This is a genomic window from Acuticoccus sp. I52.16.1 (genome assembly GCF_022865125.1).
GTDB lineage: Bacteria > Pseudomonadota > Alphaproteobacteria > Rhizobiales > Amorphaceae > Acuticoccus.
This window is the reverse complement of sequence record NZ_CP094828.1, coordinates 2674090-2902584: the sequence shown is the minus strand read 5'-3', so window position 1 is coordinate 2902584 and position 228495 is coordinate 2674090. Positions and strand designations below refer to the sequence as shown.

Genomic DNA, 228495 nt, shown 5'->3' with positions numbered 1-228495 from the left:
GGGCTTGGTCTCGGGGATGCCGAATTCGTCCCAGTAGGCCACGGTGTGCTCGCCCTTGTACCATTGCGGAACCCAATAGTGACCGAGCCGCAGGACGCGGTCCATGGCGCGCGCGGCGGCCACCATCTCCTCGCGCGTGGCGGCGGTCAGCATGGCGTCCAGCATCGCGTCGATCACCGGGTCGGCGATCCCGGCGAGATTGTACGAGCCGTCGCGGGCGGCCGATTCGGAGGAGAAGAACTGGCGGATGGCGTCGTCCGGCGTCGGCGAGAGGGCGAACCGCGTTGTGACGAGGTCGAAATCGAAGTTGACGATGCGCAGCTGGTATTGCGTGGCGTCGACCGGCACCGCCCGCGCCTCGACGCCGATGGCCCGAAGCGCGTTGGCGAACGGCAGGAAGATGCGCTCCGACGTCGGCTCGGAGGGGTAGAGGTAGTCCAGCGTCAGCCGCTCGCCGTCGGCGTCGACGAGCCCGCCGTCCTGCCGCGTCCAGCCGGCCTCGTCGAGGAGTTGCGCGGCGCGGCGCAGGTTTGCGCGGTTGCCGCCCTGATCCTCGGACACCGGCGGCAGCCAGGCCGGGCCGAACACCGCAGGGTCGAGCGCGTCCCGGAAGGGCTCCAGCAGGGCGACCTCGGCGGAGGTGGGCTCGCCCTCGGCCATCATGTCGGAATTGACGAAGAAGGACGGGGTGCGGGTGTAGGCGCCGTGGAAGAGGTCGCGGTTCGTCCGTTCGAAGTCGAACGCCCAGCCGAGCGCCTCGCGGGTTCGCTTGTCGGCGAACTTGCCGCGGCGGGTGTTGATGAACCAGCCCTGGGCGCCGGCGGGGCGGGCGTCGGGGAAGACGCGGCGCACCACCTCGCCCCGCTGGATCGCCGGGAAGGTGTACTCGGTCGCCCAGACCTTGGAGGTGAACTCTTCGCGGAAGTTCTCCTTGCCGGTCTTGAACGCCTCGAAGGCCAGCGTGCGCTCGCGGTAGAAGTCGACCCGGACGGAGCCGAAGTTGTTGTGGCCGGCACCGGTGGCGAGCCGGTCGCCCCAGTAATCCGGCCGGCGCTGGAACGTGACGTAGCGGCCGGCCGCATAGTCGCCCACCGTGTAGGCACCGGAGGTGACCGGAACGTCGAGCTTGGCGGCGGTGAAGTCGTTCGCCTCGTACCAGGCCTTGGAGAGGACCGGGTAGGTCGCCACCAGCGGCGGCAGGCGATTGGACGCATCGTCGGCGAAGCTGACGACGGCGGTGAGGTCGTCCGCGGCCTCGATGGCGGCGATGCGCTTCAGCGGCTCGGCGTAGCCGGGGTGCCCCTGGTCGCGGATCGCGGTCAGCGAGTAGACGACGTCCGCGGCGGTGATCGGCGAACCGTCCGAGAAGGTGAGGCCGTCGCGCAGGAAGAAGGCGTAGCGCCGGCCCTCGACCTCGACCGCCTCGGCGATGTGGCCGTAGACGGCGTCCGGCTCGTCGAGCCCGCGGACCATCAGCGCCGAATGGGCGAGTTGCATCAGCGGCGGCGAGTCGCCGCGCAGGATGTACATGTTGAAGGTGTTGAAGGTCTGCGGGTTCTGGTTCCCGGCGAAGGACGACGGCACCAGGCGCAGCTCCCCGCCGCGCGGCGCGTCGGGGTTCACATAGTCGAAGTGGGCGAAGTCCGGCCCGTGCCTGGGCTCGCCGAAGACGGCCAGGGCATGGCGCGGCGTGCCCGCCTGGGCGGCGGCGGCGGCGCCGGTGAGGAGCGGCGCGGCGGTAAACGCCGTGGCGGCGCCGGCCAGCTCCAGCACCCGGCGACGGGTCAGGCGAAGGGGGCCGGATGCGCCGCCGGCCGGGCCCGCGCGCCCGCGGCTCACTGGCGGCGCTCCACGTCCGCCGCCTTCGCCGCGTCCCACCACCACACCGTCGGGAACAGGGCGCCGTAGGGCGGGATATTGTCCGGACGGCCGAAGAGGTTCCACCGCGCGGTGCGCTGGTTCGGCGAGTAGAACAGCGGCACGACGTAATCGTGCGCCAGGAGCACGCGGTCGAGCGCGTGGGTGGCGGCGACCAGCTCGTCGCGGTCCTTGGCGAGGATCACCTTCTGGATCAGCGCGTCGATGCCCGGATCCTTGATGCCCGCGTAGTTCTGGGACTGCGGCTGGTCGGCGGCCTCGGAGCTCCAGAAGAAGGCCTGCTCATTGCCGGGTGAGCTGGACTGGCCCCACGCCAGCGTCGTCATCTCGAAATCGCGGGTGCGCACCTTCTCGACGTACTGCGTCGAATCGATGACGCGGAAGTTCATCTCGATGCCGATCAGCTTGAGGCTGTTGGCGTAGGGGAGCACGTACCGCTCGGACGCCGGGGAATTGTCCACGAAGTCGATCGTGAAGGGCGCGCCGGTCTCGGCGTCGACCATGACGCGGTCGCGGATCTCGTAGCCCGCCTCGCGGAAGAGGCGCACCGCCTCGCGGGCATTTTCGCGCACCGCCTCGGGCGAGCCGTTGACGGGGTTGGTATAGGGCTCGGTGAAGACCTTCTCCGGGACGAGGTCCCGCACCTCCTCGAGGATTTCCAGCTCCTGCCCCTCCGGCAGGCCGGTGGAGGCGAGGTCGGTCCCCATGAAATAGGACGAGATGCGGTCGTACTGGTCGTAGAAGACGGTGCGCTTCTGCGTCTCGAAGTCGTACATCAGGTTGAGGGCGCGACGGACGCGCTCGTCCTGGAACTTCGGCAGGCGCAGGTTCATGACGAACGCCTGCATCATCCCGGTGGAGCGGATCGGAAACTCTTCCTTGATGATGTCGCCGCGGGCCAGCGCGTCGCTTTCGTAGGCCGTGGCCCAGTTCTTGGCGCTGTTTTCGGCGCGCCAGTCGAACCGGCCGCCCTTGAAGGCCTCCACGACGATGGTCTGATCGCGGTAGACGTCGTAGCGCATGGTGTCGAAGTTGTTGGTGCCGACCTGGGTCGGGTGGTCCTTGGCCCAGTAGTCGTCCGTGCGCTCGTACTCGATGAAGCGGCCCGGCTCGAAACGGGCGATCTTGTAGGGGCCGGACCCGAGCGGCGGCTCCAGCGTGCCCTCACCGATGGAGCGCTGCGAACCGTCCGGCGCGGTCCCGGTCCACCACGCCTTCGGCAGCGGCTCGAGCTGCCCGACGATGTGCGGCAGCTCGCGATTGCCGGGCCGCGCGAAGGTGAACCGCACCACCCCGTCGCCCACCACTTCGGCGCTGACGACGTCCTTGTAGTAGAAGGCGCGGTTGGGGTCGGCCTCCTTCTCGGCCGTCAACGTCCAGGCGACGTCCTCGGCGGTGATCGGCGTGCCGTCGTGCCATTTGGCGTCGGGGTCGATGTGGTACTCCACCCAGGCGAAGTCGTCCGGATAGCGCATCTTGTCGGCGATCAGGCCGTAGGCGGCGGAAATGTCCTGCTCGTCCATCGAGGGCGTCATCAGCGGATCGTAGATCAGCGACAGGCCCGGCGCCGCGTTGCCGCGCTGCAGGATGGGATTGAAGGAGTCGTAGCCGGACGTGTCGGCCAGGCGCACGCGCCCGCCTTTGGGAGCGTCCGGATCGACATAGTCGAAGTGGGGGAAGCCCTGCGGGTAGCGGGGGTCGCCGGTGAGGGCGCTGGCGTGGCGCCACTGCGGCTCGGCCGCGCTCGCAGCGCCCGGCTCGTCCGCGGGCGGGGTGCCGCCGTCCGTCGTCGATTGAGCCAGCGCGTTCGGGGCCACGGCAAGCGAGATCAAGAGCGCCCAAAGCGTGGCACGCATGTGACACCTCCACATCTGTCTGGCCGGGGACATTATCTGCGGTGCGCCGCCGCGCAACCCGCGACGGCCCTGTCTGAACGAGATGTAATCGCAAAGCGTGTGTCGCGGCGTCGCGGCCGCGGCGGCCCTGGCCATCCGTCAGGCCCATATGGCGGCGGTATAAATCGCGATCGTCACGCCGAGGCCGAGGGCGAAGAGGCCGGAGCGCACGAGCGACAGGTTGGCGAAATACGCAACCGTAAAGAGAACCCGCAGGGCCACGAAGGCCAGCGCCAGCGCGTCGACGCGCGCCTGGTCGGCCCCCGTCAGCCCCGCGACGATCACGGCGACGGCAAAGAGCGGGAAAGCCTCGAACCCGTTGCGGTGGGCGGCGAAGGCGCGGCGACGCAGGCCCGTCTGCCGCGCATGGCGCGCGCTCGGATCGCGATTGTCGAGCTTGCGGTCGAATTTGGCGGGGTAGACGGTGAGGAGTGGGAGAAGGCCCGCCGCCAGCACGCACCACAGCGCGATCGAGAATTCGAGCGCCACACCATCCCTCCGCAGCCGATCTGCCGCAGGGTGAGCGCGCGGCGGCCCCGCTGGCAAGGCCGCCCGCCGATCGGACCGCTGGGGCATGGCAGCGCAGGCGCACGCCGGACCTCGCCGGATCGCGGGGCCGGTGGCCGGCTGTCCGGCCCGGTCTCGCAAACGTGAGGCCGGCGGCTTTGCGCTCCCTCTCCAAGCGGCGTAAGTCGACGTTCAACCTGGAGAAGCTCGCGTCCATGCTGGGTCCCCGTCTCGCCGCCGCAGCGGCCCTCCTGTGCTGTGCAGCGGCGCTCGCCCCTCCCGCCCAGGCGGAGGAGGTCGCGCGCATCGACGCGGAGCACCTTTCGGCGCGCGTCCTCCTGCGCAACGCGGTGACCGCGCCGGGCGACAAGGTGGACGTCGCCATCCGCCACACGCTGGACGACGGGTGGCACACCTACTGGATCAATCCGGGCGATTCGGGCGGGCCCCCGGTGTTCGAATGGGACGTCGGCAAGGGCGGCGCGACGGGGCCGCTGCGGTTCCCGGCGCCGAGCCTCCTGCCCTACCCGCCGCTGATGAACCACGGCTACTCGGACCAGTTCACCCTCCTCACCGACCTCACCGTCCCGGCGGACTGGCCGGCGGGCGTGCCCTGGCTGGTGTCGGTTCGGGCCGACTGGCTGGTGTGCGAGAAGATCTGCATCCCGGCGAGCGGGACGGCGCGGATCGAGGTCCCGACCGGCGCGGCGAGCGAACCCGATTCGACGGTCGCCTTCGCGTTCGTCCAGGCCGAGTGGGCGCTGCCGCAGGCGAGCGACGTCGCCGCCACCTACACCCGCGACGGCGACACGATCACGCTCGACGTGCCCGGCGCGCAGGCCGAGGGGGCGCACTTCTTCGCCTTCGACGGGCGTGCGCTCGACCATGTCGCCCCGCAGCCTGCGGCCGCGAGCGAGGACGGCGCACGACTGACGCTGACGTCCACCGGAGAGCCGCTCGACGGCACGCTCGCCGGTGTCCTCACCACCCGATCCGGCGCCGTCGAGATCACGGCGACCGGCACGCCCGACCCGGTGCCTCCCGCAGCGACCGCCACGCCGCCCGTGGCGAGCCCCGGCTCCGGCACGCCCGCCGCCGCCGCCGCCGCCGCCGCGCCGTCCGGCGAGGCCGTCGCTCGCCCGCAGGCCCTCGCCGCCGCGCCGCCGGCCGCGGCGCCGTTCGCGGGGCCGGCACCGGTGGTTCTCGCCGGCGGCGACGGGCCGGGCCTGGGCTTCTGGCAGGCGCTCGGCCTCGCCTTCCTGGGCGGGATGATCCTCAACCTGATGCCGTGCGTCTTCCCGGTGCTGGCGGTGAAGGTGCTCGGCCTCGTCGCCCATGCCGACGCACCCTTGCGGCGTCGCGCCGGGGTCGGCGCGGCCTACATGGCCGGCGTCCTCGTCAGCCTCGCGGTCGTCGCGGCGGTGATGCTGGCACTGCGGGCGGGGGGCGAGGCGGTCGGCTGGGGCTTCCAGTTGCAGAGCCCGGCCTTCGTCGCGGCGATGACGCTGGTCCTGTTCGCCTTCGGCCTCAACCTTTCGGGCGTGTTCGAGATCGGCGCCACGCTCACCCGGCTCGGCGGACGCGGCGGCAGCGGTCCGGCCTCGGCCTTCTCCACCGGGCTCCTCGCGGCGGTGGTGGCCACGCCCTGCACCGCCCCCTTCATGGCCCCGGCGATGGGGGCGGCGCTGGTCGCCTCGCCGCTCTTCGCGCTCGGCGTCTTCGCGGCGCTCGGTGTCGGGCTGGCGCTCCCCTTCGTGGTGCTGGCGGCGATCCCCGGAGCCGCCCGCCTCCTGCCGCGGCCCGGCATGTGGATGGTGCGCTTCAAGCAGGCGCTCGCCTTCCCGCTCTACCTCACGGCGGCCTGGCTCTTCTGGGTGCTGGCGCAGCTGGTCAGCGTCGAGTCGCTGCTGCCGGCGATGGCCGCGCTCGTCTTCGTGGCCATGGCGGCGTGGCTGTTCGGCCTCTCGCAGCGCGGCTCGGGCGCCTCGCACCGCGTCGCCTCGGGCCTCGCCGTCGCCAGCCTGGCGGCCGCGATCGTCGCGGTATGGCCCGCGCTGCAGCCCGCGACCGCCGCGACCGCCGGGACCGCCACGGCGAGCGAGCGCCCGCTGGGCCTGACCGCCGGGCACCGAGGCGCCGAGGAGCCGTACTCACCCGCCCGCCTCGCCAGCCTGCGCGCGGCGGGCAAGCCCGTCTTCGTCAACGTCACCGCGGCGTGGTGCATCACCTGCAAGGTCAACGAGCGGGTCGTCCTCTCGGGCGAGGATTTCCTCGACGAACTGACCCGCAACGACGTAACCTACCTCAAGGCGGACTGGACGCGGCGCGACCCCGAGGTGACCGAGTTCATCGAGGAGTTCGGCCGCGCCGGCGTTCCGCTCTACGTCCACTTTCCCGCCGACGGCGCACCCCTCGTGCTGCCCCAGATCCTGACCGTCGCCACGCTGCGCTCCGCCTTCGAGAGCTGACCGATGCGCCTCTTCGCCCTCCCCGCCGTCCTCGCGGCGACGCTCGCCCTCGCGGGCCCCGCCACCGCCCAGACGCGCGGCCCCGACGTCGCCGACTGGCCCGCCGTCCTGGCCGCGGCCGAGGGACAGACGGTCGACTGGTACGCCTGGGGCGGCGAAACCCACATCAACGATTATATCGCCTGGGTCGGCGACGAGGTGGCCGCGCGCTACGGGGTCACGCTGAACCAGGTGAAGCTCGCCGACACGGCCGAGGCGGTCGCCCGCGTGCTGGCCGAGAAGACCGCCGGCGAGAACGAGGACGGCGCCGTCGACCTCGTATGGATCAACGGCGAGAACTTCGTCGCCATGCAGGAGAACGGCCTGCTGCGACCGGACCCATGGGCCGAGGCCCTTCCCAATCGCCCCCTCGTCGATATGGACCTCTACGGCGCGGCGATCGACAGGGACTTCGGCGTCTCGGTGAAGGGGCAGGAGAGCCCATGGGGCCGCGCCCAGCTCGTCACCGTCTTCGATGCCGCGCGAACGCCCGAGCCGCCGCGTTCGCTGGACGAGCTGATCGCGTTCGCCGAGGCGAACCCCGGCCGCTTCACCTACCCGCAGCCGCCCAACTTCACCGGAACCACCTTCCTCAAGCAGCTCCTCCTCGACCTCGTGCCCGACCGCGAGATCCTCTACGCCCCCGCCGGCGACGGTGCGGAGACGCTGGTGCGGGACACGCTGATCCCGGTGTTGCAGCGGCTTCATCCGAACCTGTGGCGCAAGGGCGCGGCGTTCCCGGCGGGCGTCGCCGAGGTGCGCCGGCTCTATGCGGACGGCGAGCTGCTGCTGGCGCTGACCGGCAACCCGTCCGACGCGGTGGCCGGCGTGAACGACGGATTGCTGCCCCCCGAGAGCCGGGTCGCGGCGTTCGCGGGCGGGTCGATCGGCAACGTCCACTTCGTGGCGATCCCGTTCAACGCGGCGGATCAGGCGGGCGCGCTGGTGGTGGCGAACTTCCTGCTGTCGCCGGAGGCGCAGGCCCGCAAGGCCGACCCCGACGTGTGGGGCGACCCCACGGTGCTCGCCGTCGCGCGCCTCCCCGAGGCCGATCGCGCCCTGTTCGACGAGGAGGTCGGCGTCGACGCTCCCACGCTCGCCGAGCCGCACGTCAGCTGGACGGCGGTGATCGAGCGCGTCTGGGACGAGGCTTTCCTGCGATGAGCGAGAAGAAGCCGGCCCCGAAGACGGGCACCGCCAAGACCCCGGCGCGCCGCGGCACGAAGCCCGCCGCGACAGCGCGGCGTACGGCCAAGGCCGAGGCCGTCGTGGCCGCCGAAGCGGGCCACCCGCCCGGCGGCCTCCCCGGCGAGGCGCCCGCCGAGCCGGCGAAGGCCACACCCGCGAAGGCCACACCCGCGAAGGCCACACCCGCGAAGGCCACACCCGCGAAGGCCACACCCGCGAAGGCCACACCCGCGAAGGCCACGCCCGCGAAGGCCACGCCCGCGAAGGCCACGCCCGCGAAGGCCCCCGCCAAGCCGAAGACGCTGAAGAACAGCCGTTACACCAAGGCCGAGGCGGACGCCCTGTTCCAGCGCCTGGCCGACGCCCTGCCCGAGCCCCGGACCGAGCTGGAATATACCAACCCCTACACCCTCCTGGTCGCCGTCGCACTGTCGGCCCAGGCGACCGACGTCGGCGTGAACAAGGCGACGCGCGCGCTCTTTCCCGTGGCCGACACGCCGCGGAAGATGGTCGCCCTCGGCGAGGAGCGGCTGCGCGAGTTCATCAAGACCATCGGCCTCTTCAACACCAAGGCCAAGAACGTGATCGCCCTGTCGCAGGCGCTGATCGACACGCACGGCGGCGAGGTGCCGAAGGACCGCGCGGCGCTGCAGGCGCTTCCCGGCGTCGGCCGCAAGACCGCGAACGTGGTCCTCAACGTCGCCTTCGGCGAGCCGACGATCGCGGTCGACACGCACATCTTCCGCATCGGCAACCGCCTCGGCCTGGCGCCGGGGAAGACGCCGGACGACGTGGAGAAGGCGCTGGAGAAGATCGTCCCCGAGCGCTTCCTGCGCGGGGCGCATCACTGGCTGATCCTGCACGGCCGGCATGTCTGCAAGGCGCGCCGTCCGCTGTGCGAAGCCTGCGTGATCTACGAGCTGTGCAAGGCGCCCGACCGCCGCGCTCTGCCCCACGCCTGACGAGGGGCGGCGGCGGGGGGCCCGCGCTACAGGATCCGCGCGATCCGCAGCACCACCAGAACGCCCGCGCCGATGAGCATCAACACCAACGTGAAGGCCCAGAACCCGACGCTCGATTCCGAGCCGGGGATGCCGCCGAGGTTGGCGCCCATCAGCCCCGTGAGGAACCCCAGCGGCAGGAACACCGAGGAGATCACCGAGACCACGTAGAGGTTGCGGTTGAGCCGCTCGGCCTGCGCGCTGCCGAGCTCGTCGCGCAGGGTCTGCAACCGCTCGCGCTGCGCCTCGAGCTGCTCGGCGACGCGCATGAGCTGGTCGTGCTGCTCCAGCAGCGCGGCGCGGTCCTCCGCCGCCAGAATCTCCGGCGCGATGTGGACGATGGCGCCGACAGCGTCGCGCTGGGGCTGGATGTAGCGGCGCAGCTCCGTCAGCTCGAGCCGCTGGTCGGCGACGTCCTTGCGGATCTCGTCGCGGGGGTCGGCGATGGTGCGCGACTCCAGCGCGTCGACCCGGTCCTCCAGGTCGCCCGCATGGCTCTCGATCCGGTCGGTCACGTCGCGCACCAGCGCGGCGAGCAGTGCCGAGGGGGTCTGCGGGCCGCTGCCGGCACGCACGTTCTCGGCGATCCGGCGGATGGCGCTCAGCCGCGAGGTGGCCAGCGAGACCACGCGGTGCTCGTCGAGCCACAGCCGGATGGGCACCATGTCCTCCGGGTCCTCGCCCTCGTTGATGTTGATCCCGTGCAGGATCACCAGGAGGCCGGAGCCGGTCCACAGGGCGCGGGGCCGCGTCTCGGGCTCGAGCAACGCCTCGCGCACCGGAGGGGCGAGGTAGGCGAGATGCTCGGCCACCCACTGGGCGGTGTCGGGATGGTCGGCGGAGAGATGCAGCCACAGCGGGGCCGCACGGCCCACCAGCGTGGCGACATCGTCCTCGGAGGGAATGTCGGTGCCGCGGTCGTCGCCCGAGAGGTGGAGGGCGAATCGGATGTGGCTGTCCATGTCGGTCCTTCGCTGTCGGCCTGTACGCGCCGGGCTTGCGCCTGACTTTCGCCGCGCGCTCCCGGGGGCCATGCCGGAGGATTGTAACGATATTCCGCGGTTGCCCCTCAAGGCCCGAAGGTTCATGGTGCAGTGCGGCGGCCACTGGGGGTCGTCCGACAAGCCGTTGAGCCGGAACGCATGACCCCACCCGTGCCGGAACGTCCGGCGCTGTTCCTCGACTTCGACGGGACCCTCGTCGAGATCGCCGATCGTCCCGACGGTGTCGTGGTCGCGCCGAGCCTGCATACGCTGATCGAGCGCATCGTGGCGCGCACGTCCGGCGCCATCGCCGTCGTCTCCGGCCGCAAGATCGAAGATATCGACGGCTTCCTCGGTATCCCGATCGCCGCCGCCGGCATGCACGGGCTGGAGCATCGCGCCGCACCGGGTGACGAGATCCACTATCAGCCCGCCCCGCCCGAGATGGACACGCTGCGCGAGCGGATCGCCCGCTTCCCCTTCCTGGGCGACGGCGTCTCGATGGAGGACAAGGGCGCCGGCCTCGCGGTGCACTACCGCGCCAACCCGGCGCATGAGCAGACCGTGATCGACGCGATGGAGCAAGCCACCGCCGACCTCGCAACGCTCCATCTCATCTGCGGCAAGATGGTGGTGGAGGCCAAGCGGCGCGGGTTCGACAAGGGCGCCGCCGTCCAATCATTCATGCAGCGGCCGCCCTTCCATGGCCGCACACCGATTTTCATTGGGGACGACGTGACGGACGAAGACGGAATTCGCGCCGCCAACTCGGTCGGCGGCTTCGGCATCAAGGTGGGCGAGGGCGCGACCGACGCACCCTACCGCCTCGCGAACGTGGCCGCCGTGCACGACTGGCTCGCCCAGTTGGCGGGGGTGCCCGCGTGAGCACACTCGCGCTGGGGATGATCGGCAACTGCTCGGTGCAGGCGCTGGTCGACGACGAGGCCAACATCGTCTGGTGGTGCCTGCCGCGGCCGGACGGCGACCCGGTCTTCCACTCGCTGCTGGGAACCAACGGCAAGCCAGGCGACGGGCAATACTCGATCCAGATCGAGGACTTCAGCCACTCCAAGCAGTGGTACATCGAAAACACCGCGATCCTTCGCACCCAGCTCATCGCGACCGACGGATCGACCGTCGAGATCGACGACTTCTGCCCCCGCTTCGCCTCGCGCGGGCGCACCTTCCGGCCGGCGCAGATCGTGCGGCGCATGCGCCCCGTCACCGGCCGGCCGCGGGTCAAGATCGTGCTGCGCCCGCGCTTCCACTGGGGCAAGGAGCGGCCGCAGATCACCTCCGGCTCCAACCACGTGCGGTTCGTCGGCGAGGGCATCGCGATGCGCCTCACCACCGACGCGCCGATCACCTACATCCGCGACGAGTCGTTCTTCGTCCTGGAGCGCGAGCTGAACCTCTTCCTCGGCCCCGACGAGTCGCTGACCGCGAGCTCCGCCTCCATCGGCCGCGAGTTCCAGGAGCAGACCGCCGCCTACTGGAAGACCTGGACGCTGCGCCTGGCGCTGCCGCTGGAGTACCAGGAGGCGGTGATCCGCGCCGCCATCACCCTCAAGCTCTGCACCTTCGAGGAAACCGGCGCGATCGTCGCCGCCGCCACCACCTCGATCCCCGAGCACGCCGGCTCGGAGCGCAACTGGGACTACCGCTACTGCTGGCTGCGGGACGCCTTCTTCGTCGTGCGCGCGCTCAACGCCCTCAGCGACATGCAGACGCTGGAGAACTATCTCGCCTGGATCCGCGACGTCATCGCGCTGACCAAGGGCGACCACATCCAGCCCGTCTTCGGCATCGGCCTGGAACAGGCGCTGGTGGAGGAGTTCGCCGAACTGCCCGGCTACCGCGGCATGGGCCCGGTGCGCGTCGGCAACCAAGCCTACGAGCACTATCAGCACGACGTCTACGGCAACATCGTGCTGGCCGCCGCCCAAGCCTTCTTCGACAAGCGTCTGATGCGCCAGGGCACGATGGAGGACTTCCGGCACCTGGAGGTCATCGGCGATCGCGCCTTCATGCTGCACAACGAGCCCGACGCCGGCATCTGGGAGCTGCGGACCCGCGCGCGCGTCCATACCTCGTCCTCGCTGATGTGCTGGGCCGCGCTCGACCGGCTCGCCAAGATCGCCAACCAGCTCGGCGTGAACCCGAAGCACTGGCGCAGCCGCGCCGACGAGGTGCACAAGAAGATCTGCGACGAGGCGTGGAACGAGAAGGCCGGCGCCTTCGTCGAGAGCTTCGGCGGCGAGGACCTCGACGCCTCGCTCCTCCTCATGGCCGAGGTCAATTTCATCGACCCGCTGGACCCGCGCTTCGTCTCCACCGTCGACCGGATCGGCGAGAAGCTGCGGCGCGGCGACCACCTCTACCGCTACCACGCCGCCGACGATTTCGGCCGGCCGGAGACCGCCTTCAACGTCTGTACCTTCTGGTACATCGACGCGCTGGGGCGGATGGATCGCCGCGAGGAGGCGCGCGAGATCTACGAGAACATGCTCTCGTGCCGCAACCACCTCGGCCTCCTGTCGGAGGACGTCGACCCGTCCACCAACGAGCTGTGGGGCAACTTCCCGCAGACCTACTCGATGGTCGGCATCATCAACGGCGCGGTGCGCCTCTCGCGCCGGTGGGACAAGGTCGTCTGACGTTGCTCGTGGTCTTCTCGGGCCTTCCGGGAACCGGCAAGACCACGATCGCCCGGCGGGTTTCGGCGACCCTCGGCGCAGTCTACCTGCGGATCGACACCATCGAGGATGCCCTCGCCCGCTCCACCCTCGCCATCGAGCAGGCGGAGGATGCGGGGTACCTGGCCGCCCATGACCTCGCCGCCGACAATCTCGCCCTCGGCCGCACGGTCGTCGCCGACAGCGTCAACGCCATCGCCCTGACCCGCGCCGCATGGCACCGGTTGGCCCGCGAGGCGGGGTGCCCGGCGCTCGATGTCGAGCTTTTATGCAGCGACCCGGCGATGCACCGCGCGCGCGTCGAGGCTCGCCACACGGACGGCACGCGGCGCCGCCAGCCGACCTGGGAGGCCGTCCTCACGCGGTATTACGAACCCTGGTCCGACGGCCCGCTCACCCTCGATACCGCGACGCTTTCGGCCGATGCGGCGGCGGCCCGGATCGTCGCGGCCGTCGCCGACGCATCCCAGGCTGCACGAGCATAGACCCCCTTTGGAATCAAGTGGTCGGCCGTCTCGGCGCGGAAATTTCGCTGCGGAAATTGCCTCCGGGCGCGCACCCGTTGTGCAGATTGCGTCATCCGGTGGCTTCCCTCTGGAGGGCGAATGATGGTTTATTCGCACCTTCACGAGAGCGACCGAAAGGCCGACCCCATGACCCGCATCGTCGTCGTGTCCAACCGTGTTGGACCGCTCTCTGACACGGGCCGGGCGGGCGGGCTCGCCGTGGCCCTGGTCGATGTGCTGCGCGAACGCGGCGGCCTCTGGTTCGGCTGGTCGGGGCAGATCTCCGAGGAAGGCACCTACGGCCCCCTCCGCCTCCACGAGGAGGACACGGTGTCGACCGCCACGATCGACGTCACCCAGGCCGACTACGACGAGTTCTACGCCGGGTTCGCCAACCGCGCCCTCTGGCCGACGATGCACTACCGGCTCGACCTGACCGACTTCGACAAGCGCCTCGAGCAGGGCTACCGCCGCGTCAACGAGCGCTTCGCCCAGCGCCTCGTCCCGCTGCTGCGGCCGGACGACATCGTCTGGGTGCACGACTATCATTTCTTCTTCCTCGGCGAGGAGCTGCGCAAGGCCGGGATGACGAACCCGATCGGCTTCTTCCTGCACATCCCCTTCCCCGTGCCGGAGGTGCTGACCGCGCTCCCCAACCACCGCCGCCTGGCCGAAGCGATGACCGCCTACGATCTCGTCGGTTTCCAGACCGCGAGCCATCTGCACGCCTTCGAGCGCTACCTGCTGCAGGAGGCGGACGGCACCCGCAACGAGGACCGGTCGATCTCCGTCTTCGGACGCACCGTCGCCGCCGACGCCTACCCCATCGGCATCGACGCGGCGGCCTTCTCCCACTTCCACCAGAGCACCGAGGGCGCGGATCACTTCGCCCTGATGCGCAAGGAGCTGGAGGCGCAGAAGCAGATCGTCGGCGTGGACCGGATCGACTACTCCAAGGGCCTGCCGGAGCGGTTCGAGGCGTTCGAGCGGCTCCTCGAGATGTACCCCGAGCACAAGGGCGAGGTGACGATGCTGCAGATCGCGCCGCCCTCCCGCTCGGAGGTGCGCGCCTATCTGGAGATCCAGCGCGAGCTGGAGGGCCTGTCGGGCCGGATCAACGGCCGCTTCTCCGACCTCGACTGGACGCCGATCCACCTCATCTCCCGCTCCTTCCCGCGCCGCTCGCTGGCCGGCATCTACCGGGCTTCCGCGGTCGGCCTCGTCACGCCGCTGAGGGACGGGATGAACCTCGTCGCCAAGGAGTACGTCGCGGCGCAGGACCCGGCGGACCCCGGCGTCCTCGTGCTGTCGCGCTTCGCCGGCGCCGCGGAGGAGATGCGCGAGGCGATCATCGTCAACCCCTACTCGATCGACGAGCTGGCCGAGGGGCTGCGTCAGGCGATCCAGATGCCGCAGGACGAGCGGATCGACCGATGGAAGGCGCTGAACGCCAAGGTGACGACCAACACCGCTTCCGCCTGGTCGCGCCGCTTTCTGGACGACCTCATCTCCATCAACAGCGTCACCGCGCTGGAAGACGAGACGTCGCGGGCCTGACGCGGGCCGCGTGCCGCCGCGGGACAACGTGCCGAGGCATTGCAGACGTTCGCGCGACGGGCGTTCCCTCGCGCACGGCCGGCCCTATCCTCTAGCCGGCAACGTGAACGCGACCTCCCGATGACCCAATCCATCCTCGTCCCCGATGACACCTGCTGGACGGTCGAAGAGGCCGCGCGGTTCGCGGTGATCGTCGACGCCGCCGACTATTACCGCTTCGCCAAGGAGGCGATGCTCAAGGCACGCCATCGCGTCTTCCTGATCGGCTGGGACTTCGACGCGCGGATCGAGCTGGAACCGGAGGCGCAGACCGTCGGCGGTCCCAACCGTGTCGGCCGGTTCATGGAGTGGCTGGCCCAGGAGCGGCCCGAACTCGACGTGCGGGTGCTGAAGTGGGACATCGGCATCCTGCGCTCGCTGGGCCGCGGCGAGACGCCGGCCTTCCTCCTGCATTGGCTGATGCCCAAGGGCATCGACTTCCGCCTCGACAGCGCCCACCCGACCACCTCCGCACACCACATGAAGATCCTCGTGGTGGACGACGCGCTCGCCTTCTGCGGCGGAATCGACATGACGATGGGCCGCTGGGACACGCGCGAGCACCACGAGGGGCGCCCCGGCCGGCACACCCCCCGCGGCAAGCCGCTGCCGCCCTGGCACGACGTCACCACCTGCGTCACCGGGGCGGCGGCACGGGGGCTGGCCGTGCTGGCCGCGCACCGCTGGTTCTGGGCGACCGGCGAGGAGCTGGAGCCGGTGCCGCCGACCGAGCCGCATTGGCCCACCGGCCTCGTCGCGGACTTCGAGGACATCCCGATCGGCATCGCCCGGACGCTCCCGCGCTACGAAGAGCGTGCCCACGTCAACGAGATCCTGGGCGCGACCTACGCGATCATCCGCGCGGCCGAGCGGTTCCTCTACATCGAGAGCCAGTACCTCGCCTCGCGGCGCATCTGCGAGGTGTTGATGGAGCGGCTGGAGGAGCCGGACGGGCCGGAGATCGTCGTCATCAACCCGGAGACGGCCGACGGCTGGCTGGAGGCCAAGGCGATGGACACCGCGCGGGTGCGCATGATCCGCCTCCTGATGGAGGCCGACGTCCACGACCGCTTCCGCATCTACTACCCCGTGAACGCCGCCGGGACGCCCATCTATGTGCACGCCAAGATCATGTTCGCGGACGATCGGGCGCTGAAGGTGGGCTCGGCCAACATCAACAACCGCTCGATGGGCTACGATTCGGAGTGCGACATCGTGGTGGACGCGGTGGCGCACCCGGAGCGGCGGGCGGCGGTGGCGCGCGTGCGCGACGGTCTCCTGGCGGAGCACCTCGGCCGCAGCGCGGCGGAGGTGCGCGAAGCGCTGGAGCGGACGAACGGGTCGCTGATCGAACTGATCGACACGTTGAACTCGACCGACCGCAAGCACCTGGTGCCGCTGCGGCCGCGCGAACTCTCGCTGGGGGAGGAGTTGTTCGCCGAGTCGGACGCCGCCGACCCGATCCGGCCTGTCGGCCTGCGGCGGATCCTGCGAAGCCTGACGCAGCGCGCGCCGGTGCGGCAGATCCGGCAGATGCGCCGCCGCCGTATCGAGGCCCGAAACGCCCGGCGCCAGCACCTCGGCTAGTCCGGCGCGGCGGATCGTCCGGCGCCTCGAGCGGCCCTGCCGGGCGAAGGCCGGCCGGTTCCGGAGTAGCGCCAATAGCTGGGGTGGCGGGCGTCTTGGCGCCCCCGGCGCACTCTTGGGCGAAATCGCCCGTTGGGAGGCATCGGCCGCCGATCGGGGGGACGGGGCGCGGGCCCCGCCGGTGACGTCAGTCGGCGGCGCGCGCCGGGTTGACGATTTCGACGCTGGCGGGCTCGGCGTCGGTCACGGTCACGTCGTCGGCGCTCGCCGGGGCGGTCTGGGCCTCGGCGGTCTGCGTGGCGGCCGGGGCCTCAGGCTGAGCTGCCGCGGTGTCGGTCGTCGCCGGTGCCTCGGTACGCTCCTCGCTCGCGGGCTCCTGCGTCTCCGCAGGGGCGGGCTCTTCGGTCGCGGCAGGCTCCTCGGTCGCGGCGGGCGCCTCGGTCGCCGCGGGCTCCTCGGCCGCGGCAGGCGCCTCGGTCGCCGCGGGCTCCTCGGTCGCGGCGGGCTCCTCGGCTGCGGCAGGCGCCTCGGTCGCGGCGGGCGCCTCGGTCGCGGCAGGCGCCTCGGTCGCGGCGGGCTCCTCGGCTGCGGCGGGCTCCTCGGCTGCGGCAGGCTCCTCGGTCGCGGCGGGCTCCTCGGCTGCGGCGGGCTCCTCAGCTGCGGCAGGCTCCTCGGTCGTGGCGGGCTCGGCGTTTTCGGCCGGGGCTTCGTCCGTGGCCGGATCGCCCGAGGCGGCGGGGGCTTCCTGGGCGGTGGCTTCGCCGGCCTGGGCGGAGGGGGCATCGGCCCCACCAGCCTCGGCGGCGGCCTCGCCCTCGGCGGCAGCGTCACCCTCGGCGGCGGGCTCGCCCTCGGCGGAGGCGTCCTCGACGGCGGGCTCCGGGAAGGCCGGGGCGTCGGGCGACTGCGACTTCAGGAAGGCCAGCACGTTGGCGCGATCCTCCGGCTTGCGCAGGCCCGCGAAGCTCATGATCGTGCCCGGAACCTCTTTCTTCGGGTTCTCCAGAAAGTGGTTCAGCTTCTCGTAGGTCCACGGCTCGCCGGCGCCATATTCCTTCAGCGCGCCGGAATAGCTGAAGCCTTCGTGCGCGGCGATCTCGCGGCCCACCACGCCGTGCAGATTCGGGCCGATGCCGTTGGCGCCGCCGTCGTCGAACGTGTGGCAGGACTGGCACTGGCGGGCCGTGCGCGTGCCGGCGTCGACATCGGCGCTCGCCAGGAGGACCGGCAGCGGCACGACGGCCTCTTCCTCGGCCCCGCCCTCGGATTCCTCGATGGCGATCTCGTAGCCGGCCTTTTCGGGGGCTTCCTCGTCGAAGACGATTTCAGACAGCACGCTGAGGCCCATGATGAACACCAGCGCGGCGAGCAGCGCGCCAACGAATTTGTTGATTTCGAAAGAGTTCATTCGTGTTCCAGACCTTTGCTCGTTCGCCGTCTGCTCATCTTGCCGTGACCTCCCTCGCCCGGACCCCGCCGGCGCCGGCCGGGCCGCGCGCCATTGTAGAATCGGTCGAAGTCGAGCCAGCTATAGAGCGACGCGCACGCCGTATCAAATCGGATCGGCTCCCGTATAGGTTGCCACCCCTCGCGCGTCCTGAATGCCGCAAGATGGCACGATCCGTCCATCGAAAAGCGCGCACTGGCCCACCTCGTGGCGCAGTTCACAGCGATCCGGCACGCCGAAACGGCACCTAGAGATTGTAATTTGCCTCATCGATAGTAACCGTTCCGCAACAATTCGACGCCGTTGATCGATTGAACCTTCGTCGGATTCCCACGATGGTGCCCCCGAGCATCACCGACCCCACGCCCAGAAGGACCGAATTTCCGTGACCCTCCCCCGCTCGTCGGCCGCCGATGGACGGCCGGCCGTGCGCCTCGCGTCCCCCGATAGACCGAACCCGCGCCCCACCGCCGCCGCCGCGCGGTGCCCTCGGATCGCCCCGGCCGCCGCCCGATGACCGCCACCGACATCGTCGTCTACCAGGGCGAACCCGGTGCCAACTCGCACATCGCCGCGCGCGAGATGTTCCCCGACATGGACGCCCAGGCACAGCCGACGTTCGAGGACTGCTTCGCCGCCGTTGAAGGCGGGGCCGCGCGCTACGCGATGATCCCGATCGAGAACTCGAGCGCCGGCCGCGTCGCCGACATCCACTCGCTGCTGCCCACGTCCACCGTGCACTTCGTGGGCGAATATTTCCTGCCGATCCGCCACCAGCTGATGGTCCTGCCCGGCGCGCCGCTGGAGAAGGTGACGCGCGTCTACAGCCACGTGCAGGCGCTGGGCCAGTGCCGCCGCACGCTGCGCTCGCTGGGGCTGACGCCGGTGGTCGCGGCCGACACCGCCGGTTCGGCACGCCAGATCGCGGCGACCGGCGACCCGACGGCGGCCGCCATCGCCTCGCGCCTCGCGGCCGAGATCTACGGGCTCGACATCATCAGGAGCGACGTCGAGGACGAGGCGCACAATACGACCCGCTTCGTGGTCATGGCCGCGGAGCCGGAGCCGGCGCCGCGCGACACCCCGGTGATGACCTCGTTCCTGTTCCGCGTGCGCAACGTGCCGGCGGCGCTCTACAAGGCGCTCGGCGGATTTGCCACCAACGGCGTCAACATGGTGAAGCTGGAGAGCTACCAGACCGGCGGGCAATTCTTCGTGTCGATGTTCTATGCCGACGTCGAAGGCCACCCGGAGGACGAGTCGGTGGCGCTGGCGCTGGAGGAACTGCGCTTCTTCTCCGCGCACGTGCGCATCCTCGGCACCTATCCCGCGGCCGCCTTCCGCGAGACGATCCGCGAGCCGGCCGAGAACCGCCCGTTGCGGCCGGGCACCGGCCCGGCCGAATAGACGCGCCGCGCGCCCGGATCAGACGGGCGCGCCGTGCTCGGCGTAGGTCTTGATGAGGTGGTGGGCGATCGAGAACGGGCCCGGCACCGCGAAGGGCGGGTTCTTGCCCGCGATCATCGCCGGAAGATCCGCCCGGTCGAACCAGCGCACGTCCTCCAGCTCCAGGTCGCGCGGATCGATCTCGGTGGAGATCGCCTCGGCGAAGCAGCCGATCATCAGGTTGGTCGGAAACGGCCAGGGCTGGCTGGCGTAGTACATCACGCGCCCGGTGCGCACGCCCGACTCCTCGAAGATCTCGCGCCGGACCGCCGCCTCGATCGTCTCGCCCGGCTCCATGAAGCCGGCGAGACTCGAATAGAAGGGCATCCCCGCGCGACGTCCGAGCAGGCAGCGCTCGCCGTCGATCGCCACCATGATGACCACCGGGTCGGTGCGCGGGAAGTGCATCGCGCCGCAGTTGGGACAGTCGCGCTTGTAGCCGGCCTGGCCGAGTGTCGTCTCGTGTCCGCAGCGGCCGCAGAAGCGGTGCGTGCGGTGCCAGCGCAGCAGTGCCGAGGCCTGCGCCGCGGGGCCGAGGAGATCGATCGGCAGGTCGCCCTCGATGGCGACGTTGCGCAGCGTCTTGGTCTCGAGCAGCTCGGACTCCGCGATCGCACAGCCGAAGATCGGGCCGGCGTCGCCGGCGCCGAGGAAGGTCGCCGCGTCCCAGTCGGCACCGAGTGCCTCCGCCTCGGCGCGGGTGTAGAGGCCGCCGCCGGGGCGCAGCACCAGAAGATCGCCGGCGAAGACGACCGCGCGGGCGTCCGGATCGCGGCGCAGCGAGGTGAGGAGCGCAGTGTCGTCGCGCCGCTCGCTCATGCGGTCCAGCGCGTTGCGGCCGTAGGCCAGTTGTCCGGAGGCGTCGACGGGTGGGTAGCGTAGAGTCATGGGATCTCGTTATTCGATTTTCTCGGCCATGGCGACCGGCACCCCTCGGGGACCGGACGGCTGGGCTCTTGGCGGCGACGGTGCGCCACAGGGGCTGCGGGAGGCTGGGAGTGGGACGCGGAAGGAACGGCCCGCCGGTCAGGACGGCGAGGGCGAAGCGGCGCGCGGGACGCTGGCGCGCGGTCCGGTCAGCGTGTCGCGTTCCTGATCGGCGGCGCGGTCGCGTTCGCTGACCGAGGGTGCGGCGGGCGGCGTCGGCAGCCGCGCCGCACCGCCTGGTGCGCCCCCCGTCTCGCCGGCTCGGGGCAATCCGGCGGGCTCGCCGGCAGGTGCGACCGCCGGCAACGCACGGGTGAGCGCGGTGAGGTCGATGGACGGGCCGGGGGTTGTCGCCGCGCCCTCCGGCAGGCGCCAGGCGAAGGCGTCCAGCGCGCCGGTGACGGGCGAGACGGCGTCCCACTCGTCGAAGGCGACGCCGTCGGCCACCCAGGCGGGGTCACGCGGGGCGCGCACCGCGCGGGCCAGCCACTCGCGCACCGCGCCCTCGCTGCCGTCGCTGGCGGCCGCCTCGATCTCCGCCATCGCGACGCAGACGCGCTGCGTCGGGCGCTCGGTAAGGAACGGGGCGAGCGCGGCGCGGGCGGCCTCGAACTCGCGCGCGGCCCGAGCGGCGGCGGCCACACCCAGCGCGCTCTCGATGTGCTCGGGGCGCAGTGCCGCCAGGGCTTCCGCCCGCTTCAGCCGTGCCGCCGCCCCTTGCGCGTCGCCGATGGCCAGCGCCGCGGCGAACAGCTCCGGATGCGGGGCGAGGCGGTAGGTGGTCTGCACGATGGTCTGGGCGCGGCGGGTCGCCTGGGCCGCCATCACGCGGGCGGCGAGCACCGCGGCGGGGACGAGGTCCTTGGCGAGGCCGTGCGCCTCGACCGCCTTGCGGCGGGCGTCCTGCGGCGTTTGCGCGGCCTTGGCCAATGCCGTCAGCAGCACCGCCTTGCGCCGCTTCCAGGTCGGGCGGTCGACCAGCTTGTGGCGCAGCGCCTCGTCGTTGAGGCGCAGGGCCTCCTCGAACTGGCGCTCGGCGGTGGCGGCACGGAAGGCGGCGGTCGCGGCCCAGGGGATCTGCGGGGCGGCAGCGTTGGCGGCCCGGGCGTGGGCGCGCTCGGCGGCGGTGTCGCCCGCGCGGGTCGCCTCCATGGCGAGGCCGCGCAGGCCGACGATATGCGTCTCCGGCGCCTCGGTCATAGCCGTGAAGCGAGCCTCGGCGGCGGCCCGGTCGCCGCGCATCTGCGCAGCCTGCGCGGCGAGCAGCGTCGTCAGCGGCGCACCCGGGGCGACACGCTCGGCCTCGTCCGCGGCGCGGGAGGCGGCGCCGGGATCGCCGGCGGCCACCGCGAGGAAGCCGTCCCCCAATGCGGCGAGAGCCCGTTCGCGGCGCTTGTCGGCGGCCCGGCGGCTCAACCGCCGCGGCAGCGACACCAGCCCCCGGCCGATCTCGATCAGCACATAGAGCGCGACGAAGCCACCGCCGAGGATCCCCAGCGCCTCGCCCGCCGAGAGAAAGAGCGACGTCCCCATCCACTCGACCTCGACGCGGCCCGGCCGGTCGGCCACCCAGGCCGCCCCCGCCGCGGCGAGCCCGAGGGCGAGGATGAGCGCCAGCAGCCGGATCATCGGCGCTCCCCGCTGCCGGTCGTCAGCGCGGCGAGCATCGCCGCCTCGGTCGGCGCGGCGGCGACCGTCACAGCCCGTCCGGCGACGACGGCGGCGACCTTGTCCGACATCGCGATCAGGCGGGCCGTGGACCAGGGCGGCGCCGTCGCCTCGGCGACGAAGACATGCGCGGTGCGGGGCGAGAAGAGAAGCACGACGTCGACCCGCTCGACGGCGGGGAGGGTGCGCGGCGCCATCGAGTAGACGATGCGGCGGCTCGCCGGCCGGCCGGCCGCGACGAGCCGCTCGACCAGATCGCCGGTGTGCTGCTCCCCGGCCATGTGGACCACCAGCCCCGGCGCATCCGCGAGGCGGGCGACGAGATCGTCCACGGTCCCGGCCGCGTCGGCCACCGTCTCGAAGCCGGCGCGGCGCGCCTCCCGCGCGGTGGCGGTGCCGACGGCGTAGACCGGGATGCGGTGGAAGGCCGCGAACGGCGCCAGCATGAGCGCGGCAGTGCGGCTCGTCAGGGCCAGGGCACCGATCCCGTCGGCCGCGCCGGGCGGGTCGGCCGCGACCGCCTCCAGCAGCGGCGCCGGCACGGGGCTGAAGCCGCGCTCGGCGAGGCGGGCGACGGTCCCGGAGGCCTGCGGTTCCGGCCGGGTGACGGCGACGACCAGGCCCGGTGCGGAACCCGGGGTCATGGCCGCCCTCCCCTCACGCGAGGAGCTCGAAGAAGCCTTCGCCGACGCGCGCCCGCAGGCGGCGGCCGGCGTCGTAGCCCATCTCGGCCGCCTCGGTGACGAGGCCGCGGCCGGTGATCTCCTCCACCCGCGTCCCGTCCGGCGCGGCGACGAGGCCGATCAGTTCGATATCCTCGCCGCTGATCGTCGCGAGGCCGGCGATGGGCGTGCGGCACGACCCGTCGAGCGCCGCGAGGAAACCGCGCTCGGCCTGAACCGTGCGCTCGGTCGCGCGGTCGTCGATCGCCCGGCAGGCTTCGATCATGCGGTCGTCGTCGCGGCGGATCTCCACCGCGATGGCGCCTTGCGCGCAGGCCGGGACGAAGACCGTGGGGTCGAGGATTTCGGTCGCGATCTGGGGGATGCCGAGGCGGTTGAGGCCGGCGAGCGCCAGCAGCGTGCCGTCGCACTCCCCGGCTTCGAGCTTCTTGAGCCGTGTCTGCACGTTACCGCGCAGGACGGCGCATTTGAGATCCGGCCGGGCGCGGCGGACCAGGGCCTGCCGGCGCAGTGATGCCGTCCCCACCGTGGCGCCCGGCGGCAGCTCGGCGAGCGTCATTCCGCCGCGGCCGATGAAGACGTCGCGCACGTCCTCGCGCGGCAGGAAGGCGCCGAGGGTGAGCTCGGCGGGCAGGATCGTCTCGAGGTCCTTGGCGGAGTGGACGGCACAGTCGATCCGGCGCTCCGTCAGCGCGGCCTCGATCTCCTTGGTGAAGAGCCCTTTGCCGCCGATCTCGGACAGCGGGCGGTCGAGCACCTTGTCGCCGGTGGTCTTGATGACGACGATCTCGCTCACGGCGCCGCGACTTGCTAGTTGAGCAGCGACCATTTCGGCTTGCGCGACCGCGAGGAGGCTGCCGCGAGTGCCGATGCGGATGGGCGATGAGGATGTGAGCGTGGACATTGAGGCTGAGAATAGGGGACCAGCCGGGGCTCCGAAACCCCACGTCATCGGCATCGAGACGAGTTGTGACGAATGTGCCGTGGCCGTGGTGCGCGGCGCCCCGGGCGAGGCGGAGATCCTCGCCAACGTGGTGCTGAGCCAGATCGATCTGCATCAGGCCTACGGCGGCGTCGTACCGGAGATCGCCGCCCGCGCCCACGGTGAGACGATCGACCGCGTGACCCGAGAGGCGCTGGGCGCGGCGGGGCTGGGGCTCGACGCGATCACCCACGTCGCCGCCACGGCGGGGCCGGGCCTCCTGGGCGGGCTGCTGGTGGGCGCGACCTTCGGCCGGGCGCTCGCAGCGGCGCGCGGGTTACCGTTCATCCCGGTCAACCACCTCGAAGCGCACGTCCTGTCGCCGCGACTGTCGGACAAGGTGGCCTTTCCCTACTGCGTGGCGCTGGTGTCGGGCGGGCACGCGCAGTTCGTCGCTGCGCTCGGGCCGGGGGTCTACCGGCGCCTGGGCGGCACGATCGACGACGCGGCGGGCGAAGCCTTCGACAAGACGGCCAAGCTCCTCGGCCTCGGCTATCCCGGTGGGCCGGCGGTGGAGGCGGCGGCGCAGAGCGGCGATCCGAAACGCTTCGCCTTCCCCGCCCCGCTCGCCAAGCGGGAGGGCTGCGACCTCTCGTTCGCGGGGCTGAAAACGGCGGTCCGCCTCGCCGCCGAAGCCACCGCCCCCCTCACCGAGCAGGACATCGCCGACATCTGCGCCTCCTTCCAGGACGCGGTGGCGCGGCACCTGACCGCCAAGGCATCCCGCGCGCTCGAAGCCTTCGCCGCCCTCGGCGAGGTGCCGCAGGCGCTGGTGGCGGTCGGCGGCGTGGCGGCCAACGCGGTGCTGCGCGAGGCGCTGGCCACCGTGGCCGCGCGGCACGGCCTCCCCTTCGCCGCGCCGCCGCTGGCGCTGTGCGGCGACAACGGCGCGATGATCGCCTACACCGCGATCGAGCGCGAAGCGGCCGGGATCGCCGCAACCGCGCCGCGGGTCCGCTCCCGCTGGCCGCTGGACGCGACGGCGGCGCCGATGATCGGCGCCGGCAAGCGCGGCGCCAAGGCCTGACCCGGTGCACCGCCCGCCGCGCCCCCGTGCGGGCGTCAGGCAAGGCGCCGGGCGAGCGGCGCCCCAGCCGCGTCCCCGGCCGCGTCGCTAGCGGGTGCGGCGGCGGATGAGGCCTTCCTGTGCCGTCGAGGCGACGAGCGTGCCGTCCGGCTTGAAGAAGAAGCCCCGCGTGAACCCGCGCGCACCCGAGGTCGAGGGGGCGTCGGTGGCGTAGAGCAGCCACTCGTCGGCGCGGAAGGGGCGGTGGAACCACATCGCGTGGTCGAGGCTCGCGGAGATGACCTCCTTGGAGAACACCGAGAGGCCGTGCGCGAAGAGGGACGTGTCGAGCAGCGTCATGTCCGACATGTAGGCCAGCGCCGCCTGATGGATCAGGACGTCGTCGGGCAGGTGGTCGGTGGCGCGCATCCACAAGTGCTGACGGGGCGGCAGCTTGTCGTGCGTGAAGTAGTGGGCGAGTTCGGTGGGGCGCAGCTCCAGCGGGCGCGGCCGGTCGAAGTAGCGCTTGATCTCCTCGGGCGCGCGCTCGTTGATGAGCCGGCGCAGCTCGTCCTCGGCGGGAAGCTCGTCGGGCCCCGGCACCTCCGGCATCTCGAAGGCGAACTCGTAGCCCTCCTCCTCGACCTGGTAGGAGGCCATGAGGGTGAAGATCGCCTCGCCGTGCTGGATCGCGGTGACGAGGCGGGTCGAGAACGAGCGGCCGTCGCGCAGGCGCTGCACCTGGTAGATGATCGGCACACCAGGGTCGCCGGGGCGCATGAAATAACCGTGCAGCGAATGGCAGTAGCGCCCGTCCACCGTGCGGTTGGCGGCCGCCAGCGACTGGCCGATGACCTGCCCGCCGAAGACGCGCTGCCAGCCCGCCTGGGGGCTGCGACCGCGGAACAGGTTGTGTTCCAGCGGTTCCAGGTCGAGGAGGGTCAGGAGTTCTTCGATCGCGGCGCGCATCGTGGTCAGTCGGGCTCGGTTGCAGGATCCGCCGGAGGCTGTCACGAGGATCGCGGCAGTGCAACGCATTGCACCGATGCGCGATGATGCGCGATCGCCGGCCACGCGGGCCGCCCGTCGGTCGGCGGGCTACAAGATGCGCCCCGCGCGGGGTATGGAATGTGCGCCCGAGCGGGGCGGAGGCGGGAGGCGACGATGGGTCGGACGATTGCGATCGCGGGTGGTGGCATCGTGGGGCGGACGCTGGCGGTGGCGCTCGCCAGCCAGTCCCACCTCGCCGTGCGCCTGATCGCCGGGCCGCGCCCGCCGCGCGACGAACGGGCCAGCGCCCTCGCCGCCTCGGCGCGCCGGATGATGGCGCGGGTCGGCGTCTGGCCCGCCGTCGCCGCCGAGGCCGAGCCGATGCGCGGCATGGTCATCACCGACAGTGCCGACGGCGACCTCGTCCGCCCCGAGGTGCTGACCTTCGAGGGCGAGACCGACGGGCACCCCTTCGGCCACATGGTGCCGAACGAGACGCTGTTCGCCGCTCTCGTCGCCCGCTGCGCCGCCCTCGGCATCGAGGAGACCCCCGCCGTCGCCACCTTCTACGACGAGGACGAGCGCGGCGTGACGCTCGAACTCTCGGACGGGTCGACCGTGGCGGCCGATATCCTCGTCGCCGCCGACGGGCGCAACTCGAAGATGCGGCAGATCGCCGGGATCGAGGTCGTGCAGAAGGACTACCGCCAGTGCGGCATCGCCGGCACGGTATCCCACGAGCTGGACCACGGCGGGATCGCGACGCAGCATTTCCTCCCCGCCGGCCCCTTCGCCATGCTGCCGCTGACCGGGCGCCGCTCGTCGATCGTGTGGACCGAGCGGGCGGAGTTCGCGGCCGACCTCGCCCGCATGGACCCGATGCTGGCCGGGCTCGAGATCGAGCGCGTCTTCGGCCTCTCGCTGGGGCGCATCACGGTGGACGGCCCGCTGGTCGCCCACCCGCTCGGCGCGATGATGGCGCGCGAGCTCGTCGCCGGCCGCGTGGTGCTGGCGGGTGACGCGGCGCACGTGATCCACCCGCTCGCCGGGCAGGGGCTCAACCTCGGCCTGCGCGACGTCGCGGTGCTGGCCGAGACGCTGATCGAATCGGCGCGCATCGGCGAGGACCCGGTGGCCGGCCTGCCGCGCTACGCCAAGCGCCGTCGTGCCGACACGGTGCAGATGGCCCTGGTCACCGATGGGTTGAACACCATCTTCTCCCGCAAGTCGGACCTGCTGCGCGCGGCGCGGTCCGTGGCGCTCGGGCTGGTGGAGGAACGCGGCAAGCTGAAGTCCCTCTTCATGCGCGAGGCGGCGGGCGTGGAGGGCGAGCTGCCGCGCCTGATGCGCGGCGAGGCCATCTGACCCGTCATTCCCCTCGCCCGACCCGAGACACTTCAGACCGAGACCGAGACCACCCATGCCGACCTTCGTCATCTTCATCACCGTCGTTCTGGCCGCCGCGGTCGCCATCGTCCTCCTCGCGGGGCTCTGGAACATGGTGCGCGGCGGGTCGCCGAATCGCTCTCAGGCATTGATGCGGATGCGCGTTCTCCTACAGTTCATCGCGATCGTGATCGCGATGACGGCCCTTTATTTCACGTCCGGGTAATTCCTGATGGTAACGCTGAACAAGATCTACACGCGCACCGGCGATGACGGGTCCACCGGCCTGGGCTCCGGCGAGCGGCGCTCGAAGTTCGACCTGCGCGTCTCCGCCTACGGGACCGTGGACGAAACCAACGCCGTGATCGGTTGTGCCCGCGCCGCCTGCACGGACCGGCTCCTGGGCGACATGCTGATGCGCGTTCAGAACGACCTGTTCGACCTCGGTGCCGACCTCGCGACACCCAGCGGCACCGACCTGCCCTACGATCCCTTGCGCATCGACGCCTCGCAGGTGACGCGGCTGGAGCGGGAGATCGACCTGCTCAACGCCCGCCTCGATCCCTTGAAATCGTTCGTGTTGCCGGGCGGGACGATGCTGTCGGCGCAGCTGCATCTGGCACGCACCGTCTGCCGCCGCGCCGAGCGGCTGATCGTCGAGCTGGCGCAGACCGAAACGGTTGGCGAACCGGCCCTGCGCTATATCAATAGGCTATCGGACCTATTGTTCGTCGCCGCACGCGTTGCCAACGAGGACGGGAAGGCCGATGTCCTCTGGGTTCCGGGACAGAGCCGGAGCGGTTAACCAGCTGTTTGACTTCGGGCCATGCCGGGACTAGCGTCCCGGCCCTGCCCCAAATTTTGAGAAAGGCGAGCGGAGGCGATGAAGGTTCTTGTCCCCGTCAAGCGGGTCGTCGACTACAACGTCAAGATCCGAGTGAAGCCCGACGGCTCCGGGGTCGATCTGGCGAATGTGAAAATGAGCATGAACCCGTTCGACGAGATCGCCGTCGAAGAGGCGCTTCGGCTCAAGGAAGCGGGGACCGCGACCGAGGTCGTGGCCGTGTCGATCGGTCCGGCCAAAGCGCAGGAGACGCTGCGCACGGCGCTCGCGATGGGCGCCGACCGTGCCATCCTGGTCCAGACCGACGAGACCGTCGAGCCGCTGGACGTCGCCAAGATCCTCAAGGGCATCGTCGGCGAAGAGGCGCCGGGGCTGGTCATTCTCGGCAAGCAGGCGATCGACGACGACTGCAACCAGACGGGCCAGATGCTGGCCGCGCTCCTGGGCTGGGCTCAGGGCACCTTCGCCTCCAAGGTCGAGGTCGCGGGCGAGAGCATCAAGGTCACGCGCGAGATCGACGGCGGCCTGCAGACGATCGACCTGAAGGCCCCCGCCATCGTCACGACGGACCTGCGCCTCAACGAGCCGCGCTACGCGTCGCTGCCGAACATCATGAAGGCGAAAAAGAAGCCGCTCGACACCAAGGCGCCGACCGATTTCGGCGTCGAGGTGAAGCCGCGCCTCGTCGTGGAGAAGACCGAACCGCCGGCACAGCGCCAGGCGGGCGTGAAGGTCTCCTCGGTCGAGGAGCTCGTCGACAAGCTGAAGAACGAGGCCGGGGTCATCTGACCCCCGCGGGAGAAGACGAATGACGACGCTACTGATCGCCGAGCAGACCGGCGGCAAGCTCGATGATTCCGCCAAGAAGGCGCTCGCCGCCGCCGCCCAGCTCGGCGCCCCGGTGCATGTCCTGATCGCCGGCGACGGGGCCGACGGCGCCGCCCGGCAGGCCGCGGCGCTGGACGGCGTCGCGACCGTGCTCACCGTGACGGGCGAGCCCTATGCGCACGGCCTCGCCGAGCCGCTCGCCGACCTCGTCGTGTCGCTCGCGGGCGACTACGACGCGATCGCGACCGCCTCGACCACGTTCGGCAAGAACGTCATGCCGCGTGTCGCCGCGCTGCTCGACGTGATGCAGATCTCGGACGTGATGGAGGTCGTCTCCGCGGACACCTTCAAGCGGCCGATCTACGCCGGCAACGCGATCCAGACCGTGAAATCGACCGACCCGAAGAAGGTCATGACCATCCGCACCGCCTCCTTCCAGGCGGCCGGCGAGGGCGGCTCGGCCGAGGTGAAGGCGATCGACGGCGCGGCCGACCCCGGCCTCTCGACCTTCGTCGGTGAGGAAGTCGCCGCGTCCGACCGGCCCGAGCTCGCCTCGGCCAAGCGGATCGTCTCCGGCGGCCGCGCGCTCGGCTCGGAGGAGAAGTTCAAGGAAGTCATGGAGCCGCTCGCCGATGCGCTGGGCGCGGCCATCGGCGCCTCGCGCGCCGCGGTCGACGCCGGCTACGCGCCGAACGACTGGCAGGTCGGTCAGACCGGCAAGGTCGTCGCGCCGGAGCTTTATGTCGCCTGCGGAATTTCAGGTGCCATTCAGCATTTGGCCGGTATGAAAGACTCGAAGGTCATCGTGGCGATCAACAAGGACGAGGAGGCTCCCATTTTCCAAGTTGCGGACTATGGCCTCGTGGGTGATCTGTTCACCGTGATTCCCGAGCTGAAAGCCGAGCTCGAGAAGAAGGCCTCTTGACCACGAGCCGTCGCGATAGACCCATGTCCGGCGCGCGGCGACTTGACGTGCCGGGCAAGTCCGGTTTCATCGACGATAAATACCGGCGGTCAGCGGCGGCTTTCATGAGCGACATTACCAGCATCGGCGTCATCGGCGCCGGGCAGATGGGCAACGGCATCGCGCACGTCGCGGCGCTCGCGGGGTTCGACGTCTACCTCCACGACGTCGCGCGCGAGCGCATCCAGTCGGGTCTGGCGACGATCACCGGCAACATGGCCCGGCAAGTCTCCTCCGGCCGGATCGAGGATGTCGAGCGCAAGGCCGCCGTGCAGCGCATCCACGGGTCCGAGAACATGGACGAGCTGGCGGACGTCGACCTCGTGATCGAGGCGGTGACCGAGAACGAGCAGCTCAAGCGCAAGATCTACGCGCAGGTCTGTCCGCTCCTGAAGCCCGAGGCGGTGCTCGCCACCAACACCTCGTCGATCTCCATCACCCGTCTCGCCGCGGCGACCGACCGGCCGGAGCGCTTCATCGGCATCCATTTCATGAACCCCGTCCCGGTGATGGAGTTCGTGGAGCTGGTGCGCGGCATCGCCACCGCGGACGAAACCTTCAAGCTCGCCGCCGGATTCGTGGAGCGGCTGGGCAAGGTGTCGGCGACGGCGGAGGACTTCCCCGCCTTCATCGTCAACCGCATCCTGCTGCCGATGATCAACGAGGCGATCTACACCCTCTACGAGGGCGTCGGCTCGGTCGAGGCGATCGACGTGGCGATGCGGCTGGGCGCTAACCACAAGATGGGCCCCCTGCAGCTGGCCGACTTCATCGGCCTCGACACCTGCCTGTCCATCATGCAGGTGCTGTACGACGGGCTCGCCGATTCCAAGTACCGCCCGTGCCCGCTTCTGGTGAAATACGTCGAAGCGGGGTGGGTGGGGCGCAAAGCCGGCCGCGGCTTCTACGACTATCGGGGCGAGACCCCGGTCCCGACGCGGTGAGCGTGGCGATGGTGTCCCCCCGAGGAGACGCCACGCCGCCCCGCCCCCTACCACGCCCCCTGCCACACCCTCCGCGCTCGCGCGCGCCCGTCTTCCGCCTCCGCCGCCGCGCGGCAGTGTGGCTGACGAGCATCGCCCTCTTCATCATCGCCGCGTCGGCCGATGCCGCGCGGGCCGCCGACGACTGCTTCGGCCCCGGCGAGCCGGCCACCGTGGCCGCCGCCGCAGGCCCGTTGACGCTGCGCCTCGCCGATGGCCGCCTCCTGCGCCTGGCCGATCTTTCGCCCGCCGATCCCGGCGCCGCGCCCGCCTTGGCCGCACTGACGGGCGCGGACGTGCTCCTGCGCCCGCTCCGGGGCGAGGTCGTCGCCGACCGCCACGGGCGCCTCCTCGGTGACGTTGTTCCGAAAGCCACAACCGAGAGCCTGCGTGCGCAACTGCTGGCGCGCGGCCTTGCGCTCGTCGATCCGGCTGTTATGTCGGAAGGGTGCCTTGAGACGTCGTTCATGGCCGAGCGGCGCGCGGAACGAGCTGCGAAGGGAGTGTGGTCGCAACGCCATCCCGTTCTGTCAGCCGGTGCGCCGGATCGTTTCGCGCGTATCGGCCAGACCGTCCTCGTCGAGGGGACGGTGCTGAGCGTGGGGCGGTCGAGCCGGACGATTTTTCTGAATTTCGGCGCGGATTGGCGGACCGACTTCACCGCCATGATCGTGCAAGGGACCTTAGTGAAGTGGGTGGAAGAACCCGGCACGCTGACAGGCGCGCGGGTTCGAGTAAGGGGTGTTCTGGAAGCGTGGAACGGCGGCTTGGTCAAGGTCGAGCATCCCGCGCAGATCGAGCGCTTGGACGCCTCGCGAGGGCGTCCGTAGGGCTCGTCCTCGCTCTGAGCCTTGCGTCCTGCGGCGGGTCGATCGGCGAACAGCCCCTCATTGCCGGCACCAAGTCGCAGCCGTCGGTCACATCCACCGCCCCGCCGCCGCGCGACCCCGCGAGCGCCAGCCGCGCCCGCAGCCCCGAGCACGTCAAGCTGATCGGGGCCTACGGCGGCATCTACGTCAACGAGGGGTTGGAGCGGCTGGTGGGCGAGATCGTCGACCGGCTGATGGCCGCCGGCGACCCCGCGCCGCGCCAGGTCCAGGTCACCATCCTCAATTCCCCCGCGATCAATGCCTTCGCGCTGCCGACGGGTGATGTCTACGTCACGCGCGGACTGATCGCGCTGGCGACCGACGAGAGCGAACTGGCGGCCGTCATCTCGCACGAAATCGCCCACGTCACCGCCGACCATGCCCGAGCCCGCGCCCGCCAGGCCGAGGCCGCCGCCCTCGCGCGCCGCGTCAGCGAGGTGGTGATCGACCCCGACATCGCGCAGGATACCCGCAAGACCGCCGATCTCAGCCTCGCGACCTTCAGCCAGCAGCAGGAGCTGGAGGCGGACCGGCTGGGCGTGGAGCGCCTCGCCAAGGCCGGGTTCGACCCGTTCGCCGCCGCGCGCTTCCTGCAGGCGATGGCGTCCTTCGCCGCCCTCCCCTCGCTCAGCACCGCCACGGAGACCAAGCCCGGCTTCCTCTCCTCGCATCCCTCGACGCCGGCGCGCGTGTCCAACGCCAAGCGCGTGGCGCGCCAGTTCGGGGCGCCGGGGCTTGGCCAGCGCGCCCGCTCGCGTTACCTGCGCGCCCTCAACGGCATGCTCTATGGCGACGACCCCAGCGAGGGGTACGTGCGCGGGCGCGAGTTCGCGCACATCGAGCTGGGCATCGCCTTCACGGTGCCGGAGGGGTACGTCCTCAAGAACACCTCGCAGGCGGTTCTGGCGACGGACGGCGAGCACACAGCGATCCGGTTCGACGCGGTGGGGCTGCCGGACGGCACCGAGCTGGCCCCCTACCTGCGGTCGGGCTGGGTGAAGGGCCTCGTCGAAGATTCGGTCCGGATGGAGCGGGTCGACGGGCTGGAGGCGGCGACCGCCTCGGCGCTGGTGGAGGGCTGGTCGTTCCGCATCGGCGTGATCCGCGACCGCAACCGCGTGTTCCGCTTCATCTTCGCCTCGTCGCGGCCGGCGTCCGCCTACGAGAGCGCGTTCCGGCGGACGCTGATGTCGTTCCGCCTGCTCTCACCGTCGCAGCGGGCGATGATGCGGCCGCTGCGCGTGCGGATCGTCGGCGTGCGTCCGAACGAGACGGAGGCGACGCTGGCCGAGCGCATGACCGGTGTCGAACCTTCGATGAAGGTGCCGCTGTTCCGGGTGCTGAACGGCCTCGAAGACCGCACGCTGGAAGCCGGCGAGCTGGTGAAGCTCATCACCGAATGAACAACGCCGCCCGGCGGGACCGGACGGCGTTTCATCGAGACCGGCGGGTGCCGTCTCGCAGCGAACGGATGCCGGCGACGCCGGGCGTCAGCCCTTGTCGCGGTCGGCCAGGATGCGCAGGCGCAGGCCGTTGAGGCGGATGAAGCCGGCGGCGTCCTTCTGGTCGTAGGCGCCCGCATCGTCCTCGAACGTCACGATCTTCTCCTGGTAGAGCGACCTGGGGCTGGAGCGGCCCGAGACGATCACGTTGCCCTTGTAGAGGGTCAGCGTCACGCGGCCCTCGACATCCTTCTGCGACTGGTCGATCGCCGCCTGCAGCATCTCGCGCTCGGGCGAGAACCAGAAGCCGTTGTAGAGGAGCTCCGCATAGCGCGGCATCAGCTCGTCCTTGAGGTGCGCGGCGCCGCGGTCCAGCGTCAGGCTCTCCATCGCGCGGTGGGCGGCGTGGTAGATCGTGCCGCCGGGCGTCTCGTAGACGCCGCGCGACTTCATGCCGACGAAGCGGTTCTCGACGAGGTCGAGCCGGCCGATGCCGTTGTCGTGGCCGAGCTTGTTGAGCGCGGTGAGGAGCGTCGCCGGGCTCATCGCCTCGCCGTTCAGCGCCACGCCGTCGCCTTCCTTGAAGTCGATCGAGATTTCGGTCGCCTCGTCGGGCGCGTCCATCGGGCTGATCGTGCGCTGGTAGACGATGCTGGGCGGCGCGACGGCCGGGTCTTCCAGGATCTTGCCCTCGGAGGACGAGTGCAGGAGGTTGGCGTCGACCGAGAACGGCGCCTCGCCTTCCTTGTCCTTCGTCACCGGGATCTGGTTCAGCCTGGCGAACTCGATCAGGTCGGTCCGGGACTTGAACTCCCAGTCGCGCCACGGGGCGATGACCTTGATCTTGGGGTCGAGCGCCGCGTAGCCCAGCTCGAAGCGGACCTGATCGTTGCCCTTGCCGGTGGCGCCGTGACAGACCGCGTCCGCCCCGGTCTCGTGCGCGATCTCGATCTGCCGCTTGGCGATCAGCGGGCGCGCGATGGAGGTGCCGAGAAGGTAGACGCCCTCGTAGAGCGCGTTGGCGCGCATCATCGGGAACACGTAGTCCTTCACGAAGGTCTCGCGCAGATCCTCGACGTAGATCTCGCGGCAGCCCATCATCTCGGCCTTCTTGCGTGCCGGCTCCAGCTCCTCGCCCTGGCCGAGGTCGGCGGTGAAGGTCACCACCTCCGCGCCGTAAGTGGTCTGCAACCACTTGAGGATGATGGAGGTGTCGAGACCACCGGAGTAGGCGAGGACGATCTTTTTCAGGTCAGTCATGGGTTTCGTCTGTGCGCGGGAAACGCGCACCGATGTCGTGTGTGCGCGGGGATCGCGGCGGTGTGCCACGAGGATGCGCCCCCACGCAAGCGCAGCGGGATCCTCGCGGCCGCGGGCGGCAGCTCGATCGGCCGACCGTTCGCCTACAGCCAGCGGCGCCAGCGGAAGATGATGCAGCTCACGATCGCCGACGACGCCATCACCGCCAGCGTCGCCAGGAACCCGTAGCGCCAGCTCAGCTCCGGCATGTTGGAGAAGTTCATGCCGTAGATGGAGGCGATCAGCGTCGGCGGGATGAAGATCACCGTGACCAGGGAGATCAACTTCATGACGTCGTTCTGCTGGAGCGCCACCAGGCCGAGCGCGGCGTTCATCACGAACTCGGTGCGGTTGTTGAGCGACAGGATGTGCTCCAGCAGAGCGCGGATGTCGCGTTGCAGCGCCTCCAGCCGGTCCAGCTCCGGCCCGGAGAGGAGGATGCGGTCGCCGGGCCGACGCGACAGGTAGATGCCGAGGCGGGCGAGGCTCATCAGGCAGTCCTGCGCCTTCATCAGCTGGCCGCCGAACTCGCTCAGCCGCGCCACCAGCCGCTTGACCGCAGTGGTCGAGCGCGAGCGGTCGAGGCTGGTGTCGAACGTCTCGGCGACCGAGCTTTCGAGGACGGTGCCGATCGCCTCGATCCGGTCCGCGGTGCGCGCCACCACCCGCTCGAGCAGCTTCAGCACCAGCGCCAGCGGCGACTGCGCGACGATGCCGTCGACCGCGCCGAAGCCGGTGTCGAACGTCTCGCGCAGGGTGGCCACATGGTTGGCGTCGACCACGAAGGTCAGCGGGGTCAGCCGGTCGAACTGTTCGCTGGCCGGCACGCTGGCGGTGATGATGAGCACGTCCCCCAGGTGCCGCAGCCGTTTCGACGGCTCCAGCTCCTGTCGCTCCAGGAAGTCCGGCATGGCGATGCCGAACAATCCCTCCAGCCGCCGCATCGAGGCCTCGTCCGGCGGCGCGAGGTCGTACCAGAGCGGCACGTCCGGCGCATGCGCGTCCACGCTGGTGGGCGTCAGCCCTCGGGGTGTGACCTGATAGATGGCGTACATGCCGGCTCCGCGTCCGCTTTGCCTGCACCGTGCCCGAAAAACTCTACGCCGATACGACGGTGCCGTGCTTTGCGTTCCTCCCGGGTCCGCCCGCTCAGCGCTTCTGCAGGACGAAGCGCGCCAGCGAGTTCTTGCGGCGGGTGAAGGCCAGGCGGGAATAGCGCAGGTAGTCGTGGAAGAAGCTGTATTTCTCCTCGCCCCACTCGGCGACGATGTCGGCCTCCTTGGCCTTCATGTTCTTCAGCCACTCCTGGAGCGTCTGCGCATAGTGGCGCGGGTCGTTCTCCAGATAGACGAGGCGGAAGGTGGGCGCGGACGCCTCGACGACCTCTTCGATGTAGGGGATCGAGCTTTCGGGGAAGACGGTCTCGGGCAGGGAGGTGTTGGAGTGCTCGAAGTCGACGTCCTCCCACACGATCGTCTGCAACGAGAAGCGGGCCCCGGTGGCGAGGGCGCCGGCCATCGTCTCGAAGAACCGTCCGTAGATGGCGATCTTTTCCGGCCGCGTCATGTTCGGCTTGGCGAAGTGCTCGAACGCGCCGATGGAGATCGCGGCGGTGAACGGCTCCGCGGGCTGGAAGGCGTAGACGTCCTCGAGGCGCGCCTCGACCCCCGGCCAGCCCTGGCTCTCGATATGCGTCAGCTGGTCGTTCGACAGGGTCAGGCCCAGCGCGCGGGTGGCGCCACGGTCGACCGCGCCTTTCAGCGTCGCGCCCCAGCCGCAGCCGATGTCGATCAGGCGGGATCCCTCGCCGACCTTGGCGGCGTCGAGGTGGAAGCGCAGCTTCTCGTCCTGCGCCTGCGAAAGCGTCTCGGCGAGGGCCGTGCCGCTGATCGGGTCGAACCAGCGCCCGGACGAGTAGGTCAGCGACGGGTCGAGCCACTGCGCGAAGAAGCGCGTGTCGTTGTCGTAGTGATGCTGTATGGCCTCGCTCTGGCTCATGTCTCCGGAGGCGCGATCCTCCGGCTTGAGCTTGAATTGCCGCGTGGTCGTGCTGGCTTTGGCCGTCGTCGTCATGGGATCGCCTCTCCGGATGCAGTCGCGCGCGTCTTGTGCCACTCCCGCCATTCATACGAAATTGCGCGACATTGAACACGGGCCGTAATCAGGAAATCGAGAGGCGGGTGATGAACAGGATCGAATCGATCGACGCGCTGGAAGCGCTCTATGGAGAAGTGTCGACGCCGGCGCGGGTCAAGGTCACGCGCACGATCACGCCATACTACGCCGAATGGATCGAAGCCTCGCCGTTCTGCGCGCTGGCCAGCGTCGGCCCCGAGGGGCTCGACTGCTCACCGCGTGGCGACGTCGGTGCGGTGGTGCGCATCGTCGACCCGACCCGCCTCGCGATGCCCGACTGGCGCGGCAACAACCGGGTCGACACGCTGCGCAACATCGTGCGCGATCCACGCGTATCGCTGATGTTCCTGATCCCCGGCTCGCCGACCGTGATGCGGGTCAACGGCCGCGCCTTCATCACCGCCGACGAGGCCGAAACGTCGAAGTACGAGATGAAGAAGCAGCGGCCGCGGGCGGTGATCTTCGTCGACGTGGACGAGGTCTACTTCCAGTGCGCCAAGTCGGTGAACCGCTCCAAGCTGTGGGCGGACGGGCACGTCGACCCGGCGACGCTGCCCTCCGTCGGCGCGATGCTGGAGGCGGTCAGCACGGAGATCGACGCCGCCACCTACGACGAGCAGGCGCCGCGCCGGCACGCCGAAACGATGTGGTGAAGGGGAGGCCGGCGCGGGGCGAACCGCGCGCCGGCGTTTCAGGGTCGCTACGCGAAGGTCGGGTACATCGGCCGACGCGCGTTGGCCTTCATCATGCCGCGGATGGAGCGCCAGATCGTCCAGATCGCGAGGAAGAAGAGGATCGGGAAGCCGATCAGCACCCAGGTCAGAATGCCGCCGATGAAGCCGAGGATCAGCGTCACCCAGAAGGTGGTGATCGCGGCGTCGTAATGCGTGCGCAGACCGGGGTCGGAGTTGCGGCGGTTGATATAGGCGAAGACCACGCCGATAAACGGCGTGATCGGCACGAAGAATCCCACCAGGAACGACGACCACACCAACATCGCGTTGAACGGCGATGCTCCGAAGATATCGTCGGCGGTCTGGTTGAGGGACGAGGTTTCTCTCGGCGAATTCATGTTCGTTTCCATGGGTCTGGAAATAGGAGCGGGTTCGGCGCTATACAAGAATGGAGCGGCCCGGCACCGGCGGAAAGGGGCCGGGCAAACGCAGGCTCGGCCAGGGCTGTTAAGGGCGTAAAGTCAAGTCCTTGTTCGCCCATTGCGGCCTCACCATAATCGGCGCCATGGACTTCTCGGGCAAACAATACGACCGCATTCGCGCATCGCGCCGGAAGGGCTCCGGCCGCGGCGGACGGGATGACGGCGGGTCCGAGACTTCGGTCATCGGGCGCCAATGCGAGGCGAAGGGCTGCAAGGCCGAGGCGCCCTATCGTGCCCCCAAGGGCCGCGGCAAGGAGGGCCAGTTCCACTGGTTCTGTCTCGACCACGTGCGCGAGTACAACAAGAGCTACAACTACTTCAACGGGATGACCGACGACGACGTGATCGCCTACCAGCGCGACGCGATCACCGGCCATCGGCCGACGTCGCCCATCGGCGTGCGCGGGCGCAAGGCGCGAGCGGCGCGCAACACCTGGTCCGGAATGATGGACGATCCGTTCGGCCTCTTCGGCACCGGCGAGCCGCACGAGGCGGAGCCGGTGGAGGAGGCGCGGCGGGTCTCCGGGCCGGAGCGTCTGGCGTTCGAGGTGCTGGGGCTGGAGCCGGGCGCCTCGAAAGAGGCGATCAAGTCCCGGTACAAAACACTTGTAAAACGTCACCATCCTGACGCAAACCAGGGGGATCGCAGCTCCGAGGACCGGCTGCGCAGTGTCATCAATGCCTACAACGCACTGAGGCGTGCAGGGTATTGCTGATCGCGGCCGCAAGCCCTTAGTTTGTTAAGTCCGTTCGCGTTCCACCGCGGACACCCCCCGCGAGGATGACTATGTCAGAGACGCCCGCCGCGGCGACCACTACGCCGGACATGACCGTGTCTGCGGCCCAGACGTTTGGGATCGACAGCAGCATGGAGATCCCGGCGTTTTCCGAACGCACCGAGCATGTGCCCGATGTCGACCCGTCTTACGTGTTCGACCCGCCCACCACCAAAGCGATCCTCGCCGGTTTCAAGTTCAACCGCCGGGTGATGATCGCCGGTTATCACGGCACGGGCAAGTCGACCCACATCGAGCAGGTGGCGGCGCGGCTCAACTGGCCGTGCATCCGCGTCAACCTCGACAGTCACATCAGCCGCATCGACCTCGTCGGCAAGGACGCCATCGTGGTGCGCGACGGCGCGCAGGTGACCGAGTTCCGCGACGGCATCCTGCCCTGGGCGTTGCAGACCAACACCGCGCTGGTGTTCGATGAATACGACGCCGGGCGCCCGGACGTGATGTTCGTCATCCAGCGCGTGCTGGAAGTCTCCGGCCGGCTGACGCTGCTCGATCAGAACCGCGTGATCCGCCCGCACCCGGCCTTCCGCCTGTTCGCGACGGCCAACACCATCGGCCTCGGCGATACCTCGGGCCTCTATCACGGCACGCAGCAGATCAACCAGGGCCAGATGGACCGCTGGTCGATCGTCACCACGCTCAACTACCTGCCGCACGACGTCGAGGTGGACATCGTCCTCGCCAAGAGCCCGCACTACCAGGGCAAGGAAGGGCAGAGCATGGTGTCGAAGATGGTGCGCGTGGCGGACATGACCCGCAACGCCTTCATGAACGGCGACCTGTCGACCGTGATGAGCCCGCGCACGGTCATCACCTGGGCCGAGAATTCCGACATCTTCAGCGACATCGGCTTCGCGTTCGAGGTCTCGTTCCTCAACAAGTGCGACGAGACCGAGCGCGGCATCGTGGCGGAGTTCTACCAGCGCTGCTTCGGCAAGGAGCTGTCGTCCGGCCACAACATGGTGATGAACTAGTTAGAGCGCGGAGCGCACGGCCCCGTCCGGGCGCGTCACCGAGGCTTGGCCGCTGCGCTGCGCGATGGACGATGCCGAAGGGTTCCCGACGGGAACCATCGGCCTCGGTGCGACGGCCCGCTCGTTCGAGGCCGCCGTCCGCGAGTTCTCCCATGGACCGCAAGGTGCCCGTAAGGAGTTGAGTTATGGCCGCTCCCGGCGATAACGCGAAGCGAAACAAACCTGCCGACACGCGGCACGACGCGTTCCGGACCGCCATCAGCGGGACGATGCGCGCCATCGCCGGCACCGCCGACCTCGAGGTCAACTTCTCGGCGGACAAGCCGGCGCTCGTCGGCAACACGGCGCGGCTGCCCGAACCGCCCCGGCGGCTGACCACCAAGGATATCGCCGTCACGCGCGGGCTCGGCGATTCCATGGCGCTGAAGCTCGCCGCCCACGACCAGGGCGTCCACGCCCGCTACGCACCGAACGGGTCGGACGCGCGCGCCATCTACGACGCGGTGGAGAGCGCGCGGTGCGACGCGCTCGGCGCGCAGGCGATGGACGGCGTCGCCGCCAATCTCTCGGCCATGCTGGAAGACAAGTACTTCCGCGGCAACTACCACGAGATCGCCGACAAGGCCGACGCCCCGATCGAGGACGCCCTCGCACTGCTGGTGCGCGAGAAGCTGACCGGCGCCAAGCCGCCGGAGAGTGCGCAAAAGGTGGTCGACCTGTGGCGCCCGTGGCTGGAGGAGAAGTGCGGCGAGAACCTCTCGACGCTGCCGGATCAGATCACCGACCAGCGCGGCTTCGCCACCGCCATCCGCGACATCCTCGCCGCACTCGACATGGCCGAGTCCATGTCCGAGGAGCGCGGCGACGAGGAGGAGAGCGAAGAAGGCCAGGCCGAGATGGACTCGCCCGACGAGGGTGAAGGCGAGGTCGGCGAGGACGAGTCGGACGAGAACGCCTCGCCGCAGGACTCCGAGCGCTCCGGCGAGGACGAGACCGCCGAGGACGTCGACACCTCCGAGTTCACCGCCGACGACGTGCGCGACGACGAGATGGGCGACGCCGAAGAGACGACCGACGGCATGCGCGTCGACGAGCCCCAGTCGAGCGGTCCTCCGGGGTCGGACTACCGCGTCTACTCGCGCCAGTTCGACGAGGTCGTCACGGCCGAGGAACTGTGCGACACGGCCGAGCTGGACCGCCTGCGCGGCTTCCTCGACCGCCAGCTGCAACATCTGCAAGGGGCCGTCTCGCGCCTCGCCAACCGCCTGCAGCGGCGGCTGATGGCGCAGCAGAACCGCTCCTGGGACTTCGACCAGGAGGAGGGCGTGCTCGACACCGCGCGCCTGTCGCGCGTGGTCATCGACCCGATGCAGCCGCTCGCCTTCAAGATGGAGCGCGAGAGCGACTTCCGCGACACGGTCGTGACCCTCCTGCTCGACAATTCCGGCTCCATGCGCGGCCGTCCGATCTCGGTCGCCGCCACCTGCGCCGACATTCTGGCCCGCACGCTGGAGCGCTGCCACGTCAAGGTCGAGATCCTCGGCTTCACCACCAAGGCGTGGAAGGGTGGCCAGTCCCGCGACCATTGGGTGCAGCACGGCAAGAAGCCGGCGCCGGGGCGGCTGAACGACCTGCGCCACATCATCTACAAGGCCGCCGACGCGCCCTGGCGGCGGGCGCGGCGCAACCTCGGGCTGATGATGCGCGAGGGCCTGCTGAAGGAAAACATCGACGGCGAGGCGCTGATGTGGGCGCACGAGCGCCTGCTGGCGCGGCCCGAGCAGCGGCGCATCCTGATGATGATCTCCGACGGTGCGCCGGTCGACGACTCCACGCTGTCGGTCAACGCCGGCAACTACCTGGAGAAGCATCTGCGCGCCGTCATCTCGGAGATCGAGGAGCGCTCGCCGGTCGAGTTGATCGCCATCGGCATCGGCCACGACGTGACGCGCTACTATCGCCGCGCCGTGACCATCGTCGACGCCGAGGAGCTGGCCGGCGCGATGGTCAACCAGCTCGCCGACCTGTTCGACGACGAGCGTGACGCGAGCCCGCGGCGCGGGGCGCGCAACGGCCGCCGCGCGGCGTGAGGGCGGCCCGCGCGGCCGTCGCCGCACTGCTTGCGTCGGCCGCCGTCGTCGGCGGCGCGGCGGCGGACCCCGCCACGCTCCGCGTGCGCCAGATCTTGGACTTCGGCGGTGACGCCGAGGCGAACGGGCGGATGACCTTTCTCGGCGGCGTGGTGCTGTCCGGCCCGCGGGCCTTCGGCGGCTGGTCGGGCATGCTGATGGACGGCAATCGCTTCCTCGCCGTCAGCGACACCGGCACCTGGATGACCGGCGAAGTCCTCCTCGAGGAGGGTCAGCTGGTCGGGGTGAAGGACATCGCGATGTATCCGCGGCTCGACCTTCACGGGCGGGCGATCACCACCAAGCTCGGCGGCGACGCCGAGGCGCTGACCCTGGTGGACGGCGGCGTCCTCGTCGGCGTGGAGAGTTCGCAGCAGCTGCTTTTCTATCCCGCGAACGGCATCGACGTCGACTTCGACGCCGTGCCCGAGCGGCTGGAACTCGACGTGCCGGAGATCGTCAAACTGCGCCACTACGGCTTCGAGTCGCTGGCGACGCGTGCCGACGGCACCGTCATCGCCATCACCGAGGGGCGCGACGCCAAGACCAGGGAGCTGCCGGCCTTCCGGCGGCCGGGGGCGCCCTTCACCATCAAGCGGGACCGGGATTGGTCGGTGACCGGGGCCGACATGCTGCCGGGCGGCGACATGGTGCTGATGGAGCGACGCTATGGCGGCGGGCTCGACGTCGGCATGCGGGTGCGGCGGATCGGGTCGGACGCGGTGGATAGCGGGGACGGTCCTGTGGACGGCCCCGTCCTCATCGAGGCCGATTTCGCCTCCGAGATCGACAATATGGAGGCGATCACCGCGACGGTTGAGGACGGCCAGGTAATTTTGACGATGCTGTCGGACGACAACCACGCCTTCCTGCAACGGACCCTGTTGCTGCGCTTCGCCCTCCGCGACCCGTTGCCGCGCCCCCGGCCCGAGCGCGACCCCGCCCCCGAGCGGCGCGCCAAGAGCGGCTGAGCCGAAACGCAAAAAAGGCGCACCCGCGGCGGGCGCGCCTTCGATCGGCCGTCGACGGCGGGATCAGCCGGCCGAACGGCTCGCGGTGATGGCGCGGTAGGGGCCGAGCGCGAACGCGGCGACCATCAGCTTCACCGAGAAGTCGGCGATGGCCCACGAGACCCAGCGCGGCGCATCCGGCAAACCGGCGATGCCGAAGAGCGGTGCGGTGCCGACGGCGAATTCGTCCGCCCCGAGGGGGATGAAGGCGGCGAAGGCGAGGGTGAAGAAGATCGCCGTGTCGAGCATGGAGGCCGCGAAGGACGAGATCAGCGGCGCGCGCCACCATTTGCCGTAACGCAGCCGGTCGAACATCGACACGTCGTACATCTGCGCCAGCAGGAAGGCCGTGCCGGACGCCAACGCGATGCGCGGGCTCGCCAGCGCGATCGACATCACGACCGCGATGCAGAAGCCGGCCAGCGCGACGAGCCGCGCGTGGCTGGGTCCGAACGTGCGGTTGACGACGTCGGTCACGAGGAAGGCGAACGGGTAGGTGAACGCGCCCCAGGTGAGGATATCGGCGAGGTCGAGCCCGCCGATCCGGCCCATCACCGGGTATTGCACCAGGATGTTCGACGTCACGACGACGGCGGCCATGGCCGCGACGCCGGCGCTGAGTGCGATGCGGGACATCGTGAGAGCCGCGGGCGCGGCTTACGCGGCCGGCGCTTCGGGGGCGCCCGCCTCGGGGGCCGAGGCGGCGACGACTTCGCGCTTCAGGCGCTGCATCCGCTCGGAAAGCTCGGCTTCCTTGGCGACCATGAGGAACTTGTCCAGCCCGCCGCGGTGCTCGACCGTGCGGAGCGCGGAGGCGGCGATGCGCACGCGCACGCCGCGACCGAGAGCCTCGGACTGGAGCGTGACGTCCACGAGGTTCGGGAGGAACCGCCGCTTGGTCTTGTTGTTGGCGTGGCTGACGTTGTTGCCAACCAGCACGCCCTTGCCTGTCAGTTCGCAGCGTCGAGCCATGATCCATTCGCCGGCCTGCACCGGCGCCCTTCAAAATACGCAATCCGAGGATGAACGGGGTGAATAGGCATCCGGCACGGCGACGTCAAGCGTCTTGGCGACAAGACCGTTCCGACGGCCAGTCCCGCGACACCTGCCGGCCCTGCCACCACCGCGTGCGGAGATCCCCGCGCGGCGGCTTGCGCCAGCCCATCTGTTCAGGTGCAATTCATTAGGTGAAGCGATTTGATCTTGCAACGGCCATCTCATAAAGCGTGAGGTGTGGACCGCATGCCGAGCGGGGCTGGAGAGTGCCATGATCCGAGTTTGGACGTCGATTGTCGCGGCAGCGCTCGCCCTCGTGCCGTTCGCGGCGAGACCGGCCGCGGCGGACATCAAGGTCGACGCCACGTACGAGATCTCCATCGCCGGCTGGGGCATCGCCCGCGCCGAGATGGACCTGACGCTCGACAAGGACCGCTACAGCGCCGACATCTTCATGCGCCCCAAGGGCGTCGCGACCATCGTGACCGCGGTGCGCACCTCCGTCTCGGCCGACGGGCGCGCCACGTCGCGCGGTGACGTCCTGCCGTCGAACTACAGCGTCAGCGCCGACGAGATCGCGCGGCCGGTGCGTGTGACGATGAAGATGAGCAACGGCAACGTGACCTCGCTGCGGGCCCAGCCGCCGCTGAAGGACCGGCCGGGACGGGTGGCGGTGACGGAGGCGCACAAGCGCGGCGTCGTCGATCCGCTGTCGTCCGGCCTGATCCCGGCCAAGGCGCCCGACGCGCGCGACGCCTGCGACCACACGATGAAGATCTTCGACGGGTGGACCCGCTACGACGTGAAGCTCTACTACAAGGGCCGCCGCCACGTTGAGACGAAGGGTTACTCGGGCACGGCATCGATCTGCGGCGCGCGCTGGGTGCCGGTGGCGGGCCATCGCCCGGCCAAGCCGGAGGTGCAGTATCTCGCTCGCAACAAGGCGCTGGAGGTGACGATGGTACCGCTGCCGGGCTCGGGCTACGCGATCCCCTACGCGGTGCGGATCGGCACGCCCAACGGCGAGATCCTGATCGAGCCCAGCGCCCTGGCGATCAGCGGCACCGGCGTTTGATCGCGCCGCCTCTGCCTCTTCGCGGCGCCGGCCGGCCGACTTATATGGCACGGCGCCCCTGGCCTCACGCCGGCGCCTCGGGCGCTTGACGACAACCGCGCCGGCGGCCCCCCTGCCGGCGCCCTCTTCGGGAAGACCCTCAGTGAACGCCGCCAGCCCCCTCCTCCACCGTGCCGAGCGCTCGCGCAATGTCACGGCGGTGTTGGGCCCGACCAACACGGGCAAAACCCACCTCGCCATCGACCGCATGCTCGCGCGGCGCACCGGCCTCATCGGCCTGCCGCTGCGTCTCCTGGCACGCGAGGTCTATGGCCGGATCGTCGGCCGGATCGGCCCGGACGCCGTGGCCCTCGTCACCGGCGAGGAGAAGATCGTCCCGCCCGGCGCGCGCTACTACGTGGCGACCGTCGAGGCGATGCCGCTGGACCTCAACCCGGAATTCGTTGCCATCGACGAGGTGCAGCTCGCCTCGGACCTCGAGCGCGGCCGCGTCTTCACCGACCGGATCCTGCGCGTTCGCGGCCAGTACGAGACGCTGCTGCTGGGCGCCATCACCGCCCGCCAGCTCCTGGAGAAGCTGCTGCCGGGCGTCAGCGTGGTCACCCGCCCGCGCATGTCGATGCTGACCTATGCGGGCGAGAAGAAGCTGACGCGCCTGCCACCGCGGTCCGCCGTCGTCGCCTTCTCGGCCAACGAGGTGTATGCGATCGCCGAGCTGATCCGCCGGCAGCGGGGCGGTGCCGCGATCGTGATGGGGGCGCTGTCGCCCCGCACCCGTAACGCACAGGTGGAGCTCTTCCAGTCCGGCGACGTCGACTTCCTGATCGCCACCGACGCGATCGGCATGGGTCTCAACCTCGACGTCGACCATGTCGCCTTCGCCTCCAACCGCAAGTTCGACGGCTACCAGTTCCGCGCGCTGAACCCGGCGGAACTCGGCCAGATCGCCGGGCGCGCCGGGCGCCACACGCGCGACGGCACCTTTGGCGTGACCGGTCGCGTCGCCCCGTTCGACAACAGCCTGGTCGAGGCGCTGGAGACACACGCCTTCCAGCAATCGAAGGTGTTTCAGTGGCGCAATCCGGCGCTCGACTTCTCGTCCGTGGCCGCGCTCCGGGCCTCGCTGGACGAGCCGGCGCAGGAGGAAGGCCTCACCAAAGCCCCTCCGGCGGACGACCAGAAGGCGCTGGAGCATGCCGCCAAGGCGCCCGAAATCATGGACCTTGCCGACACTGCGGACCGCGTCGCGCGCCTATGGGAGGTGTGCCAGGTCCCCGACTACCGCAAAATCGCTCCGGCGAACCATGCGGACCTCCTGCTGACGTTGTACAATTTCCTCATCAGCGAGGGGACGATCCCCGACGACTGGATCGCGCGCCAAGTTCGCTACGCAGATAAGACAGACGGTGATATCGACACACTGTCCAATCGGATCGCGCACATTCGAACTTGGACGTTCGTCGCCAATCGCAATGATTGGCTTGCCGATCCGGCGGAGTGGCGCGAAACGACACGGAATGTAGAGGATCGCTTGTCGGACGCGCTTCATGAGCGTTTGATGCAGCGGTTCGTCGATCGGCGCACCAGCGTCCTTATGAAGCGGTTACGAGAGAATGCGATGCTGGAATCCGAAGTGAACGACGCCGGCGACGTCATGGTCGAGGGCCAGCACGTCGGCTCGCTGCACGGGTTCCGTTTCCAGGCCGACGCCTCGGCGGACGATCCCCGGGACGCGAAAGCGCTCAGGGCCGCCGCCAGCAAAGCGCTAGCCAAGGAGATGGAGCGCCGGGCCGACAAGATGGCGGCAGCCCCCGACACGGCGCTGACCCTGGGGTCGGACGCGGCGATCCGGTGGCAGGGCGCGGTGGTGGCGAAGGTCGTCGCGAGCGACGACACGCTGAAGCCGAGCGCGGTGCTGCTGGCCGACGACAACCTGCCCGCCGCATCGCGCGAGAAGGTGCAGGCGCGGCTGACGCTGTGGCTGTCGGCCCACGTCACCGGCCTGTTGAAACCGTTGTTCGACCTGCGCGACGCACAGGCGCTGGACGGCGGCGCGCGCGGTCTCGCCTACCGTATGTCCGAGCAGCTCGGCAGCGTGGAGCGGGCGAGCGTGGCCGAGGAGGCCAAGGCGCTCGACCAGACGGCGCGCGCCGGTCTGCGTGCGCTGGGGGTGCGCTTCGGCGCCTACCACATCTTCGTGCCGGCGCTGCTGAAGCCGGCGCCCAGCCAGCTGATGGCGCTGCTGTGGGCGCTGAAGAACGCCGATCTCGACGTGCCGGGCCTTACCGAGGTGCCGCAGCTGTCCGCCTCGGGCCGCACCTCGATCGCGCTCGATCCGGAGGTGCCCAAGCCGCTCTACCAGGTCGTCGGCTTCCGTCCGTGCGGCCCGCGCGCGGTCCGGATCGACATTCTCGAGCGTCTGGCGGACCAGATCCGCCCGTTGGTCGCCTGGCGGCCGGGGCCGGATGCGGGCGACCCGCCTCCCGGTGCGGTGCCGCAAGGCGGCGGCTTCCTGGTGACGGTGGCGATGACGTCGCTGCTGGGCTGCTCGGGCGAGGACTTCGCCGCGATCCTCACCTCGCTGGGCTACCGCGTCGACCGGCACGAGGCGACACCCGCCGAGTGCGACGCGCTGAAGGCGGCCAACGAGATCCGCGCCAAGGGGGCGCGTCAGCCCGAGCGCGGCGCCCGACCCGTTCCGGTGCCCGCGCGCGCCGCCCCGGCGCCGGCCACGGCCGACCTGACGACGACCGCGACCGGCGAGCCGGAGGTCGCCGACGCATCGGCCGAAGCGGCCGAACAACCGTCGACCGGGGTCCCCGAGGGCGGGGCCGGCGAGACGGCGTCCGACGGCGGCGGCACCGGCGACAGCTTCGAGCCCGCAGCAGTCCAGGCTTCCACGCCCGAAGAGACTGCAACCGACGAGACCGCGCCCGAAGCGGCCCCAACCGAAGGGAGCGCGCCCTGGGCGGCCCCGGCGGACGACACGCCTGCCCCAGAGGCCGCCGATACGGCGCCCGATGAGCCGGCGGCCGAGGTGCAGGCCGTCATGGAGCCCGCGCCGGACGAGGCGGCCGACGCGGCGCCCGAGGCGGACGACGCGCCCGCCGACACGCTCGACCCGGCGCTCGCAGAAGCCGAGGACGAAGCCGGGCAAGAGGGCGACGCCATCGACACCGCCGACACTGCGGCCGGCACCGCCGCAGCCGGCACCGAGGACGGGGCGACGGGTGAGACCACCGGCGAGGCTGCCGATGGGGCCGAGGCGGAGGTCGTGATGGTGGAGGTGTGGCGCGTTCCGCGGCATCACCGTGGCGACCAGCCGCGCCGCCGCCGCAAGCCGGGACAGCAGGAGAACCGCGGCCGCGGCTCGCAAAGCGGCGAGCGTCGTCGCGGCGGCGAGGGACGCGGGCCCGCCCCCGGCGGCGATCGCGCGCCGCAGGACGGGCCGGCGCTCGCCGCGGCACCGGCAGGGGGCGCTCCGGCACCCGCGGCCGGTGGCGCGCCGCGGCACGACGGACCGGGCGGCCGCTCGCGCGACGACCGTCAGGGCAAGGGCAAGAAGCGGGGCAAGCCGCAGCAGCAGCCGCGCCCCGAGGCGAACAAGCCGCCCAAGCGCGAGCGCGAGGCCGACCCCGATTCGCCCTTCGCCAAGCTCGCCGCACTGAAGGAGCAGATGGAGAAACGCGATCGTTGAAGCGCCCGATTCCCAGCGCCTCGACAAGTGGCTGTGCTACGCGCGGTTCGCCAAGACCCGCACCGTCGCACAGGCCCTCGTCGAGGGTGGGAAGGTGCGGCTCAATCGAGAGACCATCAAGTCGTCGAGCCGAATGATCCGCGCCGACGACGTGCTCACGATCCGCCTGTCACGCGATGTGATGGTGGTGCGGGTCATCGGTTTCGCGCAGCGGCGTGTATCGCCGCCGGAGACCGCCTATCTCTATGAGGTCGTGACGGGTTGAGGCGCAGCTGTCGGCGCACGGCAAGGCACGGTTGCGCACACGCGCTTGTGTGCAGTGCGCGAAGGCCTTAATCCAACCCGCGCAAAAGGAGTTCGTGAAGTGACTTACATTGTCGGCGACGCGTGCATCAAGTGCAAGTACACCGACTGCGTGGAAGTGTGCCCGGTGGACTGCTTCTACGAGGGTGAGAACATGTTGGTGATTCACCCCGACGAATGCATCGACTGCGGCGTTTGCGAGCCGGAGTGCCCGATCGACGCGATCAAGCCGGACACGGAGCCGGGAACCGAGAGCTGGGTCGAGCTCAACGGCAAGTATGCTAAGGAGTGGCCCAACATCACGGTGAAGAAGGATCCGTATCCGGACCACGAGAAGTGGGGCGAAGTCGAGAACAAGCTGGAAGAGCACTTCAACCCGGAAGCCGGGAAGGGCGACGAGGATTAAAGTCTCGCCGCAACGGCGAGCTTGCCAGTCAAGCCGGTACGGCCTAACAAACGGTTTCAAACTGTCCAGGAATCCTGACTTTCCGGACGCCCCCTTCATTTTCACCGTGGCGTGTGCTATATTGACATAATGCCGCGCACGTCCTGATGCGCCGAAATCGCGCGAAGGTGGGCTAGGTTGCAGCAACAACAGGAGCGGGAAGCCCGGCCTCTGTCGACCATCAGCTGTCGTCGGGGCCAGCATGTTGAGTTGTAAGCCGCATTCAGTGCCGTTGGCAGCATGGCCCGGCACGATCCACAAGAACTAGGCACGCTGGTCCACTGGGCCCGTGTTTCTCGAGGAGTACTCAGACCATATGGCAACGGTTAAGAAGAGCGCCGCTCCCAAGTCGGCGTTCAAGCCGAACGAGCACGTCGTGTATCCGGCGCATGGCGTCGGCCAGGTACAGGCCATCGAGAAAACCGAGTTCGCGGGTCATCCGCTCGAACTCATCGTCGTGACCTTTCCGAAGGACAAGATGACGCTGCGTGTTCCGATCGGTAAAGCCAAGACGGTCGGCATGCGCAAGCTCGCCGATGCCGACACGATGAAGAAGGCGCTCGAAACCGTTGCCGGGCGCGCCCGTGTGAAGCGCACCATGTGGAGCCGCCGCGCCCAGGAGTATGAGGCGAAAATCAACTCCGGCGACCTCATCGCCATCTCCGAAGTCGTGCGTGACCTCTACCGGGCCGACAGCCAGCCCGAGCAGTCCTACTCCGAGCGTCAGCTCTACGAGGCCGCGCTCGACCGGATGGCGCGCGAGATCGCGGCGATCAACAAGTCCGACGAAGACGCCGCGATCAAGCTGATCGAGGCCCAGCTCGCCAAGAGCCCGAAGCGTGTCGCCAAGACCGACGGCGAGGTCGACGCCGAAGAGGCGGACGACGAGCTGCACGAGAAGGCGGCCTAACCTTCGCCATGCCGCGGCGGGCCCGACCGGCCCGCTGCGCCTCCCGCGCGACCCACCCGAGAGACCCATGGTCAACCTTCCCGAGTTCCAACCCGCCGCGTACATCATCGCGGGCCTGGTCGTGCTGATTTTTCCGCGGATCCTCAACTACATCGTTGCCGCGTACTTGATCTTCCTCGGCGCCTCGGAACTCTGGCCGAACTTGCTGTCCTGAGCCTGCGCACCGTCGCAGTCGACCGCCGCCCCGCTCCCGACGATTCCATCACGTACGCCCGATCGGCCCGCCACGCGCGGCTTGCGCCGCCCGTTGCCTGATCGGCACAGCCGTGCCGGCGCGTCCGGCGCCCCCGATCTCGCGCAGAGCCCCTCCCGCGCCTCTCCAGTCATGCGTCTGGCGCGGGTCAGCTCTGCGCGAGGTAGAGTGGTGCGAGGTCCGGGCGCACCGCGACCAGGTCGCACTGCACGAAACCGAGGCGCTGGTTGGCATCGTCGAACCAGCGAACATAATCCTGGTCCGGCCGCGCGCGGGGCCAGCCCTTGTAGCGCAGCTCGCCCTTGGACGATTCGCGCCGCTCGACGATGTCCCATTCGGCCGGATCCGGCTCGCGGTCCCCGCGCACATGCACGACGTATTGGCTGTCGTAGAGGTCGAAGTGCTCCGCGAGCAGGTTCAGCACCTCCACCTCGCCCCCGAACTCCACGAACATCACCCCGATCCGCCGCTCCGCGAGGGCGCGGGCGAGGCCCCGCAGCACCATCGTCTCCGCGCCCTGCACGTCCACCTTGGCGAAGGTCACGGCACGATCGCCGAGCAGCTCGTCGAGGACGACCGTCTCCACCTCGTAGGTCGTGCCGCGGGTGGGGGGCGGTCCGGCCGAGTCCAGCCGGCCGACCGAGGAATAGCCGACGAGATCGGCCCAGCGCCCGCCCCGCCCCGGCTCGACCACCGAGCCCACGTGGAAGCGCTCGCGGCCGGCACGGTCACTCGCCGCCGCCTTGAAGAGGCGCACGCGCGGATCGTCGCCGATAACGCCCTGGAAATGCGGCCAGTTGCCGGGGAACGGCTCGAACGCCCACACCTCGCCCGTGGGACAGGCGCGCAGCATCAGCTTGGCGCGCCGCCCCACCGCGGCCCCGACGTCGAGCATCAGCCCCGGCCCCAGCCGGGCGATGCGGTTGTAGACGTCCATGTCGGTCGGGAAGGCGGCACGGCCCGAGTTGACGATCATGTTGCGCCCCGACGCTGTCGATCGGCCAGCCCTAGCACAGACCCCGCCGCGACGGCATGCGCCGCCGCCTCAGGTCGCGTCGCGGCGGCTCAGACCGACACCGCCGCGAGCAGCTCCGCCTCGGACAGCTCCGCCTTGCACCCGCTGAGGGCCACCGCCCCCCGCTCCATGACCACGAACGAGTCCGCCAGGCGGTAGGCGAACTGGAAGTATTGTTCCACCAGGACGATCGCCATCGTGCGCTGCTCGCGCAAATATTCGATCACGTCGCCGATCTGGTCGATGATGTTGGGCTGGATGCCTTCGGTCGGTTCATCGAGCAGGAGCAGCTTGGGCTTGGTGATCAGCGCGCGGGCGATGGCGAGCTGTTGCTGCTGGCCGCCGGACAGGTCGCCGCCCCGCCGGCCGATCATCTGTTTGAGCACCGGGAACAGCTCGAAGATCTCGTCCGGCACCTTGTGCTCCGACGACGGCAGGCAGGCGTACCCGGTCTCCAAGTTCTCCTTGACCGTCAGCAGCGGGAAGATGTCCCGCCCCTGCGGCACCACGCCGACACCGCGTTTGGCGAGCGCGTGGGGCGGCGGCTTGGCGATCTCCTCGCCGTTCAGCCGGTAGACGCCGCCGGAGCGGTGATGGACCCCGGCGATCGATTTGAGCAGGCTCGTCTTGCCGACGCCGTTGGTTCCCATCACGCACGTCACTTCGCCGACGACCGCGTCCATCGAGACGCCGTAGAGGATCTGCGACTGCCCATAGTGCAGCGTCAGGTCGCGCAGCTCCAGCATTTAGCGCTCCCCCGAGCGGCCGAGATAGACCTCGATCACGCGCTCGTCGTTGGTCACATAATCCAGCGAGCCCTCGGCCAGAACCGAGCCCTCGTGCAGCACCGTCACGCGGCAATCGAGCTGACGGACGAACTCCATGTCGTGCTCGACGACGATCACCGAGCGGGTCCGCGCAACGTCCCGCAGCAGGCGCGTGGTATGTTCGCGCTCACCCACGGTCATGCCCGCTGCCGGCTCGTCCACCAGCAGGAGCTGCGGGTCCTGGGCCAGCAGCATGCCGATCTCCAGCCACTGCTTCTGCCCGTGGGACAATTCGCCCGCGCGCCGCCCCAGCTCGCTGGTCAGGCCGATCTCGCGGGCCAGTTCGTGGACGCGGTCGATGTCCGGCTCGGTCCGGAGGTAGAACAGCGTCGGCCACGGCCCCCGCGGGTTCTTCAACGCCATCACGAGGTTCTCGAACACGCTCTGGTCCTCGAACACCGTCGGGCGCTGGAACTTGCGGCCGATACCCAGCCGCGCGATCTCCGCCTCGCTCTTGCGCAGCAGCGAGACGTTGTTGTCGCCCCAGGTGACGCGGCCTTTGTCGGGCCTGGTCTTGCCGGTGACGATGTCCATGAACGTCGTCTTGCCGGCGCCGTTGGGTCCGATGATGGCCCGGAGCGAGGCGGGCTCGATCTCGAACGAGAGGTCGTTGATGGCCTTGAATCCGTCGAACGAGACGGAGACGCCGGCGACTTCCAGAAGCGCGCTCACTTCACCTCCTTCGGCTCGCCCTTATAGGGACGCACCGCCTTGGGGAGCCGCAGATAATCGAACAGGCCCGCGAGCCCCTTCGGCGCCAGCAGCGTCACCAGCACGAACGAGACGCCCAGCAGCACCTGCCACCAGTCGACCCAGAGGATCCGCATGAAGCCGAGATCGATGTCCGGCACGCGGCCGCCGGTGAACCAGGTGGAGAGGAGCGAGACCGTAGCCGCGCCGAGGATGGCGCCGTAGAGCCGCCCGCGCCCGCCGATGGCCACCCACACCGCGAGGTAGATCGAGGCGATGGGTGCGATTTCGGCCGGGTTGATGATGCCGGCCTGCGGATAATAGAGCGCCCCGGCGATGGAGCAGATCACCGCCGTCAGCACGAAGACGAAGAGCTTGAACTGCGTGACCTGGTAGCCGAGGAAGCGCACGCGGTTCTCGTCGTCCCGGATGCCGCGGATGACCAAGCCGAACTTGCCCGAGACGACCCAGGCGCACAGGACGTAGCCGAGGCCCAGCGCCACGGCCGAGGCCACGAAGAACCAGATCGAGATGACGCTCTGCGGCGTGTTCGAGAAGCCCGGGATGTTCTGCAGGCCGGAGAGACCGTTGTTGCCGCGCAGACCGCTGTCGTTCTGGAAGAGGTAGAGCGCCAGCGCCAGCGTCATCGCCTGGGTGAGGATCGACAGGTAGACGCCCGTCACCCGCGAGCGGAAGGCGAGCCAGCCGAACACCAGCGCCAGGAGCCCCGGCGCCAGCACGATGAGGGCGAGCTGGATCCACAGCGAGTGGGCGCCGAACCACAGCGCCGGGATCTCCGACCCGCCGACCACGCCGAAGATCTGCGTGCCGATGGCGTCGCGGATCTCGCTCGCGGTGGGGGGCAGTGCGGCCGAGGCCTGCGCGACTTCGACGATGGCCTCCGTCCGCGCGTACATGATCCACATGCCGATGCAGTAGCCGCCGATGCCGAAAAAGGCGAAGTGGCCGAGCGACAGGATGCCGGTGTAGCCCCACACGAGGTCCATCGCGACCGCCGCCAGGCACAGGCACAAGGTCATGCCGAGCACCTTGAGGAAGCTGGTCGAGATGTCGCCGTTGCCGCCCATGACGACCACGGTGACGGTGAACACCACCAGGAGCAGCAGCACGACGATGGTCGAGGGTTGGCTGAAGACACCGCGCATCGCTTAACCCTCCGCGGCCCGGCCCTTGAGGGCGAAGATACCCCGCGGCCGGAACTGGATGAAGATGATGATGAAGATGATCATGTAGGTCTGTGCCGCCAGCGTGTTGGACGGGTTGAACCACTCGATCCCCTTCTGCAGGAAGCCGATCAGCGTCGCGCCGGTGAGGGTGCCCCACACGTTGCCGACACCGCCGACCACCACCGTCATGAACGACTGGACGATGTACTGCTGGCCGATCTCGGAGGTGACCTGCGCGTAAAGGCCGATGGCGACGCCCGCGATGCCGGCGATGCCGGAGCCCAGGCCGAAGGTCAGCATGTTGATGCGCTCGGGGTTGATGCCCATGGAAGAGGCCATGCGCCGGTTCTGCGTCACCGAGCGAACCTCGAGGCCGAGGCGGGTGCGGTTCAGCACCAGCAGCAGTGCCGCGAAGAAGATCAGCGCCAGCACGAAGATCGCGATGCGGATGTAGGAGATGCCGGCGATCGCGTTGATCTCCCAGGAGCCGGCCAGCCAGTCGGGTGAAGTGAGCGGGCGGGCCTGCGTGCCGAAGATGTTCTTGGCGAGCTGCTGCAGCGCGATGGAGACGCCGAAGGTGGCGAGCAGCGTCTCCAACGGCCGGTGGTAGAGCCAGCGGATGACGAGCCGCTCCAGGATGACGCCGGCGGCGAACCCCACCGCGAAGGCGAGCGGCAGCGCCACGATGATCGACAGCGTCTTGTCCGGCACGAACTGCTGGACGACGTAGCCGGTGTAGGCGCCCATCATGATGAACTCGCCGTGCGCCATGTTGATGACGCCCATCACGCCGAAGGTGATGGCGAGGCCGATGGCGGCGAGGAAGTAGATCGAGGCCAGCGACATCGCGTCGAGCGCCAGGTCGAGGAACTGGTAGAGGCCGACCTTGGTGCGGATCGTCGTCAGCGTGCCCAGCGCCGCGTCGGTGATCTCCTGCGGCTGGACATAGACCTCGTAGAAATTGTGCGCGTCGACCAGCTCTTCGCGCTGCTCCTCTGTGAGCGTCGGCTCGACGGTGCCGGCGGCGGCGAGCGCGGCATAGGCGTCGTCGCGCGCCTCGCGGGTGCCCAGCTCGGCGACCGGGACGCCGGCGACCTTGCCGTCGACGATGTTGCCGACGAGGGCGGCGTCGCGCTGGGCGACGCCGATCACCTTCGGCGCCAGACCCTTGCCGACGAGGAGATCGTAGGCGCCCTCGAACGGCAGCGCATCGGATCCGGGGGTCAGGTGGCGCGCGACGTTGACGTCCTCGCCCGGTGCGTCGTCGGTGATCCGCATTTCCGTGGCGAGCAGCGGATTGAGCGCCGCGCGCGCCGTGACCGACATGTCGCCGGCAAAGCTCTCGATCGCGGCGACGCGGGCGGCGACGTCGTCCGCGAATTGCAACGCCAGCAGCCGTTCGGCGAGGCGCATCTCGCGGATGACGGTCGGTGTCTCCTCGGTCTCCAGCGCCTCGCGGATCAGCGGGAGCTGCTCCTCGGATGGGTCGCGCATGATGGCAGCGACGGCGGTCTTGCGCACGTCGGGATCGGGGTTGGTGAGTTGGAAGCGCACCAGAGCGGTGCCCATGAGGCCCTGCACGCCGCGGTTGGGGCGGATCTGGTCCACCTCCCGCCGGCCGACGCGGCCCAGCTCGTCGCCGGTGACGACGTGGCGCAGGACGTAGTCGTCCCCGTCTCGATCGGCGAGGAAGAAGCGGCCGTCGGCCTCGCGCACGTAAAGCTCGCGGTCCATCCAGCGCTGCAGCACGAGGTCGGCACCCTCGAGACCGCTCTGGGCGAGGGCGTCGATCGCCGGGCCGATGGTCTGGCGCGAACTCTCCTGGATGAGGTCGGTATTGTCGAGCAGGAGCTGCTCGATCGGGGTCGGGGCGGGCTGGGCCCGACCGACGCCGACGAGGGCCATCAGGGCGACGAGCCCCGCCGCGAGTGCCGTCGCGATGCGGCAGGCGAGCCTAGCGGATGCCGGGGATCGCCCCCGGGCGGCAGCGGCAGTGATCAACAACAGAGAGCCCTCGGCCGGAGATGGAGCGGCCCGCCGCCCGGACGCGGGCGGCGAGCCTTCGAGACGCGGCGGTCCGGGGCGGACCGCTCAGCCGAACCTCAGTAGTTCGACTTGATCTGCACGCAGGTCTTCGTCTCGGTATTGTACATCCCGCACTTGAGGTCCTTCCAATCGGACGTCAGCACCGCGGATTCCGGCAGGAAGTCCGTCCACGCGTCGCCGTCGACCTCGTCGGTCTTGGAGATGATGTCGAACTGGCCGTCCGCGGTGATTTCGCCGATCAGGACCGGCTTGGCGAGGTGGTGGTTCGGCAGCATGATCGCGGTGCCGCCCGTGAGGTTCGGGAACTCCTGGCCGATCATCGCCTGCTCGACGGCGTCGACGTCGGTCGTGCCGGCAGCCTCGACGGCGTTCACCCACATGTTGAAGCCGATGTAGTGGGCCTCCATCGGGTCGTTGGTGACGCGCTCGTCACCCATGCGGGCCTTCCACTTGGCGATGAACTCCTCGTTCGCCGGCGTATCGGCGGACTGGAAGTAGTTCCACGCGGCGAGGTGGCCGACGAGGTTGGAGGTGTCGAGGCCGGACAGCTCCTCCTCGCCGACCGAGAAGGCGACGACCGGGATGTCGTCGGCCGACACGCCCTGCGCGGCGAGCTCCTTGTAGAAGCCGACGTTGGCGTCGCCGTTGATGGTGGAGATGACGCCGACCGAGGAACCGTCGGACGCGAGGTCGACGACCTGGGAGACGATGGTCGACCAGTCGGAATGGCCAAAGGGCGTGTAGTTCACGAAGATGTCCTCTTCGGCGATCCCCTTGTCCTTCAGGTACGCCTCGAGGATGTTGTTGGTCGTGCGCGGGTAGACGTAGTCGGTGCCCAGCAGCGCGAACTTCTCGACGCCCAGCTCATCCAGGAAGTAGTCGACCGCGGGGATCGCCTGCTGGTTCGGCGCGGCGCCGGTGTAGAAGACGTTCTTGGACGACTCTTCGCCCTCGTACTGCACCGGGTAGAACAGCAGGCCGTTCAGCTCCTCGATGACCGGCAGCACCGACTTGCGCGACACGGACGTCCAGTTGCCGAAAATAACGTCAACATTGTCGACGGTGAGCAATTGGCGTGCGAGCTCGGCGAAGCGGGGCCAGTCGGACGCGGGGTCGACGACGACGGCCTCGAGCTGGCAGCCGAGCAGGCCACCCTTCTCGTTCTGCTCGTCGACCAGCATCAGGATCGTATCCTTCAGCGTGGTCTCGGAGATCGCCATGGTACCGGACAGGGAGTGCAGCACCCCGACCTTGATGGGGCATTCGGCATCCTGCGCGGCGGCCGGCAGCGCGCCGGCGGCCACGAGGGCGGCCGCGACGATTGTTCTTTTCATCTCTTGCTCCTTCGACTGCGACATGTGCGCGAGGAAGGCCAAGCAAGACCGTTGCCACAATTATAAACGCGACAAGCCGAGCTTGCGCGCAATCGGGAAACGGAGAGACGGAAATCCGCCCGGAATGCGGGCAGCGGCGGCGCGCGAGGGCTTAGGCCGTGCCCCACTGGGCCGAGGGGGGGAGCTGGGCGGCCGAGAACCAGAATTTTTCCAGCGAATGGACGACGTCCCGGTAGGCCTCCAACTCGAGCGGCTTTTGCATATAAGAGTTGGCGCCGAGCTCGTACGTCTCGACCACGTCGGACTGCGAGCGGGAGCTGGAGAAGATCACCACCGGGATCGTGCGGGTGTCGACGCCGGACTTCACGGTGGCCAGCACGTCCTTGCCGCTCATGTCCGGCAGGTTGAGATCGAGCACGATGAGGTCGGGACGCGGGGCATCCTGGTAGGGGCGGCGGCCGCAGACGTAGTCGCACGCCTCGTTTCCGCCTTCGACGACCACGAGGTCGATGCCACGGCCGGACATCGCCTCCTCCATGAGGATCGCGTCGGCGGGATTGTCCTCGACAAGGAGAAGCACGGCCGAACGCTTGCGCCCGCGCGCCCGTTGCGATCCGTTCCGGTCGCCGTTGCCTGAGGATCCGCTGTATTTTTGCAATGCGTGTCCAGTGCAGGGAGAAACTACACACCCTGGTTGCATTGTGAGCCGGTCTCTCATCATAGCGCGTTTGCAGCCTAATGGCTCCAGGCATTACAAAATACTCGAACTTAGGGTGTCCGTTTCTCGAATCGGATGCCGTTTCGTCGTTAAACCCCTCAATTCAATACGAAACCACGCGGCAATGCGGTGGGGGGACTGGTGGCAAGTTCGATTCAAATGTAAAATCCCCGGGTGAGCGGGGTGAGGGGTGTACAAGTGGGCGTTGAGAATGGGTACGCGGGGACGGTCGTCGCGGACAGCGCCTTGGTGCTGGTCGTCGAGGACGAGCCTGCCGTGCAAGACCTCGTCGCGCAGATCCTGACCCGCGAGAAGTTCCGCGTGGCGACGGCCGACAGCGTCCGTGCCGCCGAAAAGGTCCTGGAATCCGAGGATGTCGTGCTCGCGCTGGTCGATCTGACCTTGCGTGACGGCAACGGCCTGGACCTCGTGCGGCGCCTGTCGCTGGATCCGACCGTCGGCACCATCATCCTCTCCGGCGCCGCGGACGACATGGATCGCATCATTGGCCTCGAAGTCGGCGCCGACGATTACGTGACCAAACCGTTCAACAATCGGGAGTTGGCGGCCCGCCTGCGTCGCCATGCCGCGCGCATCCAGTTCATCCGCGAGCAGGCCAACCACCCCCCCGTCGCCAACGCGAACGGCCACGCCCCGAAGAGCGAGGGGCCGAGTCTCGGGCCCTGGGCGATCGACGAGGCCCGCCGCGCCGTCTACCATGAGAGCGGCGCCCGGGCCGCGCTGTCGGACGCCGAGTTTCGCACCCTCATATGCCTATTTCGTAATCAGGGCACCGTCCTCAGCCGCGACGGCCTCTATCACGAGGTGGTCGGCCCCGGCAGCCGCGACCCGCTCGACCGCCGGATCGACGTCTATGTCTCCGGCCTGCGCAAGAAGCTGAACCTGACCGACCCGCACCGGATCCGCACCGTCCACGGCGTCGGCTACATCCTGGACTGAGCCGGCGCGCCGGCCGGAGCCCGGCGCGGACAGGCAAGCTTCGGTCCATCCACGCGCGATACAAAAACCTGTGCCGTCCATAAGAGTAACACAGGTCTGTGAAGCGCGATGCCAGGTCCATCCGACGATGACGCGAAGAAACGCGACGGTGAACTCGAGGATCTGGCCCGCGAGGAGGTCTCGCTGCTGTCTACCCTGCTCGCCCCCAGCACTCACGGCGAGGCCCTGCGTCAAAGCCTGATGGTGGCGCTCGGTCTCGACGAGCCACCCTCCAATCCACAGGCCTCCGCACCCCCTTCCCCTGCCCCGGAACCCACTGACGCCATGCGCCAGCTCGCCGCCGAAGCCCAATGCACCGCCGAAGCCGCCGCGACCGCTCACACCGCACCGGTCGACCGCCCGTCCACTTGGCCGATGGCCCGCCTGGGCGTCGGCGCCGCGGTCAACAAGCCGGTCGCCCTCGTGGTCGACGATACCGCACTGGTGCGTGAGCACACCGTGCGGCTGCTGGAGCGGCTCGGCTACAGCGTCACCGCGGCCGAGAACGGCCCCATGGCCCTGCGTCTCCTCAAGGGGATCCCACGGCTCGACCTCCTGGTGACCGACGTCGTCATGCCGTTGGCGATGAACGGCCGCGAGCTGGCCGAGAAGGTGATCGAACAGTTTCCCGAGGTCGCGGTGGTCTTCGTGTCCGGGTTTGCCGACCTCGGCGTCGACGAGCGCGTCGGCCTGCCGTCCTCGGTGAACCTGCTCGCCAAGCCCTTCACGCGGGACGAGTTCAACGACGCCATCCAGGAAGCGGTGTGCCAGGCCCGCTCCACCCCGCCCGCCGTCCACTGACCCGGCCGAACGCCGCCGGCACTCAGGCCGGGCGGTCCTCAGGCACGTGCGGGCCCACCGGCTGGTCGCGGCGGCCGATCAGCAGCGCCAGCAGCCGGCCGATGTCGTACCCCGTGCCCAGCAGGCAGGGCACCAGGACCAGCACCAGCACCGTCGCCGAGGCGAGACCGAACACCATCGTCACGGCCATCGGCTTGAGGAACTCGGCCGACATCGACCCCTCGAAGAGCAGCGGGATCAGCCCGCCGATCGTCGTCAGCGAGGTCAGCAACACCGCGCGCAGACGGTCCGCGCTCGCCCCGACCGCGGCAGACGCGAACGTCTCCCCTTCCCCCAGCCGCTCGTCGAACCGCTTCACCAGGATGATGGAATCGTTGACGAGGATGCCGGCGAGGCCGAGCAGACCGACGAACGAGACGATGGTGAGGTTCATCCCGAACGCCACATGCCCCAGGATCGCCCCCACGGCGCCGAACGGGATGATCAGCATGATCACCACCGGCCGCCAGTAGGAGCCGAACACCAGCGCCAAGGTCAGATAGATCACGAACAGCGCCAAGTAGGCCCCGTTGGTGAGATCCTCGAACGAGCGGCGCCGTTCGCGGTCGCGCCCGCCGAACTCGCCGCGCACGCCGTAGCGTGCCTCGATGGTCGGCAGGACCTCCTCGGCCACCCGCTCGGTGATCGCCGACGGCGAGGTGACCGCCGGGTCGACGTCGGCCGTCACGGCGATCGTCACCACCCCGTTGCGGCGCAGGATGACCGAGAAGGTGTTGCGCTCCTCGATCTCGACCACCTCCGAGGCGGGCACGAACTCCCCGGTCGACGAGCGCAGGAAGATGTCGTCGATCGAAAGGGCGCGTCCGTCGGTGCGCTGACGCACACGCACCGGCACCTCCTCGGCGTCGGGCCCCAGCGTCAAACGGCGGGCGATTTCGCCCTCGAAGGCGCCGCGAACCTGGGTGCCGACGCGGTCCAGCGTGAACCCCAGCGCCTTGCCACGCTCGGTGAGGTGCAGCGCAATCTCCGGTTTGCCGTAGGGCAGGTCGTCCGCCACGCCCGACACGCCGTCCCATGTCTCGACCACCGCCATCACGTCCGTCGCCGCCAGCTTCAGCGCCGAGGGTGACGCGCCGACGAGGCGCAGGTCGAGGTCGCGCCCCGGCGGCCCGCCGCGCCGCTCGGCGATGGAGGCGGACTTGACGCCCGCGAGGTCCGGCAATGCCTCGCGCCAGGCGCGCACGAGGTCGGGCGTGCGGACGGCGCGCAGTTCGGACGGGGTGAGTTGCACCTGCAGGGTGGCGAGGTTGTCGCCCCGGTCGCGCCCCGCCCGGCCGATCAGCGCGTAGGCGTCGGCGACGAGGTCTCCCTCCTGGGCGAGGTCCCGCTCGGTGTCGCGCAGCGCCGCCTCGATCGCCTGGATGCCGGCGATGGCCCGCTCGCGCGGAGTGCCGGGGTGGAACTCCACCCGCGCGGTCACGAACTCGGACTCGGGCGAGGGGAAGAAGACGAACCGCACGTGCCCGCCGCCCAGATAGAGCCCATAGACGACGACCATCACGCTCGCCACCGCCAGCGCCAACGTGGTGTAGCGGAAGGCGTATGCGAGCCGGACGAAGCGGGTGAAGGCCCCGTCGCGAAAGGCGTTGAACACGCGGTCGAACCCGGCGCGGAAACGGGCCAGCGGGTCACGCGGCAGCCGGGCCGCCCGCCGCGCCAGCCGCCGCTCGACCCAGCCCGCGAGGGCGAGCCCGGACAGGATCGCGACCACCGCCAGGAACGTCGGCGGCAGGTCGATCACCGGGCGCAGGACCGCGAGCGCCTGCGCCGCGTCCGTCCCATGGGCCAGCAGCCACGACGAGGCGTGGACGACGCCGCCGATGAACGCCGCGCCCAGCCCCGCGATCACGGTGAGGCGCAGGAAGCGGCCGATGCGCAGCGACCCGCCGCCCTGGTGCGCCAGATGGCCCGGCAGCACCAGGAAACACTCGATCAGCGAGGCGACGATGATCGCGATGCCGACCAGCGGCAGCGCCGACATCATCTGCCCCATCACGTCGCGCATCAGAAAGATCGGCGCGAAGGAGGCGATGGTGGTGACCGAGGAGGCCAGCACCGGCACCAGCATCTCGGTCGCGCCGCGGGTCGCGGCCTCGGACGGCGTCAGGCCGCGGGCGGCGAGCGTGTCGGCATGCTCGCCCACGACGATCGCGTCGTCGACGATGACGCCCAGCATCATGATGAGCGCGAACAGCGACACCATGTTGAGCGACTGCCCCGTCGCCAGCATCACCGCCAGCGTGCCGGCGAAGGCCACCGGGATGCCCAGCGCCACCCAGAAGGCGATGCGCGCGTTGAGGAACACGAAGAGCACCGCCAGCACCACCGCGAGCCCCTGCCAGCCGTTGGTGACGAGGATCGAGATGCGGTCCCACAGCATCTCGGTGCGCACGTCGTAGAGCTTGAGGTCGAGGCTCGGCGGCAGCGTCGGCCGCACCTCGGCCATGTAGGCGCGCACGGCGCGGTCGGCGGTGAGGGCGTCGGCCGTCGGGGCGCGCTCGATGGTCAGCTCGATCGCCGGGTTGCCGCCGCGCAGGCCCGACACGGAGCCGCGCTCGAACCCGTCGTAGACGCGGGCGACGTCGCGGATGGTGATGACCTCGCCGCTCGGCAGCGCCTTGACCGGGAAGCCGGCGATCGCCTCGGGCGTCTCGCCGCCGCCGATCACGCGCACCTGCCGCTCGATGACGCCCTCCACCACGCCGGACGGCCGGTCCAGCGTGTTGGCGCGCACCGCCTCGGCGAGGTCCTCCACCGTCAGGCCGAGGCGCAGAAGGTCGTGCTCGCGCGCGTCGACGACGATCTCGCGGTCGCGTGCGCCGCCGATGGTCACCTTCTCGAGATCGCGGGCCAGCAGGTCGTCGCGGATGCGCCGCGCGAAGGTCTGAAGCGCCGCCTCCGAGAAGGGGCCGGAGACGGAGATCTTGGCGACCGGGTCGCGCAGCGTGTCGAACGCCACCTTGGGGCGCTCGGCGCCATCGGGCAGCGTGTCGATCGCGTCGATGGCCTGCTCGACGTCGGAGTAGGCCTTCTGCATGTCGGTGCCGGCCTCGAACTCGATCGAGGTGAAGGCCGAGCCCTCGCGGGCGATGGAGCGCAGGCTGTCGACCCCGACGAGGTAGCGCACCGCCGGCTCGACGGCCGTGAGGATGTTCTGCGAGACGTCCTCCGCACTGGCGCCGGGCCAGGCGATGGAGACTTCCACCTCGTTGAGGTTCGCCGGCGGCCAGAACCGCGTGGTCAGGCCGGCGAGGGCGTAGATCCCGAGCCCCAGCATCAGCGCCATCAACAGGTTGGCCGCGTTGGGATGCCGCGCAAAGCCGTTGATGAGACCGTTCATCACGACGGCTCGCGTTCGGCCGGCACGGGGTCGGCGAGGTCCACCCGGCGCACCTTCAGGCCGCTGCCCGCCTCCGCGAGGCGCGTCGTCACCACCTCGTCCCCCTGGCGCAGCGTGCCGCGGACGATGGCCTCGTCGCCGTCACGGGCGAGCACGGTCACCGGCCGGCGCACCAGCCTCTCGTCCTCGCCGATGACGAAGACGTGGTCACCGTAAAGCGCCGTGGCCGGGATGCGGGCCGACTGCGGATGCGGCCGGTCCGGCACCGCGACCTCGACGAAGGCGCCCGGTCGCGGCACCGCCGAGGACGGCAGCTCCAGCCGTGCGTAGACGTCGACGCCGCCGGTGTCACTGGCGACTTCGGCGCCGATGCGGTCGATGGTGGCGGTGTAGACCAGCGGCTCGTCGCCGATGGACCAGGCGACGGAGATGGTGGCGCCCAGCAGCGCATCGCCGGCGACGAGGCGGCCGTAGCGTTGATCTGACAGGACGAAGCGCACTTCCAGCCCATCGGCGCGGACCAGCGCGACGGCGACGTCGTTGGCGGCGAAGATGCGGCCGAGCGCGGCGGATTCGGAGAGGACGATGCCGCGGAAGGGGGCGGTGAGGACGGTGTCCTCCAGCGCCCGCTGCGCCTCCTCGACGGTCCATTCCAGACGGTCGATCTGGGCGCGCTGCTGCTCCAGGCGGGCCTCCTCGCCCTCCAGGCTGTAGCGCGCCTGGTCGACGGACTGCTGCCGCTGGCTGACGATGAGCCGCCGCTCGTCGACCGCGCGGTCGGTGATGGTGCCGGAGCGCAGGGTGGTGGCGCGCGAAAGGTCCCGCTCGGCGAGCTCGCGCTGCTCTTCGGCGCGTTCCAGGTCGCTGGCGCCCATGGCGATGCGGCTTTCGGCCTCGCGCGCCGCCGCCTCGGCCTCCTTCAGCTGCGCCCGCGCCTCGCGCAGCGCGCCGAGGTAGGCGAACGGGTCGATCCGCACCAGCGTCTCGCCCTCCTCGACGACGACGCCGGCGGCGAGATCCTCGCGCACCTCGACGACGCGGCCGGGCGAGGCGATGCGCAGCTCGGCACTCTCCAGCGCCACCACCTCGCCGAACGCGCGCAAGGTGGCACGGTTGGTGCCGATCTCGACGTCCCGCGCGGTGACGGCGTAGACGGTTTCGACCGCCTCGCGCCGCTCGGGCGGGCCGCCGGCCCCGCCGTTGACCAGTCCCTCGGTCCAGGACCAGGCGACGATCAGCACCACCGCCGGCAGGATCGCCTGCGCCAGCAGGCGCGCGATGCGGCCGAGCGCCCTCATCGCGGCCCCCCGCGCCGGCGGACCGCGCCGGTCCGCGTCAGTGCGCCGTGCCACGCTCCTGTAGCGTGTCCGGGTCGAGGACGTACTCTGTGTTGCAGAACTCGCATGTCACCTTGATCGCGCCGTCTTCCACCATGGAAGCTCGATCGTCCGCGCTGAACTGACCGAGCATCGTTTGGATCTTGTCAGTTGAGCAGTGACAGTCTGCACTCAGGCTGAACGGATCGAAAACCCTCACGTCCCGCTCGTTGAACAGGCGCAGCAAGAGGCGCTCGGCGGAAATCTCCGGGTCGACCAGCTCGTGGTCCTGCGCGCTCTGGGTGCGGGCGGCGGCCTCCACCCAGGCGTCGTCCTGATCGCGCTGGTCCTGCGCGGCGTCCTCCGGCGCGTCGCCGGGGTCGATGTCGCGCACGACGATGCGCTCGGACGCGTCGGGCAGGAACTGCACGGTGACACCGCCGCCTCGCCAGATGCGCCGCGGCTCCTCGCCGGGGCGGCGCTCCATCGTCTCGGCGACGGCGAGGCGCACCATGGTCGGGATCTGCTCGGACTGGGAGAAGTAGCGGTGCGCCACCTCCTCCAGGCTGTCGCCCGTCATCTCGACGATGCCCTGATAGCGGCGCACGGTGTCCTTCGGGTCGATGGTGAGCGCCATCGTGCCTTCGCCGACGATGTCGCGCAGGGCCGGGCTGTCACCCAGCTCGGCCACCGCCTCGGCATCGAAGCGGGCATATCCGCGGAGGCCTTCGGGGGTCGTGAAGTCGGTCACCAGGAGCGACACCGGTCCGTCCGACTGGATCTGCAGGACGACGCGGCCCTCCATCTTCAGCGCGGTGGCGAAGAGCACGTTGAGGATCACCGCCTCGCCCAGCAGGCGCGAGACGGCGGGCGGATAATCGTGGCGTCGCAGGATCTGGTCGAGCGAGGACCCGAGCCGTGCGACGCGGCCGCGAACGTCGAGCGCCTCGACGGAGAACGGAAGGACACAATCGTCGGCAGTGGCGGTCACGAGCGGAACCTTATTCTTGAGCGCGAGTAGGCTGACGCCGGGCCCCATGGGGCGCGGCGCGCGAACAACGTCTGCGTCAGGGCAGGCCCCCTATATAGGCACCCGCACGTCGCTCGCCACTCGAGCGCCGTGGAGCCGGAGCCGGAGCCGGAGCCGGAGCCGGGCGGCGCGGATCCTATTCGGCGGGTTCCTCGATCGCCTTCTTGCCGGAGATGCCGAGCCTGCATTCCAGTCTGGCGAGGCCGATCAATACGGCCAGCCCGACGAGCGCCCCCAGCAGCGCCAGCATCCACTGGCCGATCCCGACCGCCAGGCCCACCGCGCCCGAGAGCCATACGGTGGCCCCGGTGGTGAGCCCGCGCACCTGCCCGCGCGACAGGACGATGAGGCCGGCCGCCAGGAAGGCGACGCCGGACGTCACCGCCTCGATCAGGCGGATCGGGTCGATGCGGATGGTGTCACCCTCGAGCTGGTCGATCAAACTGAGGCCGATGACGGCGAACACCGCCGAGGCGACGCCCACCAGCATGTTCGTGCGCAGCCCCGCGGCATGGTCGCTCAGCTCGCGTTCCAGCCCGATGAGCCCGCACAGCAACGCCGCGCCCAGAACGCGCAGCAGGACGACGACGCCGCCCGGCCCGGGAAGCCGGCCGAACTCTGTCGCGAGGGTATGATAGAGCCCGTCCATTCCCCGGAAACGCACGGCGGCGTGCCCGGTTCACGACAATGCGCATCGCCGCCCGAGACCGGCGGAGGGAGGGCGCACAGGCGCCCTCCGCGCCCCGTCAGCCGAGGCGGTCGAACACGTAGGCGAGGATCGCCTTCTGCGCGTGGACGCGGTTCTCGGCCTCGTCGAACACCACCGACTGCGGGCCGTCCATCACCGCGTTGGTGACCTCCTCGCCGCGGTGGGCGGGCAGGCAGTGCATGAAGATCGCGGACGGACCGGCCTCCTCCATCAGCGCCTCGTTCACCTGGTAGGGGCGGAAGACGTGGCGCCGCTCCTCCTCGTCCTCGTCGCCCATGGAGGCCCACGAGTCGGTCACCACCACGTCCGCGCCGCGGACGGCGACGTGCGGGTCCGTGCCGACCTCGATCGTGGCGCCCAGGCGGCGTGCGGTGTCCACCAGCGGTTGGCGCGGGGCGAACTCCGGCGGCGTCGCGACCTTGATGACGAAGCCGAGCTTGGGCGCGGCCTCCATCAGCGTCGCCAGAACGTTGTTGCCATCACCGACCCAGGCCAGCACGCGCCCGTCGAGCGCGCCGATGCGCTCCTCCATGGTGATGAGGTCGGCGATGATCTGGCACGGGTGCGAGCGGCGCGTCAGGCCGTTGATCACCGGCACCTGCGCCGACTCGGCAAACGTCGTCAGCCCGCCGTGGTCCAGCATGCGGATCATCACCGCCGAGACGTAGCGCGACAGCACGGTCGCCGTGTCGGCCAGCGACTCGCCGCGGCCGAGCTGCATCTCGCTGCCGGAGGCGACGATGGTGTCGCCGCCCAGCTCGCGCATCGCGAGGTCGAACGAGAAGCGCGTCCGGGTGGACGGCCGCTCGAACAGCATCGCGAGCGTCTTCCCGCGCAGGCGGTCGGTGCGGATGCGGCCCTCGGCCTTGACCCGGTGGCCTTCGTCCAAAATCGCCCGCAGCGCCTCGGGAGACTGAGACGCGATATCCAGAAAATGCTTGGGCGTCATACGACCGCGGTATCCTTCTTCGCCTTCTCGACGGCCTCGCCCGCGGCGTCGAGCCGCCGGGCCGCCTCGCGCAGGTCCTCTTCCGTGGCCACGAGGCCGGGGAGGAAGCGCACCACATTGTCACCGGCCGGCACCACCAGGAGCCCGGCATCGCGCGCGGCGAGCGCCACGTCGCCCGCCGGCGCGCGGCATTTGACGCCGACCATCAGTCCCTCGCCGCGGACGGTCTCGAACACGCTCGGGTGGGAATCGACGACGCCCGCCAGCGACTGCATCAGGAACGCGCCCTTGCGCTTGACCTCGTCGAGGAAGCCGTCGGCGAGCACCACGTCCAGCACCGCGTTGGAGACGGCGCAGGCGAGCGGCGTGCCGCCGAAGGTGGTGCCGTGCGTGCCGGGCGTCATCGCGTCACCGACCGCCGCGGTGGCGAGGCAGGCGCCGATCGGGAACCCGCCGCCCAGGCCCTTGGCCGCCGACAGGATGTCGGGCGTCACGCCGAGCGCCTCGTAGGCGAAGAGCGTGCCGAAGCGGCCGACGCCGGTCTGGATCTCGTCGAAGATCAGCACCAGGCCGTGGTCGTCGCACAGTTTGCGCAGCGCGCGCAGGAACTCGCGGTCGACGAGCTGCACGCCGCCCTCGCCCTGCACCGGCTCGACCATGATCGCCGCCGTCTCGGGACCGATCACGGCCTTCACCGCATCGAGGTCGCCCAGCGGCACCTTGTCGAAGCCGGGGGCGGGCTCGCCGAAGCCTTCCATATATTTGGCGACGCCGGTCGCGGCGAGCGCACCGAGCGTGCGGCCGTGGAAGGCGCCCTGGAAGGTGACGATGCGCACCCGCTCGGGGTGGCCGCTCACATATTGATAGCGCCGCGCGGTCTTGATGGCGGCCTCGTTGGCCTCCGCGCCGGAGTTGCAGAAGAACACGCGCTCGGCGAACGTCGCCGCGGTCAGCCGGTCGGCCAGCCGCTCCTGCTCGGGGATCCGGTAGAGGTTGGACGTGTGCCAGACCTTCGTGGCCGCCTCTTGCAGGACGGCGACGAGATGCGGGTGGGCATGGCCGACGCTGGTCACGGCGATGCCGGACCCCATGTCGAGATATCGTCGCCCGTCCGTGCCCACGAGCCAGACGCCCTCGCCCTTCTCGAAGGCGATGTCGGCGCGGTTGTAGGTCGGGAACAGGCTGTTCGTCGTCATGGGTAAAACTCGCGGTTTTGCGAAGGTTGTCCCCAGCTCCTTGCAAGGTACTGCGGACAGGCCGGCTTTCTTTCCGATGGTTGGGGAAAAAGCAAGGTTTGAGTCGCGGCGGACTCGCCGACTCTAGACCGCGAATCGCCAAATCTCTTACGATTCGGGGCGTAAAGACAGGACATCGCCCGGCTCCCTTCTATCCACCGACCGTCCTGGTCGGCTGTGGACGGCATGTGGATCGGCGGTGAGCAAAGGGAATGGCGATGAGCTGGACCGACGAGCGAATCGAGGTTTTGCGAAAGCTGTGGGCCGAGGGGATGTCCGCGTCACAGATCGCCAGCTCCCTGGGCGGGGTGACCCGCAACGCCGTCATCGGCAAGATCCATCGCCTGGGCCTCTCGGGCCGGGTGAAGGCACCGCAGACGCGGGCGACGCGGGCCCGGAGTGCTCCCATCGTCGCCCCCAAGCCCGCCGCCGCGCCGCGGGTGATGGCCGCCGGCGCCGTCGCGGTGAAGGTCGTCGAGGAGCCGGAGATCGAAGAGATCCCGCAGACCGCCGAGATCGTGCCGTTGACCGAAGGCATGACCTTGATGGACCTCTCCGCCTCGACCTGCCGCTGGCCGGTGGGCGATCCGTCCGACCCCGCCTTCCGCTTCTGCGGCGCGCGCACCACGCAGGGCGACACCTACTGCCGCGCCCACGCCGAGCAGGCCTTCCCCTCCCGCCGCTCGAAGTCGAGCTGACGCGCCGCGCCGGAAGGCGCGCGGGGCCGCCGCCGCGGCCCCTCAGCGGATGTGGAACTGGTCGTTGAAGGCGTAGCCCGCGCCGCGCACGGTGCGGATCGGATCCTTGGCCTTGCCGCGATTGATCGCCTTGCGCAGCCGGCCGATGTGCACGTCCACCGTCCGCTCGTCGACGTAGACGTCCCGCCCCCACACCCCGTCGAGGAGCTGCTCGCGCGAGAACACGCGGCCGGGCGACTGCATCAGGAACTCCAGCAGGCGGAACTCGGTCGGGCCGAGGTGGACCTCGCGTGTCGAGCGGCGGACGCGGTGGGTCGTGCGGTCGAGCTCGATGTCGCCGGCGCGCAGCAGGGACGAGACCATGGCCGGCTTGGTGCGGCGCAGGATGGCGCGGATGCGGGCCATCAGCTCCGGCGTCGAGAACGGCTTGACCACATAGTCGTCGGCGCCGGTGGCGAGGCCGCGGATCCGCTCGGTCTCCTCGCCGCGCGCCGTCAGCATGATGATCGGAAGGTTCTCCGACTGCGGGCGCGAGCGCAGGCGCCGGCACAGCTCGATGCCGGAGAGCCCCGGCAGCATCCAGTCGAGGATGAGAAGGTCCGGCAGCCCCTCCAGGAGGCGCAGCTCGGCCTCGTCGCCGCGGCTCGCGCAGTCGACGTCATAGCCCTCGGCTTCCAGGTTGTAGCGCAGGACGAGGGTCAGCGGCTCCTCGTCCTCGACGATCATCACCTGCGGCAAATCTAGCGACCTCCGCTACCGTTCTTGGGCTCGGCCCAGTCGGCGGAGAGGTAGGACGAGGAATCGCCCTTCGCCCGCGCTTCGACCGGCTGCTCGCCCGTCACCAGGAAGTGGATGTTTTCGGCGATGTTGGTGGCGTGGTCGCCGATCCGCTCGATGTTCTTGGCACAGAACAACAGGTGCGTGCAGAACGTGATGTTGCGCGGATCTTCCATCATGTAGGTCAGCAGCTCGCGGAAGATCGAGGTGTAGATGGCGTCGATCTCGTCGTCCCGGCTGCGCACGTCGAGAGCGGCGGACAGGTCCTGCGAGGTGAACGCGTCGAGCACCGCCTTCAGTTGCTCGAGCGCGATGTCGGACATGTGCTCGACCCCCAGCGCGACGCGCGGCGGGTAGGCCCGCCCCTCGATCGCCATCACCCGTTTGGCGTTGTTCTTGGCGAGGTCGCCGACGCGCTCGAGGTCGGAGGAGATGCGCATCGCCGCGACCAGCTCGCGCAGCGGCTTGCCGGCCGGGCGGTGCGCCGCGATCAGGTCCACCGCATGGTTCTCGACGCTGCGCTGCATGGCGTCGAGACGCTGATCGGCCTCGATCACCGAACGCGCGCGCTGACTGTCGATGCGCGTCAACGCGGTGACGCTGTCCATCACCAACTGCTCCGCGAGACCGCCCATTTCGGCGACCTCGGCCGCGAGACTGACAAGCTCGCGGTCCCGATCACGTGTCAGCACCAACGCGCTGCCCCCCACTCAAGACTCGTCCCGCGTATCCTAACCGAACACGCCCGAAATATAATCGCGCGTCCGCGGCTCCTGCGGGTTCTCGAAGATTTCCTTGGTCGGCCCCTCCTCGACGAGATCGCCGAGGTGGAAGTAGGCCGTCCGGTCCGAGACGCGTTGCGCCTGGCTCATCGAGTGCGTCACGATGATGATCGTGTAGTTCTGCCGCAGCTCCTTGATGAGCCCCTCGACCGTCTGCGTCGCGATCGGGTCGAGCGCCGAGCACGGCTCGTCCATCAGGATCACTTCCGGCTCGACCGCGACGGCACGGGCGATGCACAGGCGCTGCTGCTGTCCGCCCGAGAGGCCGGTGCCCGGCTCCTGGAGGCGGTCCTTCACCTCGTTCCAGAGGCCGGCACGGGTCAGCGAGCGCTCGACGATGACGTCGAGGTCGGCCTTCTTGTGGGCCAGGCCGTGGATGCGCGGGCCGTAGGCGATGTTCTCGAAGATCGACTTCGGGAACGGGTTCGGCTTCTGGAACACCATGCCGACGCGGGCGCGCAGCAGGACCACGTCGAGCGTGTGGTCGTTGAGGTCCTCGCCGTCCATGTTGAGCTGGCCGAGGACGCGGCAGCCCGGAATGGTGTCGTTCATGCGGTTGAAGCAGCGCAGGAACGTCGACTTGCCGCAGCCCGACGGGCCGATGAACGCCGTCACCGCCTGGGCCGGAATGTCGATCGAGATCCCGTGCACGGCTTCCTTGGTGCCGTAGATCACCGAGACGTCCTTCGCCTCGATCTTGGTCGGGCGCGGTTCGGGATCGGGGATCCGGACGGTCTGGAACCGGTTGTGCGTCTCCGGATGCTTCAGGTCCGGCTTTTTCACGTCCACTTCGGCGACGGCCATCGGCTCGTTTCCTTTTTCAATCACGGTCGTTACCAGCGCCGCTCGAAGCGGTGGCGCATGAGGATGGCGAGGGCGTTCAGGGTCACCATGACGGCCAGCAGTACAAGGATGGCCGCCGAGGTCCGCGCTTCGAAGAAATTGCGGTTCTCGTTCCCCTGCCAGAGATAGATCTGAACGGGCAGAGCGGAAGACTGGTCGAGCGGGGTCGACGGCACCGAGGCGACGAAGGCGTTCATCCCGATCAGCAGTAGCGGTGCGGTCTCGCCCAGGGCCTGTGCGACGCCGATGATGGCACCGGTGAGCATACCCGGCACCGCCAGGGGCAGGGTGTGGTGGAACATCGCCTGCGTCGGCGAGGCGCCGATGCCGAGCGCGGCCTGGCGGATCGACGGCGGCACCGCGCGCAGGGCGGCGCGCGAGGCGATGATCACCGTCGGCAGCGTCATCAGCGAGAGGACGAGACCGCCCACCAGCGGCGCCGACAGCGGCAACCCCAGGAAGTTGATGAACACCGCCGCGCCGAGCAGGCCGAACACGATGGAGGGCACCGCGGCGAGGTTGTTGATGTTCACCTCGATGAGGTCGGTCACGCGGTTCTTGGGCGCGAACTCCTCCAGGTAGATCGCCGCCATCACGCCGACCGGGACGGCGACCGCCATGACGATGACCATCATCATCACGGAGCCGACGATGGCGCCGAGGAGACCCGCCGTCGCACCGGAGGAGCGCGAATCGACGTTGGTGAACATCGACGAGGCGAAGTTCATCTCGATCACGCCGTCTTCGTAGAGCTCGTCCGCCCACTGCTGCTGCTCGGCGGCGAGCTGCTGGAAGCGCTGGGGCAGGTCGCGGTCGATGTTGCCCTTCAGCCAGACGTCGACGTTCTCGGAGGCCACCAGCGCCACCGGCACCGTCTGGCCGATGATGTCGGGGTTCGCCTCGACCATCTCCCAAAGCTTCACGCGCTCATTGGAGGCGACGAGGCCGAAGGCGGCACGGCGCATGTCTTCGGCGCCGGCGGCGGGGATGAACTTGGCGATCGCATTCTGGATCAGGTTGTCCCAATCCGCGCGGCGCAGGGCGCGCTGCCAGGCGATCAGCTCCTTGTGGAAGTCCGCCGCCGACTGGCCGGGCTGCTGCGTCGGCCGCGGGTCGATGTCGATGACCTCGGGATCGAACGTCAGCTCCAGGTGCAGCGTCGCCTGCCAGAAGGCGGGCACGCCCTTGTAGAGGATCGACCCGAAGAGGATGCCGACCAGCGAGATGCCGATCAGTATCGCGCCCAGGCCCACGGCCTTGAACGTCGCCTCCGCGCGGTGACGCTGGCCCAGCTTGGCCGCCACCAGGTCGCGATTGGACTTGCCCTGCGCGATACCGCCGGGCGTGGTTGCAGTCGTGGCCATGGGTCTACTCGTATTGCTCGCGATATTTCCGGACGATGTAGATGGCCACCACGTTGAGACACAGCGTGATGACGAACAGCGTGAGGCCCAGCGCGAAGGCCACCAGCGACTGCGGCGAGGCGAAGTCGGTATCGCCGGTGAGCTGGTTGACGATGGTGACCGTCACGGTCGACACCGCCTCGAAGGGGTTGGCGGTCAGCACCGGCGAGTTGCCCGCCGCCAGCACGACGATCATCGTCTCGCCGATCGCGCGCGACACCGCCAGCAGGAAGGCGCCGACGATGCCCGGCAGCGCCGCCGGCAGGATTACCCGGCGGATCGTCTCGGAGTGCGTCGCGCCGAGGCCGTAGGAGCCGTCGCGCATCGCCTGCGGCACCTGGCTGATGATGTCGTCCGACAGCGAGGACACGAACGGGATGATCATGATCCCCATCACCACGCCGGCGGTGAAGGCCGAAGTCGCGTTGATGCTGAGGCCGATCATGCCGCCGACCTCGGCGAGGAAGGGGCCCACCGTGAAGGCGGCGAAGATGCCGTAGACGATGGTCGGAATGCCGGCGAGGATTTCCAGCAGCGGCTTGGCGACGAAGCGGAACTTCGGGCCGGCATATTCGGAGAGGTAGACCGCCGCCATCAGGCCGATCGGCACCGCGACGCACATCGCGATGATGGTGATCATGATCGTGCCCCACAGCAGCGGGAGCAGACCGAAGTCGCCCTGACCGCCGGAGCCGGTCGTCGAGAAGCGCGGGTTCCAGCTGGTGCCGAAGAAGAAGTCCAGCGGGTTGACGTAGGTGAAGAAGCGCACGGCCTCGCCCAGAACCGACAGGACGATGCCCACCGTCGTCAGGATGGCGATGCCCGAGCAGACGATGAGCAGCATCTCGATCGCCGTCTCGACCCGATTGCGGGCGCGGAAATAAGGGGAGATCCTGCGACGCGCGACCAGCGTGCCGGCGAAGGCCGCGACCGCGATCAGCGCGACCAGCGACAGGTGGCCGATCCACTTGAAGGTGCGTACCGCGGCGACGGCCTGCGCCTGGTAGGGCGCCGGCTCGCCGAACATGCCGAAGCCGCCGACGATGCTCTCGACCTGGTGGGTCTGCGTGACCAGCGCCTGCTCGTCCTGCAGCACCTCCTGCGGGAAGTAGGAGTGGATCACGGCCGTCTGAATCTGCGGCGCCAGAAGGGTGTAGACGATGAAGATGATCACCGCCGGGATGGCGCACCACAGGACGAGGTAGAGGCCGTAATAAGGTGGACGCGAGTGCAATCGCTGACCGGTCTGCGCGGCGATCCGGCGGCTGGCGCCGGCTCCCCACGTGTAGACGAAGCTGAGCACGACCAGAACGATCGCGATGATGATGAATGTGTTCACGTCAGGGCCAAACCTTCGCTCGGCGTTGCGACTCGGCGCGGGCCCGGCAGGGACCGCAGGCGGCGTCTTGGCTCATTGTGCGTTGGGGTACCGGCGAGCGGCGCCATGCAAAAGCCGACCGCTGGGTGCGGCCGGCGCTCTTGAAACCGCGGGGCGACGCGCGCCCCGCGAACGTCACCGATCAGAGGGAGACGTTGGTCTGGCTCTCGATCTTGTCGATCTGCGCCTCGCGCTCGTCGGCCGACAGCGGGATCAGACCCATGTCGGACAGCGGCGAACCCTCGCCCGAGACGTCCTCGGAGACGAAGAACAGGGCGTAGTCCTGCAGGCCCGGAATGGCGCCGATGTGCGCGGCCTTGATGTAGAAGAAGAGCGGACGGGAGACGGGGTACTCGCCGGTCGCGATGGTCTCCATGGAGGGCTCGACACCGTCGATGGTGGCGACCTGGAGACGGTCACGGTTCTGGTCGTAGAAGGACAGACCGAAGACGCCGACGGCGTTCGGCTGGGCGTCGAGGCGGCCGAGGGTCTCGGTGTAGTCACCGGCGACCTCGATCACGCGGCCGTCCTGGCGCAGGCCCAGGCACTTCTCCTCGGCGGCCTCGCCGAGCGCCTCGATCACTTCGAAGGTCTCGCAGCCCGGCAGGACCACCTTCTCTTCGAACACTTCGCGCGTGCCGTGGTTGGTGCCCGGGATCACGAGGGTGATCTCCTGGTCCGGCAGCGAGGCGTCGATCTGGTTCCAGTTGGTGTAGGGGTTGGCGGCGAGCTCACCGTCGACCGGGACCTCGGCGGCGAGCGCCTGGTAGAGCTGCGCCGGGGTCAGCTCGAAGTGGCCGGTGCTGATGTCGGACGCGAAGACGATGCCGTCGTAGCCGACCTTGACTTCGACGATCTTCTCGACGCCGGCCTCGGCGCACGCGTCGATCTCCTTCTGGCGGATCTGGCGCGAAGCGTTGGCGATGTCGATGGTGTTCTCACCGACGCCGGCGCAGAACTGGCGCAGGCCGCCCGAGGAACCGCCCGAGCCGACGACCGGCGTGTTGAACTCCGGATAAGCGTTGCCGAACTCTTCGGCGACGACCGACGCGAACGGCAGAACCGTCGACGAACCGGCGATCTGGATGGTGTCACGGGTCTGAGCGGCGGCACCGGTGGCGACGAGCGCGCCGGCAGCCACGAGAGCGGCGAGGCTGGTGAATTTCACAGGGAGGCTCCCTCGAGTTGAACTCGTTTTCAATGGGGCACGAGGGCACGCACGGTTCGTCCGCCGCGCCCTGTGTCTGCCCCCCGAGGTAGAGAGCCCGCGAAACAGTGCCGTGTCAGTTCGATGAATATTGCATGACGCGGCAAATATCTGACGACGTTCATCAAATTCGAGTTTGACGGCGCGGGTCGCCCCCGCACCGCCGTTTTGTGACACAGTCGGAATGATGCAATGCAGCAAAGGCGCACATCGTGCGCCACGCTCATTCGACGATCACGGCATGCCTGCTTTGCGCGCGCGAGCCGGGTCGCGTCACGCCAGCGGCAGCTCCGTCTCGGCGAGGGGGATGCGCACCGTGAACGTCGACCCGGCGCCGAGTTGGCTGCGCACCGTCAGCCGCCCGCGGTGGCGGTTGATGATGTGCTTGACGATCGCGAGGCCGAGGCCGGTGCCCCGGCGGGCGCGCGATTCCTCGATATCCACCCGGTAGAAGCGCTCGGTGAGACGCGGGACGTGCTCGGGCGGGATCCCTTTGCCGAAGTCCTGCACCGCCATCGCCGCCACCGGACCGGACACGGTGTCTTCGCGCGTGGCCGAGACCAGCACGCGGCCGCCCTCGTTGCCGTACTTGATGGCATTCTCGATGAGGTTGTTCATCACCTGGACGATCTCGTCGGAATCGCCACGGATCGGCAGCACGTCCTCGGCGATGGCGAGTTCCATCGTCACCTCCGCATCGTCGGCGATGGCGCGCGTCATCTCCACGGCGTAGCGGGTGATCTCGGCGCAGTCGATGATGTCGGTCGGGCGCACGTGGGAGCGCATCTCGATGCGCGACAGTGACAGGAGCGAGTCCGTCAGCCGCTTCATCCGGTCCGCCTGCTCGCGCATCAGGGCGAGGAACTGCTCGCGCGTCTTGGCGTCGTCGCGGGCGGGGCCCTGCAAGGTCTCGATCATGCCGGTCAGCGACGCGAGCGGCGTGCGCAGCTCGTGGCTGGCGTTGGCGACGAAGTCCTCCCGCATGCGCTCCAGGCGCTGCTGCTCGGAGAGGTCGTGCACGTAGACGGTCATCACCCGTTCCCGCTCGTCCCCCTCGCCGCCCAGCATCAGCGGGGCGATGAACGCTTCGTAGTAGCGCCGCGTCGGCACCTTCTCGGCCCACCGCGCGCGTTCCGACAGGCCCGAGCGCCGCGCACGCTCCACCGCGCGCACCAGCTCCGGCACCCTGAGCGCGAAGGAGATCGGGCTGCCGATGGACACGATGCCCATCTGCTCGCGCGCGGCGCGGTTGACCCACAGGATGGTCGCGTCGTCGGAAATGACGATGCAGGCATCGGGAGAGGTGTCGAGCAGTGCCTTGGCGTCGACGGTCAGCGGCGAGCCTGCCGTTTCCTCCACCGGCGCCATCAGCGCGGCACGCGCGGCACGCGGTCGCAGAACCTGGACGAAAGCGACCAGGACGAGGGCGAGAGCCGCAGCGTGGAAGACCATGATACTCACGTAAATGACACCTGCGGCAATAAGTATGGCGGAGATCTAGGCTCTTCGAAGTGCCACGCTCGTACCATTCCCAGGTCACCCCTCACGGAAGCTTCATTTGAGGAGCGACCACTCGCCCCTAGTTTGAGCCCACTTTGCGAAGACAGTGTGAAAGGCCGTGACATGCCGACGTTCACCAAACCCAGATGGGTCCTATCCGAGCGTGAGGCGACGCCCGAGTCCATCTTTTATGCACGCCGCACGCTGATCAAGTCCGCCGGACTCGGCATGATCGGCGCCGCGGTCGCCGCCCCCGCCCACGCCGGACTGCTCGACAACATCTTCGGCGCCGACACGCCCACCGCGGATTCGGAGGTCGACCCCACCGCCGATCTCTACCCCGTCCCCCGCAACGAGGCCTACACGCACACCCGCCCCATCACCGACGAGGGCCTCGCCACCACCTACAACAACTTCTACGAGTTCGGCTCGCACAAGCGGATCTACAACGCCGCCCAGAAGCTGGCGATCCGCCCCTGGTCGGTCATCCTCGACGGCATGGTCGAGCAGGAGCAGACGATCGACATCGACACGTTGATCCGCCAGATGCCGCTGGAAGAGCGCGTCTATCGCCACCGATGTGTCGAGGCGTGGTCGATGGTGGTGCCGTGGACGGGTTTCGCGATGGCCGACTTCGTCAAGCTCGCACGGCCGACGGCCGGCGCCAAATACGTGCGGATGGAAACCTTCGAGAACCCCGAGGTCGCCAGTGGCCAGCGCCAGAGCTGGTACCCGTGGCCCTATGTCGAGGGCGTCACCCTCGAAGAGGCGACCAACCCGCTCGCCTTCCTCGTCACCGGCGTCTACGGCAAGCCGGTGCCGGAGCAGAACGGCGCCCCGCTGCGCCTGGCGCTGCCGTGGAAGTACGGCTTCAAGTCCATCAAGTCGCTCGTCCGCTTCACCTTCACGGACCAGAAGCCGGTCTCGTTCTGGGAGGAACTGGCGCCGACCGAGTACGGCTTCTGGGCCAACGTCAACCCGGAGGTGGCGCACCCGCGCTGGAGCCAGGCCGAGGAGAAGCCGCTGGGCGCCGACGAGGAGATCCCGACGCAGCTCTACAACGGCTACGCCGAGGAGGTCGCAGGCCTCTACAAGGGCATGGAGGGCGAGCGCATCTACTTCTGACGCGCCGCGCCCCGCCGCGCTCAGCTTTTGCCCGAGCCGCCGAAGCCGCCGGTGGCGAGGTAGGCGCGCTCGGCCTCGGTGGTCTCCCGGCCCAGCGCCGTGTTGCGGTGCGGGAAGCGGCCGAACCGGCGGATGACGTCGGCATGAACCAGGGCGTAGAAGTAGGCGTCCTGCGTGGCGCCCTGGCGGTAGATGTCGAGCCCTTCGTCCTGGGCCGCCATGTCCTCGGCGTGCTGGAAGGGCAGGTAGAAGAAGTTGCGCAGCGGCCAGGGCTGCGTCTTGTCGAAGCCCATCGCCACCGCGTGACGCGCCAGCTCCAGCGCCTTGGCGTCGGCCGCGAACTGGCGGCCATCGTCGCGGAAGACGTTGCGCGGGATCTGGTCCAGCAGGATGATCAGGGCCAGACACCCGGCGGCCGTGGCGGCCCACCGGTCGAACGCTCCGTCGGCCGCGCGCTCCCACGAGGCGGCATACTCGCCGCAGGCGGTGTCGAACCCGTCCGAGCGGGCGAACCACTTCTCCGGTCCTGCCTCGATCCAGAACGCCAACAGCCCGAGAGCCGCCGGATCCTCCGCATTCGTCGCAACTTCGGCCATCCGACCCTCCACGTTCCGAACAGAAAACTACTTTCACTCCCGTGAAAAGCATGGAACGCTGCGACCCGCCAAAAGCGCACCGAACGAACACTCGGCGACCGCGGCTGGAGAGACAAAGGGAAGCGGCTGATGACGACCCACAGCACCTCAACGCATGCCCCCGGGGCAGCCACGTCGGGTGACGAACTCGTCGCCTCGGTCGACACCGGGGCGCGCAACCCCGTCGGCTGGCAGGCCTGGTTGATCCCCGGCATCGCGTTCATCTGGTCGCTGTTCCAGCTCTACGTGATCTCGCCGCTGCCGTTCATGCTGCAGAAGACCCTCCCCTTCCAGGTCATCTTCAACAATACCGAGATCCGCGCCATCCATCTCGCCTTCGCGCTGGTGCTGGTGGCGATGGCCTTTCCGCTCTTCTCCAAGGCCAAGCTCGACCGGGTCCCCTGGTACGACTTCCTGCTCGCCGCGCTCGGCGCCTTCGTCTGCCTCTACCTCGTCGTCGACGCCGATCAGATCGCCCGCCGCTCGGGCCTGCCCACCACGATGGATCTCTTCGTCTCCACCGCGGGGCTCGCCGTGGTCGGCATCGCGGTCTACCGCGCGCTGGGGCTGCCGCTCCTCATCGTGGTGTCGGTGTTCCTCGCCTACGTCTTCTTCGGCTCGTCCGACATCTTCCCCGACGTGATGCGCTGGGCCGGCGCCTCCTACGGCAAGGCGATGTGGCACTTCTGGATGCAGACCGAGGGCGTCTTCGGCGTCGCGCTCGGCGTCTCGGCGACGCTGATCTTCCTGTTCGTGCTGTTCGGCGCGATCCTGGAGCGGGCCGGCGCGGGCAACTTCTTCATTCAGATCGCGTTCGGCATGCTGGGCCACCTGCGCGGCGGACCGGCCAAGGCCGCCGTCGTCGCCTCGGGCCTCTCGGGCATCTACTCCGGCTCGTCGATCGCCAACGTGGTGACCACCGGCACCTTCACGATCCCGCTCATGAAGAAGACCGGCTTCCCGGCCGAGAAGGCGGGCGCGGTCGAGGTCGCCTCGTCCACCAACGGGCAGCTGACGCCGCCGGTGATGGGGGCCGCGGCCTTCCTGATCGCCGAGTTCACCGGCACGCCCTACACCGACCTCATCGTCTACGCCTTCCTGCCGGCGATCGTGTCCTACATCGCCCTCCTCTACATCGTGCACCTCGAGGCGCTGAAGCTGGGCCTCAAGGGCCTGCCCGCGCATGCCGACACCAAGGCCAGGTCCACCGCACGCAAGTTCGGCGGCTTCCTCGTCGGCTTCATCGGCATCACCGTGCTCGGCTTCGCGGTCCACTACGGACTCGGCTTCCTGCGCTCGATGTTCCCCGGCGCAGGACTGGCGACGGCCTCGCTGGTGTTCCTCGCCTTTTACCTTCTGTGCCTCATCATCGCCGCCGGCCGGCCCGACCTGAAGGTCGACGATCCCGACGCGCCGCTGCACGAGATGCCGCGCGCCGGCGAGGTGGCGCTGACGGGCCTGCACTTCATCCTGCCGATCGTGGTGCTTCTCTACCTCGTTATGGTGGAGCGGCTGTCGCCGGGGCTCTCGGCCTTCTGGGCGACCACCGCGATGATCTTCATCGCGCTGACGCAGCACCCGATCAAAGCGGTCCTGCGCGGCGGCAAGGGCATCGGCGGCGCGCTCTACCAGGGGTGGGACGAGTTCTTCCACGGCATGGTCGGCGGCGCGCGCAACATGATCCCGATCGCGGTGGCGACGGGTGCGGCGGGCATCATCGTCGGCACCATCTCGCTCACCGGCGCGCACCAGGTGGTCGGCGCGCTGATCGAGCAGATGGCTGGCGGGTCGCTGATGCTGATGCTGATCCTCGTCGCGGTGATGAGCCTGATCCTGGGCATGGGCCTGCCGACGACGGCGAACTACATCGTCGTGTCGTCGCTGATGGCGCCGGTGATCATCTCGCTGGCGGCGTCCGAGGGGCTCATCATCCCGGCCGTCGCGGCGCACCTCTTCGTCTTCTACTTCGGCATCCTCGCCGACGATACGCCGCCGGTGGGCCTCGCCGCCTACGCCGCCGCCGGCATCTCCGGCGGCGACCCGATCAAGACCGGCTTCCAAGGCTTCGGTTACGACATCCGCACCGCGCTGCTGCCGTTCCTCTTCATCTTCAACACCGAGCTGCTGCTCATGCATGTAGTGTTCGTCGACGGGAAGCCGGTGGCCGAGTTCGTGGACGTCTTCACCGGGATCAAAGCGTTCATCATCGCGACGGTGGCGATGCTCGTCTTCGCCGCGGCGACGCAGCGCTACTTCTTCGCCAAGAACAACATCTTCGAGACGCTGCTGCTCCTGGTCGCCGCGGGCCTCCTGTTCCGCCCCGGCCTCGCGCTCGACATGGTGCAGCCGCCTTATGACGTGCACCCGGGCTCGGCCATCTATCAGATCGCCGAGGAGGTCGAACCCGGCTCGACCCTGCGGATCGAGCTGGTCGGCACCGACTTCAACAATCCGGACTCCCGCCCGTCGATCTACCTCGTCGTGCGGACCGGTGAAGGGGCGAGCGGGCAGGATCGCCTCGCCGACATCGGCCTCGACTTCCTGGAGGACGGCGATCAGGTGACGGTGGAGGAGCCCTTCCCCGCGACGCCTTACGCCTACCTGTCCCAGGACTTCGACTTCTATGCCGACGAGCCGGTGGTGTTGCAGTCGGTCCAGACCCCGACCGAGCGGATGCCGAAGGAGCTGTTCTACATCCCGGCCTTCCTCATCATCGCTCTGGTGATCGCGATGCAGCGGCGCCGGCAGACCGTCCCGGCGTTCTGACCCGCCGGCGATCCCGATCGACGCCCCCGCCACCCCCGCCGCTCGGTCCGGCAGGGGGCGTCGCACCGCCAAAAAGAGACTGACGGACACGTCCCGCCTCTTGGCCACACGCAGGGGATGACAAGGGACCTTCCCCACCCTCCATACGCTGAACTAATATTCCACCCATACGGACGGCGCCCCGTCGTCCGAACCAATACGACCGCCAAGGTCGAACTCGTGTGGGAGGAATGACGATGCCGTTCAATCGGATGATCGCGTGCGCCACGATGGCAAGCGCACTCGTCTTGGCCGCCGCGTCGGCCGAGGCGCGCCCCAAGACCGTCGACGGGCCGGGCTACCTGCCCGAGTGCTTCGCCGCCTGGGACGAGAATACCCAGCATTTCCAATGGCCGGGCAAGGAAGGCCCCTTCAAGGTCGCCGTCGTCAACGGCTTCGTCGGCAACATCTGGCGTATCCAGATGATCAAGACCGCCAAGGCCTTCGTCGAGCAGGAGGAGATCGCGCCGCTGGTCGAGGATCTGAAGGTCGTCTCCGTCGGCACCGACGCGGCGGCGCAGATGGGCGCCATCGAGGACTTCATCAACCAGGGCTACGACGCGATCATCACGATCGCCAACTCGCCGACGGGGTTCGAGCGCGTCATCCGCCTCGCCAACCGCAACGACGTCGTGCTCGTCCCGTTCGATGGCCTCCTCGATTCCAAGGACGTCATGCAGGTCAACGAGGACCAGTACGAGATGGGCGTGATGTCGGCCGAATGGCTGCTCAAGCACGTCGGCAACTCGGGCAAGATCCTGGAAGTGCGCGGCGTTCCGGGCAACTCGGTCGACCGCGACCGGCATGAAGGCTTCCGCTCCATCATGGAAGCGGACGGCAACAACTTCGAGATCGTCGAGGTCGTCGGCAACTGGGCGCCGGGCGACAGCCAGCGCGTCACCGCCGACGCGATCGCGGTTCACGGCCAGTTCGACGGCGTGTTCTCCCAGGGCGGCACCAACGGTACGGTGCAGGCGATGATGGCCGCCGACCACCCGTTCGTGCCGATCGCCGGCGAGGCCGAGAACGGCTTCCGCAAGCAGATCGCCGAGCATTCGGACGAGGGCCTCGTCGGCCTCTCCTACGGGCAGTCGCCCGGTCTCGTCGCCATCTCCATCAAGGCCGCGCTCGAGGCGCTGCAGGGCAAGGTCATGCCGCAGCTCATCTCGGTGCCGATCCCGGCGGTGGACTACGAGACGGTCGAGGACGGGGTGAACTACTGGTCCGACCTGCCGGACGACTTCTTCACGCCGAACGAGTTCCCGCCGTGCGACGTGAACATCACCGCGCCGGAGATCATGGCCGAGTCCGAGAAGGACTCCTGATCCCCGTGACGATGCGCGAGCCCGCGGCCGCGTCGCCGGAGACGCCGTTCCTGGAGATGCGCGGCATCTCCAAGTCCTACGGCGGCGTCCATGCCCTCTCGGACGTGGACTTCGTCGCCCGGCGCGGCGAGATCCACGCCGTTCTGGGCGAGAACGGCGCCGGAAAATCCACCCTGATCAAGATCGCCTCGGGGGTGGTGACGCCGGACACGGGCACGCTCGTCGTCGATGGAGCCACGCGCGCCTTCGCCACCCCGCAGGAGGCGGTGGCGGCGGGGGTCGTGTGCATGTTCCAGGAGCTGTCGCTGGTCCCGGACCTGACGGTGGCCGACAACATCTACCTCACCGCGCCGCCACGCACCCGGCTCGGCCTGATCGACCGCCGCGCCCAGCGCCGGCGCGCCGAGGAACTGCTCGCCCGCGTCGGCTGCGAGGACATCGACCCCGCGACCCGCATCCGCGACCTCGCCCTGTCGCGCCGGCAGATGGTGGAGATCGCCAAGGCGCTGGGGCGCGACCCGACGCTCCTCATCCTCGACGAGGCGACCTCGGCGCTGACGGCCGCGGACGTCGAGAAGGTGTACGAGATCCTGCACAAGCTGCGGGCGGACGGGCTCGCCCTCCTCTACATCTCCCACCGCATGCACGAGATCGAAGAGCTGGCCGATACGCTCTCGGTCTTCCGCAACGGCCGGCGGGTCGACACCTTCGCCAAGGGCGCCCACTCGGACGATGCGATCGTGCAGATGATGATCGGGCGCGAGTGGGCGAACGTCTTCCCCGCCAAGCCGGTCCGCAGCGCCCCGCCCGAGCCGGTCCTCGAGGCCGAGAACCTCACCTTCGCGCCGACCCTCCACGGCGTCTCGCTGACGGTGGGCAAGGGCGAGATCGTCGGCATCGGCGGGCTCGACGGGCAGGGCCAGCGCGAGCTTCTGCTGGCGCTCTTCGGCGTCCTCGCCTCCGTCGGCGGCACGGTGAAGGTCGACGGCAAGGCGCGGCGCATCAACTCGCCCGCCGACGCCAAGCGGCCCGAGGTCGGCATGGCGCTCATCCCGGAGGACCGCAAGACCGAGGGGCTGATGCTGCCGATGAGCGTCGGCGAGAACATCACCGCCGCCTCCCTCGGCGCCGTCACCAAGGGCGTCGTCATCGACCGGGCCGCGGAGGCGGACAACATCGCCCGCATGGTCAAGGAGATGCAGATCAAGGTGGGCGACCTCGCCGCGCCGGTCGCGACGCTCTCGGGCGGCAACCAGCAGAAGGTCGTCATCGCCAAGTGGCTGCTGACGCACCCGCGCATCATCCTCCTCAACGACCCGACCCGCGGCATCGACGTCGGCACCAAGGAGGAGATCTACGCCCTCTTGCGCCGGCTCGCCGACGAGGGTGCCGCGGTCGTCCTCTACACCACCGACTATGCCGAGCTGATCGGCTGCTGCGACCGCGTGCTCGTCATGTACGAGGGCCGCGTCGTCAGCGAGCTGGCGGGCGATGCGATCACCGAGACCAACATCGTCTCCGCCGCCCTCAACCTGAAGGCCGACGCCGCATGAGCGCACTCAATCGGTTCGTGCGTTACAATGCCGGGATCCTTCTGGCGATCGCGCTGTTCGCGGTGATCTACGGCACCTATGCGGTGATGCACCCCAACTGGGGCGTCAACGTCGTCCTGCAGAACGCCAACGAGACGATGGCGCTGATCTTCGTCGGAATGGCGCAGACGATGGCGGTGCTGGTCGGCGGGCTCGACCTGTCGGTCGGTCCGCTGATGACGTTCACCAACTGCTTCGGCTCGGTGGTGATGGCGGGGAGCGGCGGGTCGGTGCTGGCCGGCGTCGTCGGCGCGCTGGCGCTCGGCGCGGCGGCCGGGTTCATGAACGGCTGCGTGATCGTCTACGGTCGCATCCAGCCGATCATCGCGACCTTGGCGACCGGCGCCATCTACCTCGGCGCGGCGCTGATCCTACGGCCGACGCCGGGCGGCGCCGTCAACGCGGACATCGCCTGGGCCTTCACCAACGACATCAACGAGCTGGGCTTCACGTTCGGCTGGTGGGAGGACCTGGGGCCGCTGGGACTCCTCCCCATGCAGGCGATCTTCCTCACCGCGATCATCGTCCTCGTCTGGCTGCCGTTCCGCGCCACGGTGCTGGGGCGCGGCTGCTACGCGGTCGGCTCCAACGAGCAGGCGGCCTACATGTCCGGCTTGAACGTCGACCGCTCGAAGATCGCCGCGTTCACGCTGGGCGGCTTCTTCGCCGGCTGCGCGGGCGTCTACCTCACCCTGCAGATGGGCTCGGGCAACGCCGACGCGCCGCAGGCGGCCGAGTACACGCTGCGCTCCATCGCGGCGGTCGTCATCGGCGGCACTTCGCTCTACGGCGGGACCGGGGGCGTGATCGGCACCATCTTCGGTGCGCTGGTGTTGCGCTCCATCACGTTCATCTTCCGCGTGATCCCGGAGGGGGCGGCGGTCGGCTTCGTCGCCGACCCGCTGCTGCAGCCGCTGTTCGAGGGGCTGATCCTGCTGCTGGCCGTGAGTCTCGGGGCGGCGCGCGTGCTGCGCGTGAAGAACCGCCTGTCGCTGTTTACCTGAGGACCGCACCATGACCTCTCCGTCCGTGCCGTCCCGGCGCCCCGCCTTCCGGCTCGACCTGCCGATCGTCATCGGCCTCACGTTCATCGTGCTGATCCTGGCGGTCGGCACCGCCTACACGCTGCACACGCAAGGGACGGCGACCTTCCTGTCGCCCAACTACTTGGTCCTGCAGCTCCATTCCGGCGCCTTCCTCGGCATCACGGCGGCGGGCATGATGATGGTCATCCTCCTCGGCCACATCGACCTCTCGGTCCCCTGGACGATGACCTCCGGCGCGATGATCGCCACCGCCATCGGCGGCGTGACGGGCGACCTCGCCGGCTTGGCGCTGGGGGTTGCGGTGGGGCTCGTCAACGGCTTCGGAGTCGCTTTCCTGCGCGTGCCGTCGATGATCTTCACGCTCGGCATGAACACCGTCCTCCTCGGCCTGATGGTGATGCTGACCGGCGGGCACGCGCCGCAGAGCGCGGCGACGGACGTGATGGTCTTCCTCGGCGCCGACCGCACCTTCGGGGTGCCGCATTCGGTGGTGTTGTGGCTTCTGGTGTCGCTGGCGCTGGTGTTCGTGCTGACGCGCACGGCGCTCGGCCGCTACATGTACGCGATCGGCAATCAGGAGGCGGCGGCCTACCTCTCGGGGGTGAAAACGCGCCTCGTCATCATGGCGGCGTTCCTGATGTGCTCGCTGTGCGCGGTGATCGGCGGTATGTCGCTCGCCGGCTACTCGGCACGCGCCTTCCAGGCCATGGGCGACCAGTATCTGCTGCCCTCGATCGCCGCCGTCGTGCTGGGTGGGACGACGATCCTAGGCGGCCAGGGCCGATATTCCGGCACGGTGATCGGCGTCGTTCTGATCGTTCTGCTACAGAGCGTGCTCAACGTGATGCAGATGGACGAGGCCTATCGCCAGATCATCTACGGCACTGTGATCATCGCGATGCTGCTGATCTACGGACGACAGAAAATTACGTCGCGTTAGATCATCGAACCTCTCACGCGGCCGATTATACCAGCCGCGTGAAATGAGGCACGGGCGCCATGCGGCGGCGTCACCGAGCGCCTTTTTTGACAGCCTGCCTTATTGAACATCGCGCTTCCACAATTGATACGCGATTCGGAATCGCGCAATCGCGTGCGCTCGCCGATGGGGCGAACGTTCCATTCGCTGCCTAAAAGCTGCCCCTGTGGACATTTTCGGCAATCCGGAAGACTGGTGCACGATCCCGTGTTCGCGGCCAAATAGCACAGCAGTGCCAAGGACATAATTTTTTTAACCACTCCCGCGTTTAAGGGGGGACGGGTTGTGGAGCGGCGGTCGCACTCGTGTGATTTGAAACACAGTTCCCTAAAAACACCGCCCCCATATTCGGCAAAGCTTTCCTACGTGGCGGCGCTGTCGCATTCTGGGCGTCATAAGGGCAGCCTTAAGGCGTCGGAGACGATCGGCCCAGCATCATCGCCTAGGCTAAGGCTGGGTCACACCGCGCGGCCCGACGAGTGCGCAGTTGAAACAGGGCTGGATGGCGATGAAGGTTCGTCCGTCTATCTGGGCTAGGAACCGGAGTAGTAGGCAAAGTGTCCTGGTGGCGATCCTCGCCGCCGGCACGCTCGCGCTGACACTCGACCTCTTGCTGCTCGACGCGACCGGCCTGCTGGCCGAGACGCTCGCGCTCCTGTCGCGCTGGGCCGGCCCCGCGTTCACGCTGACCTGGGGCGTGGGCCTCGCCGCCCTGCCGGTGGTCTACACCCTCGGCCGCACCCACCCGCGGCTGCACGCGCCGCTCCGCCGCCGGGGCGCGACGCCGGTGTCGGGCATGCGCGGCTTCTGGGGCCTGCTCTCCGCCTACTGGACCTCCGAGCGTTGGGTCGAGGCGTGGTCGCTCACCTTCGCGGTGTTCGCCATCACGACGCTCATCTCCAAGTCCTCGGTGTGGGCGGCGACCTCCAGCGCGGACTTTCTCAACTCCATCGTCTCGTTCCACGCGCCGAGCGAGGGGGTCGACCCCGTCGCGATCCTGATGGCGTCGGTCGCCGCGTTCGCGGGCATCTACCTCGCCCGTTACGGCGCGATCGGGTTCCGCCACTTCGTCTCCGCCACGCTGCACCGCAAGGCGCGCGGGTGGACGCAAGGCCAGTTCTCCGCCGCGATGCTGGGCCAGAACCACATCGCGATGAGCCTGATGTCGAACCGCGACGCCGGGCCCAATGCCGTCGGCCGCATGCCCGACAACGTCGACCAGCGCGTCGACGAGTGCACCAACAACATGTTCGGCGGCATCATCGGCCTCGCCATGGGCATCTGGGGGTCGGTGACGTCGATCTACTTCGTGTCGTCGGCGATCATCGCCCGCTCGGTCGAAGTCCCGTTTCTGGAGCGCTGGTTCGCCGCCGCCGGCGCCGCCGCGACGGACGCCTTCGGTCCCGCGGTCGGCGCCGCTCTCACATTCTCGCCCGGCGCCTACGGCTCGGCGCTGCTGGTCGCGATCGTCATCGCCCTCTACGTCCCCTTCGGCACCTTCTGCGCCTGGCTGCTGGGCCGCGTGCTGGAGCGGCAGACGCTGGAGCGTCAGTCGCGCGACGGCACCTGGCGCGGCGAGCTGAACGAGATGCTCAGCCGGTCGAACCAGCTCGCCATCTCCGGCGGACAGCGCGTGCAGCAGCAGACCAACGGCAAGCTCTACGCCGGGATCGACGAGGTGTGGCACCGGATGAACATCACCCAAGCCGGGTTCATGATGTTCACCAACAGCTACAACTTCCTGTCCAAGCGGCTGGTTTCCTACCTGCCGGCGCTGCCGGGCTACCTCTCCGGGGCCCTCACCTTCCGCGCCTACTCGGCGACGTCGGAGCTGGCGGCCGAGCTGATCGAGGACTGCTCCTGGTTCATCCAGGTGATGCCCGCGATCGCCACGCTGAAGGCCAACGCCGTGCGACTGACCGAAGTCGCCAACGCCATCGAGGCCGCCAGCGATCGGCAGGCCTTCTACAGCCAGACCGGCGTCAACGCGTTCCGCCACCCGGTGCAGAACCCCCGCTTCGGCTTGACGCTGAAGAACGTCGAGCTGCGCCACCGCGGCAAGGACGCCGAGCCGTTCCTGACCGTGCCGCACATCAACATCCGCCCGGGCCAGTGGGCGTATGTGCGCGGGCAGAACGGCAGCGGCAAGTCGAGCCTGATGAAGGCGATCGCCGGCCTGTGGCCCTACGGCTCGGGCGACATCGTCCACCCCGAGGGCGCGCGGATGTTCTTCGCCGGACAGGATCCGGACCTGCCGACGCGCCTCACCCTGCGCGAGCTGATCTGCTACCCCGATTTCGGCGGCCGCTTCACGGATCTTCAGATCGCCGCGGCGCTGTCGGAGGTCGGGCTCGGCAAGTTCATCGCCGACGTCGACGACGACCTGCACCACGGCAAGCCCTGGAACAACGTGTTCTCCGGCGGTCAGCGTCAGCGTCTGGTGCTGGCACGCATCATCCTGCAGCAGCCGGACGTGCTGCTGCTCGACGAGGCGTGCGCCGCGCTCGACCCGCTCGCCACCCTGGAGTTCCACCGCCTGATCGCGGACCATTGCCCCAAGGCGATCGTCATATCGATCATGCACACGCCGGAGCCCCCCGTCGCGCCCGGCGGCAAGACCTTCTACGACAACATTCTCTACATCGAGGATGGCATCGCGGACATCCACGCACTAGGTCAGCCGGCGAAGGTGGTCGATCAGATCGCCGCCGAATAGGGCCACGCGAAAGATCCCATGTCCGACAACGACTTCGTCGCTGCCCTGCTGCAGCGGATGACGCTGGCCGAGAAGATCGGCCAGCTCAATCTCCTCAGCGCCGGCGAGGGACCGGAGACCGGCAGTCCCGCCGTCCGCAACATCGAGGACCGTCTGAAGAGCGGCCGGCTCGGCGGTCTCTTCGGCACCAAGTCGGTCCGCTCGGTGCGGGCGTGGCAGGAGATCGCGGTCGCGGGCTCGCGTCACGGCATCCCGCTCTTCTTCGCCGAGGACGTGATCCACGGCCACCGCACGATCTTCCCCCTGCCCGTCGCGCTCGGCTGCGCCTTCAACCCGCAGCTCTGGCACGACGTCGCCCGCGTCGCCGCGACCGAGGCGGCGGCCGAGGGGATCAACCACGTCTACGCCCCGATGATCGACATCGCGCGGGACCCGCGCTGGGGCCGCATCGCCGAGAGCCCGGGCGAGGACCCCTTCCTCGCCGCCCGCTACGCCGAGGCGATGGTCAAGGGCTTCGAGGGGGACGACCCCACCGCGCCCGACACGGTGGTGTCGTGCCTGAAGCATTTCCTCGCCTACGGCGCCGCGGTCGGCGGACGCGATTACGACAACGCCAACCTCTCGCCGGAGGAGGCGATCGGCGTCTATGCCGAGCCCTTCCGCGCCGGTGTCGCAGCGGGGGCGGGGTCGATCATGGGCGCCTTCAATGCGCTCAACAAGCGGCCGATGCACGCCCACCGCGACCTCATCCGCGGCTGGCTGCGCGGCACGGCCGGCTTCGACGGGCTGATGGTCGCCGACTATACCGGCATCATGGAGCTGGCCGCCCACGGCCTGGGCGACCGCGAGACGGTGGCGGGCCTGGCGCTGATCGCCGGGATCGACATGGACATGATCGGCGAGGACTACCTCGACCACCTCCCCAGGCTCGCCGAGGAGGGCCTCAGCCGCCCCGAAAGCGGCATCGCCATCCCGGCAGACGACATCCGCGCCGCGATCGACGAGGCGTGCGGGCGCGTGCTGGCGCTGAAGCACCGCATCGGCCTGTTCGACGACCCGTTCCGCTACTGCGACGAGGAGCGGGCGGCCCGTTTCCCCCTCGCCCCGGCACACCGCCGCGTCGCCCGCGGGGCCATCGCCGAGAGCTCGGTGCTCTTGAAGAATGACGGCATCCTGCCGCTGGCGCCGGGCAAGCGCATCGCGATGGTCGGCGCCATCGCCGACGACCAGACCAACCTCCTCGGCACCTGGGCCGTCTCCGGCGACCATCGCCAGGCGGTGACGCTGCTGGAGGGCCTGCACGCGAGCTACGACGGTCCCATCACCTGCGTGAAGGGTGCCGACATCGTCGACGACGAGATTCTCGCCGCGCGGCTCAACGTGCACGGCCAGACCGTGTTCCTCGACCCCCGCAGCGCCGAGGCCATGCTGACCGAGGCCGTCCACGCCGCCGAGGCGGCCGACGTCACCGTCGCCGTGGTGGGGGAAGCGAAGGAGGCGTCCGGCGAGTGTTCCTCGGTGACCGACCTTGCGCTGCCCGAACCGCAACGGGTGTTGATCCGCGCGCTCGCCGCGACGGGAACGCCGCTGGTGCTGGTGGTGAAGGCCGGTCGCCCGCTTGCGCTGGAAGAGGAGATCGGCCTCGCGGACGCGGTGCTCTACGTATGGTTCGCCGGCACCGAGGCCGGCCACGGCATCGCCGACTTGCTGACCGGCAAGGCCGACCCGTCCGGCCGGTTGGCGAGCGCCTTTCCGGCGCGCACCGGGCAGGTTCCGGTGTTCAGCCAGGCGGAACCGACCGGCCGCCCCTATCCGGGCCGGTTCGAGAAGTTCAAGACCGGCTACCTCGACCTGCCGGACTCGATCCATCCGGCGACCGGCCTCTTCCCCTTCGGCTTCGGCCTCTCCTACACGTCGTTCGGCTACGGCGCGCCGCGAGTCGACGCCGCCCGGCTGTCGGGCCCCGACGCCGAGGCGGTCGTGCGCGTCACCGTGACCAACACCGGACCCCGGCCGGGCACCGAGGTGGTGCAGCTCTACGTCTCGGACCCGGTGGCGCGGATCACACGGCCGATCCGCGAGCTGAAGGGCTTCGAGAAGATCACCCTGGCGCCGGGCGAGGCACGCGACGTCGCCTTCCGCCTCACCCGCCGCGACCTCGCCTACGCCATGGGCGAGACGATGACCTCGGTCGCGTGGGTCTGGGACCCGGGGACGTTCGTCCTCGGCGTCGGCCCCAACTCTCGCGACCTGCAAAGCATCGAGATCGTCTGGAGCGCCTGACCCTCCGCCTTGGGGACGCGTCCCGAGCCCCTGATTTCCGGTGAAGCCGAGCACTTCCTCGCCGCCCCCTCGTCAAAGCGGAACCCGTAGATGGACCTCAACCCCGGCCGCCCCGCCAAGGGCCTCTCCGACGATGCGTTGCGGGACGCGACGGCGCGCGCCGCCCTCGCCTACTTCTGGGATTTCGCCCATCCCGACAGCGGCATGGCGCGGGAACGCAGCGCCGGCGCATTCGGCTACGACACCAACCGGATCGTGACGTCGGGGGGCAGTGGGTTCGGCGTCATGGCCCTCGTCGTCGGCGCCGCCCGCGGGTGGTTGGAGCGGGACGCGGTCGCCGGCCGCATCGCCCGGATCGCCGCCTTCCTGGAGCAGGCCGAGACACACCACGGCATCTTCCCCCATTTCCTCGACGGCAGCACCGGCGCCACGGTCCCCTTCTCGCCCACCGACGACGGCGGCGACCTCGTCGAGACGTCGTTCCTGATGGCCGGCCTCCTCACCGCGCGGCAGGCCTTCGCCGATCGGGCGGATATCACCGGCCCGGTCACGCGGCTGTGGGAGGCGGCGGATTGGACCGCCCATGTCCGCGAGCTGGAGCACCCCGGCGACCACGGGCTGATGTGGCACCGCAGCGACCGCCACCCGTGGACCGACAAGAGCCTGCCGATCCGCGGCTGGAACGAGAGCCTGATCACCTTCGTCCTGGCGGCCGGCTCGCCGACGCATCCGATCGACCCGGCGATCTACCACCGGTCCTGGGCGAAGGCGGAGGAGTTTCGCAACGGCCGCGACTACCACGGTATCCGCCTGCCGCTGGGGCCGGAGCTGGGCGGCCCCCTCTTCCTCGCCCACTACTCCTTCCTGGGGCTCGACCCGCGCGGCCTCGCCGACGACTATGCCGACTACGGCGAGCAGGTGCGCGCGCATGCGCTGGTGAACCGCGCTCACTGCATCGCCAATCCGGGCGGCTTCGCAGGGTACGGGCCGGCCTGCTGGGGCCTCACCGCCTCCGACAGCACGGTCGGCTACGCGGCCCATTCGCCCACCAACGACATCGGCGTCGTCACGCCGACGGGGGCGGTCGCCTCGATGCCGTTCGTGCCGGTAGAGGCGATGGCGGCGCTGCGCCACTTCGTCGACGACCGGGGCGAGACGCTTTGGGGCCCCTACGGCCTCGCCGACGCGTTCGAGCCGGGCGGCGATTGGGTCGCGCCCGGATCGTTGGCGATCGACCAGGGTCCTATCGTGATCATGCTCGAGAACCACCGAAGCGGGCTGATCTGGGACCTTTTCATGGCGGTGCCGGAGGTGCGGACCGGCCTCGCCCGGCTCGGCTTCCGCAGCCCGCGGCTGCCTGTCGCGTAAGGGCGCCGCAGCGTCACCGCGGCCCGAATGTCGCACCGCGGGGGCGGCCGCCGGCATGGATGGAACACGGCGCCAACAATAACTTGCGCGCCGCGATAAGGTATTCTGTTGTAACCGAACGCTGACGCACTGCGGCGCGTGTCGACCGGACCGGCCGAACGCCGTTCGGTGGTGCGGGCAATGGCGCGTCCTGTCCGGGCCGAGGGATACGATGAGCCACCGCCACCGACGCCGCTCCTCCTGCAGCGCCGCCAGAGGGCTGACACCACCCGCCGGGCCAGACCGCCGACGCGCCCGTTCCACAGCGTTGCCGGTCCTGATCGTCGCCGGCCTCGCAGCGGGGCTCCTCGCCGGTCCCGCGGTCGCAGGAGAGAGTTTCCTCGTGCCGCTGGGCGAGATCGCCGCCCGCCAGCGCAACCACTTCTATATCGCGACCCTCATCATCCTGCTGCCGATCCTGCCGGTGCTTCTGCTGACGCCGTTCGTCATGTGGTTCTACCGCCGCCGCGAGGGATCGGTCCGCGCCTACACGCCGAACTGGGAGTTCAACCGCTGGCTCGAGGTGGCGATGTGGGGCGTGCCGATCCTCGTCGTCGTCGCGCTCGCCACCGCGCTGATCGTCGCCACGCAGCGGCTGAACCCGTACGACCGGCTCGGCCCCGACCCGCTACAGGTCGACGTCATCGGCCTCGACTGGAAGTGGCTCTTCATCTACCCCGAGCAGCAGGTCGCCAGCGTGGGTGAGTTCGTGGTGCCGGCGGGGCGGCCGGTGACCCTGCGCATCACCACCGACACGGTGATGCAGAGCTTCTGGATCCCCGCGCTCGCCGGGCAGATCTACGCCATGCCCGGCATGCGCACCGAGTTGAACATGCGCGCCACCGAGCCGGGCGAGACGCGCGGCCAGAACTCGCAGTACAGCGGCGACGGCTTCCCGCACCAGCGCTTCACCGTACGCGCCCTGCCCGAAGGCGGGTTCGATGCATGGGTCGACGCCGCGCGCACGCTGGGGACACCGCTCGAGGCTGCGACCTACACCACGCTCTCCAAGCCCAGCATCCTGAGCGACATGCGCGGCGACCTCGGACTGGAGGGCGAGGGCCCGGTGAACTTCCGGCTACGGACCAGCGGTCTGTTCGACTGCGTGATGGCGCGCTACCACTCTGGCGAGGCGGTGACGCCGCAGCTCCAGCCCGGCAGCCCCACCTTCGACGCCGCGGCAGCGGGAGCCGGCGCGCCCGACGCGGCCACCTGCACCCCCCACCGTGCCGGCGCGCACGCCATGCACTCGGACACGCACGATGGATAGCTTCCTGTTCGGCCGCCTGACCTTCGACGACATCGCGATCTTCAACGTCTTCCGCGACTTCAGCATGAACGAGCTGGTGGCGTCCGGCGCGGGGTGGCTGGAGGTGCTCGCCGCGGTCGGTGTGGTCGGCCTCCTCACCTACTACCGCGTCTGGGGCGTCTTCTGGCGCGAGTGGCTGTGCAGCCAGGACCACAAGAAGATCGGCATCATGTACATGGTGATCGGCTTCGTGATGATGGCGCGGGGCGTGGCCGAAGGCGTCGTCATGCGCGCCCACCTCGCCACCGCGCTCGACGGCGGCATCCTCGCCCCGCAGCACTTCGCCGAGCTGTTCTCCACGCACGGCACGATCATGATCTTCTTCGTCGCGATGCCGTTCATCGCCGGGTTCATGAACTTCCTGATCCCGTTGCAGATCGGCGCGCGGGACATGGCCTTCCCGCTGATGAACCTCATCAGCCTCGGCCTGACGGCGGCGGGCGCGATGATGCTCCTCGTGTCGCTGGTGGTGGGCCAGTTCGAGACCGGCGGCTGGGCGGCCTACCCGCCCTTCACCGGCAAGGCCTTCCAGCCGGGGGTCGGCCCGGACTACTGGATCTGGGCGATCGTCGTCTCCGGGTTCGGCTCCATGCTGTCGGGGATCAACTTCGCGGTGACGATCTACAAGATGCGGGCGCCGGGAATGACCTACATGCGCATGCCGGTCTTCTGCTGGACCGCGCTGTGCACCGCCATCCTCCTGACTTTCGCCATGCCGCCGCTGACCGTCGCCGCGCTGATGCAGGCGCTCGACCGTTACCTGGACTTTCATTTCTTCACGAATGACCGGGGCGGCAACATGATGAACTATGCCAACCTGTTCTGGATGTTCGGGCATCCGGAGGTCTACATCCTCATCCTGCCGGCCTACGGCATCTTCTCCGAGCTGACGGCCACCTATTCGGCCAAGACGCTCTACGGCTACGCCTCGCTGGTGCTGGCGACCATGTGCATCGCGGTGATGAGCTTCACCGTGTGGGTCCACCACTTCTTCACGATGGGCAACAGCGCGACCGTCAACGTCGCCTTCGGTATCGCCACGATGCTGATCGCGATCCCGACCGGGGTGAAGATGTACGTCTGGCTCGCCACGCTCTGGCGCGGGCGGGTGCGGCTGACGGTGCCGATGATCTACCTCGGCGGCTTCATGGTGCTGTTCGTGCTGGGCGGGCTCTCCGGCATCATCCTCGCCAACCCGACCATCAACTACCAGGTCCACAACTCGCAGTTCATCGTCGCCCACTTCCACAACGTGATCCTGCCGGGCGTCGTCTTCGCGGTGCTGGCGGGGGTCCACATGTGGTTCCCCAAGGCGTTCGGCTTCCGCCTGGAGGAGCGCCCGGCGAAGATCTCGGCCGTTTTGTGGATCGTCGGCTTCTCGGTGACCTTCCTGCCGCTCTACTTCGTCGGTCTGCTGGGCTACCCGCGCCGCTCGGCGAGCTATTCGGACGCGACCTTCGAGCCCTACATGATCGTCACCGCGCTCGGGTCGCTGATCATCCTGGCGGCGTTCGTCACCTTCGCCTCGGTGTTCTGGTTCTCGTGGAGGAATCGCGCCGCGCTGGCGGTGCCGCTCGGCGACCCGTGGGACGGGCGCACGCTGGAGTGGGCCACGCCCGCGCCGGTCCCGGAGTACAACTTTCCGGTCATCCCCGAGGTCGCCTCGCGCGAGGCCTTCGCCGTCGAGAAGGCGGCCGGACGGCCCTACGTGGCGCCGGACGAATACGAGGACATCCACCTGCCGGCGCCGAGCGCGGTCGGCTTCATGATCTGCGTCGCCGCCGGCGTCTTCTCGTTCGCCATGGTGTGGTGGATGTGGTGGCTCGCGGCGCTGGCCCTCCTCGCGATCCCGACGATCCTGGTGGTGCGCAGCTTCTCGCCCGATCGCCACATCATCATCCCCGCGGCACAAGTTAAGGCCGAAACGCAGGCATGGATGCGCGCCATCGACGAGGCGCGCGGCGTCACGCGGGACGAGGAGCTGACGAACGCCAACCGGGGCTACGCCCGCACCGACCTTCAGGAGGCCGCATGAGCGAGGCCGATACCAAGCTCCATCCGGGGCTGAACCTCGGCCCCTCGCACGGCGAGGCGCACGAGGAGGCGGAGGTCGTGCTCTTCGGCTTCTGGGTCTTCCTGATGAGCGATCTCATCACCTTCGGCCTCGTGTTCGCGACCTTCGCGACCATGCTGAGCCCGATGTCGATCGCCGGCGGCCCCGGCCCGGCCGAGGTCATCGACCTCACCTCGATCGCCATGCAGACGACGCTGCTGCTGCTCTCGACGATGACCTTCGGCTTCGCCAGCATCGCGATGAAGTACGAGGACGGCCGGGGACGCATTGCGCTGTGGCTGGCGGTGACGGCGCTGCTGGGCGCCGGCTTCGTGGCGCTGGAGGTGAAGGACTTCATCCACATGGCCTCGATCGGTGCGGCGCCCTCCCGCTCCGGCTACCTCAGCGCGCTGTGGTCGCTGGTGGGGCTGCACGGGCTGCACGTCACCGTCGGCATCGTCTTCGTCGGAGTGATGATCGCCCAGATCTTCGCCCTCGGCCTCACCAATCAGGTCAAGTCGCGCCTGTTACGCCTCGCGCTCTACTGGCACTTCCTCGATATCGTGTGGGTCGGGATCATGTCCGGCGTGTTTCTCGCGGGGGCTTTGTCAGCATGAACGCGACCAAGAACGACCGCGACGACCTGGCCCGCCAGCGCGCGCACGACACGCGGCTCTACATCGTCGGCTTCGTGCTCGCCGTGGCGCTGACCGTGCCGCCGTTCATCCTCGCATTCACCGGCATCCTGCCGCGCGGGGCCAGCCTCGTGCTCGTCGGCATCGCCGCGCTGGTACAGATCGTCGTCCACATGCGCTTCTTCCTGCACGTCGACCTGTCGCGCCAGAAGCGGGAGGACCTGCAACTCATCCTGTTCACGGTGCTGCTGCTGGCGTTGATGGGCGGCGGCACGATCTGGATCCTGACGGACCTCGCAGCGCGCATGCACTGAGGGGCGCCCCGACCCGGCCCGGCCCGGCGTCGCGGACCGTTGTGCAGCGCGGCCGCTTTTGGGTACTGAGGTGAGGGCGGCCGCGGTCGCCCCCCATGGAGACGAGCGACCCGATGGCCGAATCCCCCGCCGCACGCATTCCCGTGACGATCCTCACCGGCTTCCTCGGCGCCGGCAAGACGACGTTGTTGCGCCGCATCCTGAGCGACGCCAAGGGAGTGCGCTACGCCGTCCTGATCAACGACTTCGGCGCCCTCAACATCGACGCCGAGCTCGTCGTCGAGCGCACGGCCGACCGGGTCCAGCTCGAGAACGGTTGCGTGTGCTGCTCGATCCGGGACGACATGGTCGGCGCCGTGGGCGAGCTGCTGGGCGGCGAGAGCCGGCCCGACCGGCTCATCATCGAGGCGAGCGGCGTCTCTCGTCCCCTCGCCATCGCCGACGCGCTGGAGCAGGACGCCCTGGCCGACCGTGTGGCGCTCGACGGCACCTTCTGCCTCGTCGATGCCGATACCTTCCCCGACCTCGACTTCGCCTCCACCGAGCTGGCGATCGACCAGGTGACCGGCTCCGACATCGTCATCCTCAACAAGGTCGACCTCGTCGCGCCGGCCGCCCTCGCCTCGGTCGAGGAGACGCTGCGCGGGGCGATGCCGCGTCTGCGCGTGCTGCACGCGCGCCACGCCGACGTCCCGGTCGAGGTGCTCTTCGGCCCGCGCGAGGCGACCCCGGTCGACGCACCCCGCCAGCATGCGGACCACGCGCACGGCGCCCGCGAGCACGCCACCCACGACCACGACCACGACCACGACCATCATGACCATGGCGACGAGTTCGCCACCTGGCAGTGGCAGACCGACCGGCCGGTCGACCTCAAGAAGTTCCGTCGCGCGCTCAACGCGCTGCCCACCGGCCTCCTGCGCGCCAAGGGCGTCCTGCGGACCGATGGCGACGGCCGGCGTCTCGTCTTCCACCTCGTCGGCAAGCGGCGCGAGATGGGGTTCGAGGAGCATCCTGCGCCCGCGGTCAGCACCCTCGTCGCGATCGGCCGGCACGAGGCGATCGACGCGGCGGCGCTCGGCGCGATCTTCGAGGATTGCCTCGCCAGCGAAGCCGCCGCCTGAGCCGAGAATCGCAGACCCGGACGGGATCCGTCGGGCCTGCGACACAAACTTGCAGTGCGTCGGTAATTCCCGAACGCAAAATTCGACCTACTTGGACGAACGGATGCGAGACATCGAGCACGAAGAAGGTCACGGTATGCCGACACGTCGGGCAGTGGTTGCAGGATCGATCGCCCTGATGGGCGCCTTCCCGCTCAGGGTTTCGGCTCAGAGCAGCGATGCGCTGAAGCTGGGCGAGCCCCGGACGTTTCGTTTCGACGATCTGATCGAGCGGGCGCGCGAGATGGCCGGCTCCGCCTACGAGCCGCCGCACATCATCGCGCCCGACGTCCTCGAGCGGATCGACTACGACGCGCACTGGAAGATCCGCTATCGCGACGACGCCACCTTCAACCCGCCCGGCACCAACGCCGAGGTGCAGCTCTTCCACCAGGGCCGCTATTTCCGCGAACCGGTGCACGTCGCCGTGGTCGACGGGGTCGAAGCGCGGGAGATCCTCTACTCCAAGTCCTACTTCGACATGCCGGACGACAGCCCCGCCCAGGAGCTGCCGCACAACATCGGCTTTGCCGGCTTCCGTGTGATGCGGCCGGGGCTGAAGCCGGATTGGGTGTCCTTCCTCGGCGCGTCCTACTTCCGCACGGACGGACCGTTCGCCCAATATGGCATCTCTGCCCGCGGCCTCGCGATCGACACCGGCCTCTCGCGGCCCGAGGAGTTCCCACGGTTCTCCCACTTCTACCTCGCCGCGCCCGAGGCGGAGGGGGACGACCTCACGGTGTATGCGCTGCTGGAGAGCCGCTCGGTCACCGGCGCGTACAAGTTCGGCCTGCGCCGCGACGCCCCGGACGGCGGGCACTGGACGACCGTATCGGCGCACCTCTTCTTCCGCCGGCAGGTGGAGCGGCTCGGCATCGCGCCGCTCACCAGCATGTACTGGTATTCAGAGCGCGACGAGCGCTTCGGCACCGACTGGCGGCCCGAGATCCACGACAGCGACGGCCTTGCGCTGGCGACGGGGGGCGGCGAGCGGCTGTGGCGCCCGCTGAACAACCCGACGATCCCGCGCACGTCCTCGTTCACTGACACCAATCCCAAGGGGTTCGGCCTGATCCAGCGCGACCGCGAGTTCCTGCACTACCAGGACGACGGCGTCTTCTACGACCGCCGCTCCAGCGTGTGGGTGGAGCCGATCGGCGACTGGGGCCAGGGCGCGGTGCAGCTCGTCGAGCTGCCGACCGACGACGAGACGAAGGACAACATCGTCGCCTATTGGGCCCCGGCCAACCGCGGCGGCGAGGGGACGGAGCTGACCTTCGACTACCGACTGCACTGGATCGACCGCGACCCGGTACCGGTGGTCGCCACCGTGGTCTCGACGCGGCAGGGACTCGCCGGCGCGCCCGGCCAGGACGCCATCCCCAACGCCGACAAGATGGTGATCGACTTCGAGGGCGAGGTGCTGGACGGCCTGAAACGCGGCGACGTGCAGGCGGTGGTCACCCTGGCGCGCGGCAAGGTCGTCACCGAGGCGGCGGCCTGGCCGATCGTCGGCACCCCCTACTGGCGCCTCGCCTTCGACTTCGAGCCGGAGGGCGACGAACCGGTCGAGGTGCGGGCGTATCTGCAGAAGGACGGCGAGGCGCTCAGCGAAACCTGGATCGGCCAGATGTTGCCGGACCGCATGATCACGCGGTCGCGCTCGTGATGGGGCGGGCGGCGGGCATGCCGGTCGCCCGCCGGACCGCCGGCGCCATGCGAGGCTGAGGTGCAGACCGGTGCCGCACCGCCCGACGATCTGCGGCCGGCCGAGGAGGTCACGCTTGCCGGCAGCGCCGGGCCGATGCGCGTGCACCTGCACCGCCCCGGCGGGACGCCGCGAGGGACGGCGATCATCGCGCACGGCCGCAACGGCGCCGCGGACGCGCCGCACATGGTGCCGCTGATCGCCGCGGCGGTGGCGCGCGGCCTCACGGTGATCGCGCCGGACCTTTGCCACTCGGCCCACAACCTCAGTGCCGGCACCGCCGAGACGTTCACCATGGCCGACCACTACGCCGATCTCGCCACCGTCGCCGACTATGCGGTCGACGCGGCGCCCGGCGGTGCGGCCCGCATCCTGGTCGGCCACTCGATGGGCGGCTATGCGGTGGTGCGGCTGGCGGCGGACGGGCATCGGTGGGGACCGACGGGGGTCGTCGCGGTCTCGCCGGTGATCTCCGGCGCGGCGCTCATCGCCGCACGCGAGGCGCAGGGGCCGGAGGCGGTGGCCATGCTGCGCCGTGAGCTCCCCCGCGCGCTCGACGAGTGGCCGGCCCACGATGCGCTGGCCGTCGCGGGCGCGGTCCGCGTCCCCTCGGCCGTCATCGTCGGCGTCGACGACACGGTGACGCCGCCGGCCCACGCCGCGGCCCTCGCCGCCGCACTCGGCCGCTGCGTGTGGCACGACGTGGTCATGGGCGAGCATCACTGCCCCCTCGGCCCCGGATATGCGGCGAGCACCGGCACCGCGTTCGATCGCATCCTCGAAGCCGGCTGATGTCCCCGCTCGACGACTGGCTCGCCGCGCAGGCGGCCGCATCGGCCGACGCGATCGCCGCGGCGATATCGGCCACGCACCTGACCCACCGGCGGCCCGGCTTCGGCCATGTGGTGGTGCCGGCGGCCGGCTCCATCCTCGCCTCGCCGGAAGACGCGCATTGGGATCCGGAGCCGGACTACTTCTACCACTGGCCGCGCGACGCCGGCGTCGTCATGCTGGCGGCGGCACTGCTGCACCCGCAGGATCCGGCCGCCTGGGACCGCCGCTTCGCCGACTATGTCACCTTCAGCCTCGCGATCGCGACGCGCGCCGGGCCGCCCGCCAACCCGCAGCGTGCGACGACCGACGCCGCCCATGCGCGCTTCCTGCGCCCCGACGCCGAGCTCACCGCGCTGGCGGGTGACGCCGTGCCGGCCGAGCCGCGCGTCAACGCCGACGGCACCGCCGACTTCGAGGAGTGGGGCAGGCCGCAGTACGACGGGCCGGCGCTGCGGGCGCTCTCCTGCCTCGCCTGGCCCGGCGCCGCGACGGCCGAAACGGAACGGCTCCTCGCGATCGACCTCGCCCATGTGCTGGCGCACGCCGCCGCGCCCTGCATCGGCCCATGGGAGGACCCGCCGCCCGCACGCCACGCCTTCACGATGCTCGCCCAGCGCGCCGCGCTGTGCGCCGCCGGCCCGCGGCTGGCGGCGGCCGGCGTGGCGGAGGCGGTGGCGCGGATCGACACCGCGATGGGGGACCTGCGCACGGCCGGCCGCTTCGCCGCGTCGAGTGCGACCGACGGCAGCGACGCCGATATCATCCTCGGCGCGCTCCTCGACCCCGCCGGACGATTCGGCGTCACCGAGCCGGCCATGGCGGCGACCGCCGAGGACGTCGAGCGCTGGTCCCGCGCGCGGTTCGCGCTGGCGACGGACGCGGCCCCCCTCGTCGGCCGCTGGGAGGGCGACGTCTATTTCGACGGTCAGCCCTGGTTGCCGACGAGCCTCGGGTTCGCCGAGTTCTACTACCGCCGTGCCGCCGGCGTGAACCTCGACGCCGCCGAGCGCCGCCGCTGCCGCGCGCGCGGCGAGGCCATCCTGGAGGCGGTCCGCGCCGCCCGCCCCACCGCCGGCGCCTTGCCCGAGCAGATCGACGGAGCCACCGGTGCCCCGCGGTCCTGCCGCAACCTCACCTGGAGCCACGCCGCGCTGATCGCCGCCGCCCACGCTCGCCGCCTCGCCGGCTGATCGCACACACGAAAACGGCCCGGCTCATGGAGCGCGGGCCGTCGCCGACGGGGGCCGCCGTGGTCGGGCGGCGGTCGGGCTGCTGGCCGGTCAGCCCAGCACGTTCGTCACGGCCTTCGCCATGCGGTCGGCGATCATGCCGGCCTCATCCTCGGTCAGGCACAGCGGCGGCGCGAAGCCGATGACGTCGGCCTCCGGCATCGCGCGGGCGATGACACCGTCGCTGAGGAGCGCTGCGGCCACCTGCGGGCCGATCTTGCGGGCCGGGTCGTAGTAGGTGCGGTTCTCCTTGTCGTCGATGAACTCCACCGCGCAGAGCAGCCCCTCGCCGCGGACTTCGCCGACATGCGGATGCTGGCCGATCCGGTCCGTCAGCATCTGCTTGAAGGTGGCGCCGACCGCGCCGGCATTCTGCACCAGGTTCATCTCGTCGATCAGCGTCAGGTTGGCGACGCCGGCCGCGGCGCAGATCGGGTGCGCCGAGTAGGTCCAGCCGTGACCGATCGGGCCGAACTGGTCGGTCCCCTCCTCCAGCACCTTCCACACCTTGTCCGACACGATCGAGCCCGACAGCGGCGCATAGGCCGAGGTGAGCCCCTTGGCGATCGTGATGATGTCCGGCTTGATGCCGTAGTGGTCGGAGCCGAACATCGACCCGAGCCGGCCGAATCCGGTGACGACCTCGTCGGCGATCAGCAGGATGTCGTGCTTCGCCAGCACCTCCTGGATCGCCGCCCAGTAGCCGGCCGGCGGCGGGACGAGGCCGCCGGTGCCGAGCGCCGGCTCGCCGATGAAGGCGCCGATGGTCTCCGGCCCCTCGCGCTCGATGAGCGCCTCAAGCTCGGCCGCGCAATGGGCGACGAACTCGGCCTCCGACATGGAGAGGTCCTGGCGGCGGTAGTAGTAGGGCGCCTCGGTGTGGATCACCTCCGGCAGCGGCAGGCCGAACTTGTTGTGGAACGTCTTCAGGCCGGTCAGCGAGCCGGTGATGAGGCCCGAGCCGTGGTAGCCCCGCCAGCGCGAGATGATCTTGCGCTTCTGCGGCATGCCGCGCACGTTGTTGTAGTACCAGACGAGCTTGACGTTGGTCTCGTTCGCGTCCGACCCGGACAGGCCGAAGTAGACCTTCGACATGTGCTGCGGCGCCCGCTCCAGGATCATGTGGGCGAGCGTGATCGACGCCTCGGTGCCGTGGCCGACATAGGCGTGATAGTAGGCGAGCTTGCCGGCCTGCTCGGCGATCGCGTCGGCGATCACCTTGCGGCCATAGCCGACGTTGACGCAGTAGAGGCCGGCGAACGCGTCGATCAGCCGGGTGCCGTCCCGATCCTCGACGTAGATGCCCTCGCCGCCGGTCATGATCCGGCTCACCGTCTCGCCGCGGGCGTGCTGGGCGAGGTGGGTCGAGGGGTGGAAGAAGGCCTCGCGGTCCCAGGCGGCGAGTTGGTCGTTGGTCAGCATCTCATTTCCTTTCTGGCGCCGAAGCGCATTCGGGCGAAGGGGGCGCGGTTCGCCGCTCGGAATGCGCGGCAGCGGATGTCAGGCCCAGTCGCGGCAGACGTATTTGATGTCGGTGAAGGCTTCGAGGCCGTAGCGGGCGCCCTCGCGGCCGATCCCGGATTGCTTCATGCCCCCGAAAGGGATCGGCGCGCCGGTCACCTTCGTGCGGTTGACCGCCACCATGCCGAACGAGAGCGCCCGGCTGACGCGGTAGATCCGGCGCGGGTCGCCGCTGTGGACGTAGGCGACGAGGCCGTACTCGGTGTTGTTGGCGATCCGCACCGCCTCGTCCTCGGTGTCGAACGGGGCGATGGCGGCGACGGGGCCGAACGTCTCCTCGTGGAAGATCGCGGCCTCCAGCGGGACGTCGGCCAGCACGGTCGCCTCGTAGAACAGGGGCCCGAGCGGGGAGACCTTGCCGCCGGTCGTCAGCCTGGCGCCGCGCTTCACCGCGTCGGCGACGTGGGCCTCCTGCTTGGCGACGGCCTTGGCATTCATCAGCGGGCCGAGGTCCGGGTCGTCCATGCCGTGGCCGAGCGTGAGGGCCTTCGTGGCGGCGGTGAACTTGGCGACGAACGCGTCGTAGACCGGCCGCTCGATCAGGAAGCGGTTGGCGCCGAGGCAGTCCTGCCCGGTGGTCGCGAACTTCGCCTTGATCGCCTCCTCGACGGCCTGGTCGAGGTCGGCGTCGGCGAAGACGACGAACGGCGCGTGACCGCCGAGCTCCAGGACGAGCCGCTTGATGGTGTCGGCCGAGCGGCGATAGAGCAGCCGGCCGATCTCGGTGGAGCCGGTGAACGACAGGGCGCGCACGCGGGTGTCGGCGAGCCAGGGCTCGACGATCTCCGGCGCGTCGCCGGTGACGACGTTGACGACGCCGGCAGGGAAGCCGACCCGGTCCGCCAGTTCCGCCAGCGCCAGCGCCGACAGCGGCGTCTCGGCCGACGGGTGGATGACGACGGTGCAGCCGGCGGCGAGCGCGGCCGCGGCCTTGCGGGTGATCATCGCGCTCGGGAAGTTCCAGGGCGTGACGAGCGCGGCGACACCGACCGGCTCGCGCCACAGCTCGACCTCGGCATCGGGAAGGTGCGAGGTGACGCCCTCGATGTTCGGCCGCTTGGCCTCCTCGGCGTAGAACTCCACGAACGCGGCACCGTAGGCGATCTCGCCGCACGCCTCGGAGAGCGGCTTGCCCTGCTCGGCGGTCATGATGAGGGCGAGGTCTTCGGCATTGGCGGTGATCGCCTCGAACCAGCGGCGCAGGATGGCGGCCCGCTCCTGCGGCAAGAGCGCGGCCCAGGCGGGGAAGGCTTTGTGCGCGGCGTCGACCGCGGCCGCGCTCTCGGCGGCCGACAGCTTGGCGACGGCGGCGACGTCGCTGGCGTCGGCCGGGTTCTCGACGGCGAAGACGTCGCCGGTGGCGGCGGCGGTCCAGCGCCCGTCGACATAGGCGAACGAGCGCAGGAGCCGGCGGTCGGCGAGCGGGAGGGAGGGAGCCTCGCTTTTGAGGGCGGCGGCGGTCGTCATCATGATCGCCTCATCGGTTCGGGTGACGAGGCGAATCTAGGGGCGGACCGGGCGACGGTTCTTCGCGATTGGGCGGCGCGGGAAGACGATCCTTCTGTCTTGCGCCGCGCTTGCCATCAGATCGTCGGCCGGCCGTTCAGCAGCGCCTGAAGCGGCGGCGCACCGGCCTTCACCTCCTTGGTGACGATGTAGGTGAAGTACCGCTTGAGGCCGATGTGCGCCTCCAGCAGGCCGTCGATCAGCCGCTGGTAGCTGTCGATCGACGGGGTGACGACGCTCATCAGATAGTCGAACCCGCCGCCAAGCGCCCAGCAGCCGACGACCTCCTCCTCGCGCGCCACCGCCCGCTCGAACACCTGGAAGCTCTCGGCGCGGTGGTGCTCCAGCTCGACCATGACGAAGACGGTGACGGACGGCGCGACCTTGGCGAGCGCGATCTCCGCCCGATATCGACGGATGACGCCGGCGGCTTCCAGCCGGTTGAGCCGCTCCCAGCAGGGCGCGGCCGAGAGGTTCACGCGGCGCGCCAGCTCCGCCTTCGCGATCCGCCCCTCGGTGGAGAGGATGGCGAGGATCTTGATGTCGCGATCGTCGAGCGGGACGGCGCTGGGGGACGCGGAGGTAGGGCTCTGCGGCGGCATGGAAGAGGGTTGGACCGGGCGCCGACTGTTGTCAAATGGATCATAACGATCCAAGAGTAAATCATGCCAATCTGGCCGCCCGCTCCGGGATCTCTGAAGCGTCCCGCCTACCGCGCCTTGGCGCAAACGGTCATCGATGCGGTCGCCGCCGGGGAACTGACGTCCGGCACCCGGCTGCCGCCGCACCGCACGCTGGCCTACGAGCTGGGCGTCAGCGTGCAGACCGTCAGCCGCGCCTACGAGGAACTGGCGCGGCTCGGCGTCGTCTCCGGCGAGGTCGGCCGTGGCAGCTTCGTGCGTTCGCTCAGCGGGGATCCGCGCACCCCGTGGCACCGGATCGACGGTTCGGAGGAGGTCATCGACCTGTCGATGCTCACGCCGGCGCTCAGCAAGACCCATGCCAGACGCTTCGCCGCGACGCTGACCGAGATCGCCGGCGACCTCCCCGCCCCGGTCGCCTTCTCCTTCCGCCCCACCGCCACGCTACAGAGCCATATCGACCATGCGGTGCGCTGGCTGGGGCGCTGCGGGGTGGAGGCGGAGCGCGAGCAGGTGCTGCCGACGAACGGCAACACCGCGGCGATGGCCGTCGCGATGCTGACCGCCGCCGCTCCCGGCGACACGATCGCCACCGAGGAGATGGGCCACCACACGCTGAAGGCGCTCACCGGATCGCTGGGGCTCCGGCTCCAGGGATTGCCGATCGACGCGGAGGGAGTGCTGCCCGACGCGCTGGACCGCGCCTGCCGCGCCAGCCCGATCCGCGCCGTATTCCTGATGCCGGAGGGCCTCGGGCCGCTGGCGCTGCGCATGGGCGAGACACGCCGGAGCGAGGTCGCCGCGGTGTGCCGCCGGCACGACGTCGCCATCATCGAGAACGACGCCTGGGGTCCGCTGGGGGCCGAACGGGGCACGCCGTTCGCCGCGCTGGCACCCGAGCGTACGTTCTATTTCACCGGGCTCACGAAATGCTGCCTGCCGGGCTTGCGCATCGCCTGGCTGGTCTCGCCGCCGCGGCAGGCGACCGCCGCCCGCACCCGCCACCTGGTGACCAACTGGATGGCCACCGCGCTGATGGCCGAGATCGCCACCCGCTGGCTCGCAGACGGGACCGCCAGCGAGCTGGTGCGCTGGCAACGCGCCGCGCTGGGCGCCCGCAACGAGGTCGCGCAGCAGATCCTCGGCCCCCACGGCATCCGCGCGACGCCGCACGGGCTGCACGTGTGGCTGCCGCTGCGGCCGCCGTGGGAGGAGGGCGCGTTCGTGGCACTGGCGCGGCACAACGGGGTCGCCGTCGCGGGCGGGATGGCGTTCGCGATCAGCGAGGCGACGCAGCACCGCGGCGTGCGCATCTGCCTGGGCGCGCCCGACGGCCGCGCCTTCGAGCGTGGGCTGCACACCCTGGCCCGCCTCGCCATCAGCGAGCCGGAACTCGCCCACCTCGCGTTCTGAAGGATTTCAAGGCACTCGCGATTGTCATGGTTCAATAAAGCATTTGACATGAATTGGACTGTGTTAAACGCTCGCGGAAATTCGATGTGACGGAATTGTCACATCTTCAGGCCGGTCGGCCCCGCTGCCGACTGCGCCGCCGCGTGTGCGTAACCGCGAAGATCATAGAAGGATGACGACGATGACCAAGCTTCTCAGCCGCGCCATCGGCGGGGCCAGCGTGCTCGCCATCGCCCTGGCCGCGACCTCCGCCAGCGCCGCCACCTGGCGCTATGCGTTCGAGGAGGCCCTCGAAGAGGTGCAGGGCAAATTCGCCCAGAAGTTCAAGGAAGAGATCGAGGCCAACACCGACCACCAGGTGCAGCTCTTCCCGTTCGGCACACTGGGCGAGTCGGACGACATCATGGAGCAGGCGCAGTCCGGCATCCTGCAGTTCGTCGACCAGTCGCCCGGCTTCACCGGCGCGCTGATCCCGGAGGCGCAGGTCTTCTTCGTGCCCTACCTGCTGCCGCAGGACACCGAAACGCTGAACGAGTTCTTCCGCTCCTCGGTCGCCATCAACGAGATGTTCCCCAAGCTCTACGCCGAGCAGGGCCTCGAACTCCTGACGATGTTCCCGGAAGGCGAGGTCTGCATGACCACGCAGGAGCCCGTCACCTCGCCGGACGACCTCAATGAGGTAAAGTTCCGCGTGATGACCAACCCGCTGCTGGTGGAGAGCTACAAGGCCTTCGGCGCGACGCCGACGCCGCTCCCGTGGGGTGAGGTCTACGGCGCGCTGCAGACCGGCATCATCCAGGGCCAGGAGAACCCCGGCTTCTTCCTGGAGTCGACCAAGATGTACGAGGTGACGGACGTCATCACCTGCATCGGCCACAACAACTTCACCACCGCGGTGATGGCCAACAAGGACTTCTACGACGGCCTGGGCGAAGAGGACCAGAAGGCGATCGACGCCGCCATCGAGGCCTCGTTCGAGTACATCCTCGAGTACCAGCAGGGCTTGCAGGAGACCTCGCTGAAGAAGATCCAGGAGGCGAAGCCCGAGATGGAGATCAACATCCTCTCCGACGAACAGCGCAAGCCATTCATGGAGACGGCCGGCACGGTCGAGGACGCCTTCATCGAGATGACGGGCGACGGGGGCGAAGAGATCCTGAACCAGATGAAGAAGGACCTCGAGGCCGCCGAGTCGGCCAAGCAGTAAGCCGGGCGCCGGGCCCCTGCCCGGCCCCACCCGCACCGGCGGCGCGCCGCGGCGTGTCGCCGGACCGCCGATGGCGCCGCCGCTCCCCGTGCGGGCGGCCGCCGCGCCAGCCTTGCCCGCCTTCCCGCGCGAAGGCCGCTGCATGCCGCGCCACGCCGCACGACAGACCGACCCACAGGAACGCCAAGCCGCCACGGAGCGATGCCTATGAGCCAGACGCCGGTTTCAACGGACGATACGCCCGCGCCGAAGACCAAGGACCTGGGCGACGACGTCTCAGCGCTGCCCGGCGTCCTCGGCTACATCGACCTCGCCATCGCCAAGGTGGAGGCCGTCTTCCTGGCGCTCGGCGTGCTCCTGATGGCGCTGAACACGGTCTCCAACGTGGTCAGCCGCTACATCCTGGGCCAGAGCCTCTATTTCTCCGAGGAGCTGAACCAGATCCTCATCATCCTCATCACCTTCGCCGGCATTTCCTACGCCGCGCGCCATGGCCGCCACATCCGCATGTCGGCGATCTACGACCAGCTGCCGGTGCCGGCGCGCAAGTGGCTGATGGTGCTGATCGCGCTCGTCACGGCGACCTTCATGTTCGGCCTGTGCTGGTTCGCCTTCAGCTACATGCAGCAGCAGATGAGCCGCGGCCGCGTGCTGCCGGCGTTGCAGATCCCGGTCTGGTGGACCGTCGTCTGGCTGCCGCTCGGCTTCTTCATGACCGGCGTGCAGTACGTCCTGACCGCAGTGAAGAACATCATCGAACCTGACGTCTACCTCTCCACCTCGGTGCTCGAGGGGTATGGCTCCGACGAGGTGGAGATCTGAGCATGGCCCTTACGATCTTTTCCGTGATGATCGTTCTGCTGCTCATCGGCTTTCCGATGATGATCCCGCTGATCTGCGGCGCGACGCTCGGCTTCGTCCTCATCTTCGGCGGCCTGGGGCAGATGGAGACGATGGTCCAGCAGATGCTGGCCGGCATCCGCCCCGCCTCACTCATCGCCGTGCCGATGTTCATCTTCGCGGCCGACATCATGACGCGGGGCCGCTCCGCCAACCGCCTGATCGACATGGTGATGGCGTTCGTCGGCCACATCCGGGGCGGCCTCGCCGTCTCCACCGCGGCAGCGTGTACGATGTTCGGCGCCGTCTCCGGCTCGACGCAGGCGACCGTCGTCGCCGTCGGCTCGCCGCTGCGGCCGCGCATGCTGGAGGCCGGCTACAAGGACTCGTTCGTGCTGGCGCTGATCGTCAACGCGTCGGACATCGCCTTCCTGATCCCGCCGTCGATCGGCATGATCATCTACGGCGTCGTCTCCAACACCTCGATCGCGGAGCTGTTCATCGCCGGCGTCGGACCGGGGCTCCTGATCCTGCTGCTCTTCTCCGCCTATTCGGTGATCTACGCCAAGCTGCAGGACGTGCCCAAGGAACGGCCGGCGACCTGGGGCGAGCGGGCGACGGCGGTGCGCGCCGCCCTGTGGCCGCTCGGCTTCCCCGTCATCATCATCGGCGGCATCTACGGCGGCATCTTCTCGCCCACGGAGGCGGCGGCGGCGTGCGTGCTCTACGCGCTGATCCTCGAAGTCCTGATCTTCCGCTCCATCAACCTCGCCGAGGTGTGGGAGACCGCCAAGTCTACTGGGCTGATCACGGCGGTGGTGTTCATCCTCGTGGGCGCCGGGGCGGCCTTCTCCTACGTGATCTCGTTCGCGCAGATCCCGCAGGCCATCCTTGGCTCGATCGGCATCGACGAGATGAGCGGCATCGGCGTGCTCTTCGTGATCTCGATCGCCTTCTTCGTCGGCTGCATGTTCGTCGACCCGATCGTCGTGATCCTGATCCTGGTGCCGATCTTCACCCCGGTGGTGCAGTCGGTCGGGCTCGATCCGGTGCTGGTGGGGACGATCATCACGCTACAGGTGGCGATCGGCTCGGCCACACCCCCGTTCGGGTGCGATATCTTCACCGCCATCGCCGTCTTCAAGCGGCCTTATGTCGAGGTCGTGAAGGGGACGCCGCCGTTCATCCTGATCCTCCTCGGCGTCTCGGTGGCGCTGATCTTCTTCCCGCAGATCGCCCTCTTCCTGCGCGACCTCGCGTTTGCGAAGTGACCTGACAAGACCAAGAAACAGGAGGTCCCGTGTTCAAACGCATACTCGTCCCGTGTGACGGCTCGGCCCATGCGAGCGAGGCCCTCACCAAGGCGGTGGAGCTGCAGAAGCTGACTGGTGCCGAGCTGCTCTTGCTCACCGTCTATCGCCACTATAGCCACCTCGAGGCCACCTTCTCGATGGTCCGGCGCGAGGCGCCGAAGGCCATGGACGACGCCATGCGCGAATATGCCGAGGATATCGCCCGCCAGACCAAGGAGCGTGCCGTGGGGCTGGGCGCGGCCAACCCGCGCGCGTTCGTCAAGAACGGTCCGGTCGCGCGCAGCATCATCGGCTTCGCCGAGGAGCACGCCTGCGATCTGCTCGTGATCGGCAAGCGCGGCATCGGCTCCATGGAGGAATATCTGCTGGGCAGCGTGTCGCACAAGGTCACCGGGCTCGCCAAATGCCCGGTCCTCGTGGTCTGACCGGCGATGGCGACCGTTCACGCCTCGCCCGTCGCGGTCCGCCTCGACCCGCGGCCGGTGCACCGCATCGGCATGATCGCGCTGGCGACCGACCTGACCAGCGAGCGTGACGCGGCGCGGCTGCTGCCGCCCGAGGTCGCCATGCATACGACGCGGGTGCCGTTCGAGAATCCGACCACGCCGGACACGCTGCGCCGCCTCGCCGGCGGCCTGACCGGCGCGGCCGACCTCTTGGTGCCGGGGCTCGATCTGGCGGCGATCATCTTCTCCTGCACCGCCGCCTCGGCCACCATCGGCGACGCGGCGGTCCGCGCCGCGATCCAAACCGCGCGCCCCGGCGTCCCCGTCGTCACGCCGCCCGATGCCGCGACGCAGGCGTTCGCCGCGCTCGGGGTGCGTCGCATCGCACTCCTGACACCCTATCTCCCCGAAACGACGGCACCGATGGTGCGCTACTTCCAAGCGCGCGGCCTGACGATCGTCGCCGCGCAGTGTCTCGGCCTGGCGGACGACCGCGAGATGGCCCGCGTCGCACCGCAGACCATCCTCGCCGCGGCCGAGGCCGTCGACACCGCGGACGCCGAGGCGGTCTTCCTGTCCTGCACCGCTCTCCCCGCGCTCGGCCTGATCGACGCGCTGGAAGCCACGCTCGGCAAACCCGTCGTCAGCTCGAACCAGGCGAGCCTGTGGCAGGCGCTCGGCCATGCCGCCGTCGCCATCGAGGGGCCCGGCCGCCTCTTCGCCGTGCCCGCGTCGGTCCCGGCATGATCGCCCTCGAGGACGTCCTCGCCGCCAGGGCGCGCATCGCCGGCACCATCCGGCCGACGCCGGTGGAGCCCTCGCCCAGCCTCGGCGAGCGCGCGGGCCGGCCGGTGAACCTCAAGCTGGAGCACCACCAGCGCTCCGGATCGTTCAAGCTGCGCGGCGCCGCCAACGCGATCCTGAAGCTCTCGGACGCCGAGAAGGCGCGCGGCGTGGTCGCCGTCTCCACCGGCAACCACGGCCGCGGGGTGGCCCGCGCGGCGCGCGAGAACGGGGTGCGGGCCGTCGTGTGCATGTCGACGCTGGTGCCGGGAAACAAGGTAGACGCGATCCGCGCCGAGGGGGCCGAGGTCGTCATCACCGGCCGCAGCCAGGACGAGGCACAGGTCGAGGCGGACCGCCTCGCCGCGGCGGGCATGGTGACCATCCCGCCCTTCGACCACGCCGACATCATCGCCGGCCAGGCGACGCTCGGCCTCGAGATCGTCGAGGCGATGCCGGAGGTCGAGACCGTGCTGGTGCAGCTCTCCGGCGGCGGCCTGATCGCCGGGGTCGCGCTGGCGGTGAAGGCGCGGCGGCCGCAGTGCCGCATCGTCGGCATCTCGATGGAGCGGGGCGCGGCGATGCACGCCAGCCTCGCCGCCGGCCGTCCGGTCGAGATCGAGGAGCTGCCGACGCTGGCCGACAGCCTCGGCGGCGGCATCGGCCTGAAGAACCGCTACACCTTCCAGATGGTGCGCGACCTCGTCGACGACGTCGTCCTCCTCACCGAGGACGAGATCGCCGCCGGCATCCGCCACGCCTATTTCGCCGAGCGGCAGATCGTCGAGGGGTCGGGCGCGGTCGGCATCGGCGCGCTGCTGGCCGGCAAGGTGACGCTCGGCGGGCCGGCGATGGTGGTCCTCTCCGGCGGCAACATCGACATGGGCGTCCACCACCGCGTCGTCTCGGGCGAGACGGTCGACGTTTCGGCGGAGGCGGCCTGATGCCCACCGTCACCCTCCTCGGCCGGACGGAGCTGCGCCGCCTCGTCCCGCTCGACCTCGCGGCGGTGGACTGCGTGGAGAACGCCTTCGCGACGCTCGCACGCGGCGGGGTGGAGATGCCGCCGATCCTCTCGATGGCGATCGCCGAGCACAACGGCGAGATCGACGTGAAGACCGCCTACGTGCCGGGCCTGCCGACCTTCGCGGTGAAGATGTCCCCCGGCTTCTTCGACAATCCGGCCAAGGGCCTGCCCTCCACCTCCGGCCTGATGGTCGTCTTCTCGAGCGAGACCGGGATGGTCCGCGCGATGCTCATCGACAACGGCTACCTGACGGACGTGCGAACCGCCGCCGCCGGTGCCGTCGCCGCCCGCCACCTCGCCCGCGCGGACGCGGCGACCGTTGCGATCCTCGGCACCGGGCTCCAGGCCGAGTTGCAGCTGAAGGCGCTCACTCTGGTGCGGCCGATCACCCGGGTGCGCATCTGGGGCCGCTCGCGCGACAAGGCGGAGACGCTGGCGGAGGCGGCCGGCTCCCTCGGCCTCATACGCACCGAGGCGGTTCCGTCGCCGCAGGACGCCGTGCGCGGGGCCGACATCGTCGTCACCACCACCCCGGCGACCGAGCCGCTGCTGATGGCCGATTGGCTGGAGCCCGGCCAGCACGTCACCGCCATGGGCTCGGACCAGCACCACAAGTGCGAGATCGACCCGCGCGTCCTCGCCCGCGTCACCTACGTGCCGGACCGCCTGGCGCAGACCCGCCTCCTCGGCGAGTTGCGCAGCGCCATCGCCGCCGGCATCGTCGACGCGCACGCCACCTTCGCGGAGCTGGGCGACGTCGTCGTCGGCAACGCGCCCGGCCGCCGCTCGGACGACGAGATCACCCTCGCCGACCTGACCGGGACCGGTGTACAGGACACCGCCATCGCCACGCTCGCGCTGGAGCGCGCCACGGCCGCGAGCGCCGGCACCCCCTTTGTCACCTGAAGTCGATGCCATGACCCCCAAGGATCCCTCCGCCATCGTCCCCCGGCTCCAGTTCGAGCCCGCCGAGTTCGCCGCGCGCATCGCCAAGACGCGCGCCGCCATGGAGAAGGCGGGGATCGACGCGATCATCGTCTCGGACCCGTCCAACATGGCCTGGCTCACCGGCTATGACGGATGGTCGTTCTACGTCCACCAGTGCGTCGTCCTGGGACTGACGGGCGACCCGTTCTGGTTCGGCCGCGAGCAGGACGCGCAAGGCGCCTACCGCACCGTCTTCATGGGCGCCGACAACGTCATCGGCTACGCGGACCACTACGTTCAGTCGGAGGTGCGTCACCCGATGGAGGTGCTGGCGGCCGACCTCGCCACGCGCGGTCTCTCCAGCGGCACCATCGGCGTGGAGATGGACAACTACTGGTTCTCCGCCCGCGCCTTCGCCACGCTGACGAAGGGCCTCCCGAACGCCAACTTCCAGGACACGACCGGCCTGGTAAACTGGCAGCGCGCCGTGAAGAGCCCGCAGGAGCTTGCCTACATGCGCACCGCGGCGCGCATCGTCGAGCGCATGCACAAGCGGATCGTCGAGGTGGTGGAGCCGGGGTTGCGCAAATGCGACCTCGTCGCCGACATCTACGACGCGTCGCTTCGCTACGACGACACGATCGGCGCCGGCGGCGGCTATCCGGCGATCGTCCCGCTGCTGCCGTCGGGCTCGGACGCCGCGGCGCCGCACCTCACGTGGGACGACCGGCCGATGGTCGCCGGCGAAGCGACCTTCTTCGAGATCGCCGGCGTGTTCAACCGGTACCACTGCCCGCTGTCGCGCACCGTCTCGCTGGGGACGCCGAGCGACGAGTTGAAGCGGACCGAAGAGGCCGTCCTGGAGGGCATGGAGCACGGCCTCGCCGCCGCCAAGACGGGCAACCTGACCGAGGACGTCGCCAACGCCTTCTTCCGCGTGCTGCGCAAGTACGGCATCGAGAAGAACAACCGCACCGGCTACCCGATCGGGATCTCCTACCCGCCCGACTGGGGCGAGCGGACGATGAGCCTGCGGCCCGGCGACAAGACCGTGCTGGAGACCGGGATGACCTTCCACTTCATGACCGGCATCTGGGCCGGCGACTTCGGCCTCGAGATCACCGAGAGCATCGTCATCGGTGAGGACGGGCCGGAATGCCTCGCCGATGTCCCCCGGCAGCTGGTCGTCAAATGAGCCTGCCCGACAGCCCCATCGTCCCGACGATCCCGCTCTATGCGGAGGGCAAGAACCACGGCTACCTGCGCCTGCCCTACAGCCGCAACGACTCGGCCTGGGGCTCCGTGATGATCCCGATCACGGTGATCCGGAACGGCTCCGGCCCGACCGCGCTGCTGACCGGCGGCAACCATGGCGACGAGTACGAGGGGCCGATCGCCCTCCAGGCGCTCACGCACGACCTGGAGCCGGCCGAGGTGACCGGGCGCATCATCATCGTCCCGTTCATGAATCACCCGGCCTTTCTGGCCGGGACACGGGTCTCGCCGCTCGACGGCGGCAACCTCAACCGCCTCTTCCCCGGCAGGCCGGACGGGACGGTGACCCAGAAGATCGCCGACTACTTCATCCGCACCCTGGTGCCGATGGCCGACATCGTGCTCGACTTCCATTCCGGCGGAAAGACGCTGGAATTCGTGCCCTTCGCCGCCGCCCACGTCCTGGACGACGCGGAGCATCAGGGCCGGTGCATCGCCGCGATGGAGGCCTTCAACGCCCCCTACTCGATGACCCTGCGCGAGATCGATCCGGTCGGTATGTTCGACACTTCGGTCGAAGCGCTCGGCAAGACGTTCGTGTCGACGGAAATCTACGGCGGCGGCACCGCGTCGGCGCGCTCGGCACGCATCGCCCGCAAGGGCACCGTCAATGTGCTGAAGCACGCCGGCATCCTGGCCGGAGAGCCGGACTGCGCGCCGTCGACGGCGATCGATACCACCCCGGCCGGCTGCTACCACTTCGCCGAGATGACGGGGATGATGGAGCCGCTGGTCGACCTCGGCGAGACGGTGGCCGAGGGCGACGCGCTGATGCGCATCTGGCTCACCACCAACACCGGAGACCCGCCGCTGACGGTGCGCTCCAAACGCGACGGCATCCTCGCCGGTCGCCACTTTCCAGGCCTGGTCAAGCTGGGCGACTGTCTGGCCGTCGTCGCGAGCCCGATCGAGGACTGACCGGCCCGGGACCGACCGGCCAACCGCCGCATCACCCCCGCCTCGACGGGGTGGGGGCGACCCCTCGTCCACAGGGCGGCCTAAAACTCCCCGACAACTCGCAGGTGCGACACGCCTGCGCGCCATGTCCCTCTACTTTTTGCCTAAAATCGCGTAGAGAACTGGTCCTGCTGCGAGGCTTGGTCCGGTCGATGCCGTATGAACAATTTTAAAGTTGAAATATCGACACAACCAGACATGATGCACTCGGAAGGCCGCTCGGACGTTCCGAAGATTGCGCGGTCGGGTCTCATAGCTCGAGGAATGCGCAAATGCGCATTGCTTTTCTGCCGATGCGACGATGGATGTTTCAAGGCAGCACGATGGCGTTGAAGGCAATCTCACAATTTCCGGTAGCGTTCGGTGTCTGCTTGGCGGTCGCCGCGGTGGGGGCGGCCCATGCCGCGCCGGCCGACCTTCCGGAGCTCCTGCGCAGCATCCCGCTCAACCTCGAGGGACGACACGTCGACGGTGAGCGGCAGGTCGAAGTCTGGGGCACGCTGTACGACGGCACCCGCTTCGAAGCCCACTACACCCCGCGCGGTGTCGACGATATCGAAGTGCGCGGCCACCATGCCACGCTCCCGCTCGCGCTGGTGGACCGCTTCGTGCCCGGCGCGGCGCGAACCTATCCGCAGCTCTCCCACATCACGAGGCTCACGCAGATCGACCGGAGCGAGACCGGCCAGGTCGAGGTCGAGGGATGGACGATCGACGGTCGCGCGGTGAAGGCCGAGTTCGACCGTGCCGGTCGGCTCATCGGCTTCGAGAACGACTGAGTGGGCCGCGCCATGAGCGTCTCGGCGTTTCACGCCGTGCTCGAAACCTATCACGAAGAGTTCGCCCGCGCCCGCTGCGCCCGTACGGACCCCGACCAACGTCCGCCCGACATGCGCATGCGCTCCGACGGGCCGACCACCGGGCGCTTCCTCAACCTCCTCGTGCGCGGCTACCAACGCCCCGTGATCCTGGAGCTGGGCACCTCCTACGGCTACTGCGGCCTATGGCTGGCGGAGGCGGCCGCGGCGGTCGACGGGCGCCTCATCACCATGGACCTCGACCCGGAGAAGACCGAGTTCGCCCGCGTTCGCGCCGAGCAGGCCGGGCTCGACGACGTGATCGACTATTGGACCGGCGACGCGCTAGCCATGATCACCGATCTCGAGGACAAGCTGGATCTGGTTTTCATCAGCCTGCGGCCGGATCTCCTCGTCGAGGCGCTGGAGGCGCTCCTGCCACGCCTGAAGGCCGGCGCTCTGGTGGTCGCGGACCACAAGCTGGACCCGCTCGGTACCAGCGGCCAGCGCTATGCCGCCGCGCTGCGGGCGACGCCCGGCTTCACCAGCGTGATGCTGCCGTTGGGCGCGGGGGTCGAGCTGAGCCGGTACGACCCCGGTATCTCCGGCGAGAAGCCGCACCCCACCGACCACGGCGCGCCACGGCCAACCGAGCGCCGGCCCCGGCCGTAGCTCCGGCCCATCCGCCGCGCCTCGGGTTCCTGGCGCCTCGGGCTCGTGCCGCCAAGCGCTTGATCGGGCATGCGAACGGCACCACATGAAGGGGGTCGGCGGCGCATTGCGCCGCGGCCGTAAGCGTTAACGTGAACCAACGCACGGAACCGACAGCCCCGGCTGGCCGGCCCCGTGCGTCTGCTTCGCTGCGTTCGGGCCGGTCAACCGAAACCCACGGATGACCTCACATGGAAGACCCTCGGGCTTCGAACGATCCCACCATCCGCCGCGTCCGCCACGAGATGATGCGCCGCGAGCTGACCGTGAGCGCCGTCGAGCGGATCACGCCGGCGATGGTGCGCGTCACCCTCTCCGGCGCCTCGCTCGCCAGCTTCGCCAGCGCATCGCCGGACGACCACCTCAAGGTCTTCGTCCCCGGCGCTGACGGCGAGCCGGTCGGCCGCGACTATACCCCGCGCCACTTCGACACCGAGGCCGGTGCCCTCGTGATCGACTTCGTCGATCATGACGCCGGCCCGGCCGCCGCCTGGGCGCGGACCGCTCGCGCCGGTGACACTGTGCTGGTCGGCGGGCCGCGCGGCTCGGCCGTCATCGAAGGCGATGCGATCGCGCGGTGGCTGCTGATCGGCGACGAGACGGCGCTGCCGGCCATCGGCCGGCGTATCGAGGAGTTCGGCCCCGGAACGCCCGTCACCAGCCTCGTCGCCGTCGCCGGTCCCGCCGAAGAGCAGACCTTCGCCACGGCCGCCCGGCTCACCGCCCGGTGGCTGCACCGCGACCCCGGCGCGGCCGCCGATCCCGCCCCCTACCTCGCCGCGTTGGAGACGATGGAGATCGCGCACGACACCTTCGTGTGGGTCGCCGCGGAGGCGGAGGTCGCCCGTGCCATCCGCCGCCACATCCTGGAGCGCGGCCACCGCAAGACCTGGATGAAGGCGTCCGGATACTGGGCGGCGGGCCGCGCGGACGGCGCGGTGAAGAACCTCGAGGACGCCGCCTGAGGTCCCGGCCGCGGCGCCGGGCGCCGCGGCCGGGACCGCGTCAGTCGCGGAAGCGCTGACGCGTGGCGGTGCTGGCGACGATGGTGAGCACCAGCGTCGTCCCCATCAGGACGAAGGCGACGGCCGCCGCCGAGGGCCAGTTGTTCAGCTGGAACTGGCTGTAGACCACCGGCGCCATCATCCGGAACTCGGGACCGCCCAAGAGCACCGGCGTCGCATAGGCGTTCATCGCCAGGATGAACGTCAGGATCGAGCCTGCGGCGATGCCGGGCAGCGCCATCGGCCACAGCACGCGCCGGAACATCGTCAGCGGCGCGGCACCGAGGCTGAACGCGGCCTCTTCCAGATTGCGGTTGATGCCCTCCAGCACGCTCTGCAACGTGAGCACCATGTAGGGCAGGTTCACCGCGATGATGCCGATGATCACCGCCCCTTCGGTGAACATGATCTCCGTCGGCTCGGTGGTGATGCCGAGGTCCATCAGCGTCACGCTCAGGAAGCCGCGGCTGCCGAAGAGCGTCATCCACCCGGCCGCCCGCACCGCGTTGCCGACGAACAGGGGGATCACCACCGCGATCAGCAAGAGGTTCTTGAACCGCGTCTGCGTGCGGGCGAGCACGTAGGCGAGCGGGAAGCCGAGAAGGAGGCAGATCGCCGTCGTCATCAGCGCGACCCGCAGGGTCACGAAGAAGACGCCGAGAAAGTAGCTGTCGGTGAAGAACTCGACGTAGTTCTTCGGCGTCAACGCGTCGATCATCAGCATGCGCGGATCGAAGTCGTTGAGGCTGTAGCGGAACAGGATCAGCAGCGGGCCGATGACGCCCAGCGCCACGATGACCGTCGCCGGGCCGATCAGCGAGCTCGCGCTGAGGACGAGACGTCCCCCGCGCGGCCCCGTATCGGAGAAGGTGGCGGCCATTCAGGCCGCCCCCCGCAGTTTGGCCGTGGCCAGGATCAAGCCTTGAACTCCCGATCCCACCAGTTCTTCAACTCGACGTCGGCGTCGAGCATGGCGCCGAAGTCCATCGAGTTCAGCTGCTCGATCTCCTCCGGCTTGAAGCCGATGCGCTCGTTGAGGTCGGGTGCGACCTCGGCGTTGGTCACGGTCGGGTTGTAGCCCATGTCGATCGCGAAGTTCTCCTGCGCGGCCGGCTCCAGCATGGCGTTGAGGTAGGCCCAGGCGCCCTCCGGGTGCGGCGCGTTCTTCGGCACCACGAAGCCGGAGACGTAGGACAGCGCACCCTCGGACGGCCAGGCCGCCTTCACCGGGATGCCGGCGTTCTGCCACTGCACCACGCGCGCCTTCCACATGATGCCGATGCCGATCTCCTCGGCCTTCATGCCCTGGGCGAACGCCTCGTTGGTCGGGTAGATCCGCGCGCCCGCCTCGCGGACCTTCATCAGCAGCTCTTTGCCGGCCTCGAAGTCCGTGACGCCGCCCCCGGCGGCCAGCGCCGCCGCGACGATCGTGTACTGGTACTGGATGTCGATGATGCCGAGCTTGTCGCCCCACTTCGGATTGAAGACGTCGGCGTAGCTGGTCGGCGCCTCGTCCTCGGGGATGATGTCCGGATTGTAGACCGGGACCATCGCCGAATAGATGTGGCCGACACCGTACTTGTACTTCATCGACGGGATGAGGTTCTCGGCGTTCGGGATCTTCGAGTAGTCGATCTCCTGGGTGAGGCCGAGCTCGAAGACCTGGTACATGTTGGGGCCGTTGAGGCCCTGCACGTCGGTCGTGCCGGTGGGCAGGCGGCGCTCGGCCATCATCTTGGCGCGGCGCTCCGGGTCGCCGGCCTGGTCCTGGAGGACCTCCCAGCCCTTGTCGATCAGGAAAGGCTGCTCGATGTTCTTGTTGAGCAGGCGCGCATAGTCGCCGCCCCAGGTGCCGACCACCGCCGTGCCGGCCGACTGCGCGCGCACGATGGAGGGCATCCCCAACGTCGACAGGCCCGCCGTCGCCGCCATTCCCTTCAGCACGCCGCGGCGGCCGATCCCCTTGTCAAACTTGGTCACTGCTCACTCTCTCCTCTTTTGTGGTTGAGCCCGGCCAACCGCTGGGCGCTCACTCGCGAAGTTCCGCATCGGCGGGGAACACCGCCGATGTCGCGGCCCAGCCGACGTGCACGGTCTCGCCCACCTCGGGCAGCGACGTGTCGTGATTGGGCACCTGGGCGATGACGCGGTCCTCGGGCGACAGGCGCACGTGGATGTCGATCATGCCGCCGAGGTACGAGACGAATTCGACCTCGCCCTTGAAGGCGTTGTCTTGCCCGCTGATGGCCTCGGAGCCGACGAAGACCCGCTCCGGCCGCACCGCGACCACCGCCGGCCCGGACACCGACTTGGCGCAGCGGATCGTCAGCCCCCCGTCGGTACGCAGCTCGTCGCCGGACATGGTGCCGGAAAGGAAGCTAGACCGGCCGACGAAGTCGGCGACGAAATGGTCGGCCGGGCGCTCGTAGAGGTCGCGCTGGGTGCCGATCTGGCGGATCGCGCCGGAACGCATCACCACCAGGCGGTCGGCCATGGTGAGCGCCTCCTCCTGGTCGTGCGTCACCATCACCGTGGTGATGCCGAGGCGCTGCTGCAGGTTGCGGATCTCCACGCGCACGTCGTTGCGCAGCTTGGCGTCGAGGTTGGAGAGCGGCTCGTCCAGGAGCAGGACGTCCGGGCGGAAGGCGAGCGCGCGCGCCAGGGCGACGCGCTGCTGCTGGCCGCCGGAGAGCTGGCGCGGCAGCCGGTCCTCCAGGTGGCCGAGCTGCACGAGGCGCAGCGCCTCTTTGACCTTGCCGCCGATCTCGCCCGCCGGCACCTTGCGCATCTCCAGCCCGAAGGCGACGTTCTGGCCGACCGTGAGGTGCGGAAAGAGCGCGTAATTCTGGAAGACGAGGCCGGTGTTGCGCTTCCACGGCGGCAACAAGGTGACGTCCCTGCCGCCGATGCGCACCGACCCCGAGGTCGGTTCGACGAAGCCGGCGATCATCCGCAGCGTCGTCGTCTTGCCGCAGCCCGACGGGCCGAGGAGGACGACGAACTCGCCCTCCGCCACATCCAGCGACACGTCGCGCGCCGCATGGAATTCGCCGTAGCGCTTGGTGAGCTTCTCGAGTTCAAGGCGCGCCATCAGACCACTCGCGACAGTTTGACGAAGCGGTCGGTGATCAGCATGGCGACCGCGATGATGAGGATCTGCAGGACGGAGATCGCCGCGATGGTCGGATCGATCTTCCACTGCAGGTACTGGAGGATGGCGATCGGCAAGGTGGTGCGTCCGGGACCGACCAGAAACAGCGAGAGTTCCAGGTTGCCGAACGACGACACGAAGCCGAACATCGCCCCCGCCACCACGCCCGGCAGGATGCCGGGGACGGTCACCCGCCGGAAGGTCGTGAAGCGGTTGGCGCCGAGGTTCTGCGCCGCCTCTTCGAGCGTGCGGTCGAACCCGGCGAGGCTCGCCATGATGAGCCGCACCATCCACGGAATCACCAGGAGGACGTGACCGAAGACGAGGCCGCCGAACGAGTTCAGCACCGGCCATTGCAGCCAGATCGCGATCTCCACGTACATGACGTAGATCGCGAAGCCGAGGACGATGCCCGGCACGATCAGCGGCATGAGGAGGAGGTTGTTGACCCCGGCGCGGCCGAAGAACTTCAGCCGCGACAGCCCGATGGACGCCGGCAGCGCCACCATCAGGCCGATCAGCGTGGCCACGACGCCGACCTCGGCGCTGATGATGAACGCGTCGATGAAGCGGTCGTTCTGGATCGCCTGACCGTACCACCGCAGCGAATAGCCTTCGGGCGGATAGGACGGAATTTCCTGAGCGTAGAACGACAGCCAGGTGATGAAGATGAGCGGAGTCAGGATATAGACGAAGGCGACGAGCGCCGCGCCCTTCAGAGCCCAGCGCCCCGGCCGCAGCCGGAGCCACGGCCGGCGCGCGGCGCGCGTCGCGGTTGGCGCACCAGCGCTCAAGCCGGCGCCCCGAGGCGGTTCTTGTAGAACGCCCCGCCCTTGACGATGGCCGACAGGTGCGCCCCCTGCCCTTCGAGCAGGCTGATGTCCCGGGTCGGGTCCCCGTCGACGACGATGAGGTCGGCCCAGGCCTCGGGCGCCACGGTGCCGAGCCGGCCCGGACGGCGCACCACCTCGGCGGCGATCGTCGTCGCGGCGCGGATCACCGTGATCGGCTTCTGCACCTCGGTGCGGATCGAGAACTCGCGGCTCTGCTCCTCGGCGAGTGCGCCCAGAAGGTCGGACCCGTAGGCGACCTTCACGCCCGCCGCTTCGCAGATCTCCAGCGACTTGTAGCCGCCTTCGAGGACCATGTCGTTCTTCTCGAGCATGTCGGCCGGCATGCCGAAGCTCGCCGCCCGCTCCTTCATCGCCACATAGGCGACGAGGTTGGCGACCACGTAGGCGCCCTTCTCGGCCATCAGCTTGGCGGCGTCCGCGTCGATCAGGTTGCCGTGCTCGATGGTGCGCACGCCGTGGGAGACGGCGCGAGTGATCGCCTCGGCCGAGTAGGCGTGGGCACACACGTAGCGGCCGAAGGCCTCCGCCTCCTCCACCGCCGCCTCGATCTCCTCGATCGAGAATTGCAGCGAATCGAGCGGGTCGTTCGGCGAGGCGACGCCGCCGGAGGCCATGATCTTCACCTGGTCGCAGCCCTGGCGCATCTGCTCGCGCACCACCTTGCGGACCTCTTCCTCGCCGTCGCAGACGATCCTGAGGTAAGCGGCGGTGTTGCAGCAGGGGCAGGAGAAGCCCGGATTGGTGCGGCCACGACCGTCCGAATGCCCGCCCGTCGGGCCGATGGAGCGGCCGGCGATGAAGAGGCGCGGGCCGGGAATGAGGCCCTTCTCGACCGCCGCCTTCATGCCCCAGTCGGTGCCGCCGGTGTCGCGCACGGTGGTGAAGCCGCGGTCCAGCATCGCCTTCATGCGCTTGGCGCCGCGCGCGGCGGCGAGCGTCAGCGGCACGTCCTCCATCCGCCGCATGTAGACTTCGTCGTGCATGCAGTGGACGTGGCAGTCGATCAGGCCCGGCATCAGCACCTTGCCGCCGCAGTCGACCACGGTGGCGGTGTCGGACGAGATCGGTCCGTCGGAGACTTCGCGGATCTTCTCGCCCTCGACGAGGACTTCGTAGCCGCCGCGCGGCTCGTCGAACGCCGGGTCGAGCAGCCGCAGGTTCTTGAAGAGGAACATCTCGCTCACGACCGTGCCTCCATGGAGTGGTTCACGTCAGCGCGGGTCAATGCAGTGTCCTCTTGTGGAAGGCGCCGTCCTTCATGATGACGCTCATGTGCTGGCCCTGCCCGCCGAACAGGGAGAGGTCCTTCAGCGGGTCGCCGTCGATCACCAGGAGATCGGCGAAGGCGCCGGGCGCGAGGCAGCCGAGCTTGCCGTCCTGGCGCAGCACCTTGGCGGCGATGGTGGTGGCCGAACGCACGATGTCGAGCGCGGGGACGACATTGGAGCGCAGCTCGAACTCGCGGCTCTGGTCGACCTGGAGCTGTCCAAGGAGGTCCGACCCGTAGGCGACCGGCACGCCGGCCTTCTTGCAGATCTCGAGCGACTTCAGCCCGCCCTCGATGACGAGGTCGTTCTTCTCCAGCATCTCGCCCGACATGCCGTATTCGGACGCCTTCTCCTTCATCGCGTAGTAGGCGACGAGGTTGGCGACGAGGAACATGTCCTTCTCGGCCATCAGCTTGGCGGAGGCGTCGTCGATCAGGTTGCCGTGCTCGATCGTGCGCACGCCGGCGTGGGCGGCGCGGGTGATCGCCTCGGGCGAGTAGGCGTGGGCGCAGGTGTAGCGGCCGAAGGCATTCGCCTCCTCGACGGCCGCGGCGACCTCGCCGACCGAGAACTGCATCGAGTCCAGCGGGTCGAACGGCGAGGCGACACCACCCGACATCATGATCTTCACGTGGTCGCAGCCCTGGCGCATCTCCTCGCGCACGGCCTTGCGGACCTCGGTCTTGCCATCGGCGACGCCCATGACGAAGGCGAGCGCGTTGCAGCAGGGGCAGAGCGCGCCCGGATCGGTGCGGCGGCGCATGTCCGAGTGGCCGCCGGTGGGCCCGAGAGCGCGACCGGCGATGAAGAGGCGCGGCCCGGCGCAGTAGCCCTGGTCGACCGCCGCCTTGATGCCCCAATCGGCTCCGCCCGTGTCGCGCACGGTGGTGAAGCCGCGGTCCAGCATGCCGCGCAGCGCCGCCATGGCGTTGGCGGTCATGAGCGTCAGCGGCATCGTCTCCAGCCGGCTGATGAACACCTCGGCCAGCATGACGTGGACGTGACAGTCGATCAGGCCCGGCATCAACGTGCCGCCTGCGCAGTCGACGACGGTGGCGTTCGGGGCCGTGATCGGCTTGTCCGACACCTCGCGGATGAGTTTATCCTCGACCAGAAGCTCGTGGCCGGGAAGGATGTCGTCCTTCGTCGGGTCGAGCATGGCGAAGTTTTTAAAGAGGATCTGCCCCAACGAGCGGTCTCCAATCAGAAGTAAGCGCCGGTCTGGTGTGCCGCGGCGCGATCATGTGGCAGCAATAGTACATGATCAAGGCTTTGGCATGCCATTCTTTTGTGCGCGTTTATGCCTCGTAACCGAACGGATCGTCGACGGTGTGGCAGGGGCCGGAGAACCACCTTGGGCCTTCTTCCGTCATCGTCACACAATCCTCCAATCGGATGCCGAATTCGCCGTAGATGCAGATCGTCGGCTCGATCGAGAAGCAGTTGCCGACCTCGAGCGGCGCGGTGTTGCCGCGAACCAGGTAGCGCTCCTCGTGGACTTCGAGGCCGATCCCGTGGCCCGTCCGGTGCGGCAGTCCCGGCAAGGCATAATCCTTGCCAAAGCCCGCCGCCTCGATCGTTCCGCGAGCGGCATCGTCGATCGCATGGTGCGGCGCGCCGAGCTGGGCTGCGGCGAACCCGGCCGCCTGCGCCTTCTTCTCCAGCTCCCAGATCTCGCGCTGGCGCGGGCTCGGCTCACCGAACACGTAGCTCCGGGTGATGTCGGAACGGTAGCCGCCGACCCAGCCGCCGATGTCCATCAGCACCATATCGCCGTCCTCGAGCGTCTGCGGGTAGTCGACGCCGTGCGGGTAGGCCGTCGCCTCGCCGAAGAGGATCAGCGGCGGATACGGCGTCGGCACGCCGCCGAGGCGCCGGTGCGCCTCCTGCACGAAGGCGCCGACCGCGGTGGTGGTGATCCCGACGTGGAGGATGCGCGCGGCCGCCTTCTGCACCTCCTCGGAGACTTTGTTGGCCGCCGCGAGCAACGCCACCTCGGCCGGCGTCTTCGCGGCGCGCAGCGCGGCGGTGACGGCGTTGCCGTTGAGGAACTCGTAGCGGTTGCCGGCCCGGCGCAGGCCGTCGAACGTGAAAAAGGGCGTCGCCGGGTCCACCGCGACCACGCCGCTCTCGTAGCCGAGCGAGGCGATGGTGTCGGCGACCAGCGCGGTCGGGTCTTCGTGCTCCTGCCAGCCGCGGATATCGTCGCCGAACTTCAGCATGGAGCGCGTCTTGGGCTCCTCGAAGGCGGGGCTGAGGTAGGTCACCGGCCCCTCGACCGGGATGATCGCCCCGTGCAGCCGCTCCGTCGGCGAGAGCTTGATGCCGGTGAAGTAGAAAAGGTTGGGCGAGGTATCGAGGTAGAGGGCGGAGATGCCCTCCGTCTTCATCAGCGCCTGCGCCCGCTTCACCCGGTCGAGGTGCTCGTCGATCCCGATCGGCGCGATGCCGGTGGTGATCGACGTCATCGCGTCGAGTTCGGCCGCCGCGGAGGAGCCTCCCACACCCAGCGTCATCGGGGGCCCGTCCGCGCGGTCTCAGCCGTTCTCATCGTTCGCTCCGTTGTGATGGAAAGAGTGGACGCGCACGCGTCCGCGGCCGAATAGATATCCGGTCCGGCCCACTCCGACCGGACGGCGCGATGCCACCCAAGCCGAGAGGATGCTTCATGAATTTCGACGCCTTCACCCGTGCGGTCGCCATGCCCGGCCAGCCCGAAGTCGCCTTCCAGGCGCTGAGCGACATGGTCTCCGAGGAGATCGGCGTGAAGCTCTTCACCGCACTGACGATCGACGAGAGCGCCGGCCTCCTGCGCCGCAGCTTCTCCACCATGCCGGACGCCTACCCGGTGAAGGGCACCAAGAAGATGTCCGACACGATCATCACCGCGCGCATGATGGGCGAGCGCGAGCCGATCCTCAGCGACGGGCCCGCCGCAGTGGAGGCCGGCTTCTACGACTACGAGCTGATCTTCTCGCTCGGCTGCGAGAGCTGCCTCAACGTGCCGATCGTCGTCGCGGGCGAGGTGATCGGCTCGATCAATCTGCTGCACGAGGCCGGGCACTACACGCCCGAGCGCATCGAGACGGCGAGGGCGATGCGGCTGCCGGCCGCGCTTGCCTTCCTCGTCGAGCGGCAATGGGGCGAAGCGCTGGCCGCGTAGATCCATCAGCCGGCCACCGTGGCCGATGAGTCGGGGGCGGGCCCGCGCTCGCCCCACGAGCCGGCCAGCTCCGGCGTCGCCGGCAGGACCGAGACGCTCGCCCCCTCCACATTGCCCAGCACGCTGCGGCGCACCGCGGCGCAATGCGCCACGATCGCGCCCCACTCGCGATCCGGCTGGAACCCCAGCGTGATCTCGATGATCGGTACGCCGCCCGACCGCCGCGTGCGGATCGCCAGGATGGTGTCGAACGCGTCGAAGCTGTCGGCGAGGCTGCGCAGGATGAGGAGCTGCACCTCCTCCTCCAGCGCCCGGTCCGCCAGCTCCCAGAACGCGGCCCGGAAGGTCTGGTAGGCGGTATAGAACATCGCCGCCGCGACGATACAGCCGGCCAGCGGATCGCCGATCGCCAGCCCCGGCACCACCGCGGCGAGCGACACCAGCATCATCGTCGTGCCGAGCCCCAGCGCGTCGATCAGCTGGGCGCGGCGCCACGCTTTGACCGCGCCCGACGGCTCCTTGGCCAACGGAATGGACGCGACGTAGAGTCCGGCCGATTGCGCCATCAGCACGCCGGTGATGAGGAGTGGCGCGAAGACGCCTTCCGGCTGCGGCGGATCCGCGAGCCGGTAGAGGCTCGCCGATCCGATGGCGAGCCCGAACAGCGTGAACGACACCGCGAGGATGGAGCTGGCGATCGCCTCCATCTTGCCCGCGCCGTAGGGGAAGATGAGCGCGCAGGAGTGGCGCGCCGCCCGCGTCGTCAGAAAGACCAGCAGCGAGAACAGGATGTAAATGAAGGTGAAGACCGCGTCGCCGATCAGCCCGATGGACGTCGACCCCAGCGCCGCCACCAGCTGCGGCCCGGCGATCACCGAGGACAGCACGATGGACACGAGCTGCAGCTCCTGAAAGCTGGGCCATCGTAGCGCGCGCCGCATTACCCACCGCCCGCACCGGACCGGGCGGCCGCGGCCGGGGCGGCGACGTCGCCCGGCGGCTTGGGCGGACGCTCGGCGAGGAGGCCGGTCGGGCGGATCCGCATGATGAGGATGAGGAGGCTGCCAATCACCATTTCGCGCAGCGCCGCGCCTTGCGCGCCGGACAGGTGCGGGATCATCCCCTCCAGGAAGCGGCTCCCCTCCAGGATCCCCATCACGATGACGGCGCCGACGACCGCGCCGGTCGCGTTGCCGGTGCCACCGGCCGTCAGCGACAGGAAGATGTAGATCGTCAACAGCGGGCGGAACACGTCCGGCGCGATGTAGCTGGTGAAGTGCGCGTAGAGGACACCGCCGAGGCCCAAGAGCGCCGCGCCGAACGCGAACGCCTCAACCTTCATGCGCCGCACCGGCTTGCCGGCGACCGCGGCCGCCGTCTCGTCTTCCCTGAGCGCCCGCAGCGCACGGCCGTAGGGGCTGACGCGCAGCCGGCGCGACAGGAACCAGGCGACGGCGACCAGCACCACGGTGATCGCCGCGAAGAGGGCGTTGAACTCGAACGGCGTCAGCTCGCTGCGGAACGGGCCGGGGATGCCGGAGATCCCGTCCGAACCGTTGGTGAGCCAGATCTCGTTGGCCGCGAAGAGCCGCACCACCTCGCCGAAGCCGAGCGTGACGATGGCGAGGTAGTCGCCCCGCAGCTTCAACGTCAGCCGCGAGAGGAGGCCGCCGACGAGGGCCGCCGCCGCCATCGCGCAGAGCGCCGCCAGCGGGATCGGCACCCCGGCGATGCTCACCAGCGCCGACACGTAGGCGCCGACGGCGAAGAACCCGGCGAGGCCGAGGTTGATCATCCCCGTCATGCCCCAGATCACGTTCAGCCCCAGCGCCAGCATCGCGTAGATGCCGGCGAAGGTGAGCGTGGCGAGGAGGTAGCTCAGCATGGGCGAGCCTCCGGGGTACGGGCGGACACGGGCCGGGCCATCAGTATGCACGCTCCCCGAGGAGCCCGCGCGGACGGAAGGTGAGCACGATGACGATGGCGAAGAAGCCCACCGCGCTGCGGTAGGAGGGTGACAGGACGATCAGCGACAGCTCTTCGCCCAGCCCCACCACCATCGCGCCCAGGACCGCACCGGGGATCGAACCGAGGCCCCCGACGACCGCCGCCGCGAAGATCGGCAGGATGAAGCGGAAGCCCGTCAGCGGGTCGATCGACGTGCCGAGGCCGAGCAGCATGCCGCCCGCGCCGACGAGCCCCATGCCGAAGAACGCCGTCAGCCGGCCGACCATCACCGGGTCGATCCCCTTCAGCTCGGCGAGCGCCGGATTGTCGGCGACGGCGCGCATCGACTTGCCGATCCGCGTGTAGCGCAGCGCCAGGAAGACGGCGACCATCAGCGCCAGCGCCAGCAGCAGGTTCTCCACCTGCTGCGGGCCGATGCGCACGCCCCAGATGCGCCAGTCGCGCACCAGCGGCAGATCGTAGCCGCGCAAGTCGTTGCCGAAGAAGAAGCGGACGGCGTTCTCCAGCACGATGGTGAGCGCGATCGAGGCGATCGCCGTCGTCAACGCGCCGTGCGGCCGCAGGGGCCGCAGGGCGACTTCGTCCGACAGAACGCCGACCGCCGCCGCCACCACGAAGGCGGCGACGAGCGACAGCTCCACCGGCAGCCCCAGCCACACATTCGCGGCGAACCCCGCGAACGCGCCGATGGTCGCGTGGGAGGCGACCGAGAAGTTCGGGAAGCGCAGCACAGCGAAGATCGCCGTGAAGCCGATGGCGGGGATCGCCAGAAGCGTCCCCATCACGATCCCGTTGACGATGAGCTGGGGGAGAAGGTCGAGCATCAGGTGCGGGCGAAGTCGACGGCCTTGCCGTCCTCGATGCGCTTGAACAGGAACTGCGTTCCGGTGATGTCGCCGACCTCGTTGAAGTCGCACGGGCCGCTGGCGCCGGAGTAGTTCACCGCGCCGCCGTCCGCGAGGATCTTGAGGCCGTCGACGGCGCTGTACACCGCCTCGCCGTCACCCTGGCTGATGGTGCGCAGCGAGGACTTGATCGTCTCGCCCGTTGCGTCGCCACCCGCGGCCATGGCGAGGATGGCGAGGTTGGCGTGGTCGTAGCACTGCGCCGAATAGGGGTCGACGCTCTCGACCCCGAGGATCTCCTGCACCGCCGCATAGGCGGGGCTGTCGATCGCGGGGGCCGGCTCCCAGGTGAAGATGCCCTCCAGGACGTCCGCCGGCAGCGCGTCGAGCACGGTCTGGTTGACCGCGTAGGCGGGGCCGATGAGTTTGCCCTCGTAGCCCGCCTGCCAGAGGTCGCGCAGGAGCACCGTCGTGTCGGCCGTGTAGCCGCCCAGCAGGATGAAGTCCGGACCGGCGCGCATGATGCTGTCGACCTCGGAGCGGTAGGTGGACTTGTCGGCCTCGTAGATGAGGCTGTCCATCTCCATGCCGTTCTCGCCGGCGATGCGGGTCTGATTGTCGATGTTGCCCTGCGCGAACGGGGTCTGCGGGCCGATCCAGCCGAGATGCGTCGCGCCGTTGTCGATCATGAACTGCGTGGCGACGTCGTTCTGGAGCTGCGAGTTGGGCTGCGTGCGGGCGATGTAGCCCTGGTGCGGCAGCAGCGTGATCGAGTCGGCGCCCGACACGCAGAAGAGCATGGTCTGGTTCTCCCAGCACAGTGGCGCCACGGCCGTCGTCACCGAGGAGGCCCAGGTCCCCATCACCGCGGCGACACCGTCGACGTCGATCAGCTTGCGCGCGGCGCGCACGGCCGCTTCGGGCGAGGTCTGCGTGTCTTCGGAGGTGAGGACGATCTGGCGGCCGAGGACGCCGCCGGCGGCGTTGACCGTCTCGATCACGCCGGCGATCGCCTCGCGCATGGACGGGCCGTAGTTGCCGCCCACGCCGGTCAGCGGGGTGAGCGAGCCGAGCTTGATCGGCCCGGCCTGGGCGCGGAGCACCGCGGGGGCGGCGAGGGTGGCGCCCATCGCCCCCATGCCGGCGAGGACGCGACGACGAGTCAGACGGAACGTGGCCATATTTCGGCTCCCTTAGTGCATTCCGAGGAAGGTGCGGCGGATGTCGGGGTCGGCGGAGAGGTCGGCGCCGGTCCCTTCGGCGTGGTTGAGACCGGCGGCGAGGATGTAGGCGCGGTCGGCGATGTCGAGCGCTTCGAGGGCGTTCTGCTCCACCAGGACGACGGCGACGCCCGACGCCGCGATCTCGCGGATGACGGCGAACATCTCCTGTGCGGCTTTGGGCGAGAGGCCGGCGGACGGCTCGTCGAGCAGCATCAGCTGCGGCTCGACCATCATGCCGATCGCCATCGCGAGGAGCTGGCGCTGGCCGCCCGACAGCGTGCGCGCCGCGTCGTGCCGCTTCTGCGCCAGGACGGGGAAGCGGGCGAACAGACCGTCGATCCGCGCGCGGACGTGTGCGCGGTCGACCGTGCCGCCGATCTCCAGGTTCTCGCGCACGCTCATGGTGGCGAAGACGTTCGCCTCCTGCGGCACGTAGGCGACGCCGCTCGCCACGACCTCGCGCGGCTTCAGTCCGGTGAGATCTCTGCCGCCGACCAAAACGCGCCCCTCGCGCACCGTGATCTGCCCGGTGACGGCTTTGAGCATGGTCGACTTGCCGGCGCCGTTGGGGCCGAGCACGGCGACGATCTCGCCGGCGTCCGCCGTCATCGACACGCCCTTGAGGATCATGTCGGCCTTGGTGTAGCCGGCGACGACGTTGTCGATCGTGAGCGTCGTCATGTGCGCTTTCCGAGGTAGGCGTCCTGGACCCGCGCGTCGGATGTGACCTCCTCGAAGGTGCCTTCGACGAGCGTCGTCCCCTCGGCCATCACCACCACCGTGTCGCAAAGCTCGCCGACGAGGGCCATGTCGTGCTCGACGATGAGGAAGGTCAGCCCCTCGGCCGCCAGCTCGCGGATGCGCTCGGCGATCTCGCGGCCGAGCGACGGGTTCACGCCCGCCACCGGCTCGTCGAGCAGGATGAGCTTCGGCTCGCCCATCAGCGCGCGGCCGATCTCGAGCAGCTTCTTCTGCCCGCCCGAGAGGTCGGACGACATGTTGGCCAGCACGTGGTCGAGCTTCAGCCGGCGAGCGATGCCGCGGGCGCGCTCGGCGAGCTCCCGCTCGCGCGCCTTCCAGCGGCCGGGGCGGAACAGCGCGGTGCCGAGCCGCTCGCCCGGCTGGTGTGCGCCGTGCAGCAGCAGCGTCTCGAACACCGAGAGCTTGGGGAACCCGCGGGCGATCTGGAACGTGCGCACCAGTCCGCGCAGACTGATCTGGTCGGGGCGCCAGCCGGTGATGTCCTCGCCGTCGAAGGTGACGCGGCCGGCCTCGGGCGGGATCACGCCGGAGATGCAGTTGAACGCGGTCGTCTTGCCGGCACCGTTGGGGCCGATCAAGCCGGTGATGCTGCCTGGCGCTACGGTGAAAGCCGCGCTCCGCAGAGCATGGACGCCGTAGAAACTGCGCGTCAGACCCTCGACCGAGAGCAGGTCTGCCATTCTAACACCTTCGCGCCGCCACCGGATCCCGGTCGCGGTTATCCGTGACGTTGCGGTACAAGCAACTGGGATGCCACCGGAGCGACCCCGGCTGCATCCCTGCCATGCCTATGCCGCACGTGATATTTCTGACTAACTTTTAGGCGCCGTCAATCACCAAAAGCTTCATCCCTCAGTTCCGAAACGGCGTTGGCGTGAGCGTCGAAGCCTTCGTAGCGGGCGAATTTGTAGGCATCGGGCGCCAGTCGGGCGTACCCCGCCTTCGTCACATGGCCGATCGAGGTCAGCTTCAGATAGTCGTGGACACCGAGCGGGGAGCGGGTCAGCGCCGCCGTGTTGGTCGGCAGCACCGCGTTGGGGCCGAGCATGAAGTTGCCGATGGCGATGGGCGTATGCTCGCCCAGCAGGATCTCGCCGGCGTTCTTCAAGGCGCCGAGATAGTCGAACGGCGCCTTGGCGTGCACTTGCAGGTGCTCGGGCGCGTAGTCGTTCACGAAGGCGATCGCCTCGTCCATCGTCTCGGTGACGACGATCCCGCCGCGCGGCCCGCACAGCACCGCCTGGCTGAAGCCGACGCGCTCGGCCCCCATCGCGGCCCAGTAACGGGGGATGGCAGCGGCGGCCTCCTCGGCGACCCGGCGCGAGCACGTCACCAGATAGGCCGAGGAATCGGGGCCGTGCTCGGCCTCGTTGAGGAGGTCCAGCGCGGCGACGCGGCCGTTCGCGGTATCGTCGGCGACGACGATCGCCTCGGACGGGCCGGCGGGCGGGCCGGGGTCGATCTTGTCCGCGAGCAGGCGCTTGGCGGCGACCACCCAGGGACTGCCGGGGCCGACCACCTTCACGCACTTCGGCACCGTGGCGGTCCCATAGGCGACCGCCGCGATCCCTTGCGCGCCGCCCGCCTTGTAGACCGCCTCGACACCGGCGAGCCGGGCCGCGACCAGCGTCGCGGCGTCGACCCCACCGTCGGGACCGGGCGGGGTGATGATGATCGGCCGCGGCACCCCGGCGACCACCGCCGGCACCGCCGTCATCATGACGACCGACGGGAACGCCCCCTTGCCGCGCGGCACATAGCAGGCGACCGAGGGGATCGGGGTCGACCGCTCGCCGGCGAAGATGCCGGGCGACATCTCCTTGAACCACATCTCCTCGGGCATCTGCGCCTCGTGGAAGCGGCGCACGTTGTCGATCGCCCGCTCCAGCACGCCAATCATCACCGGATCGACGGCCGCGAAAGCGGCGTCGAAGTCGGCCTCGGTGGCGGCGATGGCATCCGCTCGCACGGCCGCCTTGTCGAAGTCGCGGCCGAAACGGGCGAGGGCCTCGTCGCCTTCGGTCCGGACGGCCTCGATGATCGGCCCAACCTTGGCGAGGAAGGGGCCGAGATCGCTCTCGGCACGCTGAAGCAGGGCGGCGCGTGCGCCCGCGGTGAGGTCGGCGAGCGTGTGGACGCTGATTTCAGGCATCACGTCATTTCGATTTGAGGAAGATGTCGAGCCCGACGAGCCAGTCGAGCAGCGCCACCGCCACCAGCGCGATGGCGATGTAGACGACCGATACCGCGGCGAGATCGGGCGTGATCACGCTGCGGATCGAGTTGTAGATCTCCACCGGCAGCGTGACGGTGCGCGAATCGGTGAGGAAGAGGCTCACCAGGAACTCGTTGAAGGCGAGGATGAACATCAAGAGCGCCCCGGTGATGACGCCGGGCGTCACCGCCGGCAGCGTCACGGTGAAGAAGGCGGAGACCGGCGGCGCGCCGCAACTGGCGGCCGCGTTCTCCAGCTCCGGGTCCATCGCGTTCACCGACGAGGCGACGGACCAGATCATGAAGGGCAGGTTGATGATGCACAGCGCCAGCCCCACCGGCCACAGGCTGCCCAGGATGCGCACCTCGCCGAACATCATCATCATCGACAGGCCGGAGACGACGAGCGGGATCGTGAACGGCAGCAACAACAGGACCTGGAGGGCGGTGCGGGCGCGCAGCCGATAGCGCGACAGGGCGATCGCGGCGAGCGTGCCGACCGGGATCGCGATCACGGTACAGATCAGCGACACGTACAGCGAGCGCCCCAATGCCGCCTTGAACGAGGCGAGCTGCCACAGCTCGGAATACCAGCGCAGCGAGAACCCTTGCGGCGGGAAGGCGATGATTTCCCCCGCCGTGAACGAGGCGCCCACGACGATGACCGTCGGCAGGCTCAGCATCAGGACGCAGAACACCGTCACGCCCCAGAGGAAGAGGCCCTTCGAGCCGCCGAGCCTCACTTCGCCCCCCGAAAGCCGAGCGTGCCGGTCCCCGCCACCATGAACACCGCCGCGACAATGACGCTGCCGATGAGGGTGAGCAGGATCGAGAGCGCCGCGCCGAGGCCGGCGTTGGAGATCTGGAAGAACGAATCGTAGATGGCGCTGGCGAAGAAGTCCTGCGTGCCGCCGCCCAGGATCTCCGGCATCGCGAAGTCCGTCAGCGTCAACGTGAAGACCACCACCGAGGCGCCGATGAGGCCGGGCGCCGCCATCGGCAACACCACGTGGCGGAAGGTCGACGGCCAGCGTGCCCCCAGCGACTCGGAGGCCAGTTCCACCTCCTCGCCGATCGCCGTCAACGCCGGGATGACGAGAAGCACCGCGAACGGCAGCATGTATTGCACCAGGCCGAAGAGCACCGTCGGATAGGCGAAGAGGAAGTCCTGCGCCGGCAAACCGGCGGCGCGCAGGAGGTCGTTCATCAGCCCCTCGCGCCCGAGGATGATGAGCCAGCCGTAGGCGCGCACCACCTGGCCGATGAAGAAGGGCAGGAACAGCGCGACCAGCAGGATCTTGCGCGTCCACGCCGAGGGGGTGCGCACCAAGAGGTAGGCGTAGGGAAACGCCAGAAGCAGCGTCACCAGGGTGACGATCCCCGCTCCGCCCAACGTGCGCGCCAGCACCCGCCACGTCACCGGCCGCTCCAGCGCGGTGACGTAGTTGGCGGCCGTGTACGCCTCGCCGAGGCGGTAGGTGGCGAGATTCAGCTCGTGCAGGCTCGTCTCCAGCATCTGGCCGAGGCCGATGACGAGGATGCCGACGAGGACGAGCGCCGGGGCGAGCAGCGCCCACCCCAGCGCGCCGCGCAGCGGGGCCGGCCAGATGACGCGGGCGACCCACTCGACGATGTCGACGAGCGCCCAGCGCACCTTATGGACGGCCCCCGCCACGTCGCGTCAGCCCTGGAAGATCTCGTTGAACTTGGCGAACCAGATCGGCTGGTTCTCCACCAGCACCGGCGACGGCACGGAGACGAGCTTCTCGAAGTCGGCCGGCGTCGTCGGATAGGACGGGTCGCCCGCGAGGTCGGCCGGCGGCTCGATGCCGGGCCGCACCGGCGGCAGGCCGAGCGCGCCGCACCACGCCTTCTGCGCCGGCTCCGAAAGGGCGTAGTCGACGAACTCCTTCGCCGCGGCCTCCTCGTCCGCCGGCAAGCCCTTCGGGATCCACAGCCCGTCGGTGTCGACCTTGCAGCCCTCCTCGGGGACCGTCCACTCCACCGCTATGCCCGACTGCTTGGCGGCGCGGGCGTTCACGGAGATGGTGCAGGCGAGGTCGATCTCGCCGTTCTGGAACCAGGAGGTGAAGTCCGGGTCCTCGCCGAGCAGCGGCTCGTTGGCTTTCAGCTTGCGGTAGAACTCGTAGCCCGGCTCCATGTTGTCCGGGATATCGGCGAACGTGCCGCCGCCGGCGATGACGGAGATCGGGTTGAAGCCGATGCCGTCGTCATAGAGCGCGACGCGGCCCTTGAACTTGGGGTCCAGCATGACCTTCCACGAGGTCGGCGGCCCGTCCGGGAACGCCTCCGGCCGATAGGCGCAGACATAGACGTAGGCGTAGGTGTTGACGAGCGGCCACCCCTCGAGACCGACCGGCTTGGCCGACGGGAGCAGTCCCTCGAGGTTGGAAAGGTCCGACAGGTCGACCGTCACGCCGCGCAGCGCCGAGATCGTGGCGTTGGTGGTGGTGTCCCAGTTGACGTGGATCGGCGGGACGCGGCCCTGGTCCACGGCGGCCCAGATCTTCGGCTTGATCTCGTTGTCCTCGGTGAAGTCGAGGCGGACGGGGATCCCGGTCTTGGCGGTGAACGGGTCGGCGACGCCGGACTTCAGCGCGTCGCCCCAGGCGCCGCCCCAGGCCCGCACGATCAGCTCGGACGGCGTCTGCGCGGAGAGGATCGACGGGGCGGCGAGGGTGCCGACGAGCGCGGCCCCTCCCTTGAGGGCGGTGCGACGGGAGAAGGTCATGGCTGAAGCTCCTTGGCTGGGGGTCTGGTCGTGTCAATCAGGGATGAGGGGGCGGCTGGAAAGGTGAAGAGGTCGCGGGCGGCGAATCCCAGGGTGACGGCAGCCCCCTCGGGGATCGCGCGGTGGGCGGCCGGGTCGTGGTCGAAGACGTAGACCGTGGCGCCGCCGGCCTCGGGCGCCAGCGCCGGGACGGTGACGGCGTAGACCATGCGGTCTCCCTCGAAGATCTGCTGCGCGACCGTGCCGGCAAGCGTGTTCTCGTGGTCCAGCGGGCCGTCCGAGATCGCGACCTGCTCGGCACGCAGCGTGCACTCGACCGCCTCGCCCGGCGTCAGCGTGCCGTTGCCGCGCGCCGCGAGCCGAACCGACCCGGCTTCCACCGTCACGCCCGCCCCGTCCGCCGCGACGACGCGGGCGGGAAAGATCGACGTGACACCCACGAAGGTGGCGACGAAGCGATTCTGCGGCACGCGATAGAGCGCCTGCGGCTCGTCCGCCTGCTGCACCACGCCGCCGTCCATCACGACGATGCGGTCGCTCATCACCAACGCCTCGCGCTGGTCGTGGGTGACGTTGATGGTGGTGACACCGAGGTCCTGCTGAATGCGGCGGAATTCGAGCTGCATCTCCTCACGCAGCTTGCGGTCGAGCGCCGAGAGCGGCTCGTCGAGCAGCAAGAGGTCCGGATCGAACACCAGCGCACGGGCGATGGCGACGCGCTGCTGCTGCCCGCCGGACAGCTCGTGCGGGCGACGGTCGCCCAACCCGTCGAGCCGCACCAGCTTCAGGAAGCGCTCGACGCGACTGGGGATCTCGGCCGGCTCGAACCGGCGCATCTTCAACGGGTAGGCGACGTTCTGCGCGGCGGTCATGTGCGGAAACAGCGCCAGACGCTGGAACACCATGCCGATGGCGCGCCGATAGGCCGGCAGCCGCTTCACGTCGGCACCGTTGATCCGGATCGTCCCGGCGCTGGGCGTATCGAACCCGGCGATCATCCGCAGCAGCGTGGTCTTGCCGCAGCCGGAGGGGCCGACGATCGTGAGAAAGGCCCCGCGCTCGACCGTGAACGATGCGTCGGCGACGGCGCGCGTCTCGCCGAACGCCCTGGAGACCCGGTCGATCTCGACCATCGGTGAAGCGGTGTTCGTCATGAGCTACAGCGATGCAAGGGTGCCGCCATCAACGTAGACGATCTGCCCGGTCAGGTAGGCCGAGGCCTCGCCGGCCAGGAAGGTCGACACGCCGACGAGGTCGTCGAGCTCGCCGAAGCGGCGCATGGGGATCTTGCCGAGCATCGCCTGCCGCCAGTCCTCGTTGCGATAGAAGCCGTCGGTCATCGCGGTGCGGAAGTAGCCGGGGCCGATGGCGTTGACGCGGATCCGCGGCGCCCATTCGGCGGCGAGCGCGCGCGTCATGCCCAGGATGCCGGACTTGGAGGCGGTATATGGCGTCGCCGTGGGGATGCCGACCGCCGAGGTCAGCGAGCCGAGGTTGATGATCGACCCTGCTCGCTCGGCCGCCAGCAGCGGCCGCGCGAAAGCCTGTGCGACGAAGAAAGCCGCCTTCAGGTTGGTGCCGACGATCTTGTCCCACACCGCGTCCGTCACGTCGGCGGAGGGGGTCACCTCCTCGACGCCGGCGTTGTTGACGAGGATCGTGGGGCCGACCCCCTCCCCCGCGAGCGCCTCCAGCCGGATGGCGAGGGCCCCGTGGTCGGTGACGTCGAGCGGGACGGCGTGGCACCGACGGCCGACCGCCTCGACGCGCCGGCGCGTGTCATCGAGTCCCGCTTCGGTGCGGGCGCAGGCGACGACGTCCGCCCCCGCTTCGGCGAGGCCGACCGCGATGGCCTGGCCGATGCCGCGGCTGGCCCCGGTGACGAGCGCGGTGCGCCCGGCGAGACTGAATCGCTCGATGCCCTTCATGGAGCGTCGTTGTGGCATGCCACCCGGCGAAACGGAAGGGCGCCGCGCACCGCGATCGCCCCGATCGCCCCGGCGTTCTGCGCCGCCGCGCCCGCCCCCGTCGCCACCGCCAGCGGCGCCACGCCGAGGATGAAGGTCAGCGCCGTCATCATGATCGGACGCAGACGCAGGCGCGAGGCCGTCACCGCCGCGTCCACCAGCTCGGCGCCCTCCGCGTGGAGGCTCTCCGCGAACTCCACGATGAGGATGGCGTTGCGTGCCGCGAGGCCGATCGCGAGCACCAAGGCGAACATCGTCAGCGTGTTGATGGAGTATCCGGCGACCACCAGCACCACCGCCTCGATCAGCGTCTGGTAGACTTGGTCGATCGACCGCTCGACGAACGGCGAGGTGTCGTACGCCACCCGGAACTCGACGCCCGTCGGCAGGCCCGCTTCCAAACGCTCCATCGTGTCGCGCACGCGGGCGGCGGTGTCGGTCGCGTTAGCGCCGGTCGCGAGGTTCACTCCGGAGCCCGCTGCCGGCATCCCGTTGAACCGGGAGGACCCGCCGTAGCTCTCCTGGCCGATCTCGATCCGGGCGACGTCCGCCAGGTAGACCGCGCCGCCGCCGTCGGTCGGCGTCAACTGGTAGCGCGCCAGGGCGAGCGGCTTCAGCCACACCATCATCGCATAGCCCGAGCCGAAGACGTTGAGGCCGCCCACGCCCTCGGTGCGCAGGATCTTGTTCTCCAACGTGGTCTCGACGATGTTGCCGAGCGCGGCGGTCGTATAGTCCCCCTCGGTGGCCACCAACGCGCCGACCATGAGGATCGACGAGGTGGAGCGCGAGACACGCACGCCCTCGGTCTGCACCGCGTCGGGGAGCTGCGACTCGGCCTGGCGCACCAGCGTCTGCACGTCGCTCTCCGCCTCGGACCCGGCGACGCTGTCGTCGAAGGTCAACGTAATCCTCGACGACCCTTCGCGCGAGTTGGAGACCATGTAGAGGAGCCCGTCGAGCCCGGTGAGCCGGTCCTCGATCTCACGCGTGACGGAGTTCTCCACCGCCGCGGCCGTGGCGCCCGGATAGGTGGCCGAAATGCGAACCGTGGTCGGCGCGATCTCGGGAAATTGGGACACCGGCAGCGTGGTGAGCGCGAACGCCCCGGCCAGCATCGTGACGATGGCGATGACCCAGGCGAAGACGGGCCGGTCGACGAAGAACGTCCCCATGGCGGCTCAGTCCCGGGCGCTCGCGGGCGCACCCGCGGTGGCGCCGGGGGCTGAACCGGGGCCGGGGCCGGTGAGCCGCTCGGCCGCCGCGCCGCCTTCGGCCGGCAGCGCCTCGGTGACGATCCAGGCGTTCTGGTAGGAGCCGCTCGCCGTCAGCGTGACGCGGGCGGCCTTGCCCTCGCGCGCCACGAACGCGGTGAGCAGGCCCGCGGCGGTGCGCGAGGTCGCCCCCTGCGGCACCAGGATCGCCTCCGTGGTGCCGAGGATCCCACCGGCGACGTTGCGTCACCTAGGAGCAAATGCTTTGCGCGCAAGACAACGGCGGTGGGCGGCCGCTATTCCGGCGCGGGAGCCTCGGTCCGCCGGCCGCGCCGGGCCTCCGCTGCGCCCAACAGCCGCGCCAGTGTCTGGCCGAACCGCTCGGCGTCGTCCGCGCGATCGATCGGATCGACGAAGACCGGCGCGTCCACCGCCTGGACCGCCCGCATCGCTTGCTCGACGGCCCCGCGGCCGGCCACCGTCAGCTCGATCGGGCGCAACCGCCCGTCACCCTCGGCCACCGGCCGCTCGATCAGGGCGCGGGCCTCCAACCCCTTGAGCACCTTCGTCAGCCCGCCCGAGGAGATCAGCACCGCGTCGTAGAGCTGGGACGGCATCACCCGGTGCGGGCGCGGGTGCGAGCGCAGCGCCGCCAGCACCTCGAACTCGGTCACCGAGAGGCCGAACGGGGCCAGGGTGTCCCGCGTCATGTCCTGGGCCAGACGGGCCAGCCGCTGCACCATGACCGCGAGCGCCAGCTGCGGCGTCATCATGTCGGGCCAGTTGTCACCGACCCGGCGGAACACCACGGCCAACGGGTCGTCGGGATCGCTCCAAAAGTCGCGCAAATATCGCTGCCTCGAAAAATATCCGAAGATATATTATCTCACGATACTAAATTTGCCATCTGCGGAATGCCATTTCTCAGCGGAAGACGGCCCGATGCGCCCGGCTCCAGCGAATTTCCAGTCGTTCCGGGTCAATTTTTCCACCGCCGAGGCGGCAAGCGGCCCCGCGACCGCGATGGGCCGCCTCGTCGGGGGCCGATCGCGTCGATTCACGCGAACGAGCCCCTATCGAAAGCCGGCAAACCTTCATATTTTTGTGCTATGCGACCTCAGCGGGACCGGTCGGTCGCGCCGCGCTGACCGCCGGCGCGCCGTGCACGATCTGTGGGCATGTGCGATTTATTGGCGTAGACGGGTCGTGCCACCGTGGCGGTACGGCGTCGACAGTGTGGCGTCGGCGTGGCCGTGACGGGGCCGGACCCTATGTTTCACGAATGGAGTCGAGGGTAGGGATATTGGTCAAAACGCTGCTGAAGTTCGCTCGCGACGAGGTGTTCCTGCCGCTGATGAAGCGCCCGCGCCGCCTCCAGGTGGCTGCGCTGTGCATGCGCAAGAGCGCGCGCGGACCGGAAGTCCTCCTCATCACCAGCCGCGGCACGAAGCGCTGGATCCTCCCCAAAGGGTGGCCCGAGAAGGGGCACGACGCCTCCGGATCCGCCCTGCGCGAAGCCTGGGAGGAGGCCGGCGTGAAGCGGGCGACGGCCTCCAGCGAGCCCGTCGGCCACTACACATCCGTCAAGCGCAGTGACAGCGGGCTCGTCGAGCCGTGCGACATGCTCGTCTTCCGCGTCGACGTCCACGAGATGACGACGGACTTCCCCGAGCGCGGTCAACGCCAGCTGAGCTGGGTCTCGCCCGAGACCGCGGCACAGATGGTCGACGAACAGGGCCTGAAGGACATATTCCTCGGCCTGTCGAAAGCCTGAGGCGGCCGCGCGCCGCCACACTGGCCCCCTCCCCGCGAGGGGCCGCCCCGTCTCCCTGACCCGCCCCCTGACCTGATCGACCGCAAAAGGATCCGCCGTGGCCCTCGAGGAAAGCCGTACGCGCTGGAAGTATCTCGACAAGGACCTGGAGCGGATCGGGTCCGTCGAGTACGCGGCGCAGTCGGTCGGGCGCCCGCTGGTCTCGCCGGCGGTGGCGCTCGCCTTCATCGTCCTGGCCGCGGCGGTCGCCGGCCTTTTCGTCGACCTCGACCAGACGCCGGTGCTGATCGTCGCGGCGGCCGCGCTCGGCGCCTATATGGCGCTCAACATCGGCGCCAACGACGTCGCCAACAATATGGGCCCCGCCGTCGGCGCGCGCGTGCTGACGATGGGCGGCGCCCTCCTCGTCGCGGCGGTGTTCGAGAGCGCGGGGGCGCTGATCGCCGGCGGCGACGTCGTCGGCACCATCTCCAAGGGGATCATCGACCCCGCCGGCGTCGCCTCGCCGGAGGTGTTCGTCTGGGCGATGATGGGCGCGCTCCTCTCCTCGGCGCTGTGGGTGAACCTCGCCACCGTCATCGGCGCCCCGGTCTCCACCACGCACGCCGTCGTCGGCGGTGTCCTCGGGGCGGGGATCGCTGCGGCGGGGCTCGGCGCGGTCGACTGGCCGACCATGGGCGCGATCGCCGCCAGCTGGGTGATCTCGCCGTTCCTGGGCGGCAGCATCGCCGCGCTCTTCCTGGCGTTCATCGAGTGGCGCATCGTCAAGCGACCGGACCTCATCGCGGCGGCGCGGGTGTGGGTGCCGGTGCTGGTGGGGCTGATGGCCGGGGTCTTCGCCGCCTACATCGCCCTCAAGGGGCTGAAGCACCTCGCCGAGGTGGATCTCGGCCTCGCCTGCCTCATCGGCATCGGCGTCGGCGCCCTGGCATACGGGATCAGCGTCCCGATCATCCGCCACCGCGCCGCGGGGCTGGAGAACCGCAAACGTTCGCTGAAGCCGCTGTTCGCGCTGCCGCTGGTGGTCTCGGCGGGCCTCCTGTCGTTCGCGCACGGCGCCAACGACGTCGCCAACGCGGTCGGTCCGCTGGCGGCGATCGTCCACGTCTCCCTGGCCGGCGACGTGGCGGCCGAGGTCGCCATCCCGACGTGGGTCATGGTGATCGGCGCGTTCGGCATCTCGCTCGGCCTCTTCCTGTTCGGCCCCAAGCTCATCCGCATGGTGGGCGACCAGATCACCAAGCTGAACCCGATGCGGGCCTACTGCGTCGCCCTCTCCGCGGCGATCACGGTGATCGTCGCCTCGTGGCTGGGGCTTCCGGTCAGCTCGACGCACATCGCGGTGGGCGGCGTGTTCGGCGTCGGCTTCTTTCGCGAGTGGGACGAGAGCCGCCGCACCCGCCGGCAGGACAAGCACAAGAAGGCCAAGGGCCACGCCCCCGAGGAGCGTCGCCGCCGCAAGCTGGTGCGCCGCTCCCACTTCATGACCATCGTCGCCGCCTGGGTGGTCACCGTGCCGGCGACCGCGCTCCTGTCGGCGATCCTCTTCCTGGTCATCGGCGCGATCGCCGGCTGAAGGCCGCCGGCACCGGTCGCGGTCAGGGGACGTCCTGCACCTGCGTCAGGCGCCATTCGCGCAGGAAACGCTCCTTCTTCAGCTTGTCGAGGAAGGTCAGCAGGCCCGGGCTCATGCGCACCGGCGCCTGCGACACGCCCGCCTCCATCGCCTCCGCCCAGCCCGGCCCCGCCAGCGGCAGCAGCTGCGATCCGCCGGCGATCGTCGCCTGCCCCGCGGCCGAGACGAGATAGGCGACGAAGCGCGTCGCCGCATGCGGTGCGCGGGTCCAGTGCGGCACGAAGGCCGAGCGGGCAAACACCAGCGTATAGTCGCTGAGGAAGTGCACGGCGACGCGCGGATCCTCGGCCGCGGCGGCCAGCGAATAGGAGCCGATCACGTTGTAGGCCAGCATGAGATCGCCCGTCGCCACCCCGTCGATCATCATGCCGGTGCAGCAGAAGGTGCGCACGCCGGCGCGGCCGAGCGTCTCCACCAGCCTCGTCGACTGATAGCCCCGCACGGCGTCCTGAGTGGCGAACATGTAGCCGACGCCCGAGCGCGTGATGTCGTAGGTGGCGACGCGGCCGTTGAAGACGTCCGGCTCGTCGCGGATCATGCCCGCCAGCTCGGACCGGCTGGTCGGCAGCGTGCGGTCCCGGAACGCGGCGACGTTGTAGATCATCGCCACCGGCTCGATGGTGAAGCCGTAGAGTTCGCCGCGCCAGTTCGCCCAGTCGGGGCCGCGGCTCTCGATACCGAGCGGGATCGCCATGCCGCGATTGACGAGATCCACCTGCAAATCCATCGCCGAGGAAATGACGACGTCGGGCCGCTCGACGTCGGGGCCGGCGGTCTCGAGCGCGAGCACGGCGGCGTGCAGCTCGCTGGTGTTGTACTCGGTGTAGCGGACGGTGAGGTCGGGGTTCCGGGCGGCGAACTGGGCCAGCACGCCGTCCATCGCCTCCGCGTCGGTGGCGCTCCAGACGAGGATGTCGCGCGGCTCGCTCTGGCAGGCGGCGAGCCCCACCACGACGAGGAACGCAAGCAGACGGGCGAGGCGCACGGCTCAGCCCCGCGCCGCGGCCGGCGGAGGCGCCGTCGCCCGGTCGGACCGCGGCACCACCAGGGCGGCCTCCAGCCCTCCGCCGGGTGCGTCGCGCAGGTCCAGTCGGCCGTGGTGGCTGCGCGCCACCGCCGCGACGATGGCGAGGCCCAGCCCCGAGCCGCCGCGGTCGTCCCGCGTGACGAACCGCTCCTTCACGGCGGCACGGTCGGCCGCGGCGATGCCCGGGCCCTGGTCGGCGACGATCAGCGCCAGCGCCGGACGGCCGTCGATCGTCTCGGGCGCCAGGCGCAAGACGATCGCGTTGTCGGCCGCCCCGTGGCGGATCGCGTTGTCGACGAGGTTGCGCAACGCCTCACCCAACGCCACCGCATCGCCCATCAGCCGGGCCCCCTCGCTGCCGGGTTCGGCCTCCACCGCGAGGCCGATGGTGTCGGCCACCCCGTCCCGCAGGGTGTCCTCCAGCGTGCGGCGGACGAGCGCGGCGGGGTCCACCTCGGCGGGCGGCGAATTGTCGGCCCGGTGGATCACCATGGCGTGGGACAGGAGCTGGTTGGTGAGGTGGATCGTGCGCCGCACGCGCTCGCGCCCACGCGCCACCTGTTCCTCCGGCGCGGCGCTGGCCTGCGGCGCCAGCGCCCCCTCGACGCCGAACAGTGCGGTGCGCAGCTGGTGCGCCACGTCGGCGATGAAGCTCTGCGCGTTGTCGCGACTGGCGCCCAGCCGGCGCATGAAGTCGTTGATGGCGCCGACCAGCGCGTCGCTCTCGCGCGGCGGGGCGATGGTGAGGGGTGAGAGATCCGTCGGCGCCCGGGCGCGGATGTCGCGCTCGATGTCCACCAGCGGCCGGATCGCCAGCGCCACCCCGGTCCGCAGGGCGACGAGCCCCGCCGCTGCCACCGCCGCCAGCGGGATGAGACCCTTGAGGAAGAGGTCCGCGCGCATCGCCCGGCGGGCCAGCGTCGTCTGCCCCACCGCGACGCCGATGCGCACCGGCGCGCCGGCGCCCGGCAGCTCGAGCCAGCTCGTCGCCAGCCGCACCGGCTCCCCGTCGAACCGCGCGTCGGAGAGGGCGATGGCGTCGTCCTCCTCCACGGGGGGCGGATCGTCCAGGCCGGGTAGCGCGGCATCGCCGGTCAACGTCGTGCCGTCGTCGCCGACGATCTTGTAGAAGACGCGGTCGTTGGGGGCGAGGGCCAGGATGTCGAACGCGGAGGTCGGCAAGTCGATCTCCAGGCCATCCGGCGTCAGCGCGAGGCGCTCCAGGATGGAGATCGCCGCACCCGACAGGAGCAGGTCGTAGGTGCGCGAGGCGGCGCTGTGCGAGTAGTGCCACAGCCCCATCGACAGCACCGCGATCATGAGCGCGAAGAGGCTCGACGCCCCGACCGAGAGCCGCCGCTTGAGCGAATAGGGTCGCGGCGCGGCCGCCTCAGCCATCGGTGACGCTCGCGATGTAGCCCAGGCCGCGAATGGTGCGGATCGTCAACGGTGTGCCGGTGAGCTTGCGCCGCAGCCGCGTCAGCGTCTGCTCCACGGCGTTGAGGCTGGGCGCCTCGTCGAAGGTGTAGATGCGGTCGGCCACCTCCTCCTTGGTCATCACCCGGTCGAGATTGGCGAGGAACAGCTCCAGCGCCTGCACCTCGCGCGGGCGCAGCTCCAGGTCGCGGTCCGCGACGCTGGCGCGGCGTGCCGACCGGTCGAACACGAAGTTCCCGGCCGAAAAGCGATTCGACGCCGCCCCCGAACGCCGCCGCACGATCGCGCGGCAGCGGGCCGCGAGCTCGCGAAAGTCCACCGGCTTGACCATGTAGTCGTCCGCGCCGACGTCGAGCCCGGTGACGCGATCGTCGATCTGGGAGCGGGCGGTGAGGATCAGCACCGGGGTGGTGTCGCCGCGGTTGCGCATGCGCGAGAGCACCTCGAACCCGGAGAGGCCCGGCAGGTGCACGTCGAGGATGACGAGGTCGAACACGGCGTGCGCGAGCAGCGCGTCCGCGCCCGCCCCGTCGCCCTCCACGTCGACGGCGTGGCCCTCGGCGGCGAGGCGGTCGCGGATGCTCTCGGCGAGCTCGCGGGTGTCCTCGACCAGAAGGATGCGCATCAGCCGCCTTTCCCCGATGGGCGCGGCCGGCCGCCTGTCAGTCTCACGTCAGGTCCCGGTCAACGTCGTGTCAGCCCTGTGATATACGAATACCAGCGATGCAGCGACAGCGACCCTAGGCATTGCGCCCGCGGTTCGCCTGCTCGCCTCATAAGAAACGCGCCGGTTCGCTGGAACCGTAGGAAGGGAACCTTACCATGCGCTTCAAGACACTGGCATCCGCAGCCGCTCTTTCCATGCTGTTCGCCGGCGCCGCCACCGCCCAGGAGATCGAAAAGCCCGAGTGCATCGCCCCGGCCAAGCCCGGCGGCGGCTTCGACCTGACGTGCCGTATCGCCCAAGGCGGCCTCAAGGGCGAGATGGCGAACCCGATCCAGGTGACGTTCATGCCCGGCGGCATCGGCGCCGTCGCCATCAACCAGTTCAACACCAACCGGACGGACGATCCCAACGCCATCGTCGCCTTCTCCTCCGGCTCGCTCCTCAACATGGCCATCGGCAAATATGGCCAGTGGGACGAGGACGACGTGCGCTTCACGGCCACGGCGGGCCAGGACTACGGCGCGATCATCGTCAAGTCGGACTCCAAGTTCGAGACGCTGGACGACGTTCTCGCCGCACTGAAGGAGAACCCGACGAGCGTCGTGCTGGGCGCCGGCGGCTCGGTTGGCTCGCAGGACTGGATGAAGGCCGCGCTGCTCGTGCGCTCCGAGGGGATCGACCCCCGCAAGATGCGCTACGTCGCGTTCGACGGCGGCGGCGACGCGATGGCCGGCCTGCTCGGCGGCTCGATCGAGGTCTACACCGGTGACGTCGGCGAGATCGTCTCGATGCTGGACGCCGGCAATATCCGCGTGCTCGCCGTCATGAACGAGGAGCGCCTGCCCGACCCGTTCGCCGACATCCCGACCACCGTCGAGCTCGGCTACGCCGACGCCGTGTGGCCGATCATCCGCGGCTACTACATGGGCAAGAACGTGTCCGACGAGGCGTACGACACCTGGGTCTCGGCCTTCGAGGCCGCCTACGGCACGGACGGCTGGAAGAAGACCGTGACCGACCAGGGCCTGCAGCCCGTCGCCCTCGCCGGCGAGGAGATGCAGGCCGAGATGCTCAAGCGCGTCGAGCGGATGCGCAGCATCGCCAAGGAAGCCGGCCTCATCAACTGAGCCGCCCGGCCCGCCCATAGCGGCGCCCGGAGCGCCGGCGGTCCCACCGCCGGCGCTTGGCGCGTCGCCGGGGCACCGCACGGGGCGCAGCGCGCGCCCCGCCCCCTCACTCCGCGCCCCCTCTCCCCGCGAAGGCATCACCGCTATGGTCGACAGGCTGTTCGCCGGCGTCCTCCTCCTGGTCGCGATCGGCTACACCTTCATCGCATTCACCGCCATCAAGGCCCCGTTCCAGTATGACCCGCTGGGCCCCGAATCCTGGCCGCGCCTGCTCGGCGTCGCCGCGATCCTGTGCACCGGCGTCCTGGTCGCCAAGCCCGACGTGGCGCGGTTCGGCCTGCCGCTACCGACCTGGGCGCGGCTGGCGATCCTGGTGGTCCTGCTGTTCGGCTATGCGGAGTTCTTCCGCCCGGCCGGCTTCATCGTCTCCACCTTCGCCTTCTGCGCGTTGCTATCGCTGATGCTGGGGGCGCGGGTGCTGCAGGCGATCGCCTTCGGTTTGGCGACCGGCGTCGTCGGCTACTTCGTCTGCACCGGCCTGCTCGACCTCAATCTCCCCGCCGGCATCTTCGCCGACTACCTCTAAGAGGCCACCATGGACGCGATCGTCACCGGCCTCGGCCAAGGCTTCGCCACCGCTCTCGACCCGCTCAACCTGTTCCTGGTGCTGGCCGGCTGCTTCGCCGGCACGCTGATCGGCGCGCTGCCGGGCATCGGCCCGATCAACGGCGTCGCCATCCTGCTGCCCATCGCCTACGGGTTCGGCCTGCCGCCGGAATCGGCCATCATCCTGCTCGCCGGCATCTACTACGGCGCCGAATATGGCGGGCGCATCTCCTCCATCCTGCTCAACGTTCCGGGCGACGCCGGCGCCGTCATGACGACGCTCGACGGCAACCCGATGGCCAAGAACGGCGAGGCCGGGCGCGCGCTGTCGCTCTCGGCGATCGCCTCGTTCGTCGGCGGCACGTTCGCGGTCGTGCTGATGTCGCTCTTCGGCCCCGCGTTGGCGTCCTATGCGGTGACCTTCTCGCCGTCGGACTATGTGGCGCTGATGGTGTTCGCGTTCGCCTCGCTGGCCTCGCTGGTGGGCGCCAACCCGGTGAAGACGCTGCTGGGTGCGGTGATCGGCCTGATGCTGGCCTCCATCGGCATCGACGCCAACACCGGCGTCGAGCGCTACACGTTCGGCATCCCGGACATCCTCGCCGGGATCGACTTCCTGGTCGTCGTCATCGGCCTCTTCGGCATGGCCGAGCTGATTACCCTGGTGGAGCATCAGGCATCCGGCACGCTGAAGGCGCTGAAGATCGACAAGAGCTTCGTCTCCTGGGCCGACATGGCGCGGGTGAAATGGACCATCCTGCGCTCGGCCTTCATCGGCTTCTTCATCGGCATCCTGCCGGGCACCGGTGCGTCGGTCGCGTCCGCGGTGGCCTACGGGACCGAGAAGCGCATCGCCAAGGATAGCGAGGGCTTCGGCAAGGGTGACATCCGCGGCCTGGCGGCACCGGAAGCGGCCAACAACGCGGCCGCCGGCGGGGCGATGGTGCCGATGCTGACGCTCGGCATCCCGGGGTCGGGCACGACGGCGATCCTTCTGGGCGCGCTCCTGCTGTTCAACGTCACGCCGGGGCCGTTGATGTTCACGCAGCGGCCGGAGATCGCCTGGGGCCTCATCGCCTCCATGTACATCGGCAACATCGCGCTGATCATCATCAACCTGCCGCTGGTCGGGCTGTTCGCGCGGATGCTGACGATCCCGCAGCAATACCTCACACCGCTGATCGGCGTGCTGGCCTTCATCGGCGTCTACTCGGTGGTGTCCAACCCGCACGACCTCTTCATGATCACCGGGCTCGGCGTCGTCGGCTGGGTCATGCGCAAGCTGGACTATTCGCTGGCGCCGGTGATCCTCGGTTTCGTGCTGGGCTCGCTGTTCGAGGACAACCTGCGCCGCGCACTCTCCATCTCTGGCGGAGACTGGATGATCCTGGTGCAGTCCAACAACGCGGTGGTGCTCTACGGGCTGGCCGCGCTGGTCGTGATCGTGCCGATCTGGGCTTCGCGCCGCCGCCGCGCGGCCCGTGCCACGGCCGACACCGCGCCGACGCAGCCCTGAATGCTGCGCGGCCTCATCGTCGCGCTGGTCCCCGCGCTGGCGGGGGCGGGCGCCTGCGTCGCCCTCGGCGTCCCGGCGGGGGCGCTGATCGGCTCGACCCTGGCGGTGACGGCCGTCGCGCTCGCCCGGCTCGGCCCGCGCGTGCCGCAGACCCTGCGCGACACCGCCTTCGCCACCATCGGCGTCACCCTCGGCTCCGGCGTCACGCCGCACCTATTGTCCGACCTGGCGCGCTTCCCGCTCAGCCTCGCGGCGCTGACGGTGACGATCGTCGTCGTCATGGCACTGTCGGGCATGGTGCTGCGGCGCGGCTTCGGCCTCGACCGGGCGACCTCAATCCTCGCGACGTCACCCGGTGCGATGTCCTACGCGCTGTCGCTCGCCGTCGGCGGTGGCCGCGCCAAGCCCGACACGCAGACGGTGATGACGTTGCAGAGCCTGCGGCTCCTCCTCATCACCGTGCTGCTGCCGCCGCTGATCGCGCAGATCGATGCGACCACCGGCACCCCTCACCCGGCCGTCGCGGCCTTGCCGATCCTGTCGCTGGTGCCGAGCGTCGTCCTCATCGCGGCGGCGTTCGTCGTCGGCATCGGCTTCGGACGGCTCCACGTGCCGGCGGCCTTCCTGCTCGCGGGCGTCGTCACCAGCGGTCTCGCGCATGGCGCCGGGCTGCTGGAGGGGCGCCCGTCCAACATCCTCACCTTCGTCGGCTTCTCGCTGGCGGGCGCAGTGATCGGCGAGCGGTTCGACCGGCTGGATCGCACGGCGCTGAAACACCTCATCGTCGCCGGCCTGGTGACGACGGGGATCGCGGTCGGCGTGTCCGGCCTCGCCAGCGCCGGCGTCGCGCACCTTCTGGCGTTGCCGTTCGGGCAGGTGTGGGTGTCGTTCGCGCCGGGCGGCGTCGAGGGCATGGGGGCGATGGCGCTGGCACTGGGCTACGATCCGGTCTACGTCGCCACGCACCACATCTATCGCCTGCTCCTCCTGATCGCGCTGCTGCCGATCCTCCTGCGGCGGATCTAGCCCCGCCGCCCGCCCGCGCCCGCGGCCGTTCCGCCCGTTCCGCCGCGCGAGATCTAAGACGAAACGGTCGATTGCTCCCCGAATTGTCGCATTTTATTGTTTCTCTGTGCGCGCAGCCGCAGGCACGGCGGGCACAACAACAATAAACCCCGCCAAATTCGAGCGGGACGGGAGGAACCATTGCACATGCTCCGATCCCTACTCACGACCGTCGCGGCCTCATGCCTCGCGACCACCGCGTTCGCCCAGGCCCCTGTTCCTGACAACTTGGAAAAACTGTCCAATTTTCAGAGCACTGGCATCACCGACTTCACGGTGATCGAGCAGGGCGGCAAGAAGGCGGACAACCTCAACGCCATCCTGGAGAACATCACCCTCCCGGACGGCTTCAAGATCGAGCTGTACGCCATCGTGCCCGATGCGCGGCACATGGCCGTCGGCCCGCAGGGGATCGTCACCTTCGTCGGCACCCGCAAGACCAAGGTCTGGGCCGTGACCGACCGGGACAAGGACCGCGTCGCCGACGAAGTGAAGGACTTCGCCCCGTCACTGGCCTTCACCATCCCCAACGGCCCGTGTTTTTCGCCCGACGGCTTCCTCTATATCGCCGAGCAGAACCGCGTTCTCGTCTTCCCGGCGGCCGAGTTCTTCTACGAGAGCCCGGATGTCGCCGCGTTCAACGTGGTGAAGCAGGGCGACCTCATTCCGGTCGACGATGAAAGCTTTAACCACACCGCGCGGGTGTGCAAGATCGGGCCCGACGGCAAGCTCTACATCACGCTCGGCCAACCCTTCAACGTCCCCGCCGCGGACAAGCTGGCCGGCTACGACAAGGCCGGGATCGGCGGCATCATCCGCATCGGCACCGACGGAACCGGGCGCGAGGTCTACACCACCGGCGTGCGCAACTCGGTCGGCCTCGACTTCGACCCCGAGACCGGCGACCTGTGGTTCACCGACAATCAGGTCGACGGCATGGGCGACGACATCCCGCCGGGCGAGTTGAACCACCAGACCGCGGCCGGCCAGAACTTCGGCTTCCCCTGGTTCGGCGGCGGCAACATCCGCACCAACGAATACAAGGGCGAGGAGCCGCCGGCCGACGTCGTCTTCCCGGCGGTGGAGATGACCGCCCACGCCGCCGACCTCGGCATGGAGTTCTACGACGGCGACATGTTCCCCGCCGAGTTCAAGAACACCATCTTCTCCGCCCAGCACGGCTCGTGGAACCGCACCCAGCCGGTCGGCGCCCGCATCATGGTCACCACCATCGACGAGGAGGGTGCGGCCGTCTCCAAACCCTTCGCCGAAGGGTGGCTGACCGAGAGCGGCGAATATCTCGGCCGACCGGTCGACATCGCCGAGCTGCGCGACGGGTCGATCCTGGTGTCGGACGACCTCGCCGGCGCGATCTACCGCATCTCCTACGGCGAATAAGCCAGCGTCATCGACGGCCGCGTCCGGTCCGGGCGCGGCCGCTCACAACAGGCGGACGATATGATGAGAGTTGCGATCGCCGTGGCGCTGGCCGCGGGGATGACCGGGGGCGCGAGCGCGGACCCGGCCGCGGGTCACGAAAAGGCTGCGATGTGCGCCACCTGCCACGGGATGGACGGCATCGGCACCAACCCCGAGGTGCCGCACATCGCCGGCGAGAGCGAGATCTATCTGATGGCGCAGCTGCGTGCCTTCCGCTCCGGCGAACGGCAGCACCAGCAGATGTCGATCATCGCCCAGTCGCTCGACGATCAGGACATCCGCGACCTGGCCGACTACTACGCTTCGATCCGGTTCGAGGTCACGGTGCCGGACTACTGACCCCCCGCGCGGCACGTGCCGGCAGGCGGTGCCGGCGCCGTGGCGCTCTACTCCTTCACCGCCCCCGTCATCGACGCGACGTAGTGCTCCACGAAGAAGGAGTAGAGGATCGCGACCGGCAAGGATCCCATCAGCGCGCCCGCCATCAGCGAGCCCCAGTGGTAGACGTCACCCTCCACCAGCTCGGTGATGACGCCCACCGGCACGGTCTTGTTTTCGGACGATGAGATGAAGGTGAGCGCGTAGATGAACTCGTTCCACGAGAGCGTGAAGGCGAAGATGCCGGCCGAGATGAGCCCGGGCACCGCCAGCGGCAGCAGGATCTTCACCAGGATCTGAAGGCGCGAGGCGCCGTCGATCAGGGCGCACTCCTCCAATTCGTAGGGGATGGAGCGGAAGTAGCCCATCAAGAGCCAGGTGCAGAACGGGATGAGGAAGGTCGGATAGGTGAGGATGAGGGCGAGCGGCGTGTCGAACAGGCCGTAGCTGAAGACGATGACCGCCAGCGGGATGAAGAGGATCGACGGCGGCACCAGGTAGGCCAGGAAGATCCCCATGCCGACGATCCGCGAGCCCTTGAAGCGCAACCGCTCGATGGCGTAGGCGGCGCACACCGCGCAGAACAGCGAGATGAACGTGGCGACGACCGACACCAGCATCGTGTTCCACAGCCACACCGGATAGCTCGTCTCGAAGAACAGCTTGTAGACGTTGGCGAGCGTCGGATTGCTGACCCAGAACGGGCTGTATTTGTCGTAGTCGTACAGCTCCTCGTTCGACTTGAAGGCGGTGATCGCCATCCAGTAGAACGGGAAGAGCAGCACGATCAGGAAGCACACGATCGGGATGTAGACCGTCACCACGCGCCGCGGCAGTGAAATGAGGTAGTCGGTCGACGCTCCCTCCGGCTCGTCCTTCGGGTTCTGCCGGCCCCAGCGCCAGAAGCGGGCGGAGGTCTCGGCGATCTGTTCCTCTTCGCGAATGGCCATGATCGCCCCCTTAATCCCCGCCGCCCTGCTGCCAGCGGCGCCGCTGGAGTCCGAAGTAGCTGAAGAGAATCGCGCCCAGCAGGAACGGGATCATCGACACCGCGATCGCCGCGCCCTCGCCCAGGTAGCCGCCCGGAATGGCGCGCTGGAAGGACAGCGTCGCCATCAGGTGGGTGGCGTTGAGCGGGCCGCCTCGAGTCAGCACGTAGATCAGCTGGAAGTCGGTGAAGGTGAAGAGCACCGAGAAGGTCATCACCACGGCGATGATCGGGGTGAGCATCGGGAACGTCACGTAGCGGAAGCGCTGCCAGGGCGAGGCGCCGTCGATCAACGCCGCCTCATAGAGCGACTGCGGGATCGTCTGCAGGCCGGCCAGCAGCGTGATGGCGACGAACGGGATGCCGCGCCAGATGTTGGCGGCGATCACCGAGGCGCGCGCGGTGTTCGGATCGCCCAGGAAATTGATGTAGCTGTCGATCAGGCCGAGCTTCACCAGCGACCAGGAGATGATCGAGAACTGCGCGTCGTAGATCCACCAGAAGGCGATGGCCGACAGCACGGTCGGCACGATCCACGGCAGCAGCACGATGGCGCGCAGGATCGCCTTGAACGGCAGGTGATGATTGAGGAGCAGCGCGAGCCACAGGCCGAGCGCGAATTTGATGATCGACGCGACGACCGTGTACAGGAACGTGTTGTAGACCGAGAGCCAGAAGACCGGATCGTCGAACAGCCACCAGTAGTTCTCGAGGCCGATCCATTGGCCCTCGCTGCCGATGCGCGCATCGGTGAAGCCGAGCCAGACGCCCAGCAGCAGCGGATAGGCGAGGAAGAGCAGCAGCAGCGCCGCCGCCGGCAGCATGAACCAGAAGCTGAGGAAGCCCTTGCTCTGCCCCAGTCGCGCGGCGGCGCTCGGCGCCCTCGCCGAGGCCCGCGCGCCGGGCTGTTGAACGTCTACGGCCATCGAGGCGCCCTTCGGTCGGATCAGGGACGGCGCACCGCCCCGCTCAAGCACACAGCGCGGGCGGCCCGATGGACCGTCCGCGTCGTCGGGCGGGCGACCCGTGGGCCGCCCGCGTCGCCGTTACCGGTAGGACCGCTCGGCGCGGCGGGTGGCGTAGGCGGCCGCGTCCTTCGGCGAGCGCTCGCCCGAGGCGGCCTGCGCGAACATGTCGACGATGATGTAGTCGGCCATCGTCGCCGCGGACGCCGGGCCGAGCTCGCCCGAGTAGCCGTTCCACAGCATGTTCTTGACGCAGTCCCGATAGGGCTCGGCCTTGGGAATATCGGTCCAGACCTTGTTCTCCGCGTAGGCGGCGAGCGGGTGCGAGATGTAGCCGAAGGCGGCCGACTGCCAGGGCTCGTACTGCTCCTTCTCCCACATGAAGCGCAGGTATTCCTTCGCCGCATTGGGATACTTCGTGTAGGCGAACACCATCGCCTGGGTGAAGAGGTGCAACTCGGTCGGCTTGCCCACCGGGCCGACCGGCATCTGCGCGTGGTAGATGTCCTTGGCCATCTCCTGCAGCGCCGGATCCTCGGAGTTCGTGGCCGCGTACCAGACCGAGATGCCGTTGATGGTGGCGCCCAGGTCGCCGGCCAGGAAGACCTTGTTGTTGTTGGGGTCGAGCCAGGACAGCGTGCCGGGGATGAAGTGCTCGTACAGCTCCTTCACGTATTCCAGCGCGCCGATCGTCTCGGGGCTGTTGAGGACGACCACGTTCTCCTCGTCGACCATCTTGCCGCCGAAGCCCCACAGGATGGTGTGCAGCCAGCCGTTGGCGTCACCCACGCCGTGGCCGAGCGCCATGCCCATCGGGTGACCGTTGGCCTTCAGCTTCTTGGCGACGTCGAGGAAGCCCTGCGTGTCGGTCGGGAACTCGTCGAACCCGGCCTCGTTCAGCCACTGCTGGCGGTAGACCACGCGCGCGCCGGACGCGCCCAGCGGCAGGCCGATCCACTCGTCGCCCTTCATGCCGTAGCGCTTGGCCGCGTCGTACCAGCCGCCATACTTGCCACCGAGATACTCGGCGAGGTCGGTCAGGGGGACCAACTTGTCGGGATACTGGTGCGGGTCGTCGAACCAGCCGAGGATGATGTCGGGCCCGGAGCCGACGTTGGCGGCGACGGCGGCCTTGGGACGCACGTCCTCCCAGGATTCATTGTCGACCCGGACGGGAACGCCGGTCGCCTCGGTGAACTTCTTGGTGTTCTCCATCCACAGCGTCTCGTCGCCCTGGACGAACTTGGACCAGCGCAGGAGGCGCAGCTCGGCGCCTTCTTCGGGCTGGAAGCTCATCGTGTCCTGGGCGAAGGGCTGGCGAATGCCGAGCAGCTGGCTGCCGGCGGCACCGGCTGCCACCGCGGAGGACGTCTGTAGGAAACGGCGTCTGGTAAAGCTCATGATTTCCTCCCGATAAATGGGCCGGTCGTCGCCGGCTCTCTCGTTGTCTCCTCCCCGCGGACGGGGCGGGATTCTTCGCTAGAGGCGGTTGCCGCTCTCGGCGTCGAAGACGTGGACGAGGTCGGAGCGCGGGGCGAGGTCGATGCGCTGCCCCGGCTGAAAGGCGTGGCGCTCGTCGAACATCGCGCAGACCTCGGTGCCGGCCATGTGGGCGAAGGCGAGGGTATAGGCGCCGGTCGGCTCGATCACGTCGATCTGCGCCGGCACGCCGCCGCCGGACCCGTTGTCCAGCGTGATGTGCTCCGGCCGCACGCCGTAGATCACCTTGTGCCCGTCGAGCGCCTTGAGGTCGGGCGGAGTGGGCAGGCGGATATCGCCCGCGGCGACGATCGCCGGCACCCCGTCCTGACGCGACACGCGGCCCTCGATGAAGTTCATCGCCGGCGAGCCGATGAAGCCGGCGACGAAGGTGTTGGCCGGGTTGTCGTATAGCTCCAGCGGCGAGCCGATCTGCTCGACGATGCCGTCATGCATGACGACGATGCGGTCGGCCATCGTCATCGCCTCGATCTGGTCGTGCGTGACGTAGATCGAGGTGGTCTTCAGGCGCTGGTGCAACGCCTTGATCTCGGTGCGCATGGCGACGCGCAGCTTGGCATCGAGGTTGGAGAGCGGCTCGTCGAACAGGAAGACCTGCGGGTCACGCACGATGGCGCGGCCCATGGCGACGCGCTGGCGCTGCCCGCCGGAGAGCTGACGCGGATACCGCTCGAGGAGATTGCCGAGGCCGAGCACGTCCGCGGCGATGCCGACGCGCTTGTCGATCTCCTCCTTGGGCGCCTTCTTCAGCTTCAGCGAGAAGGCCATGTTGTCGTAGACCTTCATATGCGGATAGAGCGCATAATTCTGGAACACCATGGCGACGTCCCGCTCCTTGGGAGGCACCATGTTGACCACACGGTCGCCGATCGCGACCTCGCCGCCGGTGATCTGCTCCAGCCCGGCGATCATCCGCAAGAGGGTGGATTTTCCGCAACCCGATGGCCCCACGAGGACCACGAACTCGCCATCGGCGATGGAGATGTCCACGCCGTGGATCACCTCGGTCGAACCGAACGCCTTGCGGACGTCCCGTACGTCGACGGACGCCATGCGCGCCCTCCCTGTCTCGTTTTCGCCCGGATCTGTCGTCCGTGGTCGCTGCACTCAGGAAAATGAATGCAGTATCCTGAATGCACCGGCAGCATGGCGCCGGCGATAAGGAAACGTCAAGCGCATAAATAAGTTAGAGCTTATCTCGTTGATTTCGCGAGACCTTTGCCCGCCGACTTGCACCATTGTGCCGCAGGTCGCGCATAGCGTCCAGAATTGCGGTTCGCGACGATGATCGGGCTCGCGCCGTCAACGCACCGCGAGGTGAGCCGGGTCGAGCGCGGGGAGCCGGGCCGGGTCGAAGGCGGCGAGGTCGACCTTGCCGGTGGCGCCGGTGGCGATCAGCTCCGCCATCGCCTCGCCGGACGCCGGCGCGTTGAGGATGCCCCACACGCCGTGCCCGGTGGCGACGTAGGCGCCCGGCACGCCGGGCACCGCGCCCATCACCGGCCACCCGTCGGCCGTGACGGGGCGGTAGCAGGCACCACGCGCGACGATGGGGCTGGCCGCGAGCACCGGCGACAGGCGGCCGCACATCGCCTCCAACCGCGAAAAGGCGCCCGCGTCGGGGCCCACGGCGGCAGGGTCGAGCGGCAGTGGCGACTGGCTGGACAGAGCGCACACGTACGTCGTGCCGTCGTTCCGCGGGAACACCTCCGGCGTGGCGCTGCCGGCGTCGTCACGGCATTCCAGGAACAGCGCCTCGGCGGGTAGACGATCGCCGGTCTGGTAGACGAGGCTGTGCCCCTTGATGCCGTAGACCGCCGGCAGCGGCAGCCATCGCGCCGCCAGGATCGACCACGGCCCCATCGCCACGACGACGGCGTCCGCCGCCTGCATCGCGCCGTCCACCCGCACGCCGGTCACCGCGCCGTCCGCGGCCTGCTCCAGCCCCTCGACCGTGCCGACCCGCAAGGCCGCACCGCGGGCGAGGGCGGCGTCCACCAGCGCCTGCGTGAAACGGGCGGGGTGGACCTGTGCGGTGGTGCGCGGGCCGCCGAGCGTCTGCGTGATCGCCACCGGGCCGACCCAGTCCACCGGGCCCGCGGGACCACGCTTCGCCTCGGTGCCGGCGTAGGTGGTCATCCGGCGGTAGCCCCAGTCGGCGTCCAGCGTTCCGGCGAGGTGCTCGTGCAGGGCGAAACTGCGACGGGCGAGCGCTTCCACCGGCTGGCCGTCGCACCAGTCGAGCGCCAGGAAGCCGCCGGACTTGCCGGACGCCGCCGCCGCCACGCCGGCCCGCTCGACGAGCGTCACGTCCGCGCCCCGCTCGGTCAGGAACCAGGCGGTCGCCGCGCCGATCGCCCCTGCGCCACATACCGTCACCCGCATCGCATCCTCCTCCGGTCCTCGCCGGGGGCATATCGGGCGCCCGGCGGCCACCACCACCGGCCACCCTCACCTTATCGCGCGAGGCTCTGCGTCAGCTCCTCGCGCACGAAGGCGACGTGCGTGCGAAGACGGTAGACGTCGTCGCGGAAGGCGAGCGGCACGCGGATCTCGCTCACCTGCTTCTCCACCTCCGCCAGATCGGCCAGCACGCGGGCGACCTCCGCCTCGCTGGTCGCGGCGCCGGCGGCCGCCTCCAGGTCCCTCAGGTCGCGATACCAGCGGTAGATGCGCCGGCGGATGCTCCACTGCAGCGTCGACGGGCCGAAGCGCAGGACCGGGATGAGCAGCGTCGCCAGCGGGATCACCAGCACCCAGAACCGCTCCACCAGGTTGGCGGCCCAGAACGGCAGATAGCGGCGCGCCGGGGTCGGCCCGTAGCGGAAATAACGCTCCGCTTCGGTGTCGAGCGGATATTCGACCAGCTCGGCGCTGGGGAATTCGCCGCGCGTGCCGAGCACCGCGTCGCCCCGCGCCACCGATGTCGACACCTGGAGGAGAAGTTGCTTGACGGCCGGGTGCAGCCCGCCCTTCACCATAAGCACCGTCGCGACGCCCATGATCGTGGTGTCGGTCTGCGGGATGCGGCCCGGATAGTCGATCACGCGCGCCGGCAGCTCGACAGGCGTGGCGAACGGCAGCCGCCGCGTCAACGCGCCCACATGGTCGAATTCGACGAGGCGCACGGCGGGATCGGCGAGCAGGTCGCGCACCCAAGGCGTCTTCGGGCTGGTGACGTAGGCGACGAGGTCGACCGTGCCGGACCGGAGCGCGTCGGCGGCGGCGGCGCCGTCGAGGTCCAGCGTCTCGACCCGGCCGTCGAGCCCGGTGATCGCGAGCAGGCGAAACATGAACTGGCGTGTCCCGCTGCCCTCGGCGCCGATGGCGAAGCGCACCGCTTCGCGCGTCTCCACCTGCGACAGCCGGTCGATATCGCGCGAGAACACCCACAGCGGCTCGATGGCGAGGGCGGCGAGGGAGCGCAGCGGCGTCTCCGGCGGCGGGGGCGAGCCGACGCCGCCCTGGACGAAGGCCGCGTCGATCGCCGCGTCGCCCGTCAGCAGGTCGAGATTCTCGCGCGAGCCCGCCGTCTCGATCAATTCCACCTCGACCCCCTCGCGGCGCATGAGGAAGGCGAAGCGGCGGCCGAGCCGGTCGTAGAAGCCGTCCTCGATGCCGGTGGCGATGCGCATGCGCTGCGGCGGCGCAGGGTCCACCAGCAGCCAGGCCACCGTCACCACCGCCAGCACGGAGAGGACGATCGACGACCAGAACGCCACCCGCAGCGACGTGACCGCCGACGGCACCAATGGGCGCGAGGGGGACGGCGGGCGCAAAGAGGACGAGGGACCGTCTGCGGCGGGCGGCGCAGCGGGGGGCGGCGGGTCGAGGCTCACGGTCGCATTCCGGACGGCTCCTGGAGAGCTGTGTCTGAGGATACAGCGTAAAATTAGAGCATAAGCGCCCTAGCACGGCCTAAATTATTCGGCATGATATGGACAAAGCGGGGCTTACGCAGCGTTCGATTTCCCCAATGCTTAAATAATCAATAAGGCAATACGCACCCACCGCGGGGAACTCCGATGCGCATTCTGTCCATTCCGCTCGCCCTCTGCCTCCTCATCCTGCCGGTCGCCGCGCAGGACGCAGCGCCGACCGCGCCGCCCCCAGCCGCGGCCACCGCCCCGGCGGAACGCGCCGCACCGCCCGAGGAGGCGGGAGCGGAGGCGGAGCCGTCCGGCCCCGCCCTCCCCGCCGCGGTGACCGACCCCACGACGTCGACCAAGGAGCTGAAGCTGCGGCTCCTGCCGCTAACCAAGCCCGAGCTCGCCGAGGCGGCCGCCGCTTGGCTCGGCATCGTCAAGGCGAAGACGCAGGAGGTGTCGGACGCGATGGTCGCCGTGTCGGAGAGCAGCGGCGAGGCGACCGACACGCAGCGCGAGCGGGTGGCGACGCTCACCGCCGAACGCAAGGCCCTGTTCGACAACTATAGCGAGGTCATCCGCGCCTGGGAGCTGAAGGGCGGGGACCCCGCCGCCGTCGCCGACTACAAGGCCTATCAGAGCGCGATCTTCATCGACGAGGTGCGCACCTCGGACCTCGCCACCCTGTTCGACCGCGCCGTCGACTGGCTGACCTCCGCCGACGGCGGCGGCGAGCTGCTGGTCGACATCATCGTCATCATGCTGGCGATCGGGGCGCTGATCGTCGCCGCGGGCATGGTGCGACGGATGGCAGGTCGCGGGATCTCGCGGGTCCCGAACCTGTCCAAACTGCTCCAGGCGTTCCTGCTGGTGGCGATCTACTGGGCCACGATCGCGGTGGGATTGATGGTCGTCCTCTCCGCCCTCGGGGTGGACATCACGCCCCTCTTCGCCATCGTCGGCGGCGCATCCTTCATCCTCGCCTTCGCGTTGCAGGATACGCTCAGCAACCTCGCCGCCGGGCTGATGATCATGATCAACCGCCCGTTCGACGAAGGCGACTATGTCGACATCGGCGGCACGGCCGGCACCGTGCAGAAGATGAACATCGTCTCCACCACCGTCACCACGCCGGACAACCAGATAATCCTCGTCCCCAACGGCAAGGTGTGGGGCAACATCATCACCAACGTCACCGGCAGCGCGCTGCGGCGCGTCGATCTGGTCTTCGGCATCGGCTATTCCGACAGCGTCGCCAAGGCGCAGGCGTTGCTGGAGACCATCGTCGCCGAGCACCCGCTGACGCTCGCCGACCCGGCCGCGACCATCCGCGTCCATGCGCTGGGCGAGTCCTCGGTCGACTTCATCGTGCGGCCGTGGGTGAAGAGCGCGGACTACTGGGCCGTCTACTGGGACCTCACCCGCGCCGTGAAGGAGCGGTTCGACGAAGCCGGCATCTCCATCCCCTTCCCGCAGCGGGACGTGCACGTGCACCCGGCGGGTGCGGCCACGAGCCTCGCCGCCGAGTAGGACCCTGCCCCGCGTCAGGCGCTGGGAATTTGGCATGCATTTGGTATGACCCCTCTCATCGAAGAACGAGCGGGAGAGACCAGTGGACGCGACGACGACGAGAGGGCGGCTGGACCCCATTTCCCGCGCGGTGATTCAGCACCGACTGTCCGCCATCGTCGAGGAGATGGGCGAGGCGATGCTGCGCACCGCCTTCTCGCAGATCCTCAACGCCAGCCGCGACTTCTCGATGGGCATCGTCGACCGTGACTGCCGCCTCGTCGCGCAGGCGGACCACATCCCGGTGCACGTCGGCGCTCTCCCCTTCGCGGTGAAGGCGCTGGAGGCCCGCTTCGGCGACGACGTCGACCCCGGCGACGTCTTCATTCTCAACGATCCCTATGCCGGCGGCTCGCACCTGCCGGACGTCACCATCTTCGCGCCCGTGTTCGCCGAGGGCGAGCGGCGGCTGTGGGCGGTGGCGCGGGCGCACATGGGCGAGATCGGCGGCGCGACGCACGGCGGCTACAACCCCGGTGCGCGCGAGATCTGGCAGGAGGGCCTGCGCATCCCGCCGATGAAGCTCGCCGAAAAGGGCAAGCTGCGCGCCGACGTGTTCGAGATGCTGCTCATGAACGTGCGCCTGCCGCGCGAGGTCCGCGGCGACATCGACGCGATGATCGGCGCCGCGCACCTCGGCGAGCGGTCGCTCAACGCGCTCTACGGCGAGTTCGGCCGCACGACGGTGGACGCCGCGGTCGACGAGATCCTCGACGGGGCCGAGACGCGCGCCCGCGCCATCGTCGCCGAATGGCCGGACGGCACCTATGAGGGCACCGCCTATCTCGACGACGACGGGCGCGAGCGGACCGACCTCGCGATCCGCGCCAAGGTGACGGTGAAGGGCAGCGACCTCACGGTCGACCTCACCGGGACGGACGACCAGACCGACAGCTTCGTCAACTCCGCGTTCGCCAACACGCAGGCGGCCGTGGCGATGGCGCTCGCCTACCTGATCGACGCCGACATTCCCAAGAACGACGGCGTCTTCCGCCTGCTCGACGTGAAGCTGCGGCACGGCTCGCTGGTGCACCCGACCGACGACGCGCCGGTGACGCTCTCCACCTCGCACCCCTCCAACGAGGTGGTGGAGGCGATCGTCCGGGCGCTGCAGCACGCCTGCCCCGAGCGGTGCACCGGCGGCTGGTCGCGGCGCTTCCGCATGTCGATCACCGGCGAGAACCCGCGCAACGGGCGCAAGTTCATCTGGCACCTGTTCCACGCGCGGCCGGGCGGCGGCGCCTCGCCGAAGGGCGACGGGTGGCCGGGGGCGGGCGAGTGGCACTCGGTCGGCGGCATCAAGTTCGGCTCGATCGAGGTGTCCGAGGCGCGCTTCCCGCTGGTGTTCGAGCGGCACGAGTTCCGCCCCGGCTCGGGCGGCGACGGCGAGTACCGCGGCGGCGTCGGCTGCGAGCTGGATCTGCGGGTCGAGGTGCCGGGCTACGCGCACACCGCCGGCGAGGGCGTGCGGCACGGCTCGGCGGGCATCGCCGGCGGCCGGGACGGCGCGCCGCACGACTACCGCCTGGTGACGGGCGAGCGCGAGGAGAGCCTGCGCACCAAGCAGTTCGGCGTCGAGATCGCGCCCGGCAGCCTGGTGCGCGTGCGCTCGGCCGGTGGCGGCGGCTGGGGCGACCCGGAGAAGCGCACCGACGCGGCCCGCACGCGCGACGCCCGCGAAGGTTTCACCGAAGCCTGACGTCGCCCGACCCGATTCCCCGGCGCTCCACGCGAGCCGTCGGCACACGAGACCTTCCATGACCCAGAGCTACAACATCGGCATCGACGTCGGCGGCACCTTCACCGACCTCGTCGCCATCGACACCACCGGCGCGACCGTCGCCTGCAAGACCCCCTCCACGCCGCAGGATCAGTCCATCGGCGTCCTCACCGGGCTGGGCGATCTGGCGGCCCGCCTCGGCCTCTCGCTGGCGGATCTCCTCGCCGCGACGGGGCGTATCGTCCACGGCACGACGGTCGCGACCAACGCGCTGCTGGAGCGCAAGGGCGCCAAGGTGGGCATGCTGACGACCGGCGGCCACCGCGACATCCTCGAGATGCGCGAGGGGCTGAAGCCGGAACGCTACAACCTGATGATGCCGCCGCCCGAGCCGCTGGTCGCGCGCCACCTGCGCCGCGGCGTGCCCGAGCGCATCGCCCACGACGGCACCGTCGTGACCCCGCTCGACGAGGCGGCGCTGCGGGACGAGATCGCGGCGCTGAAGGACGAAGGCTGCACCTCGGTCGCGATCTGCTACCTGCACGCCTACCGCAACCCGGCGCACGAGGAGCGCACCGCCGCCATCGTCGCCGAGATGATGCCGGAGGCGTACGTCTCGGTCTCGTCCGCGGTGCTGCCGCAGATCAAGGAGTACGAGCGGCTGTCGACCACGGTGGTCAACGCCTATATCGGCCCCGTCGTGCGGCGCTACATGGAACGGCTGACCGGGCGGCTGACCGAGGCGGGCTACACCGGGCCGCTCTTCATCATCCTTTCGCACGGCGGCATCACCCTGGTGGAGGACGCCGTCCGGCTCGCCGCCGGCACCTGCCTCTCGGGCCCCGCGGGCGGCATCGCCGGCGCCGAAGCGTGCGCCGGGCTCCTGCATGCGGACAACGTCATCCCGTTCGACATGGGCGGCACGTCGACCGAAATTTCGCTGATCGCCGGCGGGCGCGTGGCACTGACCTCCGAGCGAGGGCTCGCCGGGGAACGGATCGCGCTGCGCAGCTACGACATCCTGTCGATCGGCGCCGGCGGCGGCTCGCTCGCCGCGCCCGACGCGACGGGGAGCTTCACGGTCGGCCCGCAATCGGCCGGCGCGGTACCGGGGCCGGCCTGCTACGGTCAGGGCGGGACGCAAGCGACGGTGACGGACGCCAACCTGGTGCTGGGCCTCCTCGACGAGGACGCGCTCGCCGGCCGCGCAGGCCGGCTCGACCGCACCGCCGCGGAGGCCGCCGTCGACGCGCTCACCGCCGAGATCGGCCTCGACCGGATGACGACGGCGGCCGGCATCCACCGCCTCATCAACGTGAAGATGGCCGACGGCATCCGCCTGATGACGCTGCGCCGCGGCGTCGACCCGCGCAACTTCACGCTGCTGTCGTTCGGGGGCGCCGCGGGGCTGCACGCGGCCGAGGTCGCGCGCGAGATGGGCATCGGCCGCGTCGTGGTGCCGACCGTCGCCTCCGTGCTGTCGGCCTGGGGAATGCTGGCGAGCGATCTGCGCTACGAGGTCGCCCGCTCGCAGGTGGGCGACACCGCCGTCCTCACCGACGAACCGCTGCGCCGGCTCTACGAGGCGCTGGAGGCCGAAGCGCACCAGCGCCTGCCGGGCGACGTCGCCGAGCGGCGGCGCATCGAGCGTTCCGCCGAGATGCGCTACGGCGAGCAGATCTTCGAGGTGAACGTACCGCTGGACGGGATCGACTTCGCCGCCCCCGGCCTCGCCGAGGCGGTGATCGACCGCTTCCACCGCCGCCACGAGGAGCTCTACACCTATTCCTCGCCCGGCCAGGACGTCGACCTCGTCAACGCCCGCGTCGCCGTGATCGGCGAGGTGGAGCGCGGCGAGGCGGCGCAGGTGCTGCCCCCCGCGGACGGCGCGCTGGAGCCGATCGGCACCCGGCCGATCTACACCGGCGCCGCGTTCGTCGAAGTGCCGGTCTACCCGCAGGCCGTGCTCGCCCGCGGGCACGAGATCGCCGGGCCGGCGCTGGTCATGGGCGAGACGACCACCGTCGCACTCTACGAGGGCGATCGCGGTACGGTCACGCCGCAGGGCTGGCTCGACATCGCCGTCGCCCCCAAGCGCGGTCGTGCCGAGGCCTGAGCGGCCGGCACGGCGCTACTTTGCGGCCCACGCGGCGTAGGCGTCCAGGGTATTGAGGGCGCTGGCGACCGTCGGCGAGGAGACCCTGGCCGAGTCCAGCATCAGGAGCCGACCCTCCCGCGCGGGCGCGAGGAAGCGCTCCCAGCCGGGGACGATGGCGCCGAGGCTGGCGCGGATGGCCTCGGGGCTGCGGTCGCGGAGGGCGTAGCTGTTCATCACCACGAGGAGATCGGGGTCCAGCGCGGCGAAGACCTCCGGGCTGAGCGGCATGGCAAACATCGAACCGTAGCCCGCGCCGGCCTTGGCGCCGGGGAGGGGAGCGCGCGTGTAGCCCAGATCCTCGAGCGCCTGCACCGCGCCGGAGAGGGCACCGACGACGTTCACCTCGTCGTGGACGATCACGGCGAGGTAGGTCTTTCCCGCCGGGTCGGTGTCGAGGACGGACCGGACGGCGTCGATCCGGGCGGCATACTCCGCCCGGCGCGCGGCGAAGGCCTCCTCACGGCCCAGAACGGCGGCGAGGTCGGCTTCGATGCCGAAGCCGTGCGCGCCGGCGATCGCCTGCAGGTAGACCGGGGCGACCTTGGCCAGCTGCTCGGCCTTGTCGCGGTCGCGCTCGGTGCCGATGACGAGGTCCGGCCGCAGCGCCCGCAGCGCCTCCAGGTCGATGGCACCGATCGCGCCGATCCCGCGCGGCTTGGGCGCGTCGGTCCCGCCCAGGACCGCGTCGATCATGTCGACCGCGAGGAGGGTCTCGCCGTCGCTGCCGCGGCCGTAGCTGCCGACGACGGAAAGGCCGAGGTCCATGACCGGAAGGCCGATCAGCGATTCGTGCATGACGACGATCCGCTGCGGGGCGGCGGGAACGGCGACGGAGCGCCCGGTCGCGTCGGTCATGTCCTCGGCCGCCGCAGGCACGGCCGGAGCTGCTGCGGCCACGGCGAGGCCGGCGACGAAGAAGGCGGCGCGGAGAAAAGACGGTCGCATGGGGTCTCCCGGTGTCAGGCGAGGGTGCGGAGCGCGCGAAGGCGCATGGCGACGACGAAGAGCGGCACGCCGACGAGCGTGAGGCTGAGACCGATGGGGAGCGCGATGCCTCCCCCCAGCGCATCGCCGCCGGCGGCGCGGGCCAGGGTGTCGGCCGCGATGACGAGCGCGCCGCCGGTGAACGCCGATAGGACGAGCCGCGGGCGTCCGCTCGCCGGTGCCAGCAGCCCGGCGAGCTGCGGCGCCATCACGCCGAGGAAGGAGAGCGGGCCGACCGCACTGACCGCCGCGGCATTGAGGAGCACCGATATGAACACCAGCGCCGGGCGCGAGCGCGTCACGCTCTCGCCGAGCGCCATCGCCATCTCCTCGCCCATTTCGTAGGCCTCCAGCGCGCGGCCGATCAGCGCCACCGCCACCGCGCCGGCGAGCGCGAACGGAACGAGGGCGGCGATCGTGCTCCAGCTCGCGGTGAAGAGCGTGCCGGCGAGCCAGTCCCCCAGCGCGTAGGACGCCTCGGGCGGCGAGTAGAGGATGAGAATGGAGCCGACGGCGGAGAGCATCGTCTCCGCCGCGATGCCCATCAGAAGGATGGCGAGGCCCGCGGTGTGGGCCCGCCCCGCCAGCAGCACCAGCCCGCCCGCCACCAGGAGCCCGCCCGCGACGGCCGCCACCGGAACCAGGGCGGGCGGCGCGTCCGGAACGAGGACGACGAGGGCCATGATCATCACCATGGACCCCTGGCTGAGGCCGAGGAGGCCGGGGTCCGCCAGCGGGTTGCGCGCCACGGCCTGCAGCATCGCCCCGGCGACGGCGACGCAAGCCCCCGCCAGGAAGCCCAGCACGATGCGCGGCCCCCGCACGGTGAGGAGGGCGAAGGTGTCCGCCTCGGGTGCGTCGCCGAGGACGGCGGCCAGCAGATCGAGCGGGCCGGTGCGCGTGGCGCCGACTCCGAGGCCGACGAGCGCGAGGCCGAGCGCCAGCACGGCGAGGAAGGCCGCCGCCCCCACATGCCGCGCGCGCACCTGCAACCCGCCCCCCAACCGCACGACGCGCTCGCCCGCGAGGGTGCGCGCCCGCCTCACGCCCGCGCCCCGGCGAGGCGCCGCCGGTAGGCGCGCCTGACGATGACGACGAACGCCGCGCCGCCGAGGAGGTCCATGACGACCCCGGTATGCACGACGAACGGCAGGAAGGCCTGGTGGGCGACGATGTCGGCGAGGAGGGCGGCGGCGGCGCCGGCGAGCGCGGCGGCCGGCAAGAGCGCGCCGAACGCACTGCCGACGAAGGGCCGGACCATGTGCGGCACGACGAGGCCGAGGAAGCCGATCGGCCCTGCGACGGCCACCGCCGACCCGGCCGCCAGCGCCGCCAGCGCCAGCCCGGCACGCCCGGTCCACGCCACCGCCACGCCCGCCGACGCGGCCTTGTCCGCCCCCAGGGTGATGAGGGTGAGCGGGCGGTGCAGCACCATCAGCGCGGCGAGGGCGCCGGCACCGATCCACCAGAAGCGGGCGAGCCGGTCGACATAGGCGTGGTTGATGTTGCCGACGATGAAGGCCAGCAGGTCCATCCGCCGCGCGGGATCGGCGAGCAGCATCGCGTTGGCGAGCGCCACCATCAGCATCGAGACCAGCGCCCCGGCGACGACCAGCAGCATCCCGCGCCGCTCCACCCCCGCCCCTGCGATCCGCGCGACGCCGAGGCAGGCGGCGAACCCGGCGAGAGCGCCGAGGAGGGCCGCCATTCCCTGCGCCGCGAGGCCGAGGTCGAACAGGACGATCCCCGCCACCAGGAAGAGCGCCGCACCGGCGTTGACGCCGAGCGTCGCCGGAGCGGCCAGCGGGTTGCGCGTCAGTCCCTGCATCAACGCCCCTGCGACCGCCATCGCCGCGCCGACGTAGACCGCGATCAACGCCCGCGGCAGGCGTTGCAGCACGACCAGCGCGTCGGCGTAGCGCTCCGGATCGTAGGCGACGAGGGCGCGGGCGGCCTCCGCGGGACCGGCCGGCCCGGCGCCGAGCGAGAGGCTGGCCGCGAAGCTCGCGGCGCAGATCGCGGCGAGGCCCAGCGTGGGCGCGAGCGGGCGGCCGGTCATGCCGGCGGCTCGGACGGCGGCGGCGCCTCGGCCTCCGGCAGGCGCGGCAGGCACACCAGGCGGCCGGCGCGAGTGAAGATGTCCGCCTCGAGGTCGAACACAGCGGCGACGGAGGCGACGTCGATCGTCGCCGCGAGCGGGCCGGCGGCGACGACGCGGCCGCCGCGCATCATCGCCACGTCGTCGGCAAATCCGGTGACGAGGTTGAGGTCGTGCAGCACGGCGAGGACGGTCTTGCCGCCGTGCCGCGTGAGCCGGCGCACGAGAGCGAGGATCGCGACCTGGTAGGTGGCGTCGAGGTGGTTGACCGGCTCGTCCATGACGATGAGATCGGCGTCCTGCGCCAGCACCATCGCCAGGAATGCGCGTTGGCGCTGCCCGCCGGACAGGGTCGTCACGTAGCGCCCGGCGAGGTCGGCGAGGCCGACAGTGTCGAGCGCGCGGGCGAACAAGGCGCGGTCTTGGGCGGTGGGCCCGCCGAAGAGGCCGTAGCGCGCGTAGCCGGCGAGTTCGACCATGTCGCCCAGGCGCATGTGTTCGGGGGCGTGTCCGTCCTGCGGCAGGTAGGCGATCCGCCGGGCGATCGCGCGCCGGCCCATCGCCGCCAGCGGCGCCCCGTCCAGCGTGATCGAGCCCGATTGCACCGGCACGAACCCCATGATCGCCTTGAGCAGCGTGGACTTGCCGCAGCCGTTGGGACCGACGAGCGCGGTGAGCCGCCGCGGTGCGACGGCGAGCGAACACTCCGCCACGACGCGCTCCGCACCGTAGGCCACGCTGACCGCCTTCGCCTCGAGCACCGCCCCTCCCCTCGGCCCGGCGGCAGATGGTGCGCCGGACGTCTTCGCCATCTCCGAAGGCATCGCTTAAAGTAAACCCGAATCGACAACAAATCGCCGGAGCCCGCCCGCGGCGCCGGCCTCGGAAGGCTCCCCATGACCGGCACCACGACGCGCGAGTCGCTGCACATCGGCCTGTCGCTCGCGCCCACCTGGCTCAACGGCGCGGCCTGGCGGCGGGAGGACAGCAACGTCGAGGCGCTGTTCGATCCCGCTTTCGCCATCGATGTCGCCCAGCGCGCGGAGGCGGCCAAGCTCGACTTCGTATTTCGTCCGGACGCCCTCTTCGTGAACACGGCGGCACTCCCCAGCGGGCCGGCTTTCGCGAGCCTGGATCCGACACTGCTGATGGCGGCCGTCGCCGGCGCCACCCGGGCGATCGGCCTGCTGACGACCCTGTCGACGACCTTCTGGCCCCCGTACGTCGCGGCGCGGCAGTTGATGTCGCTCGACTGGATCAGCGGCGGGCGCGCCGGCTGGAACATCGTCACAGCGCTGGACGGGAACGCCAACTTCGGGCTCGATGCCATGCCCGCGGCCGAGGAACGCTACGCCCGCGCCGCCGAGTTCACCGACGTCGTGCGCCGGCTGTGGGCGAGCTTCCCCGGCGACGCGGTGCTCGCCGATCGGGAGACCGGCCGCTTCGCCGACGCCGCGCGCGTCACGCCGATCGACCATGCGGGCGCGCACTACCGGGTCGCCGGGCCGCTCAACGTGCCGCGGTTCGGCGCCGGGCGTATTCCGCTGGTTCAGGCCGGCGCCTCGCAGGCGGGGCGGGACTTCGCCGCCGGTGTGGCCGACGCGGTCTTCGCCTCGAGCCCCGACATCGCTGCGGCGGCGGAGCTGCGCACCGACCTCAGGCGCCGCGCCGAGGCGCAGGGCCGCCGGCCCGACGACGTGCGCGTCATGCCGGGACTGAGCCTGACCCTCGCCGCGACGCGGGCCGAGGCGCGCGACCTCTTCGCCGAGACGCAGCGCGGCGCGGATACCCGGCGGGCGATCGACGCGATCAAGGCGATGGTCGGCCTCGACGTGACCGACTGGCCGGCCGGCCGGGCCGTGCGGTCGGCGGACCTGCCGGACGCCCCGGCCACGGTGCGCAGCCGCACCCACGCCGACCTCCTGCGCCGTCTGATCGAGCGGGATGCGCCGACCGTCGCCGAGCTTCTGGTGCGGCCGGAGGTGGTGGGGTCGGCCCACTGGCGCATCGTCGGCACTCCGCAGGATGCGGCCGCCGAGATCGCGCAATGGGCCGAGGCCGGCGCGATCGACGGTTTCGTCGCGCTTCCCGGCGGGTCCACGGGGTCGATGCACATGGTACTGGAGGAGATGGTGCCGTGTCTGGCCGATCGCGGCCTCTTCCGCACCGCCTACGGCGGCACGACCTTCGCCGACCATCTCCTCGGCTGAGGCCGGGACACCGCGCGGGTGCCCCGGTCGGCGGTGGCCGACGGGCGTCAGAACGTCGCCGACAGCTCGCCCCAGATCGCCCGTGGCTGGCCGTAGAAGTTGAACGTGCCGGTGGTGCCGATGCGCTCATAGTAGGTTTCGTCGAAGATATTGGTGACGGTCAGCGTCGCCGAGAACCGCTCCTTGAAGGTGTAGCCGACCTGCGCGTCGAAGGTGACGTAACCGTCTTCCTCGATGCGGAGGTCGTTGTAGATGTTGTGGAAGGCGCCGACCGCGTTCATCCCGCCGGCGACGTGCACGCCTTCCAGAACCCCCTGCTGGAAGGTGTACTTGGTCCACAGGTTGAACTGATGCTGCGGCAGGTAGTAGCGGTAGGAGAGGTCCGCCGACCCGTCCTCGTAGGACATGTCCATGTAGGTGTAGGCGGCGTAGACGTCCCATCCCGGCAGCGGCGTGCCGTTCACCTGCGCCTCGATCCCGTTCACCTCGATCGACCCGCTGTCGAAGTAGGTGCCGGGGTTGTTGGGATCGCCGATGGCGCGGTTGTTGTCCTCCAGATGGTAGGCGGCGACGGAAGCACCCAGGCGGTCGTTCAGCCACTGCGTCTTGATGCCGGCCTCGTACTGCTGCGCGGTGCGCGGCTGCAGCACGTTGCCGGCCGCGTTCAACTCGGTCTGCGGCTGGAAGGTCGTCGTGTAGCTGGCATAGAGCGACACGTTGTCGGTCACGTCCACCACGGCGCCGAAGTAGGGCGTGATGTCGGACGCGCTGATGTGCTGGGTGGTGTCGGTGACGAGGTTGGTGACGTCGGCCTGGTAGCCGCTGGCACGGGCGCCGGCGATGAGCGTCAGCGGCTCCCACGGCTTCACCCGCACCTGCCCGTAGGCGCCGACCTCGTGGCTCTTGCTCTGCGTCTGCGAGGCGTAGGTGAAGGCGGGCTCGGCGAAGTGGGGGTTGGGATCGTAGATGTTGTTGGTCGGCAAGCCGCCGGCCCCTCCACGCAGGAAGGTCTCGTCGAGGTACTTCACGTCCGCGCCGATGAGCACGTTCTGCTCCAGCCCCATGACGTCGAACGCCTTGGAGATGTGGGCATCGACGTGCAGCGCCTTGTCGTTGACGTCGATCGCGCTGGTGCGCATCGCGACGTCGCCGGTGACGGGATCGGCCGCGCCGCCGGTGAAGGCGTAGTGGCCGTCGCCCTGCTGGTCGGTGTAGCGGGCGGCGAGGCGCATGTGGCCGCTGTCGTCTTCGAAGCGGTGCTCCAGTTCGCCGATCACGCTGGTCTGCTGGCTGTTGTACTCGTTCCAGTCGGCACCGAGGAAGGTCGAGCGAGGAACGTCGAGCAGCGTGCCGTCGGGGTAGGTCGGCAGGGCGTTGTTGGGCGTCCAGGTGCGGCGCTGGTGGAAGGCGGCGACGGAGAGGGTGGTATTGTCGGTCAGGTCGACGTCGACCGCACCGTAGCCGACACCGCCGGTCCAGTCGTTGCTGTCGACGAAGCCGTCGGACCCTTCGCCGGCGACCACGGCGCGGGCGCGCACGGTCTTGGCCGCGTTGAGTGGGCCGCCGGCGTCCACCATCCCGCGCCAGTGGTTCCAGGACCCGTAGCCGGCGCGTGCCTGGACCTCGTACTCGTCGCCGCCGCGCTTGCGCACCAGGTTGACGATGCCGCCGGCATTGCCGGAGCCGGCATAGAGCGCGGACGGTCCCTTGAGGAACTCGACGGCGGAGAACGGCGCGAGGTCCGGGTTGGAGCCGGCGATGCTGGAGACCGGCGCCCACAGCCCGTCGACGAAGTAGCTGTCGAACTCGAAGCCGCGGGAGAACAGCGAGGAGCGGCCCGGATCGTTGCGGAAGACCCGCAGGCCCGGCGCAATCGTGACCGCGTCGTCGAGGACGGTGATGTTGCGGTCGGCCAGCTCCTCTTCGGTGAGGACGGTCACAGACTGCGGGACTTCGCGGGCGGGGACGCCGATAAGGCCGCCGAAGGTCGCCTCCTGCGGGTCGTAACCGGTGCCTGCGGTTCCCTTCGGCCCGGCTCCGGTGCCCTCTCCGCCGGTTCCGGCCGCGACGCCTTCGACGGTGATCGGGTCGAGCGCGATCGGACCGTTCTGCGCCGCCGCCGGGGTGAGCGCGGTTCCGGCCAGTAAGGCGAGGGCCAGCGCGCCTCTCATCGGCCACGCGCCATTACGGGTTCCACCAAGGTTGATCGACATGCGCCCACTCCATCGCCACGAACATTCACTCATGCACGAAGGTCGTAGGGGCGGACGTGTTTTTGCGTCAAGATGACGCCACAACTAGACTTGCAATCTAACGCTTCATTCTTAGGATTTCGTACAACGCTTCCAGATCGATTGCGATTTTGATGAATTGGAAATCACGAATACACGGATCGTGAACCGGCCACATTAGCTCACGCGTCCGTAAATGGGGAGTCGTCCCTCTTTCTGTGGCAGTCGACCGCCTTTGCCGGACGGGCAAACTCCGGGAAACCGATCAAAGGAGCGGCGCGGACGGCATTCTTTTTAGTTATTGTAAGGTAGATCAACGCACGCCGAGCGCAAGATTTTAGAGCCGGTCCAGCAGTGTTGCTATCGCGCACCAAGTCACCGGAAAGCGACGACGGCGGTCGGTGCCGGCGCCGCCGTCGGGCCGCGTCAGCCTTCGAGGCGCGGCAGCGCGTCGCGGAAGTAGCCGATCGTGCGGTCGAGGCCCTCGCTCAACTCCACCGTCGGCTGCCAGCCGAGCACCGCTTTGGCCTGGGTGATGTCCGGCTGGCGCTGCTTGGGATCGTCCTTGGGCAGCGGCTCGTTGATCAGCGCGCTGGAGCCGCCGACCTTGGCGAGAGTCTGCTCGGCGAGGTCGCGGATCGTGAACTCGTTCGGATTGCCGATGTTGACCGGCCCGGTCACCTCCGGCCCCGTCTCCATCAGCCGCAGGAATCCCTCGATCAGATCGTCCACGAAGCAGAACGAGCGGGTCTGCCGACCGTCGCCGTAGATGGTGATCGGCTCGCCCTTCAGCGCCTGGACGATGAAGTTGGAGACGACGCGCCCGTCCGCATGGTGCATGCGCGGCCCGTAGGTATTGAAGATGCGCACGACCTTGATCTCGACACCGTGCTGCCGCTGGTAGTCGAAGAACAGCGTCTCGGCGCAGCGCTTGCCTTCGTCGTAGCACGAGCGGGGGCCGATCGGGTTGACGTTGCCCCAGTAGCTCTCCGCCTGCGGGTGGATGCTCGGATCGCCGTACACCTCCGAGGTGGAGGCCTGCATGATCTTCGCCTTCAGGCGCTTGGCGAGGCCGAGCATGTTGATGGCGCCGAGGACCGACGTCTTCGTCGTCTGCACCGGGTCGTGCTGGTAGTGCACGGGCGAGGCCGGGCAGGCGAGGTTGTAGATCTCGTCGACCTCCACGTAGAGCGGGAAGGTCACGTCGTGGCGCATGAACTCGAAGCGCGGGTGCGTGTGCAGGTGGTCGATATTGCGCTTCGTGCCGGTGAACAGATTGTCGACGCACAGAACCTCGTGACCCTGATCGATGAGCCTGTCGATCAAGTGGGAGCCGAGAAACCCGGCTCCACCGGTGACGAGGATGCGTTTGCGGCTTTCGTAGAGGCGGGCCATAGGGTTCCAGCAGTATCCTGGTTCAAAGAGTGTGAATGGCTCTATCGCTGGTTGCGCGGAGGCGTCCAGTACGAACCTTTGGGCGGAGACGACTGTAGATCGAATGTGCCGGCGGTGGCACCGGCACCGGATGCCTTTGGGCAATGGCCGCGCGCCCGGCGATGGGCGCGCGGCCAGCGGGCGCCGGAGCGCCCGGACCGTCAGTTTTTGTGTGTGCTGTGGCTCGCGCCGCCGTGGTTCGCGCCACTGTGATTTGCGGCGGGGGTCGGCGCGGCGGCGCCCATCGGCGCGACGGTCATCATCACCTCGATGGTGCCGGCCTTCTCGAAGGTCAGTGTGAGCGGGACCGCGACGCCCTTGTTCGGCGCGTCGCCGAGGCCCATCAGCATGATGTGGTAACCACCCGGCGTCAGCGCGACGGTGCTCCCGGCGGGGATCTCCAGCCCCCCGTCGACCTCGGCCATCGTCATCACACCGTCCGCCATCTTCATCTCGTGCACCTCGAAGCGGTCGGCGAAGGGGACCGTTCCGCCCATCAGGCGATCCGCGCTGTCGCCCGCGTTGGTGACGGTCACGTAGGCGCCGGCGACGTTGGCGCCCGGCGGGGGCTGGCGCATCCAGGCGGTGGCCACGGTGAGATCGCCCACCGTCGCCTCGGCCGGCACGGCGCCGGGGGCTTCGTGCCCGGCATGGCCGGCGTGGTCGGCCTTGGCGCCGGCGGCGACCGTCAGCACCGGGGCGGGATGCGCGAGGTCGTGAGGGTCGGCGCCGGGCGCTGCGACCTCGGTCCAGGCAACCTCGCCGTCGGCGCAGGTCTGCACCGCCTTGAACGGCAGCTGCGTGCCGGGCGCGAAGCCGGTGACACGGCCGCGCACGACGAACTCGTCGTAGTGGCCATCGTCCAGGCTGCCGTCGCTCCAGCGGACCTCGGTGACGCCCTCGGAGACCTGGTCGCCCCACAGCGTGTAGGTCTTGGCGAAGGGGGCCTTCACGGTCTCCAAGGTCCAGCCGGCCTTCGGCATGGGCTTGGCGTCGATGAAGCCCTCGGGCAGGACGACGGTGAAGGTTCGGGTCGCCTGCCCGTCGCAGCCGTGCGGCACGCGAAAGATGGCCTTGTAAGTCGAGTTGGCGGGCGCCTCCCCCACCTCGAGGCTGACGTGGGCGAACGCCGCGAGCGGCATAGACAAGAGCGCGGCCGCCGCCGTCGCCCCACCGAGAAGACGGGTCATCATGGTCATGTTATCTGTCCTGAATTGAGCGTGCGAGGATGCGATGCGCGGGCGGAACCGCCGCGCATGCATCGTTGCGGGTCGTCATTCAGGCCAGGGGCGGGGCGCGGATGCGCTTGTGGCTGGGCGCGCTCGCGGCGACAAGCGGAGCGGAGAGGCCCGGCAGGCTGCTGCGGGGACACGGCGCGCCGCGCGTCGGCGCGACGACGGCCGCGGGCACGAGGCCCATCGCGGCGGTGAAGCAGCAACTCTGGAAGTGCGTGCGGTCGCCGGCGCCGCCGCCGTCGTCGCTGCTGCCGGTGGGCGCCGCGCCGTGGCACAGGGCGGTCGACGGATGGTCCGCACCGAAGCTCGCCACCGGGGCGAGGTGGTTGGCGAGCAGCAGCAACGCGCAGAGCGCGACGAGAGGCGACCGCAGCGCCCGCAGCGCTTGCGGCACCGATGCCCGCCAGGGGCCGCCGGATGCCATCGACTTCGCCATCGCGCTCTCCATAGAGGCTGCCGACGGCGTTGTCGCGGGCGAAAACGTCGCCAGAGGGTCAGGCCCGGAAGGTCGCCTCCGCCTGCATGGCGAGCAGGCCGCCCGGCCCGCGTGCCCAGAGCGCGAGTTCACTGTCATTGTCCCGCGCTTCCAGATGGAACGGCGCATCGCAGAAGAGCGGCGCCATACCGCGGAAGGAGAAGGTCGCGAGGCGCTCGTGCGGACGGCAGCGGGCGGCGAGTCCCTGCAGCAGTGTCGCCGTCAGCGGTCCGTGAACGACGAGGCCGGGATACCCCTCCTCCCCCATCGCGTAGGGCCGGTCGTAGTGGATGCGGTGCCCGTTGGCGGTCAACGCCGAATAGCGGAACAGGAGCACGGGGTCGGGCGCGACCTCCTCGGACCACGTCGCGTCGTCCGGCGCGGGCTTGCCCTGCGGCGCGGCGGTGCCGGGCGCGGCGGGGGGCTGGGCCTCGCGGTAGACGATGTCCTGCTCCTCCTCGATGCACAGCGTCCCCTCGTGGTGGACGCGGTGCGCGACGGTGACGAACACGAGCCGCCCGCTGCGGCCGTCCTTGGTCGCCACGTCGCGGATGGTGCTCTCACGCGTCGCCTGAACGCCGATGGGGAGCGGCGCGTGGTAGGTGAGCCGCCCGCCGGCCCACATGCGCCGCGGCAAGCCGGCGTCGGGCAGGAAGCCGCCGCGCCTGGGGTGACCGTCGCGGCCCAGCGCACCGCGGCGGACGAACGGGTTGAAGTACAGCCAGTGCCAGCCGGGCGGCAACTCGCGCGCCGGCGGATCGACGTCGAGCGTGGCGGCGAGCGCAGCGACGCGGTCGGCCGCGATCAGGTCGTGGCCGGTCTCGGTGCGGCCGATGGCGGCGACCGGATCCTCGCTCGGCGCAAAGGTCGTGTCAGGCATGGTGGGATCCGTCGGTCAGTGGATGATCTCGCGGTCGACGAGGGCCGTGATCGCCGCTTCGCTGAGACCGAGCAGGTCGCCGAAGACGTAGGCCTCGTGCTCGCCGAGCTTGGGGGTGCCGCGGTCTAAGGCGGGCGCGTCGCAGCCGGTCACGCGGGCCGGTCGGCCGACGGCGGCCCGCACCGCCCCACCGTCCTCGGTGACGTCGACGATCGTCCCGCGGTGGCGCATGTGGGCGTCCTGCGCGACGTCGCGCGCGGTGAACGACAGGTGCGCGGGGACGCCGGCCCGCTGCAGGCGCGCAACGGCGTCGTCGGGATCCTGGCCGGCGCACCAGGCGGCGACGATCCGGCTCAGGGCGTCGCGGTTGGCGTGCCGGTCCGCCTGGGTGGCGAGGTGCGGGGCGGCGAGGTCCGTCCGGCCCATCACGCCCAGCAGCGCCTGCCACTGCACATCGCACCCCACCGAGAGGCTCAGCCAGCGGTCGGGCGTGGCGGTCGCGAAAAGGCCGTGCGGGGCGCGGCGGTGGTCGTCGTTGCCGATGCGCTCCGGGGCGATGCCGGCGGCGGCGGCCAGCAGCGTCTCGCCGATCACCGCCGAGGCGACCTCTCGCGCGGCGACGTCGACATGCGCGCCGCGTCCGGTGCGGCGACGCTGGTGCAATGCGGCGACGGTAGCGGCGGCCGCGTTCATGCCGACCGAATGGTCCATCACGTGGCGCATCTCGACGGGCGGGCCGTCGGGATAGCCCGTCATGGTGCCGAGCCCGCCCCAGGCGCCGAACAGCGGAGCGTAGCCGGCGAAGTGCGAGTCCGGGCCGCTCTGGCCGGAGGAGGAGATCGACACCATGACGATGTCGGGCTTCACTGCCGCCAGCGCCTCGTAGCCGAGGCCGAGTCGGTGCATCACCCCGGCGCGGAAGCTCTCGGCCGCGACGTCCGACACCGCGACGAGCCGCTTGGCGAGGTCGACGCCCTCGGCCTTCTTCAGGTTCAGCCGGATGGAGAGCTTGTTGGCGGAGACCTGGTCGAACGTCGCCGCGCCGGCCCGGCCATAGACCGTGTGCGGCTTGCGGAAGATGTCCGGCCGCAGCGCGGTCTCGATCTTGATGCACTCCGCCCCCATCAGCGACAGCATGTGCGTCGAGAAGGGGCCCGCCGCATGCACCGTGAAGTCGGCGATGCGGATGCCTTCGAGCGGTCTCATGCGCTGATCCTCCGGGCGCTTTGCGGCCTCGCCCGATCCACCAGGGCCTGGTCCGCGCCGAGCTGCGGCGGACCGCTAGACAGGGCGAGCGGCTCGGGACCGAAGCGGAACGGCGCGGTCTGCATCGGGAGCGTGCCGACGCCGTCGATCGCGACGTCGCCGAAGAGCCGGCGCGCCTCCTCGTGCGGGTCGGCGAGAACGTCGCCGGGGGTGTTGTAGGGGGCCATCGGCACGCCCAGCCGCTGGGCGCGCGCCACCAGCGCGCCGACCGGGTGGGCACGGGCCCAGGCGCGGATGCGCTCGTTGATGTCGGCGCCGCGGGCGCTGCGGTGGGCCGGGTCGTCCATCCCCGGGGCGGTGGCCCAGGCGGGGCGGTCCATCAACTCCACCAGCGCGGACCATTGCCGCTCCTCCAGCGTCAACAGCTCGACGAAGCCGTCGGCGCACTCCACCACGCCGCCGTAGCGGAAATTGCGCTCGTGACGATGCTCCAGCGACCCGTCGCCGAGGCGCTGGACGGCGAAGCAGCCGATGGCCACGTTGGCGTCCTGCACCGAGACGTCGACGCCGCGCCCGCCGCCGGCCCACAGCGCCGCGAGGCCGGTGAAGACGGCGGTCACGCCGCCCTGCATCTGCGCGAAATACCCGGCGACCTTGAGCGGCGGCCGATCCGGGAAGAGGTCGACCGAAAGGCCGTTGGGGAGGAGGAAACCCTCCCCGCCCGCGTGCACGAGGTTGATCTCCTCGCCAGCCCAGCCCGCCTTCGGCCCGCTGGCGCCGAAGGGGAGCACCGAGAGGTGGACGAGGCCCGGATGGTGGGCGGCGACGGCGGGTTCGTCGAGACCCAGCGCGGGACGCTCGGCGAGCGGGGTGTCGTCGATGAAGATGTCGGCCGCGGCGAGCAGCGTGGCGAGATCGCCCCGCCCGGCCGGGGTCGCGAGGTCGAGGACGACGCTGCGCTTGCCGACCGCGTGGTAGGCGAAAAGGGCGCTGACGCCCTCCTCGTGGTCGAGGAAGGGGGGCTCGCGCCGCAGCGCGGAACCCTCGGGCGGCTCGACCATGACGACCTCGGCGCCCATCGCGGCGAGAAGCCGGCCTGCGTACGCGGCGGCGACACTGCGCGCGTGCTCGACCACGGTGATGCCGGTGAGGGGCTTGTCGGTCGACATGGCTCCGCCGTCCCTCAGCGCACGACGGGCAGTTCGAGATCGAGGTCCGCCCCGTCGAAGTGCACCGGAATGTTGGGGTCGCGCGACGGCAGGACGACGGTCGCGAGGCCAGGCGTGGTGATCTCGCCCCGCTGGTTCTCGCCCCAGATCTCGAGGTCGACCAGCGCGTGGCCGTCCTTGACGTACTTCTTCGTCACCTTGCCCTTGCACCAGGTGCAATCGCCCATGGTGTTGAACCGGCGCATCTCGGTGCGCACGCGCTTCAGGAAGGCGGCGTCGCCCATCCAGTTGGTGACGAGCGAGGCCATCCACGAGGAGCGCTGCGGGCCATAGTCGTAGACGCCCGGCACGCCGACCTCCTTGGCGGTCGACTCGCGGTGATGGCCGATCCCGGTGTACTCGATGCCGCCGCCGGCCTCCGGATTGCGGAAGAAGTGGCCGGGATGCTTCATCGCCGCCTTGAAGACGACACCGTGGGTGTGGCCGCGGCCGCAGCCGACGAGGAAGCCCATCGTATCCATCAGCGAGAGCGGGCCGCGCACGATCGGGTCCAGCTCCTCGCCTTCGCGCACGTCCTCGAAGTAGCGCACGTTGGCGCCGCGCATGCGCTCGTCCTCGCGCATGATCGCCTCGTCGATCTTCTCGTACTCGTCCGGCGTGTATTCGTGGGTCTTGATGTCCTTGTACTTGCCGGCGTCGCGGGCGGCCTTGCGCTCGTGGCGGGTGCAGGTGCCGAGGCCGCGGGCGACCAGCTCGCCGCGCTGATTGGTGTAGCTCGCCTCGACGTATTGCAGGACGAGCCGGCCGGAGAACTTCGATTCCTTCTCCTCCACGCCGACCACGCGCTCGATGGCGCTGATGCGGTCGCCGGGGCGGATGTGGCGGAACAGCTCCCAGTCGTTGCCGGCGTAGAAGCCGTGGACGCCGGGGAGGCCCCAGCGGGTGCGGCCGATCCAGCCGAACGCCATCGGGAACATCGGGTGGGCGAGCTGGGTGCCGTAGCGCGACTGCCGCCCGTACTCGAGGTCGCGATAGAGCGGGTTGAGATCGCCGATGCCGTTGCACCAGTTGCGCAGCGTGTCGGTGGTGGCGTCCTGCAGATAAGGGCCTTCGGGGCGCAGTTGCAGGCCGATCATGTCACGCGCCTTGGCGATGGCCTCGTCGGTGATCTTGCCTTCGGCGGGGGCGGCGCCGACGTCGTGCTTGGGCTTCTCTACGGTGTCGAGGGTGGTCAAGGCGGGTCACTCCGGTGAGCGTTGGCGTGTCATGGGGTCGTCCGGTGTCGCGCGAGGCGCGTCCGCCGGTTCGGCGGGCGAGCGCGGGAGGCTCGTGCGGCGCCGCAGATGTCTTGATATAGAATGCATTCTTTATAAGAGGCGTCAATGCCGCCGTGACGCTATATTCCCCACATCATTCTCTCATTTCAGCGGACTTTCTGCGAACTTCCCGGTCGCAGGGCCATGGGTGCGCTCGGCAGCGCGCCCATACGATGCATCATTTTGGGGGCCGTCAGATATCGAAGCCGGCGGCGGTGCTGACGGTCGCGTAGCGCTTCAGGCCGGACATGGCGTGCTCGTGCTCCTCCGCCGTCGCGCCGGCGCAGCAGTCCTCCAGGAGCACGCAGGCATAGTCGCGGTCATGCCCCTCGCGCACGGCCGCCGAGACGACGCCGTTGGTGGAAACACCCGCCAGCACCAGCCGGTCGATCGCGTTGGCGCGCAGAAGGGGTTCCAGCTTGGTCGCGTAGAACGGGCTGACACGGTGCTTGACGATATCGGGATCCCCCTCCTGCGGCGCGAAGTCGGCGAAGACCTCGGTGCCCCAGGTGCCGAGCTTGAAGAGCCCGTTGTCCCGCGCCTTGGAGAAGACCGGCGACTCGGGCGGGCACTCGCGGTAGTCCGGCGAGAAGCCGACGCGAACGTAGCCGACCAGCATGCCCGCGGCGCGTGCCCGCGCGATGGCGGTCTTGGTCGCCTCGTAGACGCCGCGCTCCTGCATCAGCACGGCATAGGTCTTCGCCCCGGCGCCCTCCGGGTGGACGAGGTCGTTCATCATGTCCATGACGAGCAGGATCGAGTTCGTCGTCATTCACGGCTCCAATCGTGTGAAAGTGGCGCGGGGGCGCGTGGAGGAGCCGTCAGCCCGCCCTAACGGGCGTAGCTCGACTTGAATTCCTCCCAGCCCGCGCGGATGTGCGTGCGCAGCGCGGCGATCATCGCCGCTTCGTCGCGCGCGATGATCGCGCGCAGCATCTCGCGGTGCTCGTCCGAGGCCCGGCCGATGCGCGATTCCACCTTGTTGATGAGGTCGAACGGGTAGCGCGCCCAGAGCGTCCGCACGAAACGCAGGGTCATCGGCAGCTCGGCGGCGAGGTAGATGATCTCGTGAAAGCGGTAGTTGATGCCGCGCACCGCGTCCTTGTCGCCGCGCTCCGATGCCGCCTCGATCTCGGACTGGAGGCCGGTCAGCTCCGTCAGTGCCTGCTGGTCGAGCCGGTCCAGCGCCCGCAGCGCCAGCTTGCACTCCAGCGTCACGCGCAGGTCGACGATCTCCTCGGTCGCATTGATGTCGAACTCGGCGACGATCGCGCCCTTGTGTGAGGAGGCGTGGACGAAGCCCTCCGCCTCCAGGAGCTTGATCGCCTCGCGAACGGGTGTGATGCTGGTGCCGATCGCCGCCGCGATCTCGGCCTGCTTCAGCTTCGAGCCGCGCGGAAGGCGCCCGGAGATGATCCCCTCGCGCAGATAGTCCGCAACCCGCTCCTCCTTGGTTTGATGCATCATGCGTTCGTGTTCCTCTTGCCGAACGCCTGTCATAGCCTGAACCGGCGGCTTTCGTGCAATCCGTCATCTGGCGCCGCCCCCAGTCGTGCATTTCGGGGCGAGGTCCACCCGCACGGCCGTCCCGTCGAGATCGGGCCGCGAGGCGGGGTAGCGCGTCACCACGAGCGGATCGTGCGCCGGCACCACATGGTCGTCACTGTCGGCGAGGGCGCGGATGGTCTCGTGACCGGCGATCATGTCGGCCGAGCTGACCACCACCGCGAACGGCACACCGCGCTCGTACTCCTCGTAATAATGCAGCGCGTCGGAGGCGAGGACGACGAAGCCGCGCGCGGTGCGCACCCGCACCACCTCCTGCCCCTGCGCATGCCCGCCGACCCAGTGGACCGTGACGCCGTCGGCGATCTCGGCCTCGCGCCCGTGCAACGCCAGGCGGCCGGCGTGCAGAAGCTCGACGAGGCGGGTGATCTCGTCCACCTCGTAGGCCCGGCGGAACCAGGGGCGGCCCATGAAGGGGCCGGTGACGAAGGCCATCTCCTCGGCCTGCATATGGAAGTGCGCGGCCGGGAAGGCATCGAGGTGGCCGAGGTGGTCGTAATGGGCGTGGGTCAGGATCACCGTTTCCACCCGCTCCGGATCGACGCCGAGCGCGCGCAACGCGTCGACCGGGCTCGTCAGCATCGTGTGGCCGTGGCGGCGGGCTTTGTCGGGGTTCATCCCGGTGTCGACGACGATCGCGCTGTCCTCGCCGATCAGCACCCAAGAGTAGAAGTCGAGCGTCAGCGGCTCGTCGGGGCGCGCCTCCAGGATGAAGTTCTGCCCGCGTGTGCGGGTCTCGTTCACCGCGTAGCGGATGGCGTGGATCTCGTAGGTCATCGCGCTGTCGTCCGTCATTCCGCCGCCGCGGCGCCGAGGTAGGTGTCGACCGCCTGCTGGCGCGCCGCCTCGTCCTCGAGGTCGGCGGCGCGCTTGTGGCCGATCAGCCGGCCGCCGCGCAGGAAGTGGATCTCGCTCGCGAGGCGCATCGTCATGGCGAGGTTCTGCTCCACCAGGAGGATGGCGAGGTCGCCCTCGTCGCGGATGGCGGCCAGCCGATCGAACACGCGCCGCACCAGCAGCGGGGCGAGGCCGAGGGACGGCTCGTCGAGCAGGAGCAGCCGCGGCCCGGCCATGAGGCCCCGGCCGATCGCCAGCATCTGCTGCTCGCCGCCCGACAGCCGCCAGGCGCCGCCGTTGGCCTTGTCCGCGATCTCGGGGAAGAGGCCGAGCACCATGTCGAGCCGCCGCCGACGCTCCTGGCCGGCGAGCGCGTAGCCGCCCAGCACGAGGTTCTCGCGAACCGTCAGCTCGCCGACGATCTGCCGCCCCTCCGGCACGTAGACGATACCGCGCGCGACCCGGTGGCGCGCGGCGAGTGTCTCGATCCGCTCGCCGTCGAACCTCATCGCGCCGCGGCCGCGGATGAGGCCGGCGACCGCCTTCATGATCGACGATTTGCCCGCGCCGTTGGCCCCCAAGAGGGCCACGACCGTGCCCGGCGCGACCGAGAACGAGACGTCCTCGACCGCCTGCGCGTTGGCGCCGTAGAAGACCGAGAGATTCTCGACGGCCAGAAGCTCACTCATCGTCGGTCCCCAGGTAGATGCGTTGCACGTCCGGGTCCTTTTGGATCGCCGCCGGCGGCCCGCAGGCGACGAAGGAACCGAAGTTGAGGACGTAGATCCGGTCGCAGATCGACATCACGAGGTCCATGTCGTGCTCGACGACGACCATCACGAGGTCCGGCGCGGCGAGGCGGCGCAGCGCCCGCGTGAGGTCCCGCGTCTCGGAGGTGTTGAGCCCGGCGGCGGGCTCGTCGAGGAGCAGCACGGACGGCTTGCCGACGATGGCGCGGGCGATCTCGACCAGGCGCTGCGTGCCGGGGGGCAGCGCGCCGGGCATCTGGTCCGCGACCCCGTCGAGGCCCAGCTCCGCCAGCGCGGCGAGGGACTTCTGCTGCATCTCGCGCCGCTCGGCCCGGCCGCGGGCGAGCGGCAGGAAGGCCGACAGCCAGCCGGCGTGATAGTTGCGTGCCAGACCCATCATGACGTTCTCGACCACCGAGAGGTCGGGACAGAGCGCCACGGTCTGGAAGCTGCGCACCACGCCCTTCTGCGCCCGCTCGGCCGGGGCGAGCCCGTCGAGCGGATCGCCGGCGTAGCGGATGGTGCCGGAATTGGGCCGGTAGGCGCCGGTGAGGCAGTTGAAGAGGCTCGTCTTGCCCGCACCGTTGGGGCCGATGAGGCCGGTGATCTCGCCGGCGCGGAACTCGACGTCGAGCCCCTGCAACACCTTGATGCCACCGAAGGCGAGCGCGACCTTCTCGCCGACGAGCGAACGGGGGGCGGCGGTCATGACGCCCCTCCCGAGCGGCGCATCAGGGCACCGAGGCGGGGGGCGAAGTGGCCGGCGAGGATCACCGCCAGCAGCGCCACGCCGTACATCACCGGGATCCACGCCCCGTTGGCCGACAGGAACTGCGGGATCAGCGTCAGGAAGGCACCGCCGATCAGCGCGCGCGGCAAGGTGAGGCCGTAGACGCTCACCACCGAGCCGACGAGGAGGAAGATCGACGTCCACAGGGTGAAGCCGCTCGGCGACACGGTGGAGCTGGCGAAGGCGAGGACCGCCCCGGCGAAGGCGGCGACGCCGCAGCTGATCCCCATCACCGCGACACGCGCCCAGACCCGGCGGGTGCCGAAGGCGTCGGCCGCGTCGGGATGGGTGCGGGCGAGCAGCATCGCCATGCCCTGGCGCGAGCGGCGCAGCTGCGTCAACGCCGCGGCCACCGCGACGAGCGCGATCAGCGGCACATAATAGCGCTGGAGCGACATCGGCACGGCCGGCACCACGGGCTCGGCGACATAGAGCCCCTGGTATCCGCCGGTCCAGGTGGCGGTGTTGTTGATCAGCTCCGGCAAAGCGAGCGCCAGCGCCATCGTCGACACCGCGAGGTAGATGCCGGAGATGTTACGCGAGGGCCAGGCGAAGGCGATCCCGCTGACGACGCCGAGCGCGACGCCGACCGGCAGCGAGACGAGGAGCGACACCCCGAGCCGCTGCTCCATGATGGCGACCGTGTAGGCGCCGACCGCGGCGAAGAAGCCGTGCCCGATCGAGACTTCGCCGCCGTAGCGCACCAGCACCGAGACCGAGAGCACCGCCAGCGCGTTGGCGAAGGTGATGCCGAGCGCATAGGTCCACGACCCCTGCAGCACGAGCGGCAGCGCCGCCAGCACGAGGACCACGAGCACCGTCCCCGCCCGTGACAGCAGCGCCCCGAGAGGCATCGCGACCGGGCCGCGGGCGGGCGCGGGCGCGGGGGCGAGCGCGTCAGACACGCGTGCCTCGCACCGGCGCCAGGATCCCGTTGGGGAAGGCGTTCAGCGCCACGAGGATGACGACGAGCAGGAAGGTGCTCGAGTACTCGGGCGAGACGTAGAAGGTGAAGAGGTTCATGAGGATCCCGATCAGGATACCGCCGATGAGGCTGCCGGGGAGGCTCGCGAAGCCGCCGACCACCGCCGCGGCGAACGCTTGCAGCATGAAGGCGGCGACGGTGGTCGCGCTGAGGAAGGTCGTCGGCACGATGAGGAGCGCCCCCACCACGCCGAGCGCCGCCGCCACGACCCAGGCGAACACGTGGACCCGCGCGAGGTTCAACCCGCACACCTCGGCCGCGAAGGGGTTGGCCGAGATCGCCCGGAAGGCGATGCCGAGCTTGGTGAAGTCGATGACGATGAAGAGCGCGCCGATCGTCACCACCGCGACCGAGAGCACGGTGAGATCGTAGCCGGTGATGCGCAGGCCCAGCACCGAGGTCGCGAACCGCGGGACCGGCAGGTCGAGGCTGACGATATCGGCCCCGAAGAGGAGCAGCGTCGCGCCCTGGACGATGAGGCCGACGCCGAGCGTGGCGATGGTGGCGGTGAGATCCGACCCCTGGATGAGCGGGGAGATGACGGCGTAGGTGAGGAAGGCGATCACCACCACGCAGACCGCCGCGAACAGCACCGCCGCCCCCCACGAGAGCGACAGGAGCGCGCCGGACGAGAAGCCGTAGACGAGGAAGGCGGCGAACCCGGCGACGTTGCCGTGGCTGAAGTTCACCACCCGCGAGCACTTGAAGATCATCACCAGCCCCAGCGCGCCGAGCGCATAGAGGCAGCCGGTGACGATGCCCGACCAGACCAGCGGAAAGAGGTCGTAGGCGAGGCTGTCGAAGAAGGCGGTCATGTCGCCGGCTCCGTCGTCGGCGCGTCGGCGAAGGTGCCGTCCTCGACGAGGCGGATGACGCCGGGGAAATAGCGCCCGCCGAGCCCCGCCGCGACCGCCGCCTCGTAGTACTTGCGCACCGTCTCGGCCGCGCGGATCGGCACGCCGGTCTCCTGTGCCAGCTCGAAGACGTAGCCGATGTCCTTCAGTACGTATTCGGGCGGGAACGACTTCTCCGGAAAGTCGCGCGGGAGCATCGCCTTGCGGGCGTGATTGCGCAGCGCGAAGCTGTCGCCGGAGCCCTTGGAGACGGCCTCCAGCACCACCTCGCCGGAGACGCCGGCGCGCTCGGCGAGCACCATCATCTCGGCGATCGCGACGACGTTCTCGAACAGGAGCATGTTGTTGACGAGCTTGAGCACCTGCCCGGCTCCGACGTCGCCGCCGTGGGTGATGTCGGTCGCCATGTAGGCGAGCACCGGCTCGATCCGGGCGAAGACGTCCGGTGCGGCGCCGACCATGATGGAGAGCGCGCCCTTCTGCGCCGCCTCGCGAGTGCGGGCGACCGGCGCGTCGGCGAAGGCGATGCCGGCCGCGGCCAGCCCCTCCCCTACCGTGCGCGCGGCCGCGACCGGGGTCGTCGAAAGGTCGACCACCGTGCTGCCCGGCTTGGCGTTCGCCTTGACGGGGCCGAGCGCGACTGCCTCCACCTGCGGCCCGCCCGGGAGCGACAGCAGGACGATGTCCGCCCGGGCGGCGAGGGCCTCGACGGAGGGCATCGCCTCGGTCTCGGTGTCGGCGAGGGCGGCGACGGCGTCGGCCGACAGGTCGAAGGCGAGGACGTCGCCGGGGTGCTTGGTCGCGACGTTGCGGCACATGGGGCCGCCCATGACGCCGAGGCCGACGAATCCGATGGTGGGGTGCGCGCTCATAATGATCAATCCATCAACATGCCGCCGTTCACATCCAGAACGGTGCCGGTGATCCAATTCGATTGCGGCGAACAGAGGAAGAGGATCGCCTGGGCGATGTCTTCCGGCTGGCCGTAGCGGCCGAGCGGCACGTTGCCGTTGGCGGAGGGGGCGGCGCGCTGCGTCACCGTCTGCCACATCGGCGTCTCCACCGGCCCCGGCGCGATCACCGAGGCGTAGACGCCCTTGGCCGCGCCCGCCTTGGCGACCCACTTCATCAGCCCGTGCACCGCCGACTTGGCGGCGACGTAGGCCGGCCCCGAGGCCACACCGCCGATCTTGGCGGCGATCGAGCCGAGCGCGACGATCTTGCCGTAGCCGGCCTCGCTCATCAGCGGGAAGATCGCCCGCACCGGGTGGACGACGCCCATGAGGTTGACGTCGAGCATCGCCTGCCACTCCTCGTCGGAGCTTTCGGCGAGCGGGCGGTGCGAGATGGTGCCGGCACACAGGATCAGGATGTCGATCCTGCCGTGATCGGCCTGGACGGCGGCGACGAGGGCGTCCGTCTGCGGGATGGAGGTGACGTCGTAGCGCCGGTAGTCGATGCCGGGCCGGTCGAAGGCGACGGCGTCGGCGATGTCGGTCGCGATCACGGTGGCACCCGCCTCTGCGAGGAGGAGGGCGGTCGCCTTGCCGATGCCACCGGCCGCGCCCGTCACGAGCGCGACCTGTCCTTCGAGCCGGGGCGGCCCGCTGAGGGGTTGGAGCGTCATTGTGCTCTCCGAATAGAAAAGTGTGGCGCCTCGCGGGGTGCGAGGCGCCGGATCGCGGGATCAGTTCGCGGGGGCGTCGAAGACCACGGCCGGGTAGGGCCGGAAGTCCTTCACGAGGACGAACTCGCCGTCCTGCGCCTGGATCACGCCTTCCTGGCGCGTGCCGCGGTGGTCGCCGGGCTCGAACGAGATGCCCTGCGCACCGCCGACGGTGGCCCCGTCCAGCGTCTCGAGCGCGGCGATGAGGTTCTCACGCGTCAGCTCCTCGCCGCTGGCGAGCAGCGCCCGGAAGCCTTCGGCGAAGAGGGCCGCGTTGCTCCAGCCGTTGAGGCCGAAGACACCCACCGGATCGTCCGGATAGTACTCGCCGATCGCCTCGCGGTAGGCGGCGATGTTGTCGTCCTCGGACGACAGCGGCAGCAGCCAGGACGAGAAGTAGACGCCGTCGAGGAGGTCGCCGGCGAGCTTGAAGGTGGACGGGTCGGCGGCGAAGAAGGGGGCGAACCACTTCACGTCGAGGCCCTGCAGGTCCGCCGCCTTGAGCGCCGCGGCGAGGTTGGCGTTGGAGCCGAAGAGGACGACCGCCTCGGCGCCGGAGTTGGCGATGCGGCGGATCTGCGGTGAGAAATTGGTGGTCTTCACGTCGAACGAGACCGACTCGGCGGGCTCGATGCCGGCATCGGCCATGTAGGCGTCGAACCCGCGCTTGGCGGAGCGGCCGAGTTCGTCGTTCTCCCACAGGAGGGCGACCTTCTGAAGGCCGAGGTCCTTGACCGCGAAGTCGGCGTTGGAGGCGGCGGACCAGCCGTAATCCGGCAGCAGCGGGAAGATGTTGGCCTCAGTGAAGAACGCGCTGGCGCCGCCGATCGGGCTCACCATCGGCAGGCCGACCTCCTTGGCGTAGGGGATCACGGCGACGTTGGTGGCGGTGCCGACCGCGGCGGAGAGAGCGAAGATCCCCTCGTCCTCCACCATCTGCCGCGTCGCGGCGACGGAGCGGGCCGGCTCGTAGCCGTCGTCCTTGGTGACGTATTTCACGGTCCAGCCGTCGATGCCGCCGTTCTCGTTGAGGTTGCGGTAGAATGCATCAGCGGCGTGGGTCAGGATGGCGTAGAACGGCACCGGCCCGGTGATCGGGGTGAAGGCACCCACGGTCACGGTCTTGTTTTCGGTGTCGATTCCGGGATCCTGGGCAAAGGCCGGACCGACACCGGCACTGCAGAGCAGCGCGACTGCGGCGGCGGGCAGCCAGGATGTGCGCATTGTACGGTGTAGCACCGGTCACCTCCCATTTATGTTTTATTTCCCTGACGGTATGAGCAGGACGCGGCTCCCGTCAACAAGATTGTGCATCCTATTTTTGTTTTGGGACTCTCGGTCACGTCGCCGCGGCGATGGCCGCGCACCACGCGCCACACCCTAGCATCGCAAAACACGGCCATAAATCAGCATATTGCCGTGATATTTGGCATCGCACCCCAAGGCCTGCGCCGTGATGCGGTGCGAGTCTCGCATTGCGCGAGACAATGGATTGTGCATTTTATTCGGGAAATCGATCGACCAAAGGATGACGAGATGGTGCCTGGGATCCTCGCCGGCAAAACCGTGCTCGAACTCGGCAGCATGATCGCCGCCCCCTTCGCCGCGCATATCCTCAGCCAGCTCGGCGCCACCGTCATCAAGATCGAGCCGCCGGCCGGGGACACCACGCGCAAGCTCGTCCGCGGCGGCCCCAGCGGCACCTACATCGCCTACAGCCGCGGCAAGAAGAGCATCTGCCTGGACCTGCGCGGCGACGACGGGCAGGCGATCCTCGACCGCCTCATCGCCGGGGCCGACATCGTCCTGCACAATCTCTCGCCGGGCGCGGCGCGGCGCCTCGATGTCACCTACCAGCGGTGCGCGGCCCTCAACTCAGCCCTCGTCTACTGCCATATCAAGGGCTACGGTGAGGGGCCGCTGGCGGACGAGCCGGCCTCCAATCCCATCGCCGAGGCCGCCACCGGCGTCATGTACGCCAACCGGGTGGACGGCCGCCCCTCGCGTCTCGGCCCCTCCTATCACGACCAGTTCGCCGGCTCGTACGCGGTGATCGCCATCCTGGGCGCGCTGCTGGCCGGCGACGACCAGCCCGAACGCCGCAACCTCGATCTCGGCCTCTACGAGACCGGACTGCATGTCGCCGCGCGCGATCTCGTCGCCGTGCAGCTGAAGTCGCAGCTCCTCGGCCGGCCCGAGCAGGAACCGTCGGCGGAATTCGCCATGCCCGGCTACGGCGCCTACCGGACCGCCGACCAGCGCTGGATCTATCTCGTGATGCTGACCGACGAGCACTGGCGCCGCTTTTGCCGCGCCGCCGGCCTCGCCGAGGATCCCGACCTGGCGACGCTGCGCCAGCGCCGCCGCCAGCGCGACACGGTCGAGGCGACGGTGCGCGCGGCGGTGGAAGCCCTCCCCTTCGACGCGCTCGCCGCCCGTCTCGCCGACGCGGGCGCCGGCTACACCGAGGTCCTGTCGGCCGACCGCGTGCTGACCGTCCCCCAGGCGCGCGAGCCCAGGAAGTACGCCGAGTTCGACTTCGCCGGCTATGCCTTCGCCTCGCCCGACCTGCCGCTGCCGGCCGCAACCGGCGAAGCCGAGCCGAACCTGCCGCCGCCGCTGCTGGGCGAACACACCCGCCCCCTCCTCGCCGGTCTCGGCTACGCGGCGGCGGAGATCGACGCCTTCATCGCCGGCGGCGCCGCCCATGTGCACGACCCCGACGCCGAAGTCTGGGCCAAGCCGGCGCGCGCGGCGGAGTAGGCCCGGCACCATTTGCCTCTTGCATGGCGCGGTGCTTGCCTCCATCCGGTCTCCAGACCACGATGGAATGCCAAGTGCCCGAGACTTCCGACGCCCCTCCCTCGCCCGATCCCGCGATCGACGCGGCCCCGCTCCTCGCCGGGCTGACGATCACGCCCCGACAGCGCGCGGGCGTCGCGATGCACCTTGCGACGAGCCTCGCCGTGGCCGAGCGCATCGGCCCCGTGGGCAACGAAGCCGCGCCGACCTTCCGGCCATGACGCACGCCCCCGAACTCGCCACCGCGGCCGGGATCGCCGCCGCCGTCGCCGGCGCCCGCGTCTCGGCGCGCGAGGTCGCCGAGGCGGCGCTCGCCCGTATCGCCGCCGGCAACGACGCGCTCGGCGCCTTCACCCACGTCACCGCCGAACGCCTCCTCGCCGAGGCGGATGCGGTCGACGCCAAGGTGCGCGCCGGGGTCCCGGTGGGCCGCCTCGCCGGCGTCCCCTTCGCGGTCAAGAACCTCTACGACCTCAACGGCGTGGTGACGCTGGCGGGATCCCGGATCCAACGCGACGCGGCGCCCGCGACGGCGGACGCGGTGGTGGTGAGCCGCCTCGCCGCGGCCGGCGCGCTGACCGCCGGCGCCCTCAACATGGGCGAATACGCCTACGACTTCACCGGCGAGAACGCGCACGACGGCCCCTCGCGCAACCCGCACGACACCACGCGGATGACGGGCGGCTCCTCCGGAGGCTCCGGCGCGGCGGTGGCCGGCGGGCTGGTGCCGCTGGCGTTGGGGTCGGACACCAACGGGTCGATCCGCGTTCCCTCCGCCTTCTGCGGCATCTTCGGAATGAAGCCGACCTATGGCCGCCTGCCGCGCACCGGCACCTTCCCGTTCGTCGACAGCCTCGACCATCTCGGCCCCATGGCGCGGTGCGTGACCGATCTCGCCCTCGCCTTCGACGCGATGCAAGGCTACGACGCCGGCGACCCGGCCTGCACGCGCGACGCGCCGGCCGTCAGCGGCATGGTCGGCGTCAACGGCGCGCGGCGGGCGCTGCGCGTGGCACGCCTCGGCGGCTGGTTCCGCGGCCAGGGCGACCCGGCGACCGACGCCGCCGCCGACCGCGTCGCCCAGGCGCTCGGCGCCGGCGAGGAACTGACCGCCCAGGGCATCGAGGCCGCCCGCTCGGCCGCCTACATCATTTCCAACGTCGAGGGGGCGGCGCTGCACCTCGGCAACCTGCGCACGCGGCCGGACGACTTCGACCCGGCGACCCGCGACCGCCTGCTCGCCGGCACGCTGATTCCGGGCATCCACTACGTCCGCGCCCAGCGCGCGCGCCTCGCCTTCCGCGCCACCATGCGCGCCCTCTTCGCCGAGGTGGACGTGCTCGTCGCGCCGACGACACCGATGCGCGCCCCGGCCCTGGGCGCCACCACCACCATGATCGGCGGCGAGGAGGTGCTGTTGCGGCCCAATATCGGCATCTACACCCAGCCGATCTCGTTCGTGGGACTGCCGGTGGTGAATGTCCCGGTGCAGGTGCCGGGCGAACTGCCGGCCGGGGTGCAACTCATCGCCCCCGCCTGGCGCGAGGACCTGGCTCTCGCCGCCGCCAAGCGGCTGGAGGACGAGGGCGTGTGCGCCGCGCCCGCGGCACGAGCCGCCTGATGGAGACGACCATGGAAATCAACCGACCCGACGTCCTCGCCGAAGTCACGGCCGCGTTCGCGCGCTACGAGGAGGCGCTCGTCACCAACGACGTCGACAGCCTCGACGCCCTCTTCCGCGGGGCCGACTATACGATCCGCTACGGCGGCGGCGAAAACCTCTACGGCTTCGACGAGATCAAGGCGTTCCGCGCCGGGCGTTCGCCGGCCGGCCTCGACCGCACGCTGTCGCGCACCGTCATCACCACCTTCGGCGCCGACTTCGCGACCGCCATGACGCTGTTCCACCGCACTCCCGGCCGCATCGGACGCCAGAGCCAGACCTGGGTGCGCTTCCCCGAGGGCTGGCAGGTGGTCGCCGCCCACGTTAGCCAGATCGACGCGCCGGCCGCGTAGGCCGGCGCGCCTGCCCTACGCGTTGGCCAGGAGCCGCGGCGCCGATCGCCCCTCGATCGGCCCGCCCGCACCGTAGATGCGGCACACCACGGGCCGGAAGGCGATCGACCGTCCCACCTCGGCGGGGTGATGCGCCGGCACGTCGATCTCGACGCGCCGCACCGCGCCGTCGACCTCCAGCTCCAGCCGCCGCAGCCCCGCGATCCGCCGGCTGCCGCGCACGACGCCGGTAATCGCCTCGCGGGCGTCCCGCAACAGGTCTACCGCGTGGGGGCGGAAGTAGAGTTCCGCGGCGCCGTCGCCCGGTGCGGTCAGGCCTATCGGCCGATCGGCGAAGAACACCTCGCCGCGGCACAGCGCCACCGGCAGCGCCGACGCCTCGCCGATGAAGCCGTGCACGAAGGCGGTGGCCGGGCGGTCGTAGATCTCGTCCGGCGTGCCCACCTGCTCGATCCGGCCGCGGCTCATCACCACCACGCGGTCGGCCAGCTCCAGCGCCTCCTCCTGGTCGTGGGTGACGAAGACGGTGGTGTGGCCGGTCTGCTCGTGGATTTCGCGCAGCCAGCGGCGCAGCTCCTTGCGCACCTTGGCGTCGAGCGCGCCGAACGGCTCGTCGAGCAGCAGCACCTTGGGCTCGATCGCCATGGCCCGGGCCAGCGCCACGCGCTGCCGCTGCCCGCCGGAGAGCTGCGCCGGATAGCGCCCGCCGAGCCCGGTGAGCTGGACGAGGTCGAGGAGATCCTCGGCGCGGCGCCGCTGCTCGGCCTCGCTGGGTCGATTGCCGCGCGGGCGCACCTTCAGGCCGAAGCGCACGTTGTCGATCACGCTCATGTGGCGGAAGAGGGCATAGTGCTGGAACACGAAGCCCACCTTGCGGTCGCGCACGGAGCGCATCGCCGCATCCTCCCCGTCGAACAGGATCTCGCCGGTGGTGGGAAACTCGAGCCCCGCGATGAGACGCAGCAGCGTCGTCTTGCCCGAGCCCGACGGGCCGACGAGGGCGACGAGCTCGCCGCCGGCGATCTCCAGCGAGGCGTCATGCAGGGCAGGATAGCGGTCGAACGCTTTCGACACGGCACGGATGCTCAGGCTCATCGGGCGATCTCTCCCCTGGCCGGTCGCACGCGGCGCACCGGATGGACATGGAAGACACACGCGCTCTCGGCGCGACCTCGTCTCTCGCGCGCGCTCATGGGGCGGGCTGCGGGGAATGGGTGGCGCGCGGCTCGAGCACGGTCTTGAGAACCAGCGTCACGAGCGCCAGCAACGCCAGCAGCGAGGCCACCGCGAAGGCGGCGACGAAGTTGTACTCGTTGTAGAGGATTTCGACGTGCAGCGGCATCGTGTTGGTGAGGCCGCGGATGTGACCGGATACGACCGACACCGCCCCGAACTCGCCCATCGCCCGCGCATTGCACAGGAGCACGCCGTAGAGCAGGCCCCATTTGGCGTTGGGGAGCGTGACGTAGCGAAACGTCTGCCAGCCCGAGGCGCCGAGCGAGAGGGCCGCCTCCTCGTCGCCGGTGCCCTGGTCCTGCATCAGCGGGATCAGCTCGCGCGCGACGAACGGGAAGGTGACGAAGAGCGTCGCCAGCACGATGCCGGGCACCGCGAACAGCACCTCGACGCCGTGGCTCTTCAGGACCGGGCCCAGCACGCTGCCGGAGCCGAAGAGGAGCACGAAGACCAACCCCGCGATCACCGGCGAGACGGAGAACGGCAGGTCGATCAGCGTGATCAGGAAGGCCTTGCCGCGGAACTCGAACTTGGCGATCGCCCAGGCCGCCGCGACGCCGAAGACGCAATTGAGCGGCACGGCGATGGCGGCGACGGTGAGCGTCAAACGGATGGCGGAGATCGCGTCCGGCTCGACGAGTGCCGCGAGGTAGGCGCCGATGCCCTGGCGCAGTGCCTCGGTGAACACCGCGACGAGCGGCAGGAACAGGAAGAGGCCGAGGAAGGCGAGCGCCACGGCGATGAAGACGCCGCGCGTGGCCGCCCCCTCCGTCACCGCCGAGGGGGCGGCGAGAGGGCGCGGGCGCCCGAGGGCGAGCGTGTCACTGGCCATAGCGCGCACGGCTCCAGGCTTGAATGAGGTTGATGGCGAAGAGCATCGCGAAGGCGATCGCGAGCATCATCGTCGCCAGAGCCGTCGCCGCCGGGACGTTGAACTCCTCCAGGCGGATGACGATCAGGAGCGGTGCGATCTCCGACACGTAAGGCAGGTTGCCGGCGATGAAGATCACCGAGCCGTACTCGCCGACGCCACGCGCCAGCGCCAGCGCGAAGCCGGTGAGGATCGCCGGTGTCAGCGCCGGCAGGACGACGCGCCGCACCGTGTCGCGCCGGCCGGCGCCGAGCGAGGCGGCCGCCTCCTCCACTTCGCGGTCGATCTCGGCGATCATCGGCTGCACCGTGCGCACCACGAACGGCAGGCCGACGAAGACGAGCGCGACCACGATGCCCAGCGGCGTATAGGCGACCTTGAGCCCCAGCGCGGCGAGCGGCGCGCCGACCCAACCGGTGGGCGCGTAGATCGCCGTCAGCGCGATGCCGGCGACGGCGGTCGGGAGCGCGAAGGGAAGGTCCACCATCGCGTCGACGACGCGCCGGCCGGGGAAGCGGTAGCGCACCAGCACCCAGGCGACGAGGACGCCGAAGACGACGTTGATCAGCGCCGCGACCATTGCGGTGCCGAAGGAGAGACGCAGCGCGTCGAGCGTGCGCCGGTCCATGGCGAGGGCGGCGAACTCCGTCCACCCCAGCCCGGCCGCGTGGACGACGAGAGCCGACAGCGGGATGAGGACGACGAGGCCGAGATAGGCCAACGTGTAGCCGAACGTGAGGCCGAAGCCCGGGATCACGCTCGGCCTGCGGAACCGCCACCGCAAAGGCGCGGCGGCGGATGCGGTGGCGGCGAGTTCCATGGGTCAGCTGCCCGGCTTGTAGATCTGGTCGAACAGGCCGCCGTTGGCGAAGTGGCGCTCCTGCGCCACGTCCCACGAGCCGAACACGTCCTCGACGCGCACGCGCCGCACCTCGGGGAAGAAGGCGAGCGCCGCAGGGTCGACCGCATCGGGATTGGCGGGGCGGTAGAAGTGCTTGGCCGCCAGCGTCTGGCCCTCGGGCGAGTAGAGATACGCGAGATAGGCCTCGGCGACCTCGCGCGTGCCGTTGGCGTCGACGTTGCCGTCGACCAGCGTCACCGGCGGCTCGGCGAGGATGGAGACCGAGGGGACGACGATGTCGAAGTTGTCCTCACCCAGGTCCTGCAGGGTGAGGTAGGCCTCGTTCTCCCAGGCGAGCAGCACGTCGCCGATGCCGCGCTGGCTGAACGTCGTAGTGGCGCCACGTGCGCCGGTGTCCAGCACCGGGACGTTGCGGTAGAGGGCGGTAATGTAATCCTTCACCCTCGCCTCGTCGCCGCCATACGCCTCCAGCGCCCATATCCAGGCCGCGAGGTAGTTCCAGCGGGCACCGCCGGAGGTCTTCGGGTTCGGCGTGATGACCTCGACGCCCTTGGCGACGAGATCGTCCCAGTCGGTCAGCCCCTTCGGATTGCCCTCGCGCACCAGGAAGACGATGGTCGAGGTGTAGGGCGAGCTGGCGTTCGGCAGGCGGGCCTGCCAGTCGGCCGGGATCTTGCCGGTCACGTCGGCGATCTCGTCGATGTCGATCGAGATCGCGAGGGTGACGATGTCGGCCTCCAGCCCGTCGATGACGGAGCGCGCCTGCTTCCCGGAGCCGCCGTGCGACATGCGCACGTTCACGCGCTCTCCGGTCGCCTCCCTGTAGTGCTCGGCGAAGGCGGCGTTGAAATCTTTGTAGAGTTCGCGGGTCGGATCGTACGACACGTTGAGCAGCGTCGTGTCGGCCAGGGCCGGGACGATGGCGCCGCTGAGCGCGGACATGCCGAACGCCGTCGACAGGAGAAGAGCAGTTCGCAGACGGGGCATCAGAGCCTCCTCGATGGAATGCCCCTAAAGCCTATTTAATCGGTAGGGATTGTCAAGTTAGGCCGCGCGCGGGATCATGAACCTCGCCAACTCCTCGTCGTCGGTGCCGATCGCGTCGGCCACGGTGGCCCGGTCCAGCACCGCCCGCGTCGCGCTGGTGACGAGCTCGAACACGCGCCGGACCTCGCAGGTCGTCTCGTCGATGCAGCCCTCGCACTGGCGATAGGCGACCTTGGAGAGGCACGGCAGCGGCGCCAACGGACCGTCGACGATCCGCAGCACCTCGCCGAAGGTGATCGCGTCCGCCTTCTTCAAGAGCATGTAGCCGCCGTCCCGCCCGCGACGGCTGGCGACGATGCCGTGCCGCTTCAGCTCCAGGAGGATCTGTTCGAGGAACTTGCGCGGAATCTTGCGCTGCTCGGCGATCTGGGCGGTCGTCAGCGCGTCGTTCTCGCCGAGCTTGGCGAGGATCACGAGCGCTTTGAGGGCGTATTGGGCTTTTTGTGAGATCATCGGTCTTCGGCGCGGCTGGGGACGGCGGGGGCCATCCCCCTATATCCCAATCTGGTTGCTCGGGTTTGAACTGCCAGCTTTTCCGCCGCGCGTGGCTGGATCGCGCCCGGCGACGAGGCCGCGGGGCATCCCTCAATAGGACTTCGGCAGCCCCAGCACCCGCTCGGCGATGAAGCACAGCGCGAGTTGCGGCGAGACCGGCGCGATACGCGGGATGAGGCTTTCACGCAGGTAGCGCTCGACGTGATATTCCTTCGCGTAGCCGAAGCCGCCGTGCGTCATCACCGCCTGTTGGCAGGCGTTGAACCCGGCCTCCCCGGCGAGATACTTCGCCATGTTGGCCGAAGCGCCGCACGGCAGGCCGTTGTCGTACTCCCACGCCGCCTTGAGGGTGACGAGCCAGGCCGCCTCGAGTTCGCTGTGGCAGACCGCCAGCGGATGCTGGATCGCCTGGTTCTGGCCGATCGGCCGGTTGAAGACGTTGCGCTCCTTGGCGTACGCCGTCGCCTTCGCGAGCGCGGCGAAGCCGAGGCCGATCGCCTCCGCCGCGATCAGGATCCGCTCCGGGTTCATCCCATGCAGGATATACTCGAATCCGCGCCCTTCCTCGCCGATCCGGTCGCCCTCCGGGATCTCGAAGTCGGCGAAGAAAAGCTCGTTGGAGTCGACCGCCTTGCGGCCCATCTTCTCGATCTCGCGCACGCTGATACGGTCGCGGTCGAACGGAGTGTAGAAGAGGCTGAGGCCGTGGGTCGGCTTGGCGACCTCTTCCAGCGGAGTTGTGCGGGCGAGGAGCAGGATATTGTCCGCCACCTGCGCGGTCGAGATCCACACCTTCTGCCCGTTCACCACATAGCGGTCGCCGCGCTTCTCGGCGCGCAGCTTCAGCTGCGTGGTGTTGAGGCCGGTATCGGGCTCGGTGACGCCGAAGCAGGCCTTCTCCCGGCCCTCCGCCATCGGCCGGATCATGCGCGCCTTCTGCGCCTCGGTGCCGTAGACGTCCACCGGCTTCAGCCCGAAGATGTTGATATGGACCGCCGACGCGCCGGAAAGACCCGCCCCGCTCTCGGCGATCTGGCGCATCATGATCGCCGCCTCGCTGACGCCGAGGCCGGCCCCGCCGTGCGCCTCGGCCGTGCAGATGCCGAGCCATCCCTCGCCGGCGAGGGCGTCGTAGAAGTCGGTCGGAAAGCCGCCGCCGCGGTCCTTCTCCAGCCAATAGTCGTCGCCGAAGCGGGCGCAGATCCGCTCGATCGCGTCGCGGATCGCCGCCTGGTCGTCGGTGAGTGCAAAGTCCATCGTCAGCCGTCCCCGTCGATCCGCACCATGCCGGCATCGGCCAGCGCGCGGATCTCGTCTCTGGAATACCCCGCCTCGGTCAGCACCTCCACGCCGTGCTCGCCGAGGGTCGGCGCCAGCCGCTCCGGCGCACCAGGTCGCCGGCGAGAGCCTCGACCTTCGTCACCTCGGCGCCGAAGTCACCCAGGATCTGCGTCGCGAATGGCCCCATCAGCACCGATGTCAGATCGAGGATGCGCAGTCCCTGGAGCGGCCCCATCTCACCCCCTCGCCGGAGCGGCCGCCGCGGGTATCCGCGCTGGGGCCTGGGCCTGGGCTTGGACCTGGACCTGCACCGGGGCGGATCTGCGGTGGGCTTCGGTGGGTCGCATGGCGATGGCCTCGGCTCGAGTGCGGGCGGCGGCCCGCGCCCCGGCTCGGCGCCGGATGCCGGATGCCGGACGCCGTGCATCGCACGCGCCGCGCCTCGGCACAACGTCACGGCACCGCGCCGGCCGCCGCCGGTGCCGCCCACCCGCTCCGAGCGGGCGCCGACGCCCATCGCGGCTCGTCACGGTCGGCCGGTCAGCCACTCGCGCGCGCCACCAGGGCGAGATGCGCCTCGAGGAGCGCCGCGTCGAGCGGCTTGGCCAGGAAGGCGACCGCGCCGGCGTCCATCGCGCGGCGGCGGACCGCCTCGCCGGGATAGGCCGTCATCGCCAGCACCGGCAGCGACGGGTATCGCGCGGTCAGTGTCGCCGTCAGCGCGACACCGTCGATGCCGGGCATCTGAAGGTCGACGAGCACGCACAGCAGCGCCCCCGGATCGCGGTGAGCCAGAAGCTGGGCCGTCCCCTCGAACGTCGCCACCCGATAACCGATCGACCGCAGCAGCCGCTCCAGCGCGGCCCGCATGTGCGGGTCGTCGTCGACGACCGCGACGATGGGACGGGCCACGGGCGGGCCGCCACCGGTCATCGCGGGCGGGCGGCGCCGCTCATCGCGGCCAACCGGTGCCGGCGCTCGACACGTCCGCCCGAACGGGGCGGCCGGCTGTGTGGATGGAACGGACACCAGGCCATAGGGTGAAACCTTGCCGCATGCGCGCGCCCTCGGGGCGACCCTCGGCGTAGCCCCGCGCCGGGTCCGGCGTCTGCTATACGCCTGTATAATTTCATGCCGTGCGGCGTTGATTGCACATTACGGGCCATGGACCTCCACCGTCACGGCGCGCGAATTCCCCCTCCTGCCGGCCTGTCCGCGCCCTCCCATGGACGCGGCAAGGGCGGCGTCGCCGTCGAGGGGGACGCCCACTCCGCGGACGATCTCCCCGCCGGCGCGCCGGATGTCGCGTGCTTGGCCCGCGTCCTGCCGGCGGAGGGGACGATCGCCCTTGGAGCGGCGATCCACCGTGCCGGCGTCCGGGCCCGGGCCGCGTTCGGCGTCGTCTACCGGGCCGGCACCGATCGCCGCACGCACGCTCGGCAATAAGGCCGCCCGATGACGCGTCTGCGCACCCCCCGCGAAGGGCGCCGGGCGCGTCACCGCCAACGTTCGCCATCATCGATTTCGCAGCTTTGGAGTTGCTCATGATGCCACCACAGCGACAGACCCTCACCGCCGACCTCTCCTCCGGGCAGGGCCCGGTGGACGCCGGCCACCGCACGGCGCCCCCGGCGGTGGCGTGGTCACACCCGCCGGCCACCGCACGTGTCGGGGGCGACAGTGCCGCCCCCGTGTTTTCCGCGTGGGCGCCATGAGCCGTTTCCCGCTCACCCGGCGCACCACGCTCCTGGGCGGGGCCACGATGGTGGCCGCCGCCGCCCTGCCTTTCCCACTCATCGCACAGCAGAGCCAACAAGGACCGACAGACATGTCTTTCGTCACCACCAGCGACGGCACGGAGATCTTCTACAAGGACTGGGGTCCGAAGGACGCGACGCCCATCGTCTTTCATCACGGCTGGCCGCTGACCGCGGACGACTGGGACAACCAGATGATGTACTTCCTGCTCGCGGGATATCGCGTCATCGCCCACGACCGGCGCGGCCACGGTCGCTCGACGCAGACCGACACCGGCAACGAGATGGACACCTACGCCGCCGACGTCGCCGCACTGACCGACGCGCTCGATCTCGAGGGTGCGATCCACATCGGCCACTCCACCGGCGGCGGCGAGGCGACGCGCTACGTGGCGCGCGCCAAGCCGGGGCGGGTGGCAAAGGCGGTGCTCATCGGCGCCGTACCGCCGATCATGGTCCAGACCGAGGCCAACCCCGGCGGCTTGCCGATCGAGGTGTTCGACGGCCTGCGCACCGCCCTCGCCGCCAATCGGGCGCAGTTCTACATGGATCTCCCCTCCGGCCCCTTCTACGGCTACAACCGCGACGGGGCGAAGGTCGACCAGGGCGTCATCACCCACTGGTGGCGGCAGGGGATGATGGGCGGCATCAAGGCCCACTACGACTGCATCAAGGCCTTCTCCGAGACCGACTTCACCGAGGACCTGAAGGCGATCGACGTGCCGGTGCTGGTGATGCACGGCGACGACGACCAGATCGTCCCCTACGCCGACTCCGCGCCGCTCTCGGCCAAACTGCTGGCGAAGGGCGAGCTGAAGACCTACGCCGGCCTGCCGCACGGCATGTGCACCACGCACCCCGAGGTGGTGAACCCGGACCTCCTCGCCTTCGTGAAGAGCTGAGACGCGACCCTCCGGCCGCGGCGGGCGCCGCCGCGGCTAGAGCGTGAGGCCGGCGGCGAGCGCTTCGGGCTCTCCGTCGACCATCCACACCACCCCGTCGGGCGTCTCCATCTGCCAGGCGCCGCGCACGAAGCGGCCCCAATCGTCGTAGAACATCACCCGGTCGCCCGGCTCGTAGTCGACGATCACGTCGACCTCGCCGTCGACGGTAAGGTGGAACTTGTCGAAGCCCGGCCCGCCGGCCATCGTGTCGAAGCCGGGGCCGTCGAAGATGCGGTCGCCGCCACGGCCGCCGGCGATCCAGTCGTCGCCCCACCCGCCACGCAGGACGTCCGCGCCGAGGCCGCCGGAGATGTCGTCGTCGCCGTGGCCGCCGTCGATCGCGTCGGCGCGGGCCGAGCCCATGATGAGATCGTCGCCGCCGAGCCCGAACAGCGCGTCGTACTGCTGGCTGCCGACGATGAAGTTGGCCTTCGCGTCGCCGATCGCCGGCCCGCCGTCGGACCCGGCGAAGCGCATCCGCAGCAGCAGGTCGTCGTTGGGATCCTCGCGCAGGCCCGGCATGATGAGCGTCGAGGCGGTGCCGAGCAGCACTTTGCTCGGGTCGCTCTCCAGGACGTCCAGCTCGCGAATGCCCCAGTTGTTCTTGGTGCCGAACGCATCGCTGGTGAGGCGTTCCCAGGAGTCCCCGTCGGTCGAGGTCAGCATCTCGAAGCTGTTGTCCTGGTCGAACGTGCCGATATACATCACCGTCTCGTCGCCGGACGTGTCGACGTCGGCGGACCAGATGTAGGTGTTGGCCTCGTTGCCGAAGCCGTCGGCCGTCACCAGCACCCACTTCTCGGGATCGACCGGGTTGCCCTCGACGTCGTCCAGCTCGATGTAGGCGAGCCCGGCGGCGCCGACATAGTCGGACGTGCCGTAGAAGAGCTTGCCGTCGGCGTAGAACATCGTCAGCGCGCCGCCGTCGTCGAACGGGTTCTCGAGGACGTCCAGCGGGTTGCCCAGGCTGTCCTCGCCCTGGTTGCCGTCGACGCGGGTGATCCGCTCGCCGGCCTGGGTGGTGAACGCGTTGGGGGTGATGTTCTCGCCGGACCATTCGCCCGTGCCCGGATCCTCGACGAAGCGGTGGATCTGCAACGGCGGCCCGCCGATGTAGCCCGACGCCGTGCCGACATAGAGCGCGATCTGCCCGCTCGGCTCCTCGACGACCTCGACCTCGGTGGCGATGACGACGTCCTCGATGACGGCGATCTCCACCCACTCGCCCGTCAGCGGGTCGTAGGACCACACCGCGCCGCCGTTGACGTCCTGCGTGGTGACGATCAGCTCGTCGCCGTACTGCGCGAGACTGCGGTAGGAGGTGTTGCCGGAGCCGGGTGCCGACGGGCCGGTCTCGATCTCGCTCCAGGTGTCGCCGTTGTCCTCGCTGACCCAGAGGGAGGCGACCTCCTCGTTGTCCTGACCGGGGAAGGGCTCGGTGATGGTGCCGGCGAACAGGAAGGTGCGCTCGGTTCCGCCGTCGTCGACCACCACCTTGCGCAGCTCGCGCACGCCGAAGCCGCCGAACTCGGGATACTCCTGCGGCCCCAGCACCTGCTCCCACGCACCATCGCGGTAGCGGTAGATGCCGTAGTCGGACGTGTCGCCGATCGGTGAACTCTCCCCGACGAACTCCAGGAAATCGACCGTGTCGCCCAGCGCCTCGGTCGAGATCAGCCCGCTCTGAATCCGGAAGAGCAGCTTGGAGTAGGACAGGAGGTCCGGATTGACGAGGCTGGAGCCGACGAAGATATCGTCCCCGACCTGCTCCATCGCCCAGGCATAGCGCAGCGAAGAGTTGCCGAAGCCCCGGCCGATATCGGCCGTCAGGTCTTCCACTTCGCCGGTTTCGGTATCGTAGACGAGGACCTGAAGCCCGATACTGTCGGAGATCCGCAGGTTGTCGAGCGGGTCCGGCCTGTCGTCCGCATCCCGCGAAAAGCGCTCCCGTACATTGGAGCGGAACGAAAAATCTCGATCGAACACGTCGGGCTCCCCCAGGAAATACCGGCCACGGGCGACTGCCGCCCCCAGGCCGTCGGGACCCTCGCCGGCCCCGACCATGCCAATATTTGCTTATAATACTTTTCGCGAAATCATCAGCGCGTCAAGCGATCTGGTCCCGAAACGGTCGCTCGACGCACGGAACAACTAAAGGATTATTCCGTGTTTCTAGGGCCTTGGGGGAAAAGGGCGCTGGTTGACACGGGATCACGTTACCCCAACGCCACGATAAGAAAAACCTTGCCATGGCGCGACGGCGGTCAGGCGGCGTCCAGCATGTGCAGGCCCGCGCCGATGTGGGCGCCACCGTCGATCTGGATGAGCTGGCCCGTCATCAGCCGGGCGGCGGGGCTCGCCAGGAAGGCCGTCAGCTCCGCCACCTCCTCGACGCTGGTGTCCTGGTGCATCGGCGTCGCCGCCACGAGCCCGTCGAGGAGTGCCTTGGCCGCCTCGTCCGACAGGCCGGACGTCACCACCGTGCCGGGGCCCATGCAGTTGAGACGGATCCCGTCCGCCGCCCACTCCAGCGCCAGCGAGCGCGTCATGCCCAGCACGCCGGCGCGCGCGGCGATCGAATGGGCGAGACCCATCGAGCCGCGGTCGACGCCCGAGAGGCTCATGTTGACCACCGCGCCGCGCGCCGATTTCAGATAGGGGTAGGCGGCCTTGGTGGCGGTGAAGACGGCGGAGAGGTTGAGGTCGATCACCGCGTCCCAGCCGCGCCGGCTGATCTTGGTGGCGGGGGCGAAGAACTGCCCGCCGGCGTTGTTCACCAGAAGGTCGATGCCGTGCGCTTCGCCCGCTTCGGCGATCACGCCCTCCAGCGTCTCCGTCTCCCGCACGTTGACGCTTTTCCAGCGGAACGAGCCGGGCATGTCGGAGGTCGCCGCTTCCACCTCCTTCAGCTTCTCCTCGCGCCGGCCGAGGCCGGTGACGCTCATTCCGAGCGCGGTGAGGCGCATCACGATGGCGCGCCCGATCCCGGTGCCCGCGCCCGACACGACCGCGCCCTTGCCGGCAAACAGGTCCTCTCTCAGGACCTCGAACTCTGTAGTCATCTCGCGTTTCCTTCGGTCGCGTTGTCGTTGATGGCGCCGAGCGCCGGTGCCGGGCGGCGGGGGATGCGCGCCCCGTCGAAGAGCGCGGGGAAGCTCGGCACCGCCTCCCCGCCCGGCTGCCGCATGACGCCGCCGCCGGGCCGCAGATTCTCGATGATCGAAAGGGCCTCCGCCGGCTGGCGCACCTTCCCGGCCGGGATGCGCAGCCGCTTCAGCGCCTCGAGCACCGCCTCGACCGTGCGTCCGCCCGTCCATCGCTCGACCATCGCGTCGAACGCGTCGGCGCGGGCCAGGCGCTCGGCGAAGGGAGCGTCCTCGCCGTCGATCTCGGGACGGAGCGCGGCCCAGTAGGGGTCGAGGCCGGCGTAGATGTAGACGTGCCCGTCGGCGCAGGCGTAGACGCCCGACGGCGCCGAGGCCCGGTCGCGGTTGCCGGACGGAGCGCCGAGCGCCGCCCCTTCCGCCAGCAACACGGCGGCAGGAGCCAGCAGCATCGCCGAGGCGACCTCCATCATCGTCAGGTCGATCACCATGCCGCCGTCGCGCTTGGCATCGCACAGCGCCATCGCGGTGGAGAGCGCGGCGTAGAGCCCGCTGTAGAAGTCGACCGGCCAGGACGTGGAGATGCGCGGATCGCCGCCCAGGTTGCCGTTCATCCACGCGAAGCCGCTTTCGCACTGGGCGATGGTGTCCATGCAGGTGCGGTCGTCGTCCTGGCCGAAGCCGGAGACGTAGGTGGCGACGAGGTGCGGGAAGCGGGTGCGCACGTCGTCCGGCCCGAGCGCCAGTTTGCGCAACCCCGCCGGGGCGAGGTTGCAGACCAACGCGTCCGCACCCGCCAGCATCTCGCCGAGCCGCGCCGCCCCTTCGGGCGCACGCATGTCGACGACGACGCTCTCCTTGTTGGTGTTGAAGCAGCGGAAGTAGGCCGGGCCGTGGCGGGTGCCGGCGAGCGCGCGCGACCCGTCGCCCTGCGCCGGCTCCACCTTCAGGACGGTGGCGCCGAAGTCGGCCAGGAGCTGCGCCGCGGTCGGCCCGGCGATGAACTGCGAGAACTCGACCACGGTCTTGCCGGCGAGGGGAGTGGGGGGCATCGGCCTCACTCCCTCAGGAGGCGCTTGGCCTTGTGGACGGTGCGCGGCAGCGTGCCGGGGTCCAGCACCTCGATGTCGAACGATACGTTCAGCTTGTCGCGCAGGCACTGCTTGAGGCTCGCCCCCAGCGCCTCGTCGTCGATGTCCGCCCGCTCGACCCGCAGCATGACGCGCTTCAGGAAGCCAGTCTCCGGGTCCTTCATCGTGTCGTCGACGACGATGGCGTACTCGTTGGTCGTGCCGGCATGGGCGCGCACCACGTCCTCCACCGCCGAGGGGAAGAGGTTGACGCCGCGCACGATGAGCATGTCGTCCGCCCGCCCGCGCACCCCGCCTTCGAGCCGCGCATGGGTGCGCCCGTCCGGAGCCGGGGCGGCGTTGCGCACGACAATATCGCCGGTCCACCAGCGCACCAGCGGGCAGGCTTCCTTGTCGAGGTGGGTGAGCACCAGGACGCCGGGCGCGCCGTCCGGGACCGGTGCGTCGGTGTCGGGGTCGAGGATCTCGACGTAGATGAAGTCCTCGGCGAGCGTCGGGCCGTTCTGCAGCGCGGTGTCCCAGCCGATCGGCTGGCATTCCAGCGCGCCGTAGCAGTCGAACATCTTGGCGCCCCACTGCCGCTCGATCCGCTCGCGCGTACCGGGGATCGACGCGCCCGGCTCGCCGCCGACGCACACCATCTCCACCGACGACGCCGCGAGGTCGATCCCGCGCCGCGCTGCCGCCTCGGCGATGTGGGCCATGAAGGACGGCGTGCCGATGACGCAGCGCGGCTCGTATTCGAGGATGGTGTCGATCTGCCGCTCGGTGTCGACCGAGCCGCCGGGGATCACCAGCGCCCCCAGGTGCTGCGCGGCCAGCGATGCGCCGAGCCCGCCGACGAACCACGAATAGCCGAACATGCAGTGGAAGACGTCGTCGCGCCGCAGGCCCTGGGCGTAGAGGAATCGGGCGTAGAGGTCCGACCATCGCTCGATGTCGTCGTGGCTCCAAAGGACCGGGGCGGGCTTCGAGGTCGTCCCGGACGAGAAGTGGACGCGTGCCGCATCCGCCATCGGGATCGCGCGGAACGAGCCGAAGGGCGGGTCGGCGGCGAGGCCCTTCACGTAGTCGCCCTTCTTGGTGAGGGGCAGCCTGGCGAGATCCTCGACGCCCTTGAAGTCGCGCGGGTCGAACCCCGCCTCGGCGAAGACGCGGCCGTAGTGTGCGCTGGTCGCGCCGACGCGGGCGAGCTGGCGGCCGAGCGCCTCGTGCTGGAAGGCGGCGATCCGGTCGCGCGACCAGGTCTCCCGCTCGTCCCAGATCGTATCGGAGTACGGAACCTTAAGCGTTGTCCCCATTGTTATCTTTCTCCCTGCGGAGTCCTTTGATGGCGAACTCCACCAGGGTCTCGCATACGGTTTCGACGTCTTCATCGGACTGGAGGCGGCGCGGGCGGTACCAAACGGTCACCCAGTTGAGCGCGCCGAAGAAGGGTTTGGTGAGAAGCCGCGGCGTCAGGTCCAGGAAGTCGCCCTCGCGGGCACCCTGGTCGATCACCTCGGCAAACATCTGCTCGTACTGGTCGCGCAGACGGTTGATCTCGGCGAGGCTCTTGGCGTGCCGGAAGCCCTCCGCCTCGAAGAGGTACCGCTCGAGGCCCTGCACGGCGACCTTCTGGACCGGCATCTCCTCCAGCAGCATCATCAGGTGCACGCGGGCCATGGCGCGCAGCCGGTCGGCGGCGCGGCCGGGTGCCCGCGCATGCGGTTCCACCTCCTCGAAGAGCTGCGCCATCGCGGTGCGCTGAATCTCGAAGTAGAGATGCGACTTGCTCTTGAAGTGGTGGTAGACGAGCCCTTTCGTGGCGCCCAGCTTGGCGGCGATGGCGTCGATCGACGTCGCGGCGTAGCCGAAGTTCATGAAGAGCTCGGCCGCAACTCGGATGATGTCTTCCGCAGGATCCCGCGCGCCCGCGGGATCGGTGTCGTGCGCCGTCATCGCCAGTCCCTGTTCATGGATCGTCAGGCGGCAGCGCGGTCCGCAGCCGTCTCGACGTCTTTCCTGATGGCGCGCGCCAGGACAAGCCGCTGAATTTCGGACGTGCCCTCGTAGATTTCGAGGATCCGCTGGTCGCGGAAGAGCCGCTCGGCCACCGTCGGCTTCACGTAGCCGAAGCCGCCCCAGATCTGCACCGCCGCATCGGCGGCCTTGTGCGCCACCTCGGAGGTGTAGAGCTTGGCCATCGCGCCGAGGTTGGCGACGTCCTCGCCCGCGTCGTAGGCCCGCGCCGCCTCGTAGAGCATCATGCGCGCGGCCGACAGCTCGGTCGCCACGTCCGCCAGGCGGAAGCCGATGCCTTGATTGTCGATGATCGGCTTGCCGAAGGTGTGCCGCTCGACCGCCCGTGCGGCCCCTTCGCGGTAGGCCGCCAGCGCCAGCCCGGTGGACTGGGCGGAGACCATGATGCGCCCGACGTTGAGCGTCTGGAGCGCGAGGCGCAGCGCGCGGCCCTCCTCGCCGACCATCGCGTCTGCCGGCACCCAGGTGTCGAGCTGAAGATTGGACGTCTGCGTGCCGCGGATGCCCATCTTGTCGTTCAGCTCGTCGATCGCGACGCCGTCGGCCTCCTTGTCGACCATGAAGGCGGAGATGCCGCGGCCGCCGGCGGCGGGGTCCGTCTTGGCGAAGACCACGTAGTAGCGCGAGGCGCCGCCGTTGCCGATCCAGTACTTCTCACCCTGGATGCGCCAGCCGTCGCCCTCGCGCACAGCGGTCGCGGTGATCGCCGCGGCGTCCGACCCGGTGGAGCGCTCCGACAGGGCGAAGGAGGTGGCGGTGCCCGCGGCCATCTCGCCGAGGTACTTCTTCTTCTGCGCCTCGGTGCCGCCGAGCAGCACCGGGAAGGCGCCGAGCTGGCAGGCGCACAGGATCGCCGCGGTCGACGCGCAACCTTCGCCGACGCGCTCCACGACGCGGACCGTCGTCGTCAGCGGCGCGCCCTGGCCGCCGTATTCCTTGGGGATGAAGATGCCGGCGAGGCCGCTGTCGACGAGCGTCTTGATGCTCTCCCAGGGGTAGCGCTGATCGCGATCGAGCTCGGCGGCCAGGGGGGCGAACTCGGTGTCGGTGAGGCGCGCCGCGGTCTCGACCCACGGGCGGGCGGCCGCATCCAGCGGCGGGTCCCAGATGACGGACATCAGCGGTCAACCTTTCTCATGTTCGGGGGTCGTTCCGACGCGCGCCGCGCCGCCGCGATCGAGGAGGCGGCTGGCGTCGATCACCAGGCCCGCAAGCCCGCGCGGAAGGAACGAAAGGACGATGACGAGGACGCCGCCGAGAATGATCCGGTCGACATAGGCGCCCCAGGAGAAGAAGCGTTCCTGAAGGATGATGATGGCCACGCCCGCGAGCGGCGCCAGCAACATGCGCCGACCGACGAGCACCACCGCCGTCAGCATCAGGATGAGGAAGTAGATCGAGAGGACGTCGGCGCTGACGTAGGCGCGCTGGTAGGCGTAGAGCCAGCCGGCCGCCGCCGTGATCGGCGCCGAGAACAGGAACACCTGCATCCGCACCCGCGCCGGCGAGATGCCCGACATCGTCGCCAGCGCCGGGTTGAGGTGCACCGTCATCGCCGCGTGGCCGAGGCGCGAGCGGCGGAAGGCCGCCACCAGCCAGATCGCCACGAGTAGCATCGCCCAGGCGATCGGCCACAGTTCGGCGTCGGTGCCGGCCGTGTAGCCGAAGAGGGAGAAGACCGGGATGCCGCTGATCCCGTCCGATCCGCCGATGAAGGACCAGTTGGCCGCCACCGTCATCGCCACCACCGTCACCGCGTAGGTGACGAGGGAGAAGACGAACTCGCGCAGGTGCAGCGTCACCAGCGCGATGCCGGCGGCGACCAGCAGCGCGAAGGCGATGGTGGCGGCGAGGCTGACCAGCGGCCCGACGCCGAGCTGCGAGGACGTCATCGCCGTCACATAGGCGCCGATGGCGAAGAACACCGGGTGCGCGAGCGAGACTTCGCCGAGATCGCCGACGATGACGTCGAGCCCGTAGCTCATCACCGCGAAGATCGCGATGACGACGCAGGCCGAGTAGACGACCCCCGAGCCGCCGAAGATCGCCGGCACGAAGAAGGCGAGAACCGCGAACGCCGGCCACAGGACGAGTTGAAGCGCTGCGTTCATCTCAGCGCCCTCCCGCCGGTGCCGCGAGGCCGCCCGGTCGCAGCACGAGCACCGCGATCAGCACCACGAACATCGCCGCCGTGGCGTAGGCGCTCGACACGTACGCGCCGAAGAAGGCGTAGAAGAGCCCGAGCCCCAGCCCGGCGACGTACGACCCGGTGACCGAGCCGATCCCGCCCATGACGACGACGACGAACGTGATGATGACCTCCTCGAAGCCCATCGAGGTGAGAATGGGTGTGCGGGGCGCGATCATCGCCGCCGCCAGCGCGACCGCCGCCCCCTCGAACGCGAAGACGCCGAGGTAGACCTTCTTCACGTCGATCCCGGCGAGCAGCGCCAGCTTGGGGTCCTCGGCCACCATGCGCACCAGACGGCCGACGTGCGTGTGCTCGACGACGATCTTCAGCGCGATGAAGACGACGATGGTGACGATGACGATCGCGACGTCCTGCCAGGTGAACCACAGGTCGCCGATGTAGATGTCCTTCAGCGACAGCGGAGTGTCGAGGATCTGGCCGGTGGAGCCGAAGGTCAGCGCCGCCGAACCCTCCAGCATGTAGCCGAAGCCGAGCGTGACGATCATGACCGAGACGAGATCCTGGCGCAGGGTCAGCTGCAGCATGGTGCGCTGCATGACGTAGCCGATCGCGACGCCGACGATCATCGCGGTGGGAATGGCGACAAGGTAGGGCATGCCGAGCGTCGTCATGGCGAACCAGGTGACGAAGGCGCCGACCATGTACATCTGCCCGTGGCCGAAGTTGACGAGCCGGGCGACGCCGAGGAGCACCGTCCAGCCGATGGCGATCAGCGCGTAGGCATGGCCGAGGACGATGCCGTTGATGACCTGCTGGGCGAAGTTCATGCCGCCGCCCCTCCGAGATAGGCCTCGGCGATGCGGTGGTCGGTGCGCATCGCCGCCGCCGTCCCCTCCGCGACGACGCGGCCCCGCTCCAGGAGGGCGACGCGGTCGACGACCTCGATGGCGGCCATCACGTTCTGCTCGATGAGGAGCACGGTGAGGCCGTCGTCGGCGAGAGCGCGGATCGTTGCGAGCACCGTGTGCACCAGTTTGGGCGCCAGCCCGATGGACGGCTCGTCGAGGAGCAGCACCCGCGGGGCGAGGCGCAGCGCGCGGGCGATCCCCAGCATCTGCCGCTCGCCGCCCGAAAGCTGACTGCCGAGGTGGCCGCGCCGCTTGGCGAGGTTGGGGAAGAGGTCGTAGATCTCGTCCAGCGAATAGATCCGCCGTCCGCCGGCGTCGTTGGTGCTCGCCGCGTGGGCGAGATTGTCGGCCACCGTCATGGTGCCGAAGATCAGCCGGCTTTCGGGGATCAAGAGCAGCCCGCGGCGCACGCGCTTCGGCGTGCCGAGCCCGGCGATCTCCTCCCCGTCCAACGTCACCGAGCCGGCATAGCGCGGCGCCCCGCGCGACCAGCCGAGGATCGCCCCGACGAGGGTCGACTTGCCCGCCCCGTTGGCGCCGACGACACCCAGAAGCTCGCCCTCGCTCAGCGCCAGCCGGGCGACGGTGAGCGCGCGGTTGCCGGCATAGTCGGCGGTGAGACCCTCGACGGCGAGGACCGGCGCGGCCGCCACGCTCATTGCGGACGCCCCAGGTAGGCTTCCAGCACCGCGGGCGAAGTGCGGATCTCGGCAGGCGTGCCGGATGCGATCATCCGCCCCTGGTCGAGCACGACGATCCGGTCGGTGACGCTCATGATGAGGTCCATGTGATGTTCGATGACGACGAGGGCGACGCCTTCGGCCTTGAGCGCGAGCATGAGGGCGACGAGGGCCTTCATGTCCTCGCCGCCCAGTCCCGCGGCCGGCTCGTCGAGAAGCAGGATGTCGGCGCCCGTCGCATTGGCGAGCGCGATGGAGAGGGCACGCTGCGTGCCGTACGGGATCTCGGTCGGCCGCGCGGCGTGGTAGTGCGGTTCGATCCCCATGCGCACCAGCGCCGCCGCGGCGACCTTGCGCGCCTCCTTGGCGCAGGCACGGGCCGCGTGCGGCAGGAACACCGTGCGCGCCAGGCCCGAACCGTGCGCGTGCTGGATCACGGCGATCATGTTCTCCAGCACGGTGAGGTCTGCGAAGAAGGCGTTCTGCTGGAACGCCCGCCGCAAGCCGAGACCGGCGAGCCGATGGGGCGGCACGTCGGTCACGTCGGAACCGGCGATGAAGACCTTGCCGTCGCGCTTCACCATGTTGGTGGTGGCGTTGTAGCAGGTGCTCTTGCCGGCGCCGTTGGGGCCGATGATCCCGAGGATCTCGCCCCGCGACACGTCGAACGAGACCCCGTCGAGCGCACGCAGCGCCCCGAAGGAGACGCCGAGGTCCACGACCTTCAGCGCCGGGTCGGTCTGGGGAGTGGCCATGACGGGGTCTCGCCCGAGCCTCAGCTGTTCTGCTCGCGGACGACGATCTTCCCGTCGACCACGTCGAACAAATAATGGTTCGACTTCAGCTGCCCGTTGTCCTCGAAGGTGATGTCGCCCAGGATCGTGCCGGTGAAGGTGCCGCCGCGGATCGTTTTGGCGACCGCCTCCTTGTCGAAGCTTTCGGCCTCTTCCACCGCCTTCGCCCAGACCTGTAGCGCCGCCGCGCCGAGTGCCATGAACTTGTCCGGCGTGTAGTCGTGCAGCTCTTCGGTCTTGGCGATGAAGCGCTGATTCATCTCGTTGGAGGCGAACGGCTCGACATTGGGGAAGTAGATGTCCGCGCCGATCAGGCCGTTGGCGGCCTCGCCCGCGACGTCGATCACGCTCGGCGCCACCGTGCCGACGGCGGCGACCAACTCGCCCGGCAGGCGCGAGCGCTTCGCCTGGCGGATGAGCGCCGGCATGCCGAGGCCCTCGTTGGCGTTGATCGCCACCGTCACATCGGGATTGGCGCCCTTCACGCTGGACAGGGGCACGCGGAAGTCGGCCTGCTCGAACGGGAACTTCTCGACCGCGACGGCCTCGTACTCGTGGCCCAGCGCCTGAAGCGCGCCCTCGATGGCGGCCTGTGCGCCGTTGCCGTAGGCGTCGTTCTCGGTGAGGAAGGCGACGCGGGTGAACCCGTTGTCGGCGATGTACTTGGCGATCACCTCACCGTCCTGCGCGTTGGACGAGTTGAAGCGCACCGGCAGCGGATTGCCCTCGCCCGACAGGATCGGGTCCGCCTTGGAGATGGCGGTGATGTCGAGGATGCCGGCACGGCTGATGACCGGCTGCATGGCCAGCGTCACCGGGCTGTTCCACCCTTCGATGATGACCTCGACGCCCTCGGAAATCAGCTCGTTGGCGCGTGAGACGCCGACGGCGGGGGTCGATTCGTCGTCGCGGCTGACCAGCTCGATCTGCCGGCCCATGACGCCGCCGTCCTCGTTGATCATCGCGGCCATCGCCTCGATGGCCCAGTTGACGTGGTTGCCCTGCGGACCGGCGCCGCCCGATAGCGGGAAAATGACACCGACCTTCACCGGCCCGTCGCCCTGAGCCGCCGCGGGGGCGGCACCGAGCGCGAGAGCGGCCGCGCCGAGCGCGAGACCTTTCAATAGCGTGTTCACAATCGTCCTCCCTGGGATGTTGTTCGGACCGGCTCTTGCGGCCGGCCTTCGGCATGGAGCCCAAGCGCTGGGCGGGCGGCGCCACGCGGGGCGCATCACGCCGGACACCCGAAGGCGCCGCGGCGGCGGATCAGTCGCGGCCGGTGGTGATCGGCGACGATGCGATCACGGCACGGACGGGGCGGGAGGCCGGCGCCGGGGCTGCTCCGCAGCGTGGCGGCGCGTGCCGCCGGACAGGCTCCGAGCGGACGGAAACGACCTCCGCGAAACGCGAGGCGGCGTGACCGGATGCGGCGACGGACGTTGTTGTTTTCATCGTGTCGTCCTCCCTGGGCTGGACCGTACCGACGAGTATGCCTCACCGTCAAGCCCTGCCCGCCTCGCATATTTCAAGCAGTCCTACGTATTATTCTCGCAGATTGCGGAATTTGAAATTCGATATTGCGTACATACCGATCAGTATGAGAGGTTCCGTCGCAGGGAGGAGCCCATGCCGGAAGAGCAACAGGGCCCAGTCGTGCACCAGGCGCGCCGCGGACCAGTCATCCTCATCACCATCGACCGCCCGAAGGCGCGAAACGCCCTCAACCTCAGGGTCTTGACCGATATCGCCGCGGCCCTCGCCGCCGCCGAGGCCGACCCCGACATCCGCGCCGCCGTCCTCACCGGCGGGGCCGAGGTGTTCTCCGCCGGCGCCGACGTCGACATGCTGTCGGGGCAGACGGCGGCCACCTACGCCGCCTCGCCGAACGCCGCCGCCTTCGCCGCCATCCGCGACACGGGGCTCCCCGTCGTCGCCGCCGTCTCCGGCTACTGCCTCGGCGGCGGCTGCGAGATCGCGCTCGGATGCGACCTGGTGGTGGCGAGCGACACCGCGGTACTCGGCCAGCCGGAAATCGCGCTCGGCATCATCCCCGGCGCGGGCGGCACGCAGCTGTGGGGCCGCCGCGCCGGCCGCGGCCCGCAGGCGCTCGCCGCCCTCACCGGCGCCTCGGTCGACGCCTTCGCCGCCCGCCGCATGGGGCTCGTCGACCGCGTCGTCCCGGCCGCCGCACTCGTCGAGACCGCGGTGGAGATCGCCGCCGGCATCGCCGCGCGCGCACCGCTCGCCGTGCGCGCCGCCAAGACCGCGATGCGCGCCGGGGCCGACATGCCCCTCACCGCCGCGCTCGACCATGAGATCGCGCTGCTGGCGCCGCTGCTGGCCAGCGAGGACGCCGCCGAGGGCATCGCCGCCTTCCAGGACAAGCGCCCCGCCACCTTCAAAGGACGCTGAGCCGTGACCACCATCACGCTGGAAGGCCAGGACGACGCCGCCCTCGCCAAAACCCTCGCGCGGGCGCTGCGCGGCGCTCCGGCCATCACCCTCGAAGGCCCCGCGCCCGACGCCCTGACCGCCGCCGCCTCCGCCTGGGCCAAGGCGCTCGACGCCGCCCGCGTGCCCGTGACGGTGCGGCTGACCGGTCCGGTCGGCCCCCGCGGCCTCGCGCTCCTGCTACTGGCCGATGCGCCGACCGCGGACGGCCCCGCCGCGCCCGCCGCGCACCCGCTTCTCGCGGTGCTGGCGCAGCGCCGGCTCGGCCCCGCCCTCGCGCGCCGTCTTCTGGCGGCGGCCGACCCGCTCGCCGTCCTCGCCGCCGCCGGCCACCTCGGCGCCGACGCCGTCGCCGCATCCCACCGTGCCGCGCTCCTGGCCGCCGCCGAGCTGCCGTTCGCCGAGGCGGTCGACTATGCGGCCCTCCTGCCCACCGGCGACGCCTCCGGAGATCCCCGATGACCACCGACCCCCGCTTCGACGGCCCCGGCCCCGAGGCCGTCTGGCGCGAGCGCCTCGCCACCGGCACCTTCGCCATCCAGCGCTGCACCTGCGGCCACCACCAGTTCCCGCCGCAGGCGCTGTGCACGGCGTGCGGCGCCGCCGCCCCGGCGTTCGTCGCCGCGAGCGGCGCCGGCACGGTCTACGCCGCGACCACCGTCCGTCGCCGCGACGGGGCGCACAACGTCTCCATCGTCACCCTCGCCGAGGGGCCGCGGATGATGAGCCGCGTCGAGGGAGACCCGGATGCGGTCGCCATCGGCATGCCCGTCACCGCGCGCATCGCCGGCACCGGCGAGGAGGCGATGGTCGTCTTCGACCCCGCGGAGGCCGGGCGATGAGCGCCGCCGTCAGCGCCGGTGCGAGCCCCCTGCGCGGTGCGGTCTCCATCGCCGGCATCGGCAACACCAACCGCTGGAACGCCCCCGGTCGCACCGGCTTCGACCAGCTCGCCGAGGCCGCCTTCCTGGCGCTCGAGGACTGCGGGCTGACGATGGCCGACGTCGACGGCCTCTACTGCGCGATGTCGACCTCGGGCCTCCCGGTCCTCAACGTCGCCGAACGGCTCGGCCTCGCGCCGCACCTCAGGCACGCCGACGGCACCATGGTCGGCGGCGCGTCGTTCCTGTTCCACCTGCGCTCGGCGGTGGCGGCGCTCGCGGCAGGTCAGTGCGACGTCGCCCTCGTCTGCTACGGCTCCAACCAGCGCAGCGCCGGCGGCAAGCTCGCCGCGATGCCCGACCCGCAGCCGTTCGAGGCCCCCTACGGCGCGCTCTACCCGATCTCGTCCTACGCCCTCGCCGCCGCACGCCACATGCACGACTACGGTACCACCCGCGCCGACCTCGCCGCGGTCGCCGTCGCCGCGCGCCGCTGGGCCGCGCTGAACCCCGCCGCGATGGAGCGCGGGCCGCTCAGCGTCGACGACGTCCTCGCCTCGCGTCTCGTCAGCGATCCGCTCTCCAAGGCCGACTGCTGCCTCGTCACCGACGGGGGCGCCGCGCTGGTCCTCACCCGGACCGACCGCGCGCGCGACCTCGCCAAGCCCGCCGTTCCGGTGCTGGGCACCGGCGTCGCCGTCAGCCACCGGCAGATCGCCGCGATGCCCGACCTCACGACCACCGCCGCCACCCGCTCCGGCGCCGCGGCGATGGCCGAGGCCGGCGTAGCCCCGGCCCACGTCGACCACGTGATGCTCTACGACGCCTTCACGATTCTGACGCTGATGTTCCTGGAAGACCTCGGGTTCTGCGCCAAGGGCGAGGGCGGCGCGTTCGTCGCCTCCGGCGCGATCGCCCCCGGCGGCGCCCTCCCCGTCAACACAAACGGTGGCGGGCTGAGCTGCAACCACCCCGGCATGTACGGGCTCTTCACGCTCGTCGAGGCCGTCATCCAACTGCGCGGCGAGGCCGGCGCGCGGCAGGTGGAGGGCGCCGAGATCGCCCTCGCCCACGGCAACGGCGGCGTCCTGTCGAGCCAGGCGACCGCCGTCCTCGGCACCGCCGCCACGCTCTGACCGCGCCCCCAAGGAGAAACGATGAGCAAAATACTCGAAGGCAAGACCGCGATCGTCACCGGCGCCGGGCAGGGCGTCGGCCGCGCGATCGCCGAAGGGCTCGCCGCCGACGGCGCGCGGGTCGTCGTCAACGACATCGGCGTGACGCTGACCGGCGAGGCCGACAATGCCGGCGCCGCCGAAGAGGTCGCCGGCGCCATCCGCGCCGCCGGCGGCGAGGCGGTCGCGAGCGCCGAGAGCGTCACCGAGTGGGACGCCGTGCAGCGCATCGTCGCCACCGCGATGGACCATTTCGGCGGCGTCGACCTGGTGGTGAACAACGCCGGAATCCTGCGCGACGCCATCTTCCACAAGATGGACCCCGACCAGTTCCGCGCCGTGCTGGAAGTCCACCTCTTCGGCTCGTTCAACGTCTCGCGCGCCGTCGCCGGCCATTTCCGCGAGAAGCAGAGCGGCGCCTACGTCCACATGACGTCGACCGCCGGGCTCATCGGCAACTTCGGCCAGGCCAACTACATGGCGGCCAAGCTCGGCATCGTCGGCCTGTCACGCGCGATCGCGATGGACATGGCCCGCGTCAACGTGCGCTCCAACTGCATCGCCCCGTTCGCCTGGTCGCGCATGGTCTCCTCGATCCCGACCGAGACGGAGGCCGACAAGGACCGCGTCGCCAAGCTGAAGCGGATGACGCCGGAGAAGATCGCGCCGCTGGTCGCCTTCCTCGGCTCGGACGCGGCGGCCGGCATCTCGGGCCAGATCTTCTCGGCCCGCAACAACGAGATCTACCTCTTCAACCAGCCGCGCCCCGTCCGCTCGATCCACCGCAGCGAGGGCTGGACGGCCGAGACGCTCGCCGAAACCCTTCCCGGCGCGTTCAAGCCACACCTGACCCCGCTGGAGCGCTCGGCCGACGTCATCTCGTGGGATCCGGTCTGATGCCGCTCGACCCCGCCTACCTCGGCGCGCTGGACCTCGCCGAGGTGACGCAGACCTGGTCCTGGCGCGACGCGGCGATCTACGCCCTCGGCCTCGGCTACGGCGACGATCCGACCGACAAGGGCCAGCTCGTGTTCCTCGACGCCGGTCAGGGCATCCAGGCGATGCCCGCGATGGTCAACGTGCTGTGCTACGACGGCGCCTGGCTGCGCGACCCGGCGACCGGGATCGACTACCTGAAGGTGGTCCACGGCGAGCAGGAGATGGAACTTTTCGCTCCCCTTCCGCCCGAGGGGACGCTGACCGGCCGCACGGTGATCGAAGAGATCGTCGACAAGGGCGCCGGCAAGGGCGCGCTCCTGGTGACGGCGCGCGAGCTTTACGATGGCGCGACCCACGTCGCCACCGTGCGCCACACCGTCTTCTGCCGCGGCGCCGGCGGTTTCGGCGGCGCACCGGACGCCAAGCGCGCGGCCGCCGAGGTGCCGGACCGTGCGCCGGACGGCGTGGTCAAGATCGAGACGCCGCGGCAGCTCGCCCTCGTCTACCGCCTCTCCGGCGACCTCAACCCGCTGCACTCCGACCCCGACGTCGCCCGCCGCGCCGGGTTCGAGCGGCCGATCCTGCACGGCCTCTCGACCTTCGGCATCGCCTGCCGCGCGCTGATGGCCGAGCTCGCCGGCAACGAACCGGCCCGCGTCAAGCGCCTCGGCGCGCGGTTCTCGGCCCCCGTCTTCCCCGGCGATACCATCGCCTTCCATTTTTGGCGCACCGGCGAGGGAACGGCGGCGTTCGTCGCCCGCGTCGAGGCGCGCGGCGCCGACGTCCTCAAGAACGGCGTCTTCACCTACGAGGCCCGCCCGTGAACTTCATCCTCTCCGACGAGCGGCGCGCCCTCCAGGACACCGCCCGCCGCTTCGCGCAGACCGAACTCGCCCCCCTCGCGATCGAGATCGACGAGACCGCGGAGCCCGTCTCCCACGCCTGGCTCGCCAAGTATGCCGCGCTCGGCTTCCTCGGCGTCAACACGCGCGAGGCGTTCGGCGGCCTCGGCCTGCCGCACCTCGACGCCTTCCTCGTCATGGAAGAGTTCGCCAAGGTCTCCGTGGGCGTCGGCTTCCCGGTGTTCGAGTGCTGTGCCGGCCCGGTGCGCATCGTCGAGGCGCTCGGCCATCCCGAGCTTGCCGCCCGCGTCGTCCCCAAGGCGGCGGCCGGAGAAATGCTCGTCGCGATCTCGATGTCCGAGCCTGACGCCGGCACCGCACTGACCGACCTCACCACGAAGGCCCGCTTCGAGGGAGACGACATCGTCATCGACGGCGCCAAGCGGTGGTGCTCCGGCGCGGGGCACAGCGAGGGTTACGTCGTCTTCTGCCGGTTCGACGGCACGAAGGGCGCCAAGGGCATCGGCGCCGTCTTCGTCGACAAGGACACGCCCGGCCTGTCGTTCGGGGCGCAGGAGAAGCTGATGGGCTTTCGCGGCGTCCCGTCCGCGGACATGGCGTTCGACGGCGTGCGCGTGCCGCGCGAGCACCTCCTCGTCGAAGCGGGCGGCTTCTCCAAGCTGATGGGCCTCTTCAACATCGAGCGGCTGGGCAACGCCACCATGGCGCTCGGCGTCGCCGCCGGGGCGCTGGAGGTGGTGACAAGCTACGTCCAGGAGCGGCGCCAGTTCGGCAAGCCGATCGCCGACTTCCAGGCCGTGCAGCTGCGCCTCGCCGAAATGGCGATGAAGGTCGAGGCGGCGCGGCTGATGATCCATCGCGCCGCCGCCAACGCCGGCACCGGCCTCCCCGAACGGCAGGAGGCGGCGATGGCCAAGTGCTTCGCCAACGAGATCACCCGCGAGGTGACGGCGGCGGCGATGCAGCTCATGGGCGGCTACGGCTACGCGCGCGAGTACGGCATGGAGCGCCGCGTGCGCGACAGCTTCGGCTGGGGCATCGCCGGCGGCGCGATCGACATTCAGAAGGTCAACATCGCCGCCGGGCTGGTCGGTCGCCAGTTCAACCAGCGGGCGGCCTGACGCGGTGCCCGGCCACGTCCTCATCGCCGGCGCGTCGGGCGTCATCGGTCGCGCGGCGGTGGAGCGCTTCGCCGCCGCCGGCTGGCGCGTCACGGCGCTGTCGCGGCGCGATCCGGCGCTGGCGTGCGCCTACGACCACCGCGCCGTCGACCTCACCGACGCGGCCGCCTGCGCCGCCGCGGTCGCCGCGCTCGATGCGCCGACGCACCTCGTCTACGCGGCCGTCTTCGAAGAGGCGGACCTCGTCACCGGCTGGCGCTCGGAGCGGCAGATGGCGACCAACCTCGCCATGCTGCGCAACCTCCTGGAGCCGCTGGCGGCGACGGGCACGCTGCGCCACGTCTCGCAGTTCCAGGGCACCAAGGCCTACGGGGTGCACATCCGCCCCTTCCCGGTGCCGGCGCGCGAGAGCTGGCCGCGCCACGACCACGCCAACTTCTACTGGCTGCAGGAGGACTTCGCCCGCGACCTCGGCGCCCGTACCGGCTTCGACCTCACGGTCTGGCGCCCGCAGGTGGTGTTCGGCGACGCGGTGGGCGCGGTGATGAACATCCTCCCGGTGATCGGCGCGTTCGCGGTACTGGAGGCGGCCGAGGGTCGCCCGCTCGCCTTCCCCGGCGGCCCGGACTACGTGCTGGAGGCGGTCGACGCGCGCCTCGTCGCGGGCGCGCTCCTCTGGGCCGCCGACGCCGAGGGCGCGCGCGGCGAAACCTTCAACATCACCAACGGCGACGTGTTCGTGTGGCGCAACGTGTGGCCGGCGATCGCCGAGGCGCTGGGTGCCGCCACCGGCCCAGACGCGCCGCGCTCGCTCGCCGATACGCTGCCGCCGCGGTCGGAGGAATGGCGCGCCCTCGCCACCCGCCTGGGGCTCGCCGAGCCGGACCTCGGCGCCCTCATGGGCCGCTCGCATCACTATGCCGACTTCGTCTTCGCCACCGGCGCCAAGCGCCCGCCGGCGCCGGTGATCGTCTCGACGATCAAGCTGCGACAGGCCGGCTTCCACGCCTGCACCGACACCGAGACCATGTTCCGCGAACTCGTCGCGGCGCTTCAGGCGCGCCGCATCCTGCCGAGCCGCGAAGAACTGGCGCATCTGGGGAGAGACCGATGAACAAGCGCTGGACGCACCGGCCGGAGGGATCCAACTGGGGCGACTTCGGTCCCGACGATCAGGTCGGGCGGATGAACCTCGTCACGCCCGAGGCGCGCCTGCGCGGTGCGAAGGAGATCCGCGAGGGCCTCGCCTTCTGCCTCTCCCTGCCGCTCGACTATCCGGGCGGCAACGTCCTGATGCCGCTGCGGCGCGAGCCGGTCTTCCGCCACGAGCGCCGCGGCGAGGGCCACAACTACAACTACGAAATGAGCGGCGTCTCACCCTGCTACTGCGACATCGTCAGCGACGACGCGGTGACGCTCTACACCCAGTATTCGACGCAGTGGGACGCGCTCGCCCACGTCGGCCAGATGTTCGACGTCGACGGCGACGGCACCGCGGAGAAGGTCTACTACAACGGCTACCAGGGCGGGCGGGACATCACCGGGCCCGACGACGGCGAGGCCCGCGGCGCCGAAGCGCTCGGCATCGAGAACCTCGCCGCGACGGGCGTCCAGGGTCGCGGCGTGCTGGTCGACCTCGAGCGCCTGCACGGCCGAGAGCGCGTCGCCGTCGGCTACGACGGGCTGATGCGGGCGATGGAGGGAATGGACGTCACCATCGAGCCGGGCGACTTCCTGTGCCTCTACACCGGCTTCGCCGACCTGATCCTGTCGATGAACAAAAAGCCCGATCCGGACGTCCTCGCCACATCCTGCGCCGCGCTCGACGGGCGGGACGACAAGCTGTTGAATTTCATCACCGACAGCGGCATCGCGGCGATCTGCGCCGACAATTTCGCGGTGGAGGCCTACCCGGCGCGCACGCCCGACAGCGAGCGTTACCCGGCGCTGCCGCTCCACAACCACTGCCTCTTCAAGCTCGGCATCCACCTGGGCGAACTGTGGTACTACGCGCAGCTCGCGGCGTGGCTGCGCGAGGCGAAGCGGTCGGCCTTCTTCCTGACCGCCCCGCCGCTGCGCCTCCCCGGCTCGGTCGGCTCTCCGCTCACCCCGATCGCCACCGTCTGACTGGCGCCCCCGGAAGGGATGCGGCGCGGTCGAGGCCGCGCCCGGCCCTGTCCGGCACCGCCCCTCCCACGGTTCATCCACCCGATTGGTATCCCGCCCATAGGGGAATGGTCGGCGACACGGGTCCACTCGGCGCCTTAGAGAGAGGTAGGTTCGGGACCGGGGGTGATCCGTGGAAGCCGCTCAGATCGATCATTGCGACGTCGTCGTGGTGGGCGCCGGGTCGGCCGGCTGCGTCGTCGCCGCACGGCTTTCCGAGCGGGCCGACCTCGCGGTCACCGTCGTCGAGGCCGGCGGATCGGACCGCAGCATCTGGGTGCGGATGCCGATCGGCTACGGCGGCGCCTTCTACCATCCGACGCTCAACTGGCGCTACTACACCGAGCCGGACGAGGGCCTGGGGGGCCGCAAAGCCTACTGGCCGCGCGGCAAGGTCGTCGGCGGCTCGTCGTCGATCAACGCGATGGTCTACGTCCGGGGCCAGGCGGCGGATTATGACGGGTGGGCCGCGGCCGGAAATCCCGGCTGGTCCTACCGCGACCTGCTTCCATATTTCCGCCGGCTGGAGAGCAACGTCACCGGCGCCAGCGAGTGGCGCGGCGGCGACGGCCCCATCAGCGTGCGTGACGTCGCCGCCGCGGCGCACCCGCTCTCCCACGCCTTCGTCGAGGCGGCGGTGCAGGCCGGCTTCACCCGCAACACCGATTTCAACGGGGCCGACCAGGAGGGCGTCGGCTTCTTCCAGGTCACCACGCGCGACGGCCTGCGCTGCTCGGCGGCGACCGGCTACCTCCACCCGGCGCTGAAACGGCGCAACCTGACCCTCCTCACCGACGCGGCGGTCACCCGGATCCTCTTCGACGGCACGCGCGCAATCGGCGTCGAGGTGGTGAAGGGCGGCGCGACGCGGCGCATCATGGCACGGCGCGAGGTGGTCTTGTCGGCCGGCGCCATCGGCTCGCCGCAGATCCTCCAGCTCTCCGGTGTCGGCGATCCGGCCAAGCTCGCCGGCCTCGGCATCACGCCGGTGCTGGACGCGCCGACGGTGGGCCGCAATCTGATGGACCACGTCGGCTTCGACCTCCTCTACGAGGCCACGGTGCCGACGCTGAACCAGACGCTCGGCCCCCTGTTCGCGCGGGGCCTCGCCGGCATCCGCTACCTCGCCACGCGCGACGGCCCGCTGTCGCTCAGCGTCAACCAGGCCGGCGGGTTCGTGCGCGGCGGTCCGGAGCGGGCGCGACCGAACCTGCAACTCTACTTCTCGCCGCTCTCCTACACCCGCGCGGTGCCGGGCAAACGCCGGCTGACGCAGCCGGACCGGTTCCCCGGCTTCATGATCGGCATCTCCAACACCCACCCCAAGAGCCGCGGCTGGTTGCACATCCGGTCGGCCGACCCCGCCGCGGCGCCGGAGATACACCCGCATTATTATTCCGAGCCCGAAGATCTCGAAGAGCTGATCGACTCGGTCGCGCTGATGCGCGGCATCGCCGAGCAGGCGCCGTTGAAGCGCGTCATCAAGCGGGAGCTGACGCCGGGCCCCGAGGTGACCGACCGCGGAGCCCTGGTGGCCTACATCCGTGCCACCACGACCTCCGTCTTCCACCCCTGCGGCACCTGCGCGATGGGACCGGATGCAGCCGCCGGCGCGGTGGTCGACCCGGCGCTGAAGGTCCACGGCCTCACCGGCCTGCGGGTCGCCGACGCGTCGATCATGCCCGCGATCACCGCCGGCAACCTCAACGCGCCGTCGTTGATGGTCGGCGAGAAGGCGGCCGACCTCATCCGCGCCGACCTGTAACGGGCCGCGTGCCGCGGTTATGCTCCGCCCCGGTCCCCGCAACGCAGGACGGCGCATGACCTCCCACGACACCTCCAGCCCCGAGAACGACGCGATCTATCGCACCATCCGCGGCGAGCTGCAGTTCGAACTCTCGCTGCTCAATGCACGGGTGAACTGGCTCGTCGCGTCGCAGGCGTTCCTCTTCACCCCGCTCACCATGGGCATCCGCGGCCCCTCGATGCGTGACAGCCTGTTCTTTCCGCTGATCCCGTTGTTGGGCGTCGTGCTGTGTGTACTGGTGCTCCTGTCGATCCTGGCGGCGGCATGGCGCAGCGTCGAGTGGCGCCGCAAGTCGCGCCGGGGCGCATATGACGGGATCGGTGCCGCGGGGCGGTTCGATATCGTCGTGCCGCATACGCCGGCGATCCCGCTGATGGGGCTCGTCGGCAGCGTCGGCGTGCCGGTGGTGATCGGGGCGACCTGGCTCTACCTGCTGATCGCGCCGCCGAGCCTACCGCTGTAGCACTGCCGCCAACCGCTCGACCCCCTTCTCGATTTCGTGCGGAGAGATCGCGCTGAAGCCGAGCGTCAGTCCCTTGACCGAGAGGGGCGACAGGGCGAAGCGCGACAGCGGCGCCGTGGCGAGCCCCGCCGCCATCGCCGCATCCGTCACGCGCCGCTCGTCGACGGCCCGCGGCAGAAGGCCGACGGTGTGGAAGCCGGTGTCCGTCGCCAGCAGCTGGAGGCGGCCGGCGAGGTGACGTGCGCCCGCCGCCATCAGCGCGTCGCGGCGCTCGCGGTAGAGGTCGCGCATGCGCCGCAGGTGCGCCGAGAAGTGCCCCTCGGCGAGGAATTCGGCGACGATCGACTGCATGGCGTGCGACACCCCGTGCGCGGCGGCCCCGAGCGTGCGCTCGAAGATATCGACCAGCGCGGACGGGACCACCGCGTAGCCGAGCCGGATCGCCGGAAACAGCGCCTTCGAGAACGTGCCGATGTAGACCACCCGCCCCGACCCATCGAGCGCCTTGAGCGGTGGCAGCGGCGAGCGGCCATAGTGGAACTCGCCGACATAATCGTCCTCGACGATCCAGGCGCCGCAGTCCTCGGCGGCGGCCAGCAGCTCGAACCGGCGATCGCGGCTCATCGTGTAGCCCATCGGGTGCTGATGGGCGGGGGTGACGAAGGCCATGCGCATGTCGGGGCACGCGCGGCGGCCGGCGGCGACGTCGATCCCCTCGGCGTCGACGGGGACCGGGACCAGCTCGGCGCCGCGGGACAGGAAGGCGTTGCGGGCGCCGATCGCGCCGGGGTTCTCCATCCACACCCGGTCGCCGGGGTCGAGCAGGATCTGTGCGATCTGCACGAAGGCGTCCTGCGCGCCGGCGAAGACGAAGACCTCCTCCGGCCGACACACGAGGCCCCGGTTGGCGCGCAGATGGCGGCAGATCTCGGCGCGAAGGGCGGGAAGCCCGGTGGCGTCGGGATAGGACATGATCGCCGCACGCTGCCCGCGCCAATATTTCGCCGAGAGGCGGGACCACTGCGCCATCGGGAAGGCGTCGAACGCCGGCATCCCGGTCACGAAGGCGCGCGGCGCGGAGGGATGGGCGAGCCGCGGGAAGAACTGCTCGGAGATCTCGCGGCTGAAGTGGGCGAGGCGCGGCAGCCGCGCCGTCGTCTCGAACGGCACCGCATGGGCGGGCGGCGTGCGCACTTCGTCGCTGATGTAGGTGCCGGCACCGACCCGGCTGACCAGGAGCCCCTCGGAGGTGAGCTGCTCGTAGGCCGCGACCGCCGTGGTGCGCGACACGCCCTGCTCACCGGCCAGCACGCGGCTCGCCGGCAGCCGGGTGCCCGGCGGCAGATCGCCCGACAGGATCAGCTCGCGCAGGTGCGTCGCCAGCTGCATCGACAGGTTGGCCGCGTCGTTCCGCTCGACCTTCAGCGTCGGGATCAACGCCCCGCCGGCATACTTCGTCACCGCGCCCGCCTCTCGATTGGTCCGCGAGGTTTCGCGAAGTGGACCTTATCGACAGACCGATTTGCAAGCGAGATTAAACGAGAGGCAACAAGCGGGAATGTCATGCGGCTGACACGCATCGAAACCTTCACGACCCCCGACATCGGGTTCGTGCGCGTGACGGACGCGACCGGCGCCACCGGCTGGGGCCAGGTGTCCACCTACCACTCCGACATCACCTGCCGGGTGCTGCACCGTCAGATCGCGCCGCACGTCCTGGGCGTCGACTTCGAGGAGACGCTCGTCGGGCAGAACGACCTCTTCGACCGTGCGGCCGAGAAGGAGCACAAGTTCCCCGGCTCCTACATCTGCCGCGCCATCGGCGGCGTGGAGACGGCGGTGTGGGACCTGCGCGGCAAGGCGGCCGGCGTCCCGGTCGCCACGTTGCTGGGCGGTGCGCCGGGCCCGTTGCGCGCCTACGCTTCGTCCATGAAGCGGGACATCACCCCCGAGGACGAGGTCGAGCGGTTCAAGCGACTGCGTGGCGCCTACGGCTTCGACGCCTTCAAGTTCCGCGTCGGCGCCGAGTGCGGCCGCGGGCGCGACGAATGGGAGGGCCGGACCGAGGCGATCATCCCCGCGATCGCGGGCGCCTTCCGGGGCGAGGACGTGGCGCTGCTCGCCGACGCCAACTCCTGCTACGCGCCCCCTGCCGCGATCCACTACGGCCGGATGCTGGCCGACAACGGCATCTCCCACTTCGAGGAGCCGTGTCCCTACTGGGAGATGGAGCAGACCGCCGAGGTCGCCGCCGCGCTCGACATCGACGTCACCGGCGGCGAGCAGGACTGCTGGCTCCCGACCTGGAAGCGCATGTTCGAGCTGAAGGCGGTCGACGTCGCGCAGCCGGACATCCTCTACGCCGGCGGCATCGGTCGCACGATGCGCATCGCCGCGATGGCCGCCGCGCACGACCTGCCGGTGACGCCGCACTGCGCCAACCTGGGGCTCGTCACGCTGTTCACGATGCACCTGCTGCGGGCGCTGCCGAACGCGGGCAAGTACCTGGAATTCTCCATCGAAGAGGCCGACTACTATCCCTGGCAGTACGGCCTCTACGTCGACGACCCGTACACGATCGACGGCGGTCAGGCGCGTGTGACCGAGGCGCCCGGATGGGGCGTCGAGATCGCGCCCGAGTGGCTCGCCAAATCGCAGTATCAAACGAGTGAGGCCGAGGCATGAACACCGACGCCGCGATCCGCGACTACTTCGCCGCCGGCACGCTGCCCGCGCTGCCGTCCGACCACTTCATCGCCGGCCGCTGGGCCGCCCCCGTCGCCGGTGCGCGGATGGAGACGTTCGACCCCGGCCTCGGCCGCGCCTACCATGCGTTCGCCGCCGGAACGGAAGAGGACGTCGAACGCGCGGTGACGGCCGCGCACGCCGCGCAGGGCGCCTGGGGCCGCACCAAGGCCTCGGAGCGTGGCGCGATCCTGACGCGCGCCGCCGCGCTGCTGCGCGCCGAGGCCGCCCGCTTCGCGTTCGTGGAAAGTCTCGACAGCGGCAAGCCGCTGCAGGAGGCGGAGGGCGATGTCGGTGGGGCCGCCCGCGCGTTCGAGTATTATGCCGGCGCGGCCGACAAGATCGAGGGTGAGACCTATCCGATCGGCGACGCCTATCTGGGCTACTCGCGGATCGAGCCGGTGGGCGTCACCGCGCACATCATCCCCTGGAACTTCCCGCTGTCGACCGCGGCGCGCGGCATCGCCCCGGCGCTCGCGGCCGGGTGCACCGTCGTCGCCAAGCCGGCCGAGACGACGCCGCTGACGATGCTGATGCTCGCCGAGCTGCTCACCCGCGCCGGCCTGCCGGACGGGGTGCTCAACGTCGTCACCGGCACGGGGGCGGAGGCGGGCGCGCCCCTCGTCGCCCACCCGCGGGTGCGGCACGTCACCTTCACCGGCTCGGTCCCCACCGGGCAGGGGGTGATGCAGGCGGCGGCCCGCAACGTGGCGAGCGTCGTCCTGGAGCTGGGCGGCAAGTCGCCCTTGGTGGTCCTGAAGGACGCCGACCTCGACGACGCGGCGGACGGCGTCATCGGTGCCATCTACGAGAACGCCGGTCAGGTGTGCTCGGCCGGCTCGCGCCTCATCGTCGAGCGCGCGGTGCACGGCGCCGTGGTGGAGCGCGTCGTGGAGCGGGTGAAGGCGCTGAGAATGGGCCACGGCCTGCGCCGCACCACGCTGGGGCCGCTGAACTCGGCACCGCACGCCGCGCGGGTCGCCGCCAAGGTGGACGCCGCCAAGGCGCGCGGCCTCGCCCCCCTCGTCGGCGGCGCCGCGGCGACGGATCCCGAGACCGACGCCGGCTGGTTCTTCGAGGCGACGATCTTCGACGACGTGGCAGAGAGCGACCCGGTGGTGCAGGACGAGATCTTCGGCCCCGTCCTCGCCGTGCAGGTCGCCGAGGACGTCGACCACGCCACAGCGCTCGCCAACGGCACCGACTATGCCCTCGTCGCCGGCATCTACACCCGCGATTTCGCCGCCGCGCACCGCATGGCGCGCGACATCGACGCCGGGCAGGTCTTCATCAACGAATATTTCGCCGGGGGCATCGAGGTGCCCTTCGGCGGCAACCGGCACTCCGGCTTCGGCCGCGAAAAAGGGCTCGCTGCCGTGCACAATTACTTGCGAGTGAAGAGCGTCGCGGCAAAAATCGGCTGATGGCCCTGGAGCTCGCCCCGTGCAGATGACCCGAGCGGACCACCGAACGCCCCCCAAGACGACGCCCTACTGGTGGGACTATGCCCCGCCCGCCGGCATCGCCCCCCAGCCGCTCCCCGCGACGGCCGACGCGGTCGTCATCGGCTCCGGATACACCGGGCTCCACGCCGCGTTGCAGATCGCCCGCGGCGGGCGCAGCGTCGTCGTGCTGGAGAAGGGCGTCGTCGGCGAAGGCTGCTCCACCCGCAACGGCGGCCAGGTCTCCACCTCGGTGAAGCCCAAGCTCGCCACCCTGACGCAGCGCCACGGCGCGCAGACCGCGCGCGCCATCCTCGCCGAGGGGGTCGCCTCCCGCGCCTTCGTGGAGGACTTCATCCGCGACGAGGGGATCGCCTGCGACTTCCGCGCCTGCGGCCGCTTCCACGCCGCCGCCAGCCCCCGCGCCTTCGCCGCTCTCGCCGAGATCGCGGATGGCGAGACGATCACCCTCGTCCCGCGCGAGCGCCAGCGCGAGGAGCTGGGCACCGACGCCTA

At 69.8% G+C, this 228495-nt stretch carries 206 protein-coding genes and 1 pseudogene (2 of these 207 cut by a window edge); 94 read left to right on the top strand and 113 right to left on the bottom strand.

Annotated features, from left to right (window positions below; translation table 11 throughout):
• The 3 genes from MRB58_RS13130 to MRB58_RS13120 all read right to left on the bottom strand — a co-directional run.
• A protein-coding gene (locus tag MRB58_RS13130; RefSeq protein WP_244777581.1) for an extracellular solute-binding protein crosses the window boundary here: on the bottom strand, positions 1 to 1839 show its 5' portion. 48 nt of this gene lie to the left of the window's left edge; the window shows 1839 of its 1887 coding nt (coding positions 1–1839); its start codon is at positions 1837 to 1839; its stop codon lies off the left edge, out of view.
• Positions 1836 to 3734 carry an extracellular solute-binding protein gene (locus MRB58_RS13125; protein WP_244777580.1) on the bottom strand — a complete coding sequence of 633 codons (1899 nt, stop codon included), beginning with the start codon at positions 3732 to 3734 and terminating at the stop codon, positions 1836 to 1838. The genes MRB58_RS13130 and MRB58_RS13125 overlap by 4 nt, the downstream gene beginning before the upstream one ends.
• A 138-nt stretch (positions 3735 to 3872) precedes the next feature.
• Positions 3873 to 4262, bottom strand: a complete 390-nt coding sequence (locus MRB58_RS13120; RefSeq protein ID WP_244777579.1) for an MAPEG family protein — start codon at positions 4260 to 4262, stop codon at positions 3873 to 3875.
• 233 nt (positions 4263 to 4495) lie between these two features.
• Here MRB58_RS13120 and MRB58_RS13115 point away from each other — a divergent pair, with 233 nt between their 5' ends.
• The 3 genes from MRB58_RS13115 to nth are packed head-to-tail and all read left to right on the top strand — an operon-like array spanning position 4496 to position 8937.
• Positions 4496 to 6748: a protein-disulfide reductase DsbD gene (locus tag MRB58_RS13115; protein ID WP_244777578.1), complete on the top strand. Its 2253-nt coding sequence runs from the start codon at positions 4496 to 4498 to the stop codon at positions 6746 to 6748.
• Positions 6749 to 6751: 3 nt separating this feature from the next.
• Complete coding sequence (locus tag MRB58_RS13110) at positions 6752 to 7951, top strand: ABC transporter substrate-binding protein (protein WP_244777577.1); 1200 nt, start codon at positions 6752 to 6754, stop codon at positions 7949 to 7951.
• Complete coding sequence (gene nth, locus MRB58_RS13105; protein ID WP_371747176.1) at positions 7948 to 8937, top strand: endonuclease III; 990 nt, start codon at positions 7948 to 7950, stop codon at positions 8935 to 8937. The genes MRB58_RS13110 and nth overlap by 4 nt, the downstream gene beginning before the upstream one ends.
• A 26-nt stretch (positions 8938 to 8963) precedes the next feature.
• Here nth and MRB58_RS13100 read toward each other — a convergent pair whose 3' ends face one another.
• Positions 8964 to 9938, bottom strand: a complete 975-nt coding sequence (locus MRB58_RS13100; protein ID WP_244777576.1) for a zinc transporter ZntB — start codon at positions 9936 to 9938, stop codon at positions 8964 to 8966.
• A 180-nt stretch (positions 9939 to 10118) separates the two neighbouring features.
• Between MRB58_RS13100 and otsB the strand changes: the two genes are divergently transcribed.
• From otsB to MRB58_RS13075, 5 genes are all read left to right on the top strand, one after another.
• Positions 10119 to 10844 (top strand): trehalose-phosphatase, encoded by a 726-nt coding sequence (gene otsB, locus MRB58_RS13095; RefSeq protein ID WP_244777575.1) that lies wholly within the window; start codon positions 10119 to 10121, stop codon positions 10842 to 10844.
• The gene (locus MRB58_RS13090; RefSeq protein WP_244777574.1) at positions 10841 to 12616 is read left to right on the top strand and encodes a glycoside hydrolase family 15 protein; all 1776 of its coding nucleotides are present in this window, start codon (positions 10841 to 10843) and stop codon (positions 12614 to 12616) included. The genes otsB and MRB58_RS13090 overlap by 4 nt, the downstream gene beginning before the upstream one ends.
• Before the next feature lie 8 nt (positions 12617 to 12624).
• Positions 12625 to 13140 carry an AAA family ATPase gene (locus tag MRB58_RS13085; protein ID WP_244781982.1) on the top strand — a complete coding sequence of 172 codons (516 nt, stop codon included), beginning with the start codon at positions 12625 to 12627 and terminating at the stop codon, positions 13138 to 13140.
• Positions 13141 to 13260: 120 nt separating this feature from the next.
• The gene (locus tag MRB58_RS13080) at positions 13261 to 14718 is read left to right on the top strand and encodes a trehalose-6-phosphate synthase (protein ID WP_244777573.1); all 1458 of its coding nucleotides are present in this window, start codon (positions 13261 to 13263) and stop codon (positions 14716 to 14718) included.
• 120 nt (positions 14719 to 14838) lie between these two features.
• Positions 14839 to 16344 (top strand): phospholipase D-like domain-containing protein, encoded by a 1506-nt coding sequence (locus MRB58_RS13075; protein ID WP_244777572.1) that lies wholly within the window; start codon positions 14839 to 14841, stop codon positions 16342 to 16344.
• Between the two features lie 187 nt (positions 16345 to 16531).
• Here MRB58_RS13075 and MRB58_RS13070 read toward each other — a convergent pair whose 3' ends face one another.
• Positions 16532 to 17752 carry a cytochrome c family protein gene (locus MRB58_RS13070; RefSeq protein WP_244777571.1) on the bottom strand — a complete coding sequence of 407 codons (1221 nt, stop codon included), beginning with the start codon at positions 17750 to 17752 and terminating at the stop codon, positions 16532 to 16534.
• 552 nt (positions 17753 to 18304) lie between these two features.
• On the opposite strand from MRB58_RS13070, the gene MRB58_RS13065 reads away from it, so the two are divergent.
• Positions 18305 to 19198, top strand: coding sequence for a prephenate dehydratase (locus tag MRB58_RS13065; protein ID WP_244777570.1), 894 nt, complete (start codon positions 18305 to 18307; stop codon positions 19196 to 19198).
• 18 nt (positions 19199 to 19216) lie between these two features.
• Here the strand turns inward: MRB58_RS13065 and nudC are convergent, their stop codons facing one another.
• From nudC to hemC, 4 genes are all read right to left on the bottom strand, one after another.
• The gene (gene nudC, locus MRB58_RS13060) at positions 19217 to 20125 is read right to left on the bottom strand and encodes an NAD(+) diphosphatase (RefSeq protein WP_244777569.1); all 909 of its coding nucleotides are present in this window, start codon (positions 20123 to 20125) and stop codon (positions 19217 to 19219) included.
• A gap of 138 nt (positions 20126 to 20263) precedes the next feature.
• Positions 20264 to 21793: a heme biosynthesis protein HemY gene (locus MRB58_RS13055; RefSeq protein ID WP_244777568.1), complete on the bottom strand. Its 1530-nt coding sequence runs from the start codon at positions 21791 to 21793 to the stop codon at positions 20264 to 20266.
• Entirely contained in the window at positions 21790 to 22476 is a 687-nt protein-coding gene (locus MRB58_RS13050) for a uroporphyrinogen-III synthase (protein WP_244777567.1), read from the bottom strand. The genes MRB58_RS13055 and MRB58_RS13050 overlap by 4 nt, the downstream gene beginning before the upstream one ends.
• Positions 22477 to 22489: 13 nt before the next feature.
• A complete protein-coding gene (gene hemC / locus MRB58_RS13045) occupies positions 22490 to 23419 on the bottom strand; it encodes a hydroxymethylbilane synthase (RefSeq protein ID WP_244777566.1) in 930 nt (309 codons plus the stop codon).
• Here hemC and tsaD point away from each other — a divergent pair.
• On the top strand, positions 23391 to 24524 hold the full coding sequence (gene tsaD / locus MRB58_RS13040) for a tRNA (adenosine(37)-N6)-threonylcarbamoyltransferase complex transferase subunit TsaD (RefSeq protein ID WP_256461671.1): 1134 nt from the start codon (positions 23391 to 23393) through the stop codon (positions 24522 to 24524). The two genes, hemC and tsaD, sit on opposite strands and share 29 nt — an antisense overlap.
• Positions 24525 to 24611: 87 nt before the next feature.
• On the opposite strand, the gene tesB is transcribed toward tsaD, so the two are convergent.
• Positions 24612 to 25472, bottom strand: coding sequence for an acyl-CoA thioesterase II (gene tesB / locus MRB58_RS13035; protein WP_244777564.1), 861 nt, complete (start codon positions 25470 to 25472; stop codon positions 24612 to 24614).
• 195 nt (positions 25473 to 25667) lie between these two features.
• On the opposite strand from tesB, the gene MRB58_RS13030 reads away from it, so the two are divergent.
• The 8 genes from MRB58_RS13030 to MRB58_RS12995 all read left to right on the top strand — a co-directional run bounded on the left by MRB58_RS13030 (position 25668) and on the right by MRB58_RS12995 (position 32770).
• On the top strand, positions 25668 to 26858 hold the full coding sequence (locus MRB58_RS13030) for an FAD-dependent monooxygenase (protein ID WP_244777563.1): 1191 nt from the start codon (positions 25668 to 25670) through the stop codon (positions 26856 to 26858).
• Between the two features lie 55 nt (positions 26859 to 26913).
• Positions 26914 to 27105 (top strand): twin transmembrane helix small protein, encoded by a 192-nt coding sequence (locus tag MRB58_RS13025; protein ID WP_244777562.1) that lies wholly within the window; start codon positions 26914 to 26916, stop codon positions 27103 to 27105.
• 6 nt (positions 27106 to 27111) lie between these two features.
• Positions 27112 to 27684, top strand: a complete 573-nt coding sequence (locus tag MRB58_RS13020; protein ID WP_244777561.1) for a cob(I)yrinic acid a,c-diamide adenosyltransferase — start codon at positions 27112 to 27114, stop codon at positions 27682 to 27684.
• Positions 27685 to 27762: 78 nt separating this feature from the next.
• Positions 27763 to 28512, top strand: coding sequence for an electron transfer flavoprotein subunit beta/FixA family protein (locus MRB58_RS13015; RefSeq protein ID WP_244777560.1), 750 nt, complete (start codon positions 27763 to 27765; stop codon positions 28510 to 28512).
• A 19-nt stretch (positions 28513 to 28531) separates the two neighbouring features.
• Positions 28532 to 29476: an electron transfer flavoprotein subunit alpha/FixB family protein gene (locus MRB58_RS13010; RefSeq protein WP_244777559.1), complete on the top strand. Its 945-nt coding sequence runs from the start codon at positions 28532 to 28534 to the stop codon at positions 29474 to 29476.
• A gap of 104 nt (positions 29477 to 29580) precedes the next feature.
• Positions 29581 to 30459: a 3-hydroxybutyryl-CoA dehydrogenase gene (locus MRB58_RS13005; RefSeq protein ID WP_244777558.1), complete on the top strand. Its 879-nt coding sequence runs from the start codon at positions 29581 to 29583 to the stop codon at positions 30457 to 30459.
• A gap of 116 nt (positions 30460 to 30575) precedes the next feature.
• Entirely contained in the window at positions 30576 to 31328 is a 753-nt protein-coding gene (locus MRB58_RS13000) for an OB-fold nucleic acid binding domain-containing protein (RefSeq protein WP_244777557.1), read from the top strand.
• Positions 31329 to 31537: 209 nt separating this feature from the next.
• On the top strand, positions 31538 to 32770 hold the full coding sequence (locus tag MRB58_RS12995) for a M48 family metalloprotease (RefSeq protein ID WP_244777556.1): 1233 nt from the start codon (positions 31538 to 31540) through the stop codon (positions 32768 to 32770).
• Positions 32771 to 32857: 87 nt separating this feature from the next.
• Here the strand turns inward: MRB58_RS12995 and MRB58_RS12990 are convergent, their stop codons facing one another.
• From MRB58_RS12990 to MRB58_RS12980, 3 genes are all read right to left on the bottom strand, one after another.
• A complete protein-coding gene (locus tag MRB58_RS12990) occupies positions 32858 to 34069 on the bottom strand; it encodes an argininosuccinate synthase (protein ID WP_244777555.1) in 1212 nt (403 codons plus the stop codon).
• Positions 34070 to 34212: 143 nt separating this feature from the next.
• Positions 34213 to 35163 (bottom strand): CorA family divalent cation transporter, encoded by a 951-nt coding sequence (locus MRB58_RS12985; protein ID WP_244777554.1) that lies wholly within the window; start codon positions 35161 to 35163, stop codon positions 34213 to 34215.
• 94 nt (positions 35164 to 35257) lie between these two features.
• Positions 35258 to 36181 (bottom strand): class I SAM-dependent methyltransferase, encoded by a 924-nt coding sequence (locus MRB58_RS12980; protein WP_244777553.1) that lies wholly within the window; start codon positions 36179 to 36181, stop codon positions 35258 to 35260.
• 110 nt (positions 36182 to 36291) lie between these two features.
• Here MRB58_RS12980 and MRB58_RS12975 point away from each other — a divergent pair, with 110 nt between their 5' ends.
• Positions 36292 to 36897 carry an MSMEG_1061 family FMN-dependent PPOX-type flavoprotein gene (locus MRB58_RS12975; protein WP_244777552.1) on the top strand — a complete coding sequence of 202 codons (606 nt, stop codon included), beginning with the start codon at positions 36292 to 36294 and terminating at the stop codon, positions 36895 to 36897.
• Positions 36898 to 36944: 47 nt separating this feature from the next.
• Here the strand turns inward: MRB58_RS12975 and MRB58_RS12970 are convergent, their stop codons facing one another.
• On the bottom strand, positions 36945 to 37316 hold the full coding sequence (locus MRB58_RS12970) for a DUF4870 domain-containing protein (protein WP_244777551.1): 372 nt from the start codon (positions 37314 to 37316) through the stop codon (positions 36945 to 36947).
• A gap of 167 nt (positions 37317 to 37483) precedes the next feature.
• Here MRB58_RS12970 and MRB58_RS12965 point away from each other — a divergent pair, with 167 nt between their 5' ends.
• From MRB58_RS12965 to MRB58_RS12950, 4 genes are all read left to right on the top strand, one after another.
• Positions 37484 to 38116, top strand: coding sequence for a J domain-containing protein (locus MRB58_RS12965; protein ID WP_244777550.1), 633 nt, complete (start codon positions 37484 to 37486; stop codon positions 38114 to 38116).
• 65 nt (positions 38117 to 38181) lie between these two features.
• Positions 38182 to 39171 carry a cobaltochelatase subunit CobS gene (cobS, locus tag MRB58_RS12960; RefSeq protein WP_244777549.1) on the top strand — a complete coding sequence of 330 codons (990 nt, stop codon included), beginning with the start codon at positions 38182 to 38184 and terminating at the stop codon, positions 39169 to 39171.
• Positions 39172 to 39356: 185 nt separating this feature from the next.
• Positions 39357 to 41261 (top strand): cobaltochelatase subunit CobT, encoded by a 1905-nt coding sequence (gene cobT / locus MRB58_RS12955; protein ID WP_244777548.1) that lies wholly within the window; start codon positions 39357 to 39359, stop codon positions 41259 to 41261.
• A complete protein-coding gene (locus MRB58_RS12950; RefSeq protein WP_244777547.1) occupies positions 41258 to 42271 on the top strand; it encodes an esterase-like activity of phytase family protein in 1014 nt (337 codons plus the stop codon). Before cobT ends, MRB58_RS12950 begins: the two co-directional genes overlap by 4 nt.
• Positions 42272 to 42334: 63 nt before the next feature.
• On the opposite strand, the gene MRB58_RS12945 is transcribed toward MRB58_RS12950, so the two are convergent.
• On the bottom strand, positions 42335 to 42946 hold the full coding sequence (locus MRB58_RS12945) for a VUT family protein (RefSeq protein WP_244777546.1): 612 nt from the start codon (positions 42944 to 42946) through the stop codon (positions 42335 to 42337).
• A gap of 21 nt (positions 42947 to 42967) precedes the next feature.
• Positions 42968 to 43282, bottom strand: coding sequence for a 50S ribosomal protein L28 (gene rpmB / locus MRB58_RS12940; protein WP_244777544.1), 315 nt, complete (start codon positions 43280 to 43282; stop codon positions 42968 to 42970).
• 295 nt (positions 43283 to 43577) lie between these two features.
• Here rpmB and MRB58_RS12935 point away from each other — a divergent pair, with 295 nt between their 5' ends.
• From MRB58_RS12935 to MRB58_RS12905, 6 genes are all read left to right on the top strand, one after another.
• On the top strand, positions 43578 to 44381 hold the full coding sequence (locus tag MRB58_RS12935; RefSeq protein ID WP_244777542.1) for a DUF3108 domain-containing protein: 804 nt from the start codon (positions 43578 to 43580) through the stop codon (positions 44379 to 44381).
• Positions 44382 to 44523: 142 nt separating this feature from the next.
• On the top strand, positions 44524 to 48078 hold the full coding sequence (locus MRB58_RS12930) for a helicase-related protein (RefSeq protein ID WP_244777540.1): 3555 nt from the start codon (positions 44524 to 44526) through the stop codon (positions 48076 to 48078).
• On the top strand, positions 48071 to 48343 hold the full coding sequence (locus tag MRB58_RS24820) for an RNA-binding S4 domain-containing protein (protein WP_256461734.1): 273 nt from the start codon (positions 48071 to 48073) through the stop codon (positions 48341 to 48343). Before MRB58_RS12930 ends, MRB58_RS24820 begins: the two co-directional genes overlap by 8 nt.
• A gap of 99 nt (positions 48344 to 48442) precedes the next feature.
• Positions 48443 to 48787, top strand: a complete 345-nt coding sequence (gene fdxA, locus MRB58_RS12915; RefSeq protein ID WP_244777536.1) for a ferredoxin FdxA — start codon at positions 48443 to 48445, stop codon at positions 48785 to 48787.
• Between the two features lie 355 nt (positions 48788 to 49142).
• Positions 49143 to 49736: a CarD family transcriptional regulator gene (locus MRB58_RS12910; RefSeq protein ID WP_244777534.1), complete on the top strand. Its 594-nt coding sequence runs from the start codon at positions 49143 to 49145 to the stop codon at positions 49734 to 49736.
• Between the two features lie 67 nt (positions 49737 to 49803).
• Complete coding sequence (locus MRB58_RS12905) at positions 49804 to 49950, top strand: DUF3096 domain-containing protein (RefSeq protein ID WP_244777532.1); 147 nt, start codon at positions 49804 to 49806, stop codon at positions 49948 to 49950.
• Between the two features lie 187 nt (positions 49951 to 50137).
• Here MRB58_RS12905 and MRB58_RS12900 read toward each other — a convergent pair whose 3' ends face one another.
• From MRB58_RS12900 to MRB58_RS12870, 7 genes are all read right to left on the bottom strand, one after another.
• Positions 50138 to 50965, bottom strand: a complete 828-nt coding sequence (locus MRB58_RS12900) for an FkbM family methyltransferase (RefSeq protein WP_244777530.1) — start codon at positions 50963 to 50965, stop codon at positions 50138 to 50140.
• Positions 50966 to 51054: 89 nt separating this feature from the next.
• A complete protein-coding gene (urtE, locus tag MRB58_RS12895) occupies positions 51055 to 51750 on the bottom strand; it encodes an urea ABC transporter ATP-binding subunit UrtE (protein WP_244777528.1) in 696 nt (231 codons plus the stop codon).
• Positions 51751 to 52503, bottom strand: a complete 753-nt coding sequence (urtD, locus tag MRB58_RS12890) for an urea ABC transporter ATP-binding protein UrtD (RefSeq protein ID WP_244777526.1) — start codon at positions 52501 to 52503, stop codon at positions 51751 to 51753. It lies immediately after the preceding gene.
• Positions 52500 to 53687, bottom strand: coding sequence for an urea ABC transporter permease subunit UrtC (gene urtC, locus MRB58_RS12885; protein WP_244777524.1), 1188 nt, complete (start codon positions 53685 to 53687; stop codon positions 52500 to 52502). Before urtC ends, urtD begins: the two co-directional genes overlap by 4 nt.
• A 3-nt stretch (positions 53688 to 53690) precedes the next feature.
• Complete coding sequence (urtB, locus tag MRB58_RS12880) at positions 53691 to 55613, bottom strand: urea ABC transporter permease subunit UrtB (protein ID WP_244777522.1); 1923 nt, start codon at positions 55611 to 55613, stop codon at positions 53691 to 53693.
• Between the two features lie 197 nt (positions 55614 to 55810).
• The gene (urtA, locus tag MRB58_RS12875; RefSeq protein ID WP_244777520.1) at positions 55811 to 57088 is read right to left on the bottom strand and encodes an urea ABC transporter substrate-binding protein; all 1278 of its coding nucleotides are present in this window, start codon (positions 57086 to 57088) and stop codon (positions 55811 to 55813) included.
• Positions 57089 to 57239: 151 nt separating this feature from the next.
• Positions 57240 to 57668: a response regulator gene (locus MRB58_RS12870; RefSeq protein ID WP_244777518.1), complete on the bottom strand. Its 429-nt coding sequence runs from the start codon at positions 57666 to 57668 to the stop codon at positions 57240 to 57242.
• Between the two features lie 336 nt (positions 57669 to 58004).
• Between MRB58_RS12870 and MRB58_RS12865 the strand changes: the two genes are divergently transcribed.
• Positions 58005 to 58766: a response regulator transcription factor gene (locus MRB58_RS12865; RefSeq protein WP_244777516.1), complete on the top strand. Its 762-nt coding sequence runs from the start codon at positions 58005 to 58007 to the stop codon at positions 58764 to 58766.
• Between the two features lie 108 nt (positions 58767 to 58874).
• The gene (locus MRB58_RS12860; RefSeq protein ID WP_244777514.1) at positions 58875 to 59606 is read left to right on the top strand and encodes a response regulator; all 732 of its coding nucleotides are present in this window, start codon (positions 58875 to 58877) and stop codon (positions 59604 to 59606) included.
• A 22-nt stretch (positions 59607 to 59628) separates the two neighbouring features.
• On the opposite strand, the gene MRB58_RS12855 is transcribed toward MRB58_RS12860, so the two are convergent.
• From MRB58_RS12855 to MRB58_RS12830, 6 genes are all read right to left on the bottom strand, one after another.
• Positions 59629 to 63006, bottom strand: a complete 3378-nt coding sequence (locus MRB58_RS12855; RefSeq protein ID WP_244777513.1) for an efflux RND transporter permease subunit — start codon at positions 63004 to 63006, stop codon at positions 59629 to 59631.
• Complete coding sequence (locus tag MRB58_RS12850; RefSeq protein ID WP_244777511.1) at positions 63006 to 64304, bottom strand: efflux RND transporter periplasmic adaptor subunit; 1299 nt, start codon at positions 64302 to 64304, stop codon at positions 63006 to 63008. The genes MRB58_RS12855 and MRB58_RS12850 overlap by 1 nt, the downstream gene beginning before the upstream one ends.
• A 37-nt stretch (positions 64305 to 64341) precedes the next feature.
• Positions 64342 to 65313 (bottom strand): Hsp33 family molecular chaperone, encoded by a 972-nt coding sequence (locus MRB58_RS12845; protein WP_244777509.1) that lies wholly within the window; start codon positions 65311 to 65313, stop codon positions 64342 to 64344.
• Positions 65314 to 65488: 175 nt separating this feature from the next.
• A complete protein-coding gene (locus MRB58_RS12840; protein ID WP_244777507.1) occupies positions 65489 to 66016 on the bottom strand; it encodes an MgtC/SapB family protein in 528 nt (175 codons plus the stop codon).
• Positions 66017 to 66098: 82 nt separating this feature from the next.
• Positions 66099 to 67010 (bottom strand): ornithine carbamoyltransferase, encoded by a 912-nt coding sequence (gene argF, locus MRB58_RS12835; RefSeq protein WP_244777505.1) that lies wholly within the window; start codon positions 67008 to 67010, stop codon positions 66099 to 66101.
• Entirely contained in the window at positions 67007 to 68206 is a 1200-nt protein-coding gene (locus MRB58_RS12830; RefSeq protein ID WP_244777504.1) for an aspartate aminotransferase family protein, read from the bottom strand. The genes argF and MRB58_RS12830 overlap by 4 nt, the downstream gene beginning before the upstream one ends.
• A gap of 257 nt (positions 68207 to 68463) precedes the next feature.
• Here MRB58_RS12830 and MRB58_RS12825 point away from each other — a divergent pair, with 257 nt between their 5' ends.
• Positions 68464 to 68943, top strand: a complete 480-nt coding sequence (locus tag MRB58_RS12825; RefSeq protein WP_244777502.1) for a GcrA family cell cycle regulator — start codon at positions 68464 to 68466, stop codon at positions 68941 to 68943.
• 42 nt (positions 68944 to 68985) lie between these two features.
• On the opposite strand, the gene phoB is transcribed toward MRB58_RS12825, so the two are convergent.
• The 7 genes from phoB to MRB58_RS12790 all read right to left on the bottom strand — a co-directional run bounded on the left by phoB (position 68986) and on the right by MRB58_RS12790 (position 76785).
• Positions 68986 to 69669 carry a phosphate regulon transcriptional regulator PhoB gene (gene phoB, locus MRB58_RS12820; protein ID WP_371747294.1) on the bottom strand — a complete coding sequence of 228 codons (684 nt, stop codon included), beginning with the start codon at positions 69667 to 69669 and terminating at the stop codon, positions 68986 to 68988.
• A gap of 14 nt (positions 69670 to 69683) precedes the next feature.
• The gene (phoU, locus tag MRB58_RS12815; protein ID WP_256461670.1) at positions 69684 to 70415 is read right to left on the bottom strand and encodes a phosphate signaling complex protein PhoU; all 732 of its coding nucleotides are present in this window, start codon (positions 70413 to 70415) and stop codon (positions 69684 to 69686) included.
• A gap of 36 nt (positions 70416 to 70451) precedes the next feature.
• On the bottom strand, positions 70452 to 71306 hold the full coding sequence (gene pstB / locus MRB58_RS12810; protein ID WP_244777498.1) for a phosphate ABC transporter ATP-binding protein PstB: 855 nt from the start codon (positions 71304 to 71306) through the stop codon (positions 70452 to 70454).
• A gap of 29 nt (positions 71307 to 71335) precedes the next feature.
• On the bottom strand, positions 71336 to 72709 hold the full coding sequence (pstA, locus tag MRB58_RS12805; protein WP_244777496.1) for a phosphate ABC transporter permease PstA: 1374 nt from the start codon (positions 72707 to 72709) through the stop codon (positions 71336 to 71338).
• A 4-nt stretch (positions 72710 to 72713) separates the two neighbouring features.
• Entirely contained in the window at positions 72714 to 74087 is a 1374-nt protein-coding gene (gene pstC, locus MRB58_RS12800; protein WP_244777494.1) for a phosphate ABC transporter permease subunit PstC, read from the bottom strand.
• 181 nt (positions 74088 to 74268) lie between these two features.
• Positions 74269 to 75294, bottom strand: coding sequence for a substrate-binding domain-containing protein (locus tag MRB58_RS12795; RefSeq protein WP_244777492.1), 1026 nt, complete (start codon positions 75292 to 75294; stop codon positions 74269 to 74271).
• Positions 75295 to 75606: 312 nt separating this feature from the next.
• Positions 75607 to 76785, bottom strand: a complete 1179-nt coding sequence (locus tag MRB58_RS12790) for an ATP-binding protein (protein WP_244781980.1) — start codon at positions 76783 to 76785, stop codon at positions 75607 to 75609.
• 171 nt (positions 76786 to 76956) lie between these two features.
• On the opposite strand from MRB58_RS12790, the gene msrP reads away from it, so the two are divergent.
• Complete coding sequence (gene msrP, locus MRB58_RS12785) at positions 76957 to 77958, top strand: protein-methionine-sulfoxide reductase catalytic subunit MsrP (protein ID WP_244777490.1); 1002 nt, start codon at positions 76957 to 76959, stop codon at positions 77956 to 77958.
• Positions 77959 to 77978: 20 nt separating this feature from the next.
• Here msrP and MRB58_RS12780 read toward each other — a convergent pair whose 3' ends face one another.
• Positions 77979 to 78554, bottom strand: coding sequence for a DUF924 family protein (locus MRB58_RS12780; protein ID WP_244777488.1), 576 nt, complete (start codon positions 78552 to 78554; stop codon positions 77979 to 77981).
• 129 nt (positions 78555 to 78683) lie between these two features.
• Here MRB58_RS12780 and MRB58_RS12775 point away from each other — a divergent pair, with 129 nt between their 5' ends.
• The 16 genes from MRB58_RS12775 to MRB58_RS12700 all read left to right on the top strand — a co-directional run bounded on the left by MRB58_RS12775 (position 78684) and on the right by MRB58_RS12700 (position 101952).
• Positions 78684 to 81359 carry a TRAP transporter permease gene (locus MRB58_RS12775; RefSeq protein WP_244777486.1) on the top strand — a complete coding sequence of 892 codons (2676 nt, stop codon included), beginning with the start codon at positions 78684 to 78686 and terminating at the stop codon, positions 81357 to 81359.
• A 236-nt stretch (positions 81360 to 81595) separates the two neighbouring features.
• Positions 81596 to 82723 carry a sugar ABC transporter substrate-binding protein gene (locus MRB58_RS12770; protein WP_244777484.1) on the top strand — a complete coding sequence of 376 codons (1128 nt, stop codon included), beginning with the start codon at positions 81596 to 81598 and terminating at the stop codon, positions 82721 to 82723.
• Positions 82724 to 82734: 11 nt separating this feature from the next.
• Positions 82735 to 84276, top strand: coding sequence for a sugar ABC transporter ATP-binding protein (locus tag MRB58_RS12765; RefSeq protein ID WP_244781979.1), 1542 nt, complete (start codon positions 82735 to 82737; stop codon positions 84274 to 84276).
• Positions 84273 to 85319 (top strand): ABC transporter permease, encoded by a 1047-nt coding sequence (locus MRB58_RS12760; protein WP_244777483.1) that lies wholly within the window; start codon positions 84273 to 84275, stop codon positions 85317 to 85319. The genes MRB58_RS12765 and MRB58_RS12760 overlap by 4 nt, the downstream gene beginning before the upstream one ends.
• 10 nt (positions 85320 to 85329) lie before the next feature.
• Positions 85330 to 86301, top strand: a complete 972-nt coding sequence (locus MRB58_RS12755) for an ABC transporter permease (protein ID WP_244777481.1) — start codon at positions 85330 to 85332, stop codon at positions 86299 to 86301.
• A gap of 604 nt (positions 86302 to 86905) precedes the next feature.
• Positions 86906 to 89056, top strand: a complete 2151-nt coding sequence (locus MRB58_RS12750; protein ID WP_244777479.1) for an ABC transporter ATP-binding protein/permease — start codon at positions 86906 to 86908, stop codon at positions 89054 to 89056.
• Between the two features lie 18 nt (positions 89057 to 89074).
• Positions 89075 to 91339 carry a glycoside hydrolase family 3 N-terminal domain-containing protein gene (locus MRB58_RS12745; RefSeq protein ID WP_244777476.1) on the top strand — a complete coding sequence of 755 codons (2265 nt, stop codon included), beginning with the start codon at positions 89075 to 89077 and terminating at the stop codon, positions 91337 to 91339.
• A 90-nt stretch (positions 91340 to 91429) separates the two neighbouring features.
• Positions 91430 to 92707 (top strand): glucoamylase family protein, encoded by a 1278-nt coding sequence (locus MRB58_RS12740; RefSeq protein ID WP_244777475.1) that lies wholly within the window; start codon positions 91430 to 91432, stop codon positions 92705 to 92707.
• Between the two features lie 307 nt (positions 92708 to 93014).
• Positions 93015 to 94016 (top strand): cytochrome c oxidase subunit II, encoded by a 1002-nt coding sequence (locus tag MRB58_RS12735; protein WP_244777473.1) that lies wholly within the window; start codon positions 93015 to 93017, stop codon positions 94014 to 94016.
• A complete protein-coding gene (locus MRB58_RS12730) occupies positions 94009 to 96090 on the top strand; it encodes a cbb3-type cytochrome c oxidase subunit I (protein WP_244777471.1) in 2082 nt (693 codons plus the stop codon). The genes MRB58_RS12735 and MRB58_RS12730 overlap by 8 nt, the downstream gene beginning before the upstream one ends.
• Complete coding sequence (locus tag MRB58_RS12725) at positions 96087 to 96725, top strand: cytochrome c oxidase subunit 3 (protein ID WP_244777470.1); 639 nt, start codon at positions 96087 to 96089, stop codon at positions 96723 to 96725. Before MRB58_RS12730 ends, MRB58_RS12725 begins: the two co-directional genes overlap by 4 nt.
• The gene (gene cyoD, locus MRB58_RS12720) at positions 96722 to 97057 is read left to right on the top strand and encodes a cytochrome o ubiquinol oxidase subunit IV (RefSeq protein WP_244777468.1); all 336 of its coding nucleotides are present in this window, start codon (positions 96722 to 96724) and stop codon (positions 97055 to 97057) included. The genes MRB58_RS12725 and cyoD overlap by 4 nt, the downstream gene beginning before the upstream one ends.
• Positions 97058 to 97170: 113 nt before the next feature.
• Positions 97171 to 98181 carry a GTP-binding protein gene (locus MRB58_RS12715; protein ID WP_244777466.1) on the top strand — a complete coding sequence of 337 codons (1011 nt, stop codon included), beginning with the start codon at positions 97171 to 97173 and terminating at the stop codon, positions 98179 to 98181.
• 136 nt (positions 98182 to 98317) lie between these two features.
• The gene (locus tag MRB58_RS12710; protein WP_244777464.1) at positions 98318 to 99889 is read left to right on the top strand and encodes a glucan biosynthesis protein; all 1572 of its coding nucleotides are present in this window, start codon (positions 98318 to 98320) and stop codon (positions 99887 to 99889) included.
• A gap of 60 nt (positions 99890 to 99949) precedes the next feature.
• On the top strand, positions 99950 to 100720 hold the full coding sequence (locus tag MRB58_RS12705) for an alpha/beta hydrolase (protein ID WP_244777463.1): 771 nt from the start codon (positions 99950 to 99952) through the stop codon (positions 100718 to 100720).
• Complete coding sequence (locus MRB58_RS12700) at positions 100720 to 101952, top strand: glycoside hydrolase family 15 protein (protein WP_244777461.1); 1233 nt, start codon at positions 100720 to 100722, stop codon at positions 101950 to 101952. Before MRB58_RS12705 ends, MRB58_RS12700 begins: the two co-directional genes overlap by 1 nt.
• A 90-nt stretch (positions 101953 to 102042) precedes the next feature.
• Here MRB58_RS12700 and MRB58_RS12695 read toward each other — a convergent pair whose 3' ends face one another.
• From MRB58_RS12695 to MRB58_RS12685, 3 genes are all read right to left on the bottom strand, one after another.
• On the bottom strand, positions 102043 to 103413 hold the full coding sequence (locus MRB58_RS12695; RefSeq protein ID WP_244777459.1) for an aspartate aminotransferase family protein: 1371 nt from the start codon (positions 103411 to 103413) through the stop codon (positions 102043 to 102045).
• 78 nt (positions 103414 to 103491) lie between these two features.
• Positions 103492 to 104979, bottom strand: a complete 1488-nt coding sequence (locus MRB58_RS12690; RefSeq protein WP_244781978.1) for an NAD-dependent succinate-semialdehyde dehydrogenase — start codon at positions 104977 to 104979, stop codon at positions 103492 to 103494.
• A 116-nt stretch (positions 104980 to 105095) separates the two neighbouring features.
• A complete protein-coding gene (locus MRB58_RS12685; protein WP_244777457.1) occupies positions 105096 to 105620 on the bottom strand; it encodes an Lrp/AsnC family transcriptional regulator in 525 nt (174 codons plus the stop codon).
• A 63-nt stretch (positions 105621 to 105683) separates the two neighbouring features.
• On the opposite strand from MRB58_RS12685, the gene MRB58_RS12680 reads away from it, so the two are divergent.
• The 13 genes from MRB58_RS12680 to MRB58_RS12620 all read left to right on the top strand — a co-directional run bounded on the left by MRB58_RS12680 (position 105684) and on the right by MRB58_RS12620 (position 118320).
• Positions 105684 to 107072: a PLP-dependent aminotransferase family protein gene (locus tag MRB58_RS12680; RefSeq protein ID WP_244777455.1), complete on the top strand. Its 1389-nt coding sequence runs from the start codon at positions 105684 to 105686 to the stop codon at positions 107070 to 107072.
• Positions 107073 to 107253: 181 nt separating this feature from the next.
• The gene (dctP, locus tag MRB58_RS12675) at positions 107254 to 108279 is read left to right on the top strand and encodes a TRAP transporter substrate-binding protein DctP (protein WP_244777453.1); all 1026 of its coding nucleotides are present in this window, start codon (positions 107254 to 107256) and stop codon (positions 108277 to 108279) included.
• 207 nt (positions 108280 to 108486) lie between these two features.
• The gene (locus MRB58_RS12670; protein ID WP_244777451.1) at positions 108487 to 109101 is read left to right on the top strand and encodes a TRAP transporter small permease; all 615 of its coding nucleotides are present in this window, start codon (positions 108487 to 108489) and stop codon (positions 109099 to 109101) included.
• A gap of 2 nt (positions 109102 to 109103) precedes the next feature.
• A complete protein-coding gene (locus tag MRB58_RS12665) occupies positions 109104 to 110390 on the top strand; it encodes a TRAP transporter large permease (protein WP_244777449.1) in 1287 nt (428 codons plus the stop codon).
• A gap of 29 nt (positions 110391 to 110419) precedes the next feature.
• Complete coding sequence (locus MRB58_RS12660; protein ID WP_244777447.1) at positions 110420 to 110857, top strand: universal stress protein; 438 nt, start codon at positions 110420 to 110422, stop codon at positions 110855 to 110857.
• A 6-nt stretch (positions 110858 to 110863) separates the two neighbouring features.
• On the top strand, positions 110864 to 111625 hold the full coding sequence (locus tag MRB58_RS12655) for an aspartate/glutamate racemase family protein (RefSeq protein ID WP_244777446.1): 762 nt from the start codon (positions 110864 to 110866) through the stop codon (positions 111623 to 111625).
• The gene (gene eutB / locus MRB58_RS12650) at positions 111622 to 112605 is read left to right on the top strand and encodes a hydroxyectoine utilization dehydratase EutB (RefSeq protein ID WP_244777444.1); all 984 of its coding nucleotides are present in this window, start codon (positions 111622 to 111624) and stop codon (positions 112603 to 112605) included. The genes MRB58_RS12655 and eutB overlap by 4 nt, the downstream gene beginning before the upstream one ends.
• Positions 112605 to 113594: an ectoine utilization protein EutC gene (eutC, locus tag MRB58_RS12645; protein WP_244777442.1), complete on the top strand. Its 990-nt coding sequence runs from the start codon at positions 112605 to 112607 to the stop codon at positions 113592 to 113594. Before eutB ends, eutC begins: the two co-directional genes overlap by 1 nt.
• A 10-nt stretch (positions 113595 to 113604) precedes the next feature.
• Entirely contained in the window at positions 113605 to 114810 is a 1206-nt protein-coding gene (gene doeA / locus MRB58_RS12640) for an ectoine hydrolase DoeA (RefSeq protein WP_244777440.1), read from the top strand.
• Complete coding sequence (doeB, locus tag MRB58_RS12635) at positions 114807 to 115808, top strand: N(2)-acetyl-L-2,4-diaminobutanoate deacetylase DoeB (protein ID WP_244777437.1); 1002 nt, start codon at positions 114807 to 114809, stop codon at positions 115806 to 115808. The genes doeA and doeB overlap by 4 nt, the downstream gene beginning before the upstream one ends.
• 362 nt (positions 115809 to 116170) lie before the next feature.
• Entirely contained in the window at positions 116171 to 116626 is a 456-nt protein-coding gene (locus MRB58_RS12630; RefSeq protein WP_244777435.1) for a hypothetical protein, read from the top strand.
• Positions 116627 to 117316: an O-methyltransferase gene (locus MRB58_RS12625; RefSeq protein ID WP_244777433.1), complete on the top strand. Its 690-nt coding sequence runs from the start codon at positions 116627 to 116629 to the stop codon at positions 117314 to 117316.
• 230 nt (positions 117317 to 117546) lie between these two features.
• The gene (locus MRB58_RS12620) at positions 117547 to 118320 is read left to right on the top strand and encodes a siderophore-interacting protein (protein ID WP_244777431.1); all 774 of its coding nucleotides are present in this window, start codon (positions 117547 to 117549) and stop codon (positions 118318 to 118320) included.
• 40 nt (positions 118321 to 118360) lie between these two features.
• On the opposite strand, the gene MRB58_RS12615 is transcribed toward MRB58_RS12620, so the two are convergent.
• The 7 genes from MRB58_RS12615 to MRB58_RS12585 form a co-directional block, all read right to left on the bottom strand.
• The gene (locus MRB58_RS12615; protein WP_244777429.1) at positions 118361 to 119239 is read right to left on the bottom strand and encodes an ABC transporter permease; all 879 of its coding nucleotides are present in this window, start codon (positions 119237 to 119239) and stop codon (positions 118361 to 118363) included.
• 35 nt (positions 119240 to 119274) lie between these two features.
• Complete coding sequence (locus tag MRB58_RS12610) at positions 119275 to 120339, bottom strand: PotD/PotF family extracellular solute-binding protein (protein WP_244777428.1); 1065 nt, start codon at positions 120337 to 120339, stop codon at positions 119275 to 119277.
• A gap of 49 nt (positions 120340 to 120388) precedes the next feature.
• Positions 120389 to 121450 carry an ABC transporter ATP-binding protein gene (locus MRB58_RS12605; protein WP_244777426.1) on the bottom strand — a complete coding sequence of 354 codons (1062 nt, stop codon included), beginning with the start codon at positions 121448 to 121450 and terminating at the stop codon, positions 120389 to 120391.
• On the bottom strand, positions 121450 to 122304 hold the full coding sequence (locus MRB58_RS12600; RefSeq protein ID WP_244777424.1) for an ABC transporter permease: 855 nt from the start codon (positions 122302 to 122304) through the stop codon (positions 121450 to 121452). Before MRB58_RS12600 ends, MRB58_RS12605 begins: the two co-directional genes overlap by 1 nt.
• On the bottom strand, positions 122301 to 123539 hold the full coding sequence (locus tag MRB58_RS12595; protein WP_244781977.1) for an amidohydrolase family protein: 1239 nt from the start codon (positions 123537 to 123539) through the stop codon (positions 122301 to 122303). The genes MRB58_RS12600 and MRB58_RS12595 overlap by 4 nt, the downstream gene beginning before the upstream one ends.
• A 46-nt stretch (positions 123540 to 123585) precedes the next feature.
• Entirely contained in the window at positions 123586 to 124821 is a 1236-nt protein-coding gene (locus MRB58_RS12590) for an amidohydrolase family protein (RefSeq protein ID WP_244777422.1), read from the bottom strand.
• A 109-nt stretch (positions 124822 to 124930) separates the two neighbouring features.
• On the bottom strand, positions 124931 to 126148 hold the full coding sequence (locus tag MRB58_RS12585; protein ID WP_244777420.1) for a Xaa-Pro peptidase family protein: 1218 nt from the start codon (positions 126146 to 126148) through the stop codon (positions 124931 to 124933).
• 152 nt (positions 126149 to 126300) lie between these two features.
• Between MRB58_RS12585 and MRB58_RS12580 the strand changes: the two genes are divergently transcribed.
• Positions 126301 to 126795, top strand: a complete 495-nt coding sequence (locus MRB58_RS12580; RefSeq protein WP_244777418.1) for a GAF domain-containing protein — start codon at positions 126301 to 126303, stop codon at positions 126793 to 126795.
• 5 nt (positions 126796 to 126800) lie between these two features.
• Here MRB58_RS12580 and MRB58_RS12575 read toward each other — a convergent pair whose 3' ends face one another.
• The 15 genes from MRB58_RS12575 to MRB58_RS12505 all read right to left on the bottom strand — a co-directional run bounded on the left by MRB58_RS12575 (position 126801) and on the right by MRB58_RS12505 (position 140588).
• Positions 126801 to 127691 (bottom strand): cation diffusion facilitator family transporter, encoded by an 891-nt coding sequence (locus MRB58_RS12575; RefSeq protein ID WP_244777416.1) that lies wholly within the window; start codon positions 127689 to 127691, stop codon positions 126801 to 126803.
• Between the two features lie 44 nt (positions 127692 to 127735).
• Positions 127736 to 128680 carry a branched-chain amino acid ABC transporter permease gene (locus tag MRB58_RS12570; protein ID WP_244777414.1) on the bottom strand — a complete coding sequence of 315 codons (945 nt, stop codon included), beginning with the start codon at positions 128678 to 128680 and terminating at the stop codon, positions 127736 to 127738.
• A gap of 40 nt (positions 128681 to 128720) precedes the next feature.
• Complete coding sequence (locus tag MRB58_RS12565; protein WP_244777412.1) at positions 128721 to 129587, bottom strand: branched-chain amino acid ABC transporter permease; 867 nt, start codon at positions 129585 to 129587, stop codon at positions 128721 to 128723.
• Complete coding sequence (locus MRB58_RS12560; protein WP_244777410.1) at positions 129587 to 130789, bottom strand: ABC transporter substrate-binding protein; 1203 nt, start codon at positions 130787 to 130789, stop codon at positions 129587 to 129589. Before MRB58_RS12560 ends, MRB58_RS12565 begins: the two co-directional genes overlap by 1 nt.
• 12 nt (positions 130790 to 130801) lie before the next feature.
• Positions 130802 to 131512, bottom strand: coding sequence for an ABC transporter ATP-binding protein (locus MRB58_RS12555; protein WP_244777409.1), 711 nt, complete (start codon positions 131510 to 131512; stop codon positions 130802 to 130804).
• Positions 131509 to 132273 carry an ABC transporter ATP-binding protein gene (locus tag MRB58_RS12550; RefSeq protein WP_244777408.1) on the bottom strand — a complete coding sequence of 255 codons (765 nt, stop codon included), beginning with the start codon at positions 132271 to 132273 and terminating at the stop codon, positions 131509 to 131511. Before MRB58_RS12550 ends, MRB58_RS12555 begins: the two co-directional genes overlap by 4 nt.
• 149 nt (positions 132274 to 132422) lie before the next feature.
• Positions 132423 to 133745, bottom strand: a complete 1323-nt coding sequence (gene hisD, locus MRB58_RS12545; protein WP_244777407.1) for a histidinol dehydrogenase — start codon at positions 133743 to 133745, stop codon at positions 132423 to 132425.
• Positions 133746 to 133749: 4 nt separating this feature from the next.
• On the bottom strand, positions 133750 to 134550 hold the full coding sequence (locus MRB58_RS12540; protein WP_244777406.1) for an ABC transporter permease: 801 nt from the start codon (positions 134548 to 134550) through the stop codon (positions 133750 to 133752).
• Positions 134547 to 135482 carry an ABC transporter permease gene (locus MRB58_RS12535; RefSeq protein ID WP_244777405.1) on the bottom strand — a complete coding sequence of 312 codons (936 nt, stop codon included), beginning with the start codon at positions 135480 to 135482 and terminating at the stop codon, positions 134547 to 134549. Before MRB58_RS12535 ends, MRB58_RS12540 begins: the two co-directional genes overlap by 4 nt.
• Before the next feature lie 6 nt (positions 135483 to 135488).
• On the bottom strand, positions 135489 to 136559 hold the full coding sequence (locus tag MRB58_RS12530) for a PotD/PotF family extracellular solute-binding protein (protein WP_244777404.1): 1071 nt from the start codon (positions 136557 to 136559) through the stop codon (positions 135489 to 135491).
• On the bottom strand, positions 136556 to 137713 hold the full coding sequence (locus MRB58_RS12525; protein WP_244777403.1) for an ABC transporter ATP-binding protein: 1158 nt from the start codon (positions 137711 to 137713) through the stop codon (positions 136556 to 136558). The genes MRB58_RS12530 and MRB58_RS12525 overlap by 4 nt, the downstream gene beginning before the upstream one ends.
• 3 nt (positions 137714 to 137716) lie before the next feature.
• Entirely contained in the window at positions 137717 to 138487 is a 771-nt protein-coding gene (locus MRB58_RS12520; protein WP_244777402.1) for an SDR family NAD(P)-dependent oxidoreductase, read from the bottom strand.
• Positions 138484 to 139701, bottom strand: a complete 1218-nt coding sequence (locus MRB58_RS12515) for an efflux RND transporter permease subunit (protein WP_244777401.1) — start codon at positions 139699 to 139701, stop codon at positions 138484 to 138486. Before MRB58_RS12515 ends, MRB58_RS12520 begins: the two co-directional genes overlap by 4 nt.
• A 6-nt stretch (positions 139702 to 139707) precedes the next feature.
• Positions 139708 to 139941 carry a hypothetical protein gene (locus MRB58_RS12510; protein WP_244777400.1) on the bottom strand — a complete coding sequence of 78 codons (234 nt, stop codon included), beginning with the start codon at positions 139939 to 139941 and terminating at the stop codon, positions 139708 to 139710.
• 95 nt (positions 139942 to 140036) lie between these two features.
• Positions 140037 to 140588: a MarR family winged helix-turn-helix transcriptional regulator gene (locus MRB58_RS12505; RefSeq protein ID WP_244777399.1), complete on the bottom strand. Its 552-nt coding sequence runs from the start codon at positions 140586 to 140588 to the stop codon at positions 140037 to 140039.
• A gap of 455 nt (positions 140589 to 141043) precedes the next feature.
• Between MRB58_RS12505 and MRB58_RS12500 the strand changes: the two genes are divergently transcribed.
• Together MRB58_RS12500 and MRB58_RS12495 are read left to right on the top strand one after the other, a co-directional pair.
• The gene (locus MRB58_RS12500; protein ID WP_244777398.1) at positions 141044 to 141514 is read left to right on the top strand and encodes an NUDIX hydrolase; all 471 of its coding nucleotides are present in this window, start codon (positions 141044 to 141046) and stop codon (positions 141512 to 141514) included.
• Positions 141515 to 141611: 97 nt separating this feature from the next.
• Positions 141612 to 143090, top strand: a complete 1479-nt coding sequence (locus MRB58_RS12495; protein WP_244777397.1) for an inorganic phosphate transporter — start codon at positions 141612 to 141614, stop codon at positions 143088 to 143090.
• A 22-nt stretch (positions 143091 to 143112) separates the two neighbouring features.
• Here MRB58_RS12495 and MRB58_RS12490 read toward each other — a convergent pair whose 3' ends face one another.
• The 3 genes from MRB58_RS12490 to MRB58_RS12480 are packed head-to-tail and all read right to left on the bottom strand — an operon-like array spanning position 143113 to position 146239.
• A complete protein-coding gene (locus tag MRB58_RS12490) occupies positions 143113 to 144135 on the bottom strand; it encodes an ABC transporter substrate-binding protein (RefSeq protein ID WP_244777396.1) in 1023 nt (340 codons plus the stop codon).
• A gap of 3 nt (positions 144136 to 144138) precedes the next feature.
• Positions 144139 to 145575 carry a sensor histidine kinase gene (locus MRB58_RS12485; RefSeq protein ID WP_244777395.1) on the bottom strand — a complete coding sequence of 479 codons (1437 nt, stop codon included), beginning with the start codon at positions 145573 to 145575 and terminating at the stop codon, positions 144139 to 144141.
• Positions 145568 to 146239, bottom strand: a complete 672-nt coding sequence (locus tag MRB58_RS12480; protein WP_244777394.1) for a response regulator transcription factor — start codon at positions 146237 to 146239, stop codon at positions 145568 to 145570. Before MRB58_RS12480 ends, MRB58_RS12485 begins: the two co-directional genes overlap by 8 nt.
• A 197-nt stretch (positions 146240 to 146436) precedes the next feature.
• On the opposite strand from MRB58_RS12480, the gene MRB58_RS12475 reads away from it, so the two are divergent.
• The 6 genes from MRB58_RS12475 to MRB58_RS12450 all read left to right on the top strand — a co-directional run bounded on the left by MRB58_RS12475 (position 146437) and on the right by MRB58_RS12450 (position 152374).
• Positions 146437 to 147408: a tripartite tricarboxylate transporter substrate binding protein gene (locus tag MRB58_RS12475; RefSeq protein WP_244777393.1), complete on the top strand. Its 972-nt coding sequence runs from the start codon at positions 146437 to 146439 to the stop codon at positions 147406 to 147408.
• Positions 147409 to 147553: 145 nt separating this feature from the next.
• Positions 147554 to 147994: a tripartite tricarboxylate transporter TctB family protein gene (locus tag MRB58_RS12470; RefSeq protein WP_244777392.1), complete on the top strand. Its 441-nt coding sequence runs from the start codon at positions 147554 to 147556 to the stop codon at positions 147992 to 147994.
• Between the two features lie 9 nt (positions 147995 to 148003).
• Positions 148004 to 149530, top strand: a complete 1527-nt coding sequence (locus MRB58_RS12465; protein WP_244777391.1) for a tripartite tricarboxylate transporter permease — start codon at positions 148004 to 148006, stop codon at positions 149528 to 149530.
• On the top strand, positions 149531 to 150556 hold the full coding sequence (locus MRB58_RS12460) for an AbrB family transcriptional regulator (protein ID WP_244777390.1): 1026 nt from the start codon (positions 149531 to 149533) through the stop codon (positions 150554 to 150556).
• Between the two features lie 186 nt (positions 150557 to 150742).
• A complete protein-coding gene (locus MRB58_RS12455; protein ID WP_244777389.1) occupies positions 150743 to 151993 on the top strand; it encodes a sorbosone dehydrogenase family protein in 1251 nt (416 codons plus the stop codon).
• A gap of 60 nt (positions 151994 to 152053) precedes the next feature.
• A complete protein-coding gene (locus MRB58_RS12450) occupies positions 152054 to 152374 on the top strand; it encodes a cytochrome c (protein ID WP_244777387.1) in 321 nt (106 codons plus the stop codon).
• Positions 152375 to 152421: 47 nt separating this feature from the next.
• On the opposite strand, the gene MRB58_RS12445 is transcribed toward MRB58_RS12450, so the two are convergent.
• The 6 genes from MRB58_RS12445 to MRB58_RS12420 all read right to left on the bottom strand — a co-directional run bounded on the left by MRB58_RS12445 (position 152422) and on the right by MRB58_RS12420 (position 159615).
• Positions 152422 to 153363 (bottom strand): carbohydrate ABC transporter permease, encoded by a 942-nt coding sequence (locus MRB58_RS12445; RefSeq protein ID WP_244777385.1) that lies wholly within the window; start codon positions 153361 to 153363, stop codon positions 152422 to 152424.
• 10 nt (positions 153364 to 153373) lie between these two features.
• Positions 153374 to 154327: a carbohydrate ABC transporter permease gene (locus MRB58_RS12440; protein ID WP_244777383.1), complete on the bottom strand. Its 954-nt coding sequence runs from the start codon at positions 154325 to 154327 to the stop codon at positions 153374 to 153376.
• A gap of 120 nt (positions 154328 to 154447) precedes the next feature.
• Positions 154448 to 155767 (bottom strand): ABC transporter substrate-binding protein, encoded by a 1320-nt coding sequence (locus MRB58_RS12435; RefSeq protein ID WP_244777381.1) that lies wholly within the window; start codon positions 155765 to 155767, stop codon positions 154448 to 154450.
• 78 nt (positions 155768 to 155845) lie between these two features.
• The gene (locus MRB58_RS12430; RefSeq protein WP_244777380.1) at positions 155846 to 156919 is read right to left on the bottom strand and encodes an ABC transporter ATP-binding protein; all 1074 of its coding nucleotides are present in this window, start codon (positions 156917 to 156919) and stop codon (positions 155846 to 155848) included.
• A 249-nt stretch (positions 156920 to 157168) separates the two neighbouring features.
• Positions 157169 to 158251 (bottom strand): FAD-binding oxidoreductase, encoded by a 1083-nt coding sequence (locus MRB58_RS12425; protein ID WP_244777378.1) that lies wholly within the window; start codon positions 158249 to 158251, stop codon positions 157169 to 157171.
• Positions 158252 to 158322: 71 nt separating this feature from the next.
• On the bottom strand, positions 158323 to 159615 hold the full coding sequence (locus MRB58_RS12420; RefSeq protein ID WP_244777376.1) for a TAXI family TRAP transporter solute-binding subunit: 1293 nt from the start codon (positions 159613 to 159615) through the stop codon (positions 158323 to 158325).
• Between the two features lie 276 nt (positions 159616 to 159891).
• On the opposite strand from MRB58_RS12420, the gene MRB58_RS12415 reads away from it, so the two are divergent.
• From MRB58_RS12415 to MRB58_RS12405, 3 genes are all read left to right on the top strand, one after another.
• Positions 159892 to 161262: a mechanosensitive ion channel family protein gene (locus MRB58_RS12415; RefSeq protein WP_244777374.1), complete on the top strand. Its 1371-nt coding sequence runs from the start codon at positions 159892 to 159894 to the stop codon at positions 161260 to 161262.
• Positions 161263 to 161344: 82 nt separating this feature from the next.
• Positions 161345 to 163000, top strand: a complete 1656-nt coding sequence (locus MRB58_RS12410) for a hydantoinase B/oxoprolinase family protein (RefSeq protein ID WP_244777372.1) — start codon at positions 161345 to 161347, stop codon at positions 162998 to 163000.
• Positions 163001 to 163058: 58 nt separating this feature from the next.
• Positions 163059 to 165137 carry a hydantoinase/oxoprolinase family protein gene (locus MRB58_RS12405; protein WP_244777370.1) on the top strand — a complete coding sequence of 693 codons (2079 nt, stop codon included), beginning with the start codon at positions 163059 to 163061 and terminating at the stop codon, positions 165135 to 165137.
• Positions 165138 to 165152: 15 nt separating this feature from the next.
• Here MRB58_RS12405 and MRB58_RS12400 read toward each other — a convergent pair whose 3' ends face one another.
• From MRB58_RS12400 to MRB58_RS12385, 4 genes are read right to left on the bottom strand one after another with little or no spacing between them, the layout of a single operon-like run.
• Positions 165153 to 166124, bottom strand: coding sequence for an ABC transporter substrate-binding protein (locus tag MRB58_RS12400; protein WP_244777368.1), 972 nt, complete (start codon positions 166122 to 166124; stop codon positions 165153 to 165155).
• Positions 166125 to 166138: 14 nt separating this feature from the next.
• A complete protein-coding gene (locus tag MRB58_RS12395) occupies positions 166139 to 167209 on the bottom strand; it encodes an iron ABC transporter permease (protein ID WP_244777366.1) in 1071 nt (356 codons plus the stop codon).
• Positions 167206 to 168222 (bottom strand): iron ABC transporter permease, encoded by a 1017-nt coding sequence (locus MRB58_RS12390; RefSeq protein WP_244777364.1) that lies wholly within the window; start codon positions 168220 to 168222, stop codon positions 167206 to 167208. The genes MRB58_RS12395 and MRB58_RS12390 overlap by 4 nt, the downstream gene beginning before the upstream one ends.
• Positions 168219 to 169022 (bottom strand): ABC transporter ATP-binding protein, encoded by an 804-nt coding sequence (locus MRB58_RS12385; RefSeq protein WP_371747175.1) that lies wholly within the window; start codon positions 169020 to 169022, stop codon positions 168219 to 168221. The genes MRB58_RS12390 and MRB58_RS12385 overlap by 4 nt, the downstream gene beginning before the upstream one ends.
• 135 nt (positions 169023 to 169157) lie before the next feature.
• On the opposite strand from MRB58_RS12385, the gene MRB58_RS12380 reads away from it, so the two are divergent.
• A complete protein-coding gene (locus MRB58_RS12380; protein WP_244777362.1) occupies positions 169158 to 170471 on the top strand; it encodes an NtaA/DmoA family FMN-dependent monooxygenase in 1314 nt (437 codons plus the stop codon).
• A 47-nt stretch (positions 170472 to 170518) separates the two neighbouring features.
• On the opposite strand, the gene MRB58_RS12375 is transcribed toward MRB58_RS12380, so the two are convergent.
• From MRB58_RS12375 to MRB58_RS12290, 18 genes are all read right to left on the bottom strand, one after another.
• Complete coding sequence (locus MRB58_RS12375) at positions 170519 to 172642, bottom strand: TonB-dependent siderophore receptor (RefSeq protein ID WP_244777360.1); 2124 nt, start codon at positions 172640 to 172642, stop codon at positions 170519 to 170521.
• Positions 172643 to 173128: 486 nt separating this feature from the next.
• Positions 173129 to 174097, bottom strand: coding sequence for a UDP-glucuronic acid decarboxylase family protein (locus MRB58_RS12370; RefSeq protein ID WP_244777358.1), 969 nt, complete (start codon positions 174095 to 174097; stop codon positions 173129 to 173131).
• Between the two features lie 200 nt (positions 174098 to 174297).
• The gene (locus MRB58_RS12365; protein ID WP_244777357.1) at positions 174298 to 175335 is read right to left on the bottom strand and encodes a DUF1775 domain-containing protein; all 1038 of its coding nucleotides are present in this window, start codon (positions 175333 to 175335) and stop codon (positions 174298 to 174300) included.
• A gap of 79 nt (positions 175336 to 175414) precedes the next feature.
• A complete protein-coding gene (locus tag MRB58_RS12360) occupies positions 175415 to 175807 on the bottom strand; it encodes a DUF2946 family protein (RefSeq protein WP_244777355.1) in 393 nt (130 codons plus the stop codon).
• Between the two features lie 58 nt (positions 175808 to 175865).
• Positions 175866 to 176726 carry a MaoC family dehydratase N-terminal domain-containing protein gene (locus MRB58_RS12355; RefSeq protein WP_244777353.1) on the bottom strand — a complete coding sequence of 287 codons (861 nt, stop codon included), beginning with the start codon at positions 176724 to 176726 and terminating at the stop codon, positions 175866 to 175868.
• Positions 176727 to 176741: 15 nt separating this feature from the next.
• Positions 176742 to 177932, bottom strand: a complete 1191-nt coding sequence (locus MRB58_RS12350; protein ID WP_244777351.1) for a CaiB/BaiF CoA-transferase family protein — start codon at positions 177930 to 177932, stop codon at positions 176742 to 176744.
• Positions 177929 to 179101, bottom strand: coding sequence for a CaiB/BaiF CoA-transferase family protein (locus MRB58_RS12345; protein WP_244777349.1), 1173 nt, complete (start codon positions 179099 to 179101; stop codon positions 177929 to 177931). The genes MRB58_RS12350 and MRB58_RS12345 overlap by 4 nt, the downstream gene beginning before the upstream one ends.
• 14 nt (positions 179102 to 179115) lie before the next feature.
• Positions 179116 to 180336 carry a MaoC family dehydratase N-terminal domain-containing protein gene (locus MRB58_RS12340; RefSeq protein ID WP_244777348.1) on the bottom strand — a complete coding sequence of 407 codons (1221 nt, stop codon included), beginning with the start codon at positions 180334 to 180336 and terminating at the stop codon, positions 179116 to 179118.
• Between the two features lie 274 nt (positions 180337 to 180610).
• Complete coding sequence (locus tag MRB58_RS12335; RefSeq protein ID WP_244777346.1) at positions 180611 to 181189, bottom strand: cysteine hydrolase; 579 nt, start codon at positions 181187 to 181189, stop codon at positions 180611 to 180613.
• Positions 181190 to 181248: 59 nt separating this feature from the next.
• Positions 181249 to 181884 (bottom strand): GntR family transcriptional regulator, encoded by a 636-nt coding sequence (locus MRB58_RS12330; protein ID WP_244777343.1) that lies wholly within the window; start codon positions 181882 to 181884, stop codon positions 181249 to 181251.
• Positions 181885 to 181947: 63 nt separating this feature from the next.
• Complete coding sequence (locus tag MRB58_RS12325) at positions 181948 to 182778, bottom strand: N-acyl homoserine lactonase family protein (protein ID WP_244777341.1); 831 nt, start codon at positions 182776 to 182778, stop codon at positions 181948 to 181950.
• Positions 182775 to 183509: an ABC transporter ATP-binding protein gene (locus MRB58_RS12320; protein WP_244777339.1), complete on the bottom strand. Its 735-nt coding sequence runs from the start codon at positions 183507 to 183509 to the stop codon at positions 182775 to 182777. Before MRB58_RS12320 ends, MRB58_RS12325 begins: the two co-directional genes overlap by 4 nt.
• Entirely contained in the window at positions 183502 to 184278 is a 777-nt protein-coding gene (locus MRB58_RS12315) for an ABC transporter ATP-binding protein (protein ID WP_244777337.1), read from the bottom strand. Before MRB58_RS12315 ends, MRB58_RS12320 begins: the two co-directional genes overlap by 8 nt.
• Positions 184275 to 185264, bottom strand: coding sequence for a branched-chain amino acid ABC transporter permease (locus MRB58_RS12310; RefSeq protein WP_244777335.1), 990 nt, complete (start codon positions 185262 to 185264; stop codon positions 184275 to 184277). Before MRB58_RS12310 ends, MRB58_RS12315 begins: the two co-directional genes overlap by 4 nt.
• A complete protein-coding gene (locus tag MRB58_RS12305; protein WP_244777333.1) occupies positions 185257 to 186159 on the bottom strand; it encodes a branched-chain amino acid ABC transporter permease in 903 nt (300 codons plus the stop codon). The genes MRB58_RS12310 and MRB58_RS12305 overlap by 8 nt, the downstream gene beginning before the upstream one ends.
• Entirely contained in the window at positions 186156 to 187070 is a 915-nt protein-coding gene (locus MRB58_RS12300; RefSeq protein ID WP_244777331.1) for an NAD(P)-dependent oxidoreductase, read from the bottom strand. Before MRB58_RS12300 ends, MRB58_RS12305 begins: the two co-directional genes overlap by 4 nt.
• Before the next feature lie 5 nt (positions 187071 to 187075).
• Positions 187076 to 187825 carry an SDR family NAD(P)-dependent oxidoreductase gene (locus MRB58_RS12295; RefSeq protein ID WP_244777330.1) on the bottom strand — a complete coding sequence of 250 codons (750 nt, stop codon included), beginning with the start codon at positions 187823 to 187825 and terminating at the stop codon, positions 187076 to 187078.
• Between the two features lie 60 nt (positions 187826 to 187885).
• Positions 187886 to 189103, bottom strand: a complete 1218-nt coding sequence (locus MRB58_RS12290; protein WP_244777328.1) for an ABC transporter substrate-binding protein — start codon at positions 189101 to 189103, stop codon at positions 187886 to 187888.
• A gap of 297 nt (positions 189104 to 189400) precedes the next feature.
• Here MRB58_RS12290 and MRB58_RS12285 point away from each other — a divergent pair, with 297 nt between their 5' ends.
• The 4 genes from MRB58_RS12285 to hpxZ all read left to right on the top strand — a co-directional run bounded on the left by MRB58_RS12285 (position 189401) and on the right by hpxZ (position 192682).
• Positions 189401 to 190627, top strand: a complete 1227-nt coding sequence (locus tag MRB58_RS12285) for a CaiB/BaiF CoA-transferase family protein (protein ID WP_244777326.1) — start codon at positions 189401 to 189403, stop codon at positions 190625 to 190627.
• A 74-nt stretch (positions 190628 to 190701) separates the two neighbouring features.
• On the top strand, positions 190702 to 190887 hold the full coding sequence (locus MRB58_RS12280) for a DUF4089 domain-containing protein (protein ID WP_244777324.1): 186 nt from the start codon (positions 190702 to 190704) through the stop codon (positions 190885 to 190887).
• Entirely contained in the window at positions 190884 to 192287 is a 1404-nt protein-coding gene (locus tag MRB58_RS12275; protein WP_244777322.1) for an AtzE family amidohydrolase, read from the top strand. Before MRB58_RS12280 ends, MRB58_RS12275 begins: the two co-directional genes overlap by 4 nt.
• Positions 192288 to 192298: 11 nt before the next feature.
• Positions 192299 to 192682, top strand: a complete 384-nt coding sequence (hpxZ, locus tag MRB58_RS12270) for an oxalurate catabolism protein HpxZ (RefSeq protein ID WP_244777320.1) — start codon at positions 192299 to 192301, stop codon at positions 192680 to 192682.
• A 15-nt stretch (positions 192683 to 192697) separates the two neighbouring features.
• Here the strand turns inward: hpxZ and MRB58_RS12265 are convergent, their stop codons facing one another.
• The 8 genes and pseudogenes from MRB58_RS12265 to MRB58_RS12230 form a co-directional block, all read right to left on the bottom strand.
• The gene (locus MRB58_RS12265; protein WP_244777318.1) at positions 192698 to 193777 is read right to left on the bottom strand and encodes a sulfate/molybdate ABC transporter ATP-binding protein; all 1080 of its coding nucleotides are present in this window, start codon (positions 193775 to 193777) and stop codon (positions 192698 to 192700) included.
• Positions 193778 to 193871: 94 nt separating this feature from the next.
• Positions 193872 to 194750 (bottom strand): sulfate ABC transporter permease subunit CysW, encoded by an 879-nt coding sequence (gene cysW / locus MRB58_RS12260; RefSeq protein ID WP_244777316.1) that lies wholly within the window; start codon positions 194748 to 194750, stop codon positions 193872 to 193874.
• Entirely contained in the window at positions 194740 to 195609 is an 870-nt protein-coding gene (gene cysT, locus MRB58_RS12255) for a sulfate ABC transporter permease subunit CysT (RefSeq protein ID WP_244777314.1), read from the bottom strand. The genes cysW and cysT overlap by 11 nt, the downstream gene beginning before the upstream one ends.
• A 3-nt stretch (positions 195610 to 195612) precedes the next feature.
• Positions 195613 to 196638 (bottom strand): sulfate ABC transporter substrate-binding protein, encoded by a 1026-nt coding sequence (locus MRB58_RS12250; protein WP_305853202.1) that lies wholly within the window; start codon positions 196636 to 196638, stop codon positions 195613 to 195615.
• A gap of 57 nt (positions 196639 to 196695) precedes the next feature.
• Entirely contained in the window at positions 196696 to 197151 is a 456-nt protein-coding gene (locus MRB58_RS12245; protein WP_244777313.1) for an Rrf2 family transcriptional regulator, read from the bottom strand.
• A 132-nt stretch (positions 197152 to 197283) separates the two neighbouring features.
• Positions 197284 to 198450: an acyl-CoA dehydrogenase family protein gene (locus MRB58_RS12240; protein ID WP_244777311.1), complete on the bottom strand. Its 1167-nt coding sequence runs from the start codon at positions 198448 to 198450 to the stop codon at positions 197284 to 197286.
• Positions 198451 to 198568: 118 nt separating this feature from the next.
• Positions 198569 to 198709: pseudogene (locus MRB58_RS12235) on the bottom strand (CoA transferase); the annotation flags it as partial.
• Positions 198710 to 199014: 305 nt separating this feature from the next.
• Positions 199015 to 199386, bottom strand: a complete 372-nt coding sequence (locus MRB58_RS12230; RefSeq protein ID WP_244777309.1) for a response regulator transcription factor — start codon at positions 199384 to 199386, stop codon at positions 199015 to 199017.
• 916 nt (positions 199387 to 200302) lie between these two features.
• Between MRB58_RS12230 and MRB58_RS12225 the strand changes: the two genes are divergently transcribed.
• A complete protein-coding gene (locus MRB58_RS12225; RefSeq protein ID WP_244777307.1) occupies positions 200303 to 201133 on the top strand; it encodes an alpha/beta fold hydrolase in 831 nt (276 codons plus the stop codon).
• Positions 201134 to 201169: 36 nt separating this feature from the next.
• On the opposite strand, the gene MRB58_RS12220 is transcribed toward MRB58_RS12225, so the two are convergent.
• The 11 genes from MRB58_RS12220 to MRB58_RS12170 all read right to left on the bottom strand — a co-directional run bounded on the left by MRB58_RS12220 (position 201170) and on the right by MRB58_RS12170 (position 213062).
• On the bottom strand, positions 201170 to 203161 hold the full coding sequence (locus tag MRB58_RS12220; protein ID WP_244777306.1) for a calcium-binding protein: 1992 nt from the start codon (positions 203159 to 203161) through the stop codon (positions 201170 to 201172).
• Positions 203162 to 203439: 278 nt separating this feature from the next.
• Positions 203440 to 204237, bottom strand: coding sequence for an SDR family oxidoreductase (locus tag MRB58_RS12215; protein ID WP_244777304.1), 798 nt, complete (start codon positions 204235 to 204237; stop codon positions 203440 to 203442).
• Positions 204234 to 205331 carry a CaiB/BaiF CoA-transferase family protein gene (locus MRB58_RS12210; protein ID WP_244777302.1) on the bottom strand — a complete coding sequence of 366 codons (1098 nt, stop codon included), beginning with the start codon at positions 205329 to 205331 and terminating at the stop codon, positions 204234 to 204236. The genes MRB58_RS12215 and MRB58_RS12210 overlap by 4 nt, the downstream gene beginning before the upstream one ends.
• 5 nt (positions 205332 to 205336) lie before the next feature.
• On the bottom strand, positions 205337 to 206671 hold the full coding sequence (locus MRB58_RS12205) for a phenylacetate--CoA ligase family protein (RefSeq protein WP_244777300.1): 1335 nt from the start codon (positions 206669 to 206671) through the stop codon (positions 205337 to 205339).
• Positions 206655 to 207311 carry a TetR/AcrR family transcriptional regulator gene (locus MRB58_RS12200; protein WP_244777298.1) on the bottom strand — a complete coding sequence of 219 codons (657 nt, stop codon included), beginning with the start codon at positions 207309 to 207311 and terminating at the stop codon, positions 206655 to 206657. The genes MRB58_RS12205 and MRB58_RS12200 overlap by 17 nt, the downstream gene beginning before the upstream one ends.
• Positions 207312 to 207334: 23 nt before the next feature.
• Positions 207335 to 208510 (bottom strand): acyl-CoA dehydrogenase family protein, encoded by a 1176-nt coding sequence (locus MRB58_RS12195; RefSeq protein ID WP_244777296.1) that lies wholly within the window; start codon positions 208508 to 208510, stop codon positions 207335 to 207337.
• A 6-nt stretch (positions 208511 to 208516) separates the two neighbouring features.
• A complete protein-coding gene (locus MRB58_RS12190) occupies positions 208517 to 209503 on the bottom strand; it encodes a branched-chain amino acid ABC transporter permease (RefSeq protein WP_244777295.1) in 987 nt (328 codons plus the stop codon).
• Between the two features lies 1 nt (position 209504).
• On the bottom strand, positions 209505 to 210371 hold the full coding sequence (locus MRB58_RS12185; protein WP_244777293.1) for a branched-chain amino acid ABC transporter permease: 867 nt from the start codon (positions 210369 to 210371) through the stop codon (positions 209505 to 209507).
• Positions 210368 to 211111 carry an ABC transporter ATP-binding protein gene (locus tag MRB58_RS12180; protein ID WP_244777291.1) on the bottom strand — a complete coding sequence of 248 codons (744 nt, stop codon included), beginning with the start codon at positions 211109 to 211111 and terminating at the stop codon, positions 210368 to 210370. The genes MRB58_RS12185 and MRB58_RS12180 overlap by 4 nt, the downstream gene beginning before the upstream one ends.
• On the bottom strand, positions 211108 to 211887 hold the full coding sequence (locus MRB58_RS12175; protein ID WP_244777289.1) for an ABC transporter ATP-binding protein: 780 nt from the start codon (positions 211885 to 211887) through the stop codon (positions 211108 to 211110). The genes MRB58_RS12180 and MRB58_RS12175 overlap by 4 nt, the downstream gene beginning before the upstream one ends.
• A 20-nt stretch (positions 211888 to 211907) precedes the next feature.
• Positions 211908 to 213062 carry an ABC transporter substrate-binding protein gene (locus tag MRB58_RS12170; protein ID WP_244777287.1) on the bottom strand — a complete coding sequence of 385 codons (1155 nt, stop codon included), beginning with the start codon at positions 213060 to 213062 and terminating at the stop codon, positions 211908 to 211910.
• Between the two features lie 490 nt (positions 213063 to 213552).
• Here MRB58_RS12170 and MRB58_RS12165 point away from each other — a divergent pair, with 490 nt between their 5' ends.
• From MRB58_RS12165 to MRB58_RS12115, 11 genes are all read left to right on the top strand, one after another.
• Positions 213553 to 214338: an enoyl-CoA hydratase/isomerase family protein gene (locus MRB58_RS12165; protein ID WP_244777285.1), complete on the top strand. Its 786-nt coding sequence runs from the start codon at positions 213553 to 213555 to the stop codon at positions 214336 to 214338.
• Between the two features lie 3 nt (positions 214339 to 214341).
• A complete protein-coding gene (locus tag MRB58_RS12160; protein WP_244777283.1) occupies positions 214342 to 214839 on the top strand; it encodes a hypothetical protein in 498 nt (165 codons plus the stop codon).
• On the top strand, positions 214836 to 215219 hold the full coding sequence (locus tag MRB58_RS12155) for a Zn-ribbon domain-containing OB-fold protein (RefSeq protein ID WP_244777281.1): 384 nt from the start codon (positions 214836 to 214838) through the stop codon (positions 215217 to 215219). Before MRB58_RS12160 ends, MRB58_RS12155 begins: the two co-directional genes overlap by 4 nt.
• Positions 215216 to 216394 (top strand): acetyl-CoA acetyltransferase, encoded by a 1179-nt coding sequence (locus MRB58_RS12150; protein WP_244777278.1) that lies wholly within the window; start codon positions 215216 to 215218, stop codon positions 216392 to 216394. Before MRB58_RS12155 ends, MRB58_RS12150 begins: the two co-directional genes overlap by 4 nt.
• 21 nt (positions 216395 to 216415) lie before the next feature.
• Complete coding sequence (locus MRB58_RS12145; RefSeq protein WP_244777276.1) at positions 216416 to 217330, top strand: SDR family NAD(P)-dependent oxidoreductase; 915 nt, start codon at positions 216416 to 216418, stop codon at positions 217328 to 217330.
• A complete protein-coding gene (locus tag MRB58_RS12140) occupies positions 217330 to 218196 on the top strand; it encodes a MaoC/PaaZ C-terminal domain-containing protein (protein ID WP_244777274.1) in 867 nt (288 codons plus the stop codon). Before MRB58_RS12145 ends, MRB58_RS12140 begins: the two co-directional genes overlap by 1 nt.
• Complete coding sequence (locus tag MRB58_RS12135) at positions 218193 to 219356, top strand: acyl-CoA dehydrogenase family protein (RefSeq protein WP_244777272.1); 1164 nt, start codon at positions 218193 to 218195, stop codon at positions 219354 to 219356. The genes MRB58_RS12140 and MRB58_RS12135 overlap by 4 nt, the downstream gene beginning before the upstream one ends.
• Positions 219357 to 219360: 4 nt before the next feature.
• Positions 219361 to 220470 carry an NAD-dependent epimerase/dehydratase family protein gene (locus MRB58_RS12130; RefSeq protein ID WP_244777270.1) on the top strand — a complete coding sequence of 370 codons (1110 nt, stop codon included), beginning with the start codon at positions 219361 to 219363 and terminating at the stop codon, positions 220468 to 220470.
• Positions 220467 to 221483 (top strand): cyclase family protein, encoded by a 1017-nt coding sequence (locus MRB58_RS12125; RefSeq protein WP_244777268.1) that lies wholly within the window; start codon positions 220467 to 220469, stop codon positions 221481 to 221483. The genes MRB58_RS12130 and MRB58_RS12125 overlap by 4 nt, the downstream gene beginning before the upstream one ends.
• Positions 221484 to 221655: 172 nt before the next feature.
• Positions 221656 to 223287, top strand: coding sequence for a GMC family oxidoreductase (locus MRB58_RS12120; RefSeq protein ID WP_244777266.1), 1632 nt, complete (start codon positions 221656 to 221658; stop codon positions 223285 to 223287).
• Positions 223288 to 223342: 55 nt separating this feature from the next.
• Complete coding sequence (locus MRB58_RS12115) at positions 223343 to 223792, top strand: hypothetical protein (RefSeq protein WP_244777264.1); 450 nt, start codon at positions 223343 to 223345, stop codon at positions 223790 to 223792.
• On the opposite strand, the gene MRB58_RS12110 is transcribed toward MRB58_RS12115, so the two are convergent.
• A complete protein-coding gene (locus MRB58_RS12110) occupies positions 223781 to 225253 on the bottom strand; it encodes a PLP-dependent aminotransferase family protein (RefSeq protein ID WP_244777262.1) in 1473 nt (490 codons plus the stop codon). The two genes, MRB58_RS12115 and MRB58_RS12110, sit on opposite strands and share 12 nt — an antisense overlap.
• 102 nt (positions 225254 to 225355) lie before the next feature.
• Here MRB58_RS12110 and MRB58_RS12105 point away from each other — a divergent pair, with 102 nt between their 5' ends.
• The 3 genes in view from MRB58_RS12105 to MRB58_RS12095 are tightly spaced (at most 25 nt apart) and all read left to right on the top strand, a layout consistent with a single transcriptional unit that may run on beyond the window.
• A complete protein-coding gene (locus MRB58_RS12105) occupies positions 225356 to 226477 on the top strand; it encodes a mandelate racemase/muconate lactonizing enzyme family protein (protein WP_244777260.1) in 1122 nt (373 codons plus the stop codon).
• The gene (locus MRB58_RS12100; protein WP_244777258.1) at positions 226474 to 227961 is read left to right on the top strand and encodes an aldehyde dehydrogenase family protein; all 1488 of its coding nucleotides are present in this window, start codon (positions 226474 to 226476) and stop codon (positions 227959 to 227961) included. The genes MRB58_RS12105 and MRB58_RS12100 overlap by 4 nt, the downstream gene beginning before the upstream one ends.
• 25 nt (positions 227962 to 227986) lie before the next feature.
• Positions 227987 to 228495, top strand: partial view of an FAD-binding oxidoreductase gene (locus MRB58_RS12095; RefSeq protein ID WP_244781974.1) — the 5' portion only. 772 nt of this gene lie beyond the right edge of the window; the window shows 509 of its 1281 coding nt (coding positions 1–509); the start codon lies at positions 227987 to 227989; its stop codon lies off the right edge, out of view.

Excerpts from the sequence above, each read along its gene's own strand:
- MRB58_RS12595 (WP_244781977.1), bottom strand. The coding sequence starts at position 123,539 with ATGTTCCTCTTCAAGAACCTGCGGCTGCTCGACCCGGCGTTCGACGAG.
- MRB58_RS12935 (WP_244777542.1), top strand. The coding sequence starts at position 43,578 with ATGATCCGAGTTTGGACGTCGATTGTCGCGGCAGCGCTCGCCCTCGTG.
- MRB58_RS13055 (WP_244777568.1), bottom strand. The coding sequence starts at position 21,793 with ATGATCCGGCTGCTGGCGCTCATCCTCGCCCTCGGGCTCGCCGCGGCG.
- MRB58_RS12250 (WP_305853202.1), bottom strand. The coding sequence starts at position 196,638 with ATGCCCCGTCTGCGAACTGCTCTTCTCCTGTCGACGGCGTTCGGCATG.
- MRB58_RS12125 (WP_244777268.1), top strand. The coding sequence starts at position 220,467 with ATGAACAAGCGCTGGACGCACCGGCCGGAGGGATCCAACTGGGGCGAC.
- MRB58_RS12585 (WP_244777420.1), bottom strand. The coding sequence starts at position 126,148 with ATGACGCTGGGTGTGGGAGGCTCCTCCGCGGCGGCCGAACTCGACGCG.
- MRB58_RS12525 (WP_244777403.1), bottom strand. The coding sequence starts at position 137,713 with ATGACGAACACCGCTTCACCGATGGTCGAGATCGACCGGGTCTCCAGG.
- MRB58_RS12670 (WP_244777451.1), top strand. The coding sequence starts at position 108,487 with ATGAGCCAGACGCCGGTTTCAACGGACGATACGCCCGCGCCGAAGACC.
- MRB58_RS12910 (WP_244777534.1), top strand. The coding sequence starts at position 49,143 with ATGGCAACGGTTAAGAAGAGCGCCGCTCCCAAGTCGGCGTTCAAGCCG.
- MRB58_RS12690 (WP_244781978.1), bottom strand. The coding sequence starts at position 104,979 with ATGACGACCGCCGCCGCCCTCAAAAGCGAGGCTCCCTCCCTCCCGCTC.
- MRB58_RS12320 (WP_244777339.1), bottom strand. The coding sequence starts at position 183,509 with ATGAGTGAGCTTCTGGCCGTCGAGAATCTCTCGGTCTTCTACGGCGCC.
- cysW (WP_244777316.1), bottom strand. The coding sequence starts at position 194,750 with ATGGCCAGTGACACGCTCGCCCTCGGGCGCCCGCGCCCTCTCGCCGCC.
- MRB58_RS12300 (WP_244777331.1), bottom strand. The coding sequence starts at position 187,070 with ATGAGCGCGCACCCCACCATCGGATTCGTCGGCCTCGGCGTCATGGGC.
- MRB58_RS12965 (WP_244777550.1), top strand. The coding sequence starts at position 37,484 with ATGGACTTCTCGGGCAAACAATACGACCGCATTCGCGCATCGCGCCGG.
- MRB58_RS12765 (WP_244781979.1), top strand. The coding sequence starts at position 82,735 with ATGCGCGAGCCCGCGGCCGCGTCGCCGGAGACGCCGTTCCTGGAGATG.
- MRB58_RS12180 (WP_244777291.1), bottom strand. The coding sequence starts at position 211,111 with ATGAGCGTGGCGGCCGCGCCGGTCCTCGCCGTCGAGGGTCTCACCGCC.
- MRB58_RS13025 (WP_244777562.1), top strand. The coding sequence starts at position 26,914 with ATGCCGACCTTCGTCATCTTCATCACCGTCGTTCTGGCCGCCGCGGTC.
- MRB58_RS12390 (WP_244777364.1), bottom strand. The coding sequence starts at position 168,222 with ATGACCGGCCGCCCGCTCGCGCCCACGCTGGGCCTCGCCGCGATCTGC.
- MRB58_RS12150 (WP_244777278.1), top strand. The coding sequence starts at position 215,216 with ATGAGCGCCGCCGTCAGCGCCGGTGCGAGCCCCCTGCGCGGTGCGGTC.
- MRB58_RS13050 (WP_244777567.1), bottom strand. The coding sequence starts at position 22,476 with ATGACCCCGGGTTCCGCACCGGGCCTGGTCGTCGCCGTCACCCGGCCG.
- MRB58_RS12730 (WP_244777471.1), top strand. The coding sequence starts at position 94,009 with ATGGATAGCTTCCTGTTCGGCCGCCTGACCTTCGACGACATCGCGATC.
- hpxZ (WP_244777320.1), top strand. The coding sequence starts at position 192,299 with ATGGAAATCAACCGACCCGACGTCCTCGCCGAAGTCACGGCCGCGTTC.
- MRB58_RS12355 (WP_244777353.1), bottom strand. The coding sequence starts at position 176,726 with ATGCCTGACACGACCTTTGCGCCGAGCGAGGATCCGGTCGCCGCCATC.
- MRB58_RS12140 (WP_244777274.1), top strand. The coding sequence starts at position 217,330 with ATGCCGCTCGACCCCGCCTACCTCGGCGCGCTGGACCTCGCCGAGGTG.
- MRB58_RS12830 (WP_244777504.1), bottom strand. The coding sequence starts at position 68,206 with ATGACGACGAACAGCCTGTTCCCGACCTACAACCGCGCCGACATCGCC.
- cobT (WP_244777548.1), top strand. The coding sequence starts at position 39,357 with ATGGCCGCTCCCGGCGATAACGCGAAGCGAAACAAACCTGCCGACACG.
- MRB58_RS12550 (WP_244777408.1), bottom strand. The coding sequence starts at position 132,273 with ATGGCAGACCTGCTCTCGGTCGAGGGTCTGACGCGCAGTTTCTACGGC.
- MRB58_RS12665 (WP_244777449.1), top strand. The coding sequence starts at position 109,104 with ATGGCCCTTACGATCTTTTCCGTGATGATCGTTCTGCTGCTCATCGGC.
- MRB58_RS12115 (WP_244777264.1), top strand. The coding sequence starts at position 223,343 with ATGACCTCCCACGACACCTCCAGCCCCGAGAACGACGCGATCTATCGC.
- MRB58_RS12985 (WP_244777554.1), bottom strand. The coding sequence starts at position 35,163 with ATGTACGCCATCTATCAGGTCACACCCCGAGGGCTGACGCCCACCAGC.
- MRB58_RS12295 (WP_244777330.1), bottom strand. The coding sequence starts at position 187,825 with ATGACGCTCCAACCCCTCAGCGGGCCGCCCCGGCTCGAAGGACAGGTC.
- MRB58_RS12400 (WP_244777368.1), bottom strand. The coding sequence starts at position 166,124 with ATGCGACCGTCTTTTCTCCGCGCCGCCTTCTTCGTCGCCGGCCTCGCC.
- MRB58_RS12980 (WP_244777553.1), bottom strand. The coding sequence starts at position 36,181 with ATGACGACGACGGCCAAAGCCAGCACGACCACGCGGCAATTCAAGCTC.
- nudC (WP_244777569.1), bottom strand. The coding sequence starts at position 20,125 with ATGACTCTACGCTACCCACCCGTCGACGCCTCCGGACAACTGGCCTAC.
- eutC (WP_244777442.1), top strand. The coding sequence starts at position 112,605 with ATGCCCACCGTCACCCTCCTCGGCCGGACGGAGCTGCGCCGCCTCGTC.
- MRB58_RS12210 (WP_244777302.1), bottom strand. The coding sequence starts at position 205,331 with ATGCCCCCCACTCCCCTCGCCGGCAAGACCGTGGTCGAGTTCTCGCAG.
- tesB (WP_244777564.1), bottom strand. The coding sequence starts at position 25,472 with ATGCGCGCCGCGATCGAAGAACTCCTGACCCTCCTCGACCTGGAACCG.
- MRB58_RS12415 (WP_244777374.1), top strand. The coding sequence starts at position 159,892 with ATGCGCATTCTGTCCATTCCGCTCGCCCTCTGCCTCCTCATCCTGCCG.
- MRB58_RS12335 (WP_244777346.1), bottom strand. The coding sequence starts at position 181,189 with ATGACGACGAACTCGATCCTGCTCGTCATGGACATGATGAACGACCTC.
- MRB58_RS12240 (WP_244777311.1), bottom strand. The coding sequence starts at position 198,450 with ATGGACTTTGCACTCACCGACGACCAGGCGGCGATCCGCGACGCGATC.
- MRB58_RS12425 (WP_244777378.1), bottom strand. The coding sequence starts at position 158,251 with ATGCGGGTGACGGTATGTGGCGCAGGGGCGATCGGCGCGGCGACCGCC.
- MRB58_RS12855 (WP_244777513.1), bottom strand. The coding sequence starts at position 63,006 with ATGAACGGTCTCATCAACGGCTTTGCGCGGCATCCCAACGCGGCCAAC.
- pstA (WP_244777496.1), bottom strand. The coding sequence starts at position 72,709 with ATGGCCACGACTGCAACCACGCCCGGCGGTATCGCGCAGGGCAAGTCC.
- MRB58_RS12605 (WP_244777426.1), bottom strand. The coding sequence starts at position 121,450 with ATGGCGCGCCTTGAACTCGAGAAGCTCACCAAGCGCTACGGCGAATTC.
- MRB58_RS12440 (WP_244777383.1), bottom strand. The coding sequence starts at position 154,327 with ATGGCCGTAGACGTTCAACAGCCCGGCGCGCGGGCCTCGGCGAGGGCG.
- MRB58_RS12155 (WP_244777281.1), top strand. The coding sequence starts at position 214,836 with ATGACCACCGACCCCCGCTTCGACGGCCCCGGCCCCGAGGCCGTCTGG.
- MRB58_RS12370 (WP_244777358.1), bottom strand. The coding sequence starts at position 174,097 with ATGGCCCGCCTCTACGAAAGCCGCAAACGCATCCTCGTCACCGGTGGA.
- cysT (WP_244777314.1), bottom strand. The coding sequence starts at position 195,609 with ATGGAACTCGCCGCCACCGCATCCGCCGCCGCGCCTTTGCGGTGGCGG.
- MRB58_RS12185 (WP_244777293.1), bottom strand. The coding sequence starts at position 210,371 with ATGAACTTCGCCCAGCAGGTCATCAACGGCATCGTCCTCGGCCATGCC.
- MRB58_RS12285 (WP_244777326.1), top strand. The coding sequence starts at position 189,401 with ATGGTGCCTGGGATCCTCGCCGGCAAAACCGTGCTCGAACTCGGCAGC.
- MRB58_RS12685 (WP_244777457.1), bottom strand. The coding sequence starts at position 105,620 with ATGCCGCCGCAGAGCCCTACCTCCGCGTCCCCCAGCGCCGTCCCGCTC.
- MRB58_RS12470 (WP_244777392.1), top strand. The coding sequence starts at position 147,554 with ATGGTCGACAGGCTGTTCGCCGGCGTCCTCCTCCTGGTCGCGATCGGC.
- MRB58_RS12900 (WP_244777530.1), bottom strand. The coding sequence starts at position 50,965 with ATGATCGTCAACTCGGGCCGTGCCGCCTTCCCGACCGACATGGACGTC.
- MRB58_RS12480 (WP_244777394.1), bottom strand. The coding sequence starts at position 146,239 with ATGCGCATCCTTCTGGTCGAGGACACCCGCGAGCTCGCCGAGAGCATC.
- MRB58_RS13110 (WP_244777577.1), top strand. The coding sequence starts at position 6,752 with ATGCGCCTCTTCGCCCTCCCCGCCGTCCTCGCGGCGACGCTCGCCCTC.
- urtC (WP_244777524.1), bottom strand. The coding sequence starts at position 53,687 with ATGCGCGGTGTCTTCAGCCAACCCTCGACCATCGTCGTGCTGCTGCTC.
- MRB58_RS12195 (WP_244777296.1), bottom strand. The coding sequence starts at position 208,510 with ATGTCCGTCATCTGGGACCCGCCGCTGGATGCGGCCGCCCGCCCGTGG.
- MRB58_RS12330 (WP_244777343.1), bottom strand. The coding sequence starts at position 181,884 with ATGATGCATCAAACCAAGGAGGAGCGGGTTGCGGACTATCTGCGCGAG.
- MRB58_RS12375 (WP_244777360.1), bottom strand. The coding sequence starts at position 172,642 with ATGAGAGGCGCGCTGGCCCTCGCCTTACTGGCCGGAACCGCGCTCACC.
- MRB58_RS12465 (WP_244777391.1), top strand. The coding sequence starts at position 148,004 with ATGGACGCGATCGTCACCGGCCTCGGCCAAGGCTTCGCCACCGCTCTC.
- MRB58_RS12630 (WP_244777435.1), top strand. The coding sequence starts at position 116,171 with ATGGCGTTGAAGGCAATCTCACAATTTCCGGTAGCGTTCGGTGTCTGC.
- MRB58_RS12175 (WP_244777289.1), bottom strand. The coding sequence starts at position 211,887 with ATGGCCACTCCCCAGACCGACCCGGCGCTGAAGGTCGTGGACCTCGGC.
- MRB58_RS13075 (WP_244777572.1), top strand. The coding sequence starts at position 14,839 with ATGACCCAATCCATCCTCGTCCCCGATGACACCTGCTGGACGGTCGAA.
- MRB58_RS12345 (WP_244777349.1), bottom strand. The coding sequence starts at position 179,101 with ATGTCGACCGACAAGCCCCTCACCGGCATCACCGTGGTCGAGCACGCG.
- MRB58_RS13015 (WP_244777560.1), top strand. The coding sequence starts at position 27,763 with ATGAAGGTTCTTGTCCCCGTCAAGCGGGTCGTCGACTACAACGTCAAG.
- MRB58_RS12725 (WP_244777470.1), top strand. The coding sequence starts at position 96,087 with ATGAGCGAGGCCGATACCAAGCTCCATCCGGGGCTGAACCTCGGCCCC.
- MRB58_RS12780 (WP_244777488.1), bottom strand. The coding sequence starts at position 78,554 with ATGGCCGAAGTTGCGACGAATGCGGAGGATCCGGCGGCTCTCGGGCTG.
- MRB58_RS13115 (WP_244777578.1), top strand. The coding sequence starts at position 4,496 with ATGCTGGGTCCCCGTCTCGCCGCCGCAGCGGCCCTCCTGTGCTGTGCA.
- cobS (WP_244777549.1), top strand. The coding sequence starts at position 38,182 with ATGACTATGTCAGAGACGCCCGCCGCGGCGACCACTACGCCGGACATG.
- MRB58_RS12555 (WP_244777409.1), bottom strand. The coding sequence starts at position 131,512 with ATGACGACGCTCACGATCGACAACGTCGTCGCCGGCTACACCAAGGCC.
- MRB58_RS12990 (WP_244777555.1), bottom strand. The coding sequence starts at position 34,069 with ATGACTGACCTGAAAAAGATCGTCCTCGCCTACTCCGGTGGTCTCGAC.
- MRB58_RS12485 (WP_244777395.1), bottom strand. The coding sequence starts at position 145,575 with ATGGCTGAGGCGGCCGCGCCGCGACCCTATTCGCTCAAGCGGCGGCTC.
- MRB58_RS12225 (WP_244777307.1), top strand. The coding sequence starts at position 200,303 with ATGTCTTTCGTCACCACCAGCGACGGCACGGAGATCTTCTACAAGGAC.
- MRB58_RS12770 (WP_244777484.1), top strand. The coding sequence starts at position 81,596 with ATGCCGTTCAATCGGATGATCGCGTGCGCCACGATGGCAAGCGCACTC.
- MRB58_RS12430 (WP_244777380.1), bottom strand. The coding sequence starts at position 156,919 with ATGGCGTCCGTCGACGTACGGGACGTCCGCAAGGCGTTCGGTTCGACC.
- MRB58_RS12265 (WP_244777318.1), bottom strand. The coding sequence starts at position 193,777 with ATGAGCCTGAGCATCCGTGCCGTGTCGAAAGCGTTCGACCGCTATCCT.
- MRB58_RS12615 (WP_244777429.1), bottom strand. The coding sequence starts at position 119,239 with ATGGCCGCCACCTTCTCCGATACGGGGCCGCGCGGGGGACGTCTCGTC.
- MRB58_RS12435 (WP_244777381.1), bottom strand. The coding sequence starts at position 155,767 with ATGAGCTTTACCAGACGCCGTTTCCTACAGACGTCCTCCGCGGTGGCA.
- MRB58_RS12710 (WP_244777464.1), top strand. The coding sequence starts at position 98,318 with ATGCCGACACGTCGGGCAGTGGTTGCAGGATCGATCGCCCTGATGGGC.
- MRB58_RS12570 (WP_244777414.1), bottom strand. The coding sequence starts at position 128,680 with ATGCTGAGCTACCTCCTCGCCACGCTCACCTTCGCCGGCATCTACGCG.
- MRB58_RS12560 (WP_244777410.1), bottom strand. The coding sequence starts at position 130,789 with ATGGCCACGTTCCGTCTGACTCGTCGTCGCGTCCTCGCCGGCATGGGG.
- MRB58_RS12455 (WP_244777389.1), top strand. The coding sequence starts at position 150,743 with ATGCTCCGATCCCTACTCACGACCGTCGCGGCCTCATGCCTCGCGACC.
- MRB58_RS12305 (WP_244777333.1), bottom strand. The coding sequence starts at position 186,159 with ATGACCGCCTTCTTCGACAGCCTCGCCTACGACCTCTTTCCGCTGGTC.
- MRB58_RS12790 (WP_244781980.1), bottom strand. The coding sequence starts at position 76,785 with ATGGTCTTCCACGCTGCGGCTCTCGCCCTCGTCCTGGTCGCTTTCGTC.
- MRB58_RS12215 (WP_244777304.1), bottom strand. The coding sequence starts at position 204,237 with ATGACTACAGAGTTCGAGGTCCTGAGAGAGGACCTGTTTGCCGGCAAG.
- MRB58_RS12580 (WP_244777418.1), top strand. The coding sequence starts at position 126,301 with ATGAATTTCGACGCCTTCACCCGTGCGGTCGCCATGCCCGGCCAGCCC.
- MRB58_RS12205 (WP_244777300.1), bottom strand. The coding sequence starts at position 206,671 with ATGGGGACAACGCTTAAGGTTCCGTACTCCGATACGATCTGGGACGAG.
- MRB58_RS12945 (WP_244777546.1), bottom strand. The coding sequence starts at position 42,946 with ATGTCCCGCATCGCACTCAGCGCCGGCGTCGCGGCCATGGCCGCCGTC.
- nth (WP_371747176.1), top strand. The coding sequence starts at position 7,948 with ATGAGCGAGAAGAAGCCGGCCCCGAAGACGGGCACCGCCAAGACCCCG.
- MRB58_RS12360 (WP_244777355.1), bottom strand. The coding sequence starts at position 175,807 with ATGGCGAAGTCGATGGCATCCGGCGGCCCCTGGCGGGCATCGGTGCCG.
- MRB58_RS12715 (WP_244777466.1), top strand. The coding sequence starts at position 97,171 with ATGGCCGAATCCCCCGCCGCACGCATTCCCGTGACGATCCTCACCGGC.
- MRB58_RS12405 (WP_244777370.1), top strand. The coding sequence starts at position 163,059 with ATGACCCAGAGCTACAACATCGGCATCGACGTCGGCGGCACCTTCACC.
- MRB58_RS12380 (WP_244777362.1), top strand. The coding sequence starts at position 169,158 with ATGACCGGCACCACGACGCGCGAGTCGCTGCACATCGGCCTGTCGCTC.
- MRB58_RS12700 (WP_244777461.1), top strand. The coding sequence starts at position 100,720 with ATGTCCCCGCTCGACGACTGGCTCGCCGCGCAGGCGGCCGCATCGGCC.
- MRB58_RS12100 (WP_244777258.1), top strand. The coding sequence starts at position 226,474 with ATGAACACCGACGCCGCGATCCGCGACTACTTCGCCGCCGGCACGCTG.
- MRB58_RS13100 (WP_244777576.1), bottom strand. The coding sequence starts at position 9,938 with ATGGACAGCCACATCCGATTCGCCCTCCACCTCTCGGGCGACGACCGC.
- msrP (WP_244777490.1), top strand. The coding sequence starts at position 76,957 with ATGCCGACGTTCACCAAACCCAGATGGGTCCTATCCGAGCGTGAGGCG.
- rpmB (WP_244777544.1), bottom strand. The coding sequence starts at position 43,282 with ATGGCTCGACGCTGCGAACTGACAGGCAAGGGCGTGCTGGTTGGCAAC.
- doeA (WP_244777440.1), top strand. The coding sequence starts at position 113,605 with ATGACCCCCAAGGATCCCTCCGCCATCGTCCCCCGGCTCCAGTTCGAG.
- MRB58_RS12970 (WP_244777551.1), bottom strand. The coding sequence starts at position 37,316 with ATGAATTCGCCGAGAGAAACCTCGTCCCTCAACCAGACCGCCGACGAT.
- MRB58_RS13080 (WP_244777573.1), top strand. The coding sequence starts at position 13,261 with ATGATGGTTTATTCGCACCTTCACGAGAGCGACCGAAAGGCCGACCCC.
- MRB58_RS12975 (WP_244777552.1), top strand. The coding sequence starts at position 36,292 with ATGAACAGGATCGAATCGATCGACGCGCTGGAAGCGCTCTATGGAGAA.
- MRB58_RS13005 (WP_244777558.1), top strand. The coding sequence starts at position 29,581 with ATGAGCGACATTACCAGCATCGGCGTCATCGGCGCCGGGCAGATGGGC.
- urtB (WP_244777522.1), bottom strand. The coding sequence starts at position 55,613 with ATGGCCCTCGTCGGCGTCGGTCGGGCCCAGCCCGCCCCGACCCCGATC.
- doeB (WP_244777437.1), top strand. The coding sequence starts at position 114,807 with ATGAGCCTGCCCGACAGCCCCATCGTCCCGACGATCCCGCTCTATGCG.
- tsaD (WP_256461671.1), top strand. The coding sequence starts at position 23,391 with ATGGGCGATGAGGATGTGAGCGTGGACATTGAGGCTGAGAATAGGGGA.
- MRB58_RS12275 (WP_244777322.1), top strand. The coding sequence starts at position 190,884 with ATGACGCACGCCCCCGAACTCGCCACCGCGGCCGGGATCGCCGCCGCC.
- MRB58_RS12850 (WP_244777511.1), bottom strand. The coding sequence starts at position 64,304 with ATGAGGGCGCTCGGCCGCATCGCGCGCCTGCTGGCGCAGGCGATCCTG.
- MRB58_RS12165 (WP_244777285.1), top strand. The coding sequence starts at position 213,553 with ATGCCGGAAGAGCAACAGGGCCCAGTCGTGCACCAGGCGCGCCGCGGA.
- MRB58_RS12825 (WP_244777502.1), top strand. The coding sequence starts at position 68,464 with ATGAGCTGGACCGACGAGCGAATCGAGGTTTTGCGAAAGCTGTGGGCC.
- MRB58_RS12445 (WP_244777385.1), bottom strand. The coding sequence starts at position 153,363 with ATGGCCATTCGCGAAGAGGAACAGATCGCCGAGACCTCCGCCCGCTTC.
- MRB58_RS12350 (WP_244777351.1), bottom strand. The coding sequence starts at position 177,932 with ATGAGACCGCTCGAAGGCATCCGCATCGCCGACTTCACGGTGCATGCG.
- MRB58_RS13125 (WP_244777580.1), bottom strand. The coding sequence starts at position 3,734 with ATGCGTGCCACGCTTTGGGCGCTCTTGATCTCGCTTGCCGTGGCCCCG.
- MRB58_RS12315 (WP_244777337.1), bottom strand. The coding sequence starts at position 184,278 with ATGACCGCCGCCCCCCGTTCGCTCGTCGGCGAGAAGGTCGCGCTCGCC.
- MRB58_RS13065 (WP_244777570.1), top strand. The coding sequence starts at position 18,305 with ATGACCGCCACCGACATCGTCGTCTACCAGGGCGAACCCGGTGCCAAC.
- urtE (WP_244777528.1), bottom strand. The coding sequence starts at position 51,750 with ATGCTGGAGCTGCGCGACCTGACGCTGCACTATGGGCAGTCGCAGATC.
- MRB58_RS12460 (WP_244777390.1), top strand. The coding sequence starts at position 149,531 with ATGCTGCGCGGCCTCATCGTCGCGCTGGTCCCCGCGCTGGCGGGGGCG.
- MRB58_RS12245 (WP_244777313.1), bottom strand. The coding sequence starts at position 197,151 with ATGATCTCACAAAAAGCCCAATACGCCCTCAAAGCGCTCGTGATCCTC.
- MRB58_RS13010 (WP_244777559.1), top strand. The coding sequence starts at position 28,532 with ATGACGACGCTACTGATCGCCGAGCAGACCGGCGGCAAGCTCGATGAT.
- MRB58_RS12565 (WP_244777412.1), bottom strand. The coding sequence starts at position 129,587 with ATGCTCGACCTTCTCCCCCAGCTCATCGTCAACGGGATCGTGATGGGG.
- dctP (WP_244777453.1), top strand. The coding sequence starts at position 107,254 with ATGACCAAGCTTCTCAGCCGCGCCATCGGCGGGGCCAGCGTGCTCGCC.
- MRB58_RS12740 (WP_244777475.1), top strand. The coding sequence starts at position 91,430 with ATGGACCTCAACCCCGGCCGCCCCGCCAAGGGCCTCTCCGACGATGCG.
- MRB58_RS12760 (WP_244777483.1), top strand. The coding sequence starts at position 84,273 with ATGAGCGCACTCAATCGGTTCGTGCGTTACAATGCCGGGATCCTTCTG.
- MRB58_RS12620 (WP_244777431.1), top strand. The coding sequence starts at position 117,547 with ATGGAAGACCCTCGGGCTTCGAACGATCCCACCATCCGCCGCGTCCGC.
- hisD (WP_244777407.1), bottom strand. The coding sequence starts at position 133,745 with ATGCCTGAAATCAGCGTCCACACGCTCGCCGACCTCACCGCGGGCGCA.
- MRB58_RS13030 (WP_244777563.1), top strand. The coding sequence starts at position 25,668 with ATGGGTCGGACGATTGCGATCGCGGGTGGTGGCATCGTGGGGCGGACG.
- eutB (WP_244777444.1), top strand. The coding sequence starts at position 111,622 with ATGATCGCCCTCGAGGACGTCCTCGCCGCCAGGGCGCGCATCGCCGGC.
- pstB (WP_244777498.1), bottom strand. The coding sequence starts at position 71,306 with ATGGCCGTCGCCGAAGTGGACGTGAAAAAGCCGGACCTGAAGCATCCG.
- urtA (WP_244777520.1), bottom strand. The coding sequence starts at position 57,088 with ATGAAAAGAACAATCGTCGCGGCCGCCCTCGTGGCCGCCGGCGCGCTG.
- cyoD (WP_244777468.1), top strand. The coding sequence starts at position 96,722 with ATGAACGCGACCAAGAACGACCGCGACGACCTGGCCCGCCAGCGCGCG.
- MRB58_RS12105 (WP_244777260.1), top strand. The coding sequence starts at position 225,356 with ATGCGGCTGACACGCATCGAAACCTTCACGACCCCCGACATCGGGTTC.
- phoB (WP_371747294.1), bottom strand. The coding sequence starts at position 69,669 with ATGATCGTCGAGGACGAGGAGCCGCTGACCCTCGTCCTGCGCTACAAC.
- MRB58_RS12860 (WP_244777514.1), top strand. The coding sequence starts at position 58,875 with ATGCCAGGTCCATCCGACGATGACGCGAAGAAACGCGACGGTGAACTC.
- MRB58_RS12200 (WP_244777298.1), bottom strand. The coding sequence starts at position 207,311 with ATGACGGCGCACGACACCGATCCCGCGGGCGCGCGGGATCCTGCGGAA.
- MRB58_RS12475 (WP_244777393.1), top strand. The coding sequence starts at position 146,437 with ATGCGCTTCAAGACACTGGCATCCGCAGCCGCTCTTTCCATGCTGTTC.
- MRB58_RS12365 (WP_244777357.1), bottom strand. The coding sequence starts at position 175,335 with ATGACCATGATGACCCGTCTTCTCGGTGGGGCGACGGCGGCGGCCGCG.
- MRB58_RS12325 (WP_244777341.1), bottom strand. The coding sequence starts at position 182,778 with ATGACGGACGACAGCGCGATGACCTACGAGATCCACGCCATCCGCTAC.
- argF (WP_244777505.1), bottom strand. The coding sequence starts at position 67,010 with ATGACGCCCAAGCATTTTCTGGATATCGCGTCTCAGTCTCCCGAGGCG.
- MRB58_RS12755 (WP_244777481.1), top strand. The coding sequence starts at position 85,330 with ATGACCTCTCCGTCCGTGCCGTCCCGGCGCCCCGCCTTCCGGCTCGAC.
- MRB58_RS12775 (WP_244777486.1), top strand. The coding sequence starts at position 78,684 with ATGACGACCCACAGCACCTCAACGCATGCCCCCGGGGCAGCCACGTCG.
- hemC (WP_244777566.1), bottom strand. The coding sequence starts at position 23,419 with ATGTCCACGCTCACATCCTCATCGCCCATCCGCATCGGCACTCGCGGC.
- MRB58_RS13020 (WP_244777561.1), top strand. The coding sequence starts at position 27,112 with ATGGTAACGCTGAACAAGATCTACACGCGCACCGGCGATGACGGGTCC.
- MRB58_RS12190 (WP_244777295.1), bottom strand. The coding sequence starts at position 209,503 with ATGAACGCAGCGCTTCAACTCGTCCTGTGGCCGGCGTTCGCGGTTCTC.
- MRB58_RS12745 (WP_244777476.1), top strand. The coding sequence starts at position 89,075 with ATGTCCGACAACGACTTCGTCGCTGCCCTGCTGCAGCGGATGACGCTG.
- MRB58_RS12450 (WP_244777387.1), top strand. The coding sequence starts at position 152,054 with ATGATGAGAGTTGCGATCGCCGTGGCGCTGGCCGCGGGGATGACCGGG.
- MRB58_RS13070 (WP_244777571.1), bottom strand. The coding sequence starts at position 17,752 with ATGAACTCTTTCGAAATCAACAAATTCGTTGGCGCGCTGCTCGCCGCG.
- otsB (WP_244777575.1), top strand. The coding sequence starts at position 10,119 with ATGACCCCACCCGTGCCGGAACGTCCGGCGCTGTTCCTCGACTTCGAC.
- MRB58_RS12695 (WP_244777459.1), bottom strand. The coding sequence starts at position 103,413 with ATGCTGACCAACGACCAACTCGCCGCCTGGGACCGCGAGGCCTTCTTC.
- MRB58_RS12145 (WP_244777276.1), top strand. The coding sequence starts at position 216,416 with ATGAGCAAAATACTCGAAGGCAAGACCGCGATCGTCACCGGCGCCGGG.
- MRB58_RS12655 (WP_244777446.1), top strand. The coding sequence starts at position 110,864 with ATGGCGACCGTTCACGCCTCGCCCGTCGCGGTCCGCCTCGACCCGCGG.
- MRB58_RS12520 (WP_244777402.1), bottom strand. The coding sequence starts at position 138,487 with ATGAAGGGCATCGAGCGATTCAGTCTCGCCGGGCGCACCGCGCTCGTC.
- MRB58_RS12905 (WP_244777532.1), top strand. The coding sequence starts at position 49,804 with ATGGTCAACCTTCCCGAGTTCCAACCCGCCGCGTACATCATCGCGGGC.
- MRB58_RS12530 (WP_244777404.1), bottom strand. The coding sequence starts at position 136,559 with ATGACCTTCTCCCGTCGCACCGCCCTCAAGGGAGGGGCCGCGCTCGTC.
- MRB58_RS12515 (WP_244777401.1), bottom strand. The coding sequence starts at position 139,701 with ATGGGGACGTTCTTCGTCGACCGGCCCGTCTTCGCCTGGGTCATCGCC.
- MRB58_RS12680 (WP_244777455.1), top strand. The coding sequence starts at position 105,684 with ATGCCAATCTGGCCGCCCGCTCCGGGATCTCTGAAGCGTCCCGCCTAC.